The sequence below is a fragment of the Flavobacterium sp. PLA-DH12 genome (assembly GCF_059511845.1).
This window is the reverse complement of record NZ_JCAMPD010000006.1, coordinates 115,344-346,029: the sequence shown is the minus strand read 5'-3', so window position 1 is coordinate 346,029 and position 230,686 is coordinate 115,344. Positions and strand designations below refer to the sequence as shown.

Genomic DNA, 230,686 nt, shown 5'->3' with positions numbered 1-230,686 from the left:
GGAGTGAGCGACAATCCAAACAGCGGAACGCGCAATCAGGAATATCTTGATTTAGCCAAAAAAGCGGCAGAAAAAGTAATGAGTTCTGGACCTTATAGTTTAATGGCAAATTATGAAGATTTATTCATGATTGACAATAACAATAATACAGAATCGATGTTTGCGCTTCAATGGGTTCCTAATGGAGATTATGGAGTAAACAATACGCAGCAGGCCTATTTTGCATTAGGTTCTGATATTACAGGAGACGATGCTGCTTGGGGATATTGGACCAGAGCTTCTTATAATGTTTTACAAGAATATGAATCAAAAGATCTTCGCCGTAGAGCAACTTTTATGGGAGACAACGACCATTATGCTGAAATCAATAAAGCAAACGGCGGTTATACTGTAGATCACAGTGCTGATTTCCTTACAATTAAAAAAGGTGTGGTAGGTTCTACAAAAGACAATTCTAAAATTACCCGTATGAATTCTGCTTTAAATACGTATATGTTACGTCTAGCAGAAGTGTACTTGAACTATGCAGAAGCAGCTTTAGGAAACAATGCATCAACTGCTGATGCAACAGCGATTTCGGTTGTAAACAGACTTCGTACACGTGCAGGATTAAACCCAAAAACAATTTTGACTTATGCTGATATTATTCACGAAAGAAGAGTCGAATTGTGTATGGAAGGACAATACTGGTACGACTTAGTTAGAAGAGCTTACTACAAACAACAAGAAGTAATCAACTATATAACAGGACAAAACAGAGGAACAATAACTCCAATTTTATACGACACAGCAACAAATACAGTTACGGTTGATGCTTCAAAAGCTACAAGTCCGAGAGCAATTGGTGTAATCGATGCAACAATTTTCACACTTCCTTATCCAGAATCTGAATTAGTTCAGAATCCGTTATTGAGAGAAAATCCAGTTCCGTATCAATTTACAGAAGAGAAAATAAAAGACTTATTCTAGTTTCAGAAATAAAAAACTAAAAGACATAAATATGAAATATATTTTAACTAAAAAGTATTGGGCGTCAATTGCACTGTTAAGCATGATGGTTTTTGGTATGCTGTTTACTTCTTGCGATAACAACGATTCAGAAGGAAGCACAATTACAATTACAAAAGTGTTTTTAGAAGATGTAAACTCATCTGTGCCAGACAGAGAAGTAACTTTTGCCCGTTTAGGACAGCTATTACGTATAGAAGGTTCTGGATTTTCAGGATTAAAGAAAGTTTACATAAACGGATATTCAACTTACTTTAATGTGGTTTTTGTCTCTAATAATTCGATGCTGGTAAGCGTTTCTGCAGATACTCCAATTTTAGAAGCAGATCCATCAGTAAGAAATACAATCCGTTTTGTCAATGATAATAACGAATTTACTTTTCCTTTTGAAATTAGAGCAGGGAGACCAGAAATTACGAGAATTTCAAATACAATGCCTAATGCAGGAGAAAAAATTACAGTTTACGGAAGTGGCTTAACAGAAGTAAGCAAAGTAGTTTTCCCAGGCAATGTTGAGGTTACAACTGGAATTGTTTCAGACGAAGATGGAGAATCATTTACAGTCGTGGTTCCAAATGGAGTTTCGGATAATGGAGGTTCAATATTCGTACAAGGATCAAATGGAGGAGTATATTCTCCAGCGTACTTTAACTGTAAAAGAGCTATTATTTTAGATTTTGACGGAAGAGGACAACATAGTTTCTGGGGAACACCACCAGCAACCGGTATGATTTTAGGAACTGATTTGGAATCAGCTTCAATTGGAGCAGGAAATCTTTCTCAAGGTAAATACGTACCGCATCGTCCATCTCGTCTTACTTCAATTGCAGCAGCTACAGGAAGAGCAACAGAAGTTTGGACAGGAGGAACAGGTGTTGATAACTGGAGAGCTCAATTTACTCCTTTTATTCCAGCAACCACACCGTTGGATAAAGTAGCATTTCAGTTTGATATCTATGTACCAGATGCATGGAAAGATTCAGGATATTTAAAAATATGTACAATTAATAATTTCAACGCAGGAGCATGGTCTGGAGGAGTGTATAATTATATTCCTTGGTTAGTTGATGGAAAATCCGTCGCTTTCCAGACTACAGGATGGGTAACGATTACTATTCCTTTAAACAAGTTTTATCAATGGTCTAAAGAAGCCTCAACATTTGAAACTGTTTTAGCTTATCGTGAAGCCGCAACGTATCAAAACTTTGGTATTTGGTTCGAAAATTTGGATGTAAAAATGAAAGATGTGCTAGGAAACACAAGTGAAGTAGAATTCCCTTCAAAAGCAACTTCTGTAAAAGTGTACACAGACAACTGGAGAATTGTACCATTAGACGCACCAGTTTATAATGATTTCCCTAACTAAAAAATGACCAAAATGAAATATATAAAGATATTACCTGTAATTGCTTCATCATTGTTGTTATTCGCTTCTTGCGATGACAACTTGATGGAGTGGGGAAAAGACCCAGAACATGGCGAAGTAACTGGAGCTGAGCTTCCGCTGGCTTTAGTAGAGAAAATAAGCCGTTACGAACCATTAAAAAACTATTCGGATTTTTCATTAGGAAACGGAATCGGAATCAGTTTATACATGAGCGATGCCACTTATAGAAAAATTGTAAACGAAAACTTTGATGAAGTTACACCAGGTTACGAAATGAAACACGGTGCCATGGTAAATGCTAAAGGAGCAATTGATTTTGCCAATGTGGATGCTTTTATCGCTGCAACAAAAAGCGCAGGATTAAAAGTTTTTGGACATACTTTAGTTTGGCATTCCAACCAAAATGCAAGTTATCTAAACGGTATTATTGCCCCAACAGTAATTCCAGGTTCAAGCGGCACAAATGTTTTGGATCTAACACCTATTAAAAGCGGAACTTTCACAGGATGGACTAGAAATAATCCAGGGAAAGGAATCACAACAGTTGCCAATTCTGGCCTAACTAGCACTTCTGCAGCAATCCAATTAGCATCAAGCGCAAGTTCTTCTGCAGCTTACAATTTGCAGCTTACTTCGCCAAATGTGCCAATTGTTTCAGGACATAATTATGAAATTTCATTTTATATCAAATCTGATGTTGCAGGTAAAGGGCGTATTTCATTCAATGCTTCATTAACCAATCAATATCCATACAAAGACTGGTTTGCAACAGGAGGAACATGGACAGAAGCATTTGCAACAACTTCTACTTGGCAGCAGGTAAAAATCAAATTGGCTCCAGGCGATTTTGCATCAGGAAGTACAAGTTTTCAGTTTAATTTAGATTTAGGATATCTTCCAAACGTAACGTATTTAATCGACGCCAATACTTTGGCAGTTGTTGATTTGGATGCCGCAACAGGACCAGTTAATCTGATTGCTAACGGAAATTTTAATTCAGGTATTACAGGCTGGAGTAAAGCCAACGGAGCAGCAGATGCTTTAAGTGCAGGAACAGGAGCTTCAAATGTTTATGAAGGAAGTGGATCAATGAAAGTAGTAAACGCTACATCTGATGCTTCGAACCAATGGAAAACTCAAATTCAGACCACTTTTACTTCTGCATTAGTGGCAGGAAAAAGCTATACTATTTCTTATATGATTCGTTCTGAAGCAAATGGTTCTGTAAGATGTTCAACAACACCATCAGGAGTAGCAAGTTATCAGGGAGACCAGACTACTACAACTACATGGAAACAAATCGAATGGAAAATTACAGCAAAAGGTGGAGAGACTGGTTTTGGTTTTGATTTAGGAGGAGCTGCTGGAACTTATTATATCGATAATGTTCTGGTAACTGATGGATCAACTACTGGCGGAGGACCTACAGCACCTGTAACAATTGAAAAGACAGATGCTGAGAAAACCAAAATTATTGGCGATGCCATGACAGATTGGATTTCTAAAATGATGACACACTACAAAACAAGCGTTTTCTCTTGGGATGTTGTAAATGAACCAATGAAAGAAGATGGAACATTAAGAAACGGAACTGAAGGTGATACAGCAACAGATTATTTCTCATGGGTAAAATATTTAGGAAAAGATTACGCTGTAAAAGCATTCAAATTGGCACGCCAATACGGAAATGCAACCGACAAACTTTTCATAAACGATTACAACCTAGAATCTAGATTAGATAAATGTGACGGATTAATCGAATATGTAAAATACATTGAAAGCCAAGGCGCTCAAGTTGACGGAATTGGAACACAGATGCATATTGGCTTGACAACCGATAAAGATAAAATTGTTCAAATGTTTCAAAAACTGGCAGCCACAGGAAAATTGATCAAAATTTCTGAGTTAGATATTAGATTAGGTACTGCTACGCCAACAGTTGCACAGCAGGCTTCTCAGGCAGAAATGTACCAATATGTTATTGATATGTACAAAAAATACATTCCTGTAGGGCAACAATACGGAATTACAATTTGGGGAGTATCTGATAATTCTAAAGAACATGAATACTGGCTTCCAAACGAATCTCCAAATCTTTGGGATGCAAACTACGTTCGTAAGCATGCTTACAAAGGCGCAGCAGACGGACTTGCAGGAAAAGACGTGAGTTTAGGTTTCTCAGGAGAATTACAAAAACCTTAAATATTTAATTAGTAATTATCCATAGTGCAAATCTGTAAAAATGGTTTGTACTATGGATTATTTATTTTCTTAATTTTTACAGCTCAAGATCTATACGAGCAAAAAACAAATCGAAATGGCTTTTACTCATAAAACAAATCGAATCAGTTTTTTTATAAAAAACAGTTTCCTTCTAATGGCTTTATTGACGATCCAGTCTGGTTTTTGTCAAAACATACCCCATCTTCAGAAAAAAGGAAACAAAACACAATTAATTGTAAACGAAAAATCATTTTTGATTCGTGGAGGAGAACTTGGAAACTCTTCTGCCACAAGTATGGAAAGCATGGAAACCATTTGGCCAAAATTGGTAGACATGAACCTCAACACCGTTCTCACGCCTGTTTATTGGGAATTGATAGAACCAGAAGAAGGTAAATTTGATTTTCAGTTGGTAGATGATTTAATTCTTCGTGCAAGAAAAGAAAACTTAAAACTTGTTTTTCTGTGGTTCGGATCTTGGAAAAACAGTATGTCAAGTCATGCGCCAGAATGGGTAAAACTCAATCAGAAAAAATATCCAAGAGTTAAAGACGATACCAACAAAAGTCATGAGATTTTAACGCCTTTTAGCGAAAACAATCTTCAAGCCGATTTGAATGCATTCAAAAAACTAATGGCTCACATTAAAGATTTCGATCAAAAAGAGCAAACCGTAATCATGATTCAGGTTGAGAATGAAATCGGAATGCTGCCAACTGCACGTGATTATCATCCGTTAGCAAATGAAGCTTTCAAAAAAGAAGTTCCAAAAGAATTGCTGCAATACCTTCAAAAAAATAAAGAAAAACTTGTTCCCGAATTTTCAGAAATCTGGAAGAAAAACGGATTCAAAACAAAAGGAAACTGGGAAGAAGTTTTTGGAAAAGGACTTCATACTGATGAAATTTTTATGGCTTGGTATTTCTCAAAATTCACCAACATAATTGCCAAAGCAGGAAAAGATATTTATCCACTTCCTATGTTTGTAAACGCGGCTCTAAATGCACCAGAAAAAAAACCGGGACAATATCCAAGCGCTGGACCTTTGCCACATATTATGGATGTATGGAAAGCGGCTGGAAATGCGATCGATTTTTTAGCACCAGATTTTTACAATCCGTCGTTCAAACAATGGAATGATTTATTTACCCGTCAAGGCGATCCGTTATTTATTCCAGAACACCGTTTTGATGAAACCGCGCCTTTTAAAGGTTTATATGCCATTGGGCATTATGAAGCGATTGGTTTTTCGCCATTTTCAATAGAATCTGTTGCCGATGCCAAAAAAGAACCTCTAGGAAAAATATACGATTTAGTGCAACAGTTAACTTCAACAATTGAAGCCAATAAAGGACAAGGAAAAATTGACGGTGTTTTGTTAGACAAGGTAAATAATACGCAAATCATTAAAATGGGCGATTACGAATTCACTTTCAAACACGATTATACGCTAAATTGGTCAGATGGAGCAAAAGCTGAAACATGGCCAATGTCAAGCGCCATTATTATAGAAATTGCCAAAGATGAATTTTACATTTCAGGTTCAGGAATTGTAGTTACTTTTAAACCATTAAAAGGAAATGTAAATGCAGGAATTTTAAAAACCGATCAAGGCAAGTTTGAAAATGAAAAATGGAAAACCATCAGACATTTTAACGGAGATCAAACCCATCAAGGGAGACATTTAAGAATTTCAGTTGGAGATTACGAAATTCAAAAAATAAAATTATATAGTTACGAATAGGTTTTTTATTCGCCACGAATTCACGAATTTTTTTTAAAATCTTTGTCTGTAGAGTAATTCAATTACACAAATTAATTTGTGTAATTGAGATAATTAAAACACAAAGATAAGAATTAGAAAAATTCGTGAATTCGTGGCTAAAAAAAAATAAAACAGATTATAATGGAAAAAATAATATTAGCATTTTTAATAACAGTTAGCATCAACGCGCAAATAAAACTTCCGCGATTGATAAGTGACGGAATGATATTGCAGCGCGATACAAAAGTTAATATTTGGGGCTGGGCATCGCCAAACGAAAAAATCGAACTCGAGTTTAATCGTAAAACATACAAAACCACAACGGCTCAAGACGGAAAATGGTCGATTCAGCTTCCATCTCAAAAAGCAGGTGGACCTTACGAAATGACTTTAAAAGCATCCAACACAATTGTCTTGAAAAATATCCTTTTTGGTGATGTTTGGCTGTGTTCTGGCCAATCGAATATGGAATTGCCGATGGATCGCTTAAAAGACAAATACAAAGATGTTATTGCAAAATCTGCAAATCCGCAAATCCGACAATTTTTGGTTCCTGATGAATATTATTTCGAAAAAGAAAGAAACGATTTTTCATCTGGTTCTTGGGTTGAAGCAAATCCTGTAAACGTTTTACAGTTTACTGGAGTTGGTTATTTCTTTGCTACAGAAATATACGAAAAGTATAAAATTCCAATTGGGTTAATCAACAGCGCTTTGGGCGGTTCTCCAGCAGAATCTTGGATTAGCGAAGAGAGCATTAAAAAATTTCCCGAGTATTATGAGGAATATTTAAAATTTAAAGACGGAAAACTCGAAAAACAAATCGACGCAAATGACCGAAAAGTAAGTTCAGAATGGTATAAAAAACTGAATGAAACCGATCTTGGACTGAAAGAGAAATGGAGGAATTCTGTTGAAACTTCAGATTGGAAAGTAATGAACATTCCAGGTTATTGGGCTGATGGAGAACTTGGAAAAACAAACGGTTCGGTTTGGTTTAAAAAAGATTTTGTTCTGGAAAAAGTAAAAGAAAATCAGGCAAAATTGATTCTAGGAAGAATTGTAGATGCCGATTCGGTTTTTGTAAACGGAAATTTTGTTGGAACAACTTCGTACCAATATCCACCAAGAATTTATTCTTTTAATGCAAATGTTTTAAAAGAAGGTAAAAACGAGATTACAGTTCGCGTTATCAACAATTCAGGGAGAGGAGGTTTTGTAACCGATAAACCTTATGAACTCATTATTGGCGATAATACAGTTGATTTAAAAGGCGTTTGGAAGTACAAATTAGGTTCAAAAATGGAACCGCTTCCTGGACAGACTTTCGTTCGCTGGAAACCGGTCGGACTTTACAATGCGATGATTGCACCTTTGAAAAATTACCCAATAAAAGGCGTTTTATGGTATCAAGGAGAAGCCAATACCAAAAAGCCTTTGGAATATGGAACTTTAATGGAATCTCTAATAACAAATTGGCGAGCGCAATGGAAACAGGAAAATTTACCTTTTTTATTAGTGCAGCTTCCAAATTTTATGGAGCCAAAACCAGAACCTTCAGAAAGCAGTTGGGCAGCTTTAAGACAACAGCAGTTAAATACGCTGAAAGTTCCGAACACGGGATTGGCTATAACCATAGATTTAGGCGAATGGAACGATATTCATCCATTAAATAAATATGATGTTGGCAGAAGATTAGCACTTCAGGCAAAGAAGTTGGTTTATGGGGATAAAAACGTAACAGCTTCGGGTCCGCTTTTTCAATCTATGAAACAAAATGGAAACAAATTGGTTTTAAGTTTTTCCAATATTGGATCTGGTTTCATGATTAAAAAAGAAAACGAATTAAAAGAATTTGCTATCGCGGGAACCGACGGAAAGTTTGTTTGGGCAAAAGCAATTATTGAAGGGGACAAAATCGTAGTTTGGAATGACTCGGTTGCAAATCCTGTAAAAGTTCGTTACGCTTGGGCAGATAATCCTTCTGAAGCTAATTTATACAATAAAGAAGACTTACCAGCTTCGCCATTTGAAGCAGAGTTGAAGTAGAATTTATTTAGGTAACGAGAACTTTGTCAAAGTTTTAAACTTTGACAAAGTTTGCTGTAGACATTTTTTTCTCAGGATAAATTTCGGAGGAATGAAATATTTATAGATTAATTAATCCGCTTTCGGCAAAAGCTCCAGAGGAGCGCCATAATTGTTTGTAATCAATATTTTACCCCGCTGGGGCTTTTTTGAAATGGGAATAATTGTTTCTATAAATATTTCGTCCCGCTGGGACTTGCGGTAAAATATTGATGTTTAAAAATTACTTCAAATTTTCTACAAGCATTTTCAAAAATGCCGTAACCGCTTTTTTCTCATATACTTCCTTCAAAGAAATAAGCATGGCAGTTCGTGTCATATTTTTGCCTTGAATCGGAATGGCGTACAAATCTTTCTCGTTTTCAATAGTGGTTTTGGTCAAAATAGTATGCCATTTTCCAGTTTTAATTAGTTCAAGCAAAGTGGGAATATCGTTTATTTCAATCGTAACTTTTGGGTTTAAATTACTTTTTTCAAAAGCTTTATTGATAAATTGTGTCGTACTGAAACCACTCGACGGAAGTGCAAGCGGCAAAGAACTCACCTCATCTAGAGAAATACTTTTTTTATGAGTTAAAGGCGTCTCTGATGCTGTAACCAAAGCCATTGGCGAAGTAAACAGTTCGAGATATTTAAAGTGCGCTTCGGCAGCAATTTCTTCAAAAGTCAGTATTACATCAAGTTCAAAATGATTTAGTTTCTGAATTAATTCCTGCGAAGTTCCAAACACAATTTCGAATTGAATTTTAGGATATTCCGAACTAAACAAAATCAGTGCTTTTGTCACCACGTGGCGCAATGCATACGTTACGCCAATTGCCACTTTTCCTGTTTCCAGATTATTTAAGTCTTTTAGTAATTCCAATCCGTCAGAAGCTTTGTTGACAGATTGTTGGGCGTAAACGGCAAACAAATCTCCAGCTTCGGTAAGCGTAATTCTTTTTCCGATTCGGTTAAAAAGCGGAACCTGCAATTCGTCTTCAAGCTGTTTAATTTGCTGTGATAACGTGCTTTGACTAATATAAAGTGCCGAAGCCGCTTCGGTAAAATTCAGTAATTCTTTTGCTTTCAAGAAATATTTTAGCTGTCGGAGTTCCATTTCTAAATCGGTTTTATCGATTGATTTTATCGAAAAATAAGGCTTTACAAATATAGAAATTCTTAAGAACTTTGTCGTGTTGCAAAATTAAACCAGAAACAAAATGGAAATTATAGCATTACAAGAAGGAAATTATGTTGCCAATTCTAAAAAAGAATTTAAACTTTTGTCAGACGGATCAAACGATTCAGGTTTAAAAATGGCCATTCAGCCTTTTGTGGTTATCACTGATAATGATGTTATTTTATTAGATTTCGGATTGGGATTTGTAAATAATGGAGTTCCGTTTATTTATGAAATTTTACGAAAAAACAATATCGAACCTCAACAGATAACAAAAATTTTGGTTTCGCATTTACATAAAGATCATATTGAAGGAATTGGTTATTTTGAAAACGGAAATTTGGTTCAGAATTTTCCAAATGCGACAATTTATATTCAAAAACGCGAAATAGATTTTGCTTTAGAACAAATCAATAATCCGTCTTACGTTCCTGAAATATTGAATGAGTTGGAAAATCTTCCAAACGTGGAATTGTTAAATGCTGACAGCGGACAAATTACTAACGAAATTTTCTATGAAGTCTCTGCTGGACATACCCAATTTCATCAAGTTTTTTGGATTAAAGCCGATGATGAGATTGTTTTTTATGGAGCCGACGATTTACCACAAAAAATATATTGGTCCATGCATGTTGCCTATAAAACTGATTTTGACGGAAAACGCGCTAGGGAATCTCGCAAAAAATGGGAACAGCAGGCAAAAGATGAAAACTGGAAAGTGCTTTTTTATCACGATATGAAAGAGCCAATTCTAGAATTTATCGAAGAAAAAATGAAATACGTATCCTAAAGCTTTACAATCAATTTCAGCTTTAAAACAATAAAAGGAAAATTCAGATTAAATTATTTAGTCTGAATTTTTTTTTGGCAGAAAATAGAAGAAATAAAACGCTCTTTATTTTTTCTTCCAAAGAAGAACGCAGAATAGAAAATGCTTTGGTAATCTGTGCTTCGACAGTTTTTATTGAAACGTCAAGGTGTTCTGCAATTTCGATATTTGTTAAACCTTCTTTTTTACTCAGAATAAAAACCTCTTTACATTTTGGAGGCAGGTTTTGAATTTCTTTATTCACAGCATTCAAAACTCTTTGAAAAGCTTCTGAATCTTCTTCCTGAACAATTCCGTTCAAAGCATCGTAGTATGATTTTTCAAGAGAAAACAAAGACTGATTTTTTCGATATAAATCGATAAATTCATTATAAGTCAATTTATAAAGAAAGCTTTTTAGAGAATGATCTGCTTTTAATCTCGTTCGCTGTTCCCAGACTTTAATAAAAACATTTTGAACAATATCTTCGGCGCTGTAAACATTCTTAACCAGACTGTTGGCATATACGCAAAGTTTATGATGATAAGTATCAATAATGTAGGTATAAGCGCTTTCATCTCCATTTTTTAGAGATTCAATTAAAATAGTATTGTCGCTGTAATCCTCAATCTTCATAAAAACAAATATATAAATTAATAGTTTTTTAGGTTAAAAAGTAAACCGAATTTGCTCAAAACGACTTCTTTTTTACTTTTCTATTTGAAATTTATTACAAATAAAAAAGGAATAAAAATGCAAATATAAATCTTTTACTTTATAATTTCTACCTAATTAGTAGAGTTTTGTTGAAAGAAAACACTTGCATGAAATAAAAAAATCATCAAAATGAAAAAAACTTTATCAAATTGTTAGGGTTTTGTTTTTTAGCTTCGTAATAATATTAAAAACGACTAAAATGACAGTAAAAAAGTCAGAGCGACTAATTGTTAAATTTATCACAAATCAAGCCTCTCAAGAAGAGATTGAGCAGCTTACAGAATGGTTAAAAGAAGAAGAGAATCAAATTGTATTCAAGGATTTTATAAAAACCAATTATGCAATTGATACTGCTTTGAACACTTTTGATTCTTCTGAAGTTAGGAAACAGCTTTCTGATAGAATGGCTAAAGAGAAAAATGTGTTTTATAAAAGAAGGTTTTCGTCTTATTATAAATATGCTGCGATTTTGGTTGTGGCTTTAGGTGGATTTTATTTTTATAAAAATTCTGTTTCTGAACAAGTTAAACAAAATGTTATTGTTCCGCGAGTAGATGAAATTGTTTTACAATTTGGCAACGGATCTTCAGAAACTATTGATACTTCTGAAGAAAAAAATCTAACTGATAAAGAGGGAAATATTATTGGAAAACAGGAAAAAAACCGACTGGTTTATAATAAAGCTTTTGCTTCTGGAGAATTGGTTTACAATACATTGAAAATTCCGTACGGGAAAAAATTTGATGTGCAGTTATCAGATGGGACTGTGGTGCATTTAAATTCTGGAACTTCATTACGATATCCAGTGCAGTTTGTTAAAAACAAAAGCAGAGAAGTGTACTTAATAGGAGAGGCTTATTTTGAAGTAAGTAAAGACAAAGCGCATCCGTTTACGGTAAAGGCGCAGGAAGTAAATGTTGAGGTTTTGGGAACCAAGTTCAATGTTGATTCTTATAGCAACAATAGTAGTACAGATGTGGTTTTGGTTGAGGGAAAAGTTTCGCTTTATAAAAATCAGAAAACAAACCAAAATCAGGTTTATTTAATGCCAGGTTATAAAGGCTCGAATCAGAAAGGTGCAGACGATATAAAAATAGAACAAGTTAATACAGATTATTATACTGATTGGTTAAAAGGAAGCTTGGTTTTTAAAAATGCCTCTTTTGATGATATTATCAAAAAGCTGGAACGCAAGTATAATGTGACTTTCATTAATAAAAATAAAACGCTTGGAAAAGAAATTTTTAATGCTCGTTTTGATAATGAACCGATTGAGGTGGTTTTAAAATATTTCAGTGACAGCTATAAGATTGATTATGATATTGACCGAGACAGAATTACGATTAAATAGAAAATAGAAGAAAGAGAAAAGAAGAAAGACAATAATAAAAAAAAGATATAAGAAGCAAGATTGAGAAATCTAAAATCAAGAATCAGAAATTTAAAATCTAAAATAAACAAGCCTATGTAACAAAATCCAAAAATGAAAAGGATCGTTATAAAAAAACCGGAAAATGCGCCAACATTTCCCGGCAGAGTATATGCGGTCAGTTAATTAACCAACCAACATTAAAAAACATTTTAAAAGTATGAAAAAACTCTTGAACAGAATCAGGTTTGATAAGCCTTTTTTGAAATTTGATTTGAAAATGAAATTGACCACATTATTTCTGCTAACTGCCTTAACAGTAATGCACGCCGGAACCACTTATTCTCAAAAAAACAAGATTTCTTTCAATGCCAGCAACATGACCGTTGCCAAAGTGATTGAAAGACTTGAATATACTACAGATTACAGATTTGTGTACAATGTGAGATCTGTAGATTTAAACAGAGTAATCGACGTAAATGCATACGAAACTTCGATCGAAGTTATTTTAAACAAAATTTTTAATAATACCAGTACCGATTTTAAAGTATCAGGAAATCATATTATTCTGACGCCTAAAAAAATGGCTGCCGAAAAACCGATTGAAATAAAAAAGGAAGTGGCTGATTTTATCGTAAAAGGTAGGGTTACAGATGAAAAAGGAATGCCTTTAGTTGGTGCAGCAGTTGCTGATAATGGTTCTGGAAGAGGTGTAAACACTGATTTTAATGGAGAATATCAGATTATTGCAGTAAGTAGCGAAACGACTTTGGCTTATTCGTATTTAGGATATGTAAGACAGGAAATAAAAGTTGAAGGAAGAAGTGTTATCAATGTTACTTTAAAAGAAGATGTGCAGCAATTAGAAGGTTTGGTTTTAACGACTGGTTACCAAAATATTACTGCTGAGAAAATAACGGGCTCTTTCTCCAATCTGAAAGCAAAAGAGTTTCAAGAACAGCGTTTAAGCAGTATGGATAAAATTTTGGAAGGACGTATTGTTGGATATCAGGATGGCAAAATTCGTGGTACTACAACTATGAGAGGTGTAGTTTATCCTCTATACGTTATTGACGGATTTCCTGTAGAAAGTACAAAACTAACGCCTTATGCCACTATAGAAGAAAATGTGCCGAATCTGAATCTAGAGGATATCGAAACGATTACAGTTTTAAAAGATGCGGCAGCGGCTTCTATTTATGGTTCTCGTGCAGCAAATGGAGTGGTCGTTATTACAACAAAAAAAGCAAAAGCGGGAAAAACAAATATCTCGTTCTCAAGCAATTTAACCGTTACGCCTTATAGAAATTATACTGGAAATCTTACTGATTCAGCTGATATTATTGGTTTAGAAAAAGGTTGGGCGGCAGGAAACCCAAATTTGCAAGGAGCAAATGCTGGAACTTATGCGCAATCATTATTGAATAATGCTGCATTTACAAGTTTAGGAATGAATACTTTGTTAAATGGTTATGCGGGCAAAATTTCTATGGCAGAAATGAATAATCGTTTAAATACACTTGGTGCACAGGGATATAAATATTATGATGATATTGCAAAATATGCTAAACGTGATCAGTATTTTATGCAGCACAACCTTAGTTTAGGTAAAGCAAGCGAAAACAATACTTTTAATGCATCGATTACTTACAAAGACAATCAGCTTGAAGATATGTACTCTGAGAATCAGTCTGTGGGAATTAATCTGAAGAATTCTACTCAAATTAACAGCTGGCTTTCATTAGATTTAGGTACTTATTTAAATTACGGAACAGGAGATACACAAAGTTATTTTGCATCAGCTCCCGGATTTAAATTTCAGGCATACAATCAATTGGTCAATAATGACGGAAGTAATTTTGTTTCTACAGCGGCGTCTCGCTACAATAATTTTACGCTTCAGTCTATGCAGAATTACGGACTGTATAATATGGATATTACGCCGATGGATGAATTTGGAAGAAATCTTGTTGAAAATAAAAACTTTCTAAACAGAACGTACGCAAAGTTTAACGTTAAATTCAGCAAAGCATTTACATACAATGCGATGTTTCAATATGAATATGGTTCAGATCGTGCAGAACAGCTTTCTGGCAAAGATTCTTATTACGTAAGAAAGAGAGTAAACGAATTGGTTACTATTGTAAACAATAAAGCGGTTTACAATCTTCCTTATGGCGATATTATAAAAGAAACCAATCAGTTTACAAACGCTTACAATTTCCGTCAGCAGTTAAACTTCAATCAGACTTTTAATGAAAAACATGATTTTTCTGCCATTGCAGGTATGGAAATTCGTCATACAAAATTAGAATTCAGCAATAACACACGCTATGGTTATGATTCTCAAACTTTAGGTTTTGCGCCAATAAATCAGGCAGATTTACTTAAAGTTTACGGAGGAGTTTTTGGAGGTTACATGATTCAAGACGATTTTTCACTAGAAAAAGAAATGCTAAACCGTTTTGTCTCTGTTTACTCAACAGGCGGATATACCTATGATGGAAGATACACCGTTTCTGGAAGTATACGTATGGACCGTTCTAATCTTTGGGGAACAGACAGTAAATATCAAAATAAACCAACTTGGTCTGCTGGAGCAGGATGGAATATTGACAAAGAATCTTTCTTCAAAGTTTCGTGGGTAGATGCGCTTAAAGTACGTGCTTCTTATGGTATTTTAGGAAATGTTGCTAAAGATACAGCGCCTTATTTAACAGCATATTACAACTCTAATTCAAATGTTGGAGGAACTCAAGGAACTGTTAGATCAAGACCAAATCCTGAATTATCTTGGGAAAAAACAACAACAACCAACATTGGTTTGGATTTTTCATTGTTCAAAAGCAGATTAAGCGGAAGCTTAGATCTTTACAACAAAAAAGGAGAAGATTTATTGGCAAGCAGTCAGGGAATTCCAACAGAAGGCTGGGGGTATTCTACTTATACCATCAACAATGGAGGAATGACAAATAAAGGAATCGAGGTAACTTTGAGAGGAACAATCGTAAAAACACCTTCATTCTCATGGGATGCTGCTATTTTGTATGCTAATAATAAAAATAAAGTAGATTTTATAAATGTAAAAGCACCAGTTTATTATTTACAGTTAGATCAAGCACAATCTTTTCCGAGAGTTGGAACAAGTTTTAACTCTATTTACGGTTACAAATGGGCAGGACTAAGCAGTACAGGACTGCCGCAGGTTTATGACGCAAACGGAACAGCTGTAAAATACAATCCGGGGCAACTTGATGCTATTAAAGATTATGGTTCAACAGTACCAACTCACAGCGGATCATTCCATACTTCAGCTAATTACAAAAATTTCTCGCTCTCAGCACTTTTCGTTTACGAGTTAGGACATAAAATTAGAAATAGCTACTTGCCAATGCTAAGCAATAATTATAATAGCGCAATGGGTGGTTATGTAACAGATATTACGGTTGTAAACAATCATATTAGAGATCGTTGGCAGCAGCCAGGAGACGAAGCATTTACAAATGTTCCAAGAGTTGTTTATGAGTATGAACCCGATTTTAGTTCAGATTCACAGACTATTTATTCATACGCAGACATTAATATTCTAGACGCTTCAAATATTAGATTGAGCAACGTTTCATTGGCTTATCAAATGCCAAAAGAATTGATGAAGAGAGTAAAATTAGACGGAGTACGTTTTAATCTAAATGCCGAAAATGTCTTTACTGCGGCTAAAAGCAGAGATGCCAAATTCCTACTGAATGGTTTCCAATCTCCAAGTTTTGTTTTTGGTGTGAATGTTAATTTTTAATTTTTTAAAGACTAGACGATGAAAAAAATATATAGAAATGTAGTGTGCATTTTAGCTTTAGGATTGACTTTGGCATCTTGCGAAAATTATCTAGACGATATTCCTAAAGGATCAAAAACACCAACCACCTTGGCAGATTTTGAAGCTTTTTTGAGAGATGAATACACCAACCAGCGAGTAGATGTCTTGCCAGCTTTGCACGTATTAAACGATCAGTTTGTAAACACTGCAACTTTATCGAGCAATAGATTGTATAATGCAAACTATATGTGGGATGAAAATGCAAATCGTATCGAATTGAAACCATCAGATGAAGGAACTTATTATGGAGGTTATCAAGGAATTTCGACTTTTAATTTAATAATCGAAAATGCTTTAACAACAACAAAAGCAACAGAACAGGAGCAAAGAGTTGTTTGGGCTCAAGCAAAATTGTTGCGTGCCATGAATTATTTTAATCTGGTAAATTTTTATGCTGATACTTATGTGGCCTCAACAGCATCGACAAAATTATCAGTTCCATTAATTACAAGCGCTAATATTAATGCGCCAAGCAAACAGGTAACTATTCAGGAATTATATGATTTTATTTTAAATGATATTAAAGAGGCGCTACCTTATCTGCCAAAAGTTTCTCAAACTGCTCTGCATCCAAATTTAGGCGCTGGATATGCTTTTAATGCAAGAGTTAATCTGCAGATGAATAATTATGCAGAAGCGTTAAAAAATGCAGATTTAGCTTTGGCAGAAAACAATAAATTATATGATTGGATTGGATATTACAATGCCAATAAAGCAGTGATCGATGTTCCGAATTCGTATACTACAACTCCATCTCCAATGGGATTCAATTATGTCGAAAATTATACGTTTCGTCACGGAAGCTCTTCAAATTTAGGAGCAGAATTTGACATTCCGGTAGAACGTGCCCAGCGTTTTGAAACGGGCGATGCAAGATTTATTTCCCGATGGAAAATTAGAACAGTAGGCGCTGAGACTTCATATAGAAGAACTTTGACTGGAGCTTTCAATTTTGGAGGAATCACAACCGTAGAGGTTTATTTAATTAAAGCAGAATGTCTGGCTCGCGATAATAAGATTAGTGAAGCGTTGGGCGTTTTAAATACTGTTCGTAAAACACGTATTCTTCCAGCTTCTTATCAAGACATTTCAACTACTGATAAAACAGCAGCTTTGAATGCCATTTATAGAACAAAAAACAATGAACTGATTATGACACTTATTCCATATGCAGATGCACGCCGTTTAAATGCAGAAGGAATTTACAAAGTTAGTTTCACAAAAGTAGCTGGTGGTAAAACATACACACTTTCTTCAGACTCTCATTTATGGACGTCTCCGTTCCCGCAAGGAGCAATAAATAATCCAGGAAACGGAACAATAACACAAAACGTAGATAAATAATAACTGTAAAGCTTCCTGATTAGGAACTTCGAAAAGGAAGCTTTTTTATAAAAATATCAATCAAAATGAACGCAATTAAATATAAATTATTAGGACTTTGCATTTGCTTGTTTACAATTTCAAGCAGCAGTATTGCACAAAAGAAAAAAGCAGCAGCTCCTGCGACAACTTCATATTCTATCGAAGGAAATATTACGGGTCTTGAGGACGGAACAGCTGTAAAATTAGTTCCCGGGGCTACACATACTTCCGAGTTGCCGGTTGCAGAAACAACGCTTAAAGACGGTAAATTCACGTTTGCAGGAAAACTAAAAGAGCCAAGATATTTCTATGTTTCGTTTGGAAAAAACAAAGGAATCATTCCTGTAATGGTTGAAAATTCAAAAATAAAGATTTCTGCTATTGGAAACGTTTCAACTGATGAAGGTCAATTTATTAAATTTAAAGATGTAGTAATTACGGGTTCGAAATCACATGATTACTATGCTAAAGAAATTGTTTATAAAGATCAGCTTGATAAAGATTACAAAGCTTATCACACAAAAGAGTCCGACGAATTGAGTAAATTAATCGGTGCGGCAAGACGCGATAAAAATACAAAAGCGGTAGACTCACTTCAGAATCTTCCAGTTTGGAAAAAATTTGAAGCTGATGAAAAAGCATTTTTTACAAATGTAGAAAAAACAACATTAGCTCTTATTGCAAAACATAAAACAACTTGGTGGGGGCCATTTTTTATGATGACTTCTTACAGTTATTTTACTCCAGAACAAAAGCCAATTTTCGATCAATTTTCTGATACGGCAAAGAAAAGCTACTACGGACAGATTTTAGATAAAGATTTGAATCCGAAATCTTTAATTGGAACAAGTATAGCAAATTTCAGTTTAAAAGATAAAGACGGAAAAGCATATAGTGCAAAAGATATTGTAGCAGGAAAAAAATATATTTTGGTAGATTTTTGGGCTTCTTGGTGTGGTCCATGCCGAAAAGAAATTCCGAACTTAAAAACGGCTTATGCTGAATATGCTCCAAAAGGATTTGAAATTTTAAGCGTGTCGATCGATAAAGACGAAAAAGCTTGGCAGAAAGCACTTGGACAAGAAAACATGCAATGGCACAATCTTCTGGACGATGATAAAGTGAGTAAATCATTCAATGTAAAAGCAATTCCGGCAACTTATTTAGTAGATAGTAAAGGTGTAATTATCGGCGACAATTTAAGAGGTGCAGAATTGGAAGCGAAATTAAAAGAGCTTTTGAAATCTTAAATGGATTGCAATTTTTTAAACACATAGAAACATAGTTTTTATGCGAATGAAAAATAAAATAAAGTTAAAAGAGAAATTTATTTCTCACACATAGAAAAGCTATGTTTATTTTAAATAAGTGAAACAACTTTTTAAAGTTTGCAAAATCTATGTTTCTATGTGTTGAAAAAAACATCGCAGTTTAAATAACAAACAAAAAAATATAACATGAAAAGTACAATCTTGAAATCAGGTTTATCGGCGTTAGCATTACTGACCGTGCTGAATTCTTGCTCTAAAAAAGAAGAAGGATTTACAATCAATGGCACAATTGCTGGACTGGATAAAGGAATGGTTTATCTGGAAAATACAGATGAAAAAGGAAATAAAAAAATTGCAGATTCAGCGCAAATACAAAAAGACGGAACTTTTACTCTAGCAGGAAAAGTTTCAGAACCGTTATTGCATACTATTAAATTAAAAGGGGAAGAATACGGTGCTTATTTTCTTTTATCGAATGAAGAAATAAAAGTGGAAGCTCAAAAGGATTCTATTTTCAAAGCTAAAGTTACGGGGGCAACTCAAAACGATATATATAGATCGTTTTACGATAACGAGTTCAAAAAAATACAAAATATTGCTGGTCCAATTTACAAATTATCCGATTCGTTGACACAAGGCGGAAAAGTGAAATTAACTCCAGAACAGCAAACGGCAATGGATAAAAAATGGAAAGATCTTCAATCTTTTGCCGATGATTTAACGGATAAATTTATCAGAAAAAATAAAGATAAAATAGCTGGTGCTTTGGTAATTAATGACCGAATTGTTTCGTACGGAACACCAGAACAGGTAAAAATGTATTACGGAGTTTTAACTCCAGAAATACAGAAATCGGTGTACGGAAAACAGCTCAAACAGGCGATTGATCTTAACGATAAAACTGCTGTGGGTGTTACAGCACCAGAGTTTTCTCAAACAGATGTAAACGGAAAAGTGGTAAAACTTTCAGACTATAAAGGTAAATATGTTTTAGTAGATTTCTGGGCAAGCTGGTGCGGTCCTTGCCGAAAAGAAAATCCAAATGTGGTTTTAGCTTATAAAACGTACCATGAAAAAGGATTTGACGTTTTGGGAGTTTCTCTAGACGACAAAAAGAAACTTTGGGAAAAAGCAATCGAAAAAGACGGTTTAACTTGGACGCATGTTTCAGACTTAAAAGGATGGCAGAATGAAGCGGCTGTTTTATACGGTGTAAAAATGGTTCCGACTAACTACTTAATTGGTCCAGACGGAAAAATCGTGGCTAAGAACCTTAGAGAAGCTGAACTTCAATCTAAACTGAAGGAAATTTTTAGTAAATCGTAAATATTCAGTGTTCAGTATTTAGTGTTCAGTTGCAGTTTAGTATTGCACTGAACACTAAATGCTGGACTGAACACTCCAATAAAATCTCTCAACAAAAAATGAAAAAATACATCTTTCTGGGCTATTGCTCTCTAGCTTTCTGCGCGCTTGTTTCAGCGCAAAGTAAATTGGTTAACTTCAAGAAAATAAAAGAATTAGGCGGGATAGAAGAATATTTATACCAGCCAAACGGAATGAATATTTTGCTTTTGCAAGACAATGCTTCACCAGTTGCAACTGTACAAATTGTATATCGAGTAGGTTCTAAACATGAAGTTTTAGGAAACACGGGATCAACGCATCTTTTAGAACATTTAATGTTTAAAGGAACTTCAATTTTCAACAAGAAAAACGGAAATTCGATTACAGATGTTCTGCAGAATACAGGAGCACAATTGAATGCAACAACTTGGTACGATCGCACCAATTATTTTGAAACATTGCCAAGTGATAAAATCGAATTGGCAATCCAGATTGAAGCCGATAGAATGCGTAATTCTTTACTATTGAAAGAAGATAAAGAAGCTGAAATGACTGTGGTTCGTAACGAATTTGAACGTGGCGAAAATAACCCGAACAGTTTATTGGACAAAGAAATTTGGGCTTCGGCATATATTGCGCATCCATATCACCATTCTACAATTGGCTGGAAATCGGATATAGAAAATGCGCCGATCGAAGTTTTACGTAATTTCTATAATACCTATTATTGGCCAGATAATGCCACTTTAACCGTTATTGGAGATTTTAAAAAAGATAATGTTTTTGAATTAGTAGAAAAGTATTTTGGGAAAATTACAAAAGCGCCAAATGCAATGCCACAGCCTTATACGCAAGAACCACAGCAATATGGTGCGCGCAAAATTACAGTGAAAAAACCTGGAGAATTAGGAGTTGTAAGCAAAGCCTATAAAATTCCGGGAGCTTTGCACGAAGACCTTCCTGCGTTGAATATTTTGGCTCAGATTATTGGTGTTGGACCAACAGCTATTTTAAATAAAACTTTTGTGGATACTCGTTTAGGAATTTACTCTTACGCAGAAGCAACAAATTTTAAAGAAGTTGGACTTTTTACAATTGGCGTTGGCTTTCCTACGAATTCGAAACACGAAGATATTGACGCTAAAATCAGCGAAGTTGTGGCTAAAATTCAAAAAGAAGGCGTAACTCAAGATGAGGTAAATCGTGTGGTGGCAAAAATCAGTGCGCAGACTATTTTGGCTCGCGACGGTTCTGGTGTAATTGCATCTGAATTAAATGAGGCAATCGCTTCTGGCGACTGGACAGACTACATTACAGGTGTTGATCGATTGAAAAAAGTGACTCCAGCAGATGTTTTGCGAGTGGCTCAAAAATATCTGGTTGAAGACCAGAGTACGACAGGATATTTTATTCCTAAGCAAGCTGGAGGTCAAAATCAGGATATAGCAAAAGCTAGTAATTATATGCCAGAAAATGGACCGTTCTATTACAGACATTCAGACGATGGACATATACATGAAGAAAAATCATCTGCTCCATCTTTAGTTACGAATACATCAGAAGAGTTGATTTCTTTTGAAAATGCCACTGAAAAATCAGCTTCTGCTTTCAAAAGAGAAAAAGTATCAGGAATTGATGTTGTTTCGGTAAAAACTTCGGCAAAAGATTTTGTAACCGTTGCAGCTAGCATTTCGTTAGGAAATTATGCAGGTGAAACTAAAAATGATATGATTCCAGCGCTTACGGCTTCAATGCTGTCAAAAGGGACAACGCTAAATGATAAATTTAAATTCTCAGAAAAACTTCAAAAATTGGGTGTTTCGTTAAATGTAAATGCCTCAGCTTTCAAAGTAAATATAGGATTTAAATGTCTAAAAAAAGATTTAGACCAAGTAATTGCTTTATTGGCAGAAGAATTAAGAAATCCGTTGTTTGATGCCAAAGAATTCGAAAATTTAAAACAGCAATTTATTGGAAATACACAGCAGGATTTAAACGATCCGGGCGAAAGAGGAAACATTGCTTTATCTCAGGCGATTTATCCAAAGGGGAATCCAAATTATAGTTTAAGTGTTGAAGATAATATTGCGAATATTAAAAACGCAACTTTGGATGAAGTGAAAGCTTTCCATAAAAAGTATTTCGGAACAGCTTCAATGAGACTTGTAATTGTTGGAGATACCGATGGAGCAAATTTAAATGCTTCATTAAAAAAATCATTTAAAAATTGGAATGGAGGAGTTACTGAAAAACTAAAATTTGAAGAAGCGGCAAAAGCAGCATCAAAAACAGAAGTGGTTACAATTCCAGAAAAACCAAGTGCAGAATTATTCATCGGACAGTTTACAGGTTTAAAAAGAGCCGATGCCGATTATATTCCGTTTTACATTGGAAATTACACTTTAGGAGCAGGTTTTGCAGGACGTTTAATGCAGACTGTTCGTGATAATGACGGTTTAACATACAACATTTCTTCTGGTTTAGGTGGAAATATCGAAACGGGCGGTTACTGGTTTGTAAACGCTTCTTTCAACCCGAATTTATTTCAAAAAGGACTTGACGCGACAATGGTTCAGGTAAATAAATGGGTAAAAAACGGTATCACAGCCGAAGAATTAGCAAACAAGAAAACTAATCTTATTGGAAGTTTTAAAGTTGGAATGTCAACCACAAGCGGTATGGCCAGAACGATTTTGGGTTTTATCGAAAGAGGTTTGGAGCCAACATACATTGACCAGTACCCAAAAGATATCGAAAAAGCAACTTTACAGCAGGTAAACGATGCGATTAAGAAATACATTCAATTGGATAAAATGATTGTCATTAAATCGGGTTCTCTAGATAAAGATGGAAATCCTTTGAAGTAGTATTTAGTAGTAATCAGTGGTCAGTTTTTTTTAGTATTCAGTCTCAGCTAGGAAAAACAACTTTGTCAAAGTTTTAAACTTTGACAAAGTTTCAGACTGCGACTGAATACTAAAAAAAACTGACCACTGACCACTAAAAACTAATAACAATAATTTTAATAGTCGTCTTTCATTATTTCATTTTAGAATCTGAATTAGTAAGCCATTTTCTGTGAAAGACAAAAAGAGCTGTTTTGCCGACAGCTCTTTTTTTAAACATCAAACCAAAAAACAATGAAAAAAAACATAATAATAGTACTGCTGTTTTTTTCTGCAAGTATGTTTGCCCAAATGTACAATCCGGTAAAATGGTCGACGGCTGTAGAAAAAATTTCAGATAAAGAATATATTTTAAAAGCTAAGGCCACAATACAATCTGGCTGGCATTTATACGGACAATATATCGAAGAGGGCGGGCCTTCGAGAACAGCTTTTACTTTCAAAAAACTGAATAAAAATTTCGAATTAATCGGAAAAACAACCGAAGAAAAAGGACATGAAGTAGTCGATAAAATCTTTGATATGAAAATTAAATATTTTGAAGATAAAGCGCTTTTCACACAAAAGATCAAGTTTACTTCAGATAACATTTCAAATATTGAGGGCGAAGTCGAATTTATGGTTTGCGATGATAGCAATTGTTTGCCGCCAACATCGGAAGAGTTAGCATTTAAAATTCCGACTGAAAAGAAACTTGTTACTGTTGAAGAAACTGCAATCGTAAAAGAAGATTCTACTACAGCTAAAACAGGAGAAAAATCAGTTGTTCAGACAGAAGAAAAAGCAATAAAACCAGTTGTTTCTTCACCAAAAACACCAGAATCTAGAGGATTGCTAACAATTTTTATTTTAGCGTTTTTATCGGGTTTTGCAGCTTTGCTGACACCTTGCGTTTTTCCAATGATTCCGATGACAGTAAGTTATTTTACCAAACAAAGTAAAACCAAAGCTGCAGGAATAAGAAATGCGATGATTTACGGAATTTCAATCGTAATTATTTATGTTTTATTGGGGTCTATCGTAACGGCAGTTTTTGGTGCAGATTCATTAAATGCGCTTTCAACCAATGTTTGGTTCAACTTGATTTTCTTTATTTTATTGGTTGTTTTTGCCTGTTCTTTTTTGGGCGCTTTCGAAATTATGTTGCCAAATGCATTAGCCAATAAAGTAGATTCACAGGCCGATAAAGGAGGATTGATAGGGATTTTCTTTATGGCATTAGCTTTAGCGATTGTATCATTTTCGTGTACAGGACCAATCGTAGGGACTTTATTGGTTGAAGCTGCGTCTAAGGGCGGAATCGCACCAATTGTTGGAATGTTAGGTTTTTCAATTGCCATTGCTTTGCCATTTTCATTGTTTGCAGCTTTCCCAGGCTGGCTAAACGCTTTGCCAAAATCGGGCGGATGGTTGAATACGGTAAAAGTAGTTTTAGGATTTTTGGAATTGGCTCTGGCTTTCAAATTTTTATCAAATGCCGACTTAGTTTTGCAGTTGCATTGGCTAGAAAGAGAAGTGTTTCTTGCCATCTGGATTGCTGTTTTTGGAATGTTGGCTTTTTATTTATTCGGAAAAATTACGTTGCCACACGATTCTCCGCTAAATCATATTTCTGTTGGAAGATTAGGTTTCGGATTGCTAGTTTTAAGTTTTACGATTTATCTGATTCCAGGTCTTTGGGGAGCGCCTCTTAAATTAATCAGCGGATTTCCTCCGCCTATGCAGTACAGCGAATCTCCAAACGGACTAGGGGTTTCGGGAAATTCGGAGTTGAAAATTACAGGTTCGTTACCAGAAGGCGCAGAGCATGGGCCACAAAACATTATTACTTTTCATGATTATGATAAAGGAATGGAATACGCCAAAAAAATTGGGAAGCCAGTTTTGTTAGATTTTACTGGCTATGCCTGTGTAAACTGCCGAAAAATGGAAGAATTGGTTTGGTCAGACCCAAAAGTTTTGGGAGTTTTAAATAATGATGTTGTTCTGATTTCGCTCTATGTTGATGATAAAAAGGAACTTCCTGAAAGCGAGCAATATGTTTCTGAAACTACTGGGAAAAAAATTAAAACAATTGGCAACAAATGGAGCGATTTACAGATTAAAACCTACAAAGCAAATGCACAGCCATTTTATGTTATTGTGGATCACAATAGTGCAAACTTGACAGAACCATCTGCATATAATCCGAGTATTGAGGAGTATTATAATTGGTTGCAGAGTGGGATTAGGAATTTTAAGAAGTAGATATTTTAAAAATGTTATTTAGAAAACCTCCAAAGTCAATTTCACTTTGGAGGTTTGTTTTTTTATAGTTTAAGATCATAACGCTCATCACGAAATGTTTTTCCCCATTGATTTACTTCTGTTGATTGAGTAAGTTTAAATCCTGCCATTTTATACATTTCAAGTGCTTTATCTTGCATACTCGTTGTTAGCAGAAATACATTTTTGAATTTTTTCTCTTTACAGAAATCTACAGCATTGTTCAATAATTTTTTACCAATTCCAAGTCCTCTAAAAGAAGGATCAAGAAGAAACCATCTTAATTGCGCTTCATTTTCTGGCTGATGCTGAATGGCAATACAGCCAACAATTTTATTATTGTATTCTGCCATCCAAATGCGGTCATTTTCAGGGGAATAATTTTCTAAGAAATGGTAAAAAGTCTTGATCACATACTTTTCAAATTCATTAGAAAAATTCGATTCATTGCCATAAATATATCCGTGGAGATAAATGATATAGCCAATGTCGCCTGGATTAATTTCATGACGATAGGTAATATGTTCTTGAGCTATTTTATTTTCTGTTAACAGATTTCTTATAGTGGTCATCGACTCGACTAAAATTTCTTTTTCAAAAGAATTTAGATTTTCAATTTTACCTTCAATCTTGTTTTCAGATTTGGTATTCAAAACCGCCAGTAAGTCCTTTCCTGTATCCGAAAGTTTAATGTTGAAGGCACGTTTGTCTCCTGTAGAAGCAACTTTTACAATTAAATTTTCTTTTAAAAAACGTTTTAAAATTCGGCTTAAATATCCTTTATCAAGATTTAAAATTTCAGTGATTTTCTGTGCCGTTATGTTTTTGCTTTCGCTGATTTCATAGAGAATTCGTATCTCTGTTAACGAATATTCACTGTCTAAATAATGCTGACTTAATATATCTAAATGTGCCGTATAGAATCGGTTAAAACTTCTGATTTTTGAAGTTGTAGCATTCATAAATTGAAATAATGTATTGTTGAAGTGCAAATATATAAAATTAGTTGCTTTTGTCAACTAATTTTGTGTGGTTTTTAGAAATGAGTTAGAAAAATTTTAAATTTTAATTTCTTTCTCCTTTCAATAAATTGATGCTTACGGTTGCAGTATCAGCATCGGGAAAGCGTTTAAAAATTGATTTATCTGCAAATAATCCTGCTTCTGCTCCGATTGCATTAAATACATCAATTTCAACAATATACTGGTCAGAAAAGCCATGTGTGGCATCATAAGCTGTTGCTGGAGTTCGTCCTAAATTACTGGCCGTAAGTTTTGGACTTATGGTATGAAGTTCAATCAAAAGAAGACCAAATTTGCGTACGTAAGGTGACCATTTTTGCAAATGTTCTAAAAGATTATCTTCTACCAGATTGTTGCTGATTCTTTTTCCTCTGAAAGCAAATGCCCCCGTTGAGGTACTGACCCTTTTTTCGTTAATGTGTTTCGGATCTTGCCAGATTCTATTATGGTCTAAAAAGGTTCTTACATTTAGCAAATCTTTGAGATCAATATTATAATTTTCTTTTAAATCTTCTGCAAGCAAATCAGGACGCCCAATATCTCCCCAAATTACTTTTGCCCAAATATCTGCATTTATCAGATTGGCTCGAGTTACTTTCAATGCGGTTTGATTGTAATCTACTCCAACCAAAAATAACGGATATTCATCAAGCATCTTTCCTCTTAGAGTCTGTCTGTCGATTACTTCAAAAATATGTTGTAAGAAAGCACCATTGCCACATCCCATATCTAGAATTCCTTTTGGCTGTTCTTCAATAGGAAGATTAAAAAGCTTGATGAGAATTTCGTCGACTACTTTAAAATAAGTGTCGTGAGCGCCACCGCTTCCCCAAACGTTCATTTCGCGATCTACATGAAGTTCATTTTCTCCTTCGGAGGTTCTTAAAATATCGGGATTTCCAAAAATCAATTCTTCTATTTTGGCAAAAGTTGGAAGATAAGAAACGGTAACACCATAAGCACTGGCTCTTTTGGCAAAAAACAAACCAGCTTCAGTAAATTGATAATTGCCATTTTTTTCCAGAAACCAGTTCAAATGAACAAAAAAGTCTAATATCTTTTTAAAATTTTCTGGAGATTTATGAAACTCTTCAGGTCTGAAAGAAGTTTCCATAAAATATTTATGAAACATTCCGTTCATTGCCAAACGCACAATGGTCGGCCCAATAAGATAGCCTTCAATATGCTTTAAAATCTGTTCCTGAATACTGTTTTTCAGTAGATCGTCTGAGGGTTCAATTCCGTAGCGCTTTTTATACTTTTCAAAAATAATATTGAGCTTTTCAAACGGCGTATCTTCAAACAAACGAGGATGAAACTGAATCGACAACTGAAGCAAATTCACAACATCTTCATAAAGATAAAATAGTGAAAAAGCTATTTCTGTTTTTTCATTCACAGAAATGGTGATTTCCTGTGTTTTGTTATCGACTTCATAATCAAGAAAGCCTTGAGAAGCTAAAACTCGCAAAGCCACATTCAGATAACCTTCGTTAGCGTTAAAAGCTGCAGTTAGCTCAGATAATGTGAGCTGTTCTTTGTTTAGTATAAATTCCAAAACAGATTTGTTTTTGAATGCCACCGCTACAGGAGCGGTAACTAATCCGTCGAGATGCCTAAAAATAGAACTTAAAAGTTGTGATTTATCGGTCATAATACAAAGAATGAAGGTTAGATTAAAAATAGTGAATTTTTTCTTAGTTGGGTGTCTCATTTTTTGTTGGTTTTATTCTTTTTCTATTGGGTATTTTTCAAACAGCTTTAACTTTTTTGAGCTTTGATTTCAAATAAATGAGATTAAAAATCAATAAAAACTCTACCGCAATTCGTTCAAATCTGTATAAAAAAATAAAAATTTATATTAAAAGTCAAAATGACAATAACTGAGCAAAATCCAATATTTACTGCATTTTTCATTTAATTTTAGCTCTAAAAAAGAGATTTATTGAAAAAAAATTTTACTAAAACGTTTTTGTAAGTTTTGCTTACATATATTTGCGATGTACTAAAATATTCAATAATAAATTTTTAGCCCGATGAAAAAGATTACAATTAGAGATATTGCGAAACAGGCAGAAGTTTCTATTTCTACTGTGTCTTTTGTAATCAATGGAAAAGGCGAGAAAATGGCCATTAGTCCAACGGTAATCAAAAAAGTTCAAGATGTAGCACAAAAACTGCAATACAAACCGAGTATGATTGCAAGCAGTTTGCGAACAGGAAAAACTAGATCACTTGGACTTATTGTAGAAGATATATCTAATCAGTTTTTTGCAGACTTGGCAAGAGTCATTGAAGATGAAGCAAAAAATATAAATTACAGAGTTTTTTATTGCAGTACAGGAGATGATAATGAGCGTTCTGAGGAGTTAATTCAGAGTCTTTTACAGGCTAATGTGGAAGGTTTTATCATTACGCCAACCCGAAATTTAGAGAAAACAATCAGTCAGCTCTTAAAATTGCAAAAGCCAGTAGTGTTAATTGACAGGTATTTTGCGAATCAAAAAGTAAGTCATGTTGTAATGGACAATTACGAAGGATCTTATTCGGCAACTAAATTTTTGATTGATAAAGGAAGAAAAAATATTGCTGTTGTAAATAATGAGTCTGGAATGATTCAGATGAAATTAAGAGAAAAAGGATATATCGCAGCGCTGAAAGAAGAAGGAATTTATAATGAAAACTATACGCTTCATTTAGATTTTCATGCAAGTGAACAGAGTAGAATTGAGGCGATTATCAATTTCTTTCAGAAAAATAAAGAGATAGATGCGGTTCTTTTTTTAGCCAATTATCTCGGACTTGCGGGACTTCAGGCTTTTAGAACTTTAAAATACAGAATTCCAGAAGACATTTCGGTTATCAGTTTTGATGATCATGACAGTTTCAAACTCCATACACCAACAATATCTGTAATTGCTCAGCCTATAGAAGAAATAGCGGTAAAATCAATACAGTTATTAATGAGTCAGATGACAAACTTTGAAGATTTTAAAGTAGAGAAAGTTCTAAAGAAAGGAACTTTGATTGTCAGGGAATCCGTTTAAAAATTGAATTTAAAAAAGTTGAGGCTTTTTTTTAGTCATTTCACTAAAACGTTTTAGTAAGAATGGAAATACAGCAGCAATTCAAAAAAGCTGCTAGGAATAATATTGCAAACAGTGAACAAATTTTTATTAATTATTTAAAAACAAACAACAGATCAAATCAACAAAACAAAATCAAAACCAATAACCAAAAAGAATGCTTATGAGACGAATATTAGCAGTGTTAGGAGTGATATTGCTTAGCAGTTTAAGTGCTGCTGCGCAAAATCGATTAATAACCGGCATAGTTACAGATGCAGAAAACAAGGGAATTGTTGCTGCATCAATCGAAGTTCAAGGAAAGCCATTTAGTGCTGTTACAGATGCCGAAGGGCGATTTAAAATGAATGTTCCAGAAGGTAAAGTTACCCTTAATGTGTCTTCTATAGGGTTTCAAACAAGATTAGTAGTGCTTCAGGAAAAAGAAACAAGAATTGCTGTCATGTTAGTTGAAACTACGCAAGAATTAAAAGATGTTGTAGTAACTTCATTTGGAGTAAAAAAACAAAAGAAAAGTTTAGGTTACGCGGTTGGGGAACTAAAAGGCGAGGATCTGACAAAAAATAAGGAAATTAATTTAGGAAACGCTCTTCAAGGTAAAATTGCTGGAGTAAACGTTTCGGCGCCAGTTACAGGACCATCAGGTTCTAGCCGTGTTGTAATTCGTGGAGCAACTTCTGCCTCTGGACTTAATCAGCCGCTTTATGTTGTTGATGGAATTCCGATCGATAATACACAGCAGGGAAATGCAGGAATGTGGGGTGGTGCCGATAAAGGTGATGGTATGTCTTCTTTCAATCCAGATGACATCGCTTCGATGTCAGTTCTTAAAGGTAGTGCGGCTTCTGCTCTTTACGGGTACAGAGGATCAAATGGTGTTATCTTAATTACAACTAAAAAAGGGAAAAGCGGAACAGGAATCGGAGTAGATTTCAGTACAAATTCTGCTTTCAATACACCTGCAAGTCTTTTAAAATGGCAAGATCAATATGGTGCTGGAGCTCCAGATGCGAACGGTGTGCCAACTAGATTTAACAATTTACAGGAGCTTAGAGATTCCTATTATTTTGCATGGGGAGATAAGTATGACGGTACACCTTCATTATCCCTTGATGGTAAAACAAGACCATATCAGGCTTATGGAAAAGATAATGTAGAGAATTTCTACAGAACTGGATATTCTTTCAGTAATACTTTAGCAATTTCTGGAGGAAATGAGTCAACAAACTTTAGATTGTCTTTCGGAAATACTAAAGACGAATCTATCATGCCAGAAACTACTTTTGGAAGAAACAACGTGGCTTTGAGTTTAAACTCAGCTCCAAATAAAAGAATTAGTATTGAAAGTAATGCTCAATATATTTCGGAGAAAAGCCATAACCGTCCATATTTAAATGACTCGCCAAGAAACCCGTCTTTCCCAACAACATTTATGACGCCAGGAACAGATATTAGATGGATAAGCAATCCTTATGATGCAAACGGTGGAGAAGAAGACTTTTTAGGAGCAAACGTATATCATACTAATCCTTATTTTGCTACAAAATCGCCATTAAACGATGATCTTAGAAAGCGTTTTATTGGTTCGGCAAAAGTAAATTATAACATTACAGATAAAATTTATGCTAAGGCTGTTATTGGTATTGATGATGTTAATTATGAATATACTGAAATCGAGCCTACTGGAATAAATTACAGCCCAGGCGGATCTATTGAAAACAGAGTTGAAACTCGTTCTGAAGTAAATGCTTCTGGTTTCTTAGGCTACAAAGGAGATATTGCTAAAGATCTTTCATTGGATGCTTTTATTGGAGCAAACCGTCAGCATAACAGATATAGTGGTATCAAAATGAAAGGGAACAACTTTATTGTTCCGTTCAAATATTTCTACGGAAATACACAGCCAGATAAAACAGAAAAATTATTCTCAGAAAGCGAAGTAAACTCTCTTTTCTATTCTGCAGATATTGGATATAAAGATTTCTTATTCTTGAGTTTAACAGGTCGTGAAGATTGGTTTTCAACTTTAGATCCTGCAAACAATAGTACTTTTTATCCTTCTGTAAGTTCAAGTTTCATTTATTCTGAAGTTATCGGTCTTCCTGATTGGATTTCTTACGGTAAGATTAGAGCAGGTTGGGGGAACGTTGGAGGAGCATTGCCAGAAGCTTATGCTTTAGCATTGACTTACACTACTCCAGACGGACAGACAGATTCTTTAGGACAGCCAATTTTGGGTGTAAATGGAGAAACAATTCCGAACAGAACTTTAAAACCTTATAATGTAAGTACAATTGAATTTGGTTTTGAGAATACATTTTTCAATAACAGAGTGAGTACAGATTTGACTTTCTACAGCAAAAAAACAACTAATGATATTACCGATGCCGATGTTTCTCAAGCTTCAGGATACAGAACAACAAAAATCAATGTTGGAGAAATCTTAAATAAAGGGGTTGAGTTTGCTATAAATGTGAAAGCGGTTAAGACACCAAGTTTTTCTTGGAACATAGGTTATAATTTTGCTTACAACGATAGTGAAGTTTTAAATCTTTCTGATAAAATAACAACAAAAACATTAGAAGGAAACAGAGACGGAAGAGCTAATGTAGTTTTAGAAAAAGGACAGCCTTTTGGAGTGATTAAAGCGTATGATTATTTAAGAGACGCAAACGGAAATATTGTTTTGGATACAAATGGTAAATTCTTAAGAGGAAATTTAATTATTGCTGGACAAGGCGTTGCACCAACATCTATGGGACTTTCAAATGATTTTTCATATAAAAACTTTACACTTTCAGTTTTTGTTGATGCAAAATTTGGAGGAGAAATCTATTCGGCTACAAACCAGTTAGGAACACGTTACGGATTGTCTGAAATTACACTTCCAGGTCGTGAAAACGGTATCGCAGTAAGCGGAAATGATGTTAATGGAAATCCAGTTAATACCACAGTTTCTGCTTATGATTACTGGAGAAGTTACAGTGACGTAACCTCAAACTTTGTTTACGATGCCGATTTTGTTAAGCTTAGAGCAATTTCATTTGCTTATAACTTCCCAAAAGCATATTTGCAAAAAACACCATTCCAGTCTGTTAGTTTAGCATTTTCTGCTCACAATTTATGGACTATTTATGACAAAGTTCCAAACATTGATCCTGAGTCAAATTACTCAAACAGTAATGCTCAAGGTATGGAAAGAGCTTCTATGCCTTTGACAAGAAACTATGGTTTTGCACTTAATGTCAAATTCTAATTCTAAAAAAGATGAAAAATAGATATATCAAAATATTTTGTGTCGCAATTGTTGGTGCTTTGACATTGGCTTCGTGCGATAAAGGATTCGAAGAAATGAATAAGAATCCGAATGCGTTAACAGATCCAGCTGTAAAATCAATGTTTACACTTGCTGAGATTTATGTAGACGGTCAAGATTTTTCTAATACAAGAGGAAACAACTTATACGCTGCACAAATTGTACAGCAGTTTTCTTCACTTGGAGGGCCAGGCTCAAAATACAGTTATTCTTCGGAGTATTCAGCTGCACTTTTTGGCGAAACTTACGGAAAAGGATTAAATCAGATTTTCCAGCTATTATCTGTGGTAGAAAATACACCAGAAAACTCAAATATGATTCAGGCATGTAGAATCATGAAAGTTTTTCTGTTCCAAAAATTGACAGATACTTATGGTGAAGTTCCTTATTTTGAGGCTGGAAAAGGATATAACGGAAACGTATTTTCTCCTAAATATGACACACAAGAAGCTATCTACAATGATCTTTTAAAAGAATTGGATGAAGCGGGAACTGCTTTGGATGCTGGAAAACCTTTCGTTGGAAATGCCGATTTGTATTATCAGAGCGATGTTGCAAGATGGAAAAAACTGGCAAACTCTTTAATGTTGAGAGTTGCAATGCGTCTGTCTAAAGTAAATCCTGCAAAAGCAAAAGAATTTGTTGAAAAAGCCTATGCAAAAGGAGTTTTTACTTCAAATGATGACAGTTTGGTTTTAAAACATGATGCAGGTCCTGCGGGAGTAAAAACCAATCCAATAACATCTTCTTGGGTTAGAAACGATTTGAACGGAGGAGAGTCGAACATTAAATTCAGTAAAACATTTATTGATTTATTGAAAAATACAAACGATCCTCGTTTAAGAATTTATGCAAAACTGGAAGCAACAGGAAATAATAACCCAGCAAGTCAGCAAGGTTTGGCAAATGATGCAAAAGAATTTCCAGGAGGAGACAAAAAATTGTTCTCAGACCCAAATACTTCTACAGTATTGCGTTTGGATGCACCAACTTTAATTATGTCTTATGCTGAGGTTCAGTTTTTATTGGCCGAAGCGGCAGTAAAAGGATGGAATGTTGGCGGATCTGCTCAAACTTACTATGATAATGGAGTAAGAGCGGCGATGAATATTTTAACCATTTTTGGAGATAAAGTGCCTGCTGTTACACTTGCAGAATACAATACTTACATTACAACATATCCATTTAAAGCTGCAGGAACAGAAGCAGAAAAAATCGAACAGATTATCACTCAAAAATGGATTGTATTATTATTCAACGGTTTTGAAGCATTTTCAGAATACAGAAGAACAGGTTACCCAGTTTTAGTTCCTGTTAATGACCCAACTGGAGAAACAAAAGGAACAATTCCGAGAAGATTAATTTATGATCAGTCAGAACTTATTACAAACGAGGCAAATTATAAAGAAGCAATTCAACGTCAAGGTTTAGATTTAATGACCACAAGAATCTGGTGGGATAAATAATTTTTAAATTGGTTGGTTAGTTAAGATAAGTCGGGTACTGAGCATACCCGGCTTATTTTTAAAACCATTTAATTGATTTAAAATCAGGCAATTTTTTGAAAAAATTATTTTATAGATTCAAATACCCTTTTTTTCGCATAAAACAAATTTTGGTTCTGCTGAAAAAGATGGATTTTGTATTCGGTATTTTAAAATTTCAAAATAATATACTTAAAGTTTGTTTCAGTTATTTGAGTTTAAAAACAATCCATATCAAAATCAAATAAAGCGTAAGGCAGTGTAAAGAAAATATTTCTAGTTGTATTTTAGAGTTACTAACAAAGAATAAATTCTAAAGAGAAGGAATAATGCGGTCAGTTGTTTCCTTCTCTAAACTGCCAAGTTACCAGATTACTTACCTTTTTTAGTAATTTTAGAAGGTATTAATATAGTACTCAATAAAATGAATTATCAAAAACAACTTCATTGGATAATGTCCTTATTTTTGGCAGGTTTTACATCAATTGCCTTTGCGCAGAAAATTGATCTAAAAAGCAATTGGACCTATCGTGAAGTGAAAACGCAAAAATGGTATTCGGCTAGTGTTCCGGGAGAAATTCATACCGATTTGCTAAACAGTAAATTAATACCAGATCCATTTTACAGAGATAACGAAAAAAAACTGCAATGGATCGAACGCAAAAACTGGGAATACAAAACTACTTTTCAGGTTACGGCAAATATGCTGAAAAAGAAAAACACAGAAATAGTTTTCGACGGATTAGATACTTATGCATCAGTTTACTTAAATAGCCAGTTAGTTTTAAAAGCCGATAATATGTTCCGTCAATGGAGGGTTGACGTTAAAAAAGTCTTGAAATCTGGAAATAACGATTTGAGAATCGTATTTCAATCGGCACAAAATGTAGTCGATTCGTTGGCTAAAAAAGATTACCCATTTGTAATTCCAGACAATCCACGTGCTTATGTACGCAAAGCGCAATACCATTTTGGTTGGGATTGGGGACCAAAATTTACAACTTGCGGAATATGGAAAACGCCAAGATTTGAAGCTTACGACGAAAAAGAATTTGAGAAGCCTTATGTCTTAAATCGAAAAATAGAGTTGATCCAAGAGCCAGATAGTTTGGGCAGATCTTTCTATTTTAAAATTGATGGAAAACCAGTTTACATGAAAGGAGCCAATTATATTCCGTCAGATGCTTTTCTTTCAAGAGTGACCAAAAAAGAATACGAAAAAATAGTTTTATCTGCCAAAGAAGCCAATATGAATATGCTTCGCGTTTGGGGCGGCGGGATTTACGAAGACGATTATTTCTATGATTTATGCGATAAATACGGCATAAATGTCTGGCAGGATTTTATGTTCGCAGGTACAATGGTTCCGGGAGATGATGCTTTTTTTGATAATGTAAAAAAAGAAGTTCAGTATCAAGTAAAAAGACTGCGTCATCATCCAAGTATTGTTTTATGGTGCGGAAATAATGAATCTGACGAAGCTTTTAAAAATTGGGGCTGGATGAAAAGTTTCAAAATCTCGAAACAAGATTCAATCCGTTTGTGGAAAGATTATACACGATTATTTCATGACAGTATCCCGAAATGGGTAAAAGAAGTTGATGGTAAACGACCGTATTTGAGCTCTTCGCCATTGTATCATTGGTCAAAAGCAAAAAGCGTAACCGAAGGAGATAGCCATTATTGGGGAATTTGGTGGGGATTGGAAGATATTGAAGCCGTTCAGAAAAAAACAGGAAGATTTGTGAGCGAATACGGAATGCTGTCTTTACCAAATTATAATTCAATTGAAGGTTTTACTTCACCAGAAGACCGAAATTTATATTCAGATATACTAAAAGTACATTTAAAAGCGGGCAAAGGTTTTGAAAAATTAGATACCTATCTCGGTAAGTATTTCATCGATGCTTCAAAAATAAAAAATTTGAATCTGGAAGATTATGCCTACTTGAGTCAGTGTTTGCATTATTATTCCATAAAAAATATTGTCGGTACGCATCGTTCAAAAGCGCCTTATAATATGGGAACTTTAGTTTGGCAATTAAATGACTGTTGGCCTGTTGCAAGTTGGAGCATTACCGATTACAACAACCGACAGCCAAAAGCAGCGTGGTATGCGATAAAAGAAGCCTACAGAGATGACATAAAATCAGAAACCGATTTTATTCGTCCGAAAGATTTGGCATTAGAAGATCCAAAAATTATTTGGCAAATAAAAGGGAATAAGGTAATTGTAAAAGCTCAGAAAATGGCAAAATACGTTTGCATTTTGATGAAAGGCTATAATGGAAAATGGAGCAATAATTATTTTGATTTAAAAGCAGGAGAAGAAAAAACAATTTCGTTTGAAGGTAAAATAGCAAAACCTGAAATTAAGATTTATTCTTTGTATGAGGTTCTTAAAAGGTACTAAGGTTCTAAGGGACAAAGGTTTTTTGTAGAGACGCACTGCAGTGCGTCTCCTTCTGAAAATTACGGTTCATTTTTTATCATAATGTTCTATAAATTGATAGCAGAGATGCAGTACGTCTAACACACAGAATTTAAAAATATTTGCGTCAATCTTGAATAAACGCAATCAAAAATAAAAATATATGAGAATACTATTTAGTGGTTTTTTGGCTTTGAGCTTACTTTTTGCCAATCCGATAATTTCGCAGCAAAAAAAGGAAAAACAAACGAATGTAAATTATACGCAATATGTAGATCCGCTTATTGGTTCGGCGGGACATGGGCATGTATTTGTAGGCGCAAATGTTCCTTTTGGAGCGGTGCAGCTGGGTCCGGTAAATATTTTTGAAGGTTGGGATTGGTGCAGCGGTTACAACTATGCCAGCAATACTATTTTAGGCTTCACGCACACGCATTTAAGCGGAACCGGAATTGGAGATTTAAATGATATTCTGGTGCTTCCTATCAGCGGAAAAGTAGGCTTAACAAAAGGCACAAAAGAAGATATGGTGAACGGTTACGGCTCTTATTTCTCTCATAAAAACGAAGTGGTAAAACCAGGATATTACAGTGTTTTATTGGATAAATATAAAATCAAAGCCGAATTAACGGCAAGCGAAAGAGTTGGTTTTCATAAATATAGTTTTGAACATACTAATGATTCACACATTTTAATTGATTTAGCCGATGGAATTGGCTGGGACAGACCAGTAAAAACGTTCATTAAAAAAGTAAGTGAAACCAAAATAGAAGGCTATCGTTATTCTGCAGGATGGGCGGCAGATCAGCGTATTTATTTCACAATGGAATTATCTGAGCCTATCACAAATATGATGGTTTACGACAGTACAGCCGTAGTTAAAGGAACTGAAGGTGAGGGCTTAAAAATAAAAGCGGTTTTAGATTTCAAAACCTTAAAAAACAAACAGATTCTGGTAAAAGTCGGAATTTCTCCAGTTAGTACAGAAAATGCATCAGCCAATATAAAAGCAGAAATTCCGAATTGGGATTTTGAAGCGATTGTAAAATTAGCAGATTCAAAATGGAACAAAGAATTAAATAAAGTTCAAATAAAAGCAGACGAAAAAACAATGAAAGTTTTCTACACTTCATTGTATCACACCATGTTTGCACCTTCCATTTTTAATGATGCGAACGGAGATTATCTTGGAACAGATAAAAAAGTCTACGAAAAAGCCAATTTTACCAATTACACTACTTTTTCGCTTTGGGACACTTATCGAGGACTGCACCCATTATACACCATTACACAGCCAGAAAAAATCAATGATATTGTAAAATCGTTTTTAGCGATTTATCAGCAACAAGGCAGATTGCCCGTTTGGCATTTAATGGGGAATGAAACCAATACGATGAACGGAAATCATTCTATAGCTGTTATTGTCGATGCATATTTAAAAGGATACCGTGATTATGATGTCAATTTAGCATACGAAGCCATCAAAAAAACGGCCATGCAGACGCGCGACGGAATGGATTATGTTCAAAAGTTGGAATATATTCCTGCGGATAAACTTTTGGAATCTGTTGGAAATGCTTTAGAATATGCCATAGATGATTACTGTATCGCCTTAATGGCAAAAGCTTTAAACAAAACAGACGATTATAGTTATTTCACGAAAAGAGCGAATTTATACAAACTGTATTTTGATAAAGAAAGCACTTTTATGCGTGGTAAATTAACCAATGGAAATTGGAGAACGCCATTTAATCCGCTTTCTTCAGCACATCGCAAAGACGATTATGTGGAGGGAAATGCATGGCAGTACACTTGGCTGGTGCCGCAAGATCCGTTCGGTTTAATCGATTTATTTGGAAGCGAAGATAAATTTATCGCAAAACTGGATTCACTTTTCTTAATAACAGATAAAGTAGAAGGGGAAGACGTTTCACCAGACATCAGCGGTTTAATTGGTCAGTATGCACACGGAAACGAACCGAATCATCATATTCCGTATCTGTATGTGTATGTCGGACAACCTTGGAAAACAGCAAAATTAATTAGAGAAATCGACGATAAATTCTACTCAACAAAGCCAGACGGACTGTGCGGTAATGAAGATTTAGGGCAAATGTCGGCTTGGTACGTTTTATCTTCTATGGGATTTTATTCGGTTAATCCCGCAAACGGAATTTATGTTTTAGGAAGTCCGTTGGTAAACAATGCAGTAATTCATCATAAAAAAGGAATTTCATTTACGATAAATGCGGTTAATAACAGTGCTTCAAATATCTATATCCAAAAAGCAGAATATAACGGAAAGCCCTATACAAAATCATATATCACACAAGAGATGATCGCAAAAGGAGGAGAGTTGAAATTATATATGGGAAGCAAGCCTTCGCAAACATTTGGAGTTAAGAAAGAAGACAGACCGTTGTAGTGAAAAGGTAAAATGTGAGATGTAAAATGCAAAGTGCAATTGGACATATCACATATCACATCTCACACTTCACATTTGACAAATCACATGAATATGAAAATAAAGAATTTAATTTTTTTAGGAATAGTGCAGTCCTGCTTTTTTCTAAATGCGCAGAATTTAGATCCTGTAGAATATGTAAATCCGTTAATGGGAACGCAGTCTTTGCATAATCTTTCCAACGGAAATACGTATCCCGCCATCTGCAGACCTTGGGGAATGAATTTCTGGACGCCTCAAACTGGAAAAATGGGCGACGGATGGGCGTATACCTATACAGCAGAAAAAATCAGAGGGTTTAAGCAGACGCATCAGCCGTCACCTTGGATGAACGATTACGGTCAGTTTTCGATTATGCCCGTTACTGGTAAATTGGCTTTCACCGAAGACGAGCGCGCGAGCTGGTTCAGCCATAAAGCTGAGGTTTCAAAACCTTATTATTACAGCGTTTATTTGGCTGATCATGATGTTACAACCGAAATTACGACAACAGAAAGAGCGGCGCATTTTCAGATTACATTTCCAGAAAATGAAAAATCTTCTATTGTAATCGATGCGTTTGATAAAGGTTCGTATATCAAAATAATTCCTTCAGAAAATAAAATAATTGGCTACACGACTCGAAACAGTGGTGGAGTTCCTCAAAATTTTAAAAACTATTTTGTGCTGATTTTTGATAAAAAGTTCTTAACCAATTCAACTTGGATTGATAAAGTTCTGAATGCTGATAAATTAGAAGCAGAAGGAAATCACGTAGGCGCAGTTGTTGGTTTTCAAACCAAAAAAGGAGAAAAAGTAAATGTTAGAGTGGCATCCTCTTTTATAAGTCAGGAGCAGGCAGAACTGAATCTGAAAAACGAATTAGGCACAGCAACTTTTGAAGAAACGGTTTCACAGTCGAAAGCAGAATGGAATAAAGTTCTAGGAAAAATTACTGTAGAAGACAATAATATAGATCAGTTAAGAACTTTTTATTCTTGTTTGTACCGTACAGTCTGTTTTCCTCAGAAACAATATGAAATTGATAAAGATGAAAAAATTGTACACTATAGCCCATACAATGGAAAAGTCCTTCCGGGTTATATGTATGCAGGAACAGGATTTTGGGATACTTTTCGTGCTTTATACCCTTTGTTAAATCTGGTTTGTCCTTCTATTAATAAAGAAATGCAGGAAGGATTAATAAACGATTATAAAGAAGGCGGATTTCTGCCAGAATGGTCGAGTCCAGGTTTTAGAAATGTAATGGTCGGAAATAATTCTGCTTCTGTAGTTTCAGATGCTTATGTTAAAGGATTACGTGGTTATGATATCAATACTTTGTACGAAGCTTTACTTCATGGCGCCAATAATGAAGGCCCGATGGATGCTGTAGGTAGAAAAGGAGTTCAGTATTACAATACTTTAGGATATGTTCCGTATGATGTAAAGATCAACGAAAATGCAGCGAGAACGCTTGAATATGCTTATGATGATTTTACAATCTGGAAACTGGCAAAAGCGTTAAATCGCCCGAAAAAGGAAATTAGTTTGTATGAAAAAAGAATGCTGAATTACAAAAAACTCTACAATCCAGAGATAGGATTAATGAGCGGACGAAATAAAGACGGAAGTTTTCCGGCCAATTTTAATCCGTTTAAATGGGGAGATGCTTTTACCGAAGGAAACAGCTGGCATTACAGCTGGAGTGTTTTTCACGACATTCAAGGTTTGATCGATTTAATGGGCGGAGAGAAAAATTTCACAGCAAAATTAGATGCCGTATTTACAATGCCTCCAATTTTTGACGACAGTTATTATGGAGCTGTTATTCACGAAATCCGCGAAATGCAGATTATGAATATGGGACAATACGCTCACGGAAACCAGCCAATTCAGCACATGATTTATTTATACAATTACGCGGGAGAACCTTGGAAAACGCAATACTGGTCAAGAGAAGTCATGAACCGTTTGTATAAACCGACTCCAGACGGATATTGCGGAGATGAAGATAACGGACAGACTTCTGCTTGGTATATTTTCTCAGCAATGGGATTTTATCCAGTTTGTCCAGGAACAGAAGAATATGTTTTGGGAGCGCCTTTGTTTAAGAAAACAACGGTACAGTTAGAAAACGGAAAACAGCTTATTATCAATGCGCCAAATAATTCAGAGACTAACAAATATGTAAACGAATTAAAATGGGATAATGCTCTTCATACTAAAAATTACATCAATCATTTTGATGTATTGAAAGGGGGAGAATTAAATTTTGATATGACAAGTTCTCCCAATTTTAAAAGAGGCACAACAAAGGAATCATTCCCATATTCTTATTCAACTTCAAAATAAAATATATGCAGTCACGTAGAAAATTTATAAGAAACGCAGGCATTTTTTCAGCAGGATTATTGGCACTTCAAACAGAAGCTTTCGGATTTAATTCAGATGCTTTTCCTTTTCCGCTAAAAGATTTTGTTTCCAAAAGGCCTCCTGTTGGAGAAAGAAAATTTACAAGTAAAGCAATTGAAGCCGCTATCGTACGCATTAAAAAGCAAATTGCTAATCCAGAATTAGCATGGATATTCGAAAACTGTTTCCCAAATACATTAGATACAACAGTCGATTTTGAAATTATTGACGGAAAACCAGATACCTATGTCATTACAGGCGATATTGATGCCATGTGGCTTAGAGATAGCACAGCGCAGATCTGGCCATATATTCCGTTTGTAAAAGAAGATCCTAAACTGGCAGAACTGGTTAAAGGAGTAATTAATCGTCAAGCGAAATGTATTCTGTTAGATCCGTATGCGAATGCTTTTTATAAAGATTTTACGAAGGAAAGCGAATGGAAACATGACCTTACCAAAATGCAGCCTGGAATTCATGAAAGAAAATGGGAAATTGACAGTTTGTGTTATCCAGTTCGATTAGCGCACGGATATTGGAAGGAAACAGGAGACATCAGTTTATTTGATGCCAAATGGAAAGAAGCTATGCTTTTAATCCTGCAGACTTTTAAAGAGCAGCAGCGAATGGACGGTAAAGGCGGGCCATATAGTTTTCAGCGTCAGACAGCATGGGCAACAGATGGAGTTCCGTTAGGCGGTTATGGTTATCCGGTAAAACCATGCGGATTAATTGTCTCGACTTTCCGACCAAGTGACGATTCTACTTTATTCGGTTATCTGATTCCAAGTAATATGTTCGCTATTGAAATATTGGGCTATCTGATTGAAATTTTTTCTCTTCCAGCTTTAAAGGATAATGATTTGGTTGCGAAAGCCACAAAATTAAGAGATGAGGTTCAAAATGGACTTAATGAACACGGAATCATCAATCACCCGAAATTCGGAAAAATCATCGCTTTTGAAGTAAATGGATATGGTAGTTTCCACATGATGGACGATGCCAATGTACCATCTTTATTGTCATTACCATATTTAGGTGCAATTGCTCCAAATGATCCTTTATATCTTAATACAAGAAAAGTAGTATTGTCAGAGAATAATCCGTTTTTCTATAAAGGAAAAGCAGGAGAAGGTATTGGCGGTCCGCACACCGGAGTCGATACAATCTGGCCAATGAGTATTGTTTTGAGAGCCATTACAAGTGTAGACGAAAAAGAAATAAAAACCTGTATAAGTAACCTGATCAAAACAAACGCCGACACTGGATTTATGCACGAATCGTTCCATAAAGATGATGTGAATAAATTTACCCGTAAATGGTTTGCTTGGGCTAATACATTGTTTGGAGAAATGATTGTACACACCAGTATTCATTATCCTCAAATTTTAAAAGACAAAAATATCTAGTACTAAAGTTTAATAAATAAAAATGAATACATCACACGCCATTGGGCTAGATATAGGAGGAACTCATATTACCGCTGCGGTTATCAATAAAACAGAGATGAAAGTTCTTGACTTTTCACTTTGTAAAGAATCTTTTGATTCGAATTTGCCAACAGATCAGGTTATGAGTATCTGGAAAAAAGTAATCAGAACGTCAATTGAAAATTCTAAAGTAAAAGATATTACTGGAATAGCGATTTGCATGCCTGGACCTTTTGATTACAAAAACGGAATTTGCTGGATTAAAGATCAGTCTAAATACGAACATTTTTACGGATTAAACATTCGTGAATTACTTCTAGAAACTCTTGGTTTTCCTGCAGATTTTCCAGTTCTTTTTGAAAATGATGCTGTTTGCTTTGGAAAAGGTGAAGTTTTTAAACAACAGGAAAATCTTTCAAAAAAAGTAATGGCCGTAACATTAGGAACTGGACTAGGCGCTTGTTTCATTGATAAGGGGGCATCAATCAGTTCAGGTAATTCTGTTCCCGCTGATGGAGAAATTTACAATTTGCCATATAAAGAAGGAATTGCAGAAGATTATGTTTCGGTTAGAGGTCTTTTATCGCATTACAGATCTTTAAGCTTTAACGATCTTAATAATGGCTTAGAACTGTATGATCTAGCTAAAAATGGTAATCAGAAGGCAATTGAGGTGTTTGAAAGAATGGGAGAGGATTTAGCGGCAGTTGTTATTCCGTGGATAAAAAACTTCACAGCAGATCATATTATTATTGGCGGAAAAATTGCCAATGCAAGCGATTTGTTTTTGTCTTCATTTAATAAAACAATTCAGAAATCGGGTTCTGAAATTCAAGTTTCCATTTCAAATGATAATGAAGTTGCAGCATTATTAGGAGCGGTCAGTTTCCTTTGCGATTAAAAACAAGAACGGATGAGGTATTAACTCATCCGTTTTTTGCTTTACTTATCTAACATTACTATCTTGACTGAAATAGAAAAGCCTTTAAATACGAATATTTAAAGGCTTTTTATTTTTTAAGTTTCTTATGAAACTTCATCTGGCGGAGAAAGAGGCTCCGCCACCTGTATCGTAAGCACCAGTAAACACTGGGTGTTATGTTATGTCAAAAAAAGAAGGGCACTAATAGGGCACTCTTGAAATTATTGGGTTTATTAACCTCTGTAAATGTAGGAAAAAAAATCGAAAAAAGGCATTGGAAATTCAAGAAATTGCGAATGTGATTTTAAATTTCGGTATTTTTTTATAATTCCTGATTGCAATATAGGTAGGATAAACGATATCCATTGGGCATAATGGAAAATCCATTATGCCCAATGGAGTATGTCTAGTATAATGTGTAGTGCACATAATAGATTATTAGTTTGTTTTAACCATTCATTTCTTTTTATAAGTTTACTAGGTAAATTAATTTTTTACTATTGATTATAAGTGTACAATAATTTTCAAAGCCATTGATGAATAAAAAAACGTAATAAAATATCTTAAATCAAATTGAAAGATTATTTTTATGATCTAGATTTTAAATAAAGATATTTTTTAGTACTATGAATGGCAATTTACATGTTTTATTGAGTAAAATTAAAGGGCAACAACATCTTGAAAGAATTTTTTACAAACAAAATATAATTCATTTAGTACAGGAAAATTATTCATTATGGGATATTTACAACTTATCTGAAGATAGGATTTCAACATTTAATAAAAAGACAAGAGATCTTATAAATGATTTAAAGAAACGAGTTGATTCTAATATTGAATATTTTGAAAATTATAATAAATATGTAGTTAATACGCCAATAATTATATCTGAAAATCCAGATCATGATAAAAGTGTGGCTGAACAATTATTACAGAGTTTGACAGAGATATCTAATGTCTTAAAATTTAAAACATTCTTACCGGTCAATTTTTTTGATAAAATCGAGTATAATTCTTTTTCACAATTATCTAATTATATGGATAATTATTTCGGATTAAATGGAAACGATCATTTAAGTTTTGAAAGTATTGCTTCAAAATATCATAAAAGTTCCGAAAATGTTAGAACAAATTTATTTGATTACAAAAATAGAGCAGATTTATGTGATTTGTTTTCTTTAACAGGAGAGGAAGGCTACGGTTTGGCTCTAAATAAAACAATTTTAGGATTGATTTTAAAAGGACTGGAAGATAGTTTATATACTTCTGATTTTTTAGATTATTTTAATTTCAACAATAATGTAGATGTAGAAATTATTAAAAAACTACTAGAATTGTTTAAACTTGAATGTATTGAGATCCTTTTTGAAAATGAAATAAATAATTACTATACAATTGTAAAGAAAAATGAAGCTGGCTATTATCGGTCACATATACTTATTCTTGATGAAATTTTAAGAGATGGTCTTAGCCTTTCAAAAAATATTATTATTGAAAAGTTTTCTCAAATTATTCCAGGATTAAAATCTACCATACTCAATAAATATATAAAGGAAAGAGGGCTAGACGACACAATTTTAGAAAGATTATTAGAGAATTACTTTAAAATTGAAATTGTTGAAGAAGAACAAGAATTATTATATCAGTTTAATTGGGTATATGTTTCCTCTGTAAATGCTAAAGTAACTAGAATCCTTAGAGAAGATGGAGAATCAATGCTTAAAGAAGAAATTTTAAAAGAATATAATAGTAGATCTTTAGATTCGGAGATAATTTCCAGCTCAAGTGAGTTGCATATTAAAAGATCGGATAAAATAAAACCAATTGGTAAATTGGGACGATGGTTTTACAGTGATAATGAAGATGGTGTACTTGAAGATACTATTGAAAAGTTTATAGATAAAACTATTTCAGAAGATTTTAAAGGAAAGATAACATTTTATCAATTAAAAGAATTTATAGCAAATAGCCCATATAAATTATATCCGGATAATAATTTAAGAACAAATTTGGTATTGTGCTGTCGAAGATCAGTGACTGATGAAAATCTTTTTATACATCAAGATTATCTGGATTCATATCCCGAAATAAAAACAATCGAAAAGAGGAATCGTTATTTAGGGAATTCATTAATTAAAATTATAATTAGCATTATTCAAGAAACAAAAGATAATAAAATTGAAAAAGTAAGATTAGAAACAGAAACCATTGAGAAACTTCTACTCGAAGAGTCAAAAACAATCAAAAAAGGGAATTACTACCAGTACCTTACGAAATTTGTAGATTTGGGTGTTTTAACTTTAAATAAAGTTAATAATGTTGATTTTTATTCTATCGATGAAGAGGAATTAAAAAATCATGATCTAGAAAAACTCGGTAAGAAGGCAGAGCCAGAATACAAGAAAAATATCCGTTCCCATGCGGTACATTATCTAAAAGAACATAAGAAAGCAAAGCTTTCGGTTATTAAAGCTGAAGTTTTGCATTTTATGCCTAAGCATGTATCGTCACAGAATTTTTATAAAATTTTTGATGAAAAAGATCTTTTTATTAAAGAGAAGATAGGAAATGATATTTTGATTTCTCTTGAAACTTCTCTATTACCAGTACCACAAGAATTGCATGTAGAGGTTAGGGAAGAGGCTACTGAATTATTAGGTTCAAAAGCCGTTGTTGAGAGGAGTCGCTATCAAATGAGTAAATTGAAAGATCAGGTTGTTAATGAACTCTTTTATGAATATAAATCATATAAGATGGATAAAGGTATTTTGTCTAATAGTTTTGATGTTTTCTTGCGGACTATTTCGGATACAAGCGGTAATATTTCACGTTGGGGAGATTCGTTATTACAATCCCTGTATGAGGTTCTTTGTACAAAAACTGACATATATGATCGTGATACTTGTGTTAATAAGTTGATTACAGGATATGAAACATACCTAAGGTCATTTGTCCCATCGTCCGAAAATAGAACTTTTACAGGACAAGCGGATGTAATAAATTATTTTGATTCGGTTTCGGAACTGAGAAGTTATAAGTTTATTGACAAACAAAATAGAACAGATATGCAGAAAACTAAGTTTTCTTATGTTTTAGATAGAATAAAATACCTTAGTGATGTGAGTAGACATGATAAGAATCATGATAGCTTGGATATGGGGCAAAAAGAACTTATAAATAGTACTTTTGATTTTCTAGCTTTGTACCTGTATACCGCTGCTCTTATTGAAAAACCTCTATAAATTTTAAAATAATAAATGAAATTTAATAATAAATTACGTGATGTTAATTAGTTATAGTTTGTGGTTTTAAGGAAAAAATTGGCTTTTAGATTTATTAAAAATAGAATTATCTATCTTTGTATATAATGATTTATGTTAATATCAAAAAGTCTTTAAGCAAATTATTAATCTTTAAATTTCTAGAGATAGCTTTAATGTAATTTAATATCAAAAGTTTATTTGTTATTCGAATTTAACTTTTTGAGAGTAATGTAATGATGACGACTCAATATATACTAAGGTATTGTTGTTTCATTAAAATTAGATCTGATTAATTCTGCTGTTGCAATAATTTCTAGAGGACTTAGGAAAGAATCAATTGTTGCAGATTTCTCATATCTAATTAATAGTTATAAGTGCGCCTGTATAATGCTATAGTTTTTATTTAGGGACTTTTATATCTCTCGGTAGCGTAGCATCACGATTTTTCTTCTAATGCTATTTTAAACTTTCTACTAAAATTGTGGTGCGGTAAACTTTGATTCAATTAAAATGTGTTTGATTTTTTTTATTCCAAGAATATAAATCTAAAACGACAATGAGTGTCGCGAATATTTTTTATTTTAAAAAAAAAGTGATAGGAATTGTCATGATGATGAAACGCTTTAACAATTAAATTTAAATTTTTATTTCATACTCCTTTATCTTCTTTTCTAAAGTATTAATTACACAGCCTAACAGCTTTGATGCTTGCTGCTTGCTTTTTGCTATTTTAAGAACTTTTGTGATATGTAATTTTTCAGCCGTTTTTAAATCTAACTTAAATTCATCCGAAGGGTTTAGTAATCTTGATGGTAAAGTATCCTGTAAAACAATATCATTATTAAAAACGTAAAGATTTTCAATTAAGTTTTCCACTTCACGAACATTTCCGGGAAATGGATAATTTAAGATAAATTGCTCTATATCTTTACCTAATCGCAATTTTTTAGATCTTTTAAACAACTTTCTTTTAGATTCTATGAAAAAATCAATTAATTCTTTTTTTTCAGTCATACCTCTATCTCGCAAAGGAGGTAAAGTAAGTTCAGTTACGGCGAGGCGGTAGAATAAATCCCATCGGAAATTGTCTTCAGAACATCGCTGAGGAAGATCTCTGTTTGTGGCAGCTATAATCCTTAGATCAATCTTCTTCTCTTTAGTATCTCCTATCCTAAGTATCTTTTTTTCCTGAATAACCCTTAGCAGCAACTGTTGCATATAAGGTGAAATGTCTCCAATTTCATCCAAAAAAACTGTGCCGCCCTGTGCTTCTTCCAACAAACCTTTATGGTCAGCGACTGCACCAGTAAAAGCCCCTTTCGTATGACCAAATAATCTCGATTCTAGGAGTTCATCTGTAAAGGCAGAGCAATTGATGGCAATAAATGGCTTTTCATATCTTGCTGAATTTCTATGTATATAATTGGCCAGATGCTCCTTACCCGAACCACTTTCTCCATAAATTAAAGTAGTCACCTGATCAGCTTTAGCAATCATCTCTGCTTTTCTATAAATAGGTTTCAATGAATTAGTTATAAGATAATCCTCTTTATGATCTACAACACTTTCTTCTTTAATTATACTTCCACCTGGAATAGTAGATTTTACTATCTTCATATCCAGCAACTCTGCCTTACCCGTTTTGGAATACTTTCGAGGTCGAACTTGAAACATTTTTGTATTAAACATTCCAGACTCATGAATCAGATACCATGAAATCTGCATCGCAGAAGTACCTGGAGAAAAGAAAATACTAATCTCATCTTCCTTAAACTCCCTCATCAGTAAACCGTCTACCTTGCTTTTTATTTGCGGTATATTAATAACATCAACAATATCTAGGTACTGAGTCTCAATAGTACGGTTAGGAAATTTTTTATTTAGCTCAGTCCTTAGTTTTTCAATATAGATATCGGGTTTGTCTCCTTTCTCAGAAGATAAAATCACATGTCTGTCATGATCAAAGAAATCTTTATGAAAATTAAAATTAGGGCCATTTTCATCAACCCCGATAATTTGTCTTGTTTCTGGATTTCTGGTAAAATCATGCATGGTAGCGACCCATGAAATTAATGTTTTCATATCATTTTTTGATAATTATAAATCAAATATTGATATAATTATTGATAAAAACAAACATAAACCAATGAAATATCGTCTGGCATACTATTCGCCATATATGTGGCAGTTAAAATCAGAAAGAAGAAAGGAGGTATTTAAAAATGACAGAAAAAATCAGTGCATAGAGATGCAGGAACCGGAAAGTTTGTAACGAAACGTTATGCAGACAAACATCCCAAAACAACTGTTAAGGAAACAGTAAAAAAATCCAAATAAACTCTCAGAGTTTTTTTTGGTTAACTCTATTTATAAACAATAAAATTTTAGAATATGGCAATAATCATAACATACGACATCCCTTCAAAACATCGGGAATTCAAAGAAAAAATGATTGAATTGGGATATACAGATAGTATTACAAATACTGAATGCAAAATACTTTACTTCCCTAATACTACCCTGTATCATGCTAATAAAACAGCTGTTGCCGCTAGAGACGAAGCGCAAAAGATAGCTAAAGAGCTAGGGGTTCATCTAGAGAGATGTGTTTCCACAATTTGGAGTAATTGGGCTGCAGTATGCGGTGAACCTTTTAAATAATATACGATGGATAAAGAAGTGAGAAAAAAATTTAAAATACTTTCCATAGATGGAGGCGGGATAAGGGGACTTATCCCGGCCAAAGTTTTATCTGAGTTAGAAGCAGAATTACAAAAAGAAGAACCGGACAAAAAATTACACGAACATTTTGACCTTATTTGTGGCACGTCTACAGGAGCAATTCTTGCAATAGGCCTTGCTTTAGGTATTTCAGCCAAAGAATTGGCTAAATTCTATGAAGATAATGCTAAAATTATCTTCCCAAGATTTGTCTTTCGTTTTTTGCCACGTAAAAGTAGAGCGTTCTTTAATGCAATCTATAGTAATAAGCTATTATTAAAAAAGCTAAGAGAAGTTTATGCAGAGACTAATGGAGGTAGAGATCCACTAATGAACGATCTAAAAAATAAGGTGTGTATACCTGCATTTAATGGAAATGATGGAGCAATAAATGTTTTGAAAACTAAGCATCATCCAGAATACAGAAGAGACTATAAACTTCCTGCATATCATGTAGCGATGTCTAGTGCATCTGCACCAGTGTATTTTCCACCCCACACTTTTTCATTTAAGAACGAATTTGGAGAAGGAACTAATATCAATATGATTGACGGTGGAATATTCGCTAATAATCCCGCATTGATTGGTGTGTTTGAAGCAACTGATAAGCTTGATATTTCTATTGGAGACATCGCAATCTTATCATTAGGCACTGGTCAAGGAAAGCAAATAATAAAGCGGTCTTGGCGTCCAAAGAACGTGTTTGACTGGTTATTTCCGAACCCCAAGTTAGTAGATTTAGTATTAGACACACAAGCGCAGATCACGGAACAATATCTTCTCTTTTTACAACGTGCTCTGAGCAAAATAGGCAACACATTCAGTCATTTACGTATCCAACATGATATGAAGGGTGATAACATAGAATTAAATTCATCCAAAAGTAAACATATAGATAGAATGAAGTCAATAGGGGAGGAATTAGCAAAAAACAGATTAACAGAAATTTTAACTTTTTTAAAACAATAACAATATGGCAAACTGTAACAATTTATTTCAGGATTATCATGATAATATATCAATAGGTTCGAAAAAGAACGAGAAAATGAAAAACTCGAAAGAAGGGCTTCGTAAAAGAATTAGGGAATGGTTTAAAGCAAATCATCCCGAGTATGTGCCATATTTCTATATACAAGGATCTTATAAAATGAAAAATGGCATCCGCACAGCAGAAGACATTTGTGACTTAGATGATGGTATATATTTCTTTCGAGCACCTGATGTATCCGCCTCAACCCTTAAAGATTGGGTTAAACAAGCGGTAGATGGCTACACTAATATTGCTCCGGAGAATCGTAAAAAATGCGTCCGTACAATTTTTTCAAATGATTATGAAATAGACCATCCAGTTTATTGTAAAGAGGATGGAAAAGAATACCAGATAGCAGTCAATGGGATAGGTTTTGAGGATAGCGATCCTAAAACAGTAGTAACTTGGTTTGCTTCCAAAAAGGATAAAGATGGGCGATTATTAAGAAACATCAAATATCTTAAAGGATGGGCTGATAATCAAAGTTTTAAAATGCCTAGCGGTTTAGCTCTGACGATCTTAGCTACTAATGCTAAAGAATTAATTGTTTTAAATGAGCGTGATGATATCACAACACGTGATATTCTTAAGGAAATAAAAAAAGAACTTAATAAAGATTTCAAATGTATAGTTCCAGCCGTACCAAATGATAATTTGCTAGAAAATTATGCAAACAAAGAAAAGTTTTTAGAAGCACTGGACAAATTTATAGCTGATGCGGACTCTGCAATTCGTAATACTAATCAAAAAGAAGCCAGTAAATTATGGCGTAAGAATTTAGGTGATAGATTCCCTGTTGGTGAGGATAAAGAAGATGTTTCTCGTAATACAGCAGCGGCTACTGGTGCAATGACTTCATATCCATTTTGTTATGAATAAGTTGTATGATAGATTCGCTGAAGAAGCTCGTGAAGCGATGAGTAGTTTTCCCGATTTACAATTATGTATTCGGGAAGATTCTCTTCCATGCCTTACTGGCGATCTCGTTCTTTTTGATGAAAATGATGTCATGTATGATAAATATTCTATAAGAATAGAATGTCCGAATGACTACCCAAATAGTTTTCCTTTAGTTTATGAAACAAACCAAAGGTTACCGCACAATATTGACTGGCATATTTATGGAGATGGTCATTTTTGTATCTGCACGCCAATTGAAGAATACATTTACTGTGCAAAAGGAATTATGCTTACAAGTTTCATCAAAAATCAAGTTGTTCCTTATTTGCACAATCAAAGCTTTAGAGAGAAAGAAGGTTATTTCCTAAATGAAAGATCTCATGGCTCAATGGGAATCTTAGAATCTCTATACGATATTTTACAAATTAATGATCTAATCAAAGTTTATTCTATACTTGTATATATTTATGAAAATAGTAAGCCACCACGTACCTCAAAATGTTTTTGCGGAGCTGACCGAAAGTATAGGCATTGTCATAAAGAAGCATATGAAGTCCTAAAAAGTATTGGTCAAGAGAGATTATTTATTATAATCTCTTACTTAAAAAGAATTTATAATATCTAACACATCATTGTGGGGTTAATTGGTAATAATTTCATAACTAAAATGTTCACTTGTTGCATACCAATCTTGGTGTTCACTTTTATATGACACTGTTTCATCTTTAGCCACTAGAATTTTATTAAGTTTTGGAGCTTTATCTAATAATTTTCTTAAATTTTGGTCGCGATTTATAGGATTCTGATAAACTAATATGTAGTTATTTAATGGATATTCATCTATAAGATAGTTTAGAAAATTTGCTATTTCATTTACATCCTCAAGATTCAAATTAGATAATGAATTAGCACAAGTTATTATAACCGTATGTGCTAATGTAAACTCATCTTTGTAGTAAACCGCATTATTATTTTTCAACTCTTCGCATAAATCAAAAGTATCAATAGTTTTAAACGCGCCTGATTTAGTAAATTCTTTAGCTTGTTCAAGCATCGTTTTTGAAACATCAATTCCTAAATAATGTATTTTACTACTAATCTCAGTTTTAAAGACATTGTTAAATGCTAGAGAAGCGGTTAGTGGTCCACATCCGAAGTCAATAAACATTATCCTTTCTTCTGTATTCTGAAACCTAGACAAAAAAAACTCTTTGTGATTAAGAAAAATTTGCTGTACCGAAACAAAGTGCTTTCTCATTTTCCAATAACAATATAACAAAACGTTTTCTTTCGGCGTATAATAAGTCAGGAAACTTTGGCTATCGATGAGTCCTCCTAAATTTTGTTGATAATTCAAATCAATCTGTTTGTCAAAATCAGCCATTCCATAGCATATAAGATTATTACGTGTAAAATCCGTATTTAATCCTAATATTTCATTTGGCCATTTTGTACGTTTATCATTTTTTACTACTGCTTCTATCTTATTTGCAAATACAGTTTTAAAGGGATCACTAATTTCAATAGTTTTTATTAGTGGAGTAGAAGTAGTCTGGTCAGGAAAGTAAATCGGCTGATTTTTCAATATCTCAGATAGAGGCTTGTCAATGTAGCCCCCCTTTGATTTACAATATTCTATCAATCTTAGATATATAAGATTATTCGATAATATACTATCGTTGCCGATTAGAATCATCTGTTCACGGGCACGTGTAAGTGCGACATTTAACTTTCGATCTACATCCCCTTCATCATTTAAATTAATCATTCCTTTTAATTGAAAAGGATTATTTACAGAAAAGGAATAAATGATAATATCACGTTGACTACCTTGGAATCTCTCAACAGAATCGACAGTGATCTTTTCGTAATCAGGAATGCAAGCCTCTTCCATCTTCTGTTTAATCAGAGCTATTTGATTTCGGAAAGGCGCAATAATTCCTATCGTTGTTAGGGGATCGAAATTTCTATTATTGTTTTCATATAAGGCTATGATATCTTTAATAATATAGATTACAAAATCTGCCTCGTAAGTATTGAATTTTTTATAGAGATCATCAGATTTTTTATTATTAAAAAAGACTAATCTCTTTTGACTTAGTAATTTCTTAACGCTATGAGTACTAGATTCTGAAAACTCTAAATTTGCGACCTGTCTATGTAAAGATGTTTTAGAAGTATCATCAATGCCTGGCGCATCATAGGCTTCGCGTAAAAGACCCTTGTAAAATGCAAAATTAGGAAATAGTGAAATGTCTTTGTGCATACGCCCTTGATAGGTTAGTGTATCATAACAATCAACAAGCAAATTATCTTCACAGAATTTGTAAAGACGTTCAAACAGAGAATTCTTTCTATTAAACAATCCAATAGATTCCAGTCTTTTATTATTTGTCTTTGATCTTTCAACAGATTGAAAAGAAATTGCAGGTAATTGCTTGTGATCACCGATCAATATAAACTTTGTAGCTTTTCCTAATATACCTACTAATTGAGGTTCCAAAATCTGAGAAGCCTCATCAACTATTATGTAGTCAAAATCTTTTACTTTAAAAATATGCTCTTTGCTGCCTATTGAAGCCACAGTAGAGATATAAACATTATTTTCCTTAATGATAGTTGTCACTTCTGCACGTCCAAATCTTTTTCCTAAATCCTTTAATTGTCTTTCTTTAGCTTCAAGAACTACATCTAATAGATTATCATGGTATTCCGAACTGCTAGACAATTTAGATCCAAAACGTATAAAATTCTGGTCACAACTTTTTTCACTAGCATTGTTAATTGCTTGACAAAGTTCATCAACAGCACGGTTAGTATACGCTAATACAAGAATGCTTTTTTTATTTGCTATTAGTTCTTTAACTAGGTTTTTGATAATGATGGAAGTTTTTCCTGTGCCTGGTGGGCCATTTAATAAAAAATAATGATCCGCTGATAAAGCTTTATTAATAACCATTTGTTGCTCACCAGAAATAGAAGGATTTTTATAACCGTAGTCTTTAGTTTTACTTGGCTTTGCTTGGGCTAAAATTAAATTTTTAAAAGATTGATTTTCTCCTAGAAAACTATAAAGATTTCGATACATAGAATTAAAGGAAGTTTCCATGAAGTCACTTTCTAATGCCCATTTTGCTTTTGATCCAAAAGAATTAAAAAATGTTTTATTGCGTTGCTTGTATCTGGAATAAAGGATAACAGAATCTGTGGTGATTTCTTTTATTGTACATTTAAAAATCTGGCTGTGAGAAACTATTTCCGATTCACTATTACGAGGATATAGAACACAAATGTCACCTTTCCTAAAATTCACATGCTTATTTTGTTGATCATTTGTTCTTTTAAACTCAATAGTTTGTTCTTCCTGATCAATTTTATTGCTTACAATTTCTAAATCATACAGAATTTCAAATTTACTTTTCTTTTCTTCAAAACTATCCAACCAAAGTCTAGCCAAGCCATTTGAGCCATTTTCTCTATCTTGTTCTGGACTACCTACCTTACTTAGAAAGTGCTCGTAAGAGATATAATTTACAAACGAAATGAAATAGTTTTTCTCTAAATCTGAAGCAGATGCAATAGGTTTGAGAAAATCTTCCAATTGAGGTTCTATCTTAGCTCTAAAGTTAGGGTGAATATCTTTATTGATAATATTCTGAGCATTAATCATCGCCAGAAGAGATCCTGTAGATTCTTCATTATCTCCTATTAAAAGGTGCTCTATTGCAACAATCTTATTTCTAAGATTAATTATTGTTTGAAATCCATTCAAATAAGCTCCAATATTTCTCAAATTGCCTTGATTAGGCTTTGAGTACAAGATAAATCCTTGCACTTTATTATTTATTTGCCCAACATTCAGTTTTTCTATCTGGGAATATAGTAGATAGTACATAAATAGCTGGGCTTGATGATTATTTTTTATACTAACGCCATCATCTGGGAATGGAGCACTACCTGATTTTAGCTCTATGATTTTAGATAGGCCACCTGCTCTTCTCCAATCAAGCATATCCATTCTCCCTTGCAATCCAAATTTTTCGGATAAAAATGAGGGTTCTAAAGACATATTTTCTAAATCAATATCAAGTTGCGAAAAATCGTTTTCGATCGTTTGTTTAATTTTAAGAAACTGTCTTTGACTTTCTTGATGATATTCAATAAAACTTTGTTGTTCTGAGATATCCTTACAAGTAGTATATTCAAAAGGACTTGTTTTAAAATGTTTTACGAAAGTATTATTGAAATCAACAGGGGCTAAAGGATTCGAAAAAACTTCATCTACAACTAAATTTGCAAAATTTCCTAAAAGTATGTATTTAGAGTTAGCTACAGTTTCAAATTTTGATTTGAAAAACAGTAATTCAGTTTCTCCGTAATCTTGTATACATTCTGCGATAGAGGAAACATCCAGAAGATAATCGGGTTCCAATACAATGATTTTAGGATGAAATATTTCATTGGCATCAATTTCTATATCAACAAGATATAAAATTGCGCCTACCCAAAAATCTTTACATGATGTAATGATTTGGTTGACTCCATTTTCCAATATCTGAACTGTTACTAGTTTCTCAGGCGCAAACTCATGATCTTTTATGCTTAAAGCATCAATACTACAAATCAAATGATTCTCTCTTTTTTCAACTATACAAACTTTAGCTTCACTTAATCTGATGTTTTTAATGATAGGAAACTCTTTAAAATTCTTTTCAGATGATAATAAACTTTGCGGGACATTTATAGAATAAGTTACTTTAAGAAAATCAGCAAAAAGAGAAACGTGGTGTTTATAATCGTCTTCCAAAGGAATAAGACTTTCATGTAACACTTTGTTTGCTATAATCCTTAGTCCGTGAATAGATTTATTTGTATTATATGTTTGACAAACAAAACTTAATCTAGAAAAGAAATCAGAAAATTGAAGAGAGATTGTTGATGTAAGGTCTTTACAAACCCTTTCTAATAAACTTCTTAGCTGGGGATACTTTATTGATAAAGACAAAGATTCATTCTTATGAATACTTTCTAATTCTTCGAGAAACTCTAAGGCTATAATTTTTGTTGTCATTAGTAAAAAGAATAATATTAAATTCTATGTAACCAACAATACATTCAGTACGTTGGTATCTAAACAAAGATATTTAAAAGAGAATTTGACTAATTATGGAAAACCATAACATCTATTCTTAAATGGATTTCTTATAACAAACATCGAATATTAAAAGGAAAATTGATCAAGTAAAAATACCTGAATTCATGACAGCTTAGCAAAAAATATACTTTGGAGATGTTAACATTTAGAAAGTTATATTACAGTAATATAAAAACGAAAAATATTTCAACAAAATCTTTTTCTAAATAGTATACCTCATGTTTAAATGATATAGAATATTTTGATAAATGAAGAAAAGCTTCAAATATCTCTGAAGCTTTTCTTCTATTAAAGCGGGAAGCAGTCAAATTATAATAGTGTTAGTACTATTATAGTTATTGCATTTCAATCAAAATTTAGGATTTTTATCCAACTTTTATGAAACAATCAGTAATTATTCTTTACTCCATTTCATATTTAATGCCCACTTGGCATGTCATGCAATTTCAAATTGATAGCTCTTCTCTCTTTCGCAGTGACCTAATCTTTTAATTAAATATTCATCAGCCCATATATAATTCTCACTGTCTCCATTGGCTAATAGATTTACAAGTATACTTTTTTGCTCATCATTTGCTAGGAAATCATAAATTTCAAAAATGAATATCCCTTTGTCACCACTATCCAAATCCAGTATTGGTGTTTGAATAGTTCCTTTATATTTGTAATCGATATATCTGAATTTTTTTGAGGGTAGTATTTTAGTTGAAATCAGTTCTTCACAAAATTCCCTCCATGGTGATGTTTCCCTATCTTCTTTGGATTTGAACCACTCAATAAATTCTATGACATTAATGCCTTTTACAAAGATTCTTAAATCATTTTTTGCAATTCCTTTTTCAGTTTCAATAAGACGATCCGTTTTTACATCAAGCTTTTGAAATATTACCTCTGAACCGGGCAGAGTTTTAAAGGCACCTCCAACTGGTTGAAAATAATTTCTTCGGCTGCTTTTTATCAATAAATACTTACCGTCAACTTTAATTCTAAATAAATATGCAATGGAAAGCCTTATTTCTTTTTTTCTGTAAAGTACCTGTGTCTGGTAATAAAAGTATAGATTATTTATATTTTGCAGAAAGGTCAGTAAAGTGTAAAACAAAATTCCACCTATAATTTCTATTGATAAATTAAAGATTGTGCTAGAAATTGCATCATTTTCATCAGCTGGAAATATGGTTCGAAATAAGATGAAACTTCCAAAAATTAAAAGTATTATCATATTAGATTTTCTTGTTGTCATATTATTTCTGGACTTGGAGTTATAGATGAAATTACTTCTTTGATGATATCAAAAGTTAATGGTTTATTAGGGTATGCCTTGGCAACAGCTTCTGGTAAAACTTTCAATCTTATGTCAGAAAAAGAATATCCTACTTTATCGATACCTTTTTTTAAAGATAATTCTGCTAACTCATTTAATTGCTCTACAGTAAAGGTAATTCCTTTTAAACTTTTTTGATAAAGTTCAATGCACTCCTCTTTTGTTGGTCTACTAAATTCAAGCACAACAGCTGCACGTCTTAAAATTGCTTCATCAATAAAATGAAGTCGATTAGTGGACATAAAAATAATGGCACGACCGTTTAACTCTCTTATTTCATCGATCTTTTGAATTAATGTATTGACAGCTGCTTTTTCCTCCTGATGCATTTGACTTGTTGATCTTGTAGTCGCTATTGCATCTGCTTCATCTATTAATAAAAATGCTATTCTTTTTTTGCCAGCTTGTTCTTTTAGTTGAGAAAATGCATCATTAACCAATTTACCCATTTCTCCATGTAAACCTTCTCCTCGAACACGAGTACTTAGCTTGAGAAAAAAACCTTCTTTACCTAGTTGGCGAGTCATTCTATCGGCAATTGAAATAGCAGATATAGTTTTACCAGTACCAGCATCACCTGCGAGAATGATGAGCGGGTATTTATCTTTTAACTGTTGAATTATTGGTAGTTCCACCTTATGATGCTGTTTACTCCAATCCGTTAGGCTTCCTTGATCTAAAAGTAATTTCAGGTTATTATAAATCCTTTCGAATTTGTTCTCAAAACCAATTAAGGAGTCGGTTTGAGTTTGAACTTCTTTGCTGGGAAGCTCGGTTATGTTGTCAAATATAGTAGCCATTATTTAAAATTTGTTTTTTGAAGTTCGTATCCTTTGTTTGCATATAGTTGGGCATTCCCTGAATTGAGATGTGAGAATGAGGTATCGATTGATGTAGAGCCCCAATTTACCCTGAAATAATTGTCTTTTTGGAAATCTTTTCTTTCTTGTTCACTCAAAGTAAACCAATTGCTTGTGTAAGATATTATTACGGTTAGACGTGTGTTATCTCTGTTTTCCCAATCATTATTTTGTCCAGGGCGATCACTATTATATGAACTGCCATTATCATTTACAGAAAATTTTGTTGCTCTTAAAACGTAATCATTAGAGTTCTGTAGTAAAGCAATAGAAACCGTTTGCAAATACCCCTTTTCAGCTAGTTTGATAATATCATGTAAAATATCATCCACTTCACTCATTGACCATTTACCAGTTCTTCTTGCAATTGTTCGTATGTCAGCTTCGCAATTTTCAAATGTTTTGCGAATATCTACTATTGTATAGGTATTCGTGTTTGTTCTAGTATTATACATGATTATTGAATATTAAAAGTTGGACCAAAAACTGTTTTCCATTCTTCAAAGGTGCTTCCTTCAGTTTTAATAGATTGAGCATAATTCAATGCATCAAAAGCTTTTTCGGCTTCGTCAATAATTTCATTCCATTTGGACTGATCTATTTTCTTAGCCGCATTATTTTCATTATTAGTATCATCGGCAACGTAAATAGGAGTTGAATAAGAAGGAATACTATTAATGGCATGATTAAATTTTATGACTGGGAAATTAGAGCCACTTACAAATTGAAAAAAGCGTATAATAGCTTCTTCTATATTTGTCTCTATTCCTTGCTTCTCATCTAGATAAGGAACAATTAATTCAATCGAAAATGAAGAAATTCCTCCCTCATAATCGGTAGGCTTTAATTCTTTGTAATTTTTCCAATGTTTCAGCATTCTTACAATCGCTGTATAGCTGGGATTATCTTGACGTTTTTTTAGAGAAAAATCTAAATGATTTTCTACACTGGTAATGTATTTACCACCACCGCCTCTTTGTGGCTGCCAAACGTATCTTTGAGGTGCTACAATAGGAACAACAGGTACGATATCTACTTCAAGTCCTGATCCTGAAAAACGGATGGTAATGGATTTTGTATTTCCTTTCGCATCAACATCGCGATTAATATCTTTTTGAGGATAGATTTCTTTAAGATATTTCACGATATAATCATGCAGTTTTTCCAGGTCGTTTTGAATATTATCATCTCCACCAACAAAAAGTACTAGATCAATATCTATGGGGTGATCACCAGAAGCTTTTAGAATTGTTCTTTTTTTTCATGAACCTGCCAAAAGAAATTTAGTTACTTTAAGGCCTGTGCTTTGGTCATTTTTGATTTTGTTTTCGAGTTTTTCTTTGAGATTATTGACTTGATCTCGATACTTCTGCATGTCTTCACTTTGCAGTTTGATTTTGTCAACGAAGAAGAGTAGTTGATTGTTTTCTAAATTCATCTTTATAGTATTAATAATTAACACTACAAAGATCTAGTTGATGTGTGCAATATATGTGCACAGCTGTTTTTTAATTGAATATGGTTAGGTAAAATCTATTCATTTAATTATGTAAAGAGTTGTAAAATATAGAAATAATAAATATCTATGCAAATATTGCATTTTCGTTTACATGATTAATAACCTGAATAATTTCCATAATTTTTTCTTCTTCTGGGAAAATACCAAAAATACCTTGATCATGTTGCTCATTAAAAGGGGATTGAGTTAGTAGTTTTTTTTCAATCACTCCATTTTGATTTAGGTACTGAATAATTTTTTGAATAAAAGTTATTTGATTAGCATTTAAATTACCTTTCGAAATGAATTCAACGAACAATTCATTAACAATTTCGACATCAAGACCAATTATATTACGTATAAATTTCCCTAGAGGCTGTTCTCCATACTCCTTAACAAATCTATCCTTACTTTCTAAAGCTTCTTTTAATAAAAAATCTTCTAATAGGTTTAATTCCTCAATTGTTATCGGGAGATTTTTATATAATTTATCAATAACGAGATGAGATTTGTTTTTTCTGATAAATGCTTCTACACGATCTTTATAGCTTTGTAATGAAGTATAAGTTGCCAAAACATTAACTTCTTCTACTTTGTCTAAATTAAGTTCGTCGGTAAATGAAGTATATATAGGCTCAAGTTTCTTTTCATCTTTAAGAAATTGCATTAAACTTCTAAGTTCGGTTCTGAAATTTTCAACCTCAATAACGTTAACAGTATTCCAAAATTGCCCTTTTTGTAGTTTTTTAATAGTCTCTATTTTTGAAAGTACCGCAGGGATGTTCCTTTTCGTAAATAGTAAATTTACAATTTCATAGACATTATGAATATGGGTAGATTTCGTTTTATCGTCTGTAATTAAAGCTAATTGAAGTTTATGAGTTAATAAATCAAAGCGTTTTGCAAGTTCATCTTTATCTTGATTGAAATCTATCAGATGTGATAAATTGTTTTCAATATTAAGAATGTCACTTTGTAAAAGATTGTTCCAGCTTTCACGTTTTTTATACTTTAAAACGTATCTCCAATGTTTACGAACTTCAAAACGACTATCATTAAGTCCCTTAACTAATTGATGCAGATTATCTGTAAATTCTATTTGAATTTTTTCCTGTTCTTCTGTTGAATTATGTAATTGTCGAATTGATATTACAATTTCAAGTTTTATATTAAAAATTTTCTGTGATAATGATAAAGCTGTTTTTTGAGTTTCTCCATCCGGATTTTCTCCAAAATATTCAAAATTACCACAAAAGTCAAATATTAAGAAATACTCTTTATCCTTTCCTGGAGCAAAGATATCTGGGCATAATCGTGTACCGCGACCAATCATTTGCCAATATTTTGAAAATGACTTAACTTCTTTGAAAAAAACAAGATTTAGAACTCTAGGAGCATCAACTCCAGTATCCATCATATCTACTGAAACGGCTATTTGAGGATCCTTTTCATCTCCTTTATCAAAGCAAAATCGTTCCAATAAATCTTGTGCTTTATCTTCGTAATTATCAATGACTCTAAGGAAGCTACCTGTGTATTGAGGATAATTTTTATTGAATCGCTTTTCTATAAATGCAGCATGTTCATGATTTTTAGCAAAAATGATGGATTTACCCAATTTATCTCCACCAGCTATTTTCTGACCGTTGGTCATTAGGTAATCTAATACTTTGTCAATAGTGTCATCATTATAAAGCCAAGTATTAATTTTGCTTTTATCAACATTGAGTATTTCATTTTCATCACCAAACTGAACTCCAAAAACTTCTCTAAAACGAGTTTTATCTGTTTCTGAAAGATCATTGTACACAATTCCTTGTCTTGGAAATTTCAAAGGAATTTTAAAAGCTTTTGGAGGTTTTAGATAATTGTCTTCAACAGCTTTATTTAATTCATATGCATAAGTTGGATTATCATCCTCAATTTCAAATAAATTGTAAGTGTTTTTATCAATTTCCTTTTTTGGTGTAGCGGTTAATCCAACTAGTATGGAATCGAAATAATCAAAAATAGCTTGGTATTTTTGGTATACAGATCGATGTGCTTCATCTATAATTATTAAATCAAAATGACCAACACCATAAAAACGCCCATCTTCGCTTTTTAAGCTGTCAATTTTATTTAAAATGGTAGGATAGGTTGAAAAAACAACTCTGGTGCCGTTGTCTTCTTTTTCTTTTGTTAAATCAATAGCTGATAGATGAGGTAAATGTTCTTTAAAGGCATTTTTAGCTTGAGTTACCAATGCATTTCTATCAGCAAGAAACAAAATTCTCTTAGCCCAGTTACATTTGGTAAACAGATCAACCATAGCAGCTGAAGTTCTTGTCTTACCGCTTCCTGTTGCCATTACTAATAATGCTTTTCTGCTTTTGCCTTTTAGTTTGTTTTCGTTTGTTGTTACCAAATGCTCAGCAACACGTTTTATAGCTTCAAGTTGATAATATCTTCCTGCTATATCTGTATTAACTTTAAATTCTCGTAAATCTTTACGTGATAATCGCCTTTCAATATGAATTTGTAATTCTTCTTTGGTATAAAATCCCTGTATGAGTCTTGAGGGATAGAAAATATCATCCCATATATAAGTTTCAAAACCATTACTGTAAAAAATTATTGGACGCTGTCCGGTACTTTTCTCTAAACAATCAGCATAAAGGCAAGCTTGATGTTTTCCTTTTGTGGCGCTATGAATTGTACTTTTTGCTTCAACTATTGCTAATGGTAATCCGTTTTCTCCCCATAAGACATAATCTACAAAACCTTTTCCAGAAGGATTAGTAGTTAAGGGCATGCCTTTAACTTCATATTCTGTATCCCTGCCTTGTTTAAGATTGTCCCAGCCTGCTTCTCTTAATAAAAGATTAATTAATAATAATCGGGTTTCATTTTCAGATGTAAGTTCTGGAATTTCTTTTTCTTCAATTACTTCTCGGTAACGTTCCTCTTTACGTTCGCTAATAAGTTGTAATTGTGTTTGCAATTGTTTGCGAAGTAAATCGTTTTCTTCCGCTAGTTTTTCTTGTTCTTTTAATGCTTTTTGAGCTTCTAGACGTTGTTTTTCAAGCTGGTCAGCAAGTATTTGGAGTTGTTTTTTGTTTTTGTCGTTTGTATCTCCATAAGGAATCACTCTTTCATCAAATTCCTGAATATCCGGATTTGCCTCGCTGTAGTATTTGCTTAAAAAAGATAGAAATCTAAAACTATTTTTTAGAGATTGCAGTGCCTCAAGCGCTTTTACCAATTTTCCATGCGCTGCATTATTCCCGTTTAAGCGGATAATGTCTAGCTCCATAAACATACTTGGTTTGAGTATGTTCTTGAAATCTTCATTGTGAAGTAAAGCGCCTAACTTTGTATCATAAGGTAACTCTAAATCTTCATCATTTTTGTATAACCAAAACATTGCTTTTTCTAGAGCACTTCTGCATAATAAGGCAGCATAACGAGGTGCTATAAAAGTGTTTTTTTCAGCTTCGGCTATCTCACGAAAAATCTCTGGAAATTCTTGCTTAAGAAAAGTAAAGTTGCTTGGCATAGTTTTGAATTAGTTGGACTAAAATACTATTTTTTTTGTAAAACTTCATTTATAAAAGTTACAGTTTCAGTTATAGATTTTAGTTCAATAACAGGCTCATCAATTTCTGGAATAGTTACGATCATTTCTTTATTTGTATCTAATTTAATTAAAGTTTTTTCGTTGATTGAAATAAAAGGACTGCTTTCCCATCCTTTAACAGCAAAGTATTTTACGTTTACTTCGTCGTTAAAAAAATATTTTTTTATGAAAAATGTAATTACTTCGTTAAAATATCCTGCGGTTATCAAGGCGTTTAGTTGATAAGCATATTTGTTTTTGTGTATTTGAACAAGTTTAGAATTGCCGTAGTGGAACATTGCAGGGCAAAAAATATAGAACTTATAATATTCTAAAGTTGCAATAGGTAAATTTTCTAAATTTTCTGATTCAGTGTAATTTTCTATTATTTTATTTAAGGAAGCTTCAATATTATTATGATCGTAGTCACTATGGAATAAAAGCTTACTTAAATTTTCTCTTCTGGATTCATCTGTAAAAACTTGGCGCCAATTCTCATTTCTTTCCCTTACAGTTCCAAAATTATTTTTGCAAAGTGAAACTTTATAACTTGATTTTTTTATAAAGTAATTTCCAAACGTTAATAATGCTCTCTGCATAATACTATTAGGATGAGAAAGTATATCAAAATAGAATAATGGTGCCATTTTTTGATATAAAATTTCAAAATCTAAAATATTATTTTTTGCCAATTCAATTAAAAATCGAATTTGCCCATAAAAATAGGGGTGATGTTCAGCTAGAATAAATTTTTCTTCCCAATCTTTATTATCATTGATTAGCTGGCATTTTAAAATTTCTTCATTTTTTTGATAAATGACAAAATTTGTTTTAGAAATCAATTCGTACTGAGTACATATCGAATCTTCAGTTCTTAAAGTGACAACAAGCTGTGAAATTGAATTTAAGTAATTCTTGAAATCTTCTGGAGAATCTACACTAGCGTTAAAAATTAAATTAGAGATTACACGATTATAATTTTTAAGATTTATTTTGTCATTTTCATCAAAGTCGGTGATTTTTTTATTTACTTTTAAGACATAACGTTGTATTGCAAAGAAATATAGTTTCTGCCACCACGTTGATTTAAATTGCCTGTCGGAAAAATAAAATGTACTAAAACTTAGTTTATCATCTTCTGCAAAATAGTATTTAAAAGTTTGATTTAAAATTTCATCTAAAACTTCAATATTAGAATCTCCGTTAGACTCCACTTGACACAGTGTTAAAAAATTAAAATAGACACCTAAGTTGCTTTTAAAATAATCATTAGTAAAGAATGTTTCAAAATCGAAATCATTTGTTTCTGATATTAGAATGTCAATAATTTCATTGTTTTTAAAATTCTCATTTGCGTTTTTTACTAATTTAGACTCTTCTTTGATTTCAATATTAACAACAAAATCACCAAGAAAGTTTAGTTTGAAATAATTTAAATAAACATCATCAATATCAAAAGTGGTAGTGTTTTTGGCATTCCAAAAAATATCGTTCCATTCAATATCAAACTTTAAGACATCTTCTTCCCAAAGATCTTTATCATACCAATTTTCATTTTCAATTTTGTTGAATAACCATGCTTTAAAGTTTTCAAAATCTGTTAATTGTTTTCCTCTAGCATTCATTTTAACATATAAATCATCAGATAAATTGAAATCTTTCAAATTAAGAAAGTCAAAATAAATGATTTCTTCTTCTGTCAGTCTTTCGTTAATTAAAACAAAATCACTTTCAGTATAATGTTTGCAGAATGAATGAATTTCTTGTAGGACATTTAGCATTGACACAACTGTTGCATCATCTAGCCAGGTATTAGAGAAATTTTCTAGATTTATGATTTCTTCTTTTAAGTCATCCTTAAATTGAATTTTATTTGTATTACATAAAATTTGAATAAAATTCTCTGAACTCTTTCTAGTTTTGTATCTAAAACGTAAAAGTTTTTTAAGTTCATCTCTCATTTTTAATTGTGAGAATATGTACCAATGTATTAAAAACAAAGTGGTAAGTCTTTGTTGACCATCAAGAGGAATAAGACAAGTAATGGCTCCCTGATCATTATCCTTAGCTTCAATTTTAAAGTCACTTATGGATAGGTCTATACTTCCGGCATAGCTTTTAATACTTCCTAATAATCCTTCAATAGCACTTTTATTGCGAGCAAATTCTTCTTCGTTTCTTAGTCCGAAAATTTTGCCATAGATAAAATCCAGACCTAAAGGTTCCCTAGTTGTTAGTGCAGTAAAAATTGAAGAAATAAATTTAGTTCGTATAGAAGGTATTTTTCCAGTCTTTCTTCCTTGAGCATAATCGCGTTGAATAGGCGGAATTTCGATACCTTGATTTTCGATAAGATTCCAAAAAGTATTATTATCCTTCATTGATGACAGCTGTTTTAGTGTTGTTTTTTGGTAAAAAATCTATTAGTCTTTCATATATAGCATTTTTGTAATCTTCACCATCTTGCGCAGTCCAATGTTTATATTGTACTTCAGTGCTAAATGTTTTATTAAAAGCATTTAAAGTTTCTACAGGAATAAAGACAGCTTTATTTGTATCTGATTGACCATTTCTATCAAAGAGTAATATTTTTTCTCTTTTTTTTGTAAAACTTTCATTCTGTAAGGAACTGTTCGTGTTACTATCCAACAGTAATAAATTATTAATTGAATGCGTTGTATCGTCAAACGATTCAATTAATTCATTTATTTTTTCTTTTAAATCTTTATCTAACTCTAAACCAACAAAGGAGTCTAATTTTTTTAAACTCTTAATTATATTTGTATGGTTTTCGTTGATTGTTTTTTTAGCATCATTTCGATATTCCGCTTGTTCTGTAAACCATTCTTTATAAAGTTCAAAATCAGTTATTGTTTTAGGATTTTGAGGTATAATATGTTCAATACTCCATTTTTCTTTGTTGTAAAGTTCGAAGGGAAATTTATGATTAGACATTGTTTTTACATAATACATTATATTATGAAGCAATAATACCTTTTTTGTTTCTTGATAATATTTGGTAAAACTCAAATTATCAAGATCATAAATATTAATAACGTCACCATCCTCAATTTTTGTTTTGCTGAAATGATTAATAATCTTTTCTTTTAATTCGGCATTGATTTCCGTTTTGCTTTTTCCTTTTGCTAATTCGATAATAGATAGAATATTTAGAATGTTTCCATTAACAAGAAACCCAATGTAATGATACAATTCAGAATCATTGTACCAATCTATTAGTTTGTTAAACAACTGAATAACCTTATTCCATTCAGTATCAAAGTTATTGTCTGATTCATTAAATCCCGATTCATAATATCGATAAGCAAACAGTTCGTCTTGTTTTTTATCTTTCTGTAAAATTAAGTCAAACAAATAATCTATTCTCGTACCATCTTTGTAAAGACTGTCATTTGGCTGGATAAAATACCATAGGGAATCATCTTGTAGCTTTTTTTCAATTGTATCCCATTCTAAGGCAAAACGGTTGGTATGTAATTCTGCCAGTTCTTTTATTTCAGTATTTTTTATTTTTAAAATAAACAATGCCTTTATTAACTCCGAAGTGGTCAGTTTAATTTTTCCTTTATTGTTATTCAGAAACACATCGATAACTTTATCGTTTTGCAAAGCGTTGTCTAGTGAATACCAAATTATTTTTACATGATTTAACAGTTTAAGAATAAAAGTCTCCGCTTTGCTTTGATCTGTTAAAGAGTATGAAACCCATTTTTTAATATAGCAGTTTACTTGAAAAAAATGATACACATCTACATTGTCAAATTCTTTATGTTCTTTTATAAAATCTGCCCATAAAGTATTGACTGCTTCAATTTGATTATAGTCTTTGTTTACAAGTTCTTCGTTTGAAATACTAGTAACATCAACTTCGAATAAAAATTTTAATTTTTCATTTAAAAATTGGCCACTTCTTATCCTTGTAGTAAACGAAATAGTATAAATATCAATATCTGCAATTTTAAAATAATATTGTAAATACGATAAAAGCAAGAATAGGGTAGAAGTGCGTTGCTGTCCATCGATTACTTCATTATGAGTAAAAATAGAATATTTATTTTCCTCAATTTTAATGTTTTCTTTTGCCGAACCTTCAAGTGATTTTAGAATAATAGGCTGTAAACAATAAAGTCCAGAGTTGCTATCATATTCATTGATATCATTGAGAAGTTCTAGGATTTCTTTTTTACCCCATTTGTAACCTCTTTGATAATTTCCAATTACAAATAGTTTGTTTCTTAATTGGCTTATTGATAGTAATAAAATACTGTTTTTAGTTGCAATAGTGGTTTTGTTCATGATTTAACTTTCTATAAAATTATATCCGCAACATCATCCTTCACCTTTATTTTTTAATTCAATTCTCCCTTAAAGGCCTTTTGTAATAAACTTTGAAATAAAGCTTCACTTTTTTCAAAAGCTTCTTTTGCTTGTTGTTTTTGCGCTTCGATAAGTTGTACTCGTTCTGCAAAGATGTTTTGTAACTTGATTGGAGGAGCTATCCCAATGTATTTTTTCATTTGCTCTTTATTTGCTTTAGGAATATTTGTCCTTGTACTATGGCTTAATATAAATTCGATAAATGAATCCGATCTAAGTAAATATGCAAAAAAGATTCTGTTAGAATTTTCTGTTTTAATCTTTAAAGGATATGAATCAGCACTACATAAGCCACTAAAACTTGGTAAAGCTACTTTGTTTAAATTTGGTCTAATTTTGCTATAAATAATATGAGAGGAGTCAAATAAGTATTTCCCACTTGAAAGATTTTCTTCAGATACTAATTTATAATCTATAATTTCGCCCGTATTTTTTTCGATATTAGCAATTCCGATATGTGGAAAACTAGAATATTTTTCAAAATCAGAAGTCATTTTAGTATCAAATATTGCAAAATATTCGAAAGGTTTAAGTTGCCATTTTTTTGAATTCAATTTTGCGTTACCAAACATATCCAAAAACAAACTTTGCGTCAAGGCATCATATTTTTCTACAAGTTGTTTGTTATATTGTCTTAGTTCATCAGCTTTGTCTAGAATGTTTGCAATCCTTTGTTGGGTTGCGATTGTTGGAAGCGGAATTTCTAACTCTTTTACATAACCTTGACTAATATGTGGTTGTGCTCCACCATAGGCATCATTTAGAACTTTTGGTCTTATAAAATTCAAATAATGATATAAATATTTTGAATTATGTTTGCTAGATGGTAAGATACCAGTTACAGATTGGTTTGCACATGCCTCAAATGTCAAGTAACCAACAACACCAGTTGTTGAACCAGTTAAAGCCATTACTACAGTATCTTTACACATTAAACGTGAAGAACTTTTCTCCAAACCAAGTTTAGTAATATAGTTCCTAGTTGTAGTAATAATCTTTTGATTTAATTCACCTGAATTTAGCCAAGGAATGTTTCCTTTTTCCCAATATTCTGTTTTAGAAGTAGAAGGAGTTCCTCCAGTAACTACATCTGTGAAATTTTTGATTTTGATTTTATTCATTATTCAAATATTTTTCTTACTCTAAGAAAATATATACTTTTACTTTTTATATATTTTTAAAAGAATAGAATTTATAACGCTGATTCAATAATCACGCCGATAAGCTGTCATTTCTTCTACAAGTTCAAATTTAAGAAGATTCAAGGATTGAATCCAGTCGAGGTCACATTCTACAGCACCTGCCTACTAAGCAGAGGGCTGTAATTTTTATGTTTTGATTTTGGTTAGTTTTAAACATTTTAAGAGTTTATTATTCGAACCCCTCCGGGCACAAATATTTTAAAAGAGCACAGGATTCATAACCCTGAGATGAGACCTTAGTCTCGAATCCCTCCTTCTCTGCAATTTGCTGATTTTATTTGGAATTTCGAATCCGGTATTCTCCACTAACTTAACATTTTTTCAAGATCCTTCATTGCTTCCAGACGTTTTTTGTCTATTTCCTTAATCGCTTCTATAATAGTTTGTGGTTTTTCGTAAACAACCTCATCATAAACAATTTCTTTGTATCGATTTATGCTCAAGTCATAATCGTTTGCGACAATGTCAGCTTTAGGTACTAAGAATGATTTTTGAGTTCTGTCTTGTCCTTCGGTTGTGTTTGGTTTTTGATTTTGGTATTTTTTCCAATCCAAAAGAATACTTGGAATATCGCATTTACCATTCATTTCATCCAGAACACTTTCAGGATCGCTAAAACATTTTTCAAATAATTCTTCAGGAAGTTGAGGATTACGTTTGTCATCTAAGCTAAAACCATCGGCTTGCATATCATAATACCAAACATTATCTGTTCCTCCAGAATTTGTTTTGGTAAAAAGTAAAATTGCTGTACTAACTCCAGCATACGGTTTGAATACACCGCTTGGCATAGAAATCACAGCTTGTAGTTGCTGTTTTTCAATTAACTCTTTTCTAATGTTTTTGTGAGCTCCAGAACTCCCAAATAATACACCATCAGGAACAATTACTGCAGCACGACCACCTAGTTTTAACATACGTAAAATCAATGCTAAAAAGAGTAGTTCGGTTTTTTTTGTTTTGGTAACATTTAATAAACTGCTTTCTACTTCATCATAATCCAAGGCTCCTTTAAATGGAGGATTTGCCAAAATTAAAGAATATTCACTGGTAATACCGTTGCTTTCACTCAACGCAGAATTCCCAATAAGAGTCGGGTTTTCCATGCCATGCAATTGCAAGTTCATCGCAGAGATCCTCATCATGGAAGGGTCAATCTCAATTCCGTTAAACATTTCTTTATTGTAATGCTCTCTGAATTCCTTATCCATGAACCATTCTTCGTGTTTTTCATGTATAAATTGAGACGCACCAACTAAAAAGCCCGCTGTTCCACAAGAAGGATCGCAAATAGTATCTTCTTTTTGAGGTTTGGTCATTTCAACCATCATGCGTATAATATGGCGAGGTGTACGGAATTGTCCGTTAGTTCCTGCTTCGGCAATTTTGCCTAGCATGTATTCATATAAATCACCTTTTGTGTCTCTATTATCCAGAGGTAATTTGTCAATTTGTTGTACTACACGATCTAATAACTTAGCTGTCGGAATCATAAATGTAGCACCTTTGATATATTTTGTAAAGACACCGCCATCTTTGCCAAGCGTTTTCATAAAATCAAAAACCGTAACATCATTTAAATGATGTTGTGGTTTTGTAAATAATTCGAACATCACTTCAGAGTCTTTGTCTCTGAAACTGCTCCAGCGTAATTCTCTTTGCTCTGGAGTGTAAATAGGTTTATCTGTAGTTACGCCAAGCATGTTGGCTCTTTTTTCAATAAGAATTTGTTTGTCGTCTAATTGTTTTAAGAAGATAAGATAGGTAAACTGTTCAATTACCGTTAAAGGATTGGAAATTCCACCTGTCCAGAAGTCGTTCCAGATTTTATCGATTTGTGATTTTAATTCTCCGGTGATCATGTATAATAGTATGTCTTAAATTTTTGTTACATTTTGTGCAGTAGAGTTATCCTTTACAGTGAACCTAATTTGATCTCCGATAACAAGATTGTTTTGAGTTACATCTCCATTAAATACACTAACGTTTTTTGTTCCATTATTGATTTTAACTGTTCCCCAACCATTACCAGCAATATTAATTATTGTTTCTATCTCGAACTTGTTACCATACTGATCTCTTTGTATATCTCTCCAAAAAGATCTATTAGTTGCCACATCACTATGTGTTTTGCTATAGCTATCATACCATAATAAAATATCCATTAATTGGAAAGCTAAAGAATATAGTAGATATGGAGATATGATCATATTTCTATAAGCTTGGATATCAATATTCTGAGTTACATCAACATTTGATGTATGAGAAGCCGCACCAGTGGTATGAATTATGCTTTTAACATTTTCAGCAATTAACTTTGGGAAATGGATTATAGTGCAGCTAACATTCAAATGTTTTGTATCAAGACCAGCCAAGAACAAACTTGCTTCAGTTAAATTAACCTTATTATTTCCTTGTTGGACACAGGCGTCATGAAGTAATCCAATGCTATTTGCTTTTCGAAATAAATGTTCTAAAATAATTCTTAATTGCGTAAAGTATAATTGATCATCAAATTGAACATTACCTTCTTTTTGATTTTTGAAAATTGTGATAAATGTATCTCTTACTTCATCAGGATAATCATTTAACACATTAAAGAGAGCTTGATTCTCGTGTTTAATCTGAGTTACTGATTGATTATCTGCTTCAGTTTTAATATTTACCAATAACTCCTTGACATCATCAGGATTTTTTTTGTTATAACATCTTAATTTAAAAGCTTCTAATATTGGATTAGTAACATCTGTAAAATGAGTTTGCCCAGAAAGCACAAAATAAGGAAAGGATTTTCTATTTCTCATCTCATTTATTTTCTGAATTGCAGAACCTAATCCTGCGGGATTTGGAGTTTCTGAAGTTTCATCTTCAAAGAATAACGCGTCTAGAAGAATAACATCGTATTTATTGATATTAGCTTCTAAAGCATAAAATCCTTCTTTGAATGAACCGAATCCTTCTAATATTATACCCTGTTCTTCAGCTTGAAGTATAAAGGGCAATAAAGCCTCGTCATCATGTTCGTCATCCACCCAGAGAATTTTGTATATTTTAGTCATAATTATATTAATGGTATTATAAATGAAACTGTTGAGCTATATTTTTGTCCTTCTTCAAATGAAAAAAGGTTTAAAGATTTTTTTCCTTCATTGTGAGCTTTTAATACCTCGTTAACTTCATAGCCACCTAAACCTCTGTTACGAGTTTTTCCAACAGCAAAGTTTTTACGTACATAATCTTCAAGGGTAAAATCTTTTGGGAAGGGTTTTCCTGTATTTGAAACTCTTACCTCAATATAAGATTTTCTGACATCAATGTCATAATTTAAAAGCAAAGCTTCATTTACATTTCCTGTAAATGGCAAAATTTCAATATTTATGCTATTTTCAAATTTGTTGTCAATAAAAGCGTGATTTTTAGCATTGTCTATCAGATTGATCAGTACTATTTTGAGTTTTTGCTCGTTCCCTAGTATAAAAACTTTATTGTTCATTTGTTCTTTAATATCTTCATGGATATCAAGTTTTAGCTCAATATTATTTTTCAAACTTTTCTTTTCATTTTTAATAAATTCAGATAAGAATCTAAGAAAATTTATTTCAGTCAAGTCAAATGAGGATACACTTATTAAAGCTGTATTTTCATCGGTCAGTTCTTGAATATATTTTACATTTTTAGAAATTGAATCAAATGCATCTGACATTCTAAATTGTCTATTTTCACTTATCATTATATCTCTCCAATTAGGATGCTCTTTAGATAAGGTAGTCATTATTATCTCTAATGATGATCCAATACTTAATAATGGTTTTCCTAAAACATGACTTAATGATGTAGAACTTTCAGTTTCCTCTTTTTTTATTCCATTTAACAAATCTTCTTTGTCTAATTTTATCTCTTTTAGTCTGGAAGAAAGTTCGACAATCCCACTAACTTTTGCATGTTGCTCACTTATGGGAGGAAGCTTTATTATAATGTTTTTTAGATCTTTTAACCTTAATACGGGTTGTATTGAACCAATTCGATAACTGTCTAATTGTTTCTTTACATATTCTGTAGATAATTCGTTAATTAAAAATGTAGGATCTACTATATTTTCATCTAATCGAATGGCTGTTATTGCTTCAGATATTGCTATGGGCTCTCCTGTAAATTGAAAATAAGTTGGTTTTAAGGTGTTCCATTTAGTTGTTAATAATACGCAAGATTCTTCAATTATCTTAAATGATGAGCGTTCAATGATTTTATTATTAAGCTCATTAGATGTTAAAAAGCTGTCAAAAACATCTTCTTTTAAGTTTTTGACTTGCACCTGCTTCATTTTTATATTACGAGGTGCATTTTGACCTTTAATTACTTCTGTAAAAGAAGATAATGATGATCCTTCAGTATTTTTTAAGAAATACCTTTTAACAGATAAATCAAAATCATTTTTATAAATTTCATATTTACTTACGTACCTAATAAATTCGTTTTCTGATTCATCATTAATAAGTTTACTTAATTCAAGCTGGTTTAAAATCTTACTCCTTGGTCCATCTTTTGTGAAAAATGTGGTAGCATCGACAAACTGAACAAATCCTGGTTTTTTAGTGTATTTTTTTAAAACTATTATACAAAAAGAAATACCTGTATTATGTAGTAAACCAGCCGGAAGTGTTATAATTTTATCAATTAAATTATTCTCAACAAATCTGACCTTTAGTCTACCTTTAAGACCTCCATTAAAAAGAAAGGAGAGTGGAAGCATAGCTATTACTTGACCATTTTCATAAATAGAATTAATTCCGTTATCTATAACGAAATTATCAACACTTTTGTATTCATCTCCTAAATAATGGGAATAAATATATTTTGGAATAGGAAGATTAAAAGGAGGGCTTGCAACAACTAAATCGAATTTTTCAAAACTGTTCCAATGCTCTATTGAATCATCTAATTTATAATTAAAATCATCTTTGCGATAAGCCATCAGTCGCAATTTACCTAAGGCCCACGTTCTTTCATTCTTTTCTTGCCCATAATACATCTGATTTTTAGTTAGGAAAGTACCAAAAGAAGCTACACCAGCAAACGGATTATAAACTTTAGCATCATTTTGTAAATCAGCCAAATTCATAATAAATTGACTTACTTCAATTGGGAGAATAAATTCGCCTGAATATCGACCTTGAGCATTCGTTGATTTATATAATAGCTCATCAAAAATTTCAGAAAAAAACTCAGTTAATTTAACTTTATCCAAACTAACTAATTCGCTTATTAAAAAGTATATCAGTTTTTCTGGGAGTGTATATATAATAGGTTCATACACCTTTACTAAATTAGTATATCGAAAACTGTTTAACCTCAGAATTACATAATTTTTAGTATCGTAGTGAAAATTGTGTACAGTTTGATCTATCTCACCATCTTTGTAGGCAGATAAGAATAACAAAACCAAATCAAAATCAAAATCATTATTGTTAAGCCCGCCTTTTATTGTATTATAAACGTGCCATATTTCATTGGTAATATTTTGAACTATTTTACTGCTATTATATTCGCTCATGTCTTAGTCTTAATTTACACCACAAATTTATATATATGGCATGCAATATGAGTGCACAGTGTTTAATAATTTTTAATTTGTTGCTTTATTCTATATAAAATATTAGTTACTAATGAATGCGGCGATATGACTTTTACTTTTTCACCAAATGAGAGTATTTTCATCTCTAGTTCGTAGTTTATTATCACTTTGATTCGGACTTCTAATGATCCATCTTCAAGGAAATTGTTTTTTTGTGACCAATGCAGTGGTTTTGTTTTGACATAGGGAGCTTGCTCTTTAGTAAAAAGTAATTTTACTTCTTCAAGTTGGTTAAATGGATTCTTTGAAACTCCAATTATATCTTCAAAGAAATTCTCCCAATCAGTGTTGTCAAGTCTGTAAACATTATTTGTTTTTTCAATTTCACCGTTAATCCTATCTAAAGCTAAATTCCAGTATTGATTATTATTGAATTCATTAAATCCTAAAACAAACCATCTATTATTATATTGTTTTAAATAATAAGGGTGGAAAGTTACTATATATTCAGGAGTATTGAACGGTTCGTACCTTACTTTAATAACACATTTATTAATTATAGCATTAAATAAAGGTGTAATATATTCATAACCTTTGTAGTCAATATTTGATTCGAGAGATATTACTTTTTGACTTTGATCTTTTAATCCAAATCTATCATTTAGTAATGGCCCTAATTGATTTACCCACTCAAATTCTGGGCTTCCCTCAAATCTCTGTAAAATAGAAATTGCATTTTTTAATTGTTCGACCTCTGTATCATTTAGTGGACTATTATTTATAGAAAAGTTTTTATCCGAATAACGATAATAATAAAATCCACTTGAGCTCCTAAGAGTTTCAATAGGGGCATTAAATCCAGCTTCACTGCGCATAAAACGAATATCCCCTCTTAAACTTCTAATTTCTACACCAGAACTTGTTGAATCATGTTCTAATATAGCTTCATTAACAGCTTCCAATAAATCATTAATACTATATTCTTTTCCAGTGTTTTTAAAGCATCTATCAAGTTTATTGTATCTGATTATTTGATGTTTGTTAATTGCCATTTATTAATTATTTGTAGTGGGTAAGTAATTCCTTTAGATGAAGAAATTTGTTGTAAAACTAAAAAAAATAATTGTACGTCTATTCTTAATGGAGATCATTTTCTACCTTTCGAGAAAATAATTAAAAATTTATTTTATTTATTAGAATGCGTAGAATAGTTTAATAGAGTAGCAATTCAAAAATATTCTCTAGCAACATTAAATTCTTGATTCTTAAAGAAAAGTGTCTTTAGTAATATTAATTCCTTCATTTTTCCTAATGAGTGCCAAAATTAATTCAACTCTATTTGCGATCAGACAGTTATATTTTCCTTTTCTGAATTCAGTCATAATCCCAATTAATTGAGCTTTGGATACCATTCTGTTATGTACAAAATTTATTTTCGTGTACCATAATCCACCACCACTTAATCCATAATGCTCTGTTTTTATTTTTTCTGTTTGACCAGTTTTAATATTTAAAGGTTTTCCATTAAACTCTAAGACATAATGAGATAGTGGGGACAATCCATAAAATTCAAAAACATTATCTTTTGTTGGTTTCATGTAATATGCTGAACCCACAGAGTTAGTTATTTTACTTTTTATTTTAAAATTAGTAGTAGGGAATCCATACGCACAATAATTCGACTCATTAATGATTTTAGTATGGGTAAGAAATTGTTTAATACTAAGAAAACTATACCATTGTTCTAAAATAGGTACCATTACATTATCTAATTTGATATAAGCAATATCAAGTTTTTCATTTGTGTCTATGTTAGTTCCGCAAGCTTTACCAGCAACTGATATATGACCATTATTAATTTCAATAAATAATTTGTTTTGATCTGACCAGTCTTCAATAACATGTGAAGCTGTAAGTATAAAATATGATTCATCGAATTTTGCCATTACACCGGAAGCAAATGGAATAAGTCCTTTTATTCGATCATGTTTTAAGAACTGACATGTAAATGGCGCAATTTTATCAGTTATTAATTTAGAGAGTTCAATATTAATTAAACTATCAATATATAAATCAGTTTCATCTAAGTTTTCCAAATGATTTAATCTAAATTTAAAATTTTATTGTCTTTTAAGTTTTTAAATTAAGATTTCGGAAATTGTCTTTATATATCTAGTAATTTAAAAAACTCATGCAGCTTTATATCTCTAGCCTCGCAAATCCTAATTATAGTTTGTAGACTAATATTATAATTAAGATCATTTTTTATACTACGAACGGTTTTCTCATCAATATTATGTTCATCAGCAAACGCACTTTGAGATTTGGCTTTTTTTACCCACTCTAACGCTATATAATCAACTATTATGCGATTCCTATCCTTCATATTAACAAAGTAACTTTTTAAAGTTTAAAATAATTCGGATTTAAATCCGAAATTCAAATTATTTTATTATATTTGTTCTTGAATTAATATATTTGCGATACTTCATATAAAAAATATTTGAAGCATTCGCTTAGAATCTCGCATTAGAAAACTGGTAATTTTTGCACGAGAGGATAAGTTTGATGCTCACGACCATGGCGTGGGCTCACTTATTTGTGCGCGGGTATACCAGTACCTCTAATGCAATAAGCTGAGTTCTGCGCCATTTTTTATTTTTTTAACAGAATTCACCACTTAATATTCTTAGCGCTCCTTCTTCATTTTTCATAATCTCGCATTTAGATATTGTGTAACCAAAACTATCTGCTTATGAATTAACTATAAATGCATTTTTACTGCCTGTACTGTCATAGTTTTTCATTTTGAATTAGCCAATTATGCAGATTGCAGGCTTTTAAAAGGTAAAGATCATATGCTTTATTGAAGCAAAAAAGCCCTCTAACCGGTCGACAAACAAGTTTAGAGAGCTGAATTAATACAAACTTTCGTTTTAAATTAACTAACCCAAAATTATGAAAACTATTTCATTGAACAATGGGTTGGCTGCATTATGGTATCCGTTTATTTTCGGCTTCTACCTATTTTGCACTCCAGCCTTAGCAAGGAATACTTTGCGGTTCTCCATTTCACAACAACAAGCACAGGTGAGCGGTATTGTAACTGATGGTACAACCCCTCTTCCAGGTGTGAGTGTTTCAGTTAAAAACCAGAGAAATACTGTCATCACAGACTTTGATGGTAAATTTACCATAACAGTATCGCCTGATGTGAGTCTAATTTTTACCTACATCGGTTTTAAAACCATTGAAATTCCAGTTGCACGACGTTTATTAATCAATGTGCAGATGGAGCAAGACCAGACGACCCTTCAGGAAGTCAGAATTAATACGGGCTATTATTCTGTTAAAGAAAAGGAACGTACCGGCAGTATTGCGAAAATTAAAGCCGGAGATTTCGACAAACAACCCGTCAACAATCCTTTAGCGGTAATGCAGGGACGTATGGCAGGAGTAAACATTACTCAAAACACCGGACTGCAGGGCGGCGGCTTTAATATTCAGATCCGTGGTCTTAACAGTATTCGCGGAGATGGCAACGATCCATTGTATATTGTAAACGGAGTTCCATATTCATCACAGTCGTTAGGAGATGCGACTGTTTCGGCATCCGCTATCTCGGGTGTTACAAATCCGCTGAACAATTTAAATGTATCTGACATAGAAAGCATTGAAGTATTGAAAGATGCCGATGCGACCGCAATTTATGGTTCCCGCGGGGCAAATGGTGTGGTATTGATCACAACAAAAAAAGGCAGGTCAGGAGAAACACGTTTTAATTTAAATGCATTTACGACTATCGGCAAATTGGCAAGAAAAATGGATTTAATGCAGACCAGCCAGTATCTATCAATGCGAGCAGAAGCTTTTGCTAATGATGGCATCACTGAATATCCTGAAGGTGCTTACGACATTAACGGCACTTGGGATCAAAATCGTAATACCGACTGGCAGAAGGAATTAATTGGAGGCACGTCTTACATTCAAAGTGTTCAGACATCTATTTCAGGCGGTAATAAAAATACACAATTCTTGTTAAGCGGAACTTATCATAAAGAAACAACTGTATTTCCGGGTGATTTTCATTATGGAAAGGGCTCTATAAACAGCAGTATTTCTCACCTGTCCGATGATAAACGCTTTAGCCTTAATTTTTCTGCCGCTTATTCAGGGGATAAAAATACACTACCGGGCAGGGATTTGACCTCGCGGGCTTATACTCTTGCTCCAAACGCACCGGAGCTTTATAACAGTGACGGCAGTCTTAACTGGGAAAACGGCACATTCATCAATCCCTTGTCATTTCTTAACGGCTCATATCTTACCACAAGCCAAAACCTTATTGCAAATGCAGTAGTGTCTTATAATCTGTTTCCGGGTCTTGAGGCTAAAGCCAGCGTAGGATATAATGATACCAGACTATCCCAAAACGTAACCAGCCCTCTGAGTATTTACAGTCCCTATGATACGGGTGAACATGAATCAACGTTATTTGTGTCTAACGGTACTGGCAGATCGTATATATTCGAACCGCAGTTAAGCTATCATAAAGAATTCGGTAGCATAAATCTAAATTTCTTAGTTGGGACAACATTTCAGAGCCAAAAAACGACAAAACTGGCACAATCTGCCTTTGGATTTGCAAGTGATGCCCTTATTAATAGTTTGGCGGCAGCCAATACGGTGGCTGTATTGAATCATGAAGTAACCGAGTACAATTACAATGCATTATTTGGCAGACTCAACATCAACTGGCATAAAAAATACATCGTGAACCTTACGGGGCGACGTGATGGTTCAAGCCGTTTCGGCCCCGATAATCGTTTCGCTAATTTTGGCGCTGTTGGCGCAGCCTGGCTGTTCTCTAATGAAGACATTATCAAAGAGCATAATTCCATAATCAGCTTTGGGAAGCTTCGCGGGAGTTATGGCATTACTGGTAATGACCAGATTGGAGATTACCAGTATCTGGATACCTATAAAGTTTCTCCTTATCTGTATGACGGAGTGGTAGGACTTTTACCGTCGCGTCTTTATAATCCTGATTTTGGCTGGGAGACAAACAAAAAACTTGAACTCGCATTGGAGTTCGGATTCTTAAAGGATAATATTTTCCTTTCTGCTGCCTGGTTCCGCAACCGCTCATCCAATCAACTGGTCGGGGTGCCGCTTCCCGGGACGACAGGGTTTTCTTCCATCCAGTCAAATTTTGACGCAACTGTGGAAAATACCGGTGTGGAACTGGAACTTCGCACGAACAATTTGAAAGGCAGAGATTTCTCATGGACAAGTACAGTAAACCTTACTGTACCAAAAAATAAACTCGTTTCTTTTCCAGGGCTTGAAAGTTCTACGTATGCTAACCAGCTTGTAGTAGGTGAATCACTTTTTATAAAGAAAGTTTTTAATTATACAGGAATTGATCCTCAAACTGGAGCCTACACTTTTCAGGATTTTAACGGCGACGGCCAGATAACCTATCAAGATGACCGCCAGACAATTGTCGATACTTCTCCAAAATACTATGGAGGGCTGAATAATCAGCTGGCATATAAAAATTGGTCACTAGATTTTTTATTCCAGTTTGTAAAGCAGACCGGCAGGAACTATTTATATACGTCAGCCTTACCCGGTTCATTTGTAAATCAGCCTGCAGCTATGGGAAATCATTTCCCGCAGGACGGAACCAGTGCTATATCACAGCAGTACACTACCGGCCAGAATAGTACATTACTCGAAGGACATTACGATCTGATTGACAGCAATGCAGCATACAGTGATGCATCTTTTGTGAGACTCAAGAGTCTGACTCTTGTTTATGCAATACCATCAGCTTGGTCAAAAAACTTTACAGGGAAAGTATATCTGCAGGGACAAAATTTATTAACCATCACTGACTTTCGTGGAGCTGATCCTGAAAACCAGTCTGCTTCGGCGCTTCCACCATTGCGACAGTTTACAATGGGCATTGAGCTTGGCTTTTAATTTAATCACTATCACATGAAAACAAGATTTTATACCATAAGAATAATCATTGGAACTGTATTTATCAGTCTTACAGCCTGCGAGGGTTTTACCGAAGTAGATACGCCGCAGTCACAGCTGACGACCCCCGCTGTATTTGAGAATGTTAAAACCGCTGATGCAGCTATGGCTGACATTTATGCCCGTCTTCGTGAGGAAGGAATGGTCGCGGGCACGCTGAACGGCTTGTCGAGTCTTTTGTCTAATTACTCTGACGAAATGCAGTATACAGGGGCAAGTATCGAAATTATGCAGTTCAATAACCATACAATAACGTCTTCAAACAGTTTAATAACAGGATTATGGAACAGCACCTACAGTGAAATCTATGCTGTGAATCTGATGCTTGAAGGGCTGCAGAATTCAAAGTCATTAACGGAGAATGAGAAGACGAGATTATCAGGTGAAGCATTATTCATCCGCGGGTATCTTCATTTTTATCTGGTCAATCTCTTTAGTGATGTCCCCTACATTAAAACTACGGATTACAGCGTGAATAAAACAGTATCAAAAATACCACAGGAACAAGTGTGGCTTAATATTATAGCCGACGTAACAGAAGCCGAAAAATTATTAACTGTTGAATATCCTTCCCAAGAAAGAGTCAGAGCAAACAAAGCAGCTGCTTCTGCTTTTCTAGCAAGAATATACCTTTATCGTGAAGACTGGGTAAATGCGGCAACCAAGGCGACAGCTGTAATTAATAATCCAAAGTACATATGGGTTGATGATCTTTCAAAGGAATTTCTGCGCCAGTCCACTGCGACAATCTGGGCACTGCATCCGGGAACAGCCGGACTTAATACTAAAGATGCGCGTACCTTTATCTTTTCAAGCGGCCCGCCTTCCAAGCCGTCACTGTCTTCTTCATTTACAGCCGGTTTTGAATCTGGTGATCTGCGCCGTACTCAGTGGGTGCGAACTGTTTCAAATGCCAATGGCTCTTGGTATTCGTCATACAAATACAAACAGCCTTTAGGCAACGCTTCTTCACAGGAATACACTATTTTGTTCCGATTAGCCGAACAATACCTTATCCGTGCAGAAGCGAATGCTCATCTATCCAATATATCTGTGGCGAAGACAGATCTAAACAAAATTCGCCGCCGCGCAGGGCTTGCAGATATAGTCGCAGATACGCAGAAAGAATTATTGGAAGCAATTGCAGAGGAACGGCGCTTTGAACTTTTTACAGAACAGGGGCACCGCTGGTTCGATCTGAAACGTACGGGAAAAGCGGCAGCTGTGCTGGGTACAATAAAACCGGGATGGGAAGACACACAGATAATACTTCCTCTTCCGCAGTCAGAACTGCTGTTGAATAAGAATCTGCTCCCGCAAAATCCAGGGTACTAAAATGCGGACGTTTTTCTTAAAAATCACATATTGGTTACCGCTGTTATTTATGGCGGTAACATTGTATGCACAAAAGCGGGATATAAAGACTGCAGACTATGCAAAGTGGAGCTCAATACAGTCAGAGAAAATATCTCCGGACGGCAGGTGGTTTTCTTATAATCTGCATTATGATTACGGTATGGATACCTTGTTTGTACAGGATATAAAATCTGCCAAGCGGCTGTCATTTCCTAAATGTTCGGATGCACATTTCAGCAGTGACGGGAGGTGGCTCACATTTTCCGATCCGGAAAAAGGATTAGCTTTGAATGACCTTATCACTGGTAATAAACAGTATTTCAAGGACGCAATTCGCCACGAATTCAATAGTGAAGAAAATTTCCTGGCTGTATTAAATAAGAATGGTTCATCTGATTACTTGACGATAATTGCGTTATCTACCTGCAAAAAATATAATTTCAATGATGTCATAGAATTCAGTATCAATAGTTCTGGCATTTTGGCTATAAGTATCGGTTATGAAGTGCTCCTTTTAAATCCAAAACAGGGATTTACCCAAAAGATTATTGCACAGAATGAAGATGCAGGATTTAAAAAACTATTCTGGAGCAAGAGCGGTGAATTTCTTTTTTTTCTTCAGGAGATTAAGAAGCCAGAGGAAACAACTAAAAATTACAGGATATTCTATCATGATACATCATCAGGGACAAACGCTGTTCTTGACAGCAGGACAACTGAGATTTTATCGAGGGAAAATATAACCCTACACGGAGCAAGTTCTGCGCTGAGGTTTTCAGAAGATGGGAAAAGTGTATTTTTCAATTACATCGGTGATGAACAGCAGCCAAAAACTGCAGCGTATGAAATTTGGGATTCTGCTGCAGCGCTGGAATATGCCCAGAATAAAATGTTTGGAGATCCAAATCGGCTGCCCAAAACGGCTGTCTGGACTCCTGCAAGCGGTAAAATTTTAAAAATCGGAACAATCGAGAATCCGAAAACAATCCTTACTGCTGATCGAAAAAATGCGTTGTGTTACAATCTATTGAAATATGAACCGCAGTACGAGTATTACGCTCCGGCTGATATGTATGTGAAAGATATAGAAACAGGTACAGAGCATATGATTTTAGAGAAACAGTCAACAGCTGTAGGGATGATGGGGGGCTCTCCCAAAGGAAATTTTATACATTATTTCCGCGATGGAAACTGGCATGCTTATGATATTGCTAAAATGCAGCATTTTAGTCTAACAGAAAATCTCCCAGTCTCTATGATTGACAGCATTCAAAACGATGCGGGTCCGTCTGCGCCATACGGCAGCACAGGCTGGTCCTCCGATGAGAAATATTTCATAGTGTATGACCAATATGACATCTGGATGATTGATATTATGTCAAGACAAGCTAGAAGGATTACCGATGGAAGAAAGCATAAAATTACCTACAGAATTTGTCTGGATCTATATCCCGTTGTCAAAAAGCCTAGCCAGGATGAATTTCTGATCAGAAAATTTGATCTTTATGCGGGTTTGGTTTTGCAGGCTGTGGGCAGAGATGGATCCAGCGGCTATTATAGATGGAATACTAACGGCAGTTTAGAAAAATTGGTGTTTGGAAGTTCTGGAAACAGCAGGATGCAAAAAGCAAAAAATGCAGAACAGTATATTTACATCCGGCAGTCAGCTTCCAATGCCCCAAAATTAATGGCTGTTTCAGGAAAACTGAAAAGTAAACTGCTCTTCCAATCCAATCCTCATGCTTCTAAATTCAAATGGGGAACAGCTGAGATGATCTCTTACAAAAATAAAAATGGGAAAAATCTTCAGGGGATTCTATACAAACCTACAGGATATATAGAGGGAAAGAAATATCCGATGGTTGTTCATGTATATGAAAGGCAGTCCCAGGAAATTAATAATTACTATATACCGACAGAATATGGACCGATGGGATTTACACCGTCCAACTATTTTCTGGATGGCTATCTGGTGCTATTACCGGATATACATTATAAATTGGGAGAGCCAGGAAGGTCAGCCCTTAACTGCGTGCTCAGCGCAGTGGACATTGTAAAACAGATGGGAATTGTAGAGGAAAATCATATCGGAATTATCGGCCATTCCTTTGGAGGTTATGAGACTTCATTTATCATTACCCAGACCGATGCTTTTGCCACAGCCGTCTGTGGTTCGGGACTTATGAACACAATAAGCAGTTATTTTGTGCATTCAGCAGGCATACCGCGTTCCAATGCATGGCGGTTTGAATCGCAGCAGGGACGCATGCCGTTTTCGCCTTTTGAGAATTGGAAAGCTTATGAACAAGACGCACCGTTTCCAAATGCAGCGAATTGCAGAACACCGCTGCTGAGCTGGGCCGGGAAAAAAGATCCGACTATCTTCTGGACACAGTCTGCTGAATTTCATATGGCACTTCGAAGACTTGGAAAAAGGAATATTTTTATTCTTTATGAAAATGAGATGCATACCATTGCCTCCCCTGAACTTCAAAAAGATCTGACTATAAAAACCAAGAACTGGTTTGACTATTATCTGAAAGAACAAAAGAAGGCGCTTATAAACGGCATCCCTTAAATCATTAATTAGCAAAGCAGGAGATTAAGAACCTCCTGCTTTTTTTAAATTAGATTAATTGATTTTTCTGTATAATTCGACGTTACATTGAGTCGGACTGCTCATATTGAACAATTGCTGTCCTCCAGAACTAACTCTACAAACATTAGGATTTTGTATGGTGCTACATTCTACTGTCGTAACATCACAATCCTCTAAAGGGTTATGCCCATAGACATCTATCAGCTTTCCTTCTTCAGGAACAGCTGAAAATGCAAAGGCCGCAAATACAGCAAATGCTATTGCTGATATTGAAAGCGCCGGTCTTAAAACTTTAGTATTCATAATATTAAAATTTAATGTTAACGGTCTACTCTTTTTCAGGTTTTCGACCTTCCCCTGGACTGTACAGTGTATTTTAAAAGCATAAATGCTGATCTTATCTTGATGGGTAAAAAGGCTTGTAATAATTGGTTTTTAATTTTTCAACTGTGAGATGTCTTCCATTGAGTGAAACAATTCTGTCGTTTAAGACCACAAATTCATCCATTGTCCGTCCTTCTATATTGTATACATAAAAACTAAAAGCGTAGGTGTTTTCTTTTAGATTATAAACGTCTATTATCGAAGCCTGTTTCCACATAATTTCAGGTTCGTATTTTCCGATAAGAGCTGCATTGACAAAAAGATAACTGCCGAAAGATGCAGTGAGTTTATTCACAAGTTTAGGCTGTCCGGCCAGAGTCTTAATGTTTTTTGACTTAATGCTGGCAACCGAAACCTGTGCATGGGAGGTAGTGTCAATGGTATGCCCTGAAGTATGTCTGCCAAGCTTAGAATCAATTATGAGGAATTCATTTCGATAGGCATAAGTGTAAATTATCTTATCCAGCTGGGAATTGTAAACCAGTGATCCATCAGTGTCAAATATACCGTCAACCTGTTTCTGGAGCAGGCTTCCATTCAGCTTTAATGATGTAATGCTGCTAAAAGTAAAGAGCCCAAGTGTGTTGTTTTTTGTTTTGGAATCTATGGCTCTGATAACTGCTTTGTTATTGTCAATCGGTTTTAGAATAGAAAAATATGCCTTCTCCTTCATTTTAAGCTCTGCTTTCCAAGAGACAGTGTCTCCAATAAAAATGCAGGGCACATTCCCGTCGCTAAAATAAAAATAGGGAGGCTTTACAGCAAGACGCGGTACGGTATAAGAAAAATTATACTTTGGCAGATCGATACGAATTTTCTTTTTTTCAGCAAGACTCGTATCAAAAATAGTAACGGCCAGAGGTTCAGTCCGATTGCCTAAGTAAATCTGTCTTTTATCATAACCGGCAATATAATATGCTGCATGTGGAAGCAGGATTGTTCTTTTGTCAGCAGTAGGGTGTTTGGGAAATCTGCGTACAAAATTATTGCGGTGGTGGATTATGTCTTCTGAAGCTATAAACAGTAAAGTGACAATGCCGATGCTGAGTAACATCGTCACAGTAAAGGCACTGGCCAGTACAGCAGGTTTTGAAATAGGATGCACTTTTGGCACCATACCGGCCAGTATCAGAATACCTGCTGCGGCCAGGATCATGAAAATCAAATTAAAAATGAAATGTTCTTTCCATCCCATTTTTTCTAAAATTCCTCCACAGGAACATGGAACAAATGGACTGTAATTTAAAATAATGAAAATGTATGCCGTAAAAAAGGTCATTAAGCTGAATGCAGCCCACAGCGCCAAGAAACGTGTGGAAGAAAACAGCAGTAATCCAGCAATCAGCAGTTCTATAATTGGCACAGCCCATGATACAATTCCTGCAAAGGAACCAACAAGCGGCGACTGTCCTAATTGCACCTGAAAATTTTCAAAGTCGAGCAGTTTACTTATTGCCGCATACACAAATAGCAGAACATATAGAAAACAAACTGCTTCTATAAAAATATACTTATGATGCGGGCTAAATTTCATGGCGATGTAATTAAAAATTTACAATGTAAAATTCTGTAAATTAATTGATTAAACTGTTGTCGATTTTGGAATACAACTTGTCAATAATGGAGTAAATTCATATTACAGTCGACAATCTATAAAATCTTCTCTCAATGATCCTCGTTTTATCAGTTTTAATAGGTCTAGAATGATATGAATTAATTACGAAAAACGATCCCAAAAAATTATCATAAGCGATCAATTTTATACTCTTCTTAAATCTAAACGCAAATAAAAGGCAGACAGATTGCAGACTAACTGCCGGAAAAAAGTGTCTGTTTATAATATTAGAAGTCCATAAATTGCTTTATTGAATATCAGATATTGAGAATCTGAAAGTATGTCTGTATTTTATAACTATATGAATATTAAAATTGTAAAAAAAGAAATCCGGAAGATGAAAACTATATTGATAACTGATAAACGCCGACTTCGGAGGTGTTTTCCAGCCCCGCAGGGCAAGTTGTTTTGAGATGCAGAAAGTATTTCAAGCAGCTCAAAACACAACTTGCTATTTTCTCTCGAAAATATTATTGCAATAGTTTTAGTTGAAAGGACTTCATGCCCTTTTTATTATTATGGCTGTAAGTAATTTATTTGAGTTGTAAAAGCAATACAGATATGCAATACTTGACGAGTACAAGTAAGATTTTAAATAAAGCGGACTGAGATATGGCTGTCATTAACTTATATGTGATTACCCGCCTATTAAGGCAGACAAGTTCTCAGGTATTCCTGCATTCAAGTATTCAAGTGTGCAGGTATCCATGTAGTCATACAACCATGTATTCCAGTGTGCATGTATGCATGTATGCGGGGTTTCATTCCTGCCTGCACGCAGTCAGCCAGTCATGCATGCAAGCCTGCACACAGGTAAGCAGATGCTCAGGCAGTCCGGCATTATCAATAAGAAAAAAGATATTTTTTCAAAAGAAACAGAAAAAGGAAAAAAGAAAAAGAAAGCAATTTAAAAGGACGGGATGCAGACAGACCAAAAGGAAACGGAATAAGTCCCGAAGGGTGTTTTGTGAGGGACGAGCAAAACATTATGCCGTAGTCTTTTGGCCGGGCTGATCCAGCACGTCCTACCTTGTTTTTCTTTTTTACCGTTCCTTTGGTTAAAATATAAAGTTAAATGTAAAAAACTATCAGTTCTTTGTTTAGGGACATTTAAGGCCAAATGCTTCCAGAGATTTCCAAATCTAAGCAGCGCTGCTGATAATAGGATATATTGTTTTTTTAAAAGTAATTATAAGAGCCAATACTTATGGAAAACAAAAATACAGCCAATCCCCGCAAAGGAGGCAGGCATCCTAAAGCAGATCCTGCCGTCCATCGCTATTCGATCAGTCTTACAGCTGAGGAAAATGCAAGATTTCTGACTCTTTTTGAAGCATCAGGCATGAATGTAATGGCGCATTTCATTACGGCGTGTATTTTTCAAAAAGGAATCAAGACAGTTAAGATCGATAAAGCAGCAATGGATTATTATATACTCTTAACTGCCTTATTCGGGCAGTTTCATGCTGTTGGGGTTAATTACAATCAGGTTGTGAAAATTATGCACCGCAATTTTTCCGAAAAGAAAGCTCCGGTATATCTCTACAGATTGGTAAAAGAAACAATAGAATTAGGTGTTTTATGCCAAAAGATTATCCAGCTTACAGCTGAATTTGAAGAGAAGCATCTGAAAAAATGATTGCAAAAATAGGAAGAGGAAGCAGTTTGTACGGAGCATTAGCCTATAATTACCACAAACTTGAAAAAGGCAGCGCACAGGTTTTATTTACCCAAAAGATAATCCAAGCTCCTGACGGCAGTTATTCTGCAGGACAGCTTTCCCGTTCTTTTGAACTACACTTATTGGTTAACAGAAAAACAGAAAAGCCGATACTTCATATCTCTTTAAATCCTGATCCTAAAGACAATGTAAGTGATACTGATTTTGAGAATATGGCACAAGTCTATATGAGGCAGATGGGCTACGGAGATCAGCCCTTTGTCGTATTCAAGCATACTGATACTGGCCGTGCCCATATACATATCGTATCAGTCTGCGTTGACGAGCAGGGCAGGAAGATATCAGATAAATTTGAAAAAAGGCGTTCGATGGAAGTCTGCAGGACACTGGAAAAACAATACGGTCTTATATCGGCAGTAGAGAAAAAGCAAGAGGCGCACAACCCAGCATTCAAACCAGTTGACTATAAGACAAGAGATATAAAAAGTCAGATGGCTTCGATACTGCGCTATCTGCCTAAATGTTACCAGTTCCAAACTTTTGGGGCGTATAATACCGTGCTTTCCCTTTTTAATATTACTGCCCAAGAAGTCAAAGGCGAATATAACGGAATTCCAAAACAGGGACTGGTGTATTTTGCATTGAATGAGCAGGGAGAAAAAGCAGGCAGTCCTTTTAAGGCTTCGCTGTTTGGCAAAAGCGCAGGTTATGTACAACTGCAATCCCAATGCAGCCATAACAGGATAAAACTAAAAGATAGTCCCGTTAAGGAATCAGTTAAAGACAGGATCGAATCAGTAATACGTACTGCATCAAACGAATCCGAATTTAGAAAAAAGCTAATGGAGGAAAAGATCAGTATTGTTGTACGGCGAAATGCTGGAGGACGTATTTACGGCATCACTTTTATAGACCACAAATCCCGCAGTGTATGGAACGAATCAGAGCTGACTAAAAACCTCTCGGCCAATTCATTTAACGACTGGTGGAATAATAATAAGAAACCTGAAAATCCAGAACATAAAAGCAGTGTTTCCGAAAAAGATGTTGTTATGAAACAAGAGACTGGCCAATCGCCTGACATGTTTGACTTTTTAAGAAATGAAAATATGCCCCATGCTTATGAACAAAACAGTTTTGACGTATTGGGCGGTTTATTGCCGCAGGCGCAGGCAGAGGATTACGAGGAACAGGCATTTGAAAAAAGGATGAAACGAAAGGTTAAACGCAGAGGATTGTAGGCATAAATTTGAGTTTCCTGCTCACCAAAGAATAAGCTGTATTCAAGAAAAGGCTGGTAAAATTTCTTATGATCCAGTATTTTAATATATCTATGATCTCTGTTCATTTTTTATTTCAATAGATAGTTTGTCTTCAGTTATTACCTGAAAACAAATTTGTATAAACGTAATGCCATTGAGAGACAAAGAAAGTAAATAGCTACTAATGTCTATATGGCTTCAAAATGCATTTATATATTTGTTTCTTAAATGTATACGAAAGCTGAATAGGTAGAAATATCTTGTGCATACAACGAATAGTAAAATATAAGGAGTCGGTAGATATTTTTATTTATATAATGGTGACTAAATTTTAGGGGCAATGAAAAGTGGTAAGGTTATAAAGGACTTAAATGCTATATTAAAATTTGATGAAAGGCTCCGGTTAGTAGAAAATCTAATTAGTGTAAGTGACCGGCAAAACAAAATCCAGTCCGTTTTTTCAAATGAAAAATGTAAATCCTCTTATAACAAAATTGACTTTGCCCAGCTGTTCTATATTTTGATGGATGAAGGTTTGCTGTTTTTTGATGGTGCAGACGAAAAAAGCAATAGAAGCAAGTTCCAGTTTTTTCTCGAAAATAATTTTACATATGCTGGCGATGGGGGACGGCAGTCGAAAATCAAGTCAATCAGCAGGCAGTTTTCCGAATGTAAGGGCTACACATATAAAGAAAAGCAGATTGCATTTTTAGAAGATCTTATCAGAACAATGCAGGATAGGAAAAGAAGAATTGAGGGATGGTAAGACCTTGCATAAATAGTTTATTGTCAAATTTAAATTCTTAGCGATGACAAAAAAAGAAAGAAAGCTCTCTTTTGTTATGAGAGTAGAACAATTAATAGAGCCTGTACTTTTAAGACTGGAAACAATTGATTCAAAAATCAGCCAGGGAAAAGTCTTAAGACCTGAATACTACAGAAATGAGGATTTAAAAAAGATGTTCGGGCTGTCCAATAACACTATTATAAAATACAGACAGACCGGAATTCTGCCCTACACTAAGCTGGGTGATATTTTTTTGTACGACAGCAGTAAGATCGATAAAATACTTAAAAGCAACCAATCATAATTTAGCATTTAATTAGTTACCCAGATTTGAAAAAAAGAGATTAAAATAGATTGGTAACTAAAAAAAGTAATCATTTTTCAATCAAGGTTCTATACCATGTCAAATGAAAAAGCCTTTAAACAATAGTGTTTAAAGGCTTTTTGTTTTTAAAAGTCACATTTTTGACTTCATTTGGCGGAGGAAGAGGGATTCGAACCCCCGGACCTGTTACAGTCAACAGTTTTCAAGACTGCCGCATTCGACCGCTCTGCCATTCCTCCAGTAAGACGCAATCATTTTCTCATTGCGGGTGCAAAGATAAAATGTTTTTTGGATTGTAGAAATTTTTTTCATACTATTTCTAGAGAAATATTATCTAAAGTGAATAGTAGGGAAACTTTCAGCAGTGTAGAGGTCTGTATATTGTTGTGTAATTTTACTGAAGTGCATATTAAATTTGAGCTAGCACACTCTTGCGATGAATTAAAAAATATAATATTTTATTTTTCTGCGCAAAATCTTTGCGTACATTTTAAATAGCTTTGAATTGTTAATCAGTTAAAAAACAGTATTTATGGGACAATCAATTACATACATGGAAAAACTGTTCAATGGGTACGCCCTAATGGACCTTGCCTACCGGGATTATATTGCATCCCGATTCCTGCTTAATAACCACTTTATAGTTCAGGGGCTTACTCTTGCAAGCACTGCGGTCGAAAAATATTTAAAAGCGGTGATTGTTTTTAATCTTGAAGAGAGAGCAAGATACAATTTTCATTTTGATAAATTCAGGCACCTTAAGAATCTACTATCAAAAGTAAACAATGACATTACTGAAGGCTTTGATCCGCTTTTTTTGGAAATTTTAGGAGATGCATTTAAGATCAGATATTACGATAAAATTGAAAATCCAATTTATATGGGTTTTTACATCAATCAGTTTGTAGGTGAACTGGACTGGACTGTTGATTTTATTGAAAATTTTATAGCAAAAACCCAAAGCGGCGGACAGTCTATATCGCCGTACACTAAAGCAGTTCAAAATAGGGATCCACATCTATATACAAATAATTTTGTTCTGCATAAAGAGAATAAAAAAGATTTTATGGAAAAGCCTGATGTCGGGTTTTCGATTTACATTAGTATTGGATCTTCAGTGCATCGCGAGAATGTGGTTAAAGGGGGAAGCACCAGAAATAAGTATGAGGGCCGGATAGCAGAATTTACTGAATTTGGTCGAGACTATCTATAAAGTTAATCTATCACCGGGCAAAACAAATTACTAGAACATTGGTTTCTGTTATAAACAAAATCTTATGAAAGAACATTTAGAAGAAATAGAGAAAGTTTTTACTTTTCGATCAACATTAAATAAGGAGACAGATAGAGGTTGTGCGCTAATGGCGGCATCATTTTTAGAAAGTGAACTTACTGACTTACTGAAGGAAAAGTTAGTTGGTACTAAAAGCGAACTGAACAAATTATTTGAATTTAATGGCCCTTTAGGAACTTTCTCTTCAAAAATTAAAATTTGCCATAGTTTAGGATTTATAAATAAAACTACTATGAATGATCTCGAGTTGATAAGGAAAGTAAGAAATGAATTTGGACATGATCATAATCCAATTGATTTTTCAACTGAAGCTATCAAAAATAGAATTGATAATTTACGAAGTAATTTTTTTGTTTCAGGAGAAGTTAGACCGAGATTTATATTTACAAATTCTGTTGTTGGAATATTAGGAACATTAATCGGGTCTAAAAGATTAATTAAACCATTTAAAGAATTTGCTCTAAAAGAACCATCTGAAGAACTTAAAAAAGCGACTAAGGAAATGGCTTTCAAGTACGCTGATGAGGTAATACAAAAAATAGAAAATGATAGAAAAAAAGTTACGTAAAAGAAACTGAAAATAGTGTTATTTATAGATACGACATATTTTTAGTTTTTATTAGTTAGTTAGTTAGTTAGTTAGTTAGTTAGTTAGTTAGTTAGTTAGTTAGTTAGTTAGTTAGTTAGTTAGTTAGTTAGTTAGTTAGTTAGTTAGTTAGTTAGTTAGTTAGTTAGTTAGTTAGTTTTGATTTTTGATGACTACAGAGGAGGCTAGTTAAAAGGTCTTTCATTAAGAAGGGAAAATATTTAATCCGGTAACAATTATTTTTAACTGCGCAAAATAACTGCGTACTGCTTAAGTATCTTTGATCTTGTTTAGTAATAATATCTAAATTTGATACCGTAATTATTAATGCTTTATTGCGAGACTTTAAAATAATAACTTATATGAAAGAAATAAATTATTTAGAACCTGATGAAATCTGGGAAATATTTAATGTAAAATCTGAGCATGATTTTAGAGAAAAGTATTTACTAGAAGGGAAATTCCATTCTTTAGTTCCTGAGGTGATAATTAATGATTACAAAGTAGTTGAAAGACTTATGTATTATAGCTATTTTAATTATCCATTAATAGATGAAGCATTTTCGAAATCGACACGAATTTTTGAAGCAAGTGTTACCTTAAAACTAGAAATTTCAGGTTTAAAAAGAGATGGCTTTGAATCATTGCATTCAAAACTTACACGATTAAAAGTATTAGTTTCGAATGATTTATTTGAACAATGGAAAATAGCAAAAAAGTTCAGAAATGATTTTGCACATCGTGAAGCAGGTGCTTTAATGGGTATTATTCTGATGAATGCCTTTAAACATAACTTGAACCTAATAAACTCAATTTTTCTTGAATCTTCAACTATTTTAAATAAAGAAAACAATCTTAAAAATATGCTTCTACAGAGCGAGCATTTAGCAAAAGGCTTATTTATTTTAGATTACAAGAATACAAAGATATTAATATCTGGAGCAAGACCTTTTTCAACTGGAATTATAAATAACTTAGGTAAATCACTATGGGTTTTTATTCCTATTACAGGTAATAAAATTATACAACAGGTAAATGATTTTCCTCCTTCATTAATTCTAAAATTAGAAAATGTAGAAATTAATGAGAAAGGGTTAAAGGCGACAGATACTGAAACGAAAGGAGTAATTCAGCTTACAATAACTGAGAATGCTGAAAATGTTGAAAAATTCAATCTACACAATAAACGAATTGCAGAAATCGAAAAGATTTCACCAGATATTAGTTTAGAGTATATGTCAATGTTAAAACATAAAACAACAAAAGAAATTGCAGATTTTCTATATAAAGATTGGTAAATGTACTACAGTTAAATGTTGTTGCAACGAATTTAGATAGTGACTTAATAACTTCTAAACTTATAAAACATATAATGAATAAATTTTAGTCGATAAGTTTGCGTGTGAAAATTGATCTATATTGTATTTCTTATTTGTACTTATTTAAAAGGCCTCTAAAAAATATTTATACCTTTTATAGGTGAAATAAAAAAGTGGTAGTAATTAAGATCGATGTTCTAACAAAAATAGAAGACGAAGATAAGGGTGCAAAAACACACCCTTACTTATTTTTATAAAATTTCTTTTTAGCCTAATACAGTTTAGATCTTAATGTCAAACATTATTGGAATTCGCCTAATATGATACAAAAAGGTCTCGGCTAAATGTTTTTATAGCTATACTTTAGTAGTTCATTTACGTGGTAGAATTTAGACTTTCACTTACATTATTTTTAAAATCAATTTTTGTCTTCTTCAAAATTTGCCAGTTCTTTTTTGACTTCTTCAAGTAGCTGTTGTTCAGTTGGGAGGTATAAATGATACTGGCTCGCAATTATACTTTTGTTGCTTTCAGGTAATGTGAATTTTACTACTCCGTCATTTTTATCTGCACACAGCAATATTCCAATAGTAGGGTTTTCATTGTCGTTTTTTTCAATGCGGTCATAATAATTGACATACATCTGTAATTGGCCTATATCCTGATGGGTAAGTTTGTGCGTTTTGATTTCTATTAAAACAAAACATTGAAGTAATCTATTGTATAAAACCATGTCGACAAAAAACTCATCTCCGTCGATATGTATCCTTTTTTGTCTGGCAACAAATGAAAATCCATTTCCTATTTCTAATAAGAACTCCTGAAGATGAGTGATAATTGCCTGCTCCAAATCTTTTTCATAGTATGCGGCTTCACGTTTCAAACCTAAGAATTCCAAATACATTGGATCTTTTATAATTTCCCGTGCATCTGAAGGTAATTTTTCATTTTTGGCTACTGCCAATACGCTTTCTTTATCACTGCTTATTAAAAGTCGTTCGTATAAACTGCTGTTTGTCTGGCGTTCCAGCTGGCGCGATGTCCAATTGTTTTTAATGCTTTCAGAAATATAGAAGTCTCTTTTTTCCTGATTAGCAATGGATATTAAAAGCTTATATTGTGTCCAGTTCAATTGCGTCCGCAGTGCGGACGCAATTGGAAAAGTTCTGTAAAATTGGCGATATCGTTCTAACTGCCTTACTGAAAAGCCAGTTCCGTACTGCGGCTGTAATTCTTCTGCAAGATATTTAATTAAATAAGCGCCATAGTCGGCTCTTTCTTTTCCCTGCTGTTCTTCCTCGAAAATTCTTTTTCCGATGGACCAGTACATTATGGTTCTTTCATTATCGATAGCTCTAATTGCACGCTCTTTTGAGGTTTCAATTATTGTCTTTATATCCGGAATTATAGAGTGGTTTTTTATCATTTTTTTAAAGGTAAAATTTAGGTTTTAATCTACATACAATAAATAATAAGAGCAGACAAATCAAATAAGCTGATGAATAAGTAAATAATATACTGTATAACAAATATGCTGTTGATAGCTATAAGTATTATGGAAAGAACAGGAAGTTGTCCCATCGGTTTATTTAGTTGCCCAACAAATATTTATTTAATTTTGTGCTTTTAATGAATTAACGTTCTAAGAGAGGTTTCAAATCAAGAAGCCTCTTTTTGAAAGTATTTTACCTAAATTTAGATTTCAGTTTCTCCATGTCTTCCATTATGTTAACATCCAAAACTTTTGCATAATGCTGCGTCTGCTTAGTATTGGTATGTCCCATCATTGCTGATACATTTTCCAGTCTTACTCCATTTCCTAAAGTAACTGTGGTTGCAAAAGTATGTCTTGCAACATACCAGGTAAGGTGTTTGTTGATGCCGCAGACATCAGCAATTTCCTTAAGATAGGCATTCATTTTCTGATTGGAAATTTTTGGTATAAGACCTTTCTGCTGATTTTTGTATTTAGAAATAATTTTCTCAATGGTAGGCAGTACCGGAACATTGGCTCTAACAGTAGTTTTTGCTCTGGTGGTCATAATCCACAAATTTCCATTTGAATCTGCAGATAAGTTTCTTTCAGTGAGCTCCAAGGCATCAACAGGCGCATATCCTGTATAGCAGCTGAAAAGAAATATGTCCTTAACCTTTTCCAGACGGGGAGTTGGAAATATTTTATTCTCAATTGTGTTCAGTTCCTGCTGGGTTAGAAAAACGGCATCTTTTACGCTTAGTCTGCCGTCATAAATATTGAATGGGTTTTTTATGATCAAATCCATTTTAATGGCATAATTGCAGGCAGTTTTATACATTTTTATATACTTTACCACTGAATTGTTTTTGATGCCTGTCTGTTCTTTAAAACTGCTTTCGTATTTAAGGAACTGCTCCAGTTTAAAGACAAATGAGCTTGATATCTCAGATGCTGGCAAGTCTTCCTTTTTATAGTTGCTATTGATGAAACTCAAAAGCAAGTCTTTTGCTCTTTTATACTTCTGCAAAGAAGCTGGTGCGCGCTCTCCTGAGTTGACTCTTTTGGTAAAAAATAGGGTGTAAGTGTCCATAATCTCAATTATGGTTGGGCCTTCAGGCTGGTCGATTTTGACTTTTCCTGTGAGTTCAGCTTTTAATAATTGAAGATTAACCTCAGGATCAATTCTGAAGAGTTCAGTAAATTTTTTGGCTGCATTAAGTTGGAAAAGATCAAGTAGATTTTTGATTACTATTTCCTTTTCAATTTTAAGCGGATTTCTTAGGTTATTAGTGCTGGTCCATCTTTCTTTTGAGATGGCTTGACCGGTTGACATTGAAACATTTTTGTTGTTGTAGTTCAAACGGGCAAAGATAGGGGATTCACCTGCCTTATTGATTTTGTCGGATTTCTGGTAGAAAAGTACTTTTAACATGTTATCTAGTTTTAAAATTAATAATCAAATTGAATTAAAAATTTTAAGAGAGCCCATTGATAGCAGGGAATTCCCGGGGAATTCTTTCTTTTTAGTTACCCTTTTTTTGAGAAAAAAGATCAAAAAAAGATAGGGTAACTAATAGGGTAACCATTCTTTGATAAAACATGTGCTTTTTGAAAAGTGTGTAAAAACGAAAAAGCCTTTAAACACTAGTGTTTAAAGGCTTTTGACTTTTAAAGTTTCTTTTGAAACTTCTACTGGCGGAGAAAGAGGGATTCGAACCCCCGGACCTGTTACAGTCAACAGTTTTCAAGACTGCCGCATTCGACCGCTCTGCCATTTCTCCAGTATGTCGCGATCATTATCTGATTGCGGGTGCAAATATAAGACGGTTTTTCGGTTATAAAAACTTTTTTTGGACTTTTTTTTAAAGTTTTTTGAGATAATTTTCAAGTGTCTAATTATCAGTATTTCCGAAAGTGATATTTTTTTTAAATTAATCTAAATCGTCTAAAATTGGGGTTGGTTTTTTATGTTCGTCAACTGCAACAAACGAAAAAGTTCCTGAAACTACTGTTTCGCGAAGCTCAGAATACATTTGTTCCATAAAAATATCAACATGAATTTTACAGCTTGTTCTTCCAACGCTATCTACTTTTGCTACTAATTCGATTAAAGTTCCCGCAGGAATCGCCTTTTTAAAGTCAATTTGTCCTGTAGAAATTGTAACTACTTTTTTACGACTGAAACGTGTTGCACAGATAAAAGCAACTTCGTCCATTAAATGAAGAGCAGTTCCTCCAAATAAAGTATCGTAATGATTTGTTGTGCTAGGAAAGACCGCTTTAAAAATACGAGTTTCTGATTTTTGAATTCTTTCTTCTACTGTCCCCATATTAGTAATTAACGTATTCTGTAATTTCAAGTCCGTATCCAATCATGCCGACACGTTTTGTTTGCTCTGTATTCGAAACCAATCTAATTTTAGAAATATCTATGTCATGAAGAATTTGTGCTCCAATTCCGTAATCTTTGCTGTCAATAATAACTTTTGGAGCTTTTAAAGTTCCGTTAGCTTGTAATGTTTTAAGTTCAGAAATTCTGTTTAAAAGATTAACCGCAGTCATGTCTTGATTGATAAAGATAACGGCACCTTTTCCATTCTCATTAATCACTTTGAACATGTCGTCCAATTGCTGTTCAGCATTATTAGTCAGCGTGCCTAACAAGTCGTTATTTACTTGTGAAGAGTGAATTCTTGTTAAGATAGGTTCGCCAAGATTCCAAGTTCCTTTAGTTAAAGCGATATGAATTTGTTTGTTGGTGGTTTGCTCGTAAGCTCTTAAACGGAAAGTTCCGAAACGAGTCTCAATATCAAAATCTTCTTTTTTAACGATTAGGCTATCGTGCTGCATTCTATAAGCAACCAAATCTTCAATAGAAACTAATTTTAAATCAAATTTCTTTGCCACTTTGATCAATTCTGGCAAACGTGACATTGTTCCGTCTTCGTTTAAAATTTCGCAGATTACACCAGCTGGTTTAAATCCCGCAAGACGTGCAAAATCAATAGCTGCTTCTGTATGTCCTGTTCTTCTTAAAACACCGCCTTGTTTAGCAATTAAAGGAAAAATATGGCCAGGACGAGCTAAATCGTGAGGTTTTGTATTTGGATCAACTAATGATTGAACTGTTTTTGATCTATCGGCAGCAGAAATTCCAGTTGTTACCCCTTGACCTTTTAAATCAACAGAAACAGTAAAAGCAGTTTCCATGTGATCTGTATTGTTGGTAACCATAGCGCGAAGATCTAATTCCTTGCATCGGCTTTCTGTAAGCGGTGTGCAAATTAAACCACGTCCGTGAGTAGCCATAAAGTTGATCATTTCTGGAGTTACTTTTTCGGCAGCAGCCAAAAAATCACCTTCATTTTCTCGATCCTCATCATCGACTACAATGATTACTTTACCTTGACGAATATCTTCTATAGCTTCTTCAATGGTATTCAGTTGTATTTTTGTTGTTGACATAATTATTTTTGCTTTTGAGCAGATGAAAACCGCTCAGAGATTTTCTGAATTAGTTGTGAAATTGGGGTTGTGATCGCATCAAAATTAATCAAACCATTATCGTTTGTAGCGCGATAGGTTAATAATATGGCAAGTGGCGACAAGATAAAAGAAGACATCCAAGATCCCATAAATGGAGTCATACCGCCTTCTTGAGATAATCTTTTTCCGAATGTATTGATGAAATGGAAAGTAATAAAGATTAAAACAGCAAATACAATAGGAAGGCCAAGTCCTCCTTTTCTAATAATAGCGCCAAGCGGAGCTCCAATAAAGAACATTAAGAAGCAGGCAAAAGCAATAACAAACTTCTCGTATAATGCATTATAATGTTTATTGATTTCTCGCTCTTTGTCTTTTAAATCTTTCTGCGTCGTTTCTATAGAATAAATATTACTGGTAATATTGCTTCCTGCCATTTTTAAAATATCAACTTTGTCTTTATTAGAATAAATAGACAAAACATCGTTTGGAAGCGGTTTCTTCTTGATATTTTTTTGAGTATTTTCATAGAATCTTTTAATTCCAACACGCTGATTGATGTTTTCAGAAAAGGAAACTATTTCGTTATCTAAATTTTTACTCAATGAGTCTAAAGTATAGCGCAATTCATTAACGTTTAGCATTGCATTTGTTCCTGCAATACTTTCTTTACTGTCATCGACTTTGTTTAGTTCAGATAAATCGATATTGATAATCTGTGTCTTAAATTTTCCTTTTATAAAAGGCATTTTCGCACGATCCTCATATTTTTTTGGAGTAACATCTTGGTAGTAATAACCGTCATTTAATACCAGTTTTAAAATGCTAGATTTTTCATTGCTTACAAGTTCCCCTGTTTTAGCTTTAATCACGGTTTTGTTTTCGCCCAAATTATTCGCTTTCTCATGAATAGTCACACCAGTCAAGTGATTGCCGTTCTCGCCAGATTTTTTGTTTACTTTAATATTGTAAGTGCCAACATCGTTAAACTGACCCTCGGCAATTGCCATAGCCGGTTTTGCTTGAGCAATGTTCTTTCTAAAATTGACAAATTTGTATTCGGCATAAGGAATTACATTGTTTGCAAACCAAAATGCAACAATACTTAAAACGAAAATAAAAATAATTAGCACTCTCATTGCTCTTTGCAGCGAGATCCCAGACGATTTCATGGCTGCGAACTCATAATTTTCGGCAAGATTTCCGAAGGTCATGATCGAAGCTAATAAAACCGAAAGAGGTAAAACTAACGGGATAATTCGTGGCATAGAAAAAAGCAGGAATTTCACGACCAATATTAAGTCGAGATCTTTACCTGCTAGTTCTGAAATAAATAGCCATACTGTTTGCAGTATGAATATGAAAAATAAGATTACAAATACCGTAGTAAATGTAAGTAAGAATGTTTTTAATAAGTATTTGTCTAGAATTTTCAACCTTCTAATTAATCTAATTTATTGATGTAGTATTTCGGGTATTTACTCGCTACAAAGGTAAATTGATTTTTTGATAATGGCTGATTGGTTTTAAAAGAATTAACGGTTAAAGTTGTTTTTGTTCCGTTTTTTCCAGTTTCAATCAAATTGTAGATGTGTTTTGTCTGAACGTCAACACCTAACAAAATTTCTTTTCTTTGGTCTTTTCCGCTAGTTGGAACCAATTTGATGTATTGAATTTTTCTTCCTTTTACATTCTGAACAATGTCCATGTTGTATTTGTAGCCAGAATTAAAGAAAGTAAGCATTTTTGAAGGAGTGATTGCATTATCATCTTTCTCGTTTACTTTAGAAATAGTAACTTCTTCGTCTTCAGGAACAATAGTGTATGTTTTTTGACCGTCAAAAATTTTAGTAACGCCCATGAAATTTAAAACATATTGGTTTCCTTTCATTGTTACGTTTCCTTTACTGTCTTGATTGATGTTTTCTTTGGCATTATTCAAAGAATATTTAAAATCGATAACAATATTGTCGTAGCTTTTTATTTTAGAAGTTACTTCGTTCAATAAATCTTTCGCTTTTTTATCTTGCGCCTGAATAGAAGTGAAGCTCAAAAGCAAAATGATTGCCATTTGGAAACACTTTTTAGTCATGTTTGTGATAGAATTGTTGTTGATTTCTTGAATTTTTGCTTTCATGATTGGATTAATTTTGTTCATTATTAAAAAATTGATCAAGAGCATTTAAATCTAAAATGTTTACACTGCGTGCTTTACTGCCTTCAAACGGACCAACAATACCTGCTGCCTCAAGTTGATCGATCAAACGACCAGCTCTGTTGTATCCTAATTTTAATTTTCGTTGCAATAAAGAAGCAGAACCCTGCTGTGCATTGACAATAATCTCTGCCGCTTCTCTAAATAAAGTATCTCTTTCAGAAATATCTATATCAAGATTAATGCCACTTTCTTCTCCGACAAACTCTGGAAGCAAATAAGCTGTAGCATACGCTTTTTGTCCTCCAATAAAATCTGTAATTTTTTCTACCTCTGGGGTGTCAATGAAAGCGCATTGTACACGGATTACGTCGTTTCCGTTAGTGTATAATAAATCCCCGCGTCCAATAAGCTGATCTGCGCCTTGAGTATCCAAAATAGTTCTAGAGTCAATTTTAGAAGTCACTCTAAATGCTATTCTGGCAGGGAAATTGGCTTTAATTAAACCTGTAATAACGTTTACAGAAGGTCTTTGAGTTGCAATAATTAAGTGGATACCAATGGCACGGGCTAATTGAGCTAAACGCGCAATCGGAACTTCAACTTCTTTTCCGGCAGTCATAATCAAATCGGCAAACTCATCGACAACCAAAACGATGTAAGGTAAAAATCGGTGTCCAGCCTCTGGATTTAGTTTTCTAGATTTGAATTTTTCGTTGTATTCCTTAATGTTACGAACCATCGCATCTTTTAATAAAGAATAGCGATTATCCATTTCGACACAAAGTGAATTTAATGTATTGACAACTTTTGCATTATCGGTAATAATAGCATCTTCAGTATCAGGAAGCTTGGCTAAATAATGTCTTTCAATTTTATTGAAAAGCGTAAGTTCTACTTTTTTTGGATCGACCAAAACAAATTTTACTTCTGCTGGATGTTTTTTGTATAACAATGAAGTTAATACGGCATTTAATCCAACAGATTTTCCTTGTCCAGTTGCTCCAGCCATCAATAAGTGAGGCATTTTGGCAAGGTCGACAACAAAAGTTTCATTTGAAATGGTTTTTCCTAAAGCAATTGGTAATTCCATTTCGGCCTCTTGGAACTTCGCAGCTCCAATAACGCTTTTCATAGAAACCATAGTAGGGTTTTTGTTCGGAACCTCAATACCGATAGTACCTTTTCCTGGAATTGGCGCAATAATACGAATTCCTAGTGCTGATAATGATAAAGCGATATCGTCTTCTAAACTCTTAATTTTAGAAATTCTAATTCCGGCTTCAGGCACAATTTCATATAAAGTAACCGATGGGCCAACCGTTGCTTTAATTTGTGCAATTTCAATTTTGTAGTTACGAAGTGTATCTACAATCCTGTTTTTATTTTCTTCTAATTCTTCCTGATTGATAGTAATTCCGCCAGTCGAATATTCTTTTAATAAATCGATGGTTGGAAATTTGTAATTGGATAAATCCAAAGTTGGATCAAATAATCCGAAATCGGCAACTAAGCGAGAAGCCAAGTTTTCTTCGATAATATCTTCTTCTTCCGCTTTTTCAATTACAAAAGCTTCATCGGGAGAAACTAATGGCAGTTCTTGTTTTGGAGTAATTGGCTTTAAAACTGGATTTAATTCAATTTCAGACGAATGAGAAATAGTTGGCTTTAAAGCTTCTTTGTTAAGTTCGAATTGCGTGTCAACTGTTTTGATGTGAATGTCATCTATTTCAGGATCGCTTTCTACTTCTTCTTTAATAGCAAATTCTTCTAAATTGTACGCGCTTTCAGGTTGATTTACAGCTGGTTTTAAAGTGTCTAATTCTGATTTAAATTCTTTTTTAGTAGAATCAAAATACGATTGAATTTTTTCTGGCGATAATTTGATTTTGAAAATCAGATAGATAATTAAACCAAAAAGAAGTGTAAGCAATGTACCTGTTTTTCCGATATAATCTTGAAGGAATATGTTCAATTCGTAACCAATTGTTCCGCCTAATTCTGGTGCAGAAGTAGCAAAGAAACCAAACAGTACAGAAACGATAATAATGGCAAAAATATCCCAGAACCAGGTGTTTTTTAGTTTTTGAGTTGAAAGCTCCAATGCCAAAAACATTCCGGTTAGGAAAAATAGACGTACGAAAATAAAAGACGCAAGTCCGAAACCTCTGTAAATAATTAAATCGGCCAAATAAGCCCCGAATTTTCCGAGCCAGTTCTCAGCAACTTCGGTACGATCACCAAGCTGATTCACGACACTTTGGTCATTTTGCCATTGTCCGTTTACATAAAAAGAAATAAATGCGACCAATAGTGCAATAGAAAAAAGAACCAAAAGACAGCCTAAAACAAATCTTTGCTGTTTAGACATCTTAAATGATCTTTTAACTCCTTCCTGTTTTTCGTTTTTTTTATCTACAGTTTCTTTTTTATTTTTTGCCATTCTTGCGTTTTCCTTTGCCTAAATAAATTTTGGGATATAAATAATCAAGCCTATTGCAATTGCAGTCATTGCGGCAAAAAATACCGCTCCGGCAGCAATATCTTTAATAAAACCGATTCGTTTGCTGTAATCAGGATGGATAAAATCGGCAATTTTTTCGACTGCCGTATTTAATCCTTCAATAGCTAAAACTAAACCAATGGCTAAGGTTTGACATAGCCATTCGGTTTGAGAAATATGAAAATAGAATCCAGCAATTGTCATGATAATTCCCAATGAGAATTGAACCATAATGCTGTGTTCTGTTTTAATTAATTTTACAGCTCCGTTAAAAGCATACGTCATGCTTTTTAAACGACCTGTAACAAAAGTATTGTCTTTTTGAAACTCCATTTAAAGGAAAATATTATAGTGCTGCTAAAGCTGCTTCGTAATTTGGTTCGTTTGCAATTTCTGCTACTTGTTCTGTATGAACGATTTTTCCGTTAGCATCTACAACAATGATCGCTCTTGAGTGTAAACCTGCTAATGGTCCGTCAACGATTTCTAATCCATTTGCTTTACCAAAAGCGCCAGTTTGAAAATCTGATAAGTTAACCACATTTTCTAAACCTTCAGCACCACAAAAACGTTTTTGAGCAAAAGGTAAATCTCTAGAAATGCATAAAACAGTAGTATTTTCTAATCCGCTTGCACTTGCATTGAAAGTTCTAACTGATGTTGCACAAGTTCCAGTATCAACACTTGGGAAAATGTTTAAAACTAATTTTTTACCAGCGAAAGTGCTTAATGAAGCAACAGATAAATCGTTTTGTACTAATTTGAAGTCAGCTAATTGCGATCCAACTGCTGGTAATTCGCCTGATGTATGAACTGGATTTCCTCCTAATGTGATAGATGCCATGATTTTTGTTTAAAATTAATGAGGCTCAAAAGTAAGGATTAATATTTTAATCTAAAAGTATTTGTTAAGGGTTTAAGGAGAGATTAAGGATGGTTTTTTAGTGGCCACGAATTCACTTATTTATCAAATAATTTTAGATTTATTCCGTTTGTCGATAACCATAAAAGTCAATTGAAACCGTTTGCCCGCGAGAGGGATAGAAGCTGGCTACCGAAGTAGCGCGGATAGCCCGGCAGCATCCCGATAAAAGGGCGGATATGCGCAAAGTGAGTTAGCCCTTTTATCGGGATGATGTCTCGCTCAAATCATTATTTTTATGCACAAAAAAAGCGTCCCTAAATTAGAAACGCTTTCTCAGTCTTGTTTTTGTATTTATTCTTGGGAAGGAGGTCGACTTACTTATCGATTGAACCTAATACACGTTTCATAAACGTATTTAGAGCTTCTTTTTTATCTGTTCCTTGAGCAACCAATTTTTGTACTTCAAGGGCACCATACATGTTCGAAATCAATTCGCCGATTACGTCTAATTCTTCGTCTTTAAGAGAAGGAATTTCGGTCATCGCTTCTAGAACTTCGATTGTTTCAATGATATAATCCTGATCGTTTTCTTCGATGAATTGCGTTAAATGCTTTATTACTGGTAATTTCATAATTTAGACTTCTTAGATTTTTAGACATTCTTAGACTTCTTAGACTTTACTTTAAAATTTTTAAAACATCTAAGATGTCTAAAAATCTAAGCCAGTCTAACAATCTAAATTTAAGCAATTGCGTTTACAAGATCGATTAAAACTTCTTGTTTGTTCGTTTGCGTTTCGCCAACTAACTGTCCGTTTACGAAAGTGGCAAATGTTGGCAAGTTGCTCACATTAGCTAATTTTCTAGACTCTGGAGAGTTTTCTGCATCAACCAAAACAAAAGTGATAGCTTCATTTTCTGTTGCTAATTTTTTGAATTTTGGTTTCATAATACGGCAATTTCCACACCATGAAGCTGAATATTGTACTACTACTTTTTCGTTTTTAGCAACTAAATCTGCTAACGTATCTTCGTTTAAGTCGATTAACATTTGTTTATTTTTTGAGATTCTAAGGTGCTAAGATTCTAAGGTTCTGAGTTTTTTGAACCTTTGCGAATTTTAGCAACTATAATTTTTTGAGATTTTTTGAGAGAGGATTTGATTTCTAAGTTACTAAGGTCTAAGAGAAAATCTTAGAACCTTAGCATCTTAGTATCTTAGAAACTAATTAAAAATTAGTTAGCGCTTAAGTATTCAGCAGTACTGATTCTGTCTGCAGACATAGCTTCTTTACCAGCTTCCCAGTTTGCTGGACAAACTTCACCTTTAGTTTGAATGTGTGTGTAAGCGTCAACCATTCTTAAGTATTCGTTTACGTTACGTCCTAATGGCATATCGTTTACACTTTCGTGGAAGATTTTTCCAGTTTCGTCAATTAGGTAAGTAGCTCTGTAAGTTACGTTTGAACCTTCGATGATAACTGAATCAGTGTCTTCACTGTAGCTTGTAGATTCGATATCAAGAATACCTAAAATGTTAGCTAAGTTACGGTTTGTATCCGCTAAGATTGGGTAAGTAACACCTTCGATTCCACCATTGTTTTTTGGAGTATTTAACCAAGCAAAGTGAACTTCGTTAGTATCGCAAGAAGCACCAATTACGATAGTATTTCTTTTTTCGAATTCTGGTAATGCAGCTTGAAAGGCGTGTAATTCAGTTGGGCAAACAAAAGTGAAATCTTTTGGGTACCAAAACAATAATACTTTTTTGTTGTTGTTTACTGCTTCTTCAAAAATGTTGATTTTTAAATTATCACCCATTTCTGAGATAGCATCTACTGCAATACTTGGGAATTTTTTTCCTACTAAAGACATATTTTTCGTTTTACGTTAAAAATTTATTTCTGGTGCAAAAGTAGGGCATAAGTACAGGTACTTACAATAAGTTGTGATTATAAAAACTTATGAGTTGATAAATTTTGACTATTTAGTCTTTTAACTTATTGAATGTCAATATTTACGGGTAAGACGCCTGATGAACTATTTTTTTCTAAAAATTGAATTCCCACAGTTTTTTGAAATTCTTCAAAATCTTGATACGCTTCAAATAGTCCTGAAGCCTTTTTCAGATTCGGAATTAAAGGCAATGCATACGGATTTCCGAAAACAAATACGATGCATTTTTTAGTCTGTAATAATTCAGAAAGTAGTTTTAAAACTTCATTATCAATTTCGAAATTATTCAGAGGTTTTGCTTTTGGAACAAATAATGAAATTAAAATCGTTTCGAAATTGTCTAATTCTTTTTGAATTGATGAAATATCTGAAACTTCTAGATTTTCAAAAGCAAATTCTGGAGAATTCAGTTGTGGATTTAGTGTTTTGAAAAATGTATTTTCGGTATTTTTATATAAACTCAGTTTGGTAAGTTTATTGTTTTTCTGTGCTTCAAAAGCCAGTTCTGAACTTGAGTTATCGATGATTTTAGTAATTGCATTTTGAGCAATTTCTAAGTTTATTTTTGATGTTTTTTCGAAATCCAATTCGCCAGAAACCGCAGTACTTCCAGAAAGAATTCCTGCTTTTTCTTTGGCTTTCATGATTCTGTTGAAACTTTCTTCGATGCGTTCTGGCGATGCATTTTTCAAAATTTCTTCAATTCCTTCGGGAACATTTTCTGCGAAGCATAAAACATCGTTTCCGGCATTAAAAGCTTCCCATTCTAATTGTCCTTTAGTTTCATATAATTTAGAAACACTGTGCATGTTTAATGCGTCAGAAATTATTAAACCTTTATAACCTAATTTTTCACGCAAAAGATCCTGAATAACCGCTTTTGATAAAGTTGCAGAAGTATCTTTTCCGTCATTTAAACTTGGAACTGCCAAATGTCCAATCATAATTGAATCGACATTGTTTTCGATTCCTTTGATAAACGGATATAATTCGTTTTCCATCAATTCTTCTAAAGTTTCCTTTAAAACAGGTAATCCCAAATGCGAATCAACATTGGTATTTCCGTGCCCTGGAAAATGTTTCAGACAGCCTAAAACGCCAACTTCCGACATTCCTTTTAAATATTCAACCGAAAAATCGGCTACTTTTTCTTTGTTTTCACCAAATGAACGATAACCAATAACCGGATTATTTGGATTATTGTTGATGTCTGCCAAAGGCGATAAGTTATACTGAATTCCCGCTGCTTTTAAATCTAACCCAATTTGTTTTCCAACTTCGTAAACTAAATTAGATTTGTTTTCTGGCAAAGCGCCAAGCGTAATCGCATAAGGATATTGAGGTGTTTTTTCAATTCGCATGGCCAATCCCCATTCTGCATCAATACTGATTAAAAGTGGAGTAGAAGCGGCTTTTTGGTAACGAGCAATTAAGGCTTTAATTTTTTCGTAGCTGTCGTCATTAAAAACTACTTTTTTCTTACTCTCGTAATTGGTTGCAGCGCTTGCGCGACTATGGAAAAAAGTCAATCCGCCAATATTATGTTCTTTTATAAGGCGCTCGGTTTCTTGAATATTTTCTTCGGTGTCGTTGATGAACACGGCAGGAAAAAAGAATTGTCCTATTCTTTGGCGTAATGCTTCGGCTGTAATTTTCATTATTATAAAGGCTTTTTCATGCAAACTTTATTATCTATTTTTTTAGGACAGATAATTCGGAATGATGGTATAATTTGATTTTAAAATCAGTTGTGTTCTTCTTAAAAGGACACAATTATTTTTATTCGCTTACTTTAATTTGGCTTTCTTTTGTTTGGCTAATTGCTTTTTGGTTTCAAGCGCTTTTTCCAATCGGTTTTTGAAACGGAAAAGTTTTGGTAATCCTTCTAATCGATCTACAAGGGTGATTTCTTCGTAAACCAAAATAGCCTTTTCTAAAATCCTGATTTCATTTTCAAGGTCATTTTGGTTTTTGTAGATCGTAGCTAATCGATCATATGGATGATTTCCTTTAAAGCCTTCAGTAGCATTTTCTTCATACAATTCAATTGCTTTCTCAAGATTTCCAGTTTTTTCGAACTCAGCTCCTTTCAGATTTCGTTCGTTCTGCAAATTTTCATTGATTTCCATAGGTAAAGTTTGATTTGGGGTTTAAACTTCTTCTGATTTCTTCCCAAAATCTTTTGGGAAAGTTAAAAAACGTGATAAAATAAGACCTGGAATTGTAGCTATTAAAACCCAAACAAAGAAGTTTTGATAGCCTAAAAAATTCTGAATATAACCGCTCAACATTCCCGGAAGCATCATTCCTAATGCCATAAAACCAGTTGCAAGTGCATAATGCGCTGTTTTCGATTCGCCTTCTGCCACATGAATTAAATACATCATAAAACCTGTAAATCCAAAGCCGTAACCAAATTGTTCCAGAACAACCGTAATGCAAGTATAAAGATTTAATGGAGAATTTATTTCGAAAAAATATAAATTTATATGAAGGTGAAAAAGCTCTTGTGGCTGAAAATGAGCTAAGCCAATAAAACCAAGTATAGGAAGGTGCATTGCTAAAAACATCGGAAGCATCCATTTTGTTAGACCATGTTTAGAAATGGCAATTCCACCTAAAATACCGCCAACCGTAAGAGCAAAAATTCCTAATGTCCCGTAGATAATTCCAACAGCTTCAGTGTCTAATCCCATTCCGCCTAGTTCTCTTTTATCAAGCAAGAAAGGACTCAACATTTTCAATAATTGGGATTCTCCTAATCTGAAAACCAAGATAAAAGTTAAAATTAAACCAATTTGTTTTTTCTGGAAGAAGCTGGTAAATATAGTTGCGAAGTTTTGATGAGGTGTTTCTTTCTTATTTTCTACAGCATTAATTTCATTTTTTGGTGTGAAAATGAAATTGTAAGCAGTAATAAACACCATCAATAAACCTACACAAATCATGGTATACGACCAAGCTTTGGTATTGTCTCCATATTTATGTTCCAAATATCCAGCAAAAAGTACTACCAAACCGTTTCCTGCAAGCATAGAAAGTCTGTAAAAAGTACTTCTGATTCCAATAAAAAAAGATTGTTTGTCTTCGGGTAAAACCAATAAATAGAAGCCATCAGTCGCAATATCATTGGAAGCCGAAGCAAAAGCTGCGACCCAGAAAATCGATAAGGTCATGATGAAAAATCCGTCGAGCGGAATGGTGAAGCCGACCAATAGAAATGCAATTGAAATAATCAGTTGCATCAGCAGAAACCATTTTCTTTTGGTTCCAATTAATTCTATAAGCGGACTCCAAAGTGGCTTAATAACCCATGGAAGATATAATAAACTGGTATAGACTCCAATGTCTTCATTTGTAATTCCTAGATTTTTGTACATAATTACCGAAACCGAAATAATTATGGCATACGGTAATCCTGAAGCGAAGTTTAGAAGCGGAATCCAGAACCAAGGTTTATTATCTATTTTCATTAGGCTGATTTGGTGTATAGTTTTTAAATGGTTTTTTTAAGTCAATAGCAGTTGGGGTGCTTTCGTTTGCATAATAATCAATAAAAGTTACAGCGCAGGCTTTGTAAAGATTCAGTTTTCCTGCTGCTATTGCGAAAGTGATTTTTCCGTCAACTTCTTTTACAGTTACTTTTTCAACGATTTTTGTTGCGTCGTTAATATCAATTTTCGAAACGTGATCGCCTCCATAAACCACAATATAACGAACTTTTGTATTTAGCGGACTTTGGAATGTAAAGTTGTATTTAATGCTGTCTTTGCTATACTCCAAAACTTTTGGCGTATCAATAATTACGTGTCTTAAATTTGGAACCGCTGCAGGAAGTGCAGGATATTTATATTGGTTTTCTTCTAAATGACGCACTACGTCGAAATTTTTGCCCATAAACCATTTTGAACTGAAATAAGCACTTCCGGAAACATTTTTAAAAGTTCTTAAAAAATCAATTTGAGTTGGAATTTCGGTCATGTAATTCCAGTTTTTATCACCATCGGCTCTAATTTTGTAAGTAGCATGTCCGATGTAGATAGCAGTATTAGGATTTGTATTTTCAGACCACCATTTTACCAGTTTAGAGTAAGATGCTCTGGTATTGTTCATGCTCCAATACAATTGAGGCAAGATATAATCAATCCATTTTTGATCCATCCATAACATCGGATCTGCGTATAGATCATCGTAATTTGATGTAGATTGTGTTTCAGACCCTCTCGGATCTTGAGATTTGTTTCGCCAAACCCCAAACGGACTAATTCCAAATTGTACCCAAGGTTTGCTTTCTTTGATAGTTGTAGAAATAGCATGCACAAAATTGCTCACATTCGCACGGCGCCAATCAGAAAGGCTCAAACCAGCTCCGTATTTTTTGTAAGATGCAGTATCGTTAAACACTTTTCCAGGAACCGCATAAGGGTAAAAATAATCGTCAAAATGAATTGCGTCGATATCATATTTGTCCACGACTTCTTTTACTACTTTAGTTAAATGTGCTTGAACTTCTGGTAATGCAGGATTGTAATAATATTTTCCGCCATATTCAATCATCCATTCCGGATGTTTAAAAAAATCGTGTCCAGGGCTTAAAAGATTTTTATTTAAGTCGAAAGTTGCACGATACGGATTTAACCAAGCGTGAAATTCAAATCCACGGTTGTGTGCTTGTTCAATCATCCACTCTAGAGTGTCGTAATATGGGTTTGGAGCCAAGCCTTCTTTTCCAGTTAAAAATCGGGACCAAGGCGCAAATTCTGAAGGATAAATAGCATCGCCAACACTTCTAACCTGAACAATTACAGCATTGTAATTCAGTTTTTTATACGCTTCTAAAATTTCAAGATAATCAGCTTTTTCTTTTTCTACGTTGTCTGTTGCTTTTTGTGGCCAGTCAATGTTTACGACTGTTGCAATCCAGACTCCTCTAAATTCATTTTTAGGATGCAGTATTTTTTCCTGAGAAACAGATTTCCATCCAAAGAAAAACAAAAATAGGAGAGAGTATAGTAAGTGCTGATTTTTATGCATTTCAATCTTTATTTTAACAAGAACCAAAAATAGGCTTAATTTTTTTTCTGCCACGAATTCACGAATTTTTTTTAATCAAAGTTTTCCCGCTACGAATTCACGAATCATTTTATATAATCCAAGTAAGTATAATTCGTTTAATTAATCACGTTTTTTCTGCATAGATTTTTAAATAAATTCGTGAATTCGTGGCTATCTTTAATCAGGGAAAGAAATTTTCCCCATTGTTACTGACGGAATTCCTTTTTGCGAACCAAAATTATAATTGCCACCTGCAACAGTTTCATTGGCCAAAACGGCAAATAAGACCGCTTCTTTTGCATCGCCTGAAATTCCGAGAACGTCGCTTTTTTCAAATCTACAAGGCAATAAATCCTGTAACCAGCTCACTAATAACGGATTTCTTGCACCACCGCCAGACATATAAACTGTAAACTCTTCGATTGGTGTTTTAGTATTTTCTACAACAAACAAAACCGCTTCGGCAATCGTTTCTGCGCTCAAGCGTGTTAAAGTTGCCAGCAAATCTGATGCCGAAATGTTTTGTAAACTTAATTTTACCAGAGCCGAGTTTACAAAATCGTGATTAAACAATTCCTGACCGATAGTTTTTGGAAAGCTTTTCTGGAAGAAAGCATCACTTTTTAATTCGCTTAAAAGTTCCTGATTTACAGTTCCTTTTTTAGCAATCTCTGCGTCTTTATCGAAGCTTTTTTCAGGAAAAAACTGTTTGGTAAAAATATCGATTAAAGTATTTGCAGTTCCAGTATCGGTTACAAAGACCTCTTCGGCGTTTTGTGAAGCTGGTAAATAAGTGAAATTTGCAATTCCGCCCATGTTCAGCATAATTCGGTTTTCGCCTTTTTTACTGAATAACAAATAATCGCCATAAACTGCCAAAGGCGCGCCTTCGCCACCTGCAGCCACATGTTTTTGTCTGAAATCTGATAACGTTATAATTCCGGTTTTTACTGCAATATGATCGCCATCGCCAATTTGCAAAGTCGCATTTGGAAATTTTTCCTGCTGATGCAAAAACTTTGGCGCATGCAGAACCGTTTGTCCGTGTGAGGCAATTAAATCGACTTCGCTTGCGGGAACATTCCATTTGGAAAGACAATCGTTGATCATTCCAGCATGAAGGTTTGCAATCCATTCGTTCAATAAAACCAAATGCTGAAAATCAATTGTCTTTTTAGCAAACACTTTTCTGATTTCGGTTTTAATGTCTTCGTTGTAATCAATGGTTTCAAAGTGTTCGATTTTGACAACAGTATTTCCGCCTTCGCCCGAAACTTCGCAAAGAGCCAGATCAAGTCCGTCAAGTGAAGTTCCTGACATTAAACCTACTATTTTTCGAGTCTCTTTTTGGGCAATTTCGTAGAGAGCTTTTATGTTTTTATTCATTTCAACTAATCTTAAAAAAACGCAATTAATTTGGAAATGCTAAAATGAGATTATTTCAGATATAAAACTATAGATTTTAGACAATTTTTATTTTTTGAATGCCACTATTGTAGAATAATAATTTGTGGTAAAAATCCTAAAAAAAATAATTCATACTTCCCGTCTTTTCTATATATTTGCTGATAACCAATTTAAAAAAAATATATATGTTAGTTATTATAGGAATTTTTGTTTTCCTTTTTATCATCGGAATAGTAATCTACAATTCACTTATCGGAAAAAGAAATCAGGTTGCGAATGCTTTTTCTGCAATTGATGTAATGTTGAAAAAACGTTTCGATTTGATTCCGAATCTAGTTGAAGTCGTAAAACAATACACGAATTATGAACAAAGCACTTTGACTAAAATCGTGGAGCTCCGTTCAAAAGCTACTTCAGGAACTTTAACAGACAAAGAGAAAGCAAGTTTGGATACCGAATTAAGTTCTGCTGTAAAAGGCTTAATGGTAACGGTTGAAAATTATCCAGATCTAAAAGCAAATACGAATTTTTTAAATCTGCAAACAACTTGGACAGAAAGTGAAGAGCAAATCGCTGCAGCAAGAAGAACTTACAATGCAGTAGTGACCGATTATAATAATGCGATTATGATGTTTCCAGGCAATATGTTTGCAGGAATGTTGAGTTATACTAAAATTGATGTTTTAGAAACACCAGAAGAAGAACGTAAAAATATTAGTGCAAAAGAACTATTTAACAATTAATGGATTCAGAAATAAAATCGAAAGCAAACTTGCAGGACATTCTGAATACTTTAGAAGTTGATCGAAAAAAAATAGCAGAGACCTATAAAACAAGCTATATCTTATTTGGTCTTGCCGCAATAATTATAGCTGTAAGTATATTTATAGGATTAGGAGTTTTTGCAGTAATATTAGGGCTAGTTCCTTTAATTGTTGGAATCGTAATGTATTTTAGAATAGATGACGATGTCAAAAAATACAAAGAGGCTTATAAAATGAGTATTGTTGGAGCGGCGTTAAAAGACATCGACGATACGCTGGCTATAACGCCAAAAAGTGGGCTTCCAGAATACGAATTTATAAGCTCGGAGCTTTTTACAACCAAACCAGATCGCTATAAAACGCAAGATTTAATAAGTGGAACAGCAGATAAAACTTCTTTTTGGTTTGCCGAAGCTCATGCTGAATATAAAACAGAAACTCGTGATAAAAATGGGACAAAAACAACTTGGCACACCATCTTTAAAGGAATTGTTTTTGTAGCTGATTTCAATAAAAACTTTAATGTTTCGACTATTGTGCGTCCAAAAGGTATTACAGATGCTATTGGTTCATGGTTTTCGAAAAACGTTTTCAGTTTTGGCAATTCCGAGTTAGTTCAATTAGAAAATAAAGTCTTTGACGAAATATTTGTAACCTATTCCAAAAATCAAATCGAAGCACGGTACATTTTAACACCCGCTATGATGGAAAGGATTTTGGATTTAAATCAAAAATCGGAGGATACAATTTCAATATCGTTTATTAATTCTAAAATGTATATCGCTTTTCCTTTGTCTCACAATTACTTTGAAGCGCCAATTCATTCCTCACTTTTAGCTCCCGATTTACTAACCGATGATCTTTCGATTGTTCAGTTTATGCATGATATTGTACATGAATTGGATTTGAATACCAGGATTTGGGGGAAAGAGTAGGTTTTATAAATTAGCAATCACAGTTTGATTTTTTTACTATACTATGAAGAATACAATATTTACAATGTTATTGGGAGTTTTTATAAATGCGCTTTTTAATAATGCTGTTTATGCTCAGGAAAATGTTTCGGATTTAGGTCCTACTGTATCTTTAGATTATTCTGGGCTGTCATTTGAAAAAGTTGTAATAAATGGCAAAGTTGGTTTAAAGGATAAAAAAGGCAACTTAGTAATACCAGTAGAATATCAAGACGTTGACGTTTTTGATATGCAATTTCCAATAGCGGTTAAAAAAAATGATCTCTGGGGTGCAGTAGATTCTGCTGGCAAAATGGTTATTCCTGCAAAATATGAAGGGCTTTTTAGATTTCAAGATAAAAATTATGCTTCCGTTAAAAAAAATAATAAATATGGTTTGATTGACAAAACAGATCAGATTTTGCTTCCAATACAATATGATCAAGATCTCTGGTTTTATAAAGGACTATCAAGAATTTGTCTAAATGAAAAAATAGGACTTATTAACGAGCAACTCAAAATTATTTATCCTATTGAACTTAACAACTTGTATGCTTTTGACGAAACAGGATCAGCTGTAGCTTCAAAAAATGGAAAATGGGGATTAATTGATAATGAAGGAAATATAATTGCACCTTTTGTATATGATGCTGTCTCTTCATTCTATAATAATCGAGCGAAATATAAGCTAAATAAGAAAATCGGAATGATTGACAGAAGTGGTAAAGTAGTAATTCCAAATAATTATGAATCGCTTTCGGATTTATATTTGAATCAGATTGTTGCAGAAAAAGAAGGTAAAGTAGGGCTTTTAGATAGTGTTGGTAAAGTGATTATCCCTTTTAAGTATGATTCAATTCAGTTAGGTTTAAAGGATTATATACCAGCCAAGAAAAAAGGTAAATGGGGATATATTAATAAATCTAACAATGTGGTAATTGATTTTAAATATGAAGAAGCCCTAATGACCACGGCTGATTTTTTTGTTGTAAAACAGAAAGATAAATATGGAGCTATTGATAGAGATGGAAAAATTATACTGCCATTTATTTTTGATGAAGCAATTCTATCGGATGATTTTATTACCATTTACCCTTCGCTGGAATATAGATTCACAAAAGACGAACAAAGCATTTATTTTAATGAAAAGCTGGAGTGTGTAAAAAATTGTAGAAAATTAAGTAAGTTAGGATTGGATAATTATAGGATTAAAAAATAAAAAAACAATTATTACAATAAATAAACCCCTCGATTTTTTAAAATCGAGGGGTTTCATTTTAAATTCTACGCCAACTCCAAATAAGGATTTAGAGTTTCAGCCAATTCATTGAGCCAGTAAAAACTGTCTCTTAATTTGATGATTTCGCTTTGAAATGTTTCATGTTCGCTCAAAACGCATAAAGCGAGTGTAAAATTTACCTGCCTTAAAGTTTTAGCCATTTCAACAGGATCGATTCTTTCGTTGAAGAAATTCAAAAGCTTGATTTCAGTCTGTTTTGAAATTGTGTTTGTACTCATAATCTTTGTGTTTAGGAAAAGAACCCGCACAGCTAAGGTGTCCTACGCCACAAAGTGCGTTGCAGTTGTTTCCAATACCGCCACCATACCGCACGGGCAAAAGTTTTTTTGATATCATATTTCTTTGTGTTTAGGATTGTAAAGATATCAAAAAAATATTTTAAAGTAAGAAAAGGATTATGTTTTAAAATTCACAAAGTAAAGATACAGGATATTTTTCTTCACGAAATATTTTCATATGATTATCAAGATCAGAAAATATGCTTTCAAATCTATCAAAAGAAGATTCATAACCATAGCTTCCATCTTTTTTGAAACTTTCTTTAATTTTAAGTGTACCAATAACTTCAAATTTATCTTTAAAAGATATAATATCTCTATGAGTTACTAAATGATAGCAAAGTCCAAATAAAAAATTATCTTGATTAGCATATTCCCAAATTTCATCTACATTTGGCTGTTGCTCTAAAATGGTTTTCCAATCATAAGTTGAAGGAATTTTTCTGCCAGAAATGAAACAAGATTTTAAATCTTCAACAGTTGGCTTGTTTACGCCTTTATATGTTGTGATAGCCAAATCATATGAACATTGTCCTCTTTGTTGTGTAACTTTGGCGCAAATTACGGCATAATAATTATTGTCTGAAAGTTGGAAAGTTAGCAAATCATTTGGCTGAAAATATAGATTTTTAATAATCCTGTATTTTTTTCTTTTTCTAACTTTCAAATTTGGCTGACTTATTTTCTTTAAAAGTTTATCAAGCTCTTTTTGTCTTTTTTTACCTTCATTGGCATCGCATTCCTCAGTCCATATTTTTACCCCAGCTTTTATTTCAATAACACGTTTTACTTCTTCAAGAATTTCTTCGGTTAATTCACCAATTTCCCAAAAAGCAAGTGCATAAGATGTTACAAAAATTTCGTGATAGAAATCGGTATCGTCGCCGTAATCTTCTATGATAAAAGGAATTTCTTTTTTAATGGTTTCTATAGTTGCATCGCTGTCATATAAATCCATTATTAATTCGTAAGTATCTCGAGCTAAATCACCATCGATTATTTTTACGCCGTCTGTTGCCATTGTGTTTTTGGAATTATTTTAAAAAGAATATCAGGCTAAATATATAAAGTTTTGGATATTTGTTTTAATTATGATCGAAAAAATCTTAACAGACTACATTACATTTATCAGAAGCTTCGAAGCTTTATTAAAAGATAAATACCAAAAAGACATAAATCCATGTTCATTTTCAATTACTTTCTTTGAAAGAGTAGGTTCAATTGAGGGGATTGAATATTATTTTCACGGAAGTGGATGCACTGCAAAAAAAGATGGAGTTACTTATGCTTACGATATTTCAATTTTTGAAAAGGATATCATCGAATTTACTCAATGGGAAATTACAGAGTTTATTAAAACACATCCAGAATATCAAAAATTAAATTATAGTGAAAATTATATCGAGTATGAACTTTACCAGCTTATAAATAAAGGAATTTTAGAATGGTTAACTTTTGAGAGAATTGAAGGAAAAGCTTTTGGATGTGTGTTTAAATGTTATAGAGTTGTTCAGGAATCGTTTTTTCTTCAATAAACCTTCTTATGAAACCAAGTGCCTGCCCCGATGGGAGCGGCATCTCCCGATAAACAAAAACTACGGGTAAAAGCTTTGTTTTTGTTTATCGGGAATATAGCGGACAGCAGGAAATAGCTCCTGATTTAAAATTCCAACCTAAAAACAGCATCAAAGAAAACCTCTGCCACTTTGTAACTCTAAACCTTTGAACCTAAAAAAATAACTATTTTTGTACTTCAAAAGAAAAGCAAAAATGTCAATACTTAAGGATTTAGAGCAATTAGCCGGCGAACTCGAAGGCATACTTTTATACGATGATCTTCATAAAACACTTTATTCGACAGACGCATCAGTGTACCGGATTCGGCCAAATGCAGTGGCTTTGCCTAAATCTACGGCAGATATTAGCAAATTAATTCGCTTTGCGGGAAAACACAATATTTCGATTACACCGAGAACCGCAGGAACTTCACTGGCAGGACAAGCCGTTGGCGAAGGACTTGTGGTGGATGTTTCGAAACATTTTACCAAAATATTAGGTTACGATGCCGAGAAAAAAACGGTTACCGTTCAGCCAGGTGTTATTCGCGATGAGCTGAATTTGTATTTAAAACCATACGGAGTATTTTTCGCTCCAATTACATCAACTTCAAACAGAGCGATGATTGGCGGAATGGTGGGGAATAACTCCTCTGGAACAACTTCGATTCGGTATGGCGTTACGCGTGATAAAATTGCTGAGGTAAAAGCGATTTTGAGCGATGGAACTGAAGTAGCTTTTGGCGAATTGACTTCGGCCGAATTTATCGAGAAAACAAAAGGTGATTCTTTAGAAAATAAAATCTACAAAAGCGTTTACGACGAACTTTCGGTAAAAGAGAATCAGGAAGAAATTATAAAAGAGTTTCCGAAACCTGAAATTCACAGACGAAATACGGGTTACGCGGTTGATATTCTGTTAAAATCAGAATTATTTGGCGGAACAGAACCAACTATAAATCTTGGAAAACTGCTTTGCGGAAGCGAAGGAACTTTGGCCTTTACAACCGAAATCACTTTAAAAGTAGACGATCTTCCACCGCCTCACAGTATTATGGTAGTGGCACATTATCATACGATTCAGGAATCGTTAGAATCGGTTGTCGTGGCAATGAAACATCATTTGTATACTTGCGAAATGATCGATGACACGATTTTGGATTGTACAAAAACCAATCGCGAACACATTAAAAACAGATTCTTTTTGGTTGGAGAACCCAAAGCGATTATGTTGTTTGAAGTGGCATCGCACACTTTAGAAGATGCCGAAAATCAAGCAAACGCCTTAATTGCCGATTTAGAGAAACACAATTTTGGATATGCTAGCGTTAAATTATTTGGAGCTGATATTGACAAAGCCAACGAGCTTAGAAAAGCAGGATTAGGTCTTTTAGGAAGTATTGTAGGAGACGATAAAGCAGCCGATTCTATTGAAGATACAGCGGTAGAATTAAGCGATTTGCCAGCATACATTGCAGAGTTTTCGGCAATGATGTTGCGCCACGGACAAGAAGCGATTTATTATGCGCATGCCGGTGCAGGAGAATTGCATTTGCGTCCGGTTTTGAATTTGAAGAAAACTGAAGATCTAAAATTATTTAGAACCATTGCGACCGAAGTAGCTCATTTGGTGAAAAAATACAGAGGTTCGTTAAGCGGTGAACATGGCGACGGAATCGTGCGCGGTGAGTTTATTCCGTTTATGATTGGCGACAAGAATTACGAATTGCTGAAAAGAATCAAATTAGCATTTGACCCGAATTCGGTTTTAAATATCGGGAAGATTGTCAATGCTTTGAAAATGGATGAAAATCATCGTGTAGTTTCAGGAAGGATAGAACCAGATATTAAAACGTTTCAGGATTTCTCTGATAGTTTAGGAATTTTGCGTGCTGCCGAAAAATGCAACGGTTCGGGAGATTGCCGAAAAATGCCATCAGCAGGAGGAGCAATGTGTCCGAGTTATCGTGCGACTAGAAATGAGAAAGAAACCACTCGTGCGAGAGCAAATGCTTTACGCGAATATTTGACGTATTCTGAAAAAGAAAACAAATTTGACCAAAAAGAATTATACGAAGTTTTTGAGTTGTGCGTAAGTTGTAAAGCTTGTGCAAGCGAATGCCCGAGTAATGTTGACGTAGCGACTTTAAAAGCAGAATTTTTATACCAATACCAAAAAGCAAACGGATTTTCGACTAGGAACAAGATTTTTGCGAATAACGCCAAATTGAATAAAATGGGAAGTTTGTTTCCGTCGATTACGAATTTTATTTCGAATCAGTCTTTGGTGAAGAAAACAATGGGAATTGCGCCTGAAAGGCAAGTGCCGTTTTTGGCGAAAAAGACGTTTAGAAAATGGTATGAAAATAACAAACCTAAAAACGGAGATTTCCCAAATGGAAAATTGTATTTGTTTGTAGATGAATTCACGAATTATTACGACGTAAATATCGGAATTGATGCTTTTGAATTATTGACGAAATTAGGTTACGAAGTTTTAATCGTAAATCACGAAGAAAGCGGAAGAACTTATTTATCTAAAGGATTTCTGGAAGAAGCGAAAAAGATCACGGATATCAATATCAATATTTTCAAAGATTTGATTTCGAGCAATACGCCATTAATTGGAATTGAACCTTCGGCGATTTTGAGTTTTAGGGATGAATATTTACGATTGACATCGGATAAAGAAAGTGCGGAACTTATTTCGCAAAACGCATTTACAATAGAAGAATTTTTCAAAAAAGAAATCATCGACGGAAAAATAACTCCAGATTCATTCTCAGAAGAAGCGAAAGAAATTAAAATTCACGGGCATTGTCATCAAAAGTCATTAAGTTCTGTTGAAGCGACTTTTGCGATGCTGAATCTTCCTAAAAATAATACAGTTACGATTTACAATTCGGGTTGTTGCGGAATGGCTGGTTCTTTTGGTTATGAAAAAGAACATTATCAAGTAAGTATGCAAATGGGAGAGGACACGCTTTTTCCAAAAGTGCGCAACACTGCCGAAAACGTAAAAATTGCCGCTGCAGGAACGAGCTGTCGCCATCAAATTTACGACGGGACAAAACGTGAAGCACAGCATCCGGTTAGTATTTTGAGAAATTGCTTGAAGTAAAGTTTAACCGCAATCCCGATAGCTGTCGGGAGCTAAGATTTACGCTAAGAACGCAAAGTTTTTTTGTTCTCGCAGATTTGGCAGATTGAGCAGATTTAATTTTAAATTTTTAATATGTGGCAAAAAAAAAACTTTGTGGCTTGGTGTCTTCGTGGCAAAAAAAAACTTCATCGAAAACAAAATCGTTTTATATATTTGAAATCAAGATAATTTTTGCATTATTTGCAAAATAAAACAAAAAGAACTGAATTAAATTAATTTATAACAGCAAAACATTATATGGCATTTTCAAGTTTATTCCGAAAGAAAACAGTACAGGATATTCTGAAGCAGGTTGCACAGAACGAAACAGACGGTCATAATGCCTTAGGAAAACACTTGACAACTAGGGATTTAACGGCTTTTGGAATAGCGGCTATTGTTGGAGCGGGAATTTTCAGTACTATTGGAAAAGCCAGTGCAGACGGAGGACCAGCTGTAATTTTCTTATTCTTATTTACTGCTTTGGCGTGTAGTTTTGCTGCTTTTGCTTATGCAGAATTTGCTTCGATGGTTCCAGTTTCAGGAAGTGCTTACACCTATTCGTATGTCGCTTTTGGCGAGTTAATTGCCTGGATAATTGGTTGGGCTTTAATCATGGAATATGCCGTTGGAAATATAACCGTCGCCATATCGTGGAGTGATTATTTCACGGGACTTCTACAAAGTGGTGGCATTCATTTGCCGCAATGGATTCAGATGGATTACCTAACTGCTTCAAATGGATTTAATGATGCCGAGGCCTTAATGCGAGGGGGTAAATCATTCGAAAATTTAAGTGTTGCTTTACAGCAAGCGCATACAGCCTGGACAACTGCACCAACAATCGGATCTTTTCATTTCGTAACCGATATACCAGCATTATTCATTATTATTCTGATTACAGCTTTGGTTTATAGAGGAATGAAAGAATCTCGTAATGCCAGTAATTTAATGGTTGTAGTAAAACTTTGTGTGGTTCTTTTAGTAATTGCTGTCGGGATTTTTTATGTAGATACAGCAAACTGGGATCCGTTTGCTCCAAATGGTGTTAGCGGAGTTTTAAAAGGAGTTTCTGCCGTTTTCTTTGCTTATATTGGTTTTGATGCGATTTCGACAACTGCTGAAGAATGTAAAAATCCTCAAAGAGATTTACCACGCGGAATGATGTGGGCGATTATTATTTGTACGATTCTTTATATAGCTATCGCTTTGGTTTTGACAGGAATGGTAAAATATCACGAATTAAATGTTGGAGATCCTCTTGCATTTGTTTTCGATAAATTAAACTTAAAATGGATGTCAGGAATTATCGCGGTTAGTGCAGTAGTGGCGATGGCAAGCGTTTTATTGGTTTTCCAAATGGGACAGCCTCGTATCTGGATGAGTATGAGCCGTGATGGTTTATTGCCAAAGAAATTTTCTACCGTTCACCCAAAATTCAAAACTCCATCTTTTGCAACTATCGTTACAGGATTTGTAGTAGCAATTCCGGCGTTATTCTTAAACCTGACAATGGTGACCGATTTATGTAGTATCGGGACTTTGTTTGCCTTTGTGTTGGTTTGTGCAGGCGTTTTAGTTTTACAAAACAAACCTGAAATTCCAAGAGGAAAATTCAAAACACCTTATATCAATTCAAAATTTATTCTTCCAATATTAATGATTGTGGGGTTATATTATGCTTTTGCTTTCAACAATAAAGCTACAATGGCATTTATCAATAACGATCCGCAGATTTACGATGCAACATCAATTGTAACTTCTTTAGATAAATCAGAATCAGAGCAAGTTTTCAAATATTTAGAGAGTATTGAAGTAAACAATAAAACAGCTGAAACTTCAGATTTAGAACATTTATTAGGACAATATCAAGACGACGAAGTAAAATATGCTGAGGTTGTAAAAGGATTGCCAATTGCAGATTCTGCAAAGTATGAGTCAGGATTTGGCTTATTCAAACACAAAATTCCAATGTGGATATTCTTATTTGTTTTGGTTGGATTAGCTGTTTGGGCTTTCAGAAAAAATCTGTCTTTAATTCCGCTTTTAGGATTAATCTGCTGTTTGTATATGATGGCCGAATTAAGCGTTTGGAATTGGATTTATTTTACAGTTTGGTTAATAATCGGATTGCTGATTTATTTTGGCTATAGCCGAAAAAACAGTAAATTGAATACTGAAAATATAGTTTAAAAAGTAAATTTTTTATAGAAAAGCCGTTCTGAGTACTTCAGAACGGCTTTTTGCATTATTGATATTTTATAGAAATATTCTTATGTTTTAAAAACACTTTTCCTTAAGTTTGTTTTCAGTAAAATTTTAAATTTAATTAGTAATACATGGGTTTTCTCGATAAAATATTGGGCAAAAAAGAAGCTTTAATACAATCTAATGCAGACTTCTGGAATTGGTTTTTAAAACATGAAAAAGATTTTTTTAAAACAGTTCAAATAGGAGATAATATACATAAAGATTTTTTTGATAAACTAGCTCCAAAACTAGATGAAGTTCATGAAGGGATTTATTTCCTGACAGGAATGTTTAATGATCAAACAGCTGAATTAATTCTAACTCCGGATGGAGCAATTAGAAATATTTATGCGATAGAAGAATTAGTAAATGCAGCGCCTGAAATTAAAGGTTGGAAATTTACAGCCCTTAAACCAGCGTCAGATATTAAGGATGTTAGTATTACTTACGAAAATTTCGATTTTAATAAAGACAATTTAAAATTTTATCCCAACATACATAAAAACTACCCTGACGAAATTGATTTGACGATTGTTTACGATCATTTCACAGAGGATAAAAAACAGCAAGTCACTAATGGAGTTTATATTTTTCTGGATAACTATTTAGGCGAATTGCATTCAGTTACTTTAATAGACAATATGAAAGTGGTGGGGACAAATGACATTTCGAAAGAATTAATTTCGATCGAAAAATTAAGAGATTACCTAATTTGGAGAGAAAAGGAATTCGTTGAAAAATACGAAGGAACGAGGCATAATACAGAAAATGACAGCTATGCTAATTTTGAAGGTAAAAAACAAGATGGGTCAATAGTTTTAGCATTAATTAATACCACATTAATTCAGTGGGATAAAAAAGCATCACATCCATGGATTTTTATTGTGACAATTCCGTTTGATGACTGCGGTAATGGCGGACTTCCAGATGAAAAAACGTATAAATTATTAGATAGTATTGAAGAAGAAATAATACAAATTTTGCCAGATTCTGATGGATATTTGAACATCGGGAGAGAAACGGCTGACAACAAAAGAGAAATCTTTTTTGCTTGCAAAGATTTCAGAAAACCAACCAAAGTAGCCGATGACTTAATAAAAGAATACAATGGGTTTTTTGAAATTAGCTACGAAATTTATAAAGACAAATACTGGCAGACATTTAGGCATTTTGAGCCAAGATAAATGACAAAAGCCGTTCTGATGTTGTTCAGGACGGCTTTTATTTTAAAAAAAATCCGCTAAGAGAAAAGATCTCCAGCGGATTCAAACAATCTAATAAAAAATGTGCAAATTTATTTATAGAGGAATGTTTGCCTTTATTTTGACTGATTTTCTCGCGCAGATTTTGCAGATTATTTTTATAGATTTCTAGAATAAAATCTGCATAATCAGCCAAATCTGCGAGAGAAAAGCTTAGCGAATCTCTGTGAAAACTTCTTTGTGAATCTCTGCGGAATTCGAATTCAAAATCCCAAGCTCAACCATACAAGCTCTCATCATTTCATAAGTACGGTCAATATCATTATCCAAACCAATAGAAAAACGAATCAAACCATCTGTCAATCCCATCTCTTTCTGTTCTTCTAACGGAATTTCGCTCGAAGTTGAGGTTCCCGGAGCGCTGAATAACGTTTTATAAAAACCTAAACTTACAGCCAGATAACCAAGATTTCTTTCCTGCATTAATTCCATCAATTCATTGGCTTTTTCTAAAGTTCCAACATCAATCGTTAGCATTCCTCCAAAACCGTATTCTGGATTAATCATCGTTTTATATAATTCGTGACTTGGATGGCTTTTTAAACCCGGATAAACCGTTTTTAAACCATCTTTTTCGAACTGATCAGCCAAATAATGCGCATTATGACTGTGCTGTTTAATACGGATATGAAGTGTTCTCAAATTTTTCATCACACTTGCCGAACGCAAACTATCCATCGTTGGACCTAAAAGCATACTTGCGCCAGAATTCACATTTTTCAGTGAATTAATAAATTCTTTTGATGCACAAGTCACCCCGCCAACTGTATCACTGCTTCCGTTAATGTATTTTGTCAAGCTATGAATTACGATATCAGCACCCAATTTTGCAGGAGAAACAGATAAGGGTGAAAATGTATTATCTACAACCAATTTCAAATTATGCTTTTTGGCAATTTCTGCCAAGCCTGCAATATTTGCAACTTCCAAAAGAGGATTGCTAACCGTTTCGCAATACAAAACTTTAGTTTTAGAAGTAATTGCAGCTTCAACAACGTCCAATTTCGTAATGTCAACAAAGCTTGTTTCAATTCCGAATCTTGGTGTAAAGTTTTTCAGGAAAGCATATGTTCCGCCATAAATAGTTCGGCTCGAAACAATATGATCGCCTGCCCCGCACAATTGCAATAGAGTAGGAGTGATTGCGCCCATTCCAGATGCAGAAACGTTTGCGGTTTCTGTTCCTTCCATCGCCGCTAAAGCCTGATCTAAATATAAATTACTCGGTGAAGAATGGCGAGAATACAAATAACAGCCTTCCATATTACCTTCAAAAGTATCAAACATGGTTTTAGCCGAAAGAAAAGTATAAGTCGAAGAATCAGAAATCGACGGATTCACGCCACCAAATTCGCCAAAATATTGCAAATCCTGAATTTTATCTGCTGGGTTAAAGTTTTTCATATTAGTTAGTTTTTTTGTTTTGTTTGCTTCGCCCATTCGGCTTTCAGCCTCGGGTCAAGTTTCAGGTTTTAAGTTCCAACAACCTGAAACTTGAAACCTGAAACAAAATTATTAGGAGCTATTTCCTGCTATTCGTTTCAATCTTTTGTGCCGAACCCTGGCACAAAAGGATTTCCACTTCTATCAGGGCTAGGGCACTCATTTTCAAAAGAAATCCCATCCAAAATAAGGTCTAATAAGAAAATTAATCAATCATAAATTGAATAATTAGATTTTAAAACTGTAAAAATGTATTTTTTATGATTTTAAATCTAAATTTGATTTAAAAAACACAGTGGGATAGATTTTCTTTCTTTTGTGATAAGCTATCAATCATCAACCAAAAACCATCAACTAAAAATGACTTTAGATGCTACAGATAAAAAACTCTTGGTTTTGCTTCAAACCGATAGTAAAAAAACAACCAAAGAATTATCATTAAAACTTGATCTTTCTGTTACAGCGGTATACGAAAGAATCAAGAAATTAGAACGCGAAGGCATAATAAAAAACTATGTTGCCTTAGTCGATAAATCCAAAATCGAAAAAGGTTTTGTGGTTTTCTGTCATTTAAAATTGATTCAGCATACGAAAGAATTCCTAACCAAATTCGAAAGCGAAGTCATCAAACTCAATGAAGTTTTGGAGTGCCATCACGTAAGTGGCGACTACGATTATATTCTGAAGGTTTTAGTAAAAGATATGGAGGCGTATAGAGAGTTTTTAGTCACAAAACTAACTTCATTGCAGCATATCGGAAGTACACAAAGCATGTTTATGATTAGCGAAGTGAAGAATTCTACGGTGATTTCTTTCTAAGGCACTAAGGTTCTGAGATGCTGAGGTTCTAAGTTTTTTAATCTCGTAAAGACACGAAAGCGCAAAGTTTTAATTGAATTGCCTCCAGCTTTAGCTGGAGGTTTTAGATAGGATTAAAAGGAGGCTTTAGCCAAATTTGTGTTAGTTTGGCTAAAGCCTTTTAGTTTTGGCATTATTTGCTATCCAGCTAAAGCTGGACGCTATTCATTCGAGTAAAAACTTTGCGTCTCTGCGTCTTTGCGAGATTAAAAACAAAACTTAGCTTCTTTGCAGCATATCGGAAGTACACAAAGCATGTTTATGATTAGCGAAGTGAAGAACTCTACGGTGATTTCTTTCTAAGCTACTAAGATGCTAAGATTCTGAGATTCTAAGTTTTTTCGTAGAGACGCGCTGCAGTGCGTCTAACGTCTTGTTTGTCATCCTGAGGAACGAAGGATCACACTAGAAATTCCATAAACTGAATTGCCAATCTTTGTAGAGTTTCATGTGTGATCCTTCGTTCCTCAGGATGACAAAATTACTCATGAAAAAACATTTCATATTAAAATCAATAAAAACTTTGTGATTCTGCGTCTTTGCGAGATAAAAACAAATTATACAATCTTACCAGCTTCAAGATTAAAACAGGCTAATATTTCACACAAAAAACATTGAAAATTAAACCTCAAACAGAACTTTATTGCTTAATTTTGTAACCGCTAAAATAAAAACAAATTACTATGAGTTCATTTGACGTAGTCATTATAGGTTCAGGTCCTGGAGGATATGTATCAGCAATTCGTTGCGCACAATTAGGTTTCAAAACGGCAATTGTAGAAAAATATAATTCATTAGGTGGAACTTGCCTTAATGTAGGTTGTATTCCTTCAAAAGCATTATTATCTTCTTCTCATCATTATGCTGAAATTGCTCATTTTGCAGATCACGGAATTGAAGTTTCAGGAGATGTAAAAATTAATTTAGAGAAAATGATCGCACGCAAACAAGCTGTTGTAGATCAAACAGTAGGTGGAATCAACTACCTAATGGATAAAAATAAAATTACTGTTTTCAATGGTTTAGGTTCTTTCGTAGATGCAACGCACATTGCTGTTGCAAAAGCTGACGGAACGTCTGAAACTATCGAAGCAAAATATACTGTAATTGCTACAGGATCAAAACCATCTTCTTTACCATTCATCAAAATTGATAAAGAAAGAATCATTACTTCTACTGAAGCTTTGGCTTTAAAAGAAGTTCCAAAACACTTAGTAATTATTGGTGGTGGAGTTATCGGAATCGAGCTTGGGCAAGTTTACCTTCGTTTAGGAGCTCAGGTTTCTGTAGTTGAGTTCATGGACAGAATTATTCCAGGAATGGACGGAGCTCTTTCTAAAGAATTGACTAAAGTGTTGAAAAAACAAGGAATGAAATTCTACGTTTCTCATAAAGTAAAATCAGTAGAAAGAAACGGTGATGCTGTTGTAGTCCAAGCTGAAAATGCAAAAGGAGAAACAATCACACTTGAAGGAGATTATTCATTAGTTTCTGTTGGTCGTCGTCCTTATACAGACGGATTAAATGCTGACAAAGCTGGAGTTAAAATTTCAGATAGAGGACAAGTTGAAGTAAACGATCATTTACAAACTAGTGTTCCAAATATCTATGCAATTGGTGACGTTGTTCGTGGAGCAATGTTAGCGCATAAAGCAGAGGAAGAAGGAGTAATGGTTGCTGAAATCTTAGCAGGTCAAAAACCACATATTGATTATAACTTAATTCCTGGTGTAGTTTATACTTGGCCAGAAGTTGCAGCAGTTGGTCAAACTGAAGAGCAATTGAAAGCGGCAGGAGTAAAATACAAATCTGGAAGTTTTCCATTTAAAGCGTTAGGACGTGCAAGAGCAAGTGCAGACTTAGATGGATTCGTAAAAATCTTAGCTGACGAAAAAACAGATGAGGTTTTAGGAGTTCACATGATTGGAGCGCGTACAGCAGATTTAATTGCTGAAGCGGTTACTGCAATGGAATTCAAAGCTTCTGCTGAAGATATTTCTAGAATGAGCCACGCGCACCCAACTTTCGCGGAAGCGGTAAAAGAAGCAGCTTTGGCAGCAACTGAAAATAGAGCTTTACACGTATAATTTTTACGTTGAATCATATTTAAAACCGTCTCGTTAAAAAACGAGACGGTTTTTTTATGCAATATATTTAAGCGTCATATAATATAATAATCAAAAATAATTTTGTAAATTAGATGTGTAGTTCAGGTGCTATCTTTATGATAATTAAAAAGATAGTATTATGAAAACTAAATATGTAGTTCCAGTTTTGATTGGAGCAGGAATCGGAATCGCGTTGTACTCGTGCGGAGGAGGAATTCCAAATAAAGCAAAAGCTTTAACAAACTTTGACAGCGCAAAATATCTCGGAAAATGGTACGAAATTGCCAGATTAGATTACAAATGGGAAAGGGATTTGAACAATGTAACTGCCGAGTATTCTTTGAACGAAGATAAAACTATAAAAGTCGATAATAAGGGCTATAATGTCAAAAAAGACAAATGGGAACAAAGTGTCGGGAAAGCTAGATTTGTCAAAAAGGACAATATTGGTATGCTGAAAGTCTCATTTTTTGGTCCTTTTTATTCTGGTTACAATGTCGTAGCAATCGATCCTGATTACAAATACGCACTTGTAGCTGGAGAAAGTTTAAAATACATGTGGATACTTTCTAGAGAAAAAACAATTCCCGAAAGTATAAAAGCAGATTTTCTTATCAAGGCTCAAGAAATTGGGTATAAAGTAACCGATTTAGTTTGGGTAAAACATGATAAGACAAATTAAAAAATAAAAAGTCCGTCAGATGTAACACTGACGGACTTTTTATTTTGAGTTAAAAAATGTTTAGGCAGTAAAAACACTCTTGTAATTATCCCAGTATCTGTAGATCAAGAATAAATTTCCTAGAAAAAGGAGAGCCGCAATAGGCAGGCCATCTGGCGCAAGGAAATAATTGATAAACAAAATATTTACCGTAATCGGTAAGATCAAGATGTTTGCTAAAGTTACATAACGTCCAGTTACAAATGCAATTCCACAAAGCAATTCGATAGATTTTGCTAAAGGCATTAAATACGTAGAAGCCATTAAACCAACATTAAAGGCTTTAAAGTCTCCTGTCGTTTCTGGCTCAGGCATAAGATGGAAAAAATAACTGATAGAGGCGAAAAGCAGCAAAAGACCGATTAAAACGCGGACAATAATTGTGGCAATTTTCATAATACTTAGGATTTTTTAAGGGTTAAAAAATATAATTAAGTTATTGGAAAAGATGCAATCTAAAGCTTAAAGGAGAATCTCAAATTATTTTTTTTGAGGTTCTTTTTTAAGAATTTTACAATCAAATTAATGCTCTTTTAGGATTAATCTAAATGTATATCAAATATAACGAATTTTTTCTTATAAAAAGTATCTGTTTTTAACAGTTTTGTAATGTAATTCAAAACGTTGGATTATTTTTTTGTTTTCTGCTAATGAAAGAATTTTGTCGTAATTTTGACCTTTAAAATTACCATTTTTGAGAGTTTCCATCCGTAAAAATATTGCCAATCCGAAACTGTTTAAAGAACAGCTTTTAAGTTGGGCGCAGCAATTTCGCGAAGTCGTTTTTTTAGACAGTAATTCTTATCCGCAGCAGTATTCTAGCTTTGACTGCATATTGGCAGTAGATGCTTTTACGTCTTTAAAAACAGATTATTACAATGCTTTTGAAGATTTAAAGCAATATCAGCAAAACACAAAAGATTGGCTTTTTGGATATCTTTCTTATGATTTAAAGAATGATATTGAAGATCTTCAATCGAATAATTTTGATGGTTTGGGCTTTCCTGACTTGTTTTTCTTTCAGCCTAAGAAGGTTTTTATTCTAAAGGGAAATGAACTCGAAATTCAGTATTTACTGCTTTGCGATGATGAGCTTGAAGAGGATTTTAATGATATATTCAAAAGTCAAAAGTCGAAAGTCGAAAGTCACGAAACGATAATCATACAGCAACGTATTTCGAAAGAATTGTATGTTGAAAAAGTAAATAAAATGCTTCATCATATTCATATTGGGGATATGTACGAAGCAAATTTCTGTATGGAGTTTTATGCTGAAGATGCCGTTGTAAATCCGTTAGAAAAGTTTCTGAAGCTGAATGAAATTTCACAGGCACCTTTTTCGGTTTTCTTTAAAAATTACAAACAATATTTGCTTTCTGCTTCACCAGAACGTTATCTGAAAAAAGTTGGAGATAAGATTATTTCGCAGCCAATTAAAGGAACTTCTAAACGTTTTGCAGATCCGATTGAGGATGAAAAATCAAAAAATATTTTAGCTTCTGATGCCAAAGAACGAGCTGAAAATATTATGATAACTGATTTAGTCCGAAATGATTTGTCGCATACGTCACAAAAAGGTTCGGTTGAGGTTGAAGAACTTTGCGGAATTTATTCGTTTTTACAAGTGCATCAGATGATTTCTACTATAACTTCAAAATTAGATTCAAAATTTTCAGTTGTAGATGTTTTGAAAACAACATTCCCAATGGGAAGCATGACCGGAGCTCCAAAGATTTCCGTAATGGAAATTGTTGAAAAAATAGAAGAAACGAAAAGAGGATTATATAGCGGCGCGGTTGGTTATTTTACGCCTGAAGGGAATTTTGATTTTAATGTCGTAATCAGAAGTATTTTATATAATCAGGAAAATAAATATGTTTCTTTTTCGGTTGGAAGCGCTATAACATCACTTTCAATTCCAGAAAAAGAATACGAAGAATGTTTGCTAAAGGCAAAGGCAATGCACGAAGTTTTGCAGTAATTTTTTTCTGCCACGAATTACACGAATTTGCACAAATTATTTTTTTGCCACAGATTAAAAAGATTTGCACAGATTTTTTAATCATTTTAATCTGTGGCTATTTTATAGAATTTAGTAAAGAAAAATTTGTGCAAATTCGTGTAATTCGTGGCAAAAAAATATTCGCTTAACATTTCGTTTAAAAATAGATCGAATTTAATTTTTTACTTTTATCAGATGTTTTTAAAATTTCAAAATCATATCGTTTCAAGATTTCCCTTTTTAGCCGAAAAAAAACTTTTTCTGGCTGTAAGTGGCGGATTAGACAGTATGGTTTTGTTGCATTTAATGAATCAATTGCCATATGAAATTGCGGTTTTGCATTGCAATTTCCAGCTTCGCGGACTAGAAAGTTTCGGAGATCAGGAATTTATTCAGAAGTATTGCGATCAAAATAATATTCCAATTTTCACCACTCATTTTGATACAGAAGCTTTTGCTAAAGATTATAAGCTATCAACGCAAGTTGCGGCAAGAGAACTGCGTTACAGTTGGTTTTATGAATTATTGGAAGAAGAAAACTTCGATTATATTTTAACTGCGCATCACGCCGATGATAATCTGGAAACTTTTATCATCAATTTAACCCGCGGAACTGGTTTAGAAGGTTTAATTGGAATTCCGGAACAAAATGATAAAATTATTCGTCCGTTATTACCTTTTTCAAGAGAAGAAATCTTGAAATATGCAGAAGAAAACAATATTGAATGGAGAGAAGACAGCAGTAATGCATCGACGAAATATCTCAGAAATAAAATTCGCCATAATTTAGTTCCTGTTTTAAAAGAAATCAATCCGAATTTTTTGGATGCTTTTCAGAAAACACAATCCTTTCTTCAAGAATCAAAAGAAATGGTCGAAGATGCATCGATCATTGTTTATCAGCAAGTAGCAAAAGAAGAAGGCGATGATATTCATTTCGATTTAAATCAGCTAAAAAAACTTCCTAATTACAAATCATATTTGTATCAATGGCTGAAAGAATTTGGTTTTTCGGCATGGAATGATATTTATGATTTGGTTGAAAGCCAATCTGGGAAACAGGTGTTTTCAGAAGAGTTTAGGTTGTTGAAAAATAGAGAAATATTGATTTTGAGTCCGCTTTCTGAAACATCAGAAAAAGACGAATATGAAATTAGTGAAAACGATACAGAAGTTAATTTTCCCTTAAAAATGAGTCTTTGTAACGTAGGTCACACAACATTCGGTTCAAATAAAGTTATATTTGTCGATTCCGATAAAATCCACTATCCTTTGATATTACGTAAATGGAAAGAGGGAGATGTTTTTCAGCCTTTTGGAATGCGTGGAAAGTCAAAAAAAGTAAGCAAACTTTTTAAAGATGAAAAGCTATCCTTGATCGAAAAGGAAAAAACATGGATTTTATGTTCTGACAATCAAATTGTCTGGGTAGTCGGAATGAGACAGGACGAACGTTTTAAAATAGAAAAAGCCACAAATAAAATACTTAAAATAGAATTACAATAATGAACTTTACTCAAGCCCATCAGTCGATAACTTCGAAAAGTATCTGGAATAAAATCAATGTTTTTTTACTCTTTTTCTTTTTTGCATTAGCAAGTAACGCGCAAATTTTAGAACCAGTAAAATGGACTTCTAAAATGGAGAAAAAAGGAGATAAAGTTATTTTGATTTTTGATGGAACTATCGAAAAAGACTGGCACATGTATTCTCAGTTTACGCCAGATGGCGGGCCACTTGCGTTGGAAATTTCGTTTAAAAACCAAAAAGGAAATTACGAGTTAGTTGGAAAAGCAAAAGAAGGCAAAACAAGAACAGCTTTTAACGATGTTTTTGGTGTAGACGAAACTTTTTTTGAAGGCAAAGCGCATATCGAACAAGAAATAAAAATCATAAACCCAAATTTAAAAACGGTAGATGTAGAGTTTGATTTTCAGGTTTGTAAAGAAGTTTGTATCAATTCAAATAAAAAATTCTCAATTGCAGTTCCTTCAACTTTTAAAATGGATGAAGTTCCAGTTGTAGCAGAGGCAAAATTAGACGAAACAAAAGTTGTTGGTTTGGCGGTTGATACCGTTAAAAAAGAAGAAGCTGTACAGCCAAAAGTAGAGAAAACAGCTGAAACTGCAAAAGAAGAAATTCCTGTATCAGCGCCTTCAAGAAGTTTATGGTCAATATTTTTTATTGCCTTTTTATCAGGTTTTGCGGCATTGTTAACGCCTTGCGTTTTCCCGATGATTCCGATGACAGTAAGTTTCTTTACTAAGCAAAGTAAAAGCCGTGCAAAAGGAATTAGAAATGCGATTATTTACGGATTTTCGATTATTGCAATTTATGTGATTTTAGGTCTTATTGTTACTAAAATATTCGGTGCAGATGCTCTAAATGCCTTGTCAACAGATGTTTGGTTTAATCTGATTTTCTTTGTGATTTTGGTCATTTTTGCAACTTCATTTTTGGGAGCTTTCGAAATTATGCTTCCAAATTCATGGGCGAATAAAGCCGATCAACAGGCAGATAAAGGAGGTTTAATCGGAATATTGTTCATGGCTTTAGCTTTAGCAATTGTATCATTCTCTTGTACAGGGCCAATTGTTGGAACTTTATTGGTTGAAGCGGCTTCAAATGGAGGAATTGCTCCAATTGTTGGAATGTTAGGATTTTCTTTAGCATTAGCGCTTCCATTTATGTTATTTGCAATGTTCCCAGGATGGTTAAATTCTTTGCCAAAATCTGGAGGATGGCTAAATACTGTAAAAGTAGTTTTAGGGTTTTTAGAACTAGCTTTAGCATTCAAATTCTTATCAAACGCCGACTTAGTTTTACAATTGCATTTCTTAGAAAGAGAAGTGTTTATTGCAATCTGGATTGCTATTTTCGGAGCGATGACATTATATTTATTCGGAAAAATTACATTGCCTCACGATAGTCCGACAAATCATATTTCTGTTGGAAGATTGTATTTAGGATTATTGACATTTGTGTTTACCATGTATTTAATTCCTGGGCTTTGGGGAGCGCCTTTAAAATTAATTAGTGCATTCCCGCCGCCTCCGCAATACAGCGAAAGTCCATTTGGAGTAGGAGGTTCAGGAAACGGAGTAGTTTCTTCAGAATCTATTAAAGGACTTCCAGAAGGAGCTGAATTAGGTCCGCACGGAATTATGGTTTTCCACGATTACGAAGATGGTTTAGCTTACGCAAAAGAAAGCAAAAAGCCAATTATGCTCGATTTTACGGGTTATGCTTGTGTAAATTGCAGAAAAATGGAAAACAACGTTTGGTCAGATCCTTCAGTTTTGCCAATCCTTAAAAATGATGTGGTTTTAATTTCGCTTTACGTTGATGATAAACGTGAATTGCCAAAAGAAGAACAATTTACAACTGCATCAGGAGATAAAATTATAACTGTTGGCGATAAATGGACAGATTTTATGATCTCTAAATATAAAACCAATACACAGCCTTTGTATGTGATTACAGATTTAGAAGGAAATAATTTAAATAAAACAAAACCAACAATTAGTTATGTAAGTACAGAAGAATATCTGCAATGGCTAAAAGAAGGGATTTCGAATTTCAAGTAAGAGAAGAGAAGAAAGAAGAAAGAAATTGGGTCTCAAAAATCAAAAATCTACAATCTAAAATATAAAAGGGGATTTAATTCAAAGCAAAAAGCACTCTAAGTCAAATTTAGAGTGCTTTTTTATTTATCAAGCGAAAGTGAAAATTAATTTATTACAAAAACTCTCCGTGTTGAGAGATGTCTAATCCAAGCTCTTCTTTTTCTTCAGTAACTCTTAGAGGAGTAATTTTATTTACGATAAAGAATAATACATAAGAACCTATAAAAGCAAAGATTGAAACTGCAACTAAAGCAGTCAATTGGTTGATGAATAAAGTTGGAGTTCCGAAGATTAAACCTTGATTGTCTCCAACAGCTGGGTTGATTGCTTTTGATGCAAAAACACCAGTTAAAAGCATACCTACCATACCGCCAACACCGTGACAAGCAAATACATCAAGCGCATCATCGATTTTTCCTTTAGGAAATTTGCTCACTACAATGTTACTTACAATTGCAGAGAATAAACCAATGAAGATTGCGTGAGGAATACTTACGAAACCAGCAGCAGGAGTAATAGCAACAAGACCTACAACAGCTCCAATACAAGCTCCAAGTGCAGATAATTTGTGTCCTAAGATTTTGTCAAGGAAAACCCAAGCCATTGCAGCAGCGGCAGCGGCAACAGTAGTTGTCCCTAAAGCTTGAGCAGCAAGACCATTTGCTCCTAAAGCAGATCCAGCGTTGAAACCAAACCATCCGAACCAAAGTAAACCAGTTCCTAATAAAACGTAAGTAATTCTAGCAGGATTTACTTTTTGAACTTTTCTTTTTCCTAAGAAGATTGCTCCAGCCAAAGCAGCCCATCCAGCGCTCATATGCACTACAGTTCCTCCAGCGAAGTCAAGAACTCCCATTTTGAAGAAATATCCATCAGGATGCCATGTCATGTGAGCAAGCGGAGCGTATATTAATAGTATGAATAAAACCATGAATAACAAATAAGCCCAGAAACGAATACGTTCTGCAAAAGCACCTGTAATTAATGCAGGAGTAATGATGGCAAATTTTGCCTGAAACAATGCGAATAAAATAAATGGAATTGTTGGTGCAAGGCTCCATGCGGTATTGGTTCCAACTCCTGCAAAGAATAAATTCTCAGATGGATTTCCGATAATTCCTCCTATTGTTGGGCCAAAAGCCAATCCAAAAGCTATAACAGTCCATAGTATTGTAACAATTACCATTGCCATAAAACTTTGAAGCATAGTACTAATTACGTTCTTCTTACCGACCATACCTCCATAGAAAAATCCTAATCCAGGTGTCATTAACAATACAAAAGCTGTTGCAACGATCATCCAGGCAGTATCTCCTGTATCAAACTTTACTGCTTCTGCAGGAATTGGGTTGTCTGCAATGATAAAGTTTGAAATAAAGCTTAGTACCAAAATCGTGATAAGAATCACACTTAAAATAATTTTTCGCATAGTTATTTAGTTTTAAAATTTTTTATAAAAGTATAAAATGATTTAATACCCCCTAAAAAAATAGGGTTTGATGTTTAATTTTTGTTAAATTTAAAATTTAACCCCTATGATTTTGCGTGAATTTCTTAAAACAAACTTAAAATTTACAATTCAGCAACATTTTTTTTTCACTTCCCACCATTTTTGATAATTTTTAGGGTAATTGATTGCTATTTTTTGTAGGATAATAGATATTTGTTGTTTAAAAAATGCCTCATACAGGTTGTGAAGGATATTTTTTAATCTTTTTAACAATTTTGATGATTATAATATAAGAATGGAAAATAGAAGTATTAAGTGGGGAATAGTAGGGCTCGGAAATATGGCAAATCAGTTCGCATCAGATTTGTTATTGATTGAAAATGCTGAGTTAACGGCAGTTGCTTCAAGAGATTTTGCTAAAGCTGAGGAATTTGGTGGAAAATTTAATGCTTTAAGAATGTACAATTCTTATGATTTGCTTTTTGAAGATTCAGAAGTTGAGATTGTTTACATTGCAACTCCTCATAATTCACATGTTGAACTATCTATAAAAGCATTAGAAAATGGCAAGCATGTTCTTTGTGAAAAACCTATGTCTCTGTCTTATAAAGATGCTCAGAGAATAATAGAAGCTTCTAAAAAACATAATAGATTTTTTATGGAAGCATTCTGGACTAGATTTATTCCTTCTGTTCAAGATGTTTTACAAAAAATTAATAACGGAATAATAGGAGACATAAATTATATAAAAGCCGATTTTGCCTTTCATGGAAGTGAAACAGAAAACAAAAGACTTTTTGATAAAGAATTAGGAGGTGGAGCATTGTTTGATATTGGTGTTTATCCCTTGTTTCTCTCTTATATAGTATTAGGAAAGCCAAAAGAGATTATGGCAAAAGCAATCAAACATAAAAACGATATAGATCTGCAGACTTCTATGATTTTGCAATACGAAACAGCTCAATCGGTTTTGCACGCTTCCATAATTTCAGAATCTGATATGAAAGCCGTTATTGCGGGAACAAAAGGGCGAATAGAATTAAATGCTCCGTGGTTTGTTGCTAATGGTTATTCTTTATTTATAAATGAAGAAAAAGAAGCCACTTTTACTTTACCAACTTTAGGAAAAGGATATTCACATGAAATTATCGAATGTCAAAATTGTATTCTAAACAACGAGATTGAAAGTAAACTTTGGTCGCATCAGAATTGTTTGGATTTGAGTGTAATTGTGGAGGCTATTAAAAATCAAATTCAGTTGACTTTTTAGAATTAAATTATTTTGTAATAAAATATTTACAATTAATTATTTTTTCGTTAGTTTTAAAAACAATTAATGAATAGATAATTATGCTAGTAAAAGTTTATGGAAGTGCCGTATTTGGAGTTGAGGCCACAACAATTACAGTTGAGGTTCATATGGATAAAGGGATTGGTTATCATTTAGTTGGACTTCCAGATAATGCTATAAAAGAAAGCAGTTTTAGAATTGCCGCTGCTTTGAAGAATAACGGATTTAGCTTTCCGGGAAAGAAAATTACAGTAAACATGGCGCCCGCCGACCTTCGAAAAGAAGGATCTTCATATGATTTGACATTGGCAATGGGAATTTTAGTCGGTTCAGATCAGATAAAAGCGCCAGAAATTGAACGTTATATTATTATGGGAGAACTTTCTCTAGACGGAAGTTTGCAGCCCATTCGTGGAGCGTTGCCAATTGCTATAAAAGCAAAAGAAGAAGGTTATAAAGGATTTTTTCTCCCGATTCAAAACGTAAAAGAAGCGGCTATTGTAACAGGTTTAGATGTGTATGGAGTCGAAAATCTAAAAGAAATCATTGATTTTTTTGCTGGTAAAGGCACGCTTGAACCCACAGTTATCGATACAAGAGCGGAATTTTATAAAACGCTCGATTTCCCTGAACATGATTTTTCAGATGTTCGCGGACAAGAAAGCATTAAACGCTGTATGGAAATTGCGGCAGCGGGCGGACATAATATTATTTTGATTGGTCCGCCGGGAGCAGGAAAAACAATGCTGGCCAAACGTGTTCCGAGTATTTTGCCACCAATGACCTTGCGAGAGGCTTTGGAAACCACCAAAATTCATAGCGTTGCAGGAAAATTAAAGGAGGTCGGATTAATGAATCAGAGGCCTTTTAGGAGTCCGCATCATACGATTTCTAATGTCGCTTTGGTAGGAGGAGGGAGTTATCCGCAGCCAGGAGAAATCTCGATGGCGCATAATGGTGTTTTGTTTTTGGATGAATTGCCAGAATTCAAACGAGATGTTTTAGAAGTCATGCGTCAGCCATTGGAAGACCGAGAAGTAACTATTTCGAGAGCCAAATTTACCATAACCTATCCGTCGTCTTTTATGTTGGTTGCGAGTATGAATCCAAGTCCGAGCGGATTTTTTAATGATCCAAGTATGCCAAATACTTCTTCGCCACACGAAATGCAGCGTTATATGAGTAAAATTTCTGGACCTTTATTAGATAGAATTGATATTCATATTGAAGTTACTCCAGTTCCGTTTGATAAATTATCAGACGAACGAAAAGCAGAAAGCAGTGTAGAAATTCGCAAACGAGTAACGGCAGCACGAGAAATTCAGACCAAACGATTTGAAATGGTTGAGAATGTTCATTATAATGCACAAATGAGCAGTAAACTAATTCGGGAGTTTTGCGTTTTGGATGAGCCTTCAAAAGAATTGCTAAAAACTGCCATGGAAAGACTTAATCTTTCTGCTAGAGCTTATGATAGAATTTTAAAAGTCTCTAGAACTATTGCAGATTTAGATCATTCAGAAAATATTGTTTCTTCACATATTGCTGAAGCGATTCAATATAGAAGTTTGGATCGAGAAGGGTGGTTGGGATAAACTGTTTATTGTGAAATGTGAAATGTGAAATGTGAAATGTGAAATGTGAAATGAAGACTTTAGCATCTTACATTTCACATTTCACATCTTACAATATAACAAGGTCTATTCTTTACTTTTCGGATAAAAGAATTTAAATGAATTAGAAACGGCTGTATGTAGAATTGATCCGTGGTTTTCTTCTGGAAAATAATCGAAATACGTTTTTACATTTTTGCTTTTAGATCCTTTTAGTTTTTCTGCCAGTAAATTAGCATCAACTTCCATAACATGCGGAATCGCTGTTGGAGCTAATCCTTCTTTGCCAACCGCAATATAAATTTCAGTTGGTTGTGTAAAATTTTCTTTCAGCATTTCAGAATCCAAATCTAGCAAAGAACCATTGTTCCACCATAAGCTCGGACTTACAATCACATACTTATTAAAAAGAGTTGGCTTTTTGAGTAAGATTTCAGTTCCTAATAATCCGCCAAGAGATTGGCCGATGATGGTTTTAGAATCATTTGTCTTGTATTTTTTCTCAATAAAAGGCTGTAATTCTTTTTCGATAAAAGCAATAAACTGATCAGAATGTCCAGTTGTAGGAAATCGAGTTTTATCATTCTCAACAGTAGTAGGAAAAGTAAAATCGCGTCTTCTATCAACAGTTGCAATTCCGACGACAATTGATTTTGGAACCTGATTGATCCATTCAAAACTATTAAATTGAACCAATCCCGAAATATGAATAAAATCTTCATCTGCAGAACCGTCTAATAGATAAATGACAGGATATTTTGTCGCTTCGGCAGGATTATAGCCTTCAGGAAGATAAATGTTTAAAATTCTTTTTTCGTTTAATTCTTTAGATTGAATTTCATCAATAACGCCTAATACAAAAGGCTTACTGGTTTCGGTTGATTTTGATTTGTTGTTTTGGCTAAAAATAAGTGTTGAAGTAAGAAACAGGAAGGCTAGCATAAAAAATCGATTCATTATAATGTATTTAATAGTCCACAGAAAATTTGTGGTTTTGTTGAGGTTTTAAAATGTTTTTCTGTAAAGTGAAAATACAAATTTTAAACAACAATGAAGCAATTTGTTTTATTCCTGCTTATAAATCACTTTCTCAATATCGTTTAAAAAAATATAAATATGGAAAGAAAAAATCCCGCTTCTAACAGAAGCGGGATGAATAATTATATTAAAAGTTCTTTTAAAAAAACGAATAACCTAAAATAAGAGCAGTTGTTTGATAAGACGAAGTCCAGCCAGGATTGTCAACCAAAAGACCTCTTGTAGTTTGATATCTTACTTCTAAACTAACTTTATCTTTAAATTTGCAACCTGCTCCAAAGCCAAAATTAAGACCAGATTTAATCTCTAATTCATTTAATGGTGAACCGTCTTTTCTAGTTACTGTCACTGATGAATTTGTACTAAAATCTACAATCATTGAAGCATTCGCAAAGATTTTAAAAGCATCGTTAACAAAGAAATAGCGTCTCACACCTACAGGCAGTTCAACAGATTTATAATCTACTTTTCCTGTCAGCGTTCCGCCTACAACCTGAGAACTTTGTATAGTTTGTTCTCCTTTATAAGATTGATAAGTAGGTTCTACTATAACTGACCATCTGTCTTTGTTAAATGGTAAAATAAATTCAGCTTCAATTCCTAAACTGATACTTGATTTTTTATCAAAATCAAAACTTAGTATATTATATTGATAGTTCTCAAGAGACAATGAACTAATAGTATATCTAGGTCTAAGAGTTAAATTAAATAAATCTTTCTTCTCCTTTACATCAAGATCTACAAAGTTCGAATCACTGCATTTGTTGTATTTTGCAAAAAATCGCTTCAGGTCGTTTTTAGTATAAGTCAATTTTTCATATTCGGTCATTAAAACACCATCACATTTTAAGTCAACAAATAATTGTTCTCTAAATTGATTGTTTTTAGCTGTATGATCATCGTCTGCCAGATAGGTTTTGTAAACCAATTGTTTTATTTCAGAATTATCTGTTTTATAAAAAAAGCGTCTTACAGTTCCATCATTGTACATATATAAAGAAGCTTTTCCTTCCATCAGAACTTGTAAAATGAGTTTTTCGGTGTTAAAAACAGGATTCTTGTCTTTTGTCATAAACTCAATTCTCTTAGTCGAACGATCTATTTTTACAACAGAAGTAATAAATTTAAGTCCGCTAATTGCAAATTCTTTTATGGTTTTAATATCAGCAGTTTTAATTTCTCCGCTTTCGTCTAATTTGTAACGAAAATTAGCAGGAGTATTTTTCCAATCGATATTTTCAATTAAGCAGTTTATTTTTTGATTGTTTTCATTGATGAAGTAGCCATTCTCAAAAATGATTTGCGAAAAAGAGTTAACACTAACGATTAGTGCCATTGCAAGAAATAAAAATTGTTTTCTCATTGAAGTTAATAGGTAATTATTTTGGTTTTTAGTTTAGATAAGTAGTTATGGAAGCAATATTTTTTTTTGATGGAATTCAATGAAAAAGTATGCATTTGTTATAAAGAAATTCTTAAATTATTTTTTTTGAACGGCAAATATAGTAGTAGTAAGCATTAATGTATTACGGGAAACCGTAAAATGTTATTTTAATTTATAGAATAAAAAAATGCGCGGCTGTTTATTAAGACAGTGCGCATTTTTTGAGGATTTATTTCTCTGCAAAAATCTTGTCCAAACCTTCCATTGCAATGGTAAAACCTTCTTTGAAGCCCATTTGGATAATCATTTCCAGATCAGAAAGTTTTTCATGTTTAATTACAATATCAACAAAAGTAGCATTGTCTTTTTCAGAGAAAGTCACATCCCAATCAGAACGCGGAAACTCTTTGTTTAAATTTCCTTCGCTGTCGCTAAAAGCATCTAGCCATTTTACATTTGTCTTCGGGTTTATCGAAGTGTAATCAGCAATTGCCCAATGTTTTTCGCCTTCTGGTCCAACCATGGCGTATAATCTTCTTCCACCTTCTTTAAATTCCATGCTTTTCGTTTCAGATTTCCACGGAGCTGGTGCCCACCATAAATCCAAAATTTGAGCTTCTGTCCATGCAGACCAAACTTGAGATAAAGAAGCGTTAAATTCGCGTTTTACATTTACAGTTTTATTTTCTTTATCTACAGTAAAATTCATTAAAAGATTTGATTTCATTTTCTTTAGATTTTAAATTCGTTACTAGTTAATTAAGATCAACAGATTTTATTTTTCGGCTAAGATTTTGTCTAAACCTTGCATTGCAGAAGTAAATCCTTCTCTAAAGCCCATTTCAATTATTTTTTGCAGTTCTTCAAAACTGTCACGTCTAATTAAAATATCAACAATTGTCGAATTGCCTTGTTCAGAAAAAGTGATGTCCCAATATGAACTTCCAAATTCAGAATTCGGATTTCCTTCCGCATCAGAAAAAGTAGCAGAGTGTTTAAAGTTTGTTTTAGGAGAAATCGAAGAATACACAAAATAACTCCAGCTTTCTTTACCATCAGGCCCAACCATGGCATACAATCTTTTTCCGCCTTCTTTAAACTCCATGTTTTTGGTTTTAGATTTAAACGGAGCTGGTGCCCACCACAAATCTAGAATTTCGGCTTCTGTCCAAGCAGACCAAACGTTTGACAATGGCGCATCAAATTCGCGTTTTACATTTACCGTTTTATTTTCCTTATCTACAGAAAAATTCATTAATAAATCAGTTTTCATTTTCTTTAGCTTTTAAGTTTAGTAATACTTGATCCAATTGGCTAAAACGCTGTTCCCAAATTGCTTTAAATTGCTCTAACCATTGATCAATTTCTTTCATTTTATCAATTTTGAGCTGATAATAAATTTCTCTGCCCAATTTCTTTTCTTCCAATAAATCACATTCATTCAATATTTTAATGTGTTTAGAAACCGCTTGTCTTGTAGTTTGAAATTGTTCTGCAATAGCATTTGGGGTTAATGCAGTAGAAGAAATCAAAACTAATATTGCTCTTCTCGTCGGATCGGCAATAGCTTGAAAAATATCTCTTTTCATTTTTTTGAATATTTATTCGCAACTAATCAGTTGCAAATATACGCAACTTTTTGGTTGCGCAATTCAAAAAGACACTTTTTTTAATGAAAAAGTTTAAAGCAAAAAAAAAAGGCACATCAAAAATGCGCCTTTTTCTTAATAATCATGTTATATAATTACCGTCTAAATTTATTTTTTACAATGATATCTTTTAGTTTGGCTTTCAGATCTTCGCCTGTATCATAGACCATTTGTTCATTGTTTGGAAACGCAACAGCACGTTTGTCAAAATACCCAAGATAATTATCGTCACAGGCATTTCTATTTCCTTTGTAAGTGGAATAAACATTCTCAAAAACATATTCACTGCTTATTGGGAAAGTTTGCACCAGCTGATTGCTTTTTAAATCGATATAATCAACTTTTGCCGTTACTAGACAAGACTTAAATTGTCTGAATTCATAAACCGTTGCGCGAAGTGTTTTATAATTATCCACTTTAATTTCTTTGCCCAAACTATCCTTTACAGGTCTTCCGCGGCTGTCCAAAAGCGTTTTTACACCATCTTTAACTTGTCTTTCCTTAACAAATTCTTTCTCTTTAACTTGTTCTGGCGAAATTGCAATCTGTCTGAAACTAAGAATCAAGCTATAATCGTACGTTACATTTTTTTGTCTTGCGCTGTGGTAAACCGTCCATTTATCGTTTAATCCGTAGGTTTTAAAATCTAATAAATCTTCCTGAAGCATTTTCGGAATCACCATTTCGGTTTCGTTTTTGGCATAAACATCTACAAAATCAGTTCCTTTAAACTGAGCATCGTCCATCAGTTTTTTGGTGTTTTTGTAGCCAGGATTAATGCTTTCTAAATAAGCAAAATCGTCGTATGCTTTTCTAAAATCCAATTTGTTGTTTGATTTTAAAAGTGTCGAAGCATTTTCATATAAATACTTCGAAAGCGCATTTTTACTGTTTACAATCTCATTCGAATAATTATCAAACGGAAAATTTGCATTTCTTCCCAGCTTTAATAAAGGCAGAGGCAAAATCGGTCTAATTTTTTCTTGACGATTATTTAGCTGCACATAAGTATTGTAGATACGTTCAGCGTTTGCTGGATTATTTTCCTTATTCAGCATTTCCAAATTACGCAAATCGCGGTCTTTGGCTTTTGCAAAAGCTTCTTCAAGCAGATAAACATAATCTTGTTTTCCTTTAGAATCTTTTTTAGTGCGAAGCGCTTCAACCGCACGATCAATTGCGCCGTCGTAATTTCCATCACTAAGCATTGATTGTGTTGTTTTTACGCCGCAAGAGGAAAGAGCTAAAAATAATATAGAAACGAAAAAAGTAATTTTTTGCATAGTGTGTTTTTTGAAGTTGCAAATATATTTTATTTAACTTTCAACAACTATGCCTTTTTCTAATTTATTTAAGGAGCAGAAAAAGCTATTTTCATAAGAACGTTTAGTCCCGCTGTCCGCTAAATTCCCGATAAACAAAAACTACGGCTGAAATAGCCTTGTTTTTCTAAATCGGGAGATACCGCTTCCATCGGGGCTAGATTAGAACTTTTGTTTTTCAGAAGAAATGTGAAATAAAACTAATTTATTCAGAGATCTTTTTATATTCAAAAGTACCCACTTCAGGATTTGTTATGACCCTTTTTTGACTGTCAAAAGAGTTTATAGTAAACACAACTGGAAGTATAACAGAAATAATTGTCAATTGAGAATTGTCTTTAGATAGTTTCCATTTTGCTTTGTGTGATTCTTCTCCAATAACACTTTCAAAATCGCCATTTTCTTTAAAAACCTGAAAAACCTGATCTGTTTTAAAACGTTTTTCAATGCTTTTTTCTTTTCCGTTTTTGGTCCATTTTACCAATTGCCATTTCCCGATTAGTTCTTTAGAAGTTTGAGCGGAAACAGATAAACCGATTAAAAAGACGAATGCTGCAATTAATTTCTTCATTTTTAAAATTTTAAAGTTGAATTCTAATTTAATGACTTTTAATGATTTGAAAAGGAAATTTATGTTAAGTTGTTAAGCTGTTTTTTAATCAAAACAATCTGCCCTAAATGATAATAACTATGTTCAATCATGGCTTCGATATTTCTTTTGTAAGTTCCGTATTTGGCATCTACAAAAACTTCATCGAGTTTTTTATCGGGCATTTGTTCTATTAGTGAAGCAAATTCTTCGGCATCATTCCAGAATCTATTTAAAAAGACATTCCATTGTTCTTGCGAATGAATTGGCGGAAAATCAAAACTAAATTTGTCTTTTATATCCAAAGTTCCACCTTTAAAAACCTCATTAAGTCCCTTAATGTAATAATGAATATGCTGAGCCAGAACAGCAATTGTATTTAAGTTCTATATTGGACTAACTGCAATTTTCCAATCTAGATTCTCGAGCTGATCTTTAAAATTGGTGTTTGCAATCCAAGTTCCGTCTAAAATGACTTCTCTAAACCGATTGGCAATTTCTGTCGCACTTTTCATATTTCATAATTTAGGAGTTACTATAAAGAGTTTATTCCTGCTGAATCCACTCGTATTTTCCGTTTTTCAAATAAATAACACCACCGCCGCAACTTTCATCGGCATGAATAAAGATTCCGTCGTTTGGAAGTTTTATTTTGTCTTCTTCTGCAACTTGTTCTTCGCCAATGATTTCTCCGTCTTCATTTACATTTTCAAAATAAACCTCATTTTTGGGCGCTTTTTCAAATATTCCAGCCCAATCAATTTCATCAAAACCTTGTGCTAAAATATCATTTCCAAAGCCTAAATAATCAGTTCTTTTTCCGTTTCCAAAAGTTATTTTTAGACCGCTTTTATCATTTTTGGTACTTCTGAAAATTTCAACAGTTTCATCTAAATTATCTCCGTCAAGATCACATAAGATTTTATTGGTTTTATGTTTTGTAGATAACACAATCGTATCTGCTTTTTGTGTTTCTGGTTCTTTCTTTTCAGTTACTTTCAAAGAATCTTTTGGAGCAATTTTAGAAGTTTCTGTTTTTACTTCTTTTTTACAAGAAATAGTAAGTACAGACAAAAAGAGTAGAGTTCTAATTTTCATATTAGGCTTAGATAAATTTTAAAATGCTAATATAAAAAATTACGTACGAAAATATATGGTTTTGCGAACTATTGAATATTATCCTTACAAATCATATTATGAATTGCCTCCAGCTTTAGCTGGAGGTAGTGTGTGTTGGAAAGAAAGGGCTTTAGCCGAAATTTTTTGATTTGGCTAAAGCCCTTCCGAGACTTTTTATGCACCTCCAGCTAAAGCTGGAGGCAACTTAAAATATATTTATTTAGACTTTCTGATCTTAACCTGATATACAATTTCCCAAAAGATAATTGAGAAAACAGCATTAGCAAAAATGGCAGTTTGGACATTCTCAGTGAATGTTCTAAACAAAAGCATTTCTCCTGCTTTTATAGCTAAAAATACACTTAAAAATGCAATTAGGAACGAACAAATAATATTTAATAATAAGCTCCATTTCAAAACAAAACAAGCATAAATAATATTTAAGAATATATATCCAAAACTTACAGTAATAAAAAAATCACTATTTAATCTATCGGAAAGTTCAAATAAAAAGGGAGCAGCAAAAAAATACACTATAAGCATTGTCAAATAAATGAAGATTCTAGCTTTTAATTTCATTTTTGCTTTTTGCTTTTTTTAGTAAAATTTCAAAAAATTATTTAGATTTTCTAATCTTCACCTGATATACAATTTCCCAAAAGATAATTGAGAAAACAGCATTGGCAAAAATGGCAGTTTTAACCTGATACGGATCGTAATTTACGAGCAGATGCAAATTGGTAAACTGTAAGGCCAAAAACATAGCTAAAGCGGCAATTCCGACAGCGCAAAGTACATTAAGCAGAGGTTTCCATTTTAGGGCTGTAAAAGCATAAATAAGATTTAGAATACCAAAGCCAACTCCTAAAGTTACAAAACCATCACCTTTAAATTTCTCATTTAATTCAAGAAAAAAATGCGTAGAAGTAAGGTATAAAAAGAAAAGAATAGAATAAATTAGGATTCGTACTTGTGGTTTCATTTTGATATTTTTAGGATGATTTTTTTTATACACGAAGATACTACTAAATGATGAATGCCAGATGAAGTCTGTGAACTTCATAGATCAAGATTAACAAACTTTTTTGATTATTTAGTTTCAAGCTCAATTTTGAATTTTTCAATTTGCCTTCTATGACGTAAGATATGTACAATTGCATGTTCCATCATTTGTTCAATATCATAAACTTGTCCCCAAGAAGTTACTATTTTTTTTGCATTGTCTGATTCTTCTAATTGACTGTCGTTGAAATTTTTAAGCACATTTTCTGTGAAAACAAAAAAAGCAGTTAGATCATTTTGATAATCAGAAATAGTATCTCTGTACACAAGATTAGGAACTTCATTTTGCTCTCCTAATAATTTTTGAACATACAAAGCATAAGCATATCCAGAACGAACTACATGCGCCAGTATCGATTGAACTGATACATCATTGATTGTTGCCGTAAGTGCTGTGTCATTAAAAGATGAGATTGTTTTACTTAAATCTAAAATCGCTCTTTCGTATTCATCGAGTAAAGCTCCAATTGCGCCTTGTCTGTATGTTTTGGTCATGTTTTGCAACGTTATTCAAGTTTATTTTATGGCAAAAGCGTTTCTATTTTGGTTTCCGATTTTTCTTTTAGCGGACTATCGGCTTTCAAACTCCAAATGATTAGAAATTTTCCTTTTACAACATATTCTTCCGGATGTTCGTCTGTTGGTTCGCCAGCTTTTCCCCACAATAAACCTTGCAGAAAACGATCGCCTTTAAAAACATGATCAAATTCAAAATACATAATAGAGCCTTTGTCACCTTTGTTTTTAAAACTTTGAATGGCTTTACTTTTTACAGTTCCAACAATATTGCTGTAGGTTTCAATATCAGTATAAAAATTACAAGCCTGAGGTGACACACAAATATTACCGTCGTTTGGTGTATAGCCTTTCGGAATTTCTTTTGGTTTTAGTTTTAAATCGGCTAAGGTCTGGCTGAATAAATTGGTTGCAAATAATAGTAATAATGTTGATAGTAGGATTGTAGGTTTCATTGCTTTTCGGGGATTATTTAAAACTATTGAGAGTAATTTTAGAAATTATTATTTTATTCAGTTTTATAAATTTATCATTTGCCAAAATTTCTAGACCTTCTTTATTTCCAAACTCTGTAAAAAACCAATTTTTGCCATCGTCAATAGAAGTTGCTAAAATATTCCAGACCAATTTTTGATTCTGATTATCAGCTTTTACATCAAGTTCCCATTTCATCAGACATTCTAGTTGCTGATTATGATTGATTATTTGAGATGTAACAACAGACTTTCCTTTTAAATAGGTAAGGTTTATTTTGCTTTGCAGAAAATCATCCTGTAATTTCTGACCTGCTTCATTATAGTTTTGCCCTTTTAGCGTAAACGGATGCAATGAAAATGCGAATTTTTTATAATTTTTATTTACTAAATCTGCAATTTTACTATTAGCTTGACTTATTATTTGGCTATTCAGGTTTTTATCCAATAAAGTAATATCTTTTTTGGGCTTAAAATTTTGAGAAATTAAACTTTTGACTACTATAGATATGGTATCTAAATTTGAAGTTTTATTTTCTTCTTTTGGAAAAAAGTAAGTTGACTTCCTGTCAAGTTCATTATAAACCAATACCGAATGTGTATTTTTAAAATTATTTCCGCTAGGTAGTTTAATTAAAAAGAGAGTATATTTTGTTGTGCCAATACTGTCTACGTAGATTTTATATTCACAATCTTTACTTTTTTTTTCGTACTTAATGTCGTAATTTGAGAATGATTCTTCTAAAGTAAATTTACTTTGAGCTGTAACATTTGATATTGCAAAAAAAAGTAATCCGACAAGTAAAATTTTTTTCATTGAAGTGATGGTTTATTAGAGTTAAAAAGCTGTTTTACTTCTAAAACTTTGAATGTTTTTTTTTATTTGCCAAGTTTAATTTTACAATTCGAACTAATTTCTAAAAACATTAATCGTTTTTGATAAAATTAAATACAATTGAAAGGCAGTTATAGAGACCGTAATAAGTGTGAGATAAGCAGAAGAATTAATAAGTTTATTGTTTTCTATCTGTAATTGTTTTGCAATATTTACTCTTCTGTTATTTAAGGTTTTTAAAAAATGCATTAATACGATTGACCAGCTAAACATTAAAAGTATAAAAAAGGCAAAACCGTTTGGCATTCCTTCGATGTTTAGTAAAGTATAAATTTTGGTAAAAACTATTGCAATTACAAAATAGACTAATGCATACAAAAGTATTTTTTTTAACCCATTTTCAGGTTTTAGAAAATAAAAAATGGAGCAATTTACTAAGACAATAAAAAGGGCAAGAAGAAGATATGACATTTTGTTTCTGGGCTTAAAAAAAGCACAAAGTAATCTCTGTGCTTTTGTAAAATTTATATTTCTAAGGAATTATTTTCCTTTTAGTAATTTTTCTAAGTATTCTACTTTGTCTTTTTCAGCTTGAACCAAACGTTCGTAAAGTTCTACAACTTTATCAAGTGGATTGAAAGTGCAAGAATTGTTAGTGTTTCCACTTCCTTGTGCTCCGTTATTTGCACTATTGTCATAAAAGTTATTAAAGAAATTAAAAACTGATTCTTCAGAAAAATTTTCAATCACCTCTTTAGTTATGCCTAAAGCTTTTGCAATTTCAACAAGTTTATCTTCATCAACAGTTTCACTTGCCTCAATGTTAGAAACAGTTTGCTGGCTTAAACCAATTGCAATTGCAAGGGCTTCTTGCTTCATACCTTTAAGCTCTCTGATTCGGCTTATGTTTCTGCCGATATGTTTTGGTTTTGATGTCGTGCTCATAATTTCAAAGGTATTTAATTTTTTTCAATTTTATTGAAGAGTAAATATGTTGTTTTTCTGAGAATAAATTGCTTCTGCTTTTAAAATTTATAATAAATCTTCTTATTTACCTTTCTAAGTTTAAAGCAGATTCTATTAAATCAAATTCTAATTTAGATAATTCCATATCCCATAAGCCTAAAGTAGTTATTTTAGTCTTTAACGCTTCGTATTCTGTATCAGTTAAAATAATGCATGCAGATGTTGCTGAGTAAACAGAACATGGAAGTCCTTCTCTCATTAAATCTTTTGTGCCATTGATAATTCTGTTTTTTCTTCTTGTAGTAGTTTGGATGCCTGTAATGTAGTCATCAGCTAGCTCGTTCAATTGTTCTAGTTTTTCTTGTATTGCATTTCCAATTTCATATCTCTTTTTTACTAATCTATCTTGATCGTTTAATTTTAAAACAGAAACTGTTAGTTTGCCAAATTCGTCAGAGCCTTTTATTCTATAACGCCAATATCTTAAGTGATGTTTTGGATCAATTTTACTTGGGTCAATTATAGGTTCTAATTTTGTGTCATGATCATTTTTTGTTCCATTACATTTTTTACAAGAAGGGAGTAAGTTCTCCCATTCTAAAACTTCATCTTTGTAAGCATCTTTATGATGAAAATGTTCTACTTCTAAATACTTGCTTTCTTCCGTAATATCAGTCTCACAATAACAACATTTATTATTAGAAAAATCTAATAAAGCTTTTTTTATAAAATCAATATTCCAAACAGATTTGCCAGTAAGTTTAAATTCATCTGTCAAGGCGGTTTGCAAAGCAACTGTAAGTTCAACTGGTTTTGAGGTTCTGTTTAATTTAATCATTTTGACTTCCGGCTAATTGAATTTTTAATATTTTTCGTAATGAGTTTTCTGGATGTAACATGGAATCAATTATCTCAAACTTTGTATTTGCAGTTTTAAAATCTTCGTTGTCTAAAGCATTGTTAAAATCTGATATAATATCATTATAAGTATTAGTCCTTGTTTCTGTCATTCTCATAACATCTGTTAATATTTCTTCTACAGTCCAACCTTGACAACCATATTCTTGATTTATTATTGGATTTAAAATTATTTCGTTTTTTTCGTCTAAAACTAATGGTATAATTTCTTTTGGATTTGCAATCTGAATAATATGTGGGCTATGTGTTGATGTAAAAATTTGGGCATTCGGTAAAATTATTTTTAGCGATTCATATATTTTTGCTTGCCATTCAGGATGCAAGTGTAAATCAATCTCATCGATAAAAACAATTCCATCAAAATCTTTAATAAATTTACTTGGATTTATATATCTAAATTCTATTTCCTTTATCAAACCAATTAAAACTGCGATACAAGATTTATATCCGGAAGATAAATATTCAAAATAAATTTCACCATATGGTGTATTTAACATAATGTCATTTGAATTTGGATTTACCTTGCTAAATGTAATTTTTGAATTTAAAATATTAAAACATTCTTTAGCTAAATTTATATTTTTGATTTGATATTCATCTAAATGATTTGGGTGGGCTGACCACAAATGTCGACTTACAAACCAATTTTTTAAATCATGGGATACAGAACCATACCTTATTTCTGAAGCAAATTGATTAAGTGCTTTCTTAGGATCAGTACTAAGATTGCTTAAATTTTGATAAGGAATATCTCTATGAGTTTTGAAGACAATAATATCATTTGAGTTTTGATAAAATCCCTGTGTGTTGATATTATTTTCATTAGGATGAAACGCTTTTAAGATAAAGGTTTTCTGGGAATTTTGGCCATTTATAGAAGTGTCAATTGTCCAACTACCAGTCTCAACTCCTGCATTTCTTTTAACAGTAGTGTATATCTCTCCAAAAGACTGAGATAAACAATCTAAAATTGTGGTTTTACCAATTCCATTCTGTCCGCAGATAATATTGAAATGAGGATCAAAATCAAGTTCTAGATTTTTAATTGGCCCTATTCCTTCAATTTTTATTTTATTTATTTTTTGCATATTATTTTACTAAAATTTCAATATTTCAAAAAGGATAATAAATTGATTTATTAGGACTAATGTAAGCTTTTTATTATTTTATTGAGCCAAAATTTATTAAATTTTATTTTGTAGTTGAATGTTTGTAAATAATTTAGGCATACAAGGACTAATACAAAAATTAAACAAAAAAAATCCCGCCTCAATTAAGAAACGGGATTAAAATGATATTCTCTTTTTTTCTATTGTTAAACCGTAGCTGCAATTTCTTGTGGCAACGGAATTTGATTTTTAAGTAAATCTTCAAATGTTTCAGCTTGGCGAATCAAGATTCCTTGACCGTTCATCCAAAGAACTTCGGCTGGTTTGTATCTTGAGTTGTAGTTTGAAGACATTGAGAAACAATATGCTCCAGCATTTCTGAACTCTAAAATGTCACCTTCTGTGATTTCAGCGATTCTACGGTTGTTTGCAAAAGTATCGGTTTCGCAAATGTATCCTACAACAGAGTAAAAACGCTCTTTGCCTTTTGGGTTAGAGATGTTTTCGATATGGTGCGAAGATCCGTAAAACATTGGACGAATTAAGTGATTGAAACCACTATCGATTCCAGCGAAAACTGTTGAAGTTGTTTGTTTTACTACATTTACTTTTACTAAGAAATGACCTGCTTCGCTCACCAAGAATTTTCCTGGTTCGAAAATCAACGTTAAATCTCTACCATATTCAGCACAGAAAGCGTTGAATCTTTTAGATAATTTTTTACCTAATTCTTCGATATCTGTTTCGATATCGTCTTTTTTGTAAGGAACTTTGAATCCGCTTCCGAAATCTAAGAATTGTAAATCTTTGAAATGTTTTGCTGTATCAAATAAGATTTCAGCAGCATACAAGAATACTTCGATATCTAAAATATCAGATCCTGTGTGCATGTGAATTCCAACAATGCTCATTTTTGTGTTTTCAACAATTCGCAAGATATGCGGAATCTGGTGCACAGAAATTCCGAATTTACTATCGATATGTCCAACAGAAATGTTAGCGTTTCCGCCCGCCATTACGTGTGGGTTGATACGAATACATACCGGAATATGTGGATGTTTTGTTCCGAATTGCTCTAAAATAGATAAATTGTCGATATTGATTTGTACACCCATTGCGGCAACTTCTTCGATTTCTTCTAAAGAAACGCCGTTTGGTGTAAAGAAAATTCTTTCGGGTTCATAGCCAGCATGAAGTCCTAATAAAACTTCCTGAATTGATACAGTGTCTAAACCAGACCCCATGTTCTTTAATAACTGTAGAATCGCAACGTTTGACAATGCCTTCATGGCGTAATTAACTCTTAAGTTTTCTACCTTAGAGAAAGCTTTAGTTAATCTGTTGTACTGAGATTGGATTTTTTCAGCATCGTAAACATACAATGGACTTCCAAATTGGTCTGCTAACTGCAGTAAATCTTTTGCTTGCATTTTTAAATCATTTTGGGCAAAGTTATTACACTTTTATCTATCAGCAAATAATTTGTAGAAAAATAACAAATTATAACAAATTGTTTTATTTTGAACAAAAAGTTGCTGTTTTTGGAATTTTGTAACCTTTTTTAAGGTACTGAGGTTCTAAGATGCTAAGATACTAAGTTTTTTTGGCTCGAATTCGCGAATTAACTTATTCTTAAATGCTGTTGAAATTGTTTTTTTGCCACAGATTAAAATGATTTACACAGATTATTTTTTATTTGCCGTGAATTTCACGAATTAACTTATTCTTAAACGCTGTTATTTTTTTGCCACAGATTAAAATGATTTTCACAGATTATTTTTGTTTGCCACGACCCGAGCGATAGCGAACGGGCGAAGCAATTCACAAATTTCCACGAATTTTTAATCTTAGATTTTTTGCAAAATGCTCAAAACATAGCCCGTGGTTTCAACCACGGGAAACGTTGCGGATTAAACGTAATCATATATTGCGTTCCCGCGGTTGAAACCACGGGCTATGTTTGAAATACAAATCGGCTAGAAAATAAAAATTCGTGAAAATTTGTGCAATTCGTGGCTAAGAAAAAAATCCTTTTAATCATGATAATCTGTGGCTAAAAAAAAACAAAACCCCTGAATTATTAATTCAAGGGTTTGTCAATAGTATGTGTTGTGTTTTTTATAGTTTTATAGGCTAGGAAGATCTCCTTTTCCTTTAGTAGGCAAGTTTGTAGATCCCATAAGGAATAAATCTACTTCTCTTGCTGCTTCGCGACCTTCTGAAATAGCCCACACGATTAATGATTGTCCTCTTCTCATATCACCTGCAGTGAAAATGTGAGGAACGTTTGTCTGATAGTTATGCGCTTTGTAGTTGCTTCTCATATCAGTTTCGATTCCTAATTGCTCGCTTAATGTTTTCTCAGGACCTGTAAATCCAAGAGCCAATAAAGCTAAATCGCAAGGCCAGATTTTCTCAGAACCTTCTTTTTCGATTAATTCTGGACGCTGACCTGGAGTCATTTTCCATTGCACTTCAACTGTTTTTAATCCAGTTAATTCGCCTTTATCGTTAGAAATGAATTCTTTAGTGTTGATCAACCAGTTTCTGTCGCAACCTTCTTCGTGAGAAGAAGATGTTTTCAACTGCAACGGCCAGAAAGGCCAAGGAGTTGACTCGCTTCTTCCAACTGGAGGTTTTGGTAAAATCTCAAAGTTAGTTACCGATTTAGCTCCATGTCTGTTTGAAGTTCCAATACAGTCAGAACCAGTATCTCCACCACCAATAACGATTACATCTTTACCAGTTGCTTTAACCTGATCTGGAATTGATTCTCCGTATAAAACTTTAGTCTGCTGTGTCAAGAAATCCATTGCCTGTACAACGCCTTTGCTTTCGATACCTTTAGTTGGCAAGCTTCTTCTTTCAGTTGCTCCTCCGCATAAAACGATAGAATCGAATGCGTTTAATTCTTCAACACTAAAGTTTACACCAACATTTACATCAGTTTTGAAAGTGATTCCTTCTGCTTCAAGAATAGCAACACGGCGGTCGATAATTCCTTTTTCTAATTTGAAATTCGGAATTCCGTAACGTAATAAACCTCCAATTGCGTTGTCTCTTTCAAAAACAGTAACCGTGTGCCCCGCTCTGTTTAATTGCTGAGCCGCTGCAAGACCTGCAGGTCCTGAACCAATGACAGCAACCGTTTTTCCAGTTCTCTTTTTTGGTGGCTGTGGTTTGATCCATCCTTCAGCGAAACCTCTTTCAACGATGCTTTTTTCGATGTTTTCGATAGAAACCGGATCTTTGATGATTCCTAATACACATGATTTCTCACATGGAGCAGGGCATAAGCGTCCTGTAAATTCAGGGAAGTTATTAGTAGATTGTAAAATCTCTAATGCACTCTGCCATTCTTCCTGATGCACCATGTCGTTGAAGTCAGGAATTAAATTTCCTAACGGACAACCACTGTGGCAAAAAGGAATTCCACAGTCCATACATCTTGATCCTTGTTCTTTTAATTTATCTTTTGGTACCGGAATAGTAAATTCGTTGTAGTTAGAAACACGTTCTGCTACTGCTAAATTACTTTCGTCGGCTCTGTTATATTCTTTAAATCCGCCTATTTTACCCATGACATTTTTATTAAATTTAGTTGTGAGATGTGAAATGTGAGAAGTGAGTTGAGAAGCTCAACCTTAGTACCTCTGCACCTTTGTAACTCAGAACCTTTTAATCAGCTATTAATTCTTCTATTTTTTTCTCTTCTGCAATTCTTTGTAATGCTTTTTTGTAATCAGTTGGCATTACTTTTACGAAGTGCTGTTGTTGGTTTTCCCAGTCTGCTAAAATTCTTTTTGCTAATGGACTGCTTGTGTACAACGAATGATTTTTGATCAGTTTTCTTAGTTTCGTAAGATCTTCTTCTTCCATTGGGTCGAATGCAACCATTTCCATGTTGCAAACTGTTGCGTCGAATTTCTTATTTGGATCGTAAACATAAGCTACACCACCGCTCATACCAGCTGCGAAGTTTCTTCCTGTTTTTCCTAAAACTACTACTGTACCACCAGTCATGTACTCGCATCCGTGATCTCCAATTCCTTCAACAACTGCTGTTGCTCCAGAATTTCTTACACAGAAACGCTCTCCGGCCATTCCATTAATATAAGCCTCTCCGGTAATAGCTCCGTAAAGGGCAACGTTTCCAATAATGATATTGTCTTCAGGGTTGAAAGTCGCTGTAGGAGGGACTTTTACAATTAATTTTCCTCCAGAAAGACCTTTTCCTAAATAATCATTACAGTTTCCGTGAATTTTAAATGACAATCCGTTTGTTGCAAAAGCACCAAAACTTTGTCCAGCAGAACCTTCAAAATCAACTAAAATAGTGTCATCAGGTAATCCTTGTGCGCCGTAGATTTTTGAGATTTCGTTACTCAAAATAGCACCTACAGAACGGTCTGTATTTTTAATTTTAAAAGTTACTCTTGTTTTCTCTTTTCTATAGATAGACGGAATCGCTTCTTTGATGATGTCAAAATCCAATACGTTTTCAAGTTGGTGATCTTGAGTAGTTGTATTATGATTTGGCTCTGTTTTCGCTTTTTCCGGTTTGTATAGAATTGTTGACAAGTCTAAACCATTTGCTTTATAATGTTTGATAGCTTTGTTCACATTTAATTTTTGTGACTGACCTACCATTTCTTTTAAAGTTCTGAAACCTAACTGCGCCATGATTTCTCTTAACTCCTCTGCAATGAAATACATGAAGTTGATTACGTGCTCTGGAGTTCCTTTGAAATTCTTTCTCAATTCAGGATCCTGAGTTGCAATACCAACTGGGCAAGTATTTAAGTGACAAGCTCTCATCATGATACATCCAGAAGCTACAAGCGGAGCAGTTGCAAAACCGAATTCCTCAGCTCCTAATAAAGCAGCAATCGCCACGTCACGACCTGTTTTCAACTGTCCGTCACACTCTAAAACTACACGGCTTCTTAAGTCGTTTAAGATCAAAGTTTGCTGTGCTTCAGCTAAACCAAGTTCCCATGGAATACCTGTGTGCTGTAAAGATGTTAATGGTGCAGCTCCCGTTCCTCCGTCGTAACCTGAAATTAAGATAACGTCAGCTTTTGCTTTGGCAACACCGGCAGCGATAGTTCCAACTCCAACTTCAGAAACTAATTTTACGTTAATACGAGCTTCACGGTTTGCATTTTTCAAGTCGTAAATCAACTGAGATAAATCCTCAATTGAGTAAATATCGTGGTGAGGAGGAGGCGAAATCAAACCTACATAAGGCGTAGAGTTTCTAGTTTCAGCAATCCAAGGCACAACTTTTTCTCCAGGTAACTGTCCACCTTCACCAGGTTTTGCTCCCTGAGCCATTTTGATTTGGATTTCTTTAGCGTTTGTCAAATAGTTGATTGAAACACCAAAACGTCCTGATGCAACTTGCTTAATTGCAGAGTTTCTAGAATCTCCGTTAATTTCTTTCTGGAAACGTCTTGGATCTTCTCCACCCTCTCCAGAGTTACTTTTTCCACCAATTCTGTTCATTGCAATCGCTAAGTTCTCATGCGCTTCTTGGCTGATAGAACCGTAAGACATTGCTCCAGTTTTGAATTTCTTTACAATTTCTGTCCAAGGTTCTACTTCGTCAATAGAAATCGGATCTAAATTGTTGAATTCAAATAAACCTCTAATAGTCATTAAGTTTGAGCTTTGCTCGTTAACGGCATTAGAGTATTCTTTATAACTTTCTGGGCTGTTTAAACGAACCGCCTGTTGTAATTTAGAAATAGTGGTTGGGTTGAACATGTGTTTTTCACCACCACGTCTCCATCTGTAAATACCTCCAATTTCAAGAGAAAGCAAGTTTGCAATTTTTGAATTTGGGAAAGCTTTTTGGAAACGTTTTTTAACCTCTTTTTCTACTTCCATTAAACCAATTCCTTCAATTCTTGATGGCGTGTAAGGGAAGTATTTAGATGTAAATGTTTTGTTTAAACCTAAAATCTCGAAAATCTGAGCAGCTCTATATGAATGTAAAGTAGAGATACCAATTTTGTTCATGATTTTCACGATTCCTTTTGCAATCGCTTTGTTGTAATTAACAACTGCATAATCAGCTTTTACTTTTGTAATGAAACCTTTTTCAACTTGATCGTGAATGATTTCGTTTACCATGTAAGGGTTGATTGCACTTGCGCCATATCCGAACAATAAAGCAAAATGATGAGGTTCACGTGGTTCAGCAGATTCGATGATGATTCCGAATTTAGAACGAACCTGTAAAATGTTCAAAGAGTGGTGAATGTAAGAACAAGCCAATAACATTGGAATTGGAGCTAATTCTTCGCTTACGCCTCTATCTGATAAGATAATGATGTTGCATCCTTCATTAACCGCTTTAAAAGTTGCCTGAACACATTTCTCAAGCGCTCTTTCTAGACCGTTAACTCCTTTTTCTATTTTGTATAAAGTAGAAATAGTAGCCGATTTGAAATCTGCGTGATCGATATTTCTGATTTTATCCAAATCCTCATTAGAAATAACTGGATTTTGGATTTTTAATTTTTTACATTGTTTCGATTCGATTTCGAAAATATTGAAATCGCCACCAATCGCTAAACTGATATCAGTAATGATTTCTTCACGAATACCATCCAAAGGCGGGTTTGTAACCTGAGCAAATAATTGTTTGAAGTAATTGTACAACAACTGAGGCTGATCTGAAAGAACTGCCAAAGGTGTATCATTACCCATAGAACTGATTGCTTCAGCTCCGTCGCTACCCATTGGGTTGATGATTGTTTTTAAATCTTCAATGGTATAACCAAACAAACGTTGTCTTGTCAAGAAATCTAATTTTTCAACAGGAGTAGGGTTGTTAGTATATGGAACGCTAGCTAATGGCAATAAGTTTTCGTCAACCCATTGTTTGTATGGACGTTTTGTAACGATCGCTTTTTTAACTTCTTCGTCTTCGATGATACGCCCTTCATTCATATCAACCAAGAACATTTTTCCTGGCTCTAAACGACCGTGTTGGATTACATCTTCTGGATCGATGTCTAATACACCAATTTCAGATGACATAATTACGAATCCGCTTTTCGTTAATGTATAACGAGAAGGACGCAATCCGTTTCTGTCTAACAAAGCACCAATTACGTTTCCATCTGTAAACGGAATAGAAGCAGGTCCATCCCAAGGCTCCATGATACAAGCATTGTACTCATAGAAAGCTCTTTTCTCTGGAGACATTGTTTGGTGTTTTTCCCAAGCTTCAGGAACTACCATCATCATTGCCTCTGGAAGAGAACGGCCAGTCATTAATAAAAGTTCAACCACCATATCCATAGAAGCAGAATCTGATTTTCCTTCTAAGATAATTGGGAATAATTTTTTAATGTCTTCTCCGAAAACTTTACTTTGCATAAGCTCTTCACGAGCACGCATACGGCTTACGTTTCCACGAAGTGTATTGATCTCACCATTATGACACATGTATCTAAATGGTTGAGCTAAGTCCCAAGATGGGAATGTATTTGTAGAGAAACGTTGGTGTACAAGCGCTAAACGTGTCACCAAGTCTGGATCTTTCAAATCTATATAATAACGGCTGATGTCTTCTGGCATCAATAGACCTTTATATATTATAGTAGTTGTCGATAAACTAGTAAAATAAAACATGTGGCTTTCTGAGGTTTTAGATCCTCTCACTGCATGTTCAGCAATTTTTCTAGCTGCAAAAAGTTTTGCATTAAATTCTTGTTCAGTTAAATCTTGTCCGTTTTTAGAAACGAAAACTTGTTTAATTGTTGGTTCTTTTTCTGCGGCAATTTCACCTAGATTTTCAACGTCAACAGGTACATCTCTCCAACCTAAAACTTTTAAGTTTTGGTCTTTGATAGTTGCTTCAAATGCATTAATACAAAAAGAAACTTGGTTTTTGCTTTTTGGTAAAAAAACCATTCCTACTGCATACTCACGCGCTTCTGGGATTTCAAAGTCACATACTTTCTTAAAAAAATCATGAGGAATGTCGAATAAAATTCCGGCTCCGTCACCAGTTCTTCCATCAGAACTTACGGCACCACGATGTTCCAATTTAATTAAGATGTCTAATGCTTTGTGAATAATATCATTTGACTTAATACCATTCAAATTACAAATAAATCCTGCACCACAATTGTCGTGTTCAAATTCAGGCAGATAAAGCCCTTGTTCTTTAACTCTCATTCTTGATATTTTTTTTACAAAAATAAGGATTTCATTAAACATAATGTATTGAAATAGTGTTTTTGCTTTCATTTTTGCTGTAATATTAGAAAAAGCATTCTTAATTATTAATATTATTATATAAGGCATCCCGAATTGCTAAAAATATAATTACTCTTAAAATATATTAGGAAAAATCGTCGGCAGGCCAATAAAACCAATGAATTTTTTGTTAAATATCAAACGTTTTATGTGAATTGTGTTAACATTAACAAATTGTTCCGTTAACGATTTGTTTGCTTTGAAAAATTATCAACGCCTAATACCTATATATAACATTTATTTAATTGAAAAAGATTTTACTATTAAGTTGTATTTTGTTACTTTTGTCGCACTTTTATTCTGAAATAAATTCAGAACCAGACAAATTCTATATTATGAACATACACGAATATCAAGGAAAAGAAATTTTAGCGAGTTACGGAGTACGCGTACAACGCGGAATTGTGGCTAACAATGCGGTTGAAGCTGTAGCTGCTGCAAAACAATTAACTGCCGAAACTGGTACAGGATGGCACGTAATAAAAGCACAAATTCACGCAGGTGGTCGTGGAAAAGGTGGTGGAGTTAAGCTGGCAAAAAACTTACAACAAGTTGAAGAGTTAGCAGAACAAATCATCGGAATGCAGTTGATTACACCTCAGACTCCGCCTGAAGGTAAAAAAGTAAATAAGGTATTAGTTGCAGAAGATGTTTACTATCCAGGTGAAAGCGAAACTTCTGAATTTTATGTTTCTGTTTTATTGAATAGAGGTACTGGACGCAATATGATCATGTATTCTACTGAAGGTGGAATGGATATCGAAGAAGTTGCTGAGCACACTCCACACTTAATCTTTACTGAAGAAATCGATCCATCTGTTGGATTACAAGGTTTCCAAGCTAGAAGAATTGCTTTTAACTTAGGGCTTTCTGGAAATGCTTTCAAAGAAATGGTTAAATTCATCGACGCACTTTACAATGCTTACATTGGTTCTGATGCTTCTATGTTTGAAATCAACCCAGTTTTAAAAACTTCTGATAACAAAATCTTAGCTGTTGATGCTAAAGTTAACATTGACGATAACGCTTTATACAGACAACCAAAATATGCTGAAATGAGAGATATCCGTGAGGAGAATCCAATCGAAGTTGAAGCTAAAGAAGTTGGTCTTAACTATGTAGACCTTGACGGTACTGTAGGATGTATGGTAAACGGAGCTGGTCTTGCAATGGCAACTATGGACTTAATTAAATACGCTGGTTTTGAGCCTGCTAACTTCCTTGACGTAGGAGGAACTGCTGACGCAAAACGTGTTGAAACAGCTTTCAGAATTATCTTGAAAGATCCAAACGTAAAAGCTATTTTAATTAACATCTTTGGAGGTATCGTTCGTTGTGACCGTGTTGCTCAAGGTGTTGTTGATGCTTACAAAAACATGGGTGACGCTATTAAAGTGCCAATTATTGTTCGTTTGCAAGGAACAAATGCTGAAATTGCAAAAGAATTAATTGACAACTCTGGTATGCCAATCTTATCTGCAGTTCAGTTCCAAGAAGCTGCTGACCAAGTAAAAGCTGCTCTTTCTTAATTAAATAAGAAATCAATTTATATAGAAAATCCCTCCATTTTGGAGGGATTTTTTTTGTGGTTTAACCGCAAAGGGCGCTAAGTTTTTTTGTTAAGGATTGTGAGTACAAACGCAAAGTTCGCAAAGCTGTATGTTGAAAATAGCCACGAATTCACGAATTATTTTCAAAGATTGTAAAAAATAAAATTCGTGAATTCGTGGCTAAAAAACTTTGCGAACTTTGCGTAATTCTTTGCGCTCTTTGCGGTTAAACCATCAAGTTTATTTCAAAACTGTAGATAGTTCTACAAGTTCAAATTCTGGATCATGTGATATAAATTCTCTTATCAATGCAGCATGACCAGCACCAACTAAAACCATTATTTTATTATCTGTGCTTTCCGTTAATTTCTGAATTAAAGAATACATATATAAATTTCTTTTGTACCAATTTGAAACTAAATGCGCTCCTGTAAAATCATCTGGATTTCCAGCTCTATTTGCTACTTCCAAATACCATTGGATGTTTTTATTTTCGGTTTCTTTTTTATTGTAATGTAGCATGAGTTCTTGTAACGAGCTTTTTGTTATTCTTTCATTATGATCTTTTTCATTCCTTTTTTTCCACTCATTATTTCTTTTCAATAAATCCTGCTGGTTTGTTTTTTCCATTGACATCATTAAACTGTCATAACGAAAAGAAGTGTAGAGATTCATTCCGTATAATTTTTTATGATTCAGTTTTTTAGCTGTGCGTAGTGCCAGTTGTGTTATTTCGTTTTTGTTAGTTTTAAAAAGACTGTCGGCATTTTTATTGTAAAACTTATCTAAATCAGCTTGTTTGTTAAATTCCCATTCTACAAATATTTTATCGGGACCAAATTTTTTGATTTTGTCACTCATTATTTCGAGTTCCTTTTGGCTCTTCTCAGACAAGATATCAAAACTGTTTAGTTTAGCAACATCAAGACCAGGATTGGCGTAATGAAATGTTCCAACCAATAATATCTGTTTTTTCTTAGTTTGAGCAGAAGTTAAGTTTAATGTAATAATTGTTAGTAATAAAATAATTTTGTGCATGACGTTTTGTTTTTAAATTCATGACAAATGTATTTTGTCTGTTGGCCTTATTTTTTGTTTTTTGATGAACCTAGGATTTCATTTTATAAACATATGAAATTTATGAGGTAATAATTTCGTGTAATATTTTTGATAGTTTGTCCTTAGAAAAAGTATCTTTTATCTATAATTCTCCATTTAAGGCTTAGTTGTAAAAATGGAATAGAATCACTTTTTTTCAGATACATAAATCGTATGTTTTTGTGAGATTTTGTAAAAAAAGAAAGTTCGTAAAGCTATGTATAAATAACTTTAGAAACTTTGTATAAATCATGGTATTCTTTACGATCAGAAATCCGCTATTTCAAAACTGTCGATAATTCTACAATTTCGTATTCAGAATTATGTTTTACAAATTCTCTAATTATCGTGGTATGTCCGGCTCCTAATAAAACCATTATTTTATCGTCTTTATTTTCCGTTAATTTTTGAACTAGAGCATACATATATAGATTTCTGCGATACCATTCTGAAACTAAAAAAGCACCCACAAAATTGTCTGTTTTCCCTGCTTTAATTGCTGTTTCAAAATACCACTTAATATCTTTTGTATTAGCATCCAAAAGTAATTGGGTCAAAGAATATTTTGTAATTTTTGTATTAAAATCTGTTTCTTTTTGTTTCATTCTTTCTTCATTCTTCTTGATTAAATCAAACTGATTGGCGGCTTTCATTCCTTTTATCAAACTATCATATGGAAAATTAGTATCATTGTAATCTATTGCGTATAACTTTTTATGCCCTAATTTTTTAGCAGATCTTAAAGCTATTTGCACTATTTCATTTGAATCTTTTTTAAGTAAACTATCAGTGTTTTTAGCGTAAAACTTATCTAATTGATCTTGCTCTTGATAATTCCATTCTACGAAAATTTTATCAGGTCCAAATTTTTTAATTTTATTGGTAATGTTTTCGAGTTCTTTCTGACTCTTATCACACATTACATCAAACGTATTTACCTTAACAACATCAAGTCCTGGGTTTTCAAAATGAAAGCTTCCAAATAATAATATTTGTTTCTTTTTTGTTTGAGCAGGCGATAAGTTAAATAGGGTAAGAGCTAGTAATAAAATGATTTTTTGCATGAATGTTAGTCTTTTAATTCATGGCAAATGTATTCTGTCTTTTGGTTTCTATGTTTTTGTTTTTGATGAACATAAGATTTCATTTTATGAACAACTAAAACGAAGTGTGAAATGATTTCATGTAAAGTTTTAGATAGCTTGTCCCTAAAAAATGCGTTTTTAAATAAATCTAATTTTCTATTTAAGGCTTAATTGTATTTTTGAGTCAATTATCAAAAAACTATGAAATCAAGAATCCCTTTTTACTATCACATTGTTTTTTTCTTTTTATTATTTCTAACGTACATTTTCTGGGATATTGGACTTAATGATAAAAAAGTAGAAATTGTAATCAAAGGAATATGTTATGGAATTACGCCAACTCATTTGTTAGCAATATTTTGTATTTACATTCTCAACTTTTACTATTTCTGCGAATGGTTTTTAAACAAGAAGAAATTGCTTTTTTACATCCTGACAATTCCAGTTTCGCTATTGCTTTTTGCGGCTGTTCGTTATTTTTTGCAAGAAGTCGTTATGTATAATATTACCGGAATGCACAATTACTATGAAGAAGCTAGAGAAATAGGTTATTACATAAAAGATAACTTTTTCTTTGGATTGCCAGCTGTCTTTTTAAGTGCTTTGACCTTTTTATTTTGGCAATTTCAAACCGCTCAGCATCAAAATCAAGAATTGCTTTTAGAGAATAAAAAAGCAGAATTTCAAATGCTAAAAGCGCAAGTTAGTCCGCATTTTTTGTTTAATACTTTAAATTCTTTTTATAGTCAGTTGGTTATAAAAGAAGATGAAATGGCAGATGATATTTTGGTGCTTTCTGATTTACTTCGGTATGTTATTACAGAAACAGATAAAGATGAAGCGATACTTTCAAAAGAAATTCAATTTATTCAAAACTATATCCATTTACAAAAGAAAAGATTTGAAGATCAGTTATTTTTAGATTTTAAAGTGGAAGGAAATTATTCAAACGAAAAAATCATTTCGTCGGCTTTGATTCACTTTGTTGAAAATGTTTTCAAGCATGGAAAATTTAATAATGAAGAAGAAAAAGCTATTATTTCAATTCAAATAAAAAACGATTTTCTAGAAATTTCAACTTTCAATTATTTCATTCAGGGAGAAAATTATTCGTCAACTGGAATCGGTTTTGATAACTTGACAAAAAGACTGGAATACACTTATAAAAGCCAATTTATTCTTGAAAAAACAGAAGAAAATAATACCTTTAAAACTTACTTAAAAATACCGCTAAAGAAATAATTTATGGCTTTTAAATGCATAATTGTCGACGACGAACCGCCTGCAACTCGAATATTGGAAAATTACATTGGGAAAGTAAATTTTCTGGAGAAAGTTGGCGTTTTTAATGATTCGTTAAAAGCATTAGAATTTCTAAATTCACAATCTGTAGATGTTATTTTTCTTGATATACAAATGCCGCAATTAACAGGTTTACAGATTTCTAAAATCATTTCTAAGGATATAAAAGTAATTTTTACAACGGCTTATCCAGATTTTGCTTTAGAAGGATTTGAATTAAATGCAGTTGATTATTTATTAAAACCAATTGCATTCGAACGATTTTATCAAGCCGTTTCTAAACTAAACTCTGAATCCAAAATAGAAGTTTCGAGTACCGCTAATAGTACTGCACCAGATTTTTTATTTATAAAAACAGATGGAAAAAATAAGTTTCAGAAAGTTTTTTTGAATGATGTTTTATACGTAGAAAGTTTGCAGAATTATGTTTGCATTCATACTGTAAAGCAGCAGATTATTACACATTCGTCATTAAAAAATGTTATTGAATCATTGCCAGAAAAGGATTTTATTCAAATACATAAATCGTATGTGGTTTCATTGCAGCATATAGAATCCACAGATAATTTTTCTGTTTTTATAAATGGAAAAGAATTGCCGATTGGTGCAACTTTTAAAGAGGCTTTTTTTGATAAAATAGAAGAGAATAAAATTTAATTTTTTTTTAACCGCAAAGTGCGCAAGGATTTTTGACTAAGTATTGTGAATACAAACGCAAAGTTCGCAAAGCTTTGTGAATAAAACTATGCGAACTTTACGTAAATCTTAGCGTTCTTTGCGGTTAAAATCCTCAATTACGATTTTTTCTTATTGCCGTTTTTGAAAACCACTTTTTCTACAACAACCGGTTTTCCGTTTCCTTTTGGGAATGATTTCTTTTTAGGTTTTCCAGCTGATGAACCTGACTTTGATGAACTTTGATCACCTCTGTATTTTTCTGAATCTTTTGGAGCAGCTTTGAATTCTGGTCTTTCTTTAGAAGTTTCCTTCTTCGGAATTTCAGCTTTATGTTTTGCTAAAACGTCATTTGGATTTTTAGGATTTTCTTTAGTTCCTCTTAAATGAATAACCAATCCGTTTAAGAAGTTTCTTAAAACCTGATCGCCACATTCCATATAATTTGGATGATCTTCGGCTCTAAAAAAAGCTCCTAATTCTGATTTTGAAATTCTAAAATCTACTAATTCTAAAATTTCAACTATTTGGTCATCACGGAGCATCAAAGCCACGCGAAGTTTTTTAAGTATATCGTTATTTGTCATAATTTTTGTTTCAGGTTTTTTTCTGTTTCAAGTTTCAAGTTTTCAATCTGAAACTAAAACTCCTAATTTATTTTACAAAGGTAGTTTTTAAAATGATTAAAATCTAGAATTGAAATCATTTAAAGTTGCGACCAATTTATCCAAATCTTCTTTTAAATGATTTGCTGTAACTACAATTCGATTTAGCGGTTCGGCTTCTTTGGTGTATCTAAAACTAGCAATAATGATTTTTTCCTGTTTTAATTTTTCAACTAATTCATTCGATAAAAGATAAATTAAAGGATAGTTTTTATCAAATAGGATAGTGCTGTTTTTGGTTAAAATCGTATCGATATAACTCAAATTATCTTTCAATTTTTGATACTGTGTTTTATAAATTTCTTTAGCATCAGAAAGTGTTTGTACAAAAGCGGGATTCATTCCGGCAGCACTTGTAAAAGTTTCAATTTCTTTTATTGATTCTATGAATTCAGAATCTGATGCAATCACTCCGCCTGTTAAGCCGAAAGCTTTTCCAAGAGATGAAACCAATATTTTTCTTTTAATCGGAAAATTAATTGAAGCATAAATTCCAGAACCATTTTCTCCCACAATTCCTAATGAATGCGATTCATCAATAACTAAAGTGATTTCCTTTTCCTTAGAGATTTCTTTTATAAAAGTTAGGTCGATTGGTTTTGTTTCAAAAGAAGGAACACCGTCAGTTAGAATCGTTATTTTCTCAGGTTTTGAATCTAATAAACGGTCATTCAGTTTTTTATTTATAAAAACAGGTTCACTATTTTCAATTTGAATAGCGGAATGAATTTCATTTAAATGATAAAAACAATCGGTTTGCTCTTGCAATTTTTCTAAAACAAGTTTTCCAGCCAGCATTCCCGAAGAAACGGTAACGGTCCTTTCAGAGCCAATATGAGATGCTAAAAAGCTTTCGCCTGCATCATAAGCCGTTAATTGAATATTTGCAGTTCTAGAACTTCCGTAAGTAGTTCCCCATTTTAAAATGTTCTGAACGACTAAATCCTGAAACGCTGTATTTGTCGGAAGACCCAAATAGGCAGTTCCGCCAAAATACAAATAATGTTCTTGGTCAATTTCGATTACTCGATCTGGAAATTTTTCGACTTTCATTTTATAAAAGTGTAACTCCCGTTCCGTTTAAATCAGAATAACTTACAACACCATCTTTTATAGTAACACCTGTTGCAATATCTTCTGCTAAAAGTAACGCACCATCCATATCTACATAATCCAATTGAGGAAGCAAATGCGCAATAGCAGAAATTCCAACAGTAGATTCTGTCATACAGCCAACCATTGTTCGTAAACCAAGTTTTTTAGCTTCTTCAATCATGCGTTTTCCAGGCGTTAAACCACCGCATTTTACCAGTTTTACATTCACGCCATGAAAATGATTGAAACATTTAGCTACATCTTCTTCAATAATACAACTCTCGTCAGCAATTACTGGAAGAGCAGAATGTTTAAAAACCTCTTTATGTCCTTCCCAATTATCAGCTTTCATAGGCTGTTCTAGAAATTCAACACCTAATTTTTTTAGTTCAATCGAATTATTTATGGTTTCTTCAACTGTCCATCCGCAATTGGCATCAATCCTAAAAATGGCATTGGTATGTTTTCGAAGCGCTTTTACAATTTCGATATCTTCTTTGGTTCCTAATTTAATTTTATAAATAGGCCATGGAAGTTCCTGCATTTTAGAAACCATTTTATCAATAGAAGCAATTCCGATAGTGTAATCCGTCATCGGATTTTTTTCGGTTGTGTAGTTCCATAATTCGTAAAGCTTTTTGCCTTTTTTGCGAGCATACAAATCGTTATAAGCTAGATCTAAGGCGCATAAAGCAAACATATCGTCTTTTAAATAGGGATGAATTTTTGCCCAAAATACTTCTGGAGTTTCATTTTCTGTGTTTTCAATAATAGATCTAATTTTTTCTAAATCCTGCATCATCATTGGCACAGTCGTTTTGTAATACGGATTTGAAGTTGCTTCTCCAAAACCCGAAAAGCCATCGCTTTGCAATTCAACAATTAACGAAGGCTGAAAATCTATGGATTCTCTCGAAATGGTAAAAGTGTGCTTTAGTTTGAGATTGTATTCTCTTAAAATTAGTTTCATTGGTATGCGATGTTTTTTTATGTTTTTTTCAATTAATAGCCAAGCCAGAGTATTGCTTCCGTAAAATGATCACGCCAAAGCTTTTCATTATGTTCTCCGCCTTTTACAATCTTGGTTTTATCAAGATGAAGACAATAACAGCGTTTGGTATCTAGTAAACGTTTCATTTTACTTAAATCTTTTTCCATGTCGTCACTTTCTTTATCGCCGCACAGAAAATAGATTTTAGTTTTAATTTTAGATTGCTTTTCTGTGAACGTATAAATTTCAGGTGAAAACCAGAATGAAGGCGAAAAAACACCCGCTTTTCCAAAAATTTCAGGATATTTTAAAGCTCCGTAATAAGAAACTAGTCCGCCGAGAGAGCTTCCAAAAAGAATCGTGTTTTTGGCTTTTGTTTTGGTTCTGTAATTTTTATCGATATACGGTTTTAAGGTTTTTACGATAAATTCGAGATAATTATCGGCATTTCCGCCACCATATTTTTCATTTTTAAAAGGAGTAAGCTCTTCGATTCGTTTTTCATTTCCATGCTCAATTCCTACAACAATTACGGGAGCTTTTAGGCTGTCCAATTTTTCGTCTACATTCCATTCGCCAGAATAAGAAGTTTTAGCATCAAACAGATTTTGCGCGTCGTGCATGTAAATAACGCTGTATTTTTTCTGAATGTCTTTGGAATAATTTTCTGGAAGATAAATCCAAATTTTTTTTGAGGTATTTAGTTGAGGCGCTTCAATTGTAAAAGTAGATACATTTTTTGAAGCGGTGCTTTGTGCCTTGCCAATAAGAGTAAATAGAAGTAAAACTGCCAAGAAAATCCTCTTCATCATCCTTGTTTTGTATTTTTATTTAAAAGCAATATTTTAGCTAAAAATAATAAATTGATGAATACAGAAGCAGAAAAAAGAAGTTTACTTTTAGAAATGATTACCCTCGCCACTATAGATGGACATTTGCACAAACGTGAGCTTGAATTTTTAAGAATTGTAGCTTTGGAATTGAATATTAGCGAAGAAGAATTTCAGGATTTATTTCATCAGGAAACAAAACCATTGCCAATACCATCCGAAATGCAGCGTATCAATCAGTTTTATAGATTGGCTTTATTAATGCATTGTGATGGCGTTTTGCACGAAAGAGAATTTCATGCTATTCAAAAGATCGCTATCGGAATGGGACTGAACCTTTCTGCTGTAAAACGTGTTTTGGAAATGATGAAAAAAGCACCAAATACAGTAATTAACCCAATTGTGCTGTTGGAAATTTTTCACGAACAACACAATTAGATTAAAACCTTTTTTCGTTTATTATTTGTTTCGGATTTATTTTTTAGAAGGTTGAAATTTTGGATGTCCAGTATATGCATAAGCAAAACTGATTAAGTTGCTGTCTTTTTCGATAACTTTTGTTGCGCTGTCACCCATTCCATGACCTGATTCAAAGTCGGCTAAAAAAAAGATTGGATTGTTGGAGGTGTTTGCATTTTGAAGTGAAGCTGCAAATTTTGCAGGTTGCCATGCAATTACACGAGGATCATTCATTCCCGCTGTTATTAATGTTGCCGGATAGGCAGTTCCTTTTTTAATATGATGAAACGAATCCATTTCTAGGAGCGCCTTGAACTCTGTTTTGTCTTTTATAGTTCCAAATTCAGGAATATTACCAGGACCATTTGGGGCTAATTCTGAACGAATCGTATTAAATTCTCCTACTTCTGGAATGGCAGCTGCAAACAAGTCTGGTCGCTCCGTAATAGCTCGTCCAATTAATATACCGCCAGCGCTTGCGCTCCAGATGGCAATTCTTTTAGGAGAAGAATACTTCTCTTTAATAAGATATTCAGTAACCGCAATTAAATCTTTCCATGTATTAGGTTTGGTGGTTTTAAAACCTGCTTTATGCCAAGCTTCGCCCAATTCTCCGCCACCTCTAACGTGAGCAACAACATATATGCCGCCATAAGTGCAGTAAGGCAATGCAAATCCAGTACTAAAACGTGGTTCAAGAGAGATTCCGTAAGCACCATATCCAACCATAAGGATTGGATTGTCGCCATTTAGCTTAATATTTTTATTATAAATGATAGAAACAGGAACTTTAACACCATCATAAGAGGGAACCATAATTTCTTTAGACACTAAATCTTTAAATTCAGGATATTCAATAGGTTTTGATAATGGCTGAAAAGTAAACGTATTTGTTGTTGGATTGTACAAATAACGTTTTTGAGGAGAAGTCCAGCCCGAAAGCGTCATCCAAATTTCGCTTTTATTTTCGCTTATAGCCAAAAAAGAGACTGAACCTGCTTGCAGAGGTAATTTTAATTCAATCGGATCTGTTTTTCCTTTTGCTAAGAAAAATACTTTTGCTTGAACACCGTTTTCTGTAATTGAATAATATAAGCCATCCTTTGTAAGTTTAAAATCGGTAATGTTTCCATTTTTTGGTTCTGGTACAACTGTTTTTGCTTTTTCTATATCTGGATCTGAAATAGGAACTTTGATGATTTTATAGTTGGAAGCATTTTTATAAGTTAAATAATAAATAAACTCTTTATCGACAAGATAATTGGTCACTTCATCTTTTTTATCGACCAAGTTGGTCCATTTTGCAGGTTTAAAACTATCTTTTAAATCGGTGTCATATAACTTAATTCGATTATCAACCGTAACAACCAGTCCGTAGTTTTTATTAGAATTTTTATGATAAAGATTTAAAGGGAATTCTTCTGCACCTATATTAAGTTCAGGATTGGTTGTATTGGACAAAAATTCGACATCTTTGTTTGGATCTTCTCCTAATTTATGATAGTAAACTTTGGAGTTTAATAATCTATTTGGATCTGTAACATTGGAAGAATTTAAGCGACCGTATGTAAATGAATTACCATCTGGCATCCACGAAGGGGAGCTGAACCAGCATCTGTCGAATACTTCAGGATAAACTTTTCCGTCGCTGTTTATAATAAGCAATTCGGCGCTTTCAGAACCGCTTGGTGAAATTTCTATCGCTACTTTATCTCCTTTTTCATTGGGAGTTATAGAGCTGATGTTGTAATTTACTCCAGCTGCTTTTTTATAAGTTTCTGGATCAAAAAGTAATTTCTCGGTTCCTTTATAACCAATTCTCTGGTACAATTTGCCATTTTCTTCGTTGGCATTTCGTTTTAGATAGAAATAATGGTCGTTCTCTGTAATTTGTAATTCAGAGATTGTACTTTCTTTTCTTGCATCAAGCTCTTTGAGTTTTTTTTCAAGATTTTGCCGTTCTGGAATTTCGCTTAATTTTTGCCGAGTATAATCTGTATTCGCTTTCATCCAAGCGACAACATTCGGGTCATTTAAATTTTCTAAATATTGATAGCCATCTTCTATCTTCTCTCCAAAATATTCATCTATGACAATTTTTTCTGGTGCGGGCTGTGGTCTATTTTGCCCAAAAAACGATACTACTGAGCTGAGTGCTACAGTAGTGCAAAGTAATTTCGTATTCATAATCTGTCTAGTTTAAAAGAAAGGCTGAATTTCCAGATAGATTATGGACAGGTAAAGTTATGAAATTATTTTAATTAATTGATATATAGTTAATTATGTTTTGCTTATGGTAATTGCTCCTGTAGTTTTTTAATCTCGTCACGAAGTTTAGCAGCTTGCAAGAAGTCTAATTCTTTAGCTGCTTTTTCCATCGTTTTGCGTTTTTCACGAATCATTTTTTCTAATTCAGCTTTAGATAGATAAGCTGTTTCTGGTTCAGCTGCAACAGGAATCGGATGACCTAATTCATATTCAACTAAAGGATTTTTAGTGAAAGCGCTTTCGATTTTTTTATTTAAAGCTTGTGGAACAATATTATTTTCAACGTTGAAATTAATTTGTTTAGCTCTTCTGTAATTGGTTTCATCGATTGTTTTCTGCATGCTTGCTGTAATCTTATCAGCATACATAATGGCTTTACCGTTTAAGTTTCTCGCCGCACGTCCGATAGTTTGCGTTAACGAACGATAATTTCTCAAGAAACCTTCTTTATCAGCATCTAAAATAGCTACAAGCGACACTTCTGGCAAATCTAAACCTTCACGAAGTAAGTTAACTCCAATTAAGACATCAAAAAGACCTTTTCGTAAATCCTGCATAATTTCGATACGCTCTAAAGTATCTACTTCAGAATGTATATACCGGCATCGAATGTTCACTTTAGTTAAATATTTAGCCAATTCTTCGGCCATTCTTTTGGTCAAAGTTGTCACAAGAACCCTTTCGTCCAATTCACAGCGAACCTGGATTTCCTCAATCAAATCATCAATCTGATTCAAGCTTGGCCGCACTTCAATAACAGGATCTAATAATCCTGTAGGGCGAATAATCTGTTCGACATAAATACCATCCGATTTTTGTAGTTCGTAATCGGCGGGTGTTGCAGAAACATATATAACCTGATTTTGCAAGGCTTCAAATTCTTCAAATTTTAAAGGGCGGTTGTCCATTGCGGCAGGCAATCTAAAACCGTATTCCACAAGGTTTTCTTTACGGCTTCGGTCGCCTCCATACATTGCATGAACTTGAGAAACAGTTACATGACTTTCATCAATAATCATTAAATAATCGCTCGGAAAATAATCTAATAAACAGAAAGGTCGCGTTCCTGCTTCACGTCCGTCAAGGTAGCGTGAGTAATTTTCAATTCCTGAGCAATAACCCAATTCGCGAATCATTTCTAGATCAAAATTGGTTCTTTCTTCCAAACGTTTGGCTTCCAGATGTTTTCCAATTTCTTTAAAATAATCAACCTGTTTCACCAAATCTTGCTGGATCTGCCAAATTGCGCCTTGTAAAACTTCTGGAGAAGTCACAAACATGTTGGCAGGATAAATGGTTAATCTTTGAAATTTCTCTATAACTTGAGATGTTTTTGCATCAAAAGATTCAATCTCTTCAATTTCGTCTCCAAAGAAATGAATTCGATATGCATCGTCTGCATAACTTGGATAAACTTCAACCGTATCTCCTTTAATCCTGAAAGTTCCCGGGTTAAAATCGGCTTCTGTTCTAGCGTATAAACTCTGCACTAAACTGTGTAATAATTTAGTTCTTGAAATAACCTGATCGCGTTTAATTTCAATAACGTTTTTCTGAAATTCAACTGGGTTTCCAATACCATACAAACAAGAAACTGAAGCTACAACCAAAACATCGCGGCGACCAGAAAGTAGGGAAGAAGTAGTGCTCAAACGCATCTTTTCCAATTCTTCATTGATAGATAAATCTTTTTCAATGAAGACTCCAGTTACTGGCATAAAAGCTTCTGGCTGATAATAGTCGTAGTACGAAACGAAATATTCAACAGCATTATTTGGAAAAAATTGTTTGAACTCAGAGTATAATTGAGCGGCCAAAGTTTTGTTGTGCGCCAGAACCAAAGTAGGTCTTTGCACTTCCTGAATTACGTTGGCAACGGTAAACGTTTTTCCCGAGCCCGTAACTCCTAATAAAGTTTGGTATTTATCTCCGTCGACCACGCCCTGTGCCAATTTTTGTATGGCTTGAGGCTGATCTCCTTTTGGACTATATTCTGAGGAAACTTGAAATTTCATTTGAGTATACTGAAAATTTGGTTTTGTAAAGATACGAAGTTTGAATTCTAATCTAAAAAATTAATGATCGCATCATTTACCACTTTTGGCTGATCTATGGTTAAAAAATGTCCTGCATCTTTTACCGTTTTTGTTTTACAATTAACAAGATGTTTTTTTGCACGATCCAAACTTTCTTCTGAATTAATAACGTCTTTATCTCCGATTAAAACTAAAACCGGATTTTGAATAGATTCTAATTCTTTATCTGAAAAAGGCATCATTTTAAGCATGCTGGAATTTGATTTTCCATATTTATTAGCCAAATAGAATTGTCTTTTATAAATGATACTAATGTTTTCTGGATGAGTTGAAAATGTCGATAGCGTTTTGCTGAATTTCTTTTCGCTTGGAAAAAGTTTTAGCATTAATGCTGAAGTCGTTTTTCTAGGTTTATCAAGAAATTTGAAAGTCTGCGCTGGACTTAATAAAACAATTTTATCGATCGAATTTGATTTTTGAGTGGCTAATAATGTTGCAATCCAACCACCTCGTGAAGCGCCAATGATATCAAATTTCTTTAATTTGTAATAGCTGAAAACTTCATTGTAAAAAACAACAATATTATCGGATGAAAGCGGTTTGGTGGTTAAGTTGGATTTATTGGGTTCCATTATAAAATCGATGGCGTAAATACGATGATTTTTGGCCAAAGTTTTAATGTTAGGATACCACATGGTCGAACTGGCATCCATTCCGTGAAGTAAAACAAGATCTTTTCCGTTTTTTGGTCCAGCAATAATTACATGTGCGGTTCCAAAACTAGTTTTTACATCTTCTTCGGTATAAGGAATATTCCAAAGTTTTAAAGCTTTATCATAAGCGGTTTGATATTTTACCTCTTCAGTTCTAGTTTTAAAAACATAATCGTCAAATTTTGCCTTTTTGGACGAAGAACAGCTTGTGACTAAAAAGAGCACAACTGCCAATCGGAAATATAGTTTTAACATAGTAATAAAATTCAATTTTCAGCTTAAAGTTACGAACAGAGCTGGCGAAAAGTGTATCAGAATTTTATTTTAAAATATCATAATTTTAAGATTTGTCGTTTTTGGAAGTCAGATAATAAATCTGTACAAATGCTAAAATAGCGTTCGGAATTATTACGGGCCAAAGCCATTGGTTAAAATCTCTATAGTCGTTTAAAAAGATGCCATAAATGACAAAACAGATACAGCCAAACATATTAATAAATCGGATTGCTCGGAGATTTTTTAGCAAAAAACCTCCAACAATAAATACAGATGCGAGATAACCAATATATTCTGCCATAATCTTGATTTTAAATAGTTTACAATAAATGTAGCAAAAGCTAATTATAAAATCAAGGTTTTGTTTTGGAAATGAGTTATTTAAGTAGAAAAAAGATTATAGTTTTTTTGGATTACGACTTGTGTGACGAATTCTCAAAATATGAATCTCATTGAAAGTTATTTTATAAGATATTCGATAACTATAAATTTCATATGCCCGATAACTTCCATTGTTTGGAATTTTCATTTCATCCAATTCGTAAATTTCCCAATTTGTTTTTAAAATTGTTACAGAATTATAAATAGTATCAATTACTTTGTTTGGGATATTTTTACTTTTAGATTCTTTAAATATATGAAAGTATATTTTTTCAAGCTGAATTTTAGCGGCTTTAGACCAAATTATTTCTTTTTCCATTGTACAATTTGATCCTTCATTTCATTATGAGAATAGAAATTACCACTTTGAATATCTTCTTCAGCAACTTTTAAATCTTCATTATATCTTTCAGAATAATTGACAGGAGTTTTACGACTATCTAAAATTGTTTTTAAAGCAGATAAAAACTGATCGTCATCAATTTTTTCAATTTCAGAAATTAAAATATTTTTAAGTTCAAGAGTGTTCATAATTACGTAATTTTATCGAAGTTACAAAACAAAATCATACGATTGGTTTTGAAAACCTTAAAATTTCCAAGAGTTGTGCTCAGTGTCATTTAGGAAACTCCAGGCTACAATTCGGCTATTTTTTTGCCCTTGCGACATTTCGATTGTTTTGACAGAAACGGCGTTTACTTTTTTCAAGATTTTGTAAATCGATGAAAGATTTTCTTTTTTAGAAACTAGAGTAGTAAACCACAAAACTTGCGATGGATATTTAGCGCTTTCGTAAATCATTTGCGTGATAAATCCGATTTCGCCGCCGTTGCACCACAATTCTGCATTTTGTCCGCCAAAATTTAAAACTGGATTTGTATTTCTTTTTTCTTTCGGGTTTAAATTAGAAACTTTTCTAGAAGTGCTTTTATGAGCTTCTTCGGCAGATGCATGAAAAGGCGGATTGCACATCGTGAATGTAAAACGATCTTCGGGCGTGATAATATTTTTAAAAATAAATCGAGGTTCGGTTTGCTGCTGCAAGCTGATAGAATCAATTAATTCTGGATTGGTTTCAATAATTTTAGCGCAATTTTTAATTGATTTTTGGTCAATATCTGTTCCGACAAAACTCCAATTGTAAATCGAATTTCCTAATATCGGATAGATTAAATTTGAACCTGTACCGATATCTAATCCTAAAACAGTGCTGGTTTCTGGAATTTGATTGTTATTGCTTTCGGCCAATAAATCGGCTATGTAATGAATATAATCGGCACGTCCTGGAATTGGCGGGCAAAGATAATTTTTAGGAATATCCCAGTTTTGAATGTTGTAATACGTTTTAAGTAAAGCCTTGTTTAATGTTTTTACAGCAAGCGGATTACTGAAATCGATGGTTTCTATTCCGTGTTTATTAATGGAGACAAAAGCTTTTAATTCGGGACAATTTGAAATGAGAAGTTCAAAATCATATCGGTTTCGATGAAGATTTCTTGGATGTAAATTGTCTTTTTGGGAATTGTTTTCTGCTTTCATTTTTTTTGATTTCGATGCAAAGATAGGCATTCCTTTTTTGGAAATGATTTTAGGAAATTCCCATTAGTCCTATTGCCCAAATCTGTTGTAGTAGCTATTGGCGGTAGTTTTTTTTGATGCTATATTCTTTTTTTCAATGTAATCTCAGTACTTGGTGCTTTTATAAGTTCTTTTAAAGTATCAATTTCATAATCGAAGAGTTTGTCGATTCTTTTTTCTAGCAAAAACGTAAAAAAAGTTTCTATATCCTTCCTTTCTTCTTTAAATTTATTTAGAAATTTTAATCCAATTGTAGTTTCATTTTCATTTCCTAAATAAAAATAAGTTGAACAATCAGTTTCTCTTTTACGATTCGTTTTCTTTTTTAATCTTTCTATTACATTGTCTACGGCTTCAATTCCAGAATATAGACAAACTCCTTCCATAGCAGTATCTTTAATTTTTCCGTTAGTTAATTCATTAATAAATAATTCCGATTCGCGTTCATCTGCAAGACGAATAATTGTTATTAATGAAGAGGAAGCAACATCATTGCTTTTATGATTAATTTTCTTTACTAGATGAGGAATTGATTTTCTGGTGCCAGAAGTATGTAAACAAGTATTTACTCTTTTATAGATCCAGTCACTATGATTGCTTTCTAAAATATTAATTAGGGCATTTTCGATTTCAGAATTTTTCGAATTATGCAATAATTCTATGATAGACTCTACAATATTACTTTTTTTATATTTCTGTAAAATTAAGAGTAAAGGTTTTACTTCGGTATTTTCGTTTTTTGTCTGTTTTCGTATCGAGCTATGAATTATGCTTTTTACATTCTCATTTTTTTCAGTTATGTACTTTTGAATTAAAAAATTTGTTATTTCATTTAATTCAAATTTTTCACCTATTTCACTAAGTTTTGTATAAGTTTCGATTAATTCGATTTCCTCAACTGAAGAGTTAATGCTATTTTTTAAAACATCAATTTTGTTTATTATATCTTGATTAAATGAATTTGTCATAGTTTTTGAATCAAAATTACTATCAACGCTCTAGTACTAGAGCTGGTTTTGGACTAAATTAAGGCTATTCGTCGGATTTGTGACACGAGCGATAGTGATCAGGCGAAGCAAATCTTCCCAAATATAAAAACATTATCCCATTAAGTCAATTGCCCAAATTTGTTATAGTTGCTGTTAGCAGTATTACTTAATTTACCCATGCGAAAAAGCCTGAATAATATTTCCACTCGTCATTGATTTTTATGTATGTAGCAAGCATTCCACTTTCATTACCTTCAGAGTAAAATATGCAAAGTGTATTATTTCTTAAAAATACAGGTTTCGAAAAACTATAAATTCCATAATATTTTTCACTTTTTTCACTAGCAATAAATTCAGAATTCTCGAGTTTTCCCTTTGCCCAACCTGTTTTATTGTTGTCTTCAATTTCTTTATATACATAATCCATCTCTTTACTTGTGAATAGTATACTATTTGGCATTTCATCAATATTTTTTGCAAATCTTGTATCCCGAATTTGAAGAGTGGTTGCTTTTAAAGCATCTTTTATATATTCTAAATGGGAAGGTGGTATGTTTTCGGTATAGGTGATTTTATCTATTTTTTCTTTTTTAAAAAAGTCAATGACAAAATTTTCGGCTTCTGATTTTTCCTGTGCTTGCATAATAAAGCAAATAAGGAGAGAAGTAATTATAATCTTTATTTTACTCATTTCTACTTTGTATTAAGGCAAAAGCTTAGGAGGTACATCAGATTTGAGACTAAATTAAGCCCATTCTTCAGATTTGCTTCCCGAGCGATAGCGAACAGATGAAGCAAATCATTCCAAATATAAAAATATTTTACCGTTAAGGCAATTGCCTAAATCCGTTGTAGTACCTGTTACCGGCAATATCTTATTTCCATTCAGTTTCTGTTGCTAATTTAGTTAGTTTTGAATACAGAGCACTTAATCCATAAGTGCCACTTAACCCGTAATCTTTTATTTTCTTAATTGATCCATCTTCAAAAATTATGTCAAGAGTTGCTGTTGAAGCATCAGTATAATTAACTTCGTAGTAATCTTTTAATTTCTTAATTTCTATATAATTTAATAAGTCAAATATTTCGGCAACATTTTTTGGGTCAAATTGCTTTATTGATTTTCCTCTAAACTTAGTAAATTCTATACCATCAAACTCAGCTAAACCATTTTTATTAATTGTAAGTTTAAAAACTGGACAGGTTCCAAAGCAATAATCCGTTTTAACTTTTATAGATTTAATTTTATTATCAATGATGACTTTGTCGTTAAGTTCAATAAAAGAATCAAACTTATATGTTAAAGTATCTATCTTGATATATTTCTCAATGTTATCATCAAAATCAAAGGGTAAATTTACTTTTCGAATTTGTAATTCATTTTTATCTTTAACTTTAATTGGTTTCACATATTCACAAATTGCAAAATCTATAATAAATCTAGTTAGTTTAAAATTATTACTGCCTTGATCAATTATAGCATATTGTGAATATCCGTAGTAATGCGGAATGAAAAGCAAATCAGTTAGTCCATCGTTGTTAATGTCTACTTTTTTCCAATTATGTATTTCAGATTGATTAAAAATCTTCTGACATTTTAAATTTGTATAAATGCTATCTGTTGAAACAATTCTAAAATTTCCATAATCAAAATCTTTCCATACTTTCTTAACAAATTCAGGAGCTACAGTTTTGATAAAATCCTCAACGTCTTTATCTGTTTTGAGTTCATCTATTTTATTTCCAAAGGCTACGTTTGAAAAAATAATTACGAATATTAGAGTTAGTTTCTTCATATTATTGGTAACATCCTGCTACTACAGTGGCTTTGAGACTAAATTAGGGCCATTCCTCGGTTTTGCCACCCGGGCAATAGCGAACAGACGAAGCAAATCATTCCAAACTCAAAATCATTTTTCCATCAAGCTTATTGACAAGATCTGTTGTGCTAACTGTTAGTCTCAGACTTTATTGGTTTACTTTTGCCATTTTATTTTTACTGCTGAAATTTTGTCAAGTTCAAGTCTTACATCTTTTAAAATTCTAAAACCACATTTTTCATAAAATTTTAATGGCGAAATATATTCTTGACCGTTTTTCTTCTTGTCATTGTTATGATCTATTACCCAACCATTTAATACTACTTCAGTATTTTTAATTTTGTCTAGCATTTTTCGTCCTAATCCATTTCCTTTTATTTTTTCTGATAAAATGATAGCAAACCACTTCTCATCATCTCTGTCAAATGTCAGAGCCCACCCCAAAATTAAGCCTATGTCATTTGTCATCAAAAAATGCTTAAGGTTATTTAAGTTTTGCAGATAATTGTCAAATTCAGTCAGACTATTGTATGAAAGTTTTTCAGGATATTCGCTATTCCATAAGTCAAGCACTTGCTTTTTTGCTTGTTCGTTTAGTTCAGTCGTCTGTATAATTTCAATATTCTCTGTCATTTATCTTTGTGAGTTTTGGCGGTTAAGTTTGGGACTAACGTTCTGGCACTACAGCAGGTTTGGTACTAAATCGAATCCATACCTCGGATTTGCTATTTGAGCAATAGCGAACAGACGAAGCAAATTATTCAAATACAAAACCATCTTTCCATTAAGCCTATTGCCCAAATCTGTTGTAATAGCTGTTACCTGCTGGCATTTTATTCTTCTATTTTATTGTCAGTTTCTTTAATTATAGACTTTAGCCCTTTCTGAATTGTTTCGTCACAAAGGACGAAATAAACACTTTCAGGTGCAGTCAATAATATTATTTTTAGTTTCGAGTTTTGTTTCGCAGCCACTTGATTTAGCACTTTTCTAAAATTCGTCAAGTAGTCGAAAGCAGGAACTCGACTTCTATCTCGTACATTTCCAGAATACAATAAATAGGTTGATCCATTAATTGCCAAGGTATGATTAATATTTTCAACTTTGTCACTCTCTTTTTTCCAATCAATTTTTTCGTCTGCCCAATTTAATTTCAAACCATTTTTCTCAAAAACTACTTTTGCAGAATTTAAATATGATGGTACATTTTGCTCATATAGATCTCCTGCCCATACCTCAAATGCCCGAAAATCTGAAGTTGATGAACCATTTTTATTTTCTGCTAATTGATATACGCTTGATAAATAGTAATCGTTCGGAAATGTTAACCAAATATTGCTATTGTAGTAAGTTCCAGGTTTCGAGTTTTTATCGATTTCAAACTTCAATTTTTTGAGTTTGATTGGATCTGTTATTAAGTCAAAGTAATTTATTTTGTCTAGTTTTTCAGATAATGTTAAACCATCTTGAGCGAACAAATTCATCATACTCCCAAATATTCCCATAAATATCAATTTCTTCATTAAGTTTTAGTTTCGTTATGCTTGTTGGTAACGTCCCACTACTTTATTGGGTTTGGGACTAAATTAAGCCCATTCCTCGGATTTGCCACCTGAGCGATAGCGAACAGGCGAAGCGAATCATTTCAAATACAAAAAACATCTTTTCATTAAGTCTATTGCCTAAATCCGTTGTAGTAGCTGTTAGTAGCTGTAAATTAATACCAAGGATATATATCTTCGATTTTAAACTTTTTTATTCTCTCACTTTTCAGTAAATTATTTTCTGAATTTATGATTTTTGTTAAACAATTATAATATAGTTTTTCTCCGTTTTTCAAGTTTAATTTAACATAGTGATAATCTCTCCAAGGATTTCGACCTTTCCACATTACAGTATGATTTTCAACTTCCAAAACGTCTGAATATAAAACATTTTTGATTTCCTTTTCTGTTGAAATTTCTAAATAATTTTGTTTAAAAGTTATTTTTCGATTTCGATTTAGTCTTTCATATCGATAATGCAAAATGAATCCTGGAACAGTAAATGAAGAAAAAAATAAAAATATAAAACTAGATTCTGAAACAGATTTACTAATTATAAATTCTTCCTTTTCGTTATAATTCACGACTAACATTATTAAGAAATAAAGAATTGAAAATAAAAACATTACAATTGTTGGTGTAATATATTTTAGATTTCTTTTGTATTCCATTAATTTGTTTTTTCTGTTTTATAGCCACTAACGTCCCTCTACTACAGTGGGTTTGGGACTAAATTAACCCCATTCTTCGGATTAGCCAAATTATTCAAATGCAAAACCATCTCTCCATTAAGCCTATTGCCCAAATCCGTTGTAGTAGCTGTTAGGCAACATTGCAGTGCGTATGTTTGATAAGTTTAGAAATTCGACTAAGCGGTCTCAAAATTAATTTCTTTTTTAGATTTACATTTTCTGTCTTCTCATTTTTGTAAATGTTTTTATATCTTGTTTTTACACATCAGGTATTGACAGATTTCCTCTTTCTTTTCAATAATAATCTTGTCTGTTTCCAATCTTTCAAGCGTTTCTGGTGGCAAGTTGTTGTCAGTACGATATTTTATTATTTGTTGTAAAAATTTGTCAATTATTTTCTTGTCGACTTCTGAAATATTTTTTGGACTGAAATTATTTATCCCTAATATCCAAATATCTGTATATTCTTGTTTTGCTTTGTATAAAATTGATAATTTATCAAAAAGTTCGAATGATAAATCTTTATTTGTTATAATGGTTAAAGTCGGTCTTGAACTACTATAGCTTGAACTAACAAATTGATATGTTGAATACACTTTTCCTTCAAATTCACGATAGTAGTCAGAAATTTCTATCCTAACATTTTGACCGAAAGAAGTTTGGAATTGAAAAATCAAACAGATAAATAATATTCTTTTCATTCTTTTATATTTTTATTACTAGTTTGTTTTACAATAACGCCTAACGTTCTGGTACTACAGCGGGTTTGGGACTAAATTAACCTCATTCTTCGGATTTGACACCCGAGCGGTAGCGAACAGGCGAAGCAAATCATTCCAAATACAAAACCAACTTTCCATTATGCCTATTGCCTAAATGCGTTGTAGGAGCTGTTATGCGTAGTTATTTCATTAGTTTTCCGTTTTCGTCCCATGAAGTAAATGTTTTTTTTATTCCGTCTCGAATAAAACTTACTTTTCCACTTTCGTAATAAGCCTTATAATAAATTTCTTTTCCATTTTCAACTTCACTTTCATATTTTAAATTTCCATTTCCATAAGAACTGTAAAATTTGCCTTTTGGAATTCCATTAACAACATTTTGATAAAGTGCAATTTTTCCATTGTTAAAATAGCAAATTATTGTACCGTTATACTTTAAATTATCTTTAAAAAGAATGTCTTTTTTATAGTGTCCTTTAAATATTAACTTTCTGTTTTCATTAAAGTATTCTACGTCACATTCGTCTTTTAATTTGTTGGTGTATTTTTCCAAAAAATTGCCATTAAAATAGTGATAACTACTTGATACATTTTCAACGAATTGGAATTTTGGTTTTCCATTTTTCCAATACTCTATTGTTTCATTATTATCGTTGTCAAATTGTTGCTTTAAATTTCCATTTTCTAAATATTCAATATTTTTTCCAATTTGATTTCCTAGATTATATTGACGTAACCATTTAATTTTTCCATTCTCATACCAATCAATATATTCTTTATGGCATTGGCTGTCTTTCACAGTGCCAATAGATTTCTTTTTTCCAGATTCGTAAAAATTAATATTAACATATTCTGATTTTTCTTTATATAAGCGTAAAGATTTTATTTTTTTACTTTTATAAAAAGTCGTATCGATCGCAGTAAAATTTTTTAGGTTTATTTTAAGAGAATCTAGTTCATTTTCAATTATTGTTTTTTCCTTGCAAGATGAGAAAAACATACAAACCAATAATAATAAAATATATTTTTTCAATTTTCTTTTTTTGATTACGTTCGTTTATAATTGCGGCTAACGTCCCACTACTAAGCGGGTTTGGAACTAAATTAAGCTATTGCCAGCTGTTCGCAGATGTTTTTTTAATTTAGTATTTCTATAATCGTTTCTTGTACTTGATTATCTTCATAGTTTTTGTAGTATTCACAAATTTCTATGTGGTTTTCTCCCATTATCGTTTTACTGCTCCAAAGTAGGTTTACGATTTCCTCAGGATTAATTTTGTCTAAAATACTTTTTACCAAACCGTGAAAGTCCAAATCAATAACTGAATTCTGTTCCTTTAAACATCTTAAAATAATAATATAGGAACGGAAGAGCGATTCGGTTTGACATTCTAAAAGTTTTTTATTTATGAAAGTTGTTCTCTCTGTTTCGGTATGAAAATAATACAAAGCAAATAGAAAGCTTTCGATTAAAATCTCATTTTTAAAATTTCTTTCAATTAATGTTTGTGCAATTAGTTTTTCAGAAGCATTTAGATCATTAATGATGCTATAATCATTTTCAAGTCGTACGTGACCCATGTTCCAAATCATAAATGAGGTGTAAAATTTTAAAAAATTTTCTGAATATTCAGTGTTGGAAAAATCAACATCATAAGATAAAAAATCTTTTTTTCTATTATTGATTATCTTCAAATAATACGCTCTATTTTCTATCATAGTTTCTAAAATATCTGCTAACTAGTATATAGGTATGACAAAAACATACAATGCCACCCAATATCACGCATATATGCATGATTAATGTAATGCTTTAATTAAATCAAATATATAAATAATCTTTTTATTACAAATTTTAAAAAAATCTTTTGTTTGGTTTAGATTTTTTGGTCTTATTTGTGATAAATTAAAGTTGGTTATGACAAAAAAACTATTTGCGAAGTTTCTGCATTAGGAAATTTAAGAAGACAAATTAGTCAAAACACTCCATTAAAAGCAAATCTCCGTCGCGATGTGTTATGGTTACAATTCCGTCTTGTTCAACAGAATTACTGCTTCCGGTTCTGTAGCCCATTGTGAGTGTATCGTTGTTTAATTCGTATTTTAAATTGGTTGAAGAAATTCCGTTAACAACACCAATTGGAATTAACGAAATAGGTGTTTTTGCGGTATACCATTTTTCGAATTTTGTCGGCAGCAAGAATATTTTAGAATGATCGTCGAGAATTACAATTTTGAGTAAATCTCTGTAGCGAACAATCTGTGTTAGGTTTGTAATCGTATGATCTGCACGTTTTCCTGTTGCCCAAACGACATTTGCGGCAGGAATTTTTCTTTCGATAAGATAATCAAAAGCTTTTTCTAAATCTGTTTTATCTTGATTGGGTGTATGAACGATTTCGATTGGAAATTGCGAAGTTTTATAAATTTCAGGATCAAAACCACGGTCAAAATCACCTAATAAAACATCTACTTTTATACCTAATTCAATTACTCTTTCTATAGCCGAATCTAAAACAACAACCAACGGTGACCATTCTAGTAATTGTCCTAATAATTCAGGATCACAGGCTGCGCCATTTGCAATTATTAAAGCTGGTTCCTGATCGTCTCGAACTATATGATGTGATGACATAACTGTTTTTTGAATGTGATGCAAAGGTAAGGTTTACAATTTTAGATTTCTGATTTTTTCAAAGCTTGAAACAATCAGAAATCAAGCAATCTTCTATGGTAATTGATTTGCCCTAAATGATACGCTAAATGGGTTGAAAGATGAATTAAGAAAAAACCTGTTGTCATTTCTTTTTCGAAAACAATCTGCGGATAAATTTTTTCTAAATCTGTTTCTGTTAAGGAATCTAAACTGTTATTGATAACGTTAATTGTATTTTCGATTTTTGAAATCAATTCTGCTTTCGGAATATCTTTTAATGAAAATTCTAAAGGACGATTTCGGACATAATCGGTCTTGCCAATTTCAGCCCCGATGTAAGTATTGAGATTTCCAACTAAATGAAGACACAGATTTCCAGCCGAATTGGAGATGTTCTTGTCAATGGCCCAAATTGAATTTTCATTTTGGTAGGATTCAATTTCGATTTTTAGTTTGTTTAAATCTCGATTGAAAAGTGTTTTGAGTGTTTCTATTGACATTTTTTTATTTAAATTAACGGTAAATGGAAAAAAGGCAAATCAATGTTAGTATTGTTCCTATTAGTGATGTTAGAAATACAAATGTATTATCTCGTGTTTGTTTGGTCATGAATTTAATAGTTCGATAGCAAATGAAATATACACCTATAATAGGATAATATATAAATTTTCCTAAAAGGTTAATAATCAGGATATAGAAAATTAAACTGATTATAATTCCTAATGTCATTCCGGCTAAACTTCCATAAATTGTTTTTTGATTAATTTCTCTATCTTTTAAAATTGCTTGATGTTCATTAAATTTAGAGTCGATTAAATTGTTTAATTCATTAGAATCTAATATGTCTGATTTTATAAATTGTTTTATGAAGTCCAAATCAGAATAATCATTACTCAAATCATACACTTCCTTCGTTATTCTTTGTATTTCTTTTTTATTAGTTTTATTGGATTCTAGAGTAGATAGAAAAACGTCAATTCCGCCTCTGTTATTTATCTCCAAAAGTATTTCCTTACTAGCTTTTCCAGAGTAATCAACCATAGTAATATAAGCTTCCTCAAGATCTTTGTCAGAGTAATTTTTATAATTCATTATAATGATAAATTCCGAATGATTAATTTCTGCTTTTTATAGGAATCCAGATTTCTTCTTCAGAATTAGGATCGTCTTTTTTATACTTTTCATTCATTACAGCAAAATGCGGTCTATTATCTACCGTATATTCAGAATTTGGAAGCCATTCTGCAAAAATATAATGATAGGTTTGGTGAGCTTCTGTCGCTGGCCCTAAATGAAGAAAAACAGCATATAAACCATCAGGAATAATTAAAGTTTGCATTCCTTCTGGAATAGTTGAATAATCTGAAACTTCTACGGCAGCCCATTTTTGAAAACTGTCGTTAGGGTCAAAATTATCAAAATGATTTTCTGCGTAAACTTCTAAAGAATATAAATTGGCATTAATTGTATTTTTTATTTCTTTTCGATTTGGCATAAAACCATTCCATAATTGAAAAGTTTTATTCTCAATAAAAGACATTTCTATAAAATGTCCAAGGAGTTTTTTTTCGGTTAAGTTTCTAATGATAGGTTTCATAATTACTTAATTTTGTAATTTTCTGTACTGGTTTCACTTAGAGAGAAATAGCCTAACGGATAATTATCTTTATTGGTTACATTGATCATATTTCCTTTTACGGTTGCTGGAGGAGACTGAAATGGTCCTCCAACAGTGCTTCCTGCAATGCTGACCAAAATATTCATATAATTATAGTACTGTTTTGAAATCCCGTAATGTTTGATTTCAATTTCATTTCCAATTATTAAATCTTCATCGTCTGAAAGGCTAAAAAATTCATTGCTATTAAAAAATTTATCCTCGTCTACATAGAAAGTTGATTTAACTTTATTTGAGTATAAATATTTGTATAAATAAAAATTATCTGCATCGGCAGGATCAGTATAAAAAGCTTTTATTTCAATGTCTTTTCCAGTAAAACCGCCTTGATTATTTTGTTCTATGCGGGTAATGGGAGCTACTGATTTTAAAGTTTCTGTTCCAATATATCTACTTCCTCGGCTAATTACAGTTAACGTATATTGTTCATCGATAACGGGTGTAAAATTTATGCATGAATATTGGCCAGTCTTTTTAATTTCGATAAAATTAAATCTTTCCTTTTTACTATTTTCTATATAAATAATTGCTCCAGAAACGGTTGGGATTTTATTCTCAAAATAACCCGTTGTAGTTGTCAGCTTTATTGTCTGCTCATTTCCTGTTGTTCCTTTCTCCCAAGTAATAGCGGCTTCTATTACCAATTTTGGAGGAGCTGTATCTAAATCAACATCCACAACCTTTTCGCAGCTTGCGAAAAATAGAGATGTGAGAAGCACGATTAAAAAAACTAATTTTTTCATATGTATATTTTTAGTCTTTAAACTGGTTTTTAGAATTTGAAATTATAACTAACAGCTGGAACAATTCCGAAAATTGATAGCTGAACAGCTTCATTCAAACCGGTGTCCGTATTTTGACGAAAATTGATTGAGGCTGCATTCATGCGATTGTAAAGGTTGTAAATACTGAATACCCATTCGCCTTTCCAATTTCTATCTTTATTTTTTCTTGGTGTTAAGGTCGCTGAAATATCCAAATGATGATAGGCAGGAAGCCTATTTTCATTTCGCAAACCGTAACTCGGCACAGTGATTCCTAAATATTCGTATTGGCCATTCGGATAAGTAACAGGCTGTCCTGACTGCAAAGCAAAGTTAGCACCAAATGACCATTTTTCGTTTAAATTATAAGCCGATGTCACAGCTAAATTGTGTGTTTTGTCGTAAGCAGATGCGTACCATTGGCCGTTATTAATTCCGATTTCTTCAGGAGTTCTTCCAGGAGTCTGCTGTTCAGATTTTGATAATGTATACGAAATCCATCCATTAAATTTACCTTTGTTTTTCTTTATCATAAGCTCTAAACCATACGAACGCATGTGACCGTTTAAAATAACTTGTTCAATGGCATTGTTGGCAATTAAATCGGCTCCATCTATATAGTCTAATCTATTTTGGATTTTCTTGTAATACGTTTCGACTTCTAAAGAATAGGCATCATTATAAATATTTCTAAAGTATCCTAACGCCACCTGATCTGCGAGTTGAGGTTTAATGTAATTATCACTCGGCATCCAGACATCCAGAGGAGTAGGAGATGAGGTGTTTGAAATTAACTGAAGATATTGCGCCATTCTGTTATAACTCGCTTTTACAGATTGATCTTCATTTAATTGGTAAGAAAGAGAAAAACGAGGTTCAAAATTATCATAACTCTGAATGACTTTGTTTTGGCTGAAGTATTTTGTTGAAGTAGGCGTGCCTTTTTCGTAAATCTGCATATTATTATTGAAAACAACTGCTTGATTATTATCATAATAATTAATAGTAGAAGCACCTAATCTATAAAATAAGCTGTAGCGTATACCATAAGCAATGGTGATTTTTTTAGAAAGCTGACTTTCTGCATCCAAATAAACAGAAGGTTCAAAAGCATATTTTTTGTCTAATTGATCAGGATTTATGCCCGAATCTTCAGAAGTTGGTTTTATGGTTCCAGGATTAAAATCGTAATAAATACCGTTTACGCCATAATTTAGTTTCAGTTTATCTGAAAGATAATGCTTGAAATCGTATTTGATATTGTTGTTTTTGATTCCAGAATCCCAATTGAATCCCACAAAATCAAGATCTAGTCCGTAATAATAGTCACTGTAAATTAAAGAGAGATTGGAGAATAGTTTATTAGAATACAAATGATTCCATCTTAGGTTTAAAGTTGAATTTCCGTACGTATTGGTAAAGCTTTTATTTAAGCTGAAAACGTCACGTCCAAAATAGCCTGATAAATATAAACTGTTATTGTCGTTGAGCTTATAGCTTAGTTTGGTGTTTAAATCATAAAAATAGGCAGAGTTATTTTTGTTGTCTTCAGATAGTTTTAAAAAAAGATGGGCGTAAGAAGCTCGTCCGCCAATCAAAAAAGAACCTTTGTCTTTTACAATTGGGCCTTCAGCCAGTAAACGGCTTGAAATTAGTCCGATACCGCCATTCATATGGAAATCTTTACTGTTTCCGTCTTTTTGATAGATTTCTAAAACCGAAGAAGCTCTACCGCCATAACGCGCAGGAATTCCACCTTTATACAATTTTAAATCCTTAATAGCATCAGGATTAAAAACAGAAAAGAATCCGAAAACGTGAGAAGAATTAAAGATAGTTGCTTCGTCTAAAAGAATGAGATTTTGGTCTGCACCGCCTCCGCGGACATTAAATCCGGAAGCGCCTTCGCCTGCATTGGTTACACCAGGAAGTAGCAAAATAGATTTTATCACGTCAACTTCTCCTAAAACAACCGGCATTTTTTTTATGGTTGAAATGGAGAGTTTATTTACGCTCATTTCTGGCGATTTGACATTTATTTTGCCTTTATTTTCTGTAATAACAACTTCTTGCAGTTCTTCGCCACCTTCTTTAATTGAGAAATTGCTTTTTGTATCTTGATGTAAAGAAATATGTTTCTGAATGGTTTGATAGCCAACATAGCTGATTTCGATGTCGTATTCTCCTTTAGGAACAGAAAGGGAATAAAAACCATATTCGTTGGTTGTAGTTCCTATTTTTAGAGACGGAATAAAGATATTAACTCCAATTAAAGTTTCGTTGTTTTTGCTGTCACTGATGGTTCCGCTTAAAGTGAATTTTTCCTGCGCAAATGAGGTGAAAATCGTAAGAATAAAAAGAAAAAATGTGCAGGTCTTTTTTGTAATCATTATATTGATTTTGATTTACATAGTTAACAAATTCTTACTACATATTCTTACGGAATTTTTGTTAAACATAAGTTAAGAAAAAAAAGGACAACTTTGAGAGTTGTCCTTTTACTTATTTAGAAATACAAAATGTATTCTGAATTATTTGATTTTAGCAACAATAGCGTTGAAAGTTTCGCTTGGACGCATTGCTTTGCTTACCAATTCTGGTGTTGGTTGGTAGTAACCACCAATGTTTTGAGGTTTACCTTGAGCACCAATTAATTCTGCATCGATTTTAGCTTCGTTAGCTTCAAATTCAGCAGCAATTGGAGTAAAGATCGCTTTCAATTCTGCATCTTTAGTTTGAGCAGCCAAAGCTTGAGCCCAGTAGAATGCTAAATAGAAGTGAGAACCACGGTTATCAATCTGACCCACTTTACGAGCTGGAGATTTATCGTTTGCTAAGAATTTATCGTTTGCTTGGTCTAAAGTTTCAGATAAAACAATTGCTTTAGAATTATCTAAAGTTTGTCCTAAATGCTCTAAAGAAGCACCAAGAGCTAAAAATTCTCCTAATGAATCCCAACGTAAATATCCTTCCTCTGTAAATTGCTCAACGTGTTTAGGAGCAGAACCTCCAGCACCAGTTTCGAACAATCCACCACCATTCATTAATGGAACGATAGAAAGCATTTTAGCTGAAGTTCCTAATTCTAAAATTGGGAATAAATCTGTTAAGTAGTCACGTAAAACGTTTCCTGTTACAGAAATAGTGTCTAAACCTTTGATGATTCTGTCTAAAGTAAATTCAGTAGCAGCAATCGGGTTTAAAATACGGATATCTAAGTTTGTAGTATCGTAGTCTTTAAGATATTTTTGAACTTTTACGATCAATTCTCTATCGTGTGCTCTGTTTTCGTCTAACCAGAAAACAGCAGGAGTGCTAGATAAACGAGCTCTGTTTACAGCCAATTTAACCCAGTCTTGAATAGGAGCGTCTTTAGCCTGACACATTCTGAAAATGTCATTTGCTTCAACGTTTTGCTCCATTAAAACATTTCCGTTTGCATCAACAACACGTACAACTCCGTCAGCTTTCATTTGGAAAGTTTTGTCGTGAGATCCGTATTCTTCAGCTTTTTGAGCCATTAATCCAACGTTAGGAACACTTCCCATTGTTTTTGGATCAAAAGCACCGTGTTTTTTACAGAAATCGATAGTTGCAGTATAAACTCCAGCATAAGAACGATCTGGAATAACAGCAAATGTATCTTGTGCTTTTCCTTCTTTGTTCCACATTTGTCCAGAAGTACGGATCATTGCAGGCATAGAAGCATCAACAATTACATCAGATGGAACGTGTAAGTTTGTAATTCCTTTATCAGAATTAACCATTGCTAAAGCTGGTCCGTTTGCGATTGCTTGATCGATAGCAGCTTCAACTTCTGCTTGCTCAGGTCTTCCAGCGATTTTAGCGTAGATATCACCTAATCCGTTTCTTGTATCAACGTTTAATTCAGCAAATAAAGAAGCGTATTTTTTGAAAACATCTGCAAAATATACTTCAACGATAGCGCCAAAGATAATTGGATCAGAAACTTTCATCATTGTAGCTTTTAAGTGTACAGAAAGTAAAACTCCTGCAGCTTTAGCTTCTGCGATTACATCAGCAGCAAAAGCTTTTAATTTGCTTACACTTAAAACAGAGCTGTCGATAATTTCTCCAGCTTTTAATGGAGTACTTGCTTTAAGAACAGTTGTAGATCCGTCTTTAGCAACAAATTCGATTTTTACATCATTAGCTTCATTCACAGTCAATGATTTTTCACTTCCGTAAAAATCACCGCCTGACATAGAAGCTACTTTAGTTTTTGAGTCAGCAGACCAAGCACCCATTGAGTGTGGATTTGCTTTTGCAAAGTTTTTAACTGCTCTTGGAGCTCTACGGTCAGAGTTTCCTTCACGTAAAACTGGGTTTACAGCAGAACCTAAAACTTTAGCATATTTTGCTTTAATTTCCTTTTCAGCATCGTTTTGTGGATCTTCTGGGAAATTTGGTACGTTGTATCCGTGCGATTGTAATTCAGCAATTGCCGCTTTTAATTGCGGTACAGATGCTGAAATGTTTGGTAATTTAATAATGTTTGCTTCTGGCTGAGTTGCTAATTGACCTAATTCTGCCAAAGCATCTCCAGTTTTTTGAGCATCTGTCAAAGAATCTGGGAAGTTTGATAAAATTCTTCCTGCCAGCGAAATATCTCTGGTTTCGATTTCAATTCCAGCTGTTGCTGTAAAAGCTTGAACAATTGGTAACAAAGAGTACGTTGCCAATAAAGGCGCCTCATCAGTTAAGGTGTAAAAAATTTTTGATTTATTCATTTTCTTTTTTTTTTATAATCGTATCGTCAGGAGTTAACGATGTAAAAGATATATTCGGCTCAAAATGAGCGGAGCAAATATAATAAAATCACAACGAAAACGGTTGAGTTTTGATGAGAAAAGACGAAATTAACAGATTGTTATTTCGAGCTCGTTAAATTGCTAAATCGATGATTTTGGTATTAAAAAATTACAGTTTTGACAGCAGTAAAAATATAAGACAAAAAAAAACTCGTTTCATGTAATCTGAAACGAGTTTTTTATAACATTTTGATAAATGATTATCTTCTTTTATCTTTAATCTTAGCTTTTTTACCAGTAAGTTGTCTGAAGTAGAAAATTCTAGCTCTACGTACAGCACCTTTCTTGTTCACTTCGATTTTTTGTAAAGCTGGTAAGTTTACTGGGAAGATACGCTCAACACCAACAGATCCAGACATTTTACGGATAGTAAAAGTTTCTGTAACTCCAGAACCTCTTCTTTGAATCACAACTCCTTTAAAGAACTGAGTTCTTGTTTTTTCACCCTCTTTAATTTCGTAGAAAACAGTGATTGTGTCTCCAGCTCCGAAATCTGGGAAATCTTTTTTAGCAACGAATTCGTCTTGAACGAATTTTAATAAATCTGCCATGATAATTTAAATTATGGTTTTTATATTAGAGCAACATTCACGGATCTCGCCAGAGGTTGGTCAAATTCGGGTGCAAATATAGTTTGAAAAAAATGAAATTCCAAGAAATAAAATTCTAAATTCTATTTTTTTAATTGACTGATTATTTGTGGGTTAGTATTTAGTCTCAATCACGGTTTGCGTTATTGAGACCGAGACTGTAAACTGAGACTATAAACTGTAAACTCACTTCGGCTGTTGCTGTGTAACACAATGAATCATTCCTCCGTTCGCATATAAATTGCGAACATCAATGCCAATTACTTTTCGCGTAGGATACAAACTTTGAATCAGCTGGTTGGCTATAATATCGTTCGGGTCATTATAATTCGGAACTAGAACAACAGCGTTTCCAATATAAAAGTTTACATAAGAACCTTTGTATCCTAAGTTTTTACCGTAAGTTGTCACAACATTATTTTTAGACAATGGCAATTTTAAGATAGCATAATTTTTACCGTTTTTATCTTTCGAATTGTATAAAGTGCTAATGTCATTTTGAGGAACTTCCCAATATTGCAAATCATTTTCATTCATGGTTACAATGGTATTTTTATTTCCAAAACGAGCAAATCCATCAATATGCATATCAGTAATTTCCCTGCCAGCTTTGCCGTCTAGCCAAATAAAATGTGTTACGCCAAGATATTTTTTAAAATTCGATTCGGCCTGTTGCTGCGTCATTGAAGGGTTCCGATTTGAATTTAGAATCGAACTTTTGGTAGCCATTAAAGTCCCATTTCCGTCTATTTCTACAGCTCCACCTTCATTGATCATTGTTTTGTTTAAATCTAAAACCGTGATTTTTTGTTCTGCACCGATTTCTGATGGAATTGTATTGCAATTTTGAAAAGCTGCTTTTTTGCCCCAACCATTAAATCCCCAATCTTGAATAACCAATTGATTGTTTTTGTCTTTTACATAAATTGGCCCATTATCTCTTACCCAAACATCATCGGTTTTATAAATTTTAAATTCTATGGAAGATAATGTAACTCCTGATTCTTGTAGTAAAGCTTCAATTCGGCTTTTTTCGACAATGTCGTAGGCAATAATAAAAACTTTTTCACTTGTTATTAATGATTTAGTCATGGCAATCCATGTAGCATCTAAATCATTTCTATAATCAATACCATATTGATGTTGATGCGGCCATTGAAGCCAAGTTCCTTCATGTGGAGCCGATTCTTCTGGCATTGTATACATAACTTCGGTATTTTCTATTTTATTTGTAATTGTATTCATTTCATCTCCTTGACAAGAAGAGATTAGAGGAATTAATAATAATGTAAAAAAAAGTTTTTCCATCTTAGTTGATTTAATTTTAAATGTTTAGCGCCTTTTTGTACCGATAACTTGACGGGACAAAAGTATTTCTAAATAGTAATTGCGAAGTTGTCCAAAATGGACAATTTAAATAAGAGGAATATAAATGGCTGTAAGATAATCAGCTGGCGTTTTGCAATTTGAATCGTTTTTGATGTACTGTTCAATAACTGGTAAATGAGATATTTCAAAATCATTACTAAGAAACCATCCGCCAAAAATTTGCTGATAAGTGTCTTCTAGGGTTTCATAAGATCCGTGATGAAGAAAACGCGCATATCTACCTCCAAAAAGTTTTTTTGTTGGAAGATTTCTAATAATGGTTTCAGTAACAATGCAAGCTTCATAAGTGCATTTCGATTTTTCGGTAATTAAAATATCGTCTGTAATAATACCGAAGAAATCGGAAATAGGCTCGGCTATTTCATTTTTTAATAAAATATCCCAAAGATTTTCTATTTCAGGATTAATGTATGAGGTTTTACAGCTGGAATAATAAGCTGTTATTTCGGGAACAAAAACAATTTCGGGTTCTAAAATACAAACAATATGTTCTTCGCTTTTGGGATAATCATTTAACAGCAATTCTTTTTGATTTCGTGCCGCAGAAGGAGAAGATTTAAAATGTTTTTTAAAAGTTTTGGAAAAAGACTGTACATCAGCAAAACCAACCTCAAGAGCAATATCAGAGATTTGTTCATTAGAATATAAAAGCTTTTTATATCCGTTTTCTACTTTCAGCCGAGTCTGGTAAGCGCCAATGGTTTCTTGAAACAAAGAATAAAAAACGCGCTGTAAATTTCTGTAAGAGTAACTAGAAATATCTTCAAGAACACTTATTGAGATAATTTGATTGTAATTTGTCTCAATATAATTGCGAGTATTATAAATGCGTTTTAGATTCATTTTTTTTCTAGTTTTCATTCTCACTTTTATCAGACTGAATATTGCGACTGAAAACTGAACACTTTTCTAATGACCTTCCAATAAATCTGGACGTCTATTTTTAGTGTGTTCGTATGCCTTGTCTTCACGCCATTTGTCAATTTTAGCCGCATGGCCGCTGGTTAAAACCTCTGGAACTTTCCATCCTTTATAGTCTGCAGGTCTTGTGTATATTGGGCCTGAAAGCAAGTTGTCTTGAAAACTATCTGTTAATGCTGAGGTTTCGTCGCTTAAAACACCAGGAATTAATCGAATTAAGGCGTCTGATAAAACTATTGCGCCCAATTCTCCTCCAGACAAAACGTAATCGCCAATTGAGATTTCTTTTGTGATAAAATGATCTCTAACTCTTTGGTCAACTCCTTTATAATGTCCGCATAAAATGATAATGTTTTCGTACATAGACATTTTATTTGCCATTTTCTGATTTAAAGTTTCCCCATCAGGAGACATATAAATCACTTCGTCGTATTCGCGCTGGCTTTTCAAATGTGTTATGCAGTCATCGATAGGCTGAATTGTCATTACCATTCCCGCACCTCCGCCAAAAGGATAATCGTCTACACTTTTCTGTCTGTTTGTGCTGTAGTCACGAAGATTATGAAAATGCACTTCGACCAAACCTTTGTCGATGGCACGTTTCATAATTGAGGCCTCAAACGGACTTCTTAATAATTCAGGTAAAAGAGTAATAATGTCAATTCGCATCTTTATTTGATAATTTTCTTGCGTGCAAAGATACAAATAGCCAATGAGTCTTTTGCTAATAATTATATAACATACCTATTAAAATATGTAAAATTTAATTTCGTAACTTTATTTATCATTACATACCTAATTTTTAATTTATACCAACCAAAAATCCAAACCTAAATTCAAATGTTTACTATGAAAAAAACAATAGTAATGACCACATTGCTTGCACTTTTTATATCCTGTGCAAGTACCAATTCAACTACAGTAGCTGTAGGAGAAGCTAAGACTAAAGTGCTAAAAAAAATGGGAAATCCAATTAGAACTTTAGATAATAATCAAAATGGAGAAATTTTAGTGTATGCCGATCAGGTTTTTAACAAAGAGAACTCCGATGGATCAAAAATTGCTGGACCAAATTATTGGCGCTACAATTATGTCTATATAAGTAAAGAAGGCAAAGTCACCTCGACACGTCAGGAAAAACAAAATTATCCGCCACAAGCAATTGATTCGCAGAAAATGCAGGGAATGAATTTGTTGACCTCAAAATAATTTTTTCTAGAAATATCTTTAAGCAATTCATATTTTATAATTAATTTTAAAAAATACGAATTGCTTATTTTAATGACTTCAACAAAAATAAAAATATTTGCCATATCGGGCAGTACCAGAAATAATTCCAGTAACTTCAAAATTTTGAAATACATTTCAAATTACTTAAAACCTGAATTTGAAGTAGATTTTTTTGAAGATTTAGAGCGTCTTCCGCATTTTAATCCAGATTTAGATACTGATAATCCTCCGCAAGAAATTGCAACATTTAGAAATAAAATCATAAATGCTGATGGAGTTATCATTTGCACGCCCGAATATGTGTTCAGTCTTCCTGGAAGTTTAAAAAATGCCTTAGAATGGTGTGTATCTACGACTATTTTTTCAAACAAAAAAACAGGTCTTATTACAGCTTCAGCCTCTGGTGAAATGGGGCACGAACAGCTGCTATTGGTAATGAAAACGCTTGAAGCAAAATTTGATGATACAACACAGCTTTTAATTCAAGGAGTTCGTGGAAAAGTTAACGCTGAAGGCGAAATTACATCAGAACAAACCGTAGAAGCACTTCAAAATTTTGCAAAAAACTTTAAGAATCAATTTTTATAATATATTTACTTTCTGAAATTTAAATCATTAACATGATTAGCAGAAGAAATTTTATCGTAACCACAAGTCTTGCTGCAACAGCAGTTTTAGCTTCACCATCATTTGCACTTTCTATGAATAAAAAAGAAATAGGTTTACAGCTGTATACGCTTCGTGATGAACTTCCTAAAGATGTAAAAGGGACTTTAGAAAAAGTAGCAAAAGCAGGATATACGACCGTTGAAACATACGGTTTTTCGACAAAAGATCAGTTTTGGGGATTAACGCCAAAGGAACTTAAAAAGATCTTAGATGATAATGGATTGAAAGCAGTTAGTGGCCATTATAATTTAGGAAGCTTTTTGTATGATGGAAATACGGAGGAATTAATTGCCTCAATTGAAGCAGCAAAGATTCTGAAAAGTGAATTTTTGACTATTCCGTGGGTCGATGAACCTTTTAGGAGAAATATAGAAGATTATAAAAAGATTGCAGCTCGTGTAAATGAAGCTGCAAAAATATGCAAAAAAGCAGGCTTAAAACTGGCTTATCATAATCATGATTTTGAGTTTCAAAAACATGATGGAGTAACAGGTTATGAAATTTTATTAAACGAAACCGACAAAGATCTAGTTTATTTTGAATTAGATTTATACTGGGTAGTCCATTCTGGAAATGATCCTATAAAATTATTCAAAGAAAATTCTGGGCGTTTTAAAATGTGGCACGTAAAAGATAAGGATAAAAACAACAACGATTTGAATACGGAAATTGGTTCTGGAACAATCGATTTTAGACCTATTTTTAAAGAAGCCAAACAATCTGGAATGATTCATTTTTTTGTAGAACAGGAAAATAATTTTGCTTCTGATTCTTTTGATTCGATTAAAAAGAGCTGTGATTTTATTTCAAAGAATTTAGTCTAATTCATACTTTATGAAGAAACTTCTTTTGCTGATATTTGTGGTTTTTATGTCTTGTCAATCTGATAAAAAAGAAAAGATCAATTTAAAAACAGAATCAGTTCCGCAGCAAATTTTGCTGCCTTAACCTTATTTCGTTGATATTAAAGTTAATGATATTAAGCTTGAGAAACCTGGCTTTGGAGATTGGTTATTTTCTCATAAAGAAAACGGACAGAGTTTTGAACAATTTGTCCGAACTAAACATGTTGTCCCAACGAAAGAAGAGAATATTATTTATTTGCAACCTATAGGGAAGTTTAATTCGTTGCAGGTGAAACAAATCGAATTAGTTCGTCAATATTTGCAAATATTCTTTCAGCTAGAAACCAAAGTTTTAAAAGATGTTTCAAATGATATTATTCCGAATAATGCTAGAAGAATTGGGGATGTTGGACAGGAACAATTTTTAGCGGGATATATTTTAACCGACGTTTTAAAAGAAGAAAAGCCAAATAAAGGAGTTGCTCTAATGGCAATAACTGAAAAAGATTTGTATCCAAAACCCGAATGGAATTATGTTTTTGGTTTAGCATCATATAGAGATAAAATCGCAGTAAGTTCTATGTATAGAATGCAAAAAGAAGCCGATTTTAATTTAGCTTTAGAACGATTGTTGAAAATTTGTTCGCACGAAATAGGGCATATGTTTGGTTTACATCATTGCATTGAAGCAAATTGCGTTATGAACGGAACAAATAGCATGGTAGAAACAGATAAACATTCCGTTAGATTGTGTTCTCTTTGTCAAAGAAAACTAAATTCAGGATTTAAATATGATAATTTAAAAAGGCTAAAAGAGCTTGAAGAATTCTTTCAAAAGAATAATTTAAATGAAGGATTGGAGTTAATGAAAAAAGATTTTGAAAAAATTAAAAATAAATAGGAATGAGTACTAGCAAAGAATTTATAAAAGGAGACGAAATCGAGTGGGAAGTAGTCGGTGAAGGAATCAAGCGCAAGATTTTGGCTTTTGATGAAAGAGTGATGCTTGTAAATGTATATTTTGAGAAAGGCGGAATTGGTACTTTACACGATCATTATCATTCGCAAGTTACTTATATCGCAAGCGGAAAGTTTGATGTAACCATCAGTGGTGTAACGCAGACTTTAAAAGAAGGAGATAGTTTTTACATTCCGCCACACGCTGTGCATGGTGTTGTCTGTTTGGAGGAAGGAATGCTTACAGATGTCTTTAGCCCTGCAAGAGAAGATTTTTTAAACTATTAAAAGCTTAATAAAAAATAACTATATAAGTGATTTAAGAAAATTTAAGTTTGGCTGTAAGTTTCACCAAGATATTTTTGAATGAACTTATATCACTTATATGGTTTAAAAAAAAACTTAAAAATTATATTTTTTTTAAAGTTTTGCTAAAGATTAGAGTGGTATTTTTGCAGCATGAATTTATCAAAAACTAATGTACTGTTTATGGCAGTTTGCACTGGTCTTATAGTTGCAAATCTTTATTACTGCCAGCCCTTAATTGTTTTAATTGCCAACGAATTTAAAATTCCTGAAGCCAGCGCCGGAACAATAACCTATCTAACTCAAGCAGGTTACGCAATCGGATTGTTTTTTATGGTGCCGCTTGGTGATAAAATAGAACGAAAAAGGCAAATTTTAATGACCACTTCTGCTACTGTAATTGCCTTACTGATTGCAGCAACAGCAAAAAGTTTTCTTGTTTTACAAATCGCTTCGTTGTTAATCGGAATCACCTCGATTGTGCCACAGCTTATCTTGCCTTTGGCAGCTTCTTTGAGCGCGCCTGAACAAAGAGGAAAAGTTGTTGGAACAATCATGAGCGGACTTTTAGTCGGAATTTTGCTTTCGCGAACTTTAAGCGGCTTTATCGGCCAAGTGTTAGGCTGGAGATCCATGTTTTACATCGCTGCCGGAATCTGTCTTTTGATCTTTTTTGTAATTCAAAGCAAGTTTCCATACAATAAACCACAGTTTCAGGGGACTTACGGACAATTAATTAAGTCTTTATTTACTCTTATAAAAACACAACCTGTTTTGCGTGAAGCAACAGCAATTAATGTTTTCAGTTTTGCTCAGTTTGGAGCATTTTGGACTACAATGGTGCTTTTACTTTCTGGCAAACCATTCGATTTTAATAGTGCTACAATTGGTTTATTCGGAATCGTTGGTGCTTCTGGAGCTTTAGCAGCGCCTCTTGTTGGTAAATTGGGAGACAAAGGAAATTCTAGAATTGCAGTTGGTTATGGCTGTTTATTGGTCTTGATAAGCTTTATAGTATTTTATTTTGCTATTGAAAGTGTAATTGGAATCGCAATCGGAATTGTGTTTATTGATATCGGAATTCAAGGTGTTCACATTTCTAATCAAACAAGAGTGTATTCTCTATTGCCAGAAGCAAGAAACAGATTAAATACTGTATTTATGTCGCTTACCTTTTTAGGAACAGCAGCGGGATCGGCATACGGTTTATTGTTGTGGAAAATGGGCGGATGGCCATACGTGACAATTGGTTGTATGGTCCTATCATTATTGTCATTAACGATTTATGGATTCACATATAAATCAAAGTCTAAAAAAGCGAAAGCTCAAATTGATTAAAAAATTAATTTGTAAATTTGCGTTCAAATTAAAAATAACAACATGGAAAACGGAATATACGCTAAATTCAATACTAGCAAAGGTTCAATTTTAGTAAAATTGACACATGATTTGACACCGGGAACTGTAGGTAACTTTGTTGCTCTTGCAGAAGGAAATATGGAGAATAAAGTGAAACCTCAAGGACAAAAATTCTATGACGGATTAACTTTTCACAGAGTAATTGCAGATTTCATGATTCAAGGTGGTTGTCCAAAAGGAACTGGGACTGGAGATCCAGGTTACAAATTTGATGACGAATTTCACCCAAGTTTAAAACACGATCGTCCAGGAGTTTTATCTATGGCAAACTCTGGCCCCGGAAGTAATGGTTCTCAATTCTTCATTACTCACGTTCCAACTCCTTGGTTAGATAACAAACACACTGTTTTTGGACATGTTATTGAAGGACAAGATATTGTTGATGCTGTTGCTCAAGGTGATAATTTAGAGTCTGTTGAAATTATCAGAGTTGGAGATGAAGCTCAAAAATGGAATGCAATTGAAGCTTTTATTGGTTTAAAAGGTGCTCGTCTTAAAAGAGAAGCAGCTTTAAAAGCGGAATCTGAAGCAAAAATGGAACAATTAGCTGCTGGTTTTGATAAAACAGAAAGCGGTTTGCGTTATAAAATGATCCAAAAAGGTGAAGGTAAAAAAGCTGAAGCTGGAAAAACAGTTTCTGTTCACTACGAAGGATCTTTAGAAAACGGAAAAGTATTTGATTCTTCTTACCCACGTAAAAAACCAATCGAATTCAAATTAGGAATCGGACAAGTTATCGAAGGATGGGACGAAGGTATCGCTCTATTGCAAGTTGGAGACAAAGCTCGTTTTGTAATCCCTTCTGATTTAGCTTACGGTCCATCTGGTGCAGGAGGAGTGATTCCACCAAATGCAACTTTGATTTTTGACGTTGAATTAATGGACGTAAAATAAGAGTTTACAAGCAATTTAGTATTGTTTTAAATAATAATCCCATATGCTACGGCGTATGGGATTTTTTTATATTTACTTGAATTAAAAAACAAGACCAAGAAATGAAAAAAACAATCTTAAGTTTAATGGCTATCATGTTGCTTGCAGCAGCATGTGGTACGAAAAAAACGGCTGTTGCAGAAGCTCCTACTGCAGGAAAAGAAACAAAAGCAACAGAATTAACGCCTGCATTGGCTGAGGGTAAAAACCTTTATGAAAACAATTGTGCTAAATGCCATAAGTTGTTTGAACCTAAAAAATTCACAAAAGAAGAATGGACTCCGATTTTGGTGAAAATGGGTAAAAAAGCAAAAATAGATGATACTCAAATGGCTTCAATTACAAATTATATTGATTCGCAATTGTAATTTGAATTTTAAAAAGAAGTATAAAAAAACTGTTCAATGGAACAGTTTTTTTTATTTTCAAATAGATATAAAAAAACACCGTCACAGAATGAGGTGTTTTAAAATTTAAGAATGATGTACAGCCGAATTGTCTACAGCTATTACTTTTAAAGTTTTGATGCCAGCAGGTAATTCCCAATCCACTTCGTCATTTTCTTTAAAACCAATAATCGCAACACTTAAAGGTGCTAGAATTGATATTTTAGATTGTTTTACGTCTGCTGCAGAAGGTAAAACGATTTGAATTTTCATTTGTTTCTTGGCCTTTACATCTTCTATTGTTACAAATGAATTGATTCGGATTACCGAACTGTCGAGCTCGCTTTCTTTACTAATTACAGCGCGATCTAATTCTTGCGAAAGCTGATTGGCTTCTTTAGTATTTGTTGAGTTTTTACTTTTTAAAATCAATTCTCTTAAAAATTGATAATCTGATTTACAGAAAGTGGGTGTTGGTTTCATATCTATATTGAATTTATTATTATAAAATTTTAACTGATTTTTTCTTCTTAGAGTAATTTACAAACTAAAAATTTCAGAGTCTTAAAAAAGACAGAATCGAAATGTTTAATCTGAAAAACAAAAAAAAAATATCTGATCAAAAATTGATTTTTGTCAAATAAGTAAATGCTTAAGCTGATGTAAATCCTCCGTCAAAAAGAAGAAAAGTGAAGTAGACGGAGGCCTAAAAAATAAAGGCCTTATTATGTGAAATAATTACAGCAGGTAGTGGTTTTGCTAGGCAAAACGACTTTATAGAAGCTGTAAATGGTGTTTTATTTCCCATAAGGGGGATTAAATTGATTTACAAAGATACGGAATCTTTTTGAATTTAGTGAGTTTTTACTTCCATTTAATGCCACAGCCTAAACTTGGCTTTTGTGGTTCCTTTAAACTTCTGTTGTAAATTAAGGCATCTATAGCGCCTCTCAGATCGCTTCCGCTAAGTGGAATTCCGTTGCCTGGTCTCGAATCATCTAGCTGACCGCGATAAAATAATTTGTCTTGATTATCAAACAAGTAAAAGTCTGGCGTGCAGGCAGCCTGATATGCTTTTGCCGTTTCTTGGCTTTCATCATACAAGTACGGAAAATCTATTTTGTTTTCCATTGCAAATTCAGTCATTAATTCTGGGCTATCTTGTGGATATTTAACAACATCATTGCTTGAAATAGCGATTACTCCTAATCCCTGAACACGATAATCATTGGCAATCATTACAATTTCGCTTATTACGTGATGCACAAACGGACAATGGTTGCAAATAAACATAACCAAAGTACCTTTTGAACCTTTTAAATCTTCAAAAGAATAGCTATTATTAGAATTAGTGTCTTTTAAATAAAAATCAGGTGCAACTGTTCCTAAAGGAAGCATTGTTGATTCAGTTCGTGCCATTTTATTCGAAATTTGATTTTCAAAAGTAGCTTTAAAAATCTGTAAATAAAAGAGCACAAGAATAAAAAGTATCCAAAGAAAGCAGTTAGCTACAACAGCTTGCTTCTTTGGATACTTTTTTAAGTTTTATGAATTCAAAAATTCCAGTAAATTTTCATTTAATTTGTCTCTATCTGTATAAAAGAGACCATGAGGTGCGCCTTCATATTCGATATAAGTATTATTTGCAATTGATTTTGCTGCTTTTCTTGAAGTAAGGTCGATTGGAACAATTTTATCGTCGTCACCATGAATAATCAGAGTTGGAACTTTTATAAAATCTAATTCATCTCTAAAATCAGTATAAGAAAAAGATTCAGCACATTTTAAAGTAGCTCTTGGAGAAGCCACTGAACATAAAGCTCTGTAATATTCTAATAAAGGAGTGCTTAAAGGTTTGTTGATAATATTGACCCCAAAAAACGTTTTTCCGAAATTATCAATAAATCCTATTCTGTCTTCTTTTATTGCTGCGGCAGTATTTTCGCTTTTTTCTTTTGGATGTCCGTCAGGATTATCGTGAGTTTTTAGCAGAAATGGAATAATCGACGAGATCAAAGCTGCTTTGGTAACGCCTTTTCCGCCATGACGACTGAAATAACGAACTACTTCGCCACCGCCCATTGAGAAACCAACCAGAGTTACATTTTCCAACTCTAATTGCTCAATAATTTCTTTAAGATCATCAGTCAAAGTATCGTAATCGTAGCCATCCCAAGGCTGAGAAGATTTTCCGAACCCGCGTCGGTCGTAAGCGATTACTCTATAATTATTTTGGACAAGATGGTCTATTTGATATTCCCACATTTCATTCGAAAGTGGCCAGCCGTGAATTAGGATAACGGGTTTTCCCTGACCATAATCCTTTACATACAGCCTTACATTTTGAGCAGTTTCTATATATTTATCAGTATGAACCTGTTTTAAATTAGATTCAAAATCTTTAATTGACATGCATGCATTTGGTTCAGTATGTTCCATGTTATATCTTTTTACGTGAGTGTTTTTCATTTTTCTTCTCGTAAAATTAGATTTAAGAAAAAGAAATTGGTTATAGAATTAGGTGCATTAATTACAAAATTTATAGGTTTGTAAATAATACAATTAAAAATGGATTTAACCTGGAACGAATTTGAGCGCACCGATATGCGCGTAGGAACTATTGTTGAAGTCAATGATTTTCCTGAAGCAAGAAAACCTGCGTATCAATTAACGATAGATTTTGGTTCAGAAATCGGAATTAGAAAATCATCTGCACAAATTACTAAAAGATATCAGAAGGAAGATTTAGTTAATCGTCAGATTGTTGCGGTTGTCAATTTCCCGAAAAAACAAATTGGAAAATTTATGAGTGAATGCCTTGTTTTGGGTGCAGTAGGAGAGGAGGGAGACGTAATTTTATTGGCTCCTGATTTTAAGATTCCTAATGGACTACGTATAGGATAGTTTTAATCCTTAGTTTTAACCGCAAAGACCGCAAAGGCTTACGCAAGATTCGCAAAGTTAATAGCGCAAAGCTTTGTGAACTTTAATTGATAAAGACTTCGCATAAAGCTTGCGTTTTTTGCGTAGATCTTTGCGCTCTTTGCGGTTAAATTAAAGGTTTGTCTTTTTAATTAACTTCTGTAGTATCTCCTGTCCTTCCTCCCAATACTTTAAATCAGAATCAGAGTTAATGTGTCCTTGTTGACCAATATTTACAAAATCACTTCCCCATTTTTCGGCAAAGAGTTTTTTTCTTTCAAAAGAAGCGTAAGGATCATTTTCGCTTGCAACGACTACAGACGGAAAAGGTAATTTATAAAGCGGAATAGGCGAGAAGTTTCTTGTGCATTCTGGCGTATGTTGAGGTGAATCTACATCAGCAGGAGCGACCAAAAAAGCGCCAATAATATTGGGATTGTTGTATTTTTCTGCCCAATGCAGAACCAACGAAACTGCCAAACTATGCGCTACTAAAATAGTTGGTTTGTTAAGTTTTGAAATATTCTCATTTAATCTTTCAAGCCATTCTTCACGAACAGGTTCGTCCCAGTTGTCTTGTACAACGCGAATTGAATTTTCAAATTTCTTATGCCAAAAGGTTTGCCAGTGTTTTTCTCCAGAATCTCCAAGTCCTGGTATAATTAATAGTTGTGTCTCCATTGCCGTGGATTTTATTTAGTGATTATTTTTTACGTTCTTTTAAAATTCGGTTTACTTCATTAACTAAAAGCGGAAAACCAGGTTCTGTCATTCCATGTCCGTAACCGTCTAATTCATATAATTTAGTTTGTGTATGTCCAACCAGTTTCATCATTCTGGCCATATACGCGTTTTCCTCGTAACGCCCAAGCATTTCTAGTTCGCGATCTCCAGTAATTAATAACATTGGCGAAGCATCGGCACGAACGTGATATAAAGGAGCAAATTGGTCAATTGTAGGCTGTTTTTCAGGAATGCCGTTTTCTCGTCTAATTTCAAAATGCGTAATGCATTGTCCACTAAACGGAATAAGACCAGCAATCTGATTGGCATCAATGTTTTCTTTTTGAAGATATTTTTTATCCAGACCAATCATCATTCCTAAATATCCTCCTGCAGAGTGTCCAGAAACAAAAATTAAAGATTTATCACCACCATAATTTGCAATATTGTTGAAAGTCCAAGCAACTGCTGCGGCTGCATCTTCAATTGCTTTTTCAGCTTTCGCTTTTGGAGATAGTCTGTAATTAACACCAATAATGGCAAAACCTTTATTTTTTAAAGCCTCGGGAATTTCTTTGTTTCCGCCAGTTAATCCGCCGCCGTGGAACCAAACGATTGTAGCAAATCCAGTTTTATTTTTTGGATAATAAATATCTAGAACACATCTTTCGTTGATGTATTTATCGGTTTTGTTTACAGCTGCACTATAATATTGAATATTGCTTTTTGTTTCGTATTCTAAATTTTGGGCAGATAGCGAAATTCCGTAAAGGAAGAAACTTAGGAGAATAATTAATTTTTTCATCAGAAGTAAAATGTAATTTGTGAAATTGTTAGAGGTAAAGTTGCATGAATCGTACGTCTCACATTTTACAATTCACATCTCGAAACATAAATATATAAAAAAAGTCCAAAATGCATAACAAATTGGACTTCTACTTTATGTAGATGATTTTGGATTTAAATATCATCAAAATCAATATCTGTAAAACTAGATCTTTGGCTTTCACTCTTTTCAGAGCTATATTCTTTTTTAAAATCTTTTTGGTGTCTTTCAGAAATTACTTCTTCGCCTTTGTGGTTTAAAACATAAGAAGTCATTTCTTCTAATATTTCAGAGAAAGCACTAAAATCTTCTTTGTATAAGTAGATTTTGTGTTTTTTGAAGTGAAAAGAACCATCTTCTTCAGTAAATTTTTTGCTTTCTGTAATCGTGATATAATAATCATCAGCTTTGGTAGCTCTCACATCAAAGAAATAAGTTCTTCTTCCTGCGCGTAATACTTTAGAAAAAATCTCTTCTTTTTCTAACATGTCATTTTCTCTCATAATACGTTCTATCATTTTTGGAATTAATAGTACTCAAAAATCATAAAAAATTATCTATTACGCAACAATTAAAGTAATTCTTTTTCCGAAAGTTGTTTTAAATATAACGATGCATAATAACCTTCTTGATTTATTAATTGATTATGAGAACCTTGTTGAATTATCTTACCATCTTCAAGTATAATAATTTTATCTGCATTCTTGGCAGATGATACTCGATGACTTACAATTATGGTTGTTTTGTCTTTAGAAATTTCGAACAAATTATTCAAAATCATTTCTTCGGTTTCAGTATCAACAGCAGACAGACAATCGTCAAAAAGTAAAATCGCTGGGTTTTTAATAATGGCTCTTGCAATAGAAACACGTTGTTTTTGTCCGCCCGAAAGCGTAATTCCTCTTTCTCCTAAAACAGTGTCGTACTGTTTGTTAAAGGCAATAATGTTATCATGAACCACAGCGTTTTTAGCAGCTTCGATTACTTCTTCGTCAGTTGCATTCTGATTTCCGAATTTGATATTGTTTTTAATAGTATCCGAAAACAAGAAGGCATCCTGAGGTACGATTCCGATATTATTTCGAAGATCATTCAAGTTTAAAGTACTGATTTCGTTTCCGTCAATTTTAACTTCACCTTCTGTGACATCATACAATCTCGAAATCAAAGAAAGAATAGTCGATTTTCCAGAACCTGTTTTTCCGAGGATGGCCAATGTTTCTCCTTTTTTTACTGTAAAAGAAACATTTTTTAAAGCTTCAATGTTGGTGTCATCATAAGTGAAAGAAACATTTTCGAAAGAGATGTTTCCTTGGATTTCTGAAGTGTTTTGGTTATTGTTTTTAATTTCTGGTTCAATTTTCAAGAATTCATTCAAGCGTTTTTGCGAAGCTTCTGCTTCCTGAACCATAGAGGAAACCCATCCTAAAGAAGCAACTGGCCAAGTTAGCATGTTTACATATAGAATAAATTCTGCGATGGTTCCAATATTAGGAATGCTTCCATTAATATACATTACACCTCCAAAATATATTACAACCAAATTACTGATTCCGATAAGGGCGATCATTAAAGGCCCAAATAAAGATTGTACTCTTGCTAGGCTTAAACTCTTACGTTTGCTTTCTTCAGCCAAATCAACCATATTATTTTGATGCTGATTTTCTAAAGAATACGCTTTTATAACTCGAATTCCTGAAAATATTTCTTGTGTAAAACTCGAAACCTTAGAAAGGTATTGTTGGAACGTCGTGCTTCGTTTATTGATTTCAGAGCTTAATTTAAAAATACAATACGAAAGAATCGGCAAAGGCAGTATAGTATATAAGGTAAGAAGCGGCGATACATTATACATATATAATATGACAATCGCGAAACGGATAGCTGTATTTATAGTATACATTACTGCTGGCCCAACATACATACGAACTTTTGAAACGTCTTCGCTAATACGGTTCATCAAATCTCCAGTTCTATTTTGTTTGTAGAAATTTTGCGAAAGATTCTCATATTGTCTAAAAACTTCATTTTTTAAATCAAATTCAATATGGCGAGACATTACAATTAAGGTCTGACGCATTAAAAAGGTTAAAAATCCAGCTACAATGGTTGTTCCAATAATAAGTAGCACATTATGAATGAGATCCTGACGAAAAGTTGCGATTACTATTTCCGATTTTTGCTCTGCGGCAGATAATTTGTCAAAATTCTCAATAGCGTTTAAAGACTTGCTGATCAGTTTTGGAGTAAATAGAGAAAATATTTGTGCGATTATGGTGATTAAAATACCAAGCGAGAAACTGTATTTATATTTAATGAAATATTTGTTTAAATAGCTTAATTCTTTCATTTTTTTAAGAAATATGATGTTGAATTGTTTTGGATTTAAGAATTATTGTTAAATAAAATTATAATAATTTGCGATTTAATCAAAACAATTGGATTGTAATATTGTTATTTTAAAGATAAAAAATTAGCACATATGTATTTTTTAATTATGTTTGAGTTGTCTTTTTGACGAATTCATAATTTTAACCTAATTAATACTAGCGCTATGGATGCAACTTTCGCAACTGGAAAGGAACTTCAAAAAATGGATCCTGTTTTTGGTCAATTATCTTTTGACGATCACGAACAAATTGTATTTTGCAATGACAAAGATACAGGTTTAAAAGCAATTATTGGTATTCATAATTCGGTTATGGGGCCAGCTTTGGGAGGAACCAGAATGTGGAATTATAACACAGAATGGGAAGCTTTAAACGATGTTTTACGCCTTTCAAGAGGTATGACGTTTAAATCTGCTATTACTGGACTTAATATTGGTGGAGGTAAAGCTGTAATTATTGGCGATGCTAAAACTCAGAAAACGCCTGAATTAATGCGTAAGTTTGGTGAATTCGTTCACTCATTAAGCGGAAGATATATTACTGCTGAGGATGTCGGAATGGAAACTAAAGACATGGACACAGTAAGAGATGTAACGCCTTATGTTACGGGAATTTCTGAAGAAAGAGGTGGTTCTGGAAACCCTTCTCCTATTACTGCTTACGGTGTATATTTAGGTATGAAAGCTGCTGCTAAAAGTCAGTTTGGAACTGATGTTTTAGAAGGTAAAAAAGTTTTGGTACAAGGAATTGGACACGTGGGTGAGACTTTGGTTGATTATTTAACTAAAGAAGGAGCACAGGTTACTATTACCGATATTAACGAAGAAAAATTATATCAAGTAGCTTCAAAATACAATGCTGCAATTTATACAGGTGAAGATTTGTATACTGCAGATGTTGATATCTATGCACCATGTGCAATGGGAGCAACAATTAATGATGCTACAGTAGATAAAATTAAAGCAAAAGTCATTGCTGGTGCAGCAAACAATCAATTAGCAGATGAGAATGTTCATGGTGCAAGATTACAAGAAAGAGGTATTTTATACGCCCCAGATTTCTTAATCAACGCTGGTGGAATCATCAATGTTTATGCTGAATTAGCAAACTACGGTAAAGCTGAAATTATGAGCAAAACAGAAAATATCTATAATACTACTTTAGAAATTATAGATTTTGCAGCTAAAAATAATATTACAACGCATAAAGCGGCACTTACAATTGCTCAAAACCGTATCGATCAAAGAAGAATCGAGAACGCTAAGAAGTAATTAAGTGTTCAGTGTTCACTTTCTTAAGTGTTCAGTCTTAAAGTCTCAGTTTGCAGTTTATGCTGTAAACTGAGATTTTTTTTGCGAATGTTTGGCACTGTTCACTAAAAACTGATCACACTCCACTATAAATAGAGACTGACCACTAAATTCTGAAAACTGACCACTAAAAAGACCACTTTTTTACGAATTAATTTTAAAATACGCATCAAAAGTTATACTTTTGCAGACTAATTTTTAAATGTTCTTACACGGTGGTAAATAGAAGACACATACGCGTTAAAGTAATGCAATCCATTTATGCAATGCACCAAAGCGGTTCTGATAATATGGAAAAAGAAGAAAAATTTCTTTTTTATAGCATAGATAATATTCAGGACTTATATCTTATAATGCTTTCTTCATTGATAGAAATTTGCAAAAAAGAAGCTGTCTATTTGCATCTGTCAAGTAAAAAACACCTCGCTACTGCAGCAGAACGTAATCCGAACGAAAAGTTCATCAAAAACAAAATCTTCCAGCTTTTAGCAGAAAGTAATTCTCTTAGTATTGCTTTAGAAAATCGTAAAATCAATAACTGGTCTTTAAACGATGATTATATCATTTTGCTTTTAAATGATGTTAAAGCAAGTGATATCTACAAAAAGTACATGAGCAATAACGTAAATACGTTTGAAGAAGACAGACAATTTATTATTGATTTGTTTGAAAATGTTATTGTGCCAAACGAAAAATTATATGAGTATTTGGAGGATGATAAATTGACTTGGGTTGATGATATTCCTGTCGTAAATACGCATATTGTGAAACAATTGAAGGCTATCAAAACAGAAGATCCAGACGATTTTAGAGTGCCTAAATTGTATAAAGATGTTGAGGATAAAGATTTTGCAAAAGATTTATTTAGAAGAACAATTCTAAACGAAACTGCTTTTGCAAAAGAATACGAAGATAAAACACCAAATTGGGACAGTGATCGTATTGCCGAAATTGATACTATTATTCTAAAAATGGCAATTTGCGAGTTTATTAAATTCCCTTCAATTCCAGTAAAAGTAACTCTTAACGAATATTTAGAAATTGCAAAAGAGTATTCTACACCAAAAAGTAGTATTTTTATCAACGGAATTTTAGATAATCTTGTTAAGGAACTGACTGCCAATAAAAAAATGGTAAAAGTAGGAAGAGGGTTAATGTAAGATTTAAAATAATCAATTTTTAAATTCCAAATTCCAAAAAAAGAATATTAAATATAAATCAAAAACAAATTTAAATTATGGGACAATTATCTCAATTTGCGCCATTTCTTTTAATGTTTGTGGTAATCTATTTCTTCATGATTAGACCACAGCAAAAAAGAGCTAAAAACGAAAAAGAATTTGAAAGCAACCTAAAAGTAGGTGATAAAATAGTTACAAAAAGTGGTTTTCACGGTAAAATAGCTGAATTAGCAGAAACTACTGTTGTAATTGAAACAATGTCTGGAAAATTAAAATTAGAGCGTTCTGCAATCTCTTTAGAATTGAGCGCGGCTTTGAATAAAAAAGCTTAATTTTAAATTACAATATTTTAGAAATCCCAAATCCCAAAAGGAGTTTGGGATTTTTTTGTGCCTTGTTTTGTCATTTCGAGCGAAGAGAGAAATCTTCGCAAGTAGCTCCTCAAAGACTTTAATTCATTGTATGAAAAATATAGCCCGCGGTTTCAACGACGGGACGCAATCATTATCATGATCACAATCCGTATTCCTGTGGTTGAAACCACGGGCTATGTTTGTATGATATGTGTTCTATTATGAAAAAACCTTTGTCAAAGCTTTAAACTTTGACAAAGGTTCTCGTATAGTTTCGTTCTTCGACTTCGTTCAGAATGACAACAGTTTTAGAATTTGGATTTTAAATATTAAAACTTAAACTACCTGTATTTATCATTCAATCCAACATTTGCCAAAATCATCGGAATCACTTTTTCGATTCTTGAAATTTTAGTTTTTTCCTGTTTAGCCGTTTCGATATATTCTAAAAACTCATATTGTTTGTATGGAGAAAACTTTTCAAAAGCTTCTTTTAAAGCTGGATTTTGAATCATTTCTTTTTCTAAAAGTTCAGATACAATAGCTTCTTTTTTAGAAGGTTTAATGACTTTTCCTTGTTTTTCGTTTTCTATCGCTTCGTGAATATACTCCAAAACTTCTTTTTCATTTACTTCCTCTTTTGAAGTAAAACGCCATTGACGCATCGATTTTGTTTTGTCTTCTTGAGCGTTGATTAGTCTCTTTTTTTCATCTTTCAGAAAAACACCGTTTAGAAACCAAATGGCAAAATAATTTTTAAAACCTCCAATTCCGATAACATTTTTTTTGTTGTAGACATAAATAGGTCCTCCCCATTTTATGGTTTCGACCAGTTCTGTTTTGTCAATAATTGATTTTAGGAAAAGAAGTTCTTCTTCCCATTGATTGACTTTGTCCCAAACGTGTTTTTTGTCAGAATTCGGTTCCACTTTATCTTTTTCTTTTAGATTTTTCTGGTGCATCAAAAATTCCTGGAATAGCTGTCAGCTCGGCAATTTTTACAATTACATCAGTAGCTTTCTGAATGCTTTCTGCAGGAACATATTCGTATTTTCCATGGAAATTATGTCCGCCCGCAAAAATGTTCGGACAAGGCAATCCCATAAATGACAGTTGAGAACCGTCAGTTCCGCCACGAATTGGCTTAATGATTGGTTTTATGTTCAATTCTCTCATTGCTTTTTCGGCAATATCTACAATATATTTTACAGGTAGAACCTTTTCTTTCATATTGTAATATTGATCTTTTACTTCAGCGATTACAATATCTTCGCCAAATTTCTTTGCGAATTTTTTATTGAATTGTTTAGTCAGTTTGTGAATCAATTCTTTTCGTTTTTCGAATTTCTTTCTGTTGTGATCACGAATAATTAATTCTAAAATTGTTTCTTCAATATTTCCTTTAATGTGATGAACGTGGAAGAAACCTTCATAACCTTTTGTTTCTTGTGGGGTTTCGCCTTTTGGAAGTTCATTGATAAAATCGTTTGCTAAAAGCATAGAATTGATCATTTTTCCTTTTGCATAACCTGGATGAACGCTTTTACCTTTAAAAGTAATTTTTGCTCCAGCAGCGTTGAAATTTTCATATTCTAATTCACCAATTTGGCTTCCATCCATGGTATAAGCCCATTGTGCTCCAAATTTTTCAACATCAAAATGATGCGCACCGCGACCGATTTCTTCATCTGGCGTAAATCCGATTCTGATTTTTCCGTGTTTGATTTCAGGATGCTGAATCAGGTATTCCATTGCCGAAACAATTTCAGTAATTCCGGCTTTATCATCTGCTCCTAAAAGCGTTGTTCCGTCAGTAGTAATGATGGTTTGACCTTTATATTGCAGTAAATCTTTAAAATAATCAGGAGATAAAACAATGTTTTTTTCAGCGTTCAGAACGATATCTTTTCCGTCGTAATTTTCAACGATTTGCGGTTTTACATTTGCTCCGCTAAAGTCTGGCGATGTATCAAAGTGAGAAACAAAACCAATCGTTGGCACTTCATGATCAACATTGCTTGGAAGTGTCGCCATGATATACGCTTTGTCATCTATAGTCACCTCTTCAAGTCCAATTGCTTTTAGTTCTTCAACTAGTTTATTGGCAAGATTCCATTGTTTTTGTGTGCTTGGCGTGGTTTGTGAATTTGGATCCGATTCAGTATCAATTGTTACATAACTGATAAAACGATCTATGATATGTTGCATTTTTTTAGATTTTTAGCAAATATAGAAAATTTTTCTGCTACGAAATTTAGCTTTCCATATCTGAATTAATAAAAAAAGGGATTCGTTGTCGAATCCCTTTCTAGTATTTTAAGTTTGCTATTTGCTTTTTACGCATCTAAAACCAACATGGTTAGCAGCCGATCTGATTTCGCCTTTTCCTCTTGTTCCCACCATGTATCGAGTGCAGTATTGGTCTGTACACAAGAATGAACCACCACGATGAACTCGTTTTATTTCGCTTGGATCACTAGGATCATAATAAGCGCTAGGTCCTTGCGGATTTTTTGTTACTTTCCCGCTTTCTGCTAATGATTTGTAATAGTCAACGCTGTACCAATCATTTACCCATTCCCATACGTTTCCAGCCATGTCATACAAACCGTATGCGTTTGGGGCGTATTGTGCTGTTGGAGCAATGCCTTTAAAACCATCTTCTCCAGTATCACCGTCTTTAATAGGGAAATGCCCCTGATAAATATTAGCTTGGAATTTTCCTTTCGGTTTTAAATCATTTCCCCAAGCATATAGATTTCCAGTTTTACCACCGCGTGCTGCAAATTCCCATTCGGCTTCTGTTGGCAATCTTTTTCCAGCCCATTTAGCATAAGCAGCTGCATCTTCGTATACAACATGCACAACAGGATATTTTTCTTTTCCTTTAATAGTGCTTTGTGGACCGTCTGGATGTCTCCAATCAGCGCCTGGTTCATAACGCCACCATTGCAAGAAATTGTTAAGATTAACCGCTGAAGGAGTAGGAGTGAAGACAACAGAACCAGTAACAAGATCTTCCTCATTTGCTGTCGGAAATTCTTCTTTTGTTGGTTTTTGTTCCGCAACAGTTACATACCCTGTAGCTTTTACAAATTTTTCGAATTCTTCATTGGTGACTTCAGTTTCATCCATATAATATCCATCAACATAAACTCTATGTATTGGAGCTGCATCTTTAGTAACGCCTTTAATACTGCATAAACTTTCATCTTCTACATTTGTTCCCATTGAAAATTCTCCTCCAGGAATCCAAACCATGCCTTTCGGAGCTTTTTCTGTCGGTTTAAATTTATTTTCGACAGTTGGTTTAAATTCAGATTCTGCAGTAGTACTTGGAGTTTCATGACATTCGACAGCTGTTTTTTCTGCTTTATCTGCAAATCTAGTATAACTGTAAGCAATTGAAATAATGGATAATGTAAGTAGTGCAAAAATCCAAAAGGTTTTGTTTTTCATGGTTTATTTATTTTGAGCTTATAATGGTGTCAATAGCAGGGATAAAAATAGTTAAAATTATTTTTGAAAGTATATTAATTTTATAGAATTAATAAAATTATGTTATTCTTTCTCAACCGAAACTACTTCGTATTTATCTTTTCCATCAATTTGTACGGGCTGATAATAGGTTTCTCCAAATTTTACATATTTAGCATCTCCAATTGTTACTTCTTCTCCGCCTTCAGGCAAGTTTTCTACAATTGTTCCAGCAGTAGGAGCAACGACAGTATATTTTCCACCGTCTTTTTCGTAATACGTTCCTCCGTAATAGTAATTATTGACTGTTCCTGTATTGACTGTTTCTGCTCCACTTGGAATATTATTTACCGTTCCGCCAACTGGTGCAGGTACAGCCGTATAACCGCCATTTGTCGAGGTATACCAAACTCCTTGATCGTAGTGATATTTCTGATTTTCTACACTAACAATAATCGCTGTAGTTGCTAGAGTTGCAACAAAAAATCCCCAAGGATGCCAAACTGGTCCCCAATAAAAAGGTCTGTAAGGGCGCGGATAGTAAGGATGGTAGCAATTGTATCTGTAACCGCCGTATACATAAGGTGGACGAACGTAAGGTCGAGGTCCAGGTCTAACTATAGTGTTGCGGTTGTTGCGAACATGAACACTATTATTTACATTTATGTTGACGTTATTTCTGTTTCTGTTAACGTTATTGCCGCTTATGTTGGTGTTTCTGTTGCCAACATTGTTTCTATTTACGGTATTATTTCTATTTACCGTATTGTTTCTGTTGGAATTGTTAGAAGGTCTATTTATTTTAGTTCCCGAGTTATTTGCTCCAGGTCTAGTTGCGGCAGGTCTAGTCGTTGCTGTTGGCCTTGTTGTGGTAGGTCTACTCACATTTGGTCTAGATTGCGTTGCTGGTCTTGCGGGACGAGTATGAGCTGCCCCTCCGCCGCCTCTGTTAAATCCGCCACCTCCGCCGCCTCCGCGATGGCGCTGTGCTAAACTGTCAACAGAAATAAACAAAAAAGTTCCGGTCAAACACATTAAAAGTGCCAGTTTTTTTACTGTTTTCGATATATTTTTCATATTCAGCAATTTATGTGATTTAAAGTTATGAAAAAAAAATGTTGGTTTTGAATTAATGAATTAAAAGTTTGAATTATAATGAGATATCCCATTGTATTCTAAATCGCCACCCTTCTTGTAAAGGAAGTGTTTTATCTTGAAAGCTAAAATAACTTACCTCTGAAGTTAATTTGTTTTTATGTCCTTTAAAAAACCAGTTAAATGCCAATGTAGACTCCTCTTGTCTATTTTCTCTAATAGTATTATCAGGTCGATATGCGGCATGCCGTCCAGCCATTTCCAAGTGCTGTGGCCACCAGTCAAAAACATTATGGAAGAAATATCCAGCTTGAACATAATAACCTTTCATTACAGTCATGTCATTATTATTGTATTTGTCAATAATTTCTTTGGTATGCCATTCGCTCTGCCAAGAAAAACCGCGATACATAAAAGCACTTTCCAGATTCCATTGATTAACTCTGTATTGTCCAGGCAAGCCATCTTCAAATCCGTCGAGAGAACCTCCTCCAGCTTGTGAGAAACGAGTGTACGGGCTTCGGTTTGTGATGGCAGAAAACGCAATAATTGGAGTTGGTTTTTCGTGGAATTCTAAATCACAACCTTCGAAATCAAGAAATCTTCCAAGAAAATTCCATTGCGCTCTTCCAAAATACATTAAATGATTATCGTCATTAGAAGTGCTTCCGCGTCCTGTTCCTGTTAGAGCAGCGAACCAATAATTAAAATCGGCAACTCCAGCACCTTTTAAATGTCCATAAACTTCGGCTCCTAATTGTCGGTCTACGGTAAAAGGACGATTAATTAAGGAGCGATCTACCATTTGCTGTTCGCCACTACTGATAAAACGTTCCCGTGTAAATTCCGTTTTCCATTGCCCAACTTTAAAACTCAGGAAATCCCATTTTTCGATCATAATTCTAAAATCCAATAAATTGGACTGGCTTAATTCATATTCCCAGTAGTATTTAAGCCAAGGTTCAAAAGCATGACCGCCAATTTTTAATCTGGCACGGTTTATTTTGAAAGTCGTTTTAGCATCTTGGCTATAATCATCATAAGTTAAAGGGTCTGTGTCATTTGGTGTTGAAAAACGAAATTGAAGTCGGCTTGCCAATTGAAAGAGAAACTTTTTGTCACGGGTTTCTAATTCAATTCCTTTACTTCCATAGCGAACATTCATTAGTTTGGTAGTGTCCTTTTCTTGCTGTGAAAATCCTTTGAAACCAATTAGTAAAAGAAAAACTAAGAGGGAATATTTAGAAATGCGATTTGGTTTATTTGTGCTATACATAAGATCAATAGGTTGGTATAAATTATTTTCCTCCAAAGTTTTTTGCGATTCCTAAACCAATTCCCCAGCTGTCATAGGCATTCCATTTAAAATCGTAGCTGACAGTTCCGAAAATTTCCCAGCCTTTTGGCAGTTCGTAGCCATATTCAACTCCTGCTCTGGTCAGGAAAAAATCTTCTTCTTTGGCAAATTCACCTCCAAATCCTAAAAGAAAACTCCAATGCTCATTAGGTTTATAAATTCCCATTAGAGCAGGAGCAATAGGATAACTTCTTTCTACAGTTTCTTTGTCTTCTTCGCTTGCATAAACCTTTTCGACTTTATATTTTTCCATAATAAAATCAGTATGGAGACCAATAGCCCATTTTTCGTGAAACTGAAATGTATAATCTATTCCCCAAGCAGGAAGCGTTAATGTTTCTCGATTTCCATCTTCATCTCGACCTTCAAAAACATGAACATGATTAATAGAGATCCCGATTTGATGGTGCGGACTAAAAGTCTTTTCCTCATGCTCCTGAGCTTTAATTTTAGTCGAAAAAAAGCAACTGATTAAAGAAATTAGAATTACAAGGAAGTTTTTTATATAATAATTATTATCGAACATTTTGATTCATTCTTAAAGAAACATTCTTTTATTGCCTTACATTAATTATAAAGAAAAAAGAGGTATTACTGTCCATGATTATGTTCATTAAATACCTCTTTTTAAATTTCTATTTAGGTGATTAATCTCTTCCTAAAGCTCTTTTTGCGTCGTTATTTAGGTCAGAATATTCAACTTTTCCAACACTAACTCCGACACCAATAATTTCACCGCCTTTAAAAGTTCCTGGAGTTTTGTATTCTTTACTAACAGCATCCCCGCTGTCAAAACCAACACAAAGTCCATCTCCTGAAAGGGTAAATTTCCCAGATTGAGTTCTCATAGGTCCAGATGCTACTTCTTTTCCGTCGATGTATAACTTCATTGTTCCAATAGATTCACCATTTGGACCTGCTTTTTCACGATTGAATTCCATTCCAAAAACGTGTTTTCCTGGAGTTATAGCAATGTTAGAAGTAAATCGTTGTTCAGGAGCAATTCCTAAGAAATTATAGACATAATTTAATTTTTTATCTTTTAAGAATAAAGTATGGCCTCCAAAACGTGAACCGTGAGCAAAAATTACACCTGAAGCATTGGCATCTTTAACATCAACATCAGCAACTATTTTATAAGAGCGTCCACGAACATTAACAGCAACACCCTCTGGTACGGCCGAAGTTCCAGGATAGTATTTATAAAGATCGCGAGGAGCTTCAGAAGAAGGTCTTTCTGTTCCAAGAATTTCAATTGCAGAGCGGTCGTCAAGTGGCAATACTAAGTTTTTAGCCGCTTCATCATTCCAGTCTTTAATAAGCTCTTTTAATTTGTCTGGATATTTTGCTGCTAAATTTTTAGACTCAGATCGATCCACATCAGTATTGTATAATTCCCAAACGTCTTTATCAAAATTTCCTTTTCCAGACAATGGAGCGTGCAATGCAACGGCTTTCCAGCCATCTTTCCATAAAGCGCGGCTTCCTAACATGGCAAAATATTGAATATGTTTTTGAGTTTTTGTATTTGGAGCAGCATCAAAAGTATAACGCATAGAAACTCCAGATAAAGGATATTGTGGGACACCTCGATATTCTTTAGGCATTTCTAAACCGCATACATCTAATATTGTCGGAACAATATCTGTTGAATGATGAAATTGATCACGAACAACACCTTTCGCTTTTATTCCTTTAGGCCATGACATTACTAGCGGATCACAAGTTCCTCCAGCATATTGGCTGTATCTTTTAAACATTTTAAAAGGAGTCGAGAACGCAGCAGCCCAACCAGTTGGATAATGTTCGTAAGTGTCTGGACTTCCTAATTTATCAATATATTTTAAATTTTCTTTTAATTCGTCAGGATATCCATTGAAGAATTTATTCTCATTAACAGAACCCGATTCAGAACCTTCACCCGAAGCACCGTTGTCAGCAGCATAAATTACAAGTGTATTTTCTAGCTGTCCTGTTTTTTCTAGATAATCAATAATTCTTCCAACTTGTGCATCGGTATATTCTGAAAAACCAGCATAAACTTCAGCCAATCTTGAAAACAATTTCTTTTCTTCTGGTTTCAATTTATTCCAATCCAATACATTGTCCGCAGGATTTGCTACTCCTGGAGGCATAGGATTAAATTTGTCAAAATTTGTTCCCGGAGGTAAAACTCCTTTTGCAATCATTCTAGGAAGAACCCATTTACGATACGCATCATAACCTTCGTCAAATTTACCTTTATATTTTGCAATGTATTCTTCAGGAGCTTGATGTGGAGCATGATTGGCGCCTGGACAATACCACATGTACCATGGTTTGGAAGGATTTGTTGCCTGTTGGTCTTTGATAAATTCTAATGCATGATCGGCTAAATCTTTAGACAAATGATATCCTTCTTCTGGAGTTGCAGGTGGTTCAATAAAATGATTGTCTTCAACTAAATCAGGATACCATTGATTGGTTTCTCCGCCAAGAAAACCATAAAAGCGATCAAATCCCATTTGAAGCGGCCAAGTAGCTCTAGGCCCACCAGAGGCAATATCTTGTTCGGGTACATTATGATTTTTTCCAACCCAAAAAGTGCTCCAACCATTATCTTGAAGAATCTGGCCAATTGTTGCGGCTTGTTTAGGAATTCTTCCGCTTGCTCCAGGATATCCATCTGCTGTTTCTGTGATTGCAGCCATTCCGTTAAGGTGATGGTTGCGACCTGTTAAAAGTGTAGAGCGGGTTGGAGAACATAAAGCTGTTGTATGCCATTGCGAGTAAGTAATTCCGTTATCGGCTAATTTTTGCATCGTTGGCATATTAATCGCTCCTCCGTATGTTGACCATGCAGCCATACCTGTATCATCATATAAGATAAATAGAATATTTGGAGCTCCTGCAGGTGCTTTTTTAGGTAAGTATGGAGCCCAATCACTTTTGGAATCTCTAATGTCTAAGGCCATTTTTCCTTTAAAAGTTTCTTTGGTTACCTGCTGAGGATCTGCTTGCGCAAATAATTTAGTTGATAAACCGAAAGAAAGACAAAATAGAAGTACGAAGATACTTTTTAGAATTAATTGTTTACTGACTTTCATAATTGAACTTGATTAATTAATAATTTTTGTGAAGGAATTTTTTGAACGTGGTTATGAGGATAATCTGAAAAAAAATAAGTTTTTTTCGGATTTGAATATTTTGCTGGTGTATAGTTTTTTATTTGGAATGAATATCTCAAAATTAGAGATTCTTAACCCAAAAGGAAGTTTTAAAAGAAGTGAACTTGTTTCATTTTATAATTTGCAACATAAAAAACATGTTTTTAAACAGTACATGACATAAAATTTAAGAATGGTTTTATTTATAAGTAGAATAATCAAACAAAAAGAAAATGATTTGTTTTTGTAAAAAGACACCTTTTTAAACTATAATATTTAAATTTGCAGCCAAAATAACAACAACACAACTCTTATGTATAAATTGATAATTCGCCCGATACTTTTTTGTTTTGATCCTGAAAAAGTGCATTATTTTACTTTTTCTTTTGTAAAATTCATTTCAAAAATCCCAGGAGTTTCGGCAATTATAAGATCGATTTATGAAGTAAAAGATGTTCGATTAGAAAGAGAAGTTTTCGGAATTAAATTTAAAAATCCAGTTGGACTTGCGGCTGGTTTTGACAAAGACGCAAAGCTGTACAAAGAACTTGGTGATTTTGGTTTTGGTTTTATCGAAATAGGAACTGTAACGCCAGTTGGACAGGAAGGAAATCCGAAGAAACGTTTATTCCGTTTAAAAGAAGATCAAGCGATTATTAACCGAATGGGATTTAATAATGGCGGTGTTCTAGAAGCTGTAGAACGTTTGAAAAAGAATTCGGGTGTTTTGATTGGAGGAAATATCGGAAAAAATAAAGTAACCGATAATGAAGATGCCGTAAAAGATTATATCATTTGTTTCGATGCACTTTTTAATCATGTAGATTATTTTGTTGTGAATGTGAGTTCGCCAAATACACCAAATTTGAGAGCTCTGCAAGATAAAGAACCATTAACGGCTTTATTGCAGACTTTGCAGAACAGAAATGTTGAAAAGCAAAAAACAAGCACTCAAAAAGTAAAACCAATCCTTTTAAAAATTGCTCCAGACTTAACAGACGAGCAATTATTGGATATTATTGATATTGTAAAAACAACTCAGATTGCGGGAGTAATTGCTACAAATACTACAATTTCAAGAGAAGGATTACAATCTGCCAATCAAACAGAAACGGGAGGTTTGTCTGGAAAACCTTTAACGAAACGTTCTACAGAAGTCATTCGTTTTCTTTCTGAAAAAAGCAATAAAGCATTCCCAATTATTGGAGTGGGAGGAATTCATTCTGCAGATGATGCAATTGAAAAACTAAATGCAGGAGCAAGTTTGGTGCAATTGTATACTGGTTTTATTTACGAAGGGCCAGCATTGATAAAAGCAATCAATAAAAAAGTTTTAGGGCAATTGTAAAAGAAGTACTTGAACGGTTAATCCTGCGAGTATTGCAATTCCAAAGCTGATCAAAGTTCCGATTAAAACATATTCGGTCAATTTCCTGTCTTTGGCTTCTTTTAAATCTCCGAATCTGAAAATAGATTTGGCGGCCAATAGAAATCCGATCGCCTCAAAATGCCCGGTTAAAATAAAACCGAAAACAAATAAGCGTTCTAAAATACCAATATAATTTCCAGCAGCAATTAGTGAGTTATCCTGATTGCTGTTTTTGCTTTCTGGTGCCCAGATTGAGATGATGGTTTTTATAAAAATAGAGGTTGGTTTTGTGAGCAATAAAAAACCAGTAAGCAAAATCCAAAACTCATTATTTTTCCAAAAATAGGGAATAGGCTTATTTTCATATAGGAGTACAATTCCAATTAAAATTAAAATATGTGCAATTTGATCAACAATAAACCAAGTACGTTTGGTTTTGTTTTTCTGAAAATTTAATTTGATTAAATCTACAATTCCATGCGTAACAGCAATTAAAACAGCATAAGGTATAAAGCTGATTTCGCCCACCAAAATTGCGGCTAAAACTCCATGCAGTAAAATATGGATATACAGGTAAATACTTTTGTGTTTTTTAATTTCTTTGTCGGCGACCCAAGAATTGGGCTGCCAGATAAAATCACCTAACAAATGAGCGAGAAGCAGTTTTATAAATAAAATCATGAGGCTGTAAGTTGTTTTATTTGTTTTCTAAAGTATCTGTCTAAATTGATTACCAGATCAAACTGAGCACGTTTTTGTCTTCGGCTGACAGCAGCTTGGTTAATGCCTAATTTTTGTCCTAATTCTTCTTGAGACAAAGTCGGATTTTCAATGGCAACAGTAACAAATTCTGCCGACTGTACCAGCCAGCTATCCATGAAAGTTAACGCCAATTGCAGCATTAAATTCAATTTTTCGTCAAAATCACTATTTCCAGTTCGAAGCGCTAAGGTGACTTTCTGTTTTTTTAAAGTATCAAAAAGTTCTCCCGAATGTATAAAAGCAGAGCCATTGCTTTCGGAAATTCGTTCAGCTTGATGTGTTTTGTCTCCAAAACCAATACTCATGCGGGCATCAGATTTTATAGATCGTAAATGAGCTTTTATTAAAATAGCAATTAGTAATGCATCTTCAGGATTGGTTACTTCAACTTGAAACTCATCTCCACGATAAATCTCCCATTGACTTGGCGTATGACCAAATGGAGCCAAGATTTTTTTTAAATCTTCAACCCAATGTTCAGATTGCTGTCTCGAACCAATTATGTCGCCTGTAATTACACTAGTCATAATCAAATATAATTAAAAAATAATAAACTTTCTATTACAAATATAAGTAATAAAATTAATTATTACGTTTTTTGGTAATATTTTAAAATATTACATTTTTTGGTAATAATGTGAACTATTACGATATTTTGTAATAAATAGGATTGCGCTAAAATTCTCTTTTATTTCATTAAAAAAGAAACTAACTTAGCCTTTACAAAAGAATAAGCTTTGAGTAAAGAAATCAAAATTATCGAATGCCCTCGAGATGCCATGCAAGGCATTAAAGATTTTATTCCAACAAAAAATAAAGTTACTTACATACAAGCTTTGTTGCGAGTTGGCTTTGATACCATTGATTTTGGAAGTTTTGTTTCTCCAAAAGCGATTCCGCAAATGCAGGATACTGCTGAGGTTTTGGCACAATTAGACCTTTCCCAAACAACAAGTAAACTGCTTTCTATTATTGCCAACACACAAGGCGCTATAACAGCTGCAAGTTATGAGCAGATTCAATATCTAGGTTTTCCATTTTCTATTTCTGAGAACTTTCAGATGCGTAACACGCACAAAACAATTGCAGAGTCTCTAATTACTCTTGAAGAAATTCTTGAAGTGGCAGATAATAAAAACAAAGAAGTGGTTACCTATCTTTCAATGGGTTTTGGAAATCCATATGGAGATCCTTGGAATGTCGAAATCGTAGCAGAGTGGACAGAAAAATTGGCAGGAATGGGAGTGAAAATTTTATCGCTGTCTGATACGGTGGGAACGTCTACACCAGAAGTAATTACCTATTTGTTCTCGGATTTAATTCCGAAATATCCTGAAATTGAATTTGGTGCCCATCTTCATACCACGCCAGACAGCTGGTTCGAAAAAATTGACGCCGCAGCAAAAGCGGGTTGTATCCGTTTTGATGGCGCTATTCAAGGTTTTGGAGGATGCCCAATGGCAACCGATAAACTGACAGGGAATATGCCCACAGAAAAGCTCGTTTCTTATTTTACTGCAAATAAAAAAATAACCGGACTTAATTCTCTTAGCTTCGAAAGCGCTTACAACGAAGCTTCAAAATTGTTCGGAAAGTTTCATTAAAAAATAGTTATATTTTCTTACCTTCGATACGGTTTGTAAACATTAAGCGTTACATTAGTATTGATATAATTATTCTCATGAGATCAAGCTCACTAAGTAAAATTTCAAGTATACTTTTTTCAGTTTTTCTATTATTTTCCTGCTCAAGCGACTTAGATTTTGATCAGGTAAACGATTTTAAAATCGAACCTGTTTTTGTAGCAAACCTTGCTTATTTTGATATTCCTGCAAACAAACTTGTAGACGATGGCGGAACTAATATTTATCCCGACGTAAGAGATTTTGATATTTTTAAAAATAAATTTTTTAATGAGCGTCTTAAAAAAGCTGAGTTTGATTTTGAAATCGAAAACAATATAAATCGTTCTTTTGTTATAAATATGCTCTTGCTTAGTGAAGAGAATCAGATTTTACAGACTCTATCTTTTACCGTTCCCGCCTATACAGGGACACCAAATGTTATAAAATACCCAACAGAAGTTTTTGAAAACGCGCGATTAGATCTTTTAAAGCAAACTCAAAGAATTGGTTTTGTGGTAGTAATTGCTGCCGGACCTCCATTAAATAGCGAGAGTCTAGGAAATTTAAAATTAAGATCAAGTGCAACGGCTTATTTGGTAATTGAATGAGAAAAACCCTAATTCTTTGCTTGTTTTTTCATCTTTCTTGTTTTGCGCAAAACAGAGAGTTGTTATATAATTTTACTTCAATCCCGCAATCTTCACTAGTAAATCCGGGAGCTGATGTTTCATATAAATATTATTTTGGATTTCCAGTTTTATCTGGAATTTCTGCAAATGTAGGCTCCAGCAGTTTTTCGGCTTATGATCTATTTTCAAAAGATGGAGTCGATTTTAATCAGAAAGTGAGAGATGTTGTCAATAAATCTTCTAGTAATGATAAAGTAGTTACAAATCAGCAATTGGAATTGTTTTCTGGCGGATTCAGAATTGGAGGCAGAGAAAGTCGTTCCTACATTTCGTTTGGTCTGTATCAGGAATTCGATTTTTTCATGTTTGTTCCAAAAGATCTAGCGTTATTGGCCTTAAACGGAAACAGAGATTATATTGGTAAATCATTCAATCTAGGCGATTTGAATATGAAAGCCGAAGTGCTTTCTGTATTTCACGTCGGATTTCATAAAAAAGTAAATGATAAGTTCGTTTACGGAGGGCGTGCCAAAATCTATTCGAGCGGTGCAAACGCTACTTCGACAAAAAATTCTGGTTACATATATACAGGCCAACAGACAGGAACTCCAAACCTTTACAATCAGGTTATTTCTTCCAATTTAGAATTAAAAACTTCTGGGATTGCAAGTTTTACGAAGGACGAATATGAAGGAAATATAGCTCGTGATCTCGCTAATAATACTTTTTTTAACGGAAGTCTGGGTTTAGGAATAGATGCTGGGATTACCTATTATATAAAAGACAATTTGCAGTTTACAGCAAGCATTGTAGATTTAGGTTTTGTCAGACAGACCAAAGATATTGAAACCTTAACGTATAAAGGAACCTATCGTTACAATGGCGCCAATCCAGATTTTTTAGGTTCAGATGATCCAGAAAATGTATTCGACGAATTTGACAAAGCAATTCCAAGAGATACCTTATACAATAAGTACACAACTTGGCGCCCAACAAAAATTTATTCTTCGATACAATATTCGTTTGGAGAAGCGCGTCCCGATGACGAATGCAATTGCCATGGAAAAGTCAATAAATATTATAAAAATGCGGTAGGAGCGCAGGTCTTCGCAATGTCTGCGCCTCGAGTGCCTTTATTTGCTATAACAGCTTTTTATAGAAGAAATATTTTTAAAAAACTAGATCTTAAAGCAACTTATACTCTAAATACTTTTTCCAATAAAAATATCGGTTTAGGACTTGCAGGAACACTAGGCCCAGTTAATATCTATGCTCTAGTCAATAATGTTTTAGAATATAAAGATATTTCCAAGGCCAGCAGCGCAGCCTTTCAGCTCGGAATCAACTTTGTTTTTGAAGACAAAGAATAGAAATATTCAATTTTTCAAATTCCAAACTCCCCAAAAAAAAGCGAAGCTTTTTTTTCGATCTAACTTGGAATTTGGAATTTAAAAAATTGGAATTTAATTTGTAAGTCGATTCGTGTAAAAGTAAATTTATGAATAAGTTAGTATTCAAGTTAGCAATTTATTCACTATATTTGCACGCAATTCAACTAGAAATTGCACCATGATAGCACACAACTCCAAGATTATCGGCGAAGGTTTAACTTACGACGATGTATTATTAGTACCTAACTACTCGAATGTGCTTCCTCGCGAAGTGAGCATTAAATCAAGATTCTCAAAAAACATTACATTAAACGTTCCAATTGTATCAGCTGCGATGGATACAGTTACAGAAAGCGCAATGGCAATCGCTATGGCACAAGAAGGCGGAATTGGTGTTTTACATAAAAATATGACTATCGAACAGCAAGCAGGAAAAGTTCGAAAAGTAAAACGTGCAGAAGCAGGTATGATTATCGATCCGGTAACTTTACCAATGAACTCTACAATTGCTGATGCTAAAAACGCTATGAAAGAATTCGGAATCGGTGGTATTCCAATCGTTGACGAAAACAGAATCCTTAAAGGAATTGTTACCAATCGTGACTTGCGTTTCGAGAAAAACGGAGCAAGACCAATTGCTGAGGTTATGACAAGCCAAAACTTAGTAACGGTTTCTGAAGGAACTTCATTAGAGCAGGCAGAAGTTGTTTTGCAAGGTCATAAAATCGAAAAATTACCAGTTGTAAACGATAAAAACGAATTAGTAGGTCTAATTACGTTTAGAGATATTACAAAACTGACTCAAAAGCCAATCGCTAATAAAGATTCTTTTGGTCGTTTAAGAGTTGCTGCTGCAATTGGAGTTACTGGAGATGCAGTTCAAAGAGCTGAAGCTTTGGTTGCTGCTGGTGTAGATGCCATTATTATTGATACAGCTCACGGACATACAGAAGGTGTGGTGAATGTATTGAAAGAAGTAAAATCAAAATTCCCTCAAATAGATGTTGTGGTTGGAAATATTGCAACGCCAGAAGCTGCTAAATATTTAGTAGAAAATGGTGCTGACGGAGTAAAAGTCGGAATCGGACCAGGTTCTATCTGTACTACACGTATCGTTGCAGGTGTTGGTTTCCCTCAATTCTCAGCAGTTTTAGAAGTCGCTGCAGCTATCAAAGGAACTGGAGTTCCAGTTATTGCCGATGGTGGAATTCGTTATACAGGAGATATTCCTAAAGCAATCGCTGCAGGTGCTGACTGTGTGATGTTAGGTTCATTATTAGCAGGAACAAAAGAATCTCCAGGAGAAACTATCATTTTTGAAGGAAGAAAATTCAAATCTTACCGCGGAATGGGATCTGTTGAAGCAATGCAAACAGGATCTAAAGACCGTTATTTCCAAGATGTTGAAGACGACGTTAAGAAATTAGTTCCAGAAGGAATCGTTGGGCGTGTTCCTTACAAAGGAGAATTAAACGAAAGTATGCTTCAATTTATTGGAGGTCTTCGTGCAGGTATGGGATACTGCGGTTCAAAAGACATTCCTACTTTACAGGAAACAGGACGTTTCGTGAGAATTACTTCAAGCGGAATCACTGAAAGCCACCCACATAACGTAACTATTACAAAAGAAGCTCCAAATTATTCTAGATAATTATAATGAATATACAGTTCAAGTTAAAAGATGTTCTTGAGGTTGATTTGTATTATGGATTTTATGATATCTATGTTTTAGGTGGTTTTGATGTTCAGGTAAATGATGATTTTTTTGTTGAGATACTTGATTTAAAAACAAATGAATCGATAATGCTTACAGAGAAAAGCTTTAAAACAAGAGATTCTAAAAATGGAAAAAGAGCAGTGAAATTTTTTAGTTTTCAAATAACTGAGAAAGCAAGGTATAAAATTTCAGTTCATAATTATGAAGATATGACTGTGTTTTATTCAATGTTAGGAAGTAATCCATTTAGTATTTTGAATTTATTGAAAAGACTTTATGGAATAAAAAGAAAACAAATACAGTTAGATGAGATCGAAATATTGATCTGTTAGTATATAAAAAAGGCGTAAGATTTAATTTTACGCCTTTTTTAATTTTTAGTATTTGATTTTATTAGAATCTACTATTC

The 230,686-nt window shown here is 33.4% G+C and carries 189 protein-coding genes, 2 tRNA genes and 1 pseudogene (2 of these 192 only partly in view); 73 read left to right on the top strand and 119 right to left on the bottom strand.

Annotated features, from left to right (window positions below):
• From AC5ZCW_RS14345 to AC5ZCW_RS14325, 5 genes are all read left to right on the top strand, one after another.
• On the top strand, positions 1–969 hold the 3' portion of the coding sequence (locus AC5ZCW_RS14345; protein WP_343542608.1) for a RagB/SusD family nutrient uptake outer membrane protein. 663 nt of this gene lie to the left of the window's left edge; the window shows 969 of its 1,632 coding nt (coding positions 664–1,632); the start codon falls outside the window, past its left edge; it ends in the stop codon at positions 967–969.
• Positions 970–1,000: 31 nt separating this feature from the next.
• Positions 1,001–2,374, top strand: a complete 1,374-nt coding sequence (locus AC5ZCW_RS14340) for a glycan-binding surface protein (protein WP_496120611.1) — start codon at positions 1,001–1,003, stop codon at positions 2,372–2,374.
• 12 nt (positions 2,375–2,386) lie between these two features.
• On the top strand, positions 2,387–4,597 hold the full coding sequence (locus AC5ZCW_RS14335) for an endo-1,4-beta-xylanase (RefSeq protein WP_343542604.1): 2,211 nt from the start codon (positions 2,387–2,389) through the stop codon (positions 4,595–4,597).
• Between the two features lie 115 nt (positions 4,598–4,712).
• Entirely contained in the window at positions 4,713–6,362 is a 1,650-nt protein-coding gene (locus AC5ZCW_RS14330; RefSeq protein WP_496120610.1) for a GH35 family beta-galactosidase, read from the top strand.
• A gap of 162 nt (positions 6,363–6,524) precedes the next feature.
• On the top strand, positions 6,525–8,432 hold the full coding sequence (locus tag AC5ZCW_RS14325; protein WP_496120609.1) for a sialate O-acetylesterase: 1,908 nt from the start codon (positions 6,525–6,527) through the stop codon (positions 8,430–8,432).
• 262 nt (positions 8,433–8,694) lie between these two features.
• Here the strand turns inward: AC5ZCW_RS14325 and AC5ZCW_RS14320 are convergent, their stop codons facing one another.
• Positions 8,695–9,570 carry a LysR substrate-binding domain-containing protein gene (locus tag AC5ZCW_RS14320; RefSeq protein WP_496120608.1) on the bottom strand — a complete coding sequence of 292 codons (876 nt, stop codon included), beginning with the start codon at positions 9,568–9,570 and terminating at the stop codon, positions 8,695–8,697.
• Between the two features lie 103 nt (positions 9,571–9,673).
• On the opposite strand from AC5ZCW_RS14320, the gene AC5ZCW_RS14315 reads away from it, so the two are divergent.
• Positions 9,674–10,423, top strand: coding sequence for an MBL fold metallo-hydrolase (locus AC5ZCW_RS14315; protein WP_496120607.1), 750 nt, complete (start codon positions 9,674–9,676; stop codon positions 10,421–10,423).
• 43 nt (positions 10,424–10,466) lie between these two features.
• Here AC5ZCW_RS14315 and AC5ZCW_RS14310 read toward each other — a convergent pair whose 3' ends face one another.
• On the bottom strand, positions 10,467–11,078 hold the full coding sequence (locus AC5ZCW_RS14310; RefSeq protein ID WP_343542596.1) for an RNA polymerase sigma factor: 612 nt from the start codon (positions 11,076–11,078) through the stop codon (positions 10,467–10,469).
• A gap of 280 nt (positions 11,079–11,358) precedes the next feature.
• On the opposite strand from AC5ZCW_RS14310, the gene AC5ZCW_RS14305 reads away from it, so the two are divergent.
• The 7 genes from AC5ZCW_RS14305 (at position 11,359) to AC5ZCW_RS14275 (ending at position 25,538) form a co-directional block, all read left to right on the top strand.
• Complete coding sequence (locus AC5ZCW_RS14305) at positions 11,359–12,510, top strand: FecR family protein (RefSeq protein WP_496120606.1); 1,152 nt, start codon at positions 11,359–11,361, stop codon at positions 12,508–12,510.
• A 238-nt stretch (positions 12,511–12,748) separates the two neighbouring features.
• Positions 12,749–16,321 (top strand): SusC/RagA family TonB-linked outer membrane protein, encoded by a 3,573-nt coding sequence (locus AC5ZCW_RS14300; RefSeq protein WP_496120605.1) that lies wholly within the window; start codon positions 12,749–12,751, stop codon positions 16,319–16,321.
• Positions 16,322–16,339: 18 nt separating this feature from the next.
• Positions 16,340–17,746, top strand: a complete 1,407-nt coding sequence (locus AC5ZCW_RS14295; protein WP_496120604.1) for a RagB/SusD family nutrient uptake outer membrane protein — start codon at positions 16,340–16,342, stop codon at positions 17,744–17,746.
• Positions 17,747–17,811: 65 nt separating this feature from the next.
• Positions 17,812–19,017, top strand: coding sequence for a redoxin domain-containing protein (locus tag AC5ZCW_RS14290; protein ID WP_496120603.1), 1,206 nt, complete (start codon positions 17,812–17,814; stop codon positions 19,015–19,017).
• Between the two features lie 207 nt (positions 19,018–19,224).
• On the top strand, positions 19,225–20,364 hold the full coding sequence (locus AC5ZCW_RS14285) for a TlpA disulfide reductase family protein (RefSeq protein WP_281631446.1): 1,140 nt from the start codon (positions 19,225–19,227) through the stop codon (positions 20,362–20,364).
• 98 nt (positions 20,365–20,462) lie between these two features.
• Positions 20,463–23,252, top strand: coding sequence for a M16 family metallopeptidase (locus tag AC5ZCW_RS14280; protein WP_496120602.1), 2,790 nt, complete (start codon positions 20,463–20,465; stop codon positions 23,250–23,252).
• A gap of 273 nt (positions 23,253–23,525) precedes the next feature.
• Positions 23,526–25,538 (top strand): protein-disulfide reductase DsbD family protein, encoded by a 2,013-nt coding sequence (locus tag AC5ZCW_RS14275; protein WP_496120601.1) that lies wholly within the window; start codon positions 23,526–23,528, stop codon positions 25,536–25,538.
• A 62-nt stretch (positions 25,539–25,600) separates the two neighbouring features.
• Here the strand turns inward: AC5ZCW_RS14275 and AC5ZCW_RS14270 are convergent, their stop codons facing one another.
• Positions 25,601–26,518: a bifunctional helix-turn-helix transcriptional regulator/GNAT family N-acetyltransferase gene (locus AC5ZCW_RS14270; RefSeq protein WP_496120600.1), complete on the bottom strand. Its 918-nt coding sequence runs from the start codon at positions 26,516–26,518 to the stop codon at positions 25,601–25,603.
• A 103-nt stretch (positions 26,519–26,621) separates the two neighbouring features.
• Positions 26,622–28,232 (bottom strand): class I SAM-dependent methyltransferase, encoded by a 1,611-nt coding sequence (locus AC5ZCW_RS14265; protein WP_496120627.1) that lies wholly within the window; start codon positions 28,230–28,232, stop codon positions 26,622–26,624.
• Between the two features lie 382 nt (positions 28,233–28,614).
• On the opposite strand from AC5ZCW_RS14265, the gene AC5ZCW_RS14260 reads away from it, so the two are divergent.
• The 9 genes from AC5ZCW_RS14260 to AC5ZCW_RS14220 all read left to right on the top strand — a co-directional run bounded on the left by AC5ZCW_RS14260 (position 28,615) and on the right by AC5ZCW_RS14220 (position 47,347).
• Positions 28,615–29,625, top strand: coding sequence for a LacI family DNA-binding transcriptional regulator (locus AC5ZCW_RS14260; RefSeq protein ID WP_496120599.1), 1,011 nt, complete (start codon positions 28,615–28,617; stop codon positions 29,623–29,625).
• 202 nt (positions 29,626–29,827) lie between these two features.
• Positions 29,828–32,920 (top strand): SusC/RagA family TonB-linked outer membrane protein, encoded by a 3,093-nt coding sequence (locus AC5ZCW_RS14255; protein ID WP_496120598.1) that lies wholly within the window; start codon positions 29,828–29,830, stop codon positions 32,918–32,920.
• A gap of 11 nt (positions 32,921–32,931) precedes the next feature.
• Positions 32,932–34,446 carry a SusD/RagB family nutrient-binding outer membrane lipoprotein gene (locus AC5ZCW_RS14250; RefSeq protein WP_343542572.1) on the top strand — a complete coding sequence of 505 codons (1,515 nt, stop codon included), beginning with the start codon at positions 32,932–32,934 and terminating at the stop codon, positions 34,444–34,446.
• Between the two features lie 442 nt (positions 34,447–34,888).
• Entirely contained in the window at positions 34,889–36,877 is a 1,989-nt protein-coding gene (locus AC5ZCW_RS14245; protein ID WP_496120597.1) for a beta-mannosidase, read from the top strand.
• 181 nt (positions 36,878–37,058) lie between these two features.
• The gene (locus AC5ZCW_RS14240; protein ID WP_496120596.1) at positions 37,059–39,320 is read left to right on the top strand and encodes a GH92 family glycosyl hydrolase; all 2,262 of its coding nucleotides are present in this window, start codon (positions 37,059–37,061) and stop codon (positions 39,318–39,320) included.
• A 93-nt stretch (positions 39,321–39,413) separates the two neighbouring features.
• Positions 39,414–41,693: a GH92 family glycosyl hydrolase gene (locus AC5ZCW_RS14235; protein ID WP_496120595.1), complete on the top strand. Its 2,280-nt coding sequence runs from the start codon at positions 39,414–39,416 to the stop codon at positions 41,691–41,693.
• Between the two features lie 5 nt (positions 41,694–41,698).
• Positions 41,699–43,162: a glycoside hydrolase family 125 protein gene (locus tag AC5ZCW_RS14230; protein WP_343542562.1), complete on the top strand. Its 1,464-nt coding sequence runs from the start codon at positions 41,699–41,701 to the stop codon at positions 43,160–43,162.
• Between the two features lie 22 nt (positions 43,163–43,184).
• Positions 43,185–44,084, top strand: coding sequence for an ROK family protein (locus AC5ZCW_RS14225; protein WP_496120594.1), 900 nt, complete (start codon positions 43,185–43,187; stop codon positions 44,082–44,084).
• 647 nt (positions 44,085–44,731) lie between these two features.
• Complete coding sequence (locus tag AC5ZCW_RS14220) at positions 44,732–47,347, top strand: hypothetical protein (protein ID WP_496120593.1); 2,616 nt, start codon at positions 44,732–44,734, stop codon at positions 47,345–47,347.
• A gap of 657 nt (positions 47,348–48,004) precedes the next feature.
• On the opposite strand, the gene AC5ZCW_RS14215 is transcribed toward AC5ZCW_RS14220, so the two are convergent.
• A complete protein-coding gene (locus AC5ZCW_RS14215) occupies positions 48,005–49,450 on the bottom strand; it encodes an RNA repair transcriptional activator RtcR family protein (RefSeq protein WP_496120592.1) in 1,446 nt (481 codons plus the stop codon).
• A gap of 309 nt (positions 49,451–49,759) precedes the next feature.
• On the opposite strand from AC5ZCW_RS14215, the gene AC5ZCW_RS14210 reads away from it, so the two are divergent.
• From AC5ZCW_RS14210 to AC5ZCW_RS14195, 4 genes are read left to right on the top strand one after another with little or no spacing between them, the layout of a single operon-like run.
• A complete protein-coding gene (locus tag AC5ZCW_RS14210) occupies positions 49,760–50,029 on the top strand; it encodes a hypothetical protein (RefSeq protein WP_496120591.1) in 270 nt (89 codons plus the stop codon).
• 6 nt (positions 50,030–50,035) lie between these two features.
• Positions 50,036–51,058, top strand: a complete 1,023-nt coding sequence (locus tag AC5ZCW_RS14205) for a CBASS cGAMP-activated phospholipase (protein ID WP_496120590.1) — start codon at positions 50,036–50,038, stop codon at positions 51,056–51,058.
• Positions 51,059–51,062: 4 nt separating this feature from the next.
• The gene (locus tag AC5ZCW_RS14200) at positions 51,063–51,998 is read left to right on the top strand and encodes a CBASS cGAMP synthase (RefSeq protein ID WP_496120589.1); all 936 of its coding nucleotides are present in this window, start codon (positions 51,063–51,065) and stop codon (positions 51,996–51,998) included.
• Positions 51,991–52,644 (top strand): hypothetical protein, encoded by a 654-nt coding sequence (locus tag AC5ZCW_RS14195; RefSeq protein ID WP_496120588.1) that lies wholly within the window; start codon positions 51,991–51,993, stop codon positions 52,642–52,644. Before AC5ZCW_RS14200 ends, AC5ZCW_RS14195 begins: the two co-directional genes overlap by 8 nt.
• A gap of 15 nt (positions 52,645–52,659) precedes the next feature.
• On the opposite strand, the gene AC5ZCW_RS14190 is transcribed toward AC5ZCW_RS14195, so the two are convergent.
• The 16 genes from AC5ZCW_RS14190 to AC5ZCW_RS14115 form a co-directional block, all read right to left on the bottom strand.
• Positions 52,660–57,090 (bottom strand): AAA domain-containing protein, encoded by a 4,431-nt coding sequence (locus tag AC5ZCW_RS14190; RefSeq protein ID WP_496120587.1) that lies wholly within the window; start codon positions 57,088–57,090, stop codon positions 52,660–52,662.
• Between the two features lie 520 nt (positions 57,091–57,610).
• Positions 57,611–58,417 carry an SMODS-associated NUDIX domain-containing protein gene (locus AC5ZCW_RS14185; protein ID WP_496120586.1) on the bottom strand — a complete coding sequence of 269 codons (807 nt, stop codon included), beginning with the start codon at positions 58,415–58,417 and terminating at the stop codon, positions 57,611–57,613.
• Positions 58,414–59,298 carry an AAA family ATPase gene (locus tag AC5ZCW_RS14180; protein WP_496120585.1) on the bottom strand — a complete coding sequence of 295 codons (885 nt, stop codon included), beginning with the start codon at positions 59,296–59,298 and terminating at the stop codon, positions 58,414–58,416. Before AC5ZCW_RS14180 ends, AC5ZCW_RS14185 begins: the two co-directional genes overlap by 4 nt.
• Positions 59,298–59,813 carry an HORMA-1 domain-containing protein gene (locus AC5ZCW_RS14175; protein WP_496120577.1) on the bottom strand — a complete coding sequence of 172 codons (516 nt, stop codon included), beginning with the start codon at positions 59,811–59,813 and terminating at the stop codon, positions 59,298–59,300. Before AC5ZCW_RS14175 ends, AC5ZCW_RS14180 begins: the two co-directional genes overlap by 1 nt.
• A gap of 2 nt (positions 59,814–59,815) precedes the next feature.
• Positions 59,816–60,607, bottom strand: a complete 792-nt coding sequence (locus tag AC5ZCW_RS14170; RefSeq protein WP_496120626.1) for a CBASS oligonucleotide cyclase — start codon at positions 60,605–60,607, stop codon at positions 59,816–59,818.
• A gap of 12 nt (positions 60,608–60,619) precedes the next feature.
• On the bottom strand, positions 60,620–60,796 hold the full coding sequence (locus AC5ZCW_RS14165) for a hypothetical protein (protein ID WP_496120567.1): 177 nt from the start codon (positions 60,794–60,796) through the stop codon (positions 60,620–60,622).
• A 145-nt stretch (positions 60,797–60,941) separates the two neighbouring features.
• Complete coding sequence (locus tag AC5ZCW_RS14160) at positions 60,942–64,394, bottom strand: DEAD/DEAH box helicase family protein (protein WP_496120565.1); 3,453 nt, start codon at positions 64,392–64,394, stop codon at positions 60,942–60,944.
• A 26-nt stretch (positions 64,395–64,420) separates the two neighbouring features.
• Positions 64,421–66,835, bottom strand: coding sequence for a GmrSD restriction endonuclease domain-containing protein (locus tag AC5ZCW_RS14155; protein WP_496120563.1), 2,415 nt, complete (start codon positions 66,833–66,835; stop codon positions 64,421–64,423).
• Positions 66,825–68,771 carry a DUF262 domain-containing protein gene (locus AC5ZCW_RS14150; RefSeq protein WP_496120561.1) on the bottom strand — a complete coding sequence of 649 codons (1,947 nt, stop codon included), beginning with the start codon at positions 68,769–68,771 and terminating at the stop codon, positions 66,825–66,827. The genes AC5ZCW_RS14155 and AC5ZCW_RS14150 overlap by 11 nt, the downstream gene beginning before the upstream one ends.
• Before the next feature lie 53 nt (positions 68,772–68,824).
• Positions 68,825–69,973, bottom strand: coding sequence for a restriction endonuclease subunit S (locus AC5ZCW_RS14145; protein WP_496120559.1), 1,149 nt, complete (start codon positions 69,971–69,973; stop codon positions 68,825–68,827).
• 386 nt (positions 69,974–70,359) lie between these two features.
• Complete coding sequence (locus tag AC5ZCW_RS14140; RefSeq protein WP_496120557.1) at positions 70,360–71,916, bottom strand: type I restriction-modification system subunit M; 1,557 nt, start codon at positions 71,914–71,916, stop codon at positions 70,360–70,362.
• Positions 71,917–71,931: 15 nt separating this feature from the next.
• A complete protein-coding gene (locus AC5ZCW_RS14135) occupies positions 71,932–73,113 on the bottom strand; it encodes a hypothetical protein (RefSeq protein ID WP_496120556.1) in 1,182 nt (393 codons plus the stop codon).
• A 2-nt stretch (positions 73,114–73,115) separates the two neighbouring features.
• Positions 73,116–75,605, bottom strand: coding sequence for an N-6 DNA methylase (locus AC5ZCW_RS14130; protein WP_496120555.1), 2,490 nt, complete (start codon positions 75,603–75,605; stop codon positions 73,116–73,118).
• A gap of 62 nt (positions 75,606–75,667) precedes the next feature.
• Positions 75,668–76,678, bottom strand: a complete 1,011-nt coding sequence (locus AC5ZCW_RS14125) for a helix-turn-helix transcriptional regulator (RefSeq protein WP_496120553.1) — start codon at positions 76,676–76,678, stop codon at positions 75,668–75,670.
• A gap of 213 nt (positions 76,679–76,891) precedes the next feature.
• Positions 76,892–77,722 carry a hypothetical protein gene (locus AC5ZCW_RS14120; RefSeq protein ID WP_496120551.1) on the bottom strand — a complete coding sequence of 277 codons (831 nt, stop codon included), beginning with the start codon at positions 77,720–77,722 and terminating at the stop codon, positions 76,892–76,894.
• 68 nt (positions 77,723–77,790) lie between these two features.
• A complete protein-coding gene (locus AC5ZCW_RS14115; protein WP_496120549.1) occupies positions 77,791–78,012 on the bottom strand; it encodes a helix-turn-helix domain-containing protein in 222 nt (73 codons plus the stop codon).
• Between the two features lie 572 nt (positions 78,013–78,584).
• On the opposite strand from AC5ZCW_RS14115, the gene AC5ZCW_RS14110 reads away from it, so the two are divergent.
• Genes AC5ZCW_RS14110 through AC5ZCW_RS14100 form a run of 3 tightly spaced genes read left to right on the top strand, consistent with a single transcriptional unit; the run spans position 78,585 to position 85,608 of the window.
• Positions 78,585–81,614 carry a SusC/RagA family TonB-linked outer membrane protein gene (locus tag AC5ZCW_RS14110; protein ID WP_496120547.1) on the top strand — a complete coding sequence of 1,010 codons (3,030 nt, stop codon included), beginning with the start codon at positions 78,585–78,587 and terminating at the stop codon, positions 81,612–81,614.
• A 15-nt stretch (positions 81,615–81,629) separates the two neighbouring features.
• On the top strand, positions 81,630–83,009 hold the full coding sequence (locus tag AC5ZCW_RS14105; protein WP_496120545.1) for a RagB/SusD family nutrient uptake outer membrane protein: 1,380 nt from the start codon (positions 81,630–81,632) through the stop codon (positions 83,007–83,009).
• A gap of 1 nt (position 83,010) precedes the next feature.
• Complete coding sequence (locus AC5ZCW_RS14100; protein ID WP_496120543.1) at positions 83,011–85,608, top strand: alpha/beta hydrolase family protein; 2,598 nt, start codon at positions 83,011–83,013, stop codon at positions 85,606–85,608.
• A gap of 54 nt (positions 85,609–85,662) precedes the next feature.
• Here AC5ZCW_RS14100 and AC5ZCW_RS14095 read toward each other — a convergent pair whose 3' ends face one another.
• Both AC5ZCW_RS14095 and AC5ZCW_RS14090 read right to left on the bottom strand, forming a co-directional pair.
• Entirely contained in the window at positions 85,663–85,932 is a 270-nt protein-coding gene (locus AC5ZCW_RS14095) for a hypothetical protein (protein WP_496120541.1), read from the bottom strand.
• Between the two features lie 94 nt (positions 85,933–86,026).
• Positions 86,027–87,547, bottom strand: coding sequence for a MauE/DoxX family redox-associated membrane protein (locus AC5ZCW_RS14090; RefSeq protein ID WP_496120539.1), 1,521 nt, complete (start codon positions 87,545–87,547; stop codon positions 86,027–86,029).
• Between the two features lie 1,288 nt (positions 87,548–88,835).
• On the opposite strand from AC5ZCW_RS14090, the gene mobA reads away from it, so the two are divergent.
• From mobA to AC5ZCW_RS14070, 4 genes are all read left to right on the top strand, one after another.
• Positions 88,836–89,267: a conjugal transfer protein MobA gene (mobA, locus tag AC5ZCW_RS14085; protein ID WP_496120537.1), complete on the top strand. Its 432-nt coding sequence runs from the start codon at positions 88,836–88,838 to the stop codon at positions 89,265–89,267.
• A complete protein-coding gene (gene mobB, locus AC5ZCW_RS14080; protein WP_496120535.1) occupies positions 89,264–90,550 on the top strand; it encodes a conjugal transfer protein MobB in 1,287 nt (428 codons plus the stop codon). Before mobA ends, mobB begins: the two co-directional genes overlap by 4 nt.
• A gap of 361 nt (positions 90,551–90,911) precedes the next feature.
• Positions 90,912–91,337, top strand: coding sequence for a hypothetical protein (locus AC5ZCW_RS14075; protein ID WP_496120533.1), 426 nt, complete (start codon positions 90,912–90,914; stop codon positions 91,335–91,337).
• A 43-nt stretch (positions 91,338–91,380) separates the two neighbouring features.
• A complete protein-coding gene (locus AC5ZCW_RS14070) occupies positions 91,381–91,662 on the top strand; it encodes a helix-turn-helix domain-containing protein (protein ID WP_496120531.1) in 282 nt (93 codons plus the stop codon).
• A 172-nt stretch (positions 91,663–91,834) separates the two neighbouring features.
• On the opposite strand, the gene AC5ZCW_RS14065 is transcribed toward AC5ZCW_RS14070, so the two are convergent.
• A tRNA-Ser gene (locus AC5ZCW_RS14065) sits at positions 91,835–91,922 on the bottom strand.
• A 293-nt stretch (positions 91,923–92,215) separates the two neighbouring features.
• Between AC5ZCW_RS14065 and AC5ZCW_RS14060 the strand changes: the two genes are divergently transcribed.
• From AC5ZCW_RS14060 to AC5ZCW_RS14050, 3 genes are all read left to right on the top strand, one after another.
• Entirely contained in the window at positions 92,216–92,896 is a 681-nt protein-coding gene (locus AC5ZCW_RS14060) for a hypothetical protein (protein WP_496120529.1), read from the top strand.
• Between the two features lie 64 nt (positions 92,897–92,960).
• Positions 92,961–93,545 carry an MltR family transcriptional regulator gene (locus AC5ZCW_RS14055; RefSeq protein ID WP_496120527.1) on the top strand — a complete coding sequence of 195 codons (585 nt, stop codon included), beginning with the start codon at positions 92,961–92,963 and terminating at the stop codon, positions 93,543–93,545.
• A 380-nt stretch (positions 93,546–93,925) separates the two neighbouring features.
• Positions 93,926–94,861, top strand: a complete 936-nt coding sequence (locus AC5ZCW_RS14050; protein ID WP_496120525.1) for a hypothetical protein — start codon at positions 93,926–93,928, stop codon at positions 94,859–94,861.
• A 439-nt stretch (positions 94,862–95,300) separates the two neighbouring features.
• Here AC5ZCW_RS14050 and AC5ZCW_RS14045 read toward each other — a convergent pair whose 3' ends face one another.
• The 18 genes from AC5ZCW_RS14045 to AC5ZCW_RS13960 form a co-directional block, all read right to left on the bottom strand.
• Positions 95,301–96,308: a PDDEXK nuclease domain-containing protein gene (locus AC5ZCW_RS14045; protein ID WP_496120523.1), complete on the bottom strand. Its 1,008-nt coding sequence runs from the start codon at positions 96,306–96,308 to the stop codon at positions 95,301–95,303.
• 259 nt (positions 96,309–96,567) lie between these two features.
• A complete protein-coding gene (locus AC5ZCW_RS14040; protein WP_496120521.1) occupies positions 96,568–97,791 on the bottom strand; it encodes a site-specific integrase in 1,224 nt (407 codons plus the stop codon).
• 261 nt (positions 97,792–98,052) lie between these two features.
• Positions 98,053–98,140, bottom strand: a tRNA-Ser gene (locus AC5ZCW_RS14035).
• Positions 98,141–98,290: 150 nt separating this feature from the next.
• Positions 98,291–98,689, bottom strand: coding sequence for an acyl-CoA thioesterase (locus AC5ZCW_RS14030; protein ID WP_095931760.1), 399 nt, complete (start codon positions 98,687–98,689; stop codon positions 98,291–98,293).
• Position 98,690: 1 nt separating this feature from the next.
• On the bottom strand, positions 98,691–99,824 hold the full coding sequence (gene ribB / locus AC5ZCW_RS14025) for a 3,4-dihydroxy-2-butanone-4-phosphate synthase (RefSeq protein WP_343542556.1): 1,134 nt from the start codon (positions 99,822–99,824) through the stop codon (positions 98,691–98,693).
• A 2-nt stretch (positions 99,825–99,826) separates the two neighbouring features.
• The gene (locus AC5ZCW_RS14020) at positions 99,827–101,281 is read right to left on the bottom strand and encodes an LptF/LptG family permease (protein WP_343542554.1); all 1,455 of its coding nucleotides are present in this window, start codon (positions 101,279–101,281) and stop codon (positions 99,827–99,829) included.
• A gap of 8 nt (positions 101,282–101,289) precedes the next feature.
• On the bottom strand, positions 101,290–101,916 hold the full coding sequence (gene lolA1, locus AC5ZCW_RS14015; protein ID WP_462676712.1) for an outer membrane lipoprotein periplasmic chaperone LolA1: 627 nt from the start codon (positions 101,914–101,916) through the stop codon (positions 101,290–101,292).
• A gap of 73 nt (positions 101,917–101,989) precedes the next feature.
• Positions 101,990–104,443 carry a DNA translocase FtsK gene (locus AC5ZCW_RS14010; protein WP_496120518.1) on the bottom strand — a complete coding sequence of 818 codons (2,454 nt, stop codon included), beginning with the start codon at positions 104,441–104,443 and terminating at the stop codon, positions 101,990–101,992.
• Between the two features lie 18 nt (positions 104,444–104,461).
• Complete coding sequence (locus tag AC5ZCW_RS14005) at positions 104,462–104,836, bottom strand: diacylglycerol kinase family protein (protein ID WP_057119332.1); 375 nt, start codon at positions 104,834–104,836, stop codon at positions 104,462–104,464.
• 13 nt (positions 104,837–104,849) lie between these two features.
• On the bottom strand, positions 104,850–105,347 hold the full coding sequence (gene tpx / locus AC5ZCW_RS14000; protein ID WP_308853433.1) for a thiol peroxidase: 498 nt from the start codon (positions 105,345–105,347) through the stop codon (positions 104,850–104,852).
• 395 nt (positions 105,348–105,742) lie between these two features.
• Positions 105,743–106,000, bottom strand: a complete 258-nt coding sequence (locus AC5ZCW_RS13995) for a DUF6952 family protein (protein ID WP_008462029.1) — start codon at positions 105,998–106,000, stop codon at positions 105,743–105,745.
• A gap of 110 nt (positions 106,001–106,110) precedes the next feature.
• Positions 106,111–106,419: a thioredoxin family protein gene (locus tag AC5ZCW_RS13990; RefSeq protein ID WP_007805605.1), complete on the bottom strand. Its 309-nt coding sequence runs from the start codon at positions 106,417–106,419 to the stop codon at positions 106,111–106,113.
• A gap of 185 nt (positions 106,420–106,604) precedes the next feature.
• On the bottom strand, positions 106,605–107,243 hold the full coding sequence (locus AC5ZCW_RS13985; protein ID WP_012024184.1) for a peroxiredoxin: 639 nt from the start codon (positions 107,241–107,243) through the stop codon (positions 106,605–106,607).
• Between the two features lie 125 nt (positions 107,244–107,368).
• Positions 107,369–108,982: a glycoside hydrolase family 3 protein gene (locus AC5ZCW_RS13980; protein WP_496120512.1), complete on the bottom strand. Its 1,614-nt coding sequence runs from the start codon at positions 108,980–108,982 to the stop codon at positions 107,369–107,371.
• Between the two features lie 129 nt (positions 108,983–109,111).
• Positions 109,112–109,453: a hypothetical protein gene (locus AC5ZCW_RS13975; RefSeq protein ID WP_343542543.1), complete on the bottom strand. Its 342-nt coding sequence runs from the start codon at positions 109,451–109,453 to the stop codon at positions 109,112–109,114.
• A 21-nt stretch (positions 109,454–109,474) separates the two neighbouring features.
• Complete coding sequence (locus AC5ZCW_RS13970) at positions 109,475–110,797, bottom strand: MFS transporter (protein WP_496120510.1); 1,323 nt, start codon at positions 110,795–110,797, stop codon at positions 109,475–109,477.
• Complete coding sequence (locus AC5ZCW_RS13965) at positions 110,784–112,358, bottom strand: glycoside hydrolase family 10-like protein (protein ID WP_496120508.1); 1,575 nt, start codon at positions 112,356–112,358, stop codon at positions 110,784–110,786. Before AC5ZCW_RS13965 ends, AC5ZCW_RS13970 begins: the two co-directional genes overlap by 14 nt.
• 198 nt (positions 112,359–112,556) lie before the next feature.
• Entirely contained in the window at positions 112,557–113,765 is a 1,209-nt protein-coding gene (locus AC5ZCW_RS13960; protein WP_496120506.1) for an anhydro-N-acetylmuramic acid kinase, read from the bottom strand.
• A 206-nt stretch (positions 113,766–113,971) separates the two neighbouring features.
• Between AC5ZCW_RS13960 and AC5ZCW_RS13955 the strand changes: the two genes are divergently transcribed.
• The 3 genes from AC5ZCW_RS13955 to AC5ZCW_RS13945 are packed head-to-tail and all read left to right on the top strand — an operon-like array spanning position 113,972 to position 116,722.
• Positions 113,972–114,529, top strand: a complete 558-nt coding sequence (locus AC5ZCW_RS13955) for a LemA family protein (protein ID WP_343542536.1) — start codon at positions 113,972–113,974, stop codon at positions 114,527–114,529.
• Entirely contained in the window at positions 114,529–115,485 is a 957-nt protein-coding gene (locus AC5ZCW_RS13950; RefSeq protein WP_496120504.1) for a DUF3137 domain-containing protein, read from the top strand. The genes AC5ZCW_RS13955 and AC5ZCW_RS13950 overlap by 1 nt, the downstream gene beginning before the upstream one ends.
• Positions 115,486–115,528: 43 nt before the next feature.
• Positions 115,529–116,722, top strand: a complete 1,194-nt coding sequence (locus AC5ZCW_RS13945; protein WP_496120502.1) for a WG repeat-containing protein — start codon at positions 115,529–115,531, stop codon at positions 116,720–116,722.
• 65 nt (positions 116,723–116,787) lie between these two features.
• Here the strand turns inward: AC5ZCW_RS13945 and AC5ZCW_RS13940 are convergent, their stop codons facing one another.
• Both AC5ZCW_RS13940 and AC5ZCW_RS13935 read right to left on the bottom strand, forming a co-directional pair.
• Complete coding sequence (locus AC5ZCW_RS13940; protein WP_496120500.1) at positions 116,788–117,021, bottom strand: hypothetical protein; 234 nt, start codon at positions 117,019–117,021, stop codon at positions 116,788–116,790.
• Between the two features lie 184 nt (positions 117,022–117,205).
• A complete protein-coding gene (locus AC5ZCW_RS13935; protein ID WP_496120499.1) occupies positions 117,206–118,102 on the bottom strand; it encodes a hypothetical protein in 897 nt (298 codons plus the stop codon).
• Between the two features lie 70 nt (positions 118,103–118,172).
• Here AC5ZCW_RS13935 and AC5ZCW_RS13930 point away from each other — a divergent pair, with 70 nt between their 5' ends.
• From AC5ZCW_RS13930 to AC5ZCW_RS13915, 4 genes are all read left to right on the top strand, one after another.
• On the top strand, positions 118,173–118,616 hold the full coding sequence (locus AC5ZCW_RS13930; RefSeq protein WP_496120497.1) for a DUF6896 domain-containing protein: 444 nt from the start codon (positions 118,173–118,175) through the stop codon (positions 118,614–118,616).
• A gap of 235 nt (positions 118,617–118,851) precedes the next feature.
• A complete protein-coding gene (locus tag AC5ZCW_RS13925; protein WP_496120496.1) occupies positions 118,852–121,758 on the top strand; it encodes an FAD-binding and (Fe-S)-binding domain-containing protein in 2,907 nt (968 codons plus the stop codon).
• Between the two features lie 279 nt (positions 121,759–122,037).
• Positions 122,038–123,972, top strand: a complete 1,935-nt coding sequence (locus AC5ZCW_RS13920; protein WP_496120495.1) for an amino acid permease — start codon at positions 122,038–122,040, stop codon at positions 123,970–123,972.
• Between the two features lie 146 nt (positions 123,973–124,118).
• Positions 124,119–125,213, top strand: coding sequence for a DUF695 domain-containing protein (locus tag AC5ZCW_RS13915; RefSeq protein WP_496120493.1), 1,095 nt, complete (start codon positions 124,119–124,121; stop codon positions 125,211–125,213).
• 231 nt (positions 125,214–125,444) lie between these two features.
• Here AC5ZCW_RS13915 and AC5ZCW_RS13910 read toward each other — a convergent pair whose 3' ends face one another.
• Complete coding sequence (locus AC5ZCW_RS13910) at positions 125,445–126,695, bottom strand: aminotransferase class I/II-fold pyridoxal phosphate-dependent enzyme (RefSeq protein WP_496120491.1); 1,251 nt, start codon at positions 126,693–126,695, stop codon at positions 125,445–125,447.
• 399 nt (positions 126,696–127,094) lie between these two features.
• Here AC5ZCW_RS13910 and AC5ZCW_RS13905 point away from each other — a divergent pair, with 399 nt between their 5' ends.
• The 3 genes from AC5ZCW_RS13905 (at position 127,095) to AC5ZCW_RS13895 (ending at position 130,382) form a co-directional block, all read left to right on the top strand.
• A complete protein-coding gene (locus AC5ZCW_RS13905) occupies positions 127,095–127,553 on the top strand; it encodes an Lrp/AsnC family transcriptional regulator (protein ID WP_012024199.1) in 459 nt (152 codons plus the stop codon).
• A 722-nt stretch (positions 127,554–128,275) separates the two neighbouring features.
• Positions 128,276–129,679, top strand: coding sequence for a dihydrolipoyl dehydrogenase (gene lpdA, locus AC5ZCW_RS13900; RefSeq protein ID WP_125721619.1), 1,404 nt, complete (start codon positions 128,276–128,278; stop codon positions 129,677–129,679).
• Between the two features lie 160 nt (positions 129,680–129,839).
• Positions 129,840–130,382, top strand: a complete 543-nt coding sequence (locus AC5ZCW_RS13895) for a lipocalin family protein (RefSeq protein WP_496120489.1) — start codon at positions 129,840–129,842, stop codon at positions 130,380–130,382.
• Between the two features lie 60 nt (positions 130,383–130,442).
• Here the strand turns inward: AC5ZCW_RS13895 and AC5ZCW_RS13890 are convergent, their stop codons facing one another.
• Complete coding sequence (locus AC5ZCW_RS13890) at positions 130,443–130,817, bottom strand: DoxX family membrane protein (RefSeq protein ID WP_281631675.1); 375 nt, start codon at positions 130,815–130,817, stop codon at positions 130,443–130,445.
• A gap of 298 nt (positions 130,818–131,115) precedes the next feature.
• Here AC5ZCW_RS13890 and AC5ZCW_RS13885 point away from each other — a divergent pair, with 298 nt between their 5' ends.
• The 3 genes from AC5ZCW_RS13885 to AC5ZCW_RS13875 all read left to right on the top strand — a co-directional run bounded on the left by AC5ZCW_RS13885 (position 131,116) and on the right by AC5ZCW_RS13875 (position 136,010).
• The gene (locus AC5ZCW_RS13885; RefSeq protein ID WP_496120487.1) at positions 131,116–132,402 is read left to right on the top strand and encodes an anthranilate synthase component I family protein; all 1,287 of its coding nucleotides are present in this window, start codon (positions 131,116–131,118) and stop codon (positions 132,400–132,402) included.
• 216 nt (positions 132,403–132,618) lie between these two features.
• A complete protein-coding gene (gene tilS / locus AC5ZCW_RS13880; RefSeq protein ID WP_496120485.1) occupies positions 132,619–133,929 on the top strand; it encodes a tRNA lysidine(34) synthetase TilS in 1,311 nt (436 codons plus the stop codon).
• A complete protein-coding gene (locus tag AC5ZCW_RS13875; RefSeq protein WP_496120483.1) occupies positions 133,929–136,010 on the top strand; it encodes a protein-disulfide reductase DsbD family protein in 2,082 nt (693 codons plus the stop codon). The genes tilS and AC5ZCW_RS13875 overlap by 1 nt, the downstream gene beginning before the upstream one ends.
• 151 nt (positions 136,011–136,161) lie before the next feature.
• Here the strand turns inward: AC5ZCW_RS13875 and AC5ZCW_RS13870 are convergent, their stop codons facing one another.
• Positions 136,162–137,478, bottom strand: a complete 1,317-nt coding sequence (locus tag AC5ZCW_RS13870; RefSeq protein ID WP_496120482.1) for an ammonium transporter — start codon at positions 137,476–137,478, stop codon at positions 136,162–136,164.
• A 316-nt stretch (positions 137,479–137,794) separates the two neighbouring features.
• Here AC5ZCW_RS13870 and AC5ZCW_RS13865 point away from each other — a divergent pair, with 316 nt between their 5' ends.
• Both AC5ZCW_RS13865 and AC5ZCW_RS13860 read left to right on the top strand, forming a co-directional pair.
• Positions 137,795–138,769, top strand: a complete 975-nt coding sequence (locus AC5ZCW_RS13865) for a Gfo/Idh/MocA family protein (protein WP_496120480.1) — start codon at positions 137,795–137,797, stop codon at positions 138,767–138,769.
• An 80-nt stretch (positions 138,770–138,849) separates the two neighbouring features.
• Positions 138,850–140,385, top strand: coding sequence for a YifB family Mg chelatase-like AAA ATPase (locus AC5ZCW_RS13860; protein WP_496120478.1), 1,536 nt, complete (start codon positions 138,850–138,852; stop codon positions 140,383–140,385).
• 105 nt (positions 140,386–140,490) lie between these two features.
• Here AC5ZCW_RS13860 and AC5ZCW_RS13855 read toward each other — a convergent pair whose 3' ends face one another.
• The 22 genes and pseudogenes from AC5ZCW_RS13855 to gltB all read right to left on the bottom strand — a co-directional run bounded on the left by AC5ZCW_RS13855 (position 140,491) and on the right by gltB (position 161,579).
• Entirely contained in the window at positions 140,491–141,360 is an 870-nt protein-coding gene (locus tag AC5ZCW_RS13855) for an alpha/beta hydrolase (RefSeq protein WP_496120477.1), read from the bottom strand.
• 220 nt (positions 141,361–141,580) lie between these two features.
• Positions 141,581–142,804, bottom strand: coding sequence for an outer membrane beta-barrel protein (locus tag AC5ZCW_RS13850; protein ID WP_496120475.1), 1,224 nt, complete (start codon positions 142,802–142,804; stop codon positions 141,581–141,583).
• Between the two features lie 250 nt (positions 142,805–143,054).
• The gene (locus AC5ZCW_RS13845; protein WP_496120473.1) at positions 143,055–143,552 is read right to left on the bottom strand and encodes an SRPBCC family protein; all 498 of its coding nucleotides are present in this window, start codon (positions 143,550–143,552) and stop codon (positions 143,055–143,057) included.
• Positions 143,553–143,600: 48 nt separating this feature from the next.
• Complete coding sequence (locus AC5ZCW_RS13840; RefSeq protein WP_343542494.1) at positions 143,601–144,098, bottom strand: SRPBCC family protein; 498 nt, start codon at positions 144,096–144,098, stop codon at positions 143,601–143,603.
• Positions 144,088–144,414, bottom strand: a complete 327-nt coding sequence (locus tag AC5ZCW_RS13835) for an ArsR/SmtB family transcription factor (RefSeq protein WP_250835174.1) — start codon at positions 144,412–144,414, stop codon at positions 144,088–144,090. Before AC5ZCW_RS13835 ends, AC5ZCW_RS13840 begins: the two co-directional genes overlap by 11 nt.
• Before the next feature lie 155 nt (positions 144,415–144,569).
• The gene (locus AC5ZCW_RS13830; protein WP_496120470.1) at positions 144,570–145,757 is read right to left on the bottom strand and encodes a hypothetical protein; all 1,188 of its coding nucleotides are present in this window, start codon (positions 145,755–145,757) and stop codon (positions 144,570–144,572) included.
• Positions 145,758–146,001: 244 nt separating this feature from the next.
• Positions 146,002–146,367 (bottom strand): hypothetical protein, encoded by a 366-nt coding sequence (locus AC5ZCW_RS13825; RefSeq protein ID WP_343542489.1) that lies wholly within the window; start codon positions 146,365–146,367, stop codon positions 146,002–146,004.
• A 59-nt stretch (positions 146,368–146,426) separates the two neighbouring features.
• Entirely contained in the window at positions 146,427–146,690 is a 264-nt protein-coding gene (locus AC5ZCW_RS13820; protein WP_496120468.1) for a DinB family protein, read from the bottom strand.
• An 81-nt stretch (positions 146,691–146,771) separates the two neighbouring features.
• On the bottom strand, positions 146,772–146,900 hold the full coding sequence (locus AC5ZCW_RS13815; RefSeq protein WP_496120466.1) for a hypothetical protein: 129 nt from the start codon (positions 146,898–146,900) through the stop codon (positions 146,772–146,774).
• 31 nt (positions 146,901–146,931) lie between these two features.
• The gene (locus tag AC5ZCW_RS13810; RefSeq protein WP_343542487.1) at positions 146,932–147,483 is read right to left on the bottom strand and encodes a hypothetical protein; all 552 of its coding nucleotides are present in this window, start codon (positions 147,481–147,483) and stop codon (positions 146,932–146,934) included.
• Positions 147,484–147,720: 237 nt separating this feature from the next.
• On the bottom strand, positions 147,721–148,083 hold the full coding sequence (locus tag AC5ZCW_RS13805; RefSeq protein ID WP_343542486.1) for a hypothetical protein: 363 nt from the start codon (positions 148,081–148,083) through the stop codon (positions 147,721–147,723).
• 37 nt (positions 148,084–148,120) lie between these two features.
• Positions 148,121–148,486: a hypothetical protein gene (locus AC5ZCW_RS13800; protein WP_177210499.1), complete on the bottom strand. Its 366-nt coding sequence runs from the start codon at positions 148,484–148,486 to the stop codon at positions 148,121–148,123.
• A gap of 107 nt (positions 148,487–148,593) precedes the next feature.
• Entirely contained in the window at positions 148,594–149,061 is a 468-nt protein-coding gene (locus tag AC5ZCW_RS13795; RefSeq protein ID WP_343542483.1) for a DinB family protein, read from the bottom strand.
• A 26-nt stretch (positions 149,062–149,087) separates the two neighbouring features.
• A complete protein-coding gene (locus tag AC5ZCW_RS13790) occupies positions 149,088–149,537 on the bottom strand; it encodes a hypothetical protein (RefSeq protein ID WP_343542481.1) in 450 nt (149 codons plus the stop codon).
• Between the two features lie 13 nt (positions 149,538–149,550).
• Positions 149,551–150,372, bottom strand: coding sequence for a hypothetical protein (locus AC5ZCW_RS13785; RefSeq protein ID WP_343542480.1), 822 nt, complete (start codon positions 150,370–150,372; stop codon positions 149,551–149,553).
• A gap of 93 nt (positions 150,373–150,465) precedes the next feature.
• Positions 150,466–150,768 (bottom strand): hypothetical protein, encoded by a 303-nt coding sequence (locus tag AC5ZCW_RS13780; protein ID WP_198856806.1) that lies wholly within the window; start codon positions 150,766–150,768, stop codon positions 150,466–150,468.
• A 162-nt stretch (positions 150,769–150,930) separates the two neighbouring features.
• Complete coding sequence (locus AC5ZCW_RS13775) at positions 150,931–151,335, bottom strand: helix-turn-helix domain-containing protein (protein WP_496120462.1); 405 nt, start codon at positions 151,333–151,335, stop codon at positions 150,931–150,933.
• A 106-nt stretch (positions 151,336–151,441) separates the two neighbouring features.
• Positions 151,442–152,194 carry an HNH endonuclease family protein gene (locus AC5ZCW_RS13770; protein ID WP_496120460.1) on the bottom strand — a complete coding sequence of 251 codons (753 nt, stop codon included), beginning with the start codon at positions 152,192–152,194 and terminating at the stop codon, positions 151,442–151,444.
• Entirely contained in the window at positions 152,187–153,362 is a 1,176-nt protein-coding gene (locus AC5ZCW_RS13765) for an AAA family ATPase (RefSeq protein ID WP_496120458.1), read from the bottom strand. The genes AC5ZCW_RS13770 and AC5ZCW_RS13765 overlap by 8 nt, the downstream gene beginning before the upstream one ends.
• A 227-nt stretch (positions 153,363–153,589) precedes the next feature.
• Positions 153,590–154,816: pseudogene (gene lysA, locus AC5ZCW_RS13760) on the bottom strand (diaminopimelate decarboxylase); the annotation flags it as partial.
• 693 nt (positions 154,817–155,509) lie between these two features.
• Complete coding sequence (locus AC5ZCW_RS13755; protein ID WP_144339285.1) at positions 155,510–156,964, bottom strand: glutamate synthase subunit beta; 1,455 nt, start codon at positions 156,962–156,964, stop codon at positions 155,510–155,512.
• 97 nt (positions 156,965–157,061) lie between these two features.
• On the bottom strand, positions 157,062–161,579 hold the full coding sequence (gene gltB, locus AC5ZCW_RS13750) for a glutamate synthase large subunit (protein ID WP_496120456.1): 4,518 nt from the start codon (positions 161,577–161,579) through the stop codon (positions 157,062–157,064).
• A gap of 416 nt (positions 161,580–161,995) precedes the next feature.
• Between gltB and sucC the strand changes: the two genes are divergently transcribed.
• Entirely contained in the window at positions 161,996–163,189 is a 1,194-nt protein-coding gene (sucC, locus tag AC5ZCW_RS13745) for an ADP-forming succinate--CoA ligase subunit beta (protein ID WP_066035083.1), read from the top strand.
• 261 nt (positions 163,190–163,450) lie between these two features.
• Here the strand turns inward: sucC and AC5ZCW_RS13740 are convergent, their stop codons facing one another.
• Together AC5ZCW_RS13740 and AC5ZCW_RS13735 are read right to left on the bottom strand one after the other, a co-directional pair.
• Entirely contained in the window at positions 163,451–164,248 is a 798-nt protein-coding gene (locus AC5ZCW_RS13740; protein WP_496120453.1) for a DUF5694 domain-containing protein, read from the bottom strand.
• Positions 164,249–164,586: 338 nt separating this feature from the next.
• Entirely contained in the window at positions 164,587–165,372 is a 786-nt protein-coding gene (locus tag AC5ZCW_RS13735; RefSeq protein ID WP_496120451.1) for a DUF5694 domain-containing protein, read from the bottom strand.
• 222 nt (positions 165,373–165,594) lie between these two features.
• Here AC5ZCW_RS13735 and AC5ZCW_RS13730 point away from each other — a divergent pair, with 222 nt between their 5' ends.
• Positions 165,595–166,635 carry a sensor histidine kinase gene (locus AC5ZCW_RS13730; protein WP_496120449.1) on the top strand — a complete coding sequence of 347 codons (1,041 nt, stop codon included), beginning with the start codon at positions 165,595–165,597 and terminating at the stop codon, positions 166,633–166,635.
• A gap of 3 nt (positions 166,636–166,638) precedes the next feature.
• The gene (locus AC5ZCW_RS13725; protein WP_496120447.1) at positions 166,639–167,352 is read left to right on the top strand and encodes a LytR/AlgR family response regulator transcription factor; all 714 of its coding nucleotides are present in this window, start codon (positions 166,639–166,641) and stop codon (positions 167,350–167,352) included.
• A gap of 137 nt (positions 167,353–167,489) precedes the next feature.
• Here AC5ZCW_RS13725 and AC5ZCW_RS13720 read toward each other — a convergent pair whose 3' ends face one another.
• The 4 genes from AC5ZCW_RS13720 to AC5ZCW_RS13705 all read right to left on the bottom strand — a co-directional run bounded on the left by AC5ZCW_RS13720 (position 167,490) and on the right by AC5ZCW_RS13705 (position 170,930).
• On the bottom strand, positions 167,490–167,957 hold the full coding sequence (locus AC5ZCW_RS13720) for a DUF1456 family protein (RefSeq protein ID WP_496120445.1): 468 nt from the start codon (positions 167,955–167,957) through the stop codon (positions 167,490–167,492).
• 96 nt (positions 167,958–168,053) lie between these two features.
• The gene (locus tag AC5ZCW_RS13715) at positions 168,054–169,088 is read right to left on the bottom strand and encodes an aminotransferase class I/II-fold pyridoxal phosphate-dependent enzyme (RefSeq protein WP_496120443.1); all 1,035 of its coding nucleotides are present in this window, start codon (positions 169,086–169,088) and stop codon (positions 168,054–168,056) included.
• A 1-nt stretch (position 169,089) separates the two neighbouring features.
• On the bottom strand, positions 169,090–170,100 hold the full coding sequence (locus AC5ZCW_RS13710; RefSeq protein WP_496120441.1) for a dipeptide epimerase: 1,011 nt from the start codon (positions 170,098–170,100) through the stop codon (positions 169,090–169,092).
• Between the two features lie 32 nt (positions 170,101–170,132).
• Entirely contained in the window at positions 170,133–170,930 is a 798-nt protein-coding gene (locus tag AC5ZCW_RS13705; RefSeq protein WP_496120625.1) for an alpha/beta hydrolase, read from the bottom strand.
• Between the two features lie 57 nt (positions 170,931–170,987).
• On the opposite strand from AC5ZCW_RS13705, the gene AC5ZCW_RS13700 reads away from it, so the two are divergent.
• On the top strand, positions 170,988–171,389 hold the full coding sequence (locus tag AC5ZCW_RS13700; RefSeq protein ID WP_496120439.1) for a TerB family tellurite resistance protein: 402 nt from the start codon (positions 170,988–170,990) through the stop codon (positions 171,387–171,389).
• A 36-nt stretch (positions 171,390–171,425) separates the two neighbouring features.
• Here the strand turns inward: AC5ZCW_RS13700 and AC5ZCW_RS13695 are convergent, their stop codons facing one another.
• From AC5ZCW_RS13695 to trmD, 27 genes are all read right to left on the bottom strand, one after another.
• Positions 171,426–173,597 carry a prolyl oligopeptidase family serine peptidase gene (locus tag AC5ZCW_RS13695; RefSeq protein WP_496120437.1) on the bottom strand — a complete coding sequence of 724 codons (2,172 nt, stop codon included), beginning with the start codon at positions 173,595–173,597 and terminating at the stop codon, positions 171,426–171,428.
• 104 nt (positions 173,598–173,701) lie between these two features.
• Positions 173,702–175,693 (bottom strand): excinuclease ABC subunit UvrB, encoded by a 1,992-nt coding sequence (gene uvrB / locus AC5ZCW_RS13690; protein WP_496120435.1) that lies wholly within the window; start codon positions 175,691–175,693, stop codon positions 173,702–173,704.
• Between the two features lie 47 nt (positions 175,694–175,740).
• A complete protein-coding gene (locus AC5ZCW_RS13685; protein ID WP_496120433.1) occupies positions 175,741–176,682 on the bottom strand; it encodes an alpha/beta fold hydrolase in 942 nt (313 codons plus the stop codon).
• A gap of 85 nt (positions 176,683–176,767) precedes the next feature.
• The gene (locus AC5ZCW_RS13680; protein WP_111365373.1) at positions 176,768–177,004 is read right to left on the bottom strand and encodes a uroporphyrinogen decarboxylase; all 237 of its coding nucleotides are present in this window, start codon (positions 177,002–177,004) and stop codon (positions 176,768–176,770) included.
• 96 nt (positions 177,005–177,100) lie between these two features.
• Positions 177,101–177,403 (bottom strand): type II toxin-antitoxin system RelE/ParE family toxin, encoded by a 303-nt coding sequence (locus AC5ZCW_RS13675; RefSeq protein ID WP_281631712.1) that lies wholly within the window; start codon positions 177,401–177,403, stop codon positions 177,101–177,103.
• Positions 177,388–177,615 carry a hypothetical protein gene (locus tag AC5ZCW_RS13670; protein ID WP_496120431.1) on the bottom strand — a complete coding sequence of 76 codons (228 nt, stop codon included), beginning with the start codon at positions 177,613–177,615 and terminating at the stop codon, positions 177,388–177,390. Before AC5ZCW_RS13670 ends, AC5ZCW_RS13675 begins: the two co-directional genes overlap by 16 nt.
• 57 nt (positions 177,616–177,672) lie before the next feature.
• Entirely contained in the window at positions 177,673–178,623 is a 951-nt protein-coding gene (gene rlmF, locus AC5ZCW_RS13665; protein ID WP_496120429.1) for a 23S rRNA (adenine(1618)-N(6))-methyltransferase RlmF, read from the bottom strand.
• 119 nt (positions 178,624–178,742) lie between these two features.
• Entirely contained in the window at positions 178,743–179,630 is an 888-nt protein-coding gene (locus tag AC5ZCW_RS13660; protein ID WP_496120427.1) for a hypothetical protein, read from the bottom strand.
• Between the two features lie 187 nt (positions 179,631–179,817).
• A complete protein-coding gene (locus tag AC5ZCW_RS13655; protein ID WP_496120425.1) occupies positions 179,818–180,342 on the bottom strand; it encodes a hypothetical protein in 525 nt (174 codons plus the stop codon).
• A 184-nt stretch (positions 180,343–180,526) separates the two neighbouring features.
• Complete coding sequence (locus AC5ZCW_RS13650; RefSeq protein WP_496120423.1) at positions 180,527–181,447, bottom strand: DUF6438 domain-containing protein; 921 nt, start codon at positions 181,445–181,447, stop codon at positions 180,527–180,529.
• 180 nt (positions 181,448–181,627) lie between these two features.
• Positions 181,628–182,104, bottom strand: a complete 477-nt coding sequence (locus tag AC5ZCW_RS13645) for a GNAT family N-acetyltransferase (protein WP_496120421.1) — start codon at positions 182,102–182,104, stop codon at positions 181,628–181,630.
• A 200-nt stretch (positions 182,105–182,304) separates the two neighbouring features.
• Positions 182,305–182,994 carry a hypothetical protein gene (locus AC5ZCW_RS13640; RefSeq protein ID WP_496120419.1) on the bottom strand — a complete coding sequence of 230 codons (690 nt, stop codon included), beginning with the start codon at positions 182,992–182,994 and terminating at the stop codon, positions 182,305–182,307.
• Between the two features lie 194 nt (positions 182,995–183,188).
• Positions 183,189–183,686, bottom strand: a complete 498-nt coding sequence (locus AC5ZCW_RS13635) for a PH domain-containing protein (RefSeq protein WP_496120418.1) — start codon at positions 183,684–183,686, stop codon at positions 183,189–183,191.
• A gap of 266 nt (positions 183,687–183,952) precedes the next feature.
• Positions 183,953–184,408, bottom strand: a complete 456-nt coding sequence (locus AC5ZCW_RS13630; RefSeq protein ID WP_496120416.1) for a hypothetical protein — start codon at positions 184,406–184,408, stop codon at positions 183,953–183,955.
• A 202-nt stretch (positions 184,409–184,610) separates the two neighbouring features.
• On the bottom strand, positions 184,611–185,462 hold the full coding sequence (locus AC5ZCW_RS13625; RefSeq protein WP_496120414.1) for a toxin-antitoxin system YwqK family antitoxin: 852 nt from the start codon (positions 185,460–185,462) through the stop codon (positions 184,611–184,613).
• A 104-nt stretch (positions 185,463–185,566) separates the two neighbouring features.
• Positions 185,567–186,022: a hypothetical protein gene (locus AC5ZCW_RS13620; protein ID WP_496120413.1), complete on the bottom strand. Its 456-nt coding sequence runs from the start codon at positions 186,020–186,022 to the stop codon at positions 185,567–185,569.
• Between the two features lie 379 nt (positions 186,023–186,401).
• Positions 186,402–187,064 carry a thiamine diphosphokinase gene (locus AC5ZCW_RS13615; RefSeq protein WP_496120412.1) on the bottom strand — a complete coding sequence of 221 codons (663 nt, stop codon included), beginning with the start codon at positions 187,062–187,064 and terminating at the stop codon, positions 186,402–186,404.
• 74 nt (positions 187,065–187,138) lie between these two features.
• Positions 187,139–187,585 (bottom strand): DinB family protein, encoded by a 447-nt coding sequence (locus tag AC5ZCW_RS13610; protein WP_343542439.1) that lies wholly within the window; start codon positions 187,583–187,585, stop codon positions 187,139–187,141.
• A 13-nt stretch (positions 187,586–187,598) separates the two neighbouring features.
• Positions 187,599–188,177: a hypothetical protein gene (locus AC5ZCW_RS13605; RefSeq protein ID WP_496120410.1), complete on the bottom strand. Its 579-nt coding sequence runs from the start codon at positions 188,175–188,177 to the stop codon at positions 187,599–187,601.
• Between the two features lie 22 nt (positions 188,178–188,199).
• Entirely contained in the window at positions 188,200–188,682 is a 483-nt protein-coding gene (locus AC5ZCW_RS13600; protein ID WP_177210470.1) for a GyrI-like domain-containing protein, read from the bottom strand.
• A gap of 2 nt (positions 188,683–188,684) precedes the next feature.
• Complete coding sequence (locus AC5ZCW_RS13595; RefSeq protein ID WP_496120408.1) at positions 188,685–189,506, bottom strand: DUF4249 domain-containing protein; 822 nt, start codon at positions 189,504–189,506, stop codon at positions 188,685–188,687.
• 29 nt (positions 189,507–189,535) lie between these two features.
• Positions 189,536–191,917: a TonB-dependent receptor gene (locus tag AC5ZCW_RS13590; RefSeq protein ID WP_496120406.1), complete on the bottom strand. Its 2,382-nt coding sequence runs from the start codon at positions 191,915–191,917 to the stop codon at positions 189,536–189,538.
• A gap of 141 nt (positions 191,918–192,058) precedes the next feature.
• Positions 192,059–194,278 (bottom strand): NADP-dependent isocitrate dehydrogenase, encoded by a 2,220-nt coding sequence (locus AC5ZCW_RS13585; protein WP_177210467.1) that lies wholly within the window; start codon positions 194,276–194,278, stop codon positions 192,059–192,061.
• A gap of 281 nt (positions 194,279–194,559) precedes the next feature.
• Positions 194,560–194,910, bottom strand: a complete 351-nt coding sequence (rplS, locus tag AC5ZCW_RS13580; RefSeq protein WP_008462155.1) for a 50S ribosomal protein L19 — start codon at positions 194,908–194,910, stop codon at positions 194,560–194,562.
• A 225-nt stretch (positions 194,911–195,135) separates the two neighbouring features.
• Complete coding sequence (locus tag AC5ZCW_RS13575; protein WP_496120403.1) at positions 195,136–196,257, bottom strand: agmatine deiminase family protein; 1,122 nt, start codon at positions 196,255–196,257, stop codon at positions 195,136–195,138.
• Between the two features lie 105 nt (positions 196,258–196,362).
• Entirely contained in the window at positions 196,363–197,199 is an 837-nt protein-coding gene (locus tag AC5ZCW_RS13570) for an AraC family transcriptional regulator (RefSeq protein WP_496120401.1), read from the bottom strand.
• Positions 197,200–197,247: 48 nt separating this feature from the next.
• Positions 197,248–197,928, bottom strand: a complete 681-nt coding sequence (gene trmD / locus AC5ZCW_RS13565) for a tRNA (guanosine(37)-N1)-methyltransferase TrmD (protein ID WP_177210464.1) — start codon at positions 197,926–197,928, stop codon at positions 197,248–197,250.
• 180 nt (positions 197,929–198,108) lie between these two features.
• Between trmD and AC5ZCW_RS13560 the strand changes: the two genes are divergently transcribed.
• The 8 genes from AC5ZCW_RS13560 to AC5ZCW_RS13525 all read left to right on the top strand — a co-directional run bounded on the left by AC5ZCW_RS13560 (position 198,109) and on the right by AC5ZCW_RS13525 (position 203,986).
• On the top strand, positions 198,109–198,468 hold the full coding sequence (locus tag AC5ZCW_RS13560) for a hypothetical protein (protein ID WP_496120399.1): 360 nt from the start codon (positions 198,109–198,111) through the stop codon (positions 198,466–198,468).
• A 72-nt stretch (positions 198,469–198,540) separates the two neighbouring features.
• Positions 198,541–199,077 carry an NADPH-dependent FMN reductase gene (locus tag AC5ZCW_RS13555; protein WP_496120397.1) on the top strand — a complete coding sequence of 179 codons (537 nt, stop codon included), beginning with the start codon at positions 198,541–198,543 and terminating at the stop codon, positions 199,075–199,077.
• Between the two features lie 32 nt (positions 199,078–199,109).
• Positions 199,110–199,982, top strand: a complete 873-nt coding sequence (locus AC5ZCW_RS13550) for a sugar phosphate isomerase/epimerase family protein (RefSeq protein ID WP_496120395.1) — start codon at positions 199,110–199,112, stop codon at positions 199,980–199,982.
• A 277-nt stretch (positions 199,983–200,259) separates the two neighbouring features.
• Positions 200,260–200,904 carry an archaemetzincin family Zn-dependent metalloprotease gene (locus AC5ZCW_RS13545; RefSeq protein ID WP_496120394.1) on the top strand — a complete coding sequence of 215 codons (645 nt, stop codon included), beginning with the start codon at positions 200,260–200,262 and terminating at the stop codon, positions 200,902–200,904.
• A 2-nt stretch (positions 200,905–200,906) separates the two neighbouring features.
• On the top strand, positions 200,907–201,248 hold the full coding sequence (locus AC5ZCW_RS13540) for a cupin domain-containing protein (protein ID WP_496120393.1): 342 nt from the start codon (positions 200,907–200,909) through the stop codon (positions 201,246–201,248).
• Positions 201,249–201,449: 201 nt separating this feature from the next.
• On the top strand, positions 201,450–202,604 hold the full coding sequence (locus tag AC5ZCW_RS13535; protein ID WP_496120391.1) for an MFS transporter: 1,155 nt from the start codon (positions 201,450–201,452) through the stop codon (positions 202,602–202,604).
• A gap of 42 nt (positions 202,605–202,646) precedes the next feature.
• Entirely contained in the window at positions 202,647–203,579 is a 933-nt protein-coding gene (locus AC5ZCW_RS13530) for a peptidylprolyl isomerase (RefSeq protein WP_281631748.1), read from the top strand.
• A gap of 101 nt (positions 203,580–203,680) precedes the next feature.
• Positions 203,681–203,986 (top strand): cytochrome c, encoded by a 306-nt coding sequence (locus tag AC5ZCW_RS13525; protein ID WP_496120389.1) that lies wholly within the window; start codon positions 203,681–203,683, stop codon positions 203,984–203,986.
• 105 nt (positions 203,987–204,091) lie between these two features.
• On the opposite strand, the gene AC5ZCW_RS13520 is transcribed toward AC5ZCW_RS13525, so the two are convergent.
• From AC5ZCW_RS13520 to AC5ZCW_RS13510, 3 genes are all read right to left on the bottom strand, one after another.
• Entirely contained in the window at positions 204,092–204,487 is a 396-nt protein-coding gene (locus AC5ZCW_RS13520; RefSeq protein ID WP_095931379.1) for a GreA/GreB family elongation factor, read from the bottom strand.
• Positions 204,488–204,868: 381 nt separating this feature from the next.
• A complete protein-coding gene (locus tag AC5ZCW_RS13515) occupies positions 204,869–205,423 on the bottom strand; it encodes a thioredoxin family protein (RefSeq protein ID WP_496120386.1) in 555 nt (184 codons plus the stop codon).
• Positions 205,424–205,549: 126 nt separating this feature from the next.
• On the bottom strand, positions 205,550–206,443 hold the full coding sequence (locus AC5ZCW_RS13510) for an alpha/beta fold hydrolase (RefSeq protein ID WP_496120384.1): 894 nt from the start codon (positions 206,441–206,443) through the stop codon (positions 205,550–205,552).
• A gap of 129 nt (positions 206,444–206,572) precedes the next feature.
• On the opposite strand from AC5ZCW_RS13510, the gene AC5ZCW_RS13505 reads away from it, so the two are divergent.
• Complete coding sequence (locus AC5ZCW_RS13505; RefSeq protein WP_343542407.1) at positions 206,573–206,908, top strand: tRNA-binding protein; 336 nt, start codon at positions 206,573–206,575, stop codon at positions 206,906–206,908.
• Positions 206,909–207,058: 150 nt separating this feature from the next.
• Here AC5ZCW_RS13505 and AC5ZCW_RS13500 read toward each other — a convergent pair whose 3' ends face one another.
• The 4 genes from AC5ZCW_RS13500 to AC5ZCW_RS13485 form a co-directional block, all read right to left on the bottom strand.
• On the bottom strand, positions 207,059–207,607 hold the full coding sequence (locus AC5ZCW_RS13500) for an RBBP9/YdeN family alpha/beta hydrolase (protein ID WP_343542404.1): 549 nt from the start codon (positions 207,605–207,607) through the stop codon (positions 207,059–207,061).
• Between the two features lie 22 nt (positions 207,608–207,629).
• Positions 207,630–208,454, bottom strand: coding sequence for an alpha/beta hydrolase (locus AC5ZCW_RS13495; RefSeq protein ID WP_496120382.1), 825 nt, complete (start codon positions 208,452–208,454; stop codon positions 207,630–207,632).
• A 155-nt stretch (positions 208,455–208,609) separates the two neighbouring features.
• A complete protein-coding gene (locus tag AC5ZCW_RS13490) occupies positions 208,610–208,978 on the bottom strand; it encodes a PUR family DNA/RNA-binding protein (RefSeq protein ID WP_177212505.1) in 369 nt (122 codons plus the stop codon).
• 68 nt (positions 208,979–209,046) lie between these two features.
• Positions 209,047–210,825, bottom strand: coding sequence for an ABC transporter ATP-binding protein (locus AC5ZCW_RS13485; protein ID WP_496120380.1), 1,779 nt, complete (start codon positions 210,823–210,825; stop codon positions 209,047–209,049).
• A 204-nt stretch (positions 210,826–211,029) separates the two neighbouring features.
• Here AC5ZCW_RS13485 and AC5ZCW_RS13480 point away from each other — a divergent pair, with 204 nt between their 5' ends.
• From AC5ZCW_RS13480 to yajC, 3 genes are all read left to right on the top strand, one after another.
• A complete protein-coding gene (locus AC5ZCW_RS13480; protein ID WP_343542397.1) occupies positions 211,030–212,136 on the top strand; it encodes a Glu/Leu/Phe/Val family dehydrogenase in 1,107 nt (368 codons plus the stop codon).
• A 287-nt stretch (positions 212,137–212,423) separates the two neighbouring features.
• The gene (nusB, locus tag AC5ZCW_RS13475; RefSeq protein WP_177210450.1) at positions 212,424–213,335 is read left to right on the top strand and encodes a transcription antitermination factor NusB; all 912 of its coding nucleotides are present in this window, start codon (positions 212,424–212,426) and stop codon (positions 213,333–213,335) included.
• 77 nt (positions 213,336–213,412) lie between these two features.
• Positions 213,413–213,688: a preprotein translocase subunit YajC gene (gene yajC, locus AC5ZCW_RS13470; RefSeq protein ID WP_008462186.1), complete on the top strand. Its 276-nt coding sequence runs from the start codon at positions 213,413–213,415 to the stop codon at positions 213,686–213,688.
• A 362-nt stretch (positions 213,689–214,050) separates the two neighbouring features.
• Here the strand turns inward: yajC and AC5ZCW_RS13465 are convergent, their stop codons facing one another.
• The 7 genes from AC5ZCW_RS13465 to AC5ZCW_RS13435 form a co-directional block, all read right to left on the bottom strand.
• Positions 214,051–214,638 carry a YdeI/OmpD-associated family protein gene (locus AC5ZCW_RS13465; protein WP_281631758.1) on the bottom strand — a complete coding sequence of 196 codons (588 nt, stop codon included), beginning with the start codon at positions 214,636–214,638 and terminating at the stop codon, positions 214,051–214,053.
• Between the two features lies 1 nt (position 214,639).
• The gene (pepT, locus tag AC5ZCW_RS13460) at positions 214,640–215,917 is read right to left on the bottom strand and encodes a peptidase T (RefSeq protein ID WP_496120378.1); all 1,278 of its coding nucleotides are present in this window, start codon (positions 215,915–215,917) and stop codon (positions 214,640–214,642) included.
• A 117-nt stretch (positions 215,918–216,034) separates the two neighbouring features.
• On the bottom strand, positions 216,035–217,168 hold the full coding sequence (locus AC5ZCW_RS13455) for a formylglycine-generating enzyme family protein (protein WP_496120377.1): 1,134 nt from the start codon (positions 217,166–217,168) through the stop codon (positions 216,035–216,037).
• 102 nt (positions 217,169–217,270) lie between these two features.
• On the bottom strand, positions 217,271–218,263 hold the full coding sequence (locus tag AC5ZCW_RS13450) for a DUF6515 family protein (RefSeq protein ID WP_343542389.1): 993 nt from the start codon (positions 218,261–218,263) through the stop codon (positions 217,271–217,273).
• A gap of 73 nt (positions 218,264–218,336) precedes the next feature.
• On the bottom strand, positions 218,337–219,557 hold the full coding sequence (locus AC5ZCW_RS13445) for an OprO/OprP family phosphate-selective porin (RefSeq protein WP_496120375.1): 1,221 nt from the start codon (positions 219,555–219,557) through the stop codon (positions 218,337–218,339).
• Positions 219,558–219,579: 22 nt separating this feature from the next.
• Positions 219,580–220,164: a hypothetical protein gene (locus AC5ZCW_RS13440; RefSeq protein WP_496120373.1), complete on the bottom strand. Its 585-nt coding sequence runs from the start codon at positions 220,162–220,164 to the stop codon at positions 219,580–219,582.
• Between the two features lie 121 nt (positions 220,165–220,285).
• Positions 220,286–222,724 (bottom strand): arylsulfatase, encoded by a 2,439-nt coding sequence (locus AC5ZCW_RS13435; protein ID WP_343542383.1) that lies wholly within the window; start codon positions 222,722–222,724, stop codon positions 220,286–220,288.
• A gap of 373 nt (positions 222,725–223,097) precedes the next feature.
• Here AC5ZCW_RS13435 and AC5ZCW_RS13430 point away from each other — a divergent pair, with 373 nt between their 5' ends.
• Positions 223,098–224,132, top strand: coding sequence for a quinone-dependent dihydroorotate dehydrogenase (locus AC5ZCW_RS13430; RefSeq protein ID WP_343542382.1), 1,035 nt, complete (start codon positions 223,098–223,100; stop codon positions 224,130–224,132).
• Here the strand turns inward: AC5ZCW_RS13430 and AC5ZCW_RS13425 are convergent.
• Positions 224,118–224,834 carry a DUF3307 domain-containing protein gene (locus AC5ZCW_RS13425; protein ID WP_496120370.1) on the bottom strand — a complete coding sequence of 239 codons (717 nt, stop codon included), beginning with the start codon at positions 224,832–224,834 and terminating at the stop codon, positions 224,118–224,120. The two genes, AC5ZCW_RS13430 and AC5ZCW_RS13425, sit on opposite strands and share 15 nt — an antisense overlap.
• Positions 224,831–225,442, bottom strand: coding sequence for a hypothetical protein (locus AC5ZCW_RS13420; RefSeq protein ID WP_496120368.1), 612 nt, complete (start codon positions 225,440–225,442; stop codon positions 224,831–224,833). Before AC5ZCW_RS13420 ends, AC5ZCW_RS13425 begins: the two co-directional genes overlap by 4 nt.
• 210 nt (positions 225,443–225,652) lie before the next feature.
• On the opposite strand from AC5ZCW_RS13420, the gene AC5ZCW_RS13415 reads away from it, so the two are divergent.
• The 5 genes from AC5ZCW_RS13415 to AC5ZCW_RS13395 all read left to right on the top strand — a co-directional run bounded on the left by AC5ZCW_RS13415 (position 225,653) and on the right by AC5ZCW_RS13395 (position 230,609).
• Positions 225,653–226,519 (top strand): hydroxymethylglutaryl-CoA lyase-like TIM-barrel protein, encoded by an 867-nt coding sequence (locus AC5ZCW_RS13415; protein ID WP_496120366.1) that lies wholly within the window; start codon positions 225,653–225,655, stop codon positions 226,517–226,519.
• 77 nt (positions 226,520–226,596) lie between these two features.
• The gene (locus AC5ZCW_RS13410) at positions 226,597–227,148 is read left to right on the top strand and encodes a hypothetical protein (RefSeq protein WP_496120365.1); all 552 of its coding nucleotides are present in this window, start codon (positions 226,597–226,599) and stop codon (positions 227,146–227,148) included.
• Positions 227,145–228,539, top strand: coding sequence for a DUF5723 family protein (locus AC5ZCW_RS13405; protein ID WP_496120363.1), 1,395 nt, complete (start codon positions 227,145–227,147; stop codon positions 228,537–228,539). The genes AC5ZCW_RS13410 and AC5ZCW_RS13405 overlap by 4 nt, the downstream gene beginning before the upstream one ends.
• 199 nt (positions 228,540–228,738) lie before the next feature.
• Complete coding sequence (gene guaB, locus AC5ZCW_RS13400) at positions 228,739–230,211, top strand: IMP dehydrogenase (protein WP_177210436.1); 1,473 nt, start codon at positions 228,739–228,741, stop codon at positions 230,209–230,211.
• A 5-nt stretch (positions 230,212–230,216) separates the two neighbouring features.
• Complete coding sequence (locus AC5ZCW_RS13395; RefSeq protein WP_343542375.1) at positions 230,217–230,609, top strand: hypothetical protein; 393 nt, start codon at positions 230,217–230,219, stop codon at positions 230,607–230,609.
• A gap of 61 nt (positions 230,610–230,670) precedes the next feature.
• On the opposite strand, the gene AC5ZCW_RS13390 is transcribed toward AC5ZCW_RS13395, so the two are convergent.
• Positions 230,671–230,686 carry the end of an FAD-dependent oxidoreductase gene (locus AC5ZCW_RS13390; RefSeq protein ID WP_496120362.1) on the bottom strand. It continues 1,124 nt past the right edge of the window, so only the last 16 of its 1,140 coding nucleotides appear in the window; its start codon lies beyond the right edge, outside the window — the gene reads right to left on this strand; it ends in the stop codon at positions 230,671–230,673.

Excerpts from the sequence above, each read along its gene's own strand:
- AC5ZCW_RS13535 (WP_496120391.1), top strand. The coding sequence starts at position 201,450 with ATGGCAGTTTGCACTGGTCTTATAGTTGCAAATCTTTATTACTGCCAG.
- AC5ZCW_RS14200 (WP_496120589.1), top strand. The coding sequence starts at position 51,063 with ATGGCAAACTGTAACAATTTATTTCAGGATTATCATGATAATATATCA.
- AC5ZCW_RS13990 (WP_007805605.1), bottom strand. The coding sequence starts at position 106,419 with ATGTTAATCGACTTAAACGAAGATACGTTAGCAGATTTAGTTGCTAAA.
- trmD (WP_177210464.1), bottom strand. The coding sequence starts at position 197,928 with ATGCGAATTGACATTATTACTCTTTTACCTGAATTATTAAGAAGTCCG.
- AC5ZCW_RS13500 (WP_343542404.1), bottom strand. The coding sequence starts at position 207,607 with ATGGAGACACAACTATTAATTATACCAGGACTTGGAGATTCTGGAGAA.
- AC5ZCW_RS13980 (WP_496120512.1), bottom strand. The coding sequence starts at position 108,982 with ATGAAAATTACAGCCGAAGCATTACGCCAAAGAATAGGACAATTCTTT.
- AC5ZCW_RS13715 (WP_496120443.1), bottom strand. The coding sequence starts at position 169,088 with ATGAAAGTCGAAAAATTTCCAGATCGAGTAATCGAAATTGACCAAGAA.
- AC5ZCW_RS13635 (WP_496120418.1), bottom strand. The coding sequence starts at position 183,686 with ATGGAATACAAAAGAAATCTAAAATATATTACACCAACAATTGTAATG.
- AC5ZCW_RS13645 (WP_496120421.1), bottom strand. The coding sequence starts at position 182,104 with ATGACAGAGAATATTGAAATTATACAGACGACTGAACTAAACGAACAA.
- AC5ZCW_RS13925 (WP_496120496.1), top strand. The coding sequence starts at position 118,852 with ATGTCAATACTTAAGGATTTAGAGCAATTAGCCGGCGAACTCGAAGGC.
- AC5ZCW_RS14010 (WP_496120518.1), bottom strand. The coding sequence starts at position 104,443 with ATGGCAAAAAATAAAAAAGAAACTGTAGATAAAAAAAACGAAAAACAG.
- AC5ZCW_RS14115 (WP_496120549.1), bottom strand. The coding sequence starts at position 78,012 with ATGAAGGATAGGAATCGCATAATAGTTGATTATATAGCGTTAGAGTGG.
- AC5ZCW_RS13830 (WP_496120470.1), bottom strand. The coding sequence starts at position 145,757 with ATGCAAAAAATTACTTTTTTCGTTTCTATATTATTTTTAGCTCTTTCC.
- AC5ZCW_RS14105 (WP_496120545.1), top strand. The coding sequence starts at position 81,630 with ATGAAAACAAGATTTTATACCATAAGAATAATCATTGGAACTGTATTT.
- AC5ZCW_RS14045 (WP_496120523.1), bottom strand. The coding sequence starts at position 96,308 with ATGATAAAAAACCACTCTATAATTCCGGATATAAAGACAATAATTGAA.
- rlmF (WP_496120429.1), bottom strand. The coding sequence starts at position 178,623 with ATGAAAGCAGAAAACAATTCCCAAAAAGACAATTTACATCCAAGAAAT.
- AC5ZCW_RS14245 (WP_496120597.1), top strand. The coding sequence starts at position 34,889 with ATGAATTATCAAAAACAACTTCATTGGATAATGTCCTTATTTTTGGCA.
- AC5ZCW_RS14270 (WP_496120600.1), bottom strand. The coding sequence starts at position 26,518 with ATGAATGCTACAACTTCAAAAATCAGAAGTTTTAACCGATTCTATACG.
- AC5ZCW_RS13920 (WP_496120495.1), top strand. The coding sequence starts at position 122,038 with ATGGCATTTTCAAGTTTATTCCGAAAGAAAACAGTACAGGATATTCTG.
- AC5ZCW_RS14100 (WP_496120543.1), top strand. The coding sequence starts at position 83,011 with ATGCGGACGTTTTTCTTAAAAATCACATATTGGTTACCGCTGTTATTT.
- AC5ZCW_RS13575 (WP_496120403.1), bottom strand. The coding sequence starts at position 196,257 with ATGGAAAAACTTTTTTTTACATTATTATTAATTCCTCTAATCTCTTCT.
- lolA1 (WP_462676712.1), bottom strand. The coding sequence starts at position 101,916 with ATGGCAATCATTTTGCTTTTGAGCTTCACTTCTATTCAGGCGCAAGAT.
- AC5ZCW_RS14265 (WP_496120627.1), bottom strand. The coding sequence starts at position 28,232 with ATGACCGATAAATCACAACTTTTAAGTTCTATTTTTAGGCATCTCGAC.
- AC5ZCW_RS13605 (WP_496120410.1), bottom strand. The coding sequence starts at position 188,177 with ATGAATTATAAAAATTACTCTGACAAAGATCTTGAGGAAGCTTATATT.
- AC5ZCW_RS13955 (WP_343542536.1), top strand. The coding sequence starts at position 113,972 with ATGTTAGTTATTATAGGAATTTTTGTTTTCCTTTTTATCATCGGAATA.
- AC5ZCW_RS13770 (WP_496120460.1), bottom strand. The coding sequence starts at position 152,194 with ATGATTAAATTAAACAGAACCTCAAAACCAGTTGAACTTACAGTTGCT.
- AC5ZCW_RS13995 (WP_008462029.1), bottom strand. The coding sequence starts at position 106,000 with ATGAAATTACCAGTAATAAAGCATTTAACGCAATTCATCGAAGAAAAC.
- AC5ZCW_RS14300 (WP_496120605.1), top strand. The coding sequence starts at position 12,749 with ATGAAAAAACTCTTGAACAGAATCAGGTTTGATAAGCCTTTTTTGAAA.
- lpdA (WP_125721619.1), top strand. The coding sequence starts at position 128,276 with ATGAGTTCATTTGACGTAGTCATTATAGGTTCAGGTCCTGGAGGATAT.
- AC5ZCW_RS13915 (WP_496120493.1), top strand. The coding sequence starts at position 124,119 with ATGGGTTTTCTCGATAAAATATTGGGCAAAAAAGAAGCTTTAATACAA.
- guaB (WP_177210436.1), top strand. The coding sequence starts at position 228,739 with ATGATAGCACACAACTCCAAGATTATCGGCGAAGGTTTAACTTACGAC.
- AC5ZCW_RS14075 (WP_496120533.1), top strand. The coding sequence starts at position 90,912 with ATGAAAAGTGGTAAGGTTATAAAGGACTTAAATGCTATATTAAAATTT.
- AC5ZCW_RS14230 (WP_343542562.1), top strand. The coding sequence starts at position 41,699 with ATGCAGTCACGTAGAAAATTTATAAGAAACGCAGGCATTTTTTCAGCA.
- AC5ZCW_RS13630 (WP_496120416.1), bottom strand. The coding sequence starts at position 184,408 with ATGAAAAGAATATTATTTATCTGTTTGATTTTTCAATTCCAAACTTCT.
- AC5ZCW_RS13895 (WP_496120489.1), top strand. The coding sequence starts at position 129,840 with ATGAAAACTAAATATGTAGTTCCAGTTTTGATTGGAGCAGGAATCGGA.
- AC5ZCW_RS13800 (WP_177210499.1), bottom strand. The coding sequence starts at position 148,486 with ATGAAACCACAAGTACGAATCCTAATTTATTCTATTCTTTTCTTTTTA.
- AC5ZCW_RS13595 (WP_496120408.1), bottom strand. The coding sequence starts at position 189,506 with ATGAAAAAATTAGTTTTTTTAATCGTGCTTCTCACATCTCTATTTTTC.
- AC5ZCW_RS13865 (WP_496120480.1), top strand. The coding sequence starts at position 137,795 with ATGGAAAATAGAAGTATTAAGTGGGGAATAGTAGGGCTCGGAAATATG.
- AC5ZCW_RS13655 (WP_496120425.1), bottom strand. The coding sequence starts at position 180,342 with ATGAGTAAAATAAAGATTATAATTACTTCTCTCCTTATTTGCTTTATT.
- AC5ZCW_RS14030 (WP_095931760.1), bottom strand. The coding sequence starts at position 98,689 with ATGGGGACAGTAGAAGAAAGAATTCAAAAATCAGAAACTCGTATTTTT.
- AC5ZCW_RS13490 (WP_177212505.1), bottom strand. The coding sequence starts at position 208,978 with ATGAGAGAAAATGACATGTTAGAAAAAGAAGAGATTTTTTCTAAAGTA.
- nusB (WP_177210450.1), top strand. The coding sequence starts at position 212,424 with ATGCAATCCATTTATGCAATGCACCAAAGCGGTTCTGATAATATGGAA.
- AC5ZCW_RS13940 (WP_496120500.1), bottom strand. The coding sequence starts at position 117,021 with ATGAGTACAAACACAATTTCAAAACAGACTGAAATCAAGCTTTTGAAT.
- AC5ZCW_RS14325 (WP_496120609.1), top strand. The coding sequence starts at position 6,525 with ATGGAAAAAATAATATTAGCATTTTTAATAACAGTTAGCATCAACGCG.
- AC5ZCW_RS13960 (WP_496120506.1), bottom strand. The coding sequence starts at position 113,765 with ATGAATAAAAACATAAAAGCTCTCTACGAAATTGCCCAAAAAGAGACT.
- AC5ZCW_RS14190 (WP_496120587.1), bottom strand. The coding sequence starts at position 57,090 with ATGACAACAAAAATTATAGCCTTAGAGTTTCTCGAAGAATTAGAAAGT.
- gltB (WP_496120456.1), bottom strand. The coding sequence starts at position 161,579 with ATGAGAGTTAAAGAACAAGGGCTTTATCTGCCTGAATTTGAACACGAC.
- AC5ZCW_RS13740 (WP_496120453.1), bottom strand. The coding sequence starts at position 164,248 with ATGCACAAAATTATTTTATTACTAACAATTATTACATTAAACTTAACT.
- AC5ZCW_RS13525 (WP_496120389.1), top strand. The coding sequence starts at position 203,681 with ATGAAAAAAACAATCTTAAGTTTAATGGCTATCATGTTGCTTGCAGCA.
- AC5ZCW_RS13930 (WP_496120497.1), top strand. The coding sequence starts at position 118,173 with ATGATCGAAAAAATCTTAACAGACTACATTACATTTATCAGAAGCTTC.
- AC5ZCW_RS14275 (WP_496120601.1), top strand. The coding sequence starts at position 23,526 with ATGAAAAAAAACATAATAATAGTACTGCTGTTTTTTTCTGCAAGTATG.
- AC5ZCW_RS13945 (WP_496120502.1), top strand. The coding sequence starts at position 115,529 with ATGAAGAATACAATATTTACAATGTTATTGGGAGTTTTTATAAATGCG.
- AC5ZCW_RS14260 (WP_496120599.1), top strand. The coding sequence starts at position 28,615 with ATGAAAAAGATTACAATTAGAGATATTGCGAAACAGGCAGAAGTTTCT.
- AC5ZCW_RS13435 (WP_343542383.1), bottom strand. The coding sequence starts at position 222,724 with ATGAAAGTCAGTAAACAATTAATTCTAAAAAGTATCTTCGTACTTCTA.
- AC5ZCW_RS14060 (WP_496120529.1), top strand. The coding sequence starts at position 92,216 with ATGGGACAATCAATTACATACATGGAAAAACTGTTCAATGGGTACGCC.
- AC5ZCW_RS13835 (WP_250835174.1), bottom strand. The coding sequence starts at position 144,414 with ATGAAAAGAGATATTTTTCAAGCTATTGCCGATCCGACGAGAAGAGCA.
- AC5ZCW_RS13615 (WP_496120412.1), bottom strand. The coding sequence starts at position 187,064 with ATGTCATCACATCATATAGTTCGAGACGATCAGGAACCAGCTTTAATA.
- AC5ZCW_RS13590 (WP_496120406.1), bottom strand. The coding sequence starts at position 191,917 with ATGATTACAAAAAAGACCTGCACATTTTTTCTTTTTATTCTTACGATT.
- AC5ZCW_RS14220 (WP_496120593.1), top strand. The coding sequence starts at position 44,732 with ATGAATGGCAATTTACATGTTTTATTGAGTAAAATTAAAGGGCAACAA.
- AC5ZCW_RS13395 (WP_343542375.1), top strand. The coding sequence starts at position 230,217 with ATGAATATACAGTTCAAGTTAAAAGATGTTCTTGAGGTTGATTTGTAT.
- AC5ZCW_RS13815 (WP_496120466.1), bottom strand. The coding sequence starts at position 146,900 with ATGAAAAGTGCGACAGAAATTGCCAATCGGTTTAGAGAAGTCATTTTA.
- AC5ZCW_RS13710 (WP_496120441.1), bottom strand. The coding sequence starts at position 170,100 with ATGAAACTAATTTTAAGAGAATACAATCTCAAACTAAAGCACACTTTT.
- AC5ZCW_RS13970 (WP_496120510.1), bottom strand. The coding sequence starts at position 110,797 with ATGAAAATAGATAATAAACCTTGGTTCTGGATTCCGCTTCTAAACTTC.
- AC5ZCW_RS14070 (WP_496120531.1), top strand. The coding sequence starts at position 91,381 with ATGACAAAAAAAGAAAGAAAGCTCTCTTTTGTTATGAGAGTAGAACAA.
- AC5ZCW_RS13405 (WP_496120363.1), top strand. The coding sequence starts at position 227,145 with ATGAGAAAAACCCTAATTCTTTGCTTGTTTTTTCATCTTTCTTGTTTT.
- AC5ZCW_RS14330 (WP_496120610.1), top strand. The coding sequence starts at position 4,713 with ATGGCTTTTACTCATAAAACAAATCGAATCAGTTTTTTTATAAAAAAC.
- AC5ZCW_RS14195 (WP_496120588.1), top strand. The coding sequence starts at position 51,991 with ATGAATAAGTTGTATGATAGATTCGCTGAAGAAGCTCGTGAAGCGATG.
- AC5ZCW_RS14240 (WP_496120596.1), top strand. The coding sequence starts at position 37,059 with ATGAGAATACTATTTAGTGGTTTTTTGGCTTTGAGCTTACTTTTTGCC.
- AC5ZCW_RS13560 (WP_496120399.1), top strand. The coding sequence starts at position 198,109 with ATGAAAAAAACAATAGTAATGACCACATTGCTTGCACTTTTTATATCC.
- AC5ZCW_RS13480 (WP_343542397.1), top strand. The coding sequence starts at position 211,030 with ATGGATGCAACTTTCGCAACTGGAAAGGAACTTCAAAAAATGGATCCT.
- AC5ZCW_RS13950 (WP_496120504.1), top strand. The coding sequence starts at position 114,529 with ATGGATTCAGAAATAAAATCGAAAGCAAACTTGCAGGACATTCTGAAT.
- AC5ZCW_RS14280 (WP_496120602.1), top strand. The coding sequence starts at position 20,463 with ATGAAAAAATACATCTTTCTGGGCTATTGCTCTCTAGCTTTCTGCGCG.
- AC5ZCW_RS13660 (WP_496120427.1), bottom strand. The coding sequence starts at position 179,630 with ATGACAAATTCATTTAATCAAGATATAATAAACAAAATTGATGTTTTA.
- tilS (WP_496120485.1), top strand. The coding sequence starts at position 132,619 with ATGTTTTTAAAATTTCAAAATCATATCGTTTCAAGATTTCCCTTTTTA.
- AC5ZCW_RS13430 (WP_343542382.1), top strand. The coding sequence starts at position 223,098 with ATGTATAAATTGATAATTCGCCCGATACTTTTTTGTTTTGATCCTGAA.
- AC5ZCW_RS13825 (WP_343542489.1), bottom strand. The coding sequence starts at position 146,367 with ATGAAGAAATTAATTGCAGCATTCGTCTTTTTAATCGGTTTATCTGTT.
- AC5ZCW_RS13695 (WP_496120437.1), bottom strand. The coding sequence starts at position 173,597 with ATGAATACGAAATTACTTTGCACTACTGTAGCACTCAGCTCAGTAGTA.
- AC5ZCW_RS13845 (WP_496120473.1), bottom strand. The coding sequence starts at position 143,552 with ATGAAATCAAATCTTTTAATGAATTTTACTGTAGATAAAGAAAATAAA.
- AC5ZCW_RS14125 (WP_496120553.1), bottom strand. The coding sequence starts at position 76,678 with ATGGCAATTAACAAACATCAAATAATCAGATACAATAAACTTGATAGA.
- AC5ZCW_RS13935 (WP_496120499.1), bottom strand. The coding sequence starts at position 118,102 with ATGGCAACAGACGGCGTAAAAATAATCGATGGTGATTTAGCTCGAGAT.
- AC5ZCW_RS13650 (WP_496120423.1), bottom strand. The coding sequence starts at position 181,447 with ATGAAGAAACTAACTCTAATATTCGTAATTATTTTTTCAAACGTAGCC.
- rplS (WP_008462155.1), bottom strand. The coding sequence starts at position 194,910 with ATGGCAGATTTATTAAAATTCGTTCAAGACGAATTCGTTGCTAAAAAA.
- AC5ZCW_RS14140 (WP_496120557.1), bottom strand. The coding sequence starts at position 71,916 with ATGATCACCGGAGAATTAAAATCACAAATCGATAAAATCTGGAACGAC.
- AC5ZCW_RS13755 (WP_144339285.1), bottom strand. The coding sequence starts at position 156,964 with ATGGGTAAAATAGGCGGATTTAAAGAATATAACAGAGCCGACGAAAGT.
- AC5ZCW_RS13420 (WP_496120368.1), bottom strand. The coding sequence starts at position 225,442 with ATGACTAGTGTAATTACAGGCGACATAATTGGTTCGAGACAGCAATCT.
- AC5ZCW_RS14215 (WP_496120592.1), bottom strand. The coding sequence starts at position 49,450 with ATGAAAACATTAATTTCATGGGTCGCTACCATGCATGATTTTACCAGA.
- AC5ZCW_RS13735 (WP_496120451.1), bottom strand. The coding sequence starts at position 165,372 with ATGCAAAAAATCATTTTATTACTAGCTCTTACCCTATTTAACTTATCG.
- AC5ZCW_RS13455 (WP_496120377.1), bottom strand. The coding sequence starts at position 217,168 with ATGAAAAACAAAACCTTTTGGATTTTTGCACTACTTACATTATCCATT.
- AC5ZCW_RS14155 (WP_496120563.1), bottom strand. The coding sequence starts at position 66,835 with ATGAAGGATAATAATACTTTTTGGAATCTTATCGAAAATCAAGGTATC.
- AC5ZCW_RS13870 (WP_496120482.1), bottom strand. The coding sequence starts at position 137,478 with ATGCGAAAAATTATTTTAAGTGTGATTCTTATCACGATTTTGGTACTA.
- AC5ZCW_RS14055 (WP_496120527.1), top strand. The coding sequence starts at position 92,961 with ATGAAAGAACATTTAGAAGAAATAGAGAAAGTTTTTACTTTTCGATCA.
- AC5ZCW_RS13910 (WP_496120491.1), bottom strand. The coding sequence starts at position 126,695 with ATGAAAAACTTTAACCCAGCAGATAAAATTCAGGATTTGCAATATTTT.
- AC5ZCW_RS13670 (WP_496120431.1), bottom strand. The coding sequence starts at position 177,615 with ATGAACACTCTTGAACTTAAAAATATTTTAATTTCTGAAATTGAAAAA.
- AC5ZCW_RS14210 (WP_496120591.1), top strand. The coding sequence starts at position 49,760 with ATGGCAATAATCATAACATACGACATCCCTTCAAAACATCGGGAATTC.
- AC5ZCW_RS14310 (WP_343542596.1), bottom strand. The coding sequence starts at position 11,078 with ATGAAGATTGAGGATTACAGCGACAATACTATTTTAATTGAATCTCTA.
- AC5ZCW_RS14250 (WP_343542572.1), top strand. The coding sequence starts at position 32,932 with ATGAAAAATAGATATATCAAAATATTTTGTGTCGCAATTGTTGGTGCT.
- AC5ZCW_RS14165 (WP_496120567.1), bottom strand. The coding sequence starts at position 60,796 with ATGAATTTAGAAAACAATCAACTACTCTTCTTCGTTGACAAAATCAAA.
- AC5ZCW_RS13520 (WP_095931379.1), bottom strand. The coding sequence starts at position 204,487 with ATGAAACCAACACCCACTTTCTGTAAATCAGATTATCAATTTTTAAGA.
- AC5ZCW_RS13720 (WP_496120445.1), bottom strand. The coding sequence starts at position 167,957 with ATGACAAATAACGATATACTTAAAAAACTTCGCGTGGCTTTGATGCTC.
- AC5ZCW_RS13620 (WP_496120413.1), bottom strand. The coding sequence starts at position 186,022 with ATGATTTGGAACATGGGTCACGTACGACTTGAAAATGATTATAGCATC.
- AC5ZCW_RS14145 (WP_496120559.1), bottom strand. The coding sequence starts at position 69,973 with ATGAATAAAATCAAAATCAAAAATTTCACAGATGTAGTTACTGGAGGA.
- AC5ZCW_RS13730 (WP_496120449.1), top strand. The coding sequence starts at position 165,595 with ATGAAATCAAGAATCCCTTTTTACTATCACATTGTTTTTTTCTTTTTA.
- AC5ZCW_RS13775 (WP_496120462.1), bottom strand. The coding sequence starts at position 151,335 with ATGAGCACGACATCAAAACCAAAACATATCGGCAGAAACATAAGCCGA.
- AC5ZCW_RS14295 (WP_496120604.1), top strand. The coding sequence starts at position 16,340 with ATGAAAAAAATATATAGAAATGTAGTGTGCATTTTAGCTTTAGGATTG.
- AC5ZCW_RS13890 (WP_281631675.1), bottom strand. The coding sequence starts at position 130,817 with ATGAAAATTGCCACAATTATTGTCCGCGTTTTAATCGGTCTTTTGCTG.
- AC5ZCW_RS14095 (WP_496120541.1), bottom strand. The coding sequence starts at position 85,932 with ATGAATACTAAAGTTTTAAGACCGGCGCTTTCAATATCAGCAATAGCA.
- AC5ZCW_RS13610 (WP_343542439.1), bottom strand. The coding sequence starts at position 187,585 with ATGTCAATAGAAACACTCAAAACACTTTTCAATCGAGATTTAAACAAA.
- AC5ZCW_RS13905 (WP_012024199.1), top strand. The coding sequence starts at position 127,095 with ATGACTTTAGATGCTACAGATAAAAAACTCTTGGTTTTGCTTCAAACC.
- AC5ZCW_RS13515 (WP_496120386.1), bottom strand. The coding sequence starts at position 205,423 with ATGGCACGAACTGAATCAACAATGCTTCCTTTAGGAACAGTTGCACCT.
- AC5ZCW_RS13805 (WP_343542486.1), bottom strand. The coding sequence starts at position 148,083 with ATGAAATTAAAAGCTAGAATCTTCATTTATTTGACAATGCTTATAGTG.
- AC5ZCW_RS14340 (WP_496120611.1), top strand. The coding sequence starts at position 1,001 with ATGAAATATATTTTAACTAAAAAGTATTGGGCGTCAATTGCACTGTTA.
- yajC (WP_008462186.1), top strand. The coding sequence starts at position 213,413 with ATGGGACAATTATCTCAATTTGCGCCATTTCTTTTAATGTTTGTGGTA.
- AC5ZCW_RS14110 (WP_496120547.1), top strand. The coding sequence starts at position 78,585 with ATGAAAACTATTTCATTGAACAATGGGTTGGCTGCATTATGGTATCCG.
- AC5ZCW_RS13505 (WP_343542407.1), top strand. The coding sequence starts at position 206,573 with ATGGATTTAACCTGGAACGAATTTGAGCGCACCGATATGCGCGTAGGA.
- AC5ZCW_RS13585 (WP_177210467.1), bottom strand. The coding sequence starts at position 194,278 with ATGAATAAATCAAAAATTTTTTACACCTTAACTGATGAGGCGCCTTTA.
- AC5ZCW_RS14335 (WP_343542604.1), top strand. The coding sequence starts at position 2,387 with ATGAAATATATAAAGATATTACCTGTAATTGCTTCATCATTGTTGTTA.
- AC5ZCW_RS14205 (WP_496120590.1), top strand. The coding sequence starts at position 50,036 with ATGGATAAAGAAGTGAGAAAAAAATTTAAAATACTTTCCATAGATGGA.
- AC5ZCW_RS13640 (WP_496120419.1), bottom strand. The coding sequence starts at position 182,994 with ATGAAGAAATTGATATTTATGGGAATATTTGGGAGTATGATGAATTTG.
- AC5ZCW_RS13790 (WP_343542481.1), bottom strand. The coding sequence starts at position 149,537 with ATGAAACCTACAATCCTACTATCAACATTATTACTATTATTTGCAACC.
- AC5ZCW_RS13680 (WP_111365373.1), bottom strand. The coding sequence starts at position 177,004 with ATGGCAGAATATATTGGTTATCTCGCATCTGTATTTATTGTTGGAGGT.
- AC5ZCW_RS14135 (WP_496120556.1), bottom strand. The coding sequence starts at position 73,113 with ATGACTAAAATATACAAAATTCTCTGGGTGGATGACGAACATGATGAC.
- AC5ZCW_RS13685 (WP_496120433.1), bottom strand. The coding sequence starts at position 176,682 with ATGTTAAAACTATATTTCCGATTGGCAGTTGTGCTCTTTTTAGTCACA.
- AC5ZCW_RS13550 (WP_496120395.1), top strand. The coding sequence starts at position 199,110 with ATGATTAGCAGAAGAAATTTTATCGTAACCACAAGTCTTGCTGCAACA.
- mobA (WP_496120537.1), top strand. The coding sequence starts at position 88,836 with ATGGAAAACAAAAATACAGCCAATCCCCGCAAAGGAGGCAGGCATCCT.
- AC5ZCW_RS13785 (WP_343542480.1), bottom strand. The coding sequence starts at position 150,372 with ATGAAAAAAATTTTACTTGTCGGATTACTTTTTTTTGCAATATCAAAT.
- AC5ZCW_RS13570 (WP_496120401.1), bottom strand. The coding sequence starts at position 197,199 with ATGAAAACTAGAAAAAAAATGAATCTAAAACGCATTTATAATACTCGC.
- AC5ZCW_RS14225 (WP_496120594.1), top strand. The coding sequence starts at position 43,185 with ATGAATACATCACACGCCATTGGGCTAGATATAGGAGGAACTCATATT.
- AC5ZCW_RS14180 (WP_496120585.1), bottom strand. The coding sequence starts at position 59,298 with ATGGCTACTATATTTGACAACATAACCGAGCTTCCCAGCAAAGAAGTT.
- uvrB (WP_496120435.1), bottom strand. The coding sequence starts at position 175,693 with ATGAAATTTCAAGTTTCCTCAGAATATAGTCCAAAAGGAGATCAGCCT.
- AC5ZCW_RS14150 (WP_496120561.1), bottom strand. The coding sequence starts at position 68,771 with ATGAACAAAACCACTATTGCAACTAAAAACAGTATTTTATTACTATCA.
- AC5ZCW_RS13510 (WP_496120384.1), bottom strand. The coding sequence starts at position 206,443 with ATGGAACATACTGAACCAAATGCATGCATGTCAATTAAAGATTTTGAA.
- AC5ZCW_RS14290 (WP_496120603.1), top strand. The coding sequence starts at position 17,812 with ATGAACGCAATTAAATATAAATTATTAGGACTTTGCATTTGCTTGTTT.
- AC5ZCW_RS13725 (WP_496120447.1), top strand. The coding sequence starts at position 166,639 with ATGGCTTTTAAATGCATAATTGTCGACGACGAACCGCCTGCAACTCGA.
- AC5ZCW_RS13445 (WP_496120375.1), bottom strand. The coding sequence starts at position 219,557 with ATGTATAGCACAAATAAACCAAATCGCATTTCTAAATATTCCCTCTTA.
- AC5ZCW_RS13850 (WP_496120475.1), bottom strand. The coding sequence starts at position 142,804 with ATGAGAAAACAATTTTTATTTCTTGCAATGGCACTAATCGTTAGTGTT.
- AC5ZCW_RS13705 (WP_496120625.1), bottom strand. The coding sequence starts at position 170,930 with ATGAAGAGGATTTTCTTGGCAGTTTTACTTCTATTTACTCTTATTGGC.
- mobB (WP_496120535.1), top strand. The coding sequence starts at position 89,264 with ATGATTGCAAAAATAGGAAGAGGAAGCAGTTTGTACGGAGCATTAGCC.
- AC5ZCW_RS13975 (WP_343542543.1), bottom strand. The coding sequence starts at position 109,453 with ATGGAAATCAATGAAAATTTGCAGAACGAACGAAATCTGAAAGGAGCT.
- AC5ZCW_RS14130 (WP_496120555.1), bottom strand. The coding sequence starts at position 75,605 with ATGAGCGAATATAATAGCAGTAAAATAGTTCAAAATATTACCAATGAA.
- AC5ZCW_RS13855 (WP_496120477.1), bottom strand. The coding sequence starts at position 141,360 with ATGAATCGATTTTTTATGCTAGCCTTCCTGTTTCTTACTTCAACACTT.
- AC5ZCW_RS13985 (WP_012024184.1), bottom strand. The coding sequence starts at position 107,243 with ATGTCTTTAGTAGGAAAAAAATTCCCAAGTATTGCAGTAGATGCTATC.
- AC5ZCW_RS13425 (WP_496120370.1), bottom strand. The coding sequence starts at position 224,834 with ATGATTTTATTTATAAAACTGCTTCTCGCTCATTTGTTAGGTGATTTT.
- AC5ZCW_RS14285 (WP_281631446.1), top strand. The coding sequence starts at position 19,225 with ATGAAAAGTACAATCTTGAAATCAGGTTTATCGGCGTTAGCATTACTG.
- AC5ZCW_RS13810 (WP_343542487.1), bottom strand. The coding sequence starts at position 147,483 with ATGAAAATTAGAACTCTACTCTTTTTGTCTGTACTTACTATTTCTTGT.
- AC5ZCW_RS14160 (WP_496120565.1), bottom strand. The coding sequence starts at position 64,394 with ATGCCAAGCAACTTTACTTTTCTTAAGCAAGAATTTCCAGAGATTTTT.
- AC5ZCW_RS13555 (WP_496120397.1), top strand. The coding sequence starts at position 198,541 with ATGACTTCAACAAAAATAAAAATATTTGCCATATCGGGCAGTACCAGA.
- tpx (WP_308853433.1), bottom strand. The coding sequence starts at position 105,347 with ATGGCATCTATCACATTAGGAGGAAATCCAGTTCATACATCAGGCGAA.
- AC5ZCW_RS13600 (WP_177210470.1), bottom strand. The coding sequence starts at position 188,682 with ATGAAACCTATCATTAGAAACTTAACCGAAAAAAAACTCCTTGGACAT.
- AC5ZCW_RS14235 (WP_496120595.1), top strand. The coding sequence starts at position 39,414 with ATGAAAATAAAGAATTTAATTTTTTTAGGAATAGTGCAGTCCTGCTTT.
- AC5ZCW_RS13795 (WP_343542483.1), bottom strand. The coding sequence starts at position 149,061 with ATGACCAAAACATACAGACAAGGCGCAATTGGAGCTTTACTCGATGAA.
- AC5ZCW_RS13700 (WP_496120439.1), top strand. The coding sequence starts at position 170,988 with ATGAATACAGAAGCAGAAAAAAGAAGTTTACTTTTAGAAATGATTACC.
- AC5ZCW_RS13440 (WP_496120373.1), bottom strand. The coding sequence starts at position 220,164 with ATGTTCGATAATAATTATTATATAAAAAACTTCCTTGTAATTCTAATT.
- AC5ZCW_RS14175 (WP_496120577.1), bottom strand. The coding sequence starts at position 59,813 with ATGTATAATACTAGAACAAACACGAATACCTATACAATAGTAGATATT.
- AC5ZCW_RS14005 (WP_057119332.1), bottom strand. The coding sequence starts at position 104,836 with ATGGAGTTTCAAAAAGACAATACTTTTGTTACAGGTCGTTTAAAAAGC.
- AC5ZCW_RS13860 (WP_496120478.1), top strand. The coding sequence starts at position 138,850 with ATGCTAGTAAAAGTTTATGGAAGTGCCGTATTTGGAGTTGAGGCCACA.
- AC5ZCW_RS13765 (WP_496120458.1), bottom strand. The coding sequence starts at position 153,362 with ATGCAAAAAATAAATAAAATAAAAATTGAAGGAATAGGGCCAATTAAA.
- AC5ZCW_RS14320 (WP_496120608.1), bottom strand. The coding sequence starts at position 9,570 with ATGGAACTCCGACAGCTAAAATATTTCTTGAAAGCAAAAGAATTACTG.
- AC5ZCW_RS14050 (WP_496120525.1), top strand. The coding sequence starts at position 93,926 with ATGAAAGAAATAAATTATTTAGAACCTGATGAAATCTGGGAAATATTT.
- AC5ZCW_RS13495 (WP_496120382.1), bottom strand. The coding sequence starts at position 208,454 with ATGAAAAAATTAATTATTCTCCTAAGTTTCTTCCTTTACGGAATTTCG.
- AC5ZCW_RS14305 (WP_496120606.1), top strand. The coding sequence starts at position 11,359 with ATGACAGTAAAAAAGTCAGAGCGACTAATTGTTAAATTTATCACAAAT.
- AC5ZCW_RS14090 (WP_496120539.1), bottom strand. The coding sequence starts at position 87,547 with ATGAAATTTAGCCCGCATCATAAGTATATTTTTATAGAAGCAGTTTGT.
- pepT (WP_496120378.1), bottom strand. The coding sequence starts at position 215,917 with ATGCAACATATCATAGATCGTTTTATCAGTTATGTAACAATTGATACT.
- AC5ZCW_RS14185 (WP_496120586.1), bottom strand. The coding sequence starts at position 58,417 with ATGACAACAAGAAAATCTAATATGATAATACTTTTAATTTTTGGAAGT.
- AC5ZCW_RS13540 (WP_496120393.1), top strand. The coding sequence starts at position 200,907 with ATGAGTACTAGCAAAGAATTTATAAAAGGAGACGAAATCGAGTGGGAA.
- AC5ZCW_RS13875 (WP_496120483.1), top strand. The coding sequence starts at position 133,929 with ATGAACTTTACTCAAGCCCATCAGTCGATAACTTCGAAAAGTATCTGG.
- AC5ZCW_RS14315 (WP_496120607.1), top strand. The coding sequence starts at position 9,674 with ATGGAAATTATAGCATTACAAGAAGGAAATTATGTTGCCAATTCTAAA.
- AC5ZCW_RS13965 (WP_496120508.1), bottom strand. The coding sequence starts at position 112,358 with ATGCATAAAAATCAGCACTTACTATACTCTCTCCTATTTTTGTTTTTC.
- ribB (WP_343542556.1), bottom strand. The coding sequence starts at position 99,824 with ATGTCAACAACAAAAATACAACTGAATACCATTGAAGAAGCTATAGAA.
- AC5ZCW_RS13410 (WP_496120365.1), top strand. The coding sequence starts at position 226,597 with ATGAGATCAAGCTCACTAAGTAAAATTTCAAGTATACTTTTTTCAGTT.
- AC5ZCW_RS14040 (WP_496120521.1), bottom strand. The coding sequence starts at position 97,791 with ATGTTAAAAGTACTTTTCTACCAGAAATCCGACAAAATCAATAAGGCA.
- AC5ZCW_RS13675 (WP_281631712.1), bottom strand. The coding sequence starts at position 177,403 with ATGGAAAAAGAAATAATTTGGTCTAAAGCCGCTAAAATTCAGCTTGAA.
- AC5ZCW_RS13840 (WP_343542494.1), bottom strand. The coding sequence starts at position 144,098 with ATGAAAACTGATTTATTAATGAATTTTTCTGTAGATAAGGAAAATAAA.
- AC5ZCW_RS13485 (WP_496120380.1), bottom strand. The coding sequence starts at position 210,825 with ATGAAAGAATTAAGCTATTTAAACAAATATTTCATTAAATATAAATAC.
- sucC (WP_066035083.1), top strand. The coding sequence starts at position 161,996 with ATGAACATACACGAATATCAAGGAAAAGAAATTTTAGCGAGTTACGGA.
- AC5ZCW_RS14255 (WP_496120598.1), top strand. The coding sequence starts at position 29,828 with ATGAGACGAATATTAGCAGTGTTAGGAGTGATATTGCTTAGCAGTTTA.
- AC5ZCW_RS13530 (WP_281631748.1), top strand. The coding sequence starts at position 202,647 with ATGGAAAACGGAATATACGCTAAATTCAATACTAGCAAAGGTTCAATT.
- AC5ZCW_RS13450 (WP_343542389.1), bottom strand. The coding sequence starts at position 218,263 with ATGAAAAATATATCGAAAACAGTAAAAAAACTGGCACTTTTAATGTGT.